This window comes from Rubellimicrobium sp. CFH 75288 (genome assembly GCF_009904055.1).
Classification (GTDB): Bacteria; Pseudomonadota; Alphaproteobacteria; order Rhodobacterales; family Rhodobacteraceae; genus Rubellimicrobium.
In genome coordinates this window covers 109,522-334,818 of sequence record NZ_WYDP01000005.1, presented here as the reverse complement: position 1 = coordinate 334,818, position 225,297 = coordinate 109,522, and the positions used below count along the sequence as shown (strand labels likewise).

The window sequence follows — 225,297 nt, the reverse complement described above, 5'->3', positions numbered from 1 at the left end:
CGGAAGAGGTGGTCGGCCTCGGCCGGGGTGAGCACGCCCGTGGGCTCGTCGAGGATCAGGATGTCGGCCTTGCGATAGAGGGCCTTGAGGATCTCCACCCGCTGCTGGAGGCCCACGCCGAGATCCTCAATGCGCGCGTCGGGCGGCACCTCCAGTTCGTAGTCGCGCGCCAGCGCGGCGAGTTCGGACCGCGCGCGGGCGAGCGAGGGGCGCAGCAGCCCCGAATCCTCGACCCCGAGGATGACGTTCTCGAGGACGGTGAAGTTCTCCACGAGCTTGAAGTGCTGGAACACCATGCCGATGCCGGCACGGATGGCGGTCTGGCTGTCGGGGATGTCGATGCGTTCGCCGCGGATGCGGATCTCGCCCGCATCGGCGCGGTAGAAGCCGTAGAGGATGCTCATCAGCGTGGACTTGCCCGCGCCGTTCTCGCCGATGATGCCGTGGATCGTGCCGGGCATGACCCGCAGGCTGATGTCGCGGTTGGCCTGCACGGGGCCGAAGGCCTTGGAGATGCCGACCAGTTCGATGGCAGGCGGCTGGAGAAGGCCGGTCGTGTCGCGCGGGCTCATCGGGCGGTCTCCGGTTGCGGGAAGGGCCGCGCGGGCTTTGCCGCGCGGCCCCCAGAAAGCGCGGTGGCGGGCCTCAGAAGGTCAGCGCCGGGCAGGTCTCGTCCGTCATGTAGTCGTGGACCTGCAACTCGCCCGAGGCGATCTTCTCCTCGGCCTCCGTGACGGCGGCGCGCATCTCCTCGGTGATCAGCGCCTCGTTGTGCTCGTCGAGCGCCCAGCCCACGCCGTCATTGGCCACGCCCATCACCTGCACGCCGGTCTCGAGCCCTTCGCCACCGGCCATTGCCTCGTAGACGGCGTTGTCCACGCGCTTGATCATGGAGGTCAGGACCTGGCCGGGATGAAGGTAGTTCTGGTTGCTGTCCACACCGATGGACAGGATGCCCCGGTCGGCCGCGGTCTGCAGCACGCCCACCCCGGTTCCGCCGGCGGCCGCATAGACCACGTCGGCGCCCTGGCTGATCTGGGCCAGCGTCAGCTCGGAGCCGCGGGCGGGGTCGTTCCAGGCCGCCGGCGTCGTGCCGGTGAAGTTGACGAGCACCGTGGCGTCGGGGTTCACCGCCTTGACGCCCTGGGCATAGCCGCAGGCGAACTTGCGGATCAGCGGGATGTCCATGCCGCCCACGAAGCCCACCGTGCCCGTCTCGGAGGCCATGGCCGCGAGCATGCCGACGAGGTAGGAGCCCTCGTGCTCGTTGAAGACGACCGAGCGGACATTGGGCTGGTCCACCACCGCGTCCACGATCACGAAGGTCGTCTCGGGGTAGTCGGGGGCGATCTGCTCGAGCGGGGTGGCGGACATGAAGCCCACCATGATGACGGGATCGTGGCCCTGTTCGGCGAAGCGGCGGATCGCCTGTTCGCGCTGCGGCTCGGCGGTCAGCTCGAACTCGGCATAGGACTGGCCCGTCTCCTCGCGCCAGCGCTCGGCGCCGTTGAAGGCGCTTTCGTTGAAGGAGCGGTCGAACTTGCCGCCGAGGTCGAAGATCACCGCCGGCGAAGCCACGGCCGCGCCCGCCGCCAGCGCCAGGGCTGCGGTCGCGCCGAGAAGGGTCGAAAGCTGGGTCATGGGTCTCCCGGTCCTTGTGATTGGGGGCGTCCCGCCGCGGCGGCACGCCCCAAGCCTGCGCCACACAAGCGCGGCAACGCTGCTGCGGTCAACTGGATTTTCCGTGCCCCGTCCGCGACGTGGCGGCGTCCGCGTCGCCTGCCCGGCGGGCGAGCACCAGCGCGGCGGCCGGGGCGCCGCCGGCGCGCCGGTAATAGCCTGCCCGGCGGCCCACGAGGACCCAGCCGAGGCCGTCATAGAGCGCGCGCGCCGGGCCGTTGTCCTCGGCCACCTCGAGCAGGATCCGATCGGCCCCCGCCGCCGCGGCGCGCGCGGCAAAGGCCGCAAGCAGGCCGCGGGCCAGCCCCCGGCGGCGCTCCGCGGGCCGTGTGGCCAGCATCAGCACCTCGGCCTCTCCGCCGGCGATGCGGCCGAGCAGGACGGCGCGCGCATCGCCCAGCGCCACCGTGCCGGGCGAGGCGAGGAGGGCCGCAAATTCCGCCTCGCTCCAGGCGCGCTCGGGCCAGGCGGATTCGGCGTGGACCGCGGCCATCAGCGCCGCGTCGGGCACGTCGGGCGGAGCGGTCATCCGGGCAGGACGACGGGCGGCGCCTCGCGCGCGGGGGCGGCATCGGGCGGGCGCAGGTAGAGGGGGGCCGGACGCGGGCCCGGCGCGGACAGACGCGCGGCAGCCAGCCGCGCGATGGCCACGGCGACGGGCAGGATCGGCGCGGCCGCCTCGCCCCCCAGGCGGGGGGCAAGGGTCGGAGCGAGGTCGCCCACCACGGGCGTGCCGGGCGGAAGGCGCGGCAGGTCGCCGTCGAGCGCACGGGTCTCGGGTCCGAACGGATCGGTTCCGAATCGCTGGAGGTGGACCGATCCCAGCCGCGCGTCGCGCACCACCAGCACGTCCGCGCGGCCCCAGGCCAGCGCCTCGAAGGCGGTGATGCCCACGGCCGGCAGGCCGAGCCCGAGCGCAAGGCCGCGCGCGGCCGCCACGGCGATGCGCGTTCCGGTGAAGTTGCCGGGTCCAGTCCCCACCCCGATCCCGGCGAGGTCCCCCCATTCCGCGCCGGCCCCGGCCAGAAGGGCCCCGAGCAGCGGAAAGAGCCGCTCGGCCTGACCCGTCGCCATCGGTTCCTCGGCGCAGGCGAGGACGCGCTCGCCCCGCAGCAGCGCGGCGGCACAATGCGGCGCGGCCGTGTCGAAGGCCAGGACGAGCGGCGCCACCGCGCGGCGTCAGGCGGCGACGGGGCGAACCTCGACCACTTCGGGGATGTAGTGGCGCAGGAGGTTCTCGATGCCCATCTTGAGCGTCAGGGTGGAGGAGGGGCAGCCCGCGCAGGCACCCTGCATGTGGAGATAGACGATGCCGCGGTCGAAGCCGTGAAAGGTGATGTCGCCGCCGTCCTGGGCCACGGCCGGGCGCACACGGGTATCGAGCAGCTCCTTGATCTGCTCCACGATGGCTGCATCGGGCCCCTCGGCCTCGGCATGGGCGGGCGCGGAGGCGGCGCCATCGAGGACGACCGGATCGCCGGACTGGTAATGGTCCATGATCGCGCCCAGCAGCACGGGACGCAGATGGGTCCAGTCCGCGTCGGGCGTCTTGGTGACGGTGACGAAGTCGGCCCCCAGGAACACCGCGGTCACGCCATCCACGGCGAAGAGGCGGCGGGCGAGCGGGCTCTGCTCTGCCGCCTCGGGCGAGGTGAGATCGAGCGTGCCGCGGCCCAGAACCGTCTCGCCGGGCAGGAACTTGAGCGTGGCGGGATTCGGGGTCGATTCGGTCTGGATGAACATGGCGCGGCCTCCGCAGGGCAGGCTTCCGATATGCGCCTTCGGGGTCAGGGGGTCAAGCGGTTTGGAATGATTCCAGATCGTCAGAAGCAGAGCAGCAGCACGACTGCCTCGGCCACCGGATCGGGAATGCCGTCGGACAGGTCGAGCGGGGTCTTGGTGACGCGCGGCAAGGCCACCCCGGCCTCCTCGAGCAGGTCGCGCAAGGTGGAGACGGGGGTGGCGAAGTTCATGTTCTCGGGCAGGACGCCCGCCTCGGAGAGCGTGTATTCCGCCCCGAGCTTGGCGACGACCACCCCGAGCACGGCCCCGTTGCGCCCCAGGAGCGGGCCGCCGCTGTTGCCCGGCTGGACCGGTGCGGTGATCATCACGGGCTCGCCGGGGCCGGGCACGCGGGGCAGGGCGCTGACATTGCCCGTGGTCACCGCCAGCCCCTGGTTGTCGGTGATGCGCAGGCCGCGAAAGGGATAGCCCAGGGCGAGGACGGGCTCGCCCAGGCGGGGGCCGCCGGCGGCGGGCACGGGCAGCCAGTGCGCCGAGCGCCGCTCGGCCGCGAGCACGGCAAGGTCCGAGACGGGATCGGCGGCCAGGACCGAGAGGGCGCTGCCGTCCTCCTGCTCGATCCGGCGGCAGCCCTCGACCACATGGGCGGCAGTCACCACGTCGGTGGCGTTGACGTAGAAGCCCGTGCCGCTGCCGCGGGGGCCGGCCGATGCGGGCGGCGGCGGGGCGGCGGCGAGGGCAGGCGGCGGGGGCGCACGCTCGGGCGCAGCGGGCGGCGGGGGCCGCAACAGGCGCTCGAGCGGGCCGCCGGGCCGGGGCCGGAGGTCCGGCGCGCGGCCCCACTGCATCGACGAGGCGATCAGGTCGAGGCGCCGCCGCTCGGCCGGCGTGGCGACGACCTGGAGGGAGACGACCACGCCCTCCAGATCGAAGGAGCGCAGATAGACGCGACGGCCGTTGCGCAGGGTGATGGCCGAGATGGCCCGGCCGCGCCCGTCGGCGGCATAGGCCTCCTCCGGGCCGGCATGGTTGCGCATCATCCAGTCGTGCATCTCCCAGGTGCCGGGCCAGTCGTCGAACAGGACGCGGAACACGAGCCCGCCATCGGCCGACCGGTATTCGAGCGTGAGGCCGTCCTCGAGAGGCGGGCCGAGGCGGTCGAGCGGCAGGGCGACCGAGAAGGCCTCGAGGCGCATCACCGTCCAGCCGTTGCGGTCGATCTCGGCGGCGAATGTCCGCAGGAGCGGGCGCAAAGCGGCCGGATCGGTCCGGCCGCGGGCCTCGCGCCCCTGCCAGCGGGTCAGGGCGGCGGCGCTGCGCGCGCCCCAGTCGCCGTCGAGGATGCCCGCGTAATCCCCCGACCAGACGAGCGCCCCCTGCAGGAAGCGGCGGTCCTGATCGGCGAGGTCCCGGGGATCGAAGGCCGCAGCCGAGGTCCCGAGCCAGAGCGGCAAGGTCGCCAGAAGCAGGATCAGGGCACGCAGGGCAGGCATCGCGGGGACCGGGCGGGACGCGATCATCAAAGCGCGCCCGCCCCGTCCTGTCCACCGATCCGTCAGGGCAGCGGCGGCGCCCCCTGCGCGAGGACCAGCACGGCCAGGAACAGGGCCGTCGCGGCATGGCCCAGGATGGCCGCCCCGAGCGTGCCGGTGGCGAGCCGCGCCGCCGTCCACGCGCCCCCCAGCGCCAGCGGCCCGAGCGCGAGCAGGAGGGGATCGAGCCCCGTCTCGAGCCCCCGCGCCCCCAGCCAGGCGATGTGGAAGACCCAGAAGACGAGCAGCGCGCCGGCCGCGGCCGCCGGTGTGGGGCGGGGCAGCATCGCGCCGCGCCAGAACAGCTCCTCCAGCACGGCATGGACGATCGCGCCCAGCGCGGCCGCCACGATCAGATGGGCAGGGATCAGCACGGTGCCGAGCGCGCGCAGCGCGAGCGCGCCCAGCACCACCACGGGCAGCGCGAGGGCCAGCGTCACCGACAGGGGCGGCAGGCGCGCCTCGGAAAGCTGCCAGAGCGTGTCGCGGTCCGACACGAGCGCGAGCGTCCCGGCGAGCGCCGCCCAGTAGGCGAGAAGGCCCAGCGCCATCCCCCCGAGCGGCCCGAACACCCCGGTCGCCCAGACGAGCAGGCCGTAGAGCGCGGGCACCGCCAGGAGCGCCCCGAAGGCGAGGCGGCCGTCCATGTCAGGTGATCTCCTCGAGCCGCTCCTTGCTGAGGTCGCCGGGCACGATCGTCAGCGGCACGGGCAGGGTGCCCGCCTGCCTGGAGAGCGCGGTGACGAGGGGGCCGGGACCCTTGCTGTCGGTGCCGGCCCCGAGGACCACCACCCCGATCTCGGGGTCGGCGCGAAGCTGGGCGATGATCTCGGGAACGGGCTCGCCCTCGCGGATCACCAGTTCGGGGTCGATGCCGCGCTTGTCGCGCATCCACTTGGCGAAGACCTCGAAATGGACCTCGATGCGCTCGCGCGCCTCCTCGCGCATGATGTCGCCCACGCCGACCCAGGCGCCGAACTCGGCCGGCTCGACGATGGCGAGGACCTGGACCCCGCCCCCGGTCTTGGAGGCCCGGATGGCAGCATACCGCATCGCGTTGAGGCATTCGCGCGTGTCGTCGAGGACGACGAGGAACTTCCTCACGGCGTCTTTTCCTCCGCTCGCCGGCCGTGGGCCGTCCCGGCAGAGTGGCCGAAGCGGCAGGGCCTTGCAACGGGGCGCCCGGTCAGCGGACGAGTTCCCGATCCGCGGCCAGCGCGCGGACGAGATCCCGTCCCGCCTGCCGGCGATGCCACGTGTCTTCCCTGCAGAACGAGGCCCAGCGGACCAGGATCTCGACCGCTTCGGCCGCCTCGAGCCAATGCCGGGCCTGGCCCCCGCGCAGCCCGTAGGCTCGCAGAAACAGGTGCCGCAACGCCGCCCCGTCATAGTCGCTGGGCAGGCCGCGCTCGCGCGGCAGCAGAAGGAGGTGGATCGTCATGCGCGCCAGATCGAGATGGCGGCTGCCGGCCCGGACCCAGCAGAGATCGACCCCGACGGGCGAGCGCCCCGAAAGGATCAGGTTCTGGGGCAGGAAATCGCCGTGGATGCGCACGGGCCAGCACCAACCCGGGCTCATCGCCCCGATCCGCTGCGCCAGCGCCTCGGCAGCGCGCAGCCAGGCCTCGCGCTCCGGTCCGGGGCGGATCGGTTCGGCCCGGGCGGCGGCCAGGCGCTGGAGCAGGACCCTGCGCGCGGAGACGGGCCGGGCGGGGAGCGGGCGATGGAAGGCGCGCAGCCAGCGCCCGCAGGCGGCCACGGGCGCCGCGGCCCCCGGACGGCGGACGAGCGCCCCCATCGTCTCCCCCTCCACCCAGCGCGAGACGACGATCCCCGCCTCGGGGTCGAAGCCGACCGGCTCGGCCACGGCGGCGGCCGAACCCCGGGCGGCGGCGGCTGCGCGGAACTCGGCCCGGGCGTGGTCGGGCCGGGCGAACAGCTTGACGGCAAAGCTGGCCGCTTCTTCCCCCCGGCGCCGGGCGGCAAAGACCAGCGATCCCCCGTGCGAGCCGCGCCGCTGCACGAGGCGGAGCCTCCACTCGTCCTCCGGCACCGAGAGACGGTCGGCCAGGATGCGCCGGCTGAGCCGGGTCGCCTGCCGGAGGTGCAGGACCGGCGCGGGGTCAGAGGCGTCACGCATGTCCGCCACGAAGGCGGAGTGTCACAAAAGTGTCAAGAAGCGGCGGAGTATCTCCGGCCGGTCGCCCCGGGGCGGAGCGCGTCGCGCGTCCTCAGACTTCGGACAGCAGGGCGCGCAGGTCGAGGGGCGCGTTGTGCATGGCGAGGCGGCCCTGCCCATCGCGCGGCCAGTCCGCCTCCGGCCGGTCGCGGTAGAGTTCCACGCCGTTGCCGTCCGGGTCGCGCAGATAGACGGCCTCGCTCACCCCGTGATCGGCCGCGCCCTCGAGCGGGATGCCCGCCCGCAGCACCCGTGCCAGCGCCTGCGCCAGCGCGCGCCGGTCGGGATAGAGGATCGCCAGGTGGTAGAGGCCGGTATGTCCCGGCGGCGGCGGCGTGGCGCCCGCGCTGTCCCAGGTGTTGAGGCCCACATGGTGATGATAGCCCCCCGCCGAGAGAAAGGCCGCGTCCGGCCCGTAGCGCTGCGTCACCTCCAGCCCGATCACGTCCCGGTAGAAGGCGATCGCGCGGTCGAGATCGGCGACCTTCAGGTGGACATGGCCGATCCGCGTCGCGGCCGGGGCGCGGTCGGCGGCGGCGGGACGGGCTGGCGGGGCCGGATCGGACATGGGACGGGCCTTTCGGATGGACCGGTCCCATCTAGGCGCTCCGGCCCTGCCGCGCGAGCGTTGCGGCCGCGCGGGCCCTGTGCGCCCGCGAACGCTTCGGCCCCGGCCGCGCAGGCCGTGCCCGGACGGCGTCAGCCGCCCCGGACCAGGCCCACGATGTCGAAGGTCCGCTCGAGGATCGGCTGGGCCAGCGCGCGGGCGCGTTCGGCCCCGCGCGCCAGGAGCCGGTCGATCTCGGTCGGGTCGGCCATCAGGCGGGCCATCTCGCGCGAGACGGGCGAGAGCGTCTCGACCGCCAGCTCCGCCAGGGCGGGCTTGAAGGCGCCCCAGCCCGCGCCGCCGTGGCGGTCGAGCACGGCCTGGGGCGTGATCCCCGCAAGGGCCGCATAGATCTCGACGAGGTTTCTGGCCTCGGGGCGACCCTCGAGCTCGGCCACGGTGGCGGGCAGGGGGGCGGCGTCGGTGCGGGCCTTCTGGAACTTCTTCGCGATCGTGGCGGCATCGTCGGTCATGTTGATGCGCTCCATGTCCGACTCGCCGGACTTGGACATCTTCCTGGTGCCGTCGCGCAGGTTCATGACGCGCATGGCCGGCCCCTCGATGACGGGCTCGGGCAGGGGGAAGAAGTCCACCCCGTAATCGTGATTGAACTTGCCCGCGATGTCGCGCGTGAGTTCCACGTGCTGCTTCTGGTCCTCGCCGACGGGGACGTGGGTGGCGTGATAGAGCAGGATGTCGGCCGCCATCAGCGAGGGGTAGGCATAAAGGCCCAGCGACTGCGCCTCGGCGTTCTTGCCGGCCTTCTCCTTGAACTGCGTCATGCGGTTCATCCAGCCCAGCCGAGCGACGCAGTTGAAGATCCAGCCCAGCTCGGCATGGGCCGAGACGCGCGACTGGTTGAACAGGATCGATCGCTCCGGGTCGATCCCGGCGGCGAGAAAGCCCGCCGCCACCTCGCGCGTGGCGGCGCGCAGCTCGGCCGGGTCCTGCCAGACGGTGATCGCATGGAGGTCCACGACGCAGAAGATCGTCTCGGCCCCGCCGCGGTCCTGCGCCTCGACAAAGCGCTTGATGGCGCCGAGATAGTTGCCGAGCGTGAGGCCCCCGGACGGCTTGATCCCCGAAAAGATCCGGGGGGCGAAGCGGCTCTCGGTCATGGGATGCCCCCCTTCTGGAAATCGGCGCCGCGCTCGATTATCCGGGGGGTCCGGACAGGTCAACCGAGCAGCCCCGTGGCCCTTCCCCCCCGCAGGCCCCTTCCCCCCCCCGAGCCCGGCGCCCCCGCCCTGGGCGCCATTCCGCCCGTCGTGCTGGTCCTGTTCCTGGCGCTGGCGGCGGTGGAGGCGGCGCTGAGCCTCGCGGGCATGGGTCTTGTCGGGGGGCCGGGTTCGGTCGGCTGGCGCGTCGGGCTGATCGAGCGCTGGGGGGTGACGCCCGCCCTGTGGGACCACCTCGCGCAGCGGGGTTTCGCGGATGGCCGCTACCTGCCCAACCTCCTGCTCTACGGCCTCGTGCACTGGGACGCGATGCACGCGCTGTTCGCGGGCGCGCTGCTGCTCGCGCTGGGCAAGTTCGTGGCCGATGCGATGGGCGGGGGCGCGATGCTGGCGGTGTTCCTGCTGTCGCTGCTGGGGGGAGCGGTGGCCTACGGGATGCTCGCGCCGCCGGGGCGGCCTCTGTTCGGGGCCTATCCGGGTGTCTACGGGCTGATCGGCGCCTTCACCTACGCGCTCTGGCTGCGGATCGGGCGCGAGGGGGGCAACCGGCTGACCGCGTTCCGGCTGATCGCGGTGCTGCTCGCGATCCAGTTCGCCTTCGGTCTGCTGTTTGGCTCCGATCCCGGCTGGATCGGGGATGTGGGGGGCTTTGCCGCGGGGTTCCTCGTGGCGCCGCTCCTCGTTCCCGGGGGCTTGGCCGCCCTGCGCGCGCGGCTGCGCGAGCGCTAGCGGCGCAGGGCTGCGCGGAGGTCCGCGGGGCGGAACGCGCCGAGGGCCCAGCCCGCCGCCCCATAGACCCCGAGGCCCAGCGCGACCAGCGCCGCAAGCGCGCCCCAACGCGTGGGTCCGCCCCCCGTCAGGGCGCCCTCCAGCATCCCGGCGACGACCCACAGCACGGCCCCCATCAGCAGGGAGGCGAGCAGGATGCGCGGCAGGCGCGCGCGCAGCCTGTCGTCGGCCCGCGCGGCCTCGCCCATGCCCCCGCGCGCGCCGCGCCAGAGCTGCCAGGCCATGGTCCAGCCTGCCACCGTGGTCCCCAGCGCGGCCGCAAGGAACCCCCAGCCGGGCGCCACCCCTTCGATCAGGGGGGCGCAGCCCACGGCGACGGCGGCGTTGACCACCATCGACCAGACCGCGAAGCGGAAGGGCGATGCCGTGTCCTCGCGGGCGTAGAACAGGGGCTGGAGGACCTTGTGCAGCACGAAGGCGGGCAGCCCCGCCCCATAGACCGCGAGCGTGGCGGCCGTGGCGACCGTGTCCGCCCGGCCGAAGGCGCCGCGCTCGAACAGCGCGAGGATCAGCGGCTGGGCGATCACGACCAGCGCGACCGCGGCCGGAATGGTCAGGGCCAGCCCGATCTCGGTCGCGCGGTTGAAGGCGTGCCGCCCCCCCTCGGCGTCGCCCGCGCGCAGCCGCCGCGACAGGTCGGGCAGCAGCACCGTGCCGATGGCGATGCCCACCACGCCGAGCGGCAGCTGGTAGAGCCGGTCGGCATAGGAGAGCCAGGCGACCGCGCCCTCGAAGAAGCTCGCCACCTGGCGGCCGACCAGGAGGTTGACCTGCACCACCCCCCCGGCCAGGAGCGCGGGCGCCGCCACGACCGCGAGGTGGCGCAGCTCGGGCGTCAGCCGCGGCATCCGCAGCCGGGGCGCCCAGCCCGCCCGTGCCGCCATCCACCAGGTGAAGGCGAGCTGCGCCACCCCCGTCACCGGCACCGTCCAGGCGAGCGTCAGGCCCATGTCCCAGCCCGCGAGGTCCGCGATCCACATGGCCGCGATGAACATGAGGTTCATCAGGACGGGCACGATCGTCGCCTCGGTGAAGCGGCCGAAGGTGTTGAGGATGCCCGACAGCAGCGCCACGAGCGAGATGAAGAGGATATAGACGAAGCCGATCCGCCCGTAGAGCACGGCGAGATCGAAGCGCTCGTCGCCGCGGAACCCCGCCGCCATGGCGAGCACGAGCCAGGGCATCAGCAGCGTGCCCAAGACCGTGAAGACCACGAGAAAGGCCGACAGCGCCGCAAAGGCGTCCTCGGCGAAGCCGCGCGCGTCCTCGTCCCCCTCGACCTTCTTGGCGAAGAGGGGAACGAAGGCCATGTTGAACGCCCCTTCGGCAAAGAAGCGGCGGAACATGTTGGGCAAGGAGAAGGCGACAAGGAACGCCTCGGCCGCCGGTCCCGCGCCCAGATAGGCGGCCATCATCACGTCGCGCGCGAAGCCCGCGATGCGGCTGAGCAGCGTCCAGGCGCCCACGGTCAGGAACCCGCGCGCGAGGCGGATGGGGTTGCGGGCCATGGGGTCAGATGCCGTCCCGCGCGCGCGCCGCGCCCTGCTCGATCGCCTCGCGCAGCCGCCGCTCCAGGGCGCGGCGGCGCGATTCGCTGTGGAACTTCAGGCCGAACATGTCCTTGACGTAGAAGGAATCGACCGCCTGCTCCCCGTAGGTCGCAACGACGGCCGAGGCGATGTAGACGTTGGCCGCGGCAAGCGTGCGAGTCAGGTCGTGAAGCAGGCCGGGCCGGTCGCGCGTGTCCACCTCGATCACGGTGTAGATGTCGGAGGCCTCGTTGTCGAAGGTGATGCGGGTAGGCCGGTCGAAGGCGGCCTCGCGGCGCCGGAGGCGGTCGCGGTCGCGCAGCGCCTCGCGCGCGACGACCTCGCCGCGCAGGGTGCGGGCGATGGTCTGGCGCAGGCGGGGCAGGCGCGACTCCTCGTAGGGGCGGCCCTCGGCGTCCTGGATCCAGAACAGGGCCGTGGCATAGCCGTCGCGCGAGGTATAGGTGCGCGCGTCGCGGATGTTGGCCCCGGCGAGCGCGAGCGCGCCCGCCAGCCGGCTGAACAGGCCCGGATGGTCCACGATGGCAAAGGCCGCGCGGGTCGCGTCCCGCGCCGGGTCGGGCTTGAGGTCGAGGCGCATCTCGTCGTCGCGGATGCCGCGCAGCAGGCCCGCCATCAGCGCGTGCTCCTCGGTCGAGAGGCCGAGCCAGTAGGGCCCGTAATGGCGCGCGAGCTCGGCCTCCACGTCCTTGCGCGGCCAGTCCGGCAGCGCGGCGGCGAGCGCGCGGCGCGCCTCCTCCTCGCGCTCGCCGCGCCCCTCGGGCGGCCCCGTCAGCGCTTCCTCGGTCGCGCGGTAGAGCGCGCGCAGCAGCATGGCCTTCCAGTTGTTCCAGGTACCGGGCCCGACGCCGCGGATGTCGCAGACGGTAAGCACGGTGAGCAGGTCGAGCCGCTCCTTGCTTTCCACCCGCGCGGCAAAGTCGGCCACGGTGCGCGGCTCGGCGATGTCGCGCTTCTGGGCGGTGTCGGACATCAGCAGGTGGTGGCGGACCAGCCAGACGACCGTCTCGGACTCGCGCGGCGTCAGCCCAAGGCGCGGGGCCAGCCGCGCGGCGATGGCCGCGCCCACCTCGGAATGGTCGCCCTCGCGCCCCTTGCCGATGTCGTGGAGCAGCAGCGCCACATAGAGGACCCGCCGGTTGACGCCCGCGCGCAGGATGCCCGAGGCGACGGGCAGCTCCTCGCGCAGCTCGCCCCGCTCGATCAGGGCGAGATGCGCGATGGCCTGGATCGTGTGCTCGTCCACCGTGAAGTGGTGATACATGTTGAACTGCATCAGCGCGACGACGCGCTCGAATTCGGGGATGAAGGCGGCGAGGACGCCGAGCTCGTTCATCCGCCGCAGCGCGCGCTCGGGGTTGCCGTGCTTGAGCAGCAGGTCGAGGAAGATGGCGTTGGCGCGCGGATCCGCGCGCATCCGGTCGTCGATCAGGTCGAGCCTGGCCGCGATCAGCCGCATCGCGTCGGGATGCAGCAGCGTGCCCGTGCGCAGCGCCTCCTCGAAGATCCGCAGGAGGTTGAGCGGATCGGCCAGAAACGCCCCCTCGTCGGCCACGGTCAGGCGGTTGTGCTTGATCGCATAGGGCGGCCGGGCGCGGGGGGCGCGCGCGAACAGCCGCGTGAGCGAGGGGGCGGCCTTGACGTGGCTCGCCTCGAGGGCGGTCAGGAAGATCCGCGTGAGCTCGCCCACCCGGGTGGCGTGGCGGAAGTAGTCCTGCATGAAGCGCTCGACGGCGCGGCGCCCGTCGCCGCCCTCGTAGCCCATGCGGCGCGCGACCTCCACCTGCAGGTCGAAGCTCAGCCCGTCGGTCGCCCGCCCCGTGATCCAGTGGAGGTGGCAGCGCACGGCCCAGAGAAAGTCCTCGGCCCGGCGGAACGTCTCGAACTCCTCCGGGGTGAAGACGCCGCGGCCCAGCAGCTCCTGCGGCGTCTCGACGCCATGGACGTGCTTGCCGATCCAGTAGAGGCCCTGGAGATCGCGCAGGCCGCCCTTGCCCTCCTTGACGTTGGGCTCGACGACGTAGCGCTGGCCGCCCTGGCGCTGGTGGCGCGCCGCGCGCTCGGCCAGCTTGGCCTCGATGAAGGCGGGCGCGCTGCCCGCCAGCACCTCGCGGCGCAACCGCTCGCGCAGTTCGGCCGCGAGCCGCGCGTCCCCGGCAAGGAGGCGCATCTCCAGAAGCGAGGTGCGGATCGTCATGTCCCCGCGCGCGAGCGCCAGCGTCTCGCGCAGGGTGCGCGTGGCGTGGCCCACCTTCAGCCGCACGTCCCACAGGATATAGAGCAGCGTCTCGACCAGGGCCTTTTCAGGCGGGGCGAGCGGGCCGGGCAGCAGCACCAGCAGGTCCACGTCCGAGAAGGGCGCCATCTCGCCCCGCCCGTAGCCGCCCACGGCCAGCAGCGCGAGGCTTTCGGCCGCGGCGTCCGGGTGCAGGGTGCGCGCGGCGTCCCAGGCGGCGGTCACGACGCGGTCGGTCAGCGCGGCGATGGCGCGCGTGATTTCGCTGCCGGCGCAGGGCCGGTCGCGCAACCTCTGCTCGGCCGCGTCGAGATCGGCCCGCCGCTGCGCTGCAAGCTGCCGGGCGATCTCCTTGCGGCGGGCGAGCGTGTCGGCGACCGCGTCCGCCGCCGGATCAGGAGCCGGCGCCGACGAAGCTGCGGGGGGCAGGTTCAAGGATGACCACCTGACCGTTCTGGACCGTCGCCACGGCAAGACCGCGTTCGTTGGTGCCGTCGGCGAGCAGACGGAAGATGCCGGCCGTCCCCTCGAAACCCTGTCCCTGGATCAGCGAGGCGCGTGACAGGGCCTGCGGGTTGCGCCGCGCGGCCAGCGCGCCGATCGCCGCAATTCCGTCATAGGCCAGCGCCGCTAGGGGGTGCGGCGTCGCGCCGTAGGCGGCGGCATACCGGCTCTCGAAGGCGCGCAGGCGGTCCTGATCGGGAATCGCGAACAGACCCCCCTGAAGGCCGGGGATCGACAGGATCTGCGGCACCGCGTCCCACCGCGTGAGGCCCACGAGCCGGGCCTCGGAGGGCGGCAGTCCCGCCGCAGGCAGCACCGTGGCCAGGATCGGCAGGTCCGCGTTGGGTCCCGCCGTGGTGAAGATCGCCTGCGCGCCCTGTTCGCGCGCGGCCTGCACGATCGCGGGGCCGGCGGCCTGGATCGCCGCCTGCGTCAGCGGATAGACCTGCACGCCCGTGACCGTGGCGCCGACCGCCTCGGCCGCGGCGCGGATCGCGTCGCGCCCCACCGCCCCCTGCAGGTCGTTGCCGTGGACGATGAGATAGCGGTCGATCCCCGCCCGCCGGCCGTAGCGCACGAGTCGGTTGGCCGTGTTGCGGAAGGTGGGGCCGAGCACGAAGACGTTGCCGCCGGCGATCGTGGGGTTGTTGGAGAAGGCGAGCACGTTGACCCCCGTGCCCGCCACCGCCACTCCGGCCGCGTTGGCCTCCTCGGCATAGAGGGGCCCGAGGATGATGGCCGCGCCTTCCTGCACCGCCGTCTGGGCGGCCGAGGCGGCGCGGTTGGGCTGTCCGCCGGTGGCATAGACGCGCAGGTCCACCGCAACCCCCGACAGGTCCGCAATCGCCAGTCGCGCGGCATTCTCGAGGTTGCGGGCGATGAAGTTGTCCGACTCCTGCCGCGATCCCGCCGGCACGAGCAGCGCCACCGGCACGGGCTCGCCCGGCCGCAGGGCTGGGGCGGCCGGTCCGTCCTCCGTCAGCGCGAGCGGCGCGCAGGCCGGCGCCAGCGCCAGGGCGCCCAGGGCGGCCATGCCCGCCAGAAGGCGGCGGGTGGTGGGACTTGCGGTCATGGCGGGCCTCCCCCAGTCTGGCTCGGCTGCATCATAGGCGCAGGGGGCGGAGGGTCCAGCCATGAACGACGACCGGCCGCCGAAATCCGCCGCCGCGGCAGGACCGTCAGGGCGCGCGCCGGGCGAACTGGTGCTCGTCTCCACGCCGATCGGCGCCGCGCGCGACATCACCCTGCGAGCGCTCGACGTTCTGGGCTCGGCCGACATCCTCGCGGCCGAGGATACGCGCAGCGCCCGGCGCCTTCTCGACATCCACGGCATCGCGCTCGGCGGGCGGCGTCTCGTGGCCTGCCACGACCATTCGGGGCCGGCGGTGACGGCCGACCTCGTGCGTGCGATGGAGCAGGGCGCGACCGTGGCCTACCTGTCCGAGGCCGGAACCCCCCTTGTCTCCGATCCCGGCTTCACGCTCGCGCGCGCCGCGCTGGCCTGCGGCCTGCGCGTGACGGCGGCGCCCGGAGCGTCGGCGCTGCTTGCGGCGCTCGCCGTGTCCGGCCTGCCTGCCGACCGGTTCCTTTTTGCGGGGTTCCTGCCTGCGACCCGCACCGCACGCCGCACCGCGCTGGCCGAGCTGCGCAATGTGCCCGCCACGCTGGTCTTCTTTGAATCGCCCCAGCGCGTTAACCAGACGTTAAGGGATCTGTGCGATGTGTTGGGGGACCGGCAGGCCGCGCTCTGCCGCGAACTGACCAAGCGGTTCGAGGAGGTGCGCCGGGGGCCGCTCTCCGGCCTCGCGGCGGGGGTCGCGGCCGATCCGCCGCGGGGCGAGATCGTCCTGGTCGTCGCGCGGGGCGAAGGGGGCTCCGCCGACGAGGCCGCCGTGCGCGAGGCGTTGCGGACGGCGCTGCGGACGATGCGGCTGCGCGATGCTGCCGCCGCCGTGGCCGGTGCGATGGGTTGGCCGCGGGCCGAGGTGTATCGCCTCGCCCTGGCCCTGAAGGAGGAGGACGGGGATGGGTCCGGCGCGTCCGGGGGAACAGACGGAGAGGGCGGCGCCCCGCCGGGCTGACCGGACGGCCGGTCCGGGGCGGTCGCTGCGCGGGGGCGCGGCCTGGCGCGCCGGCCTGATGGCGGAGGAGGCGGTCCTGCGCGCCTATGCGGACCGGGGCTGCACGATCCTCGCCCGACGCTGGCGCAGCCCTTGGGGCGAGGTGGACCTGATCCTGCGCGACGGCGCGACGGTCGTTGCGGTCGAGGTCAAGTGCGCGCGGCAGATCGCTGTGGCCACCCGGCGCCTGTCGCGGCGCCAGATGGATCGGGTCTCTGCGGCCCTGGCGGCCTTCTGCCAGGGCGAGCCGGCCGGGTCCCTCACGCCCCAGCGCCACGACCTCGCGCTGGTGGACGGCAGCGGCCGGGTGACGGTGCTGGAAAACGCGTGGGGCGCGGACTGGGACTAGGGCGCAGCCGCTAGGCCGCGCCGCCGAAGCCGAAATGCCAGATCGCCACCGGCACGGCCAGAAGAAGGGCGAGCGCGATCGCGACCAGTGCGCCGTCCCGCGTCAGCAGCCCTGCCGCAAAGAGCGCGATCACCGCCGAGGCGATCGACCCCGAGGTGGGAATGATCTCCATGACCGGCATGAACAGGGCCAGCGCGATGATGAGCCCCAGCGGCACCAGCAGCCAGGGCCGGTGCAGCAGGAACGTCAGCCGCTCGCGCAGCAGGGTCTCGACGAACCGGACCGGACGGCGCAGCCATCCGATCCCCTGGCACAGCCGCTGCGTCGACAGCTGCCGGCGCGTCACGAAGCCCGGCAGCCACACGCTGCGCCGCCCCCACATCATCTGGGCCGCCAGGATCGCCGTGATGATCCCGACCGTGGCGGTGAGGCCCGGAATCGCGCTCGCCGGAGAGGTCGAGACCAGCGCAAAGACCAGCATCAGCGCCGCAAAGGACTTGTGGCCCAGCGTGTCCACCACCTCCTGCACGGTGATGCTCTCGCCATGGGCCGCGCGCTCGAGCTGGTCGAGCACGTCGCTCAGGGCATGGACGGACGGGGCGGACATCGGGCACCTCGGAACGCGCGCAGGGCTTCCTGTGCCTTGAACAGGAAGGGGGCCGGCCGGGTTCCCGCGCTGCCATTGCCCTCGGCCCGCGTCCGGGGCATGAAGCGGCGGCACCGGCCGGGGAGGCGCGCATGGGCTTGCGGGTGGCGTTCCAGATGGACCCGATCGGGGGCGTCAGCATCGACGCCGATTCCACCTTCCGCCTCGCCCTCGAGGCGCAGGAGCGCGGGCACCGGCTGTTCCACTACACGCCCGACCGCCTGCTCTACCGCGAGGGCCGCGTGCTGGCCCGCGGCTGGCCGCTCGAGGTGCGGCGCGTGCGGGGCGACCACGCCACGCTCGGCCCCGAGGCGGAGGTGGACCTGTCGGAGTTCGACGTGGTCTGGCTGCGCCAGGACCCGCCCTTCGACATGGGCTACATCACCACCACGCACCTGCTGGAGATGATCCATCCCCGCACGCTGGTGGTCAACGACCCCGTCTCGGTGCGCAACGCGCCCGAAAAGCTCCTGGTGCTGCGATTCCCGCACCTGACGCCCCCCACGGCGATCGCGCGCGACCTCGGGACCCTGCGGGACTTCCGCGCGCGCCACGGCGACATCATCCTCAAGCCGCTCTACGGCAACGGCGGCGCGGGGGTGTTCAAGCTCTCGGGCGAGGACGGCAACCTCGCCGCGCTGCACGAGCTGTTCACCGGCTTCTCGCGCGAGCCGCTGATCGTGCAGAAGTTCCTGCCCGCCGTGCGGCGCGGCGACAAGCGCGTGATCCTGGTGGACGGGGAGCCCGTAGGCGCCATCAACCGCGTTCCGGCCGAGGGGGAGACGCGCTCCAACATGCATGTTGGCGGCCGCCCCGAGCCTGCGCCCCTGACCGCGCGCGACCGCGAGATCTGCGCCGAGATCGGCCCCCTGCTGCGCGAGCGCGGCCTCGTCTTTGTCGGCATCGACGTGATCGGCGACTGGCTGACGGAGATCAACGTCACCTCGCCCACCGGCATCCAGGAACTCGAGCGGTTCGACGGCATCAACGCGGCCCGCCTCATCTGGGAGGCGGTGGAGCGGCGGCGGCTGGGGTGAGCCTGCGGCTGCGCCTCTGCGCGATCCTGATGCGGCGCGTCGCGCGGCCGCTCCTGGCGCGGACCCGCACGCCCGAGGACGCCGCGCGCGACTTCGACCGCCTCTCGCGCTGCCTGTTCCGGCCGCCGCCCTTCGCCCGCGACCTGCCGCGTCCCCTGGGCGGCGTGCCCTGCCACTGGATCACGGCGGGGCCCGTGGCGCTGCGGCGCGTGGTGCTGTGGTTGCACGGGGGCGCCTATCTCTCGGGCAGTGGCGCCACGCACATGGCGATGCTCGCCCGGCTGTCGCGGCTCTCGGGCCTCGAGATCGCGGCGCCGGACTACCGGCTGCTGCAGGAGGCGCCCTTTCCCGCCGCCTTCGAGGATGCGCTGGCCGCCTGGGAGGGCCTCCGCGCGCTGGGCTACCGGGCGGAGGACATCGCGCTGGGCGGCGACAGCGCGGGGGGCGGGCTCGCGCTCGCGCTTCTGGCCCACCTGCTCGGGCGGGGCGAGCGGCCGGCGGCGCTCGTGGCGCTCTCGCCCTGGTGCGACCTGACGCTCTCGGGCGAAAGCCTGCGCTCGCTCGGGCCGGCGGACGCGCTGATCCCGGTCGGGCGGATGCCCGAGGTGGTCGGGCGCTACCTGTGCGGCGCCGATCCCCGCGACCCGCGCGCCTCGCCGCTCTTCGGCCGCTTCGCCGGGGCGCCTCCGGTGCTGATCGAGGTGGGCGACGCGGAGGCCCTGCGCAGCGACGGCGAGCGGATGGCCGCGCGCCTGCGCGAGGACGGCGCCCCCGTGACCTTCCGCCTCGCGGCCGGGGCGCCGCATGTGCTGCCCATCCTCGACGGCTGGGTGCCCGAGGCCCGCGCCTCGCTGCAGGAGGCGGCGCGCTTTCTTCAGGACGCCTTCGCGAAGGCCAGCCGGTAGCCCGCCGCCTCGGCCACATGGGGGCGGCGCACGCGTTCGGAGGCGTCGAGATCGGCGATGGTGCGCGCGACGCGCAACACGCGGTGATAGCCGCGCGCCGACAGGCCGATCCGCTCGGCCAGCCGGCCGAGCAGGTCGCGCCCCTCGGCGTCGGGCTCGGCCGCCTCGGCCAGAAGGTCGCCCTCGAGGTCGGCGTTGAGCCGCGCGGTCGCGTGACCCGCGAAGCGGCGGGCCTGCACCCTGCGGGCGGCGGCCACGCGGGCGGCCACCTCGGCCGACCCCTCGCCCGCAGGCGGCAGGTCCAGATCGGCAAAGGCCACGGGCGGCACCTCGAGCCGCAGGTCGAAGCGGTCCATCAGCGGCCCCGAGACCCGGCCTAGGTAATCCTCGCCGCAGAGGGGGGCCCGGCCGCAGGCACGCGCAGGCTCGGCCAGGTGGCCACAGCGGCAGGGATTGGCGGCGGCGACCAGAAGGAAGCGGCAGGGATAGCGCACATGGGCGTTGGCGCGGGCGACCAGCACCTCGCCCGCCTCGACGGGCTGGCGCAGCGTCTCGAGCACGGCGCGGCCGAACTCGGGCAGCTCGTCCAGAAACAGCACCCCGTTATGCGCGAGGCTCACCTCGCCCGGCCGCGCCCCGCGCCCGCCGCCCGCGATCGCCGCGACCGAGGCGGTGTGGTGGGGAGCGCGGAAGGGTGCGGTCCGGCTGATCCCCCCCTCGGTCAGCAGCCCGGCCAGCGAATGGACCATCGACGTCTCGAGCGCCTCGATCGGCGAGAGGGGCGGCAGGAGCCCCGGCAGGCGCGAAGCCAGCATCGACTTGCCCGACCCGGGCGAGCCCACGAGCAGAAGGTGGTGCCGCCCGGCCGCCGCCACCTCGAGCGCGCGCTTGGCCCGCTCCTGGCCCCTGACGTCGCGCAGGTCGCGGGCGGCGGGGGCGGGGGCCACCTCTCCGGGGCGGGAGGGGGCAATGGGTCCCGCGCCCGAGAAGTGGCGGATCACCTCGGCCAGCGAGGCGGCGCCGATCACGGTGGCCGCGCCGACCCAGGCCGCCTCGGGGCCCGAGGCGCGGGGGCAGAGCAGGACCCGCTCCTCCTCGGCGGCGCAGAGCGCGGCCGGAAGCGCGCCCGCCACGGGGACGAGCGCGCCCCCCAGCGACAGCTCGCCCAGCGCGACGGTCCGCGCCACGTCCTCGGGCGGCAGTACCTCCAGCGCGGCGAGCAGCGCGAGCGCGATGGGCAGGTCGAAATGCGACCCCTCCTTGGGCAGGTCGGCGGGCGACAGGTTGACCGTGATCCGCCGCGCGGGCAGCGCGATCGCCATCTCCGAAAGCGCGGCGCGCACCCGCTCGCGCGCCTCGGAGACGGCCTTGTCGGGCAGGCCCACGATGGCAAAGGCGGGCTGGCCCGGCGTCACGGCGCATTGCACCTCGACCAGACGCGCCTCCACCCCCTCGAACGCGACCGTGTAGGCGAAGGCGACCATCACCGCTCCCGATTCCGAGCCAAGACTACCGCATCAGGGTTAACGGGGGGTTAACGCGCCGAAGACCCTACAGGCGCAGCCCCGCCGCCTCCTCGGTCCACCCGCCCTCCTCGATGCGCAGGACGCTGAGCGAGAGGGGTTCGATCCGCTGGGCCATGACCGTGCGGGCATCCACCCGTCGCGCCCGCTGGAGGCAGGCGAGGATGGGGCCGAAATGGCACACCGCGATCAGGTCGCCCGCCCGTGCGGCGAGGAGGCGGTCGAACGTGGCGTGCACGCGGGCCGAGAGGGCGTCCCAGCTCTCGCCTCCGGGCGGTGCGGGAGTGCCGGGGGTCTCCCACAGGGCACGGGCGAGAGCGGGGTCCTCTCGCTCGCATTCGGCATGGGTGCGCATCTCCCAGGCGCCGAAATGCATCTCGCGCAGGCCCGGCTCGGGCGGCAAGCGGGGGCGGTCCTCGGCGAGCGCGTCGGCGGTGGCGCGCGCGCGCCGGAGGTCGGAGGAGACCACGGGCGCGGCGGGCAGCGCGAGCGCGAGGCGGTTGAGCGCGGCCGCATCCGACAGGTCCGCGGGCAGGTCGCTCCAGCCGCACAGGACGCGCGCGCCGGTGGGCCCGTGCCGGACCAGCCAGAGCCGCCTCACGGCAGCGCTCCCTTGAGCGCGAGCGGCAGGCCTGCGGCGACGAACACCACGCATCCCGCCGCGGCGGCGAGGCGCTGGTTCAGCGCGCCCTGCGCGTCGCGGAAGCGCCGGCCCAGCGCCGTCTCGGGCACGAGGCCGAGGCCGATCTCGTTGGAGACCACGGCGACGGGGGCGGGACAGGCCCCGAGCGCGGCGAGCAGCCGGTCCTCCTCGGCCGCGAGATCCGATCCGGCGAGCATGTGGTTGGACAGCCAGAGCGTCGCGCAATCGAGCAGCACGGCCTCGTCGGGACGGGCCTGGGCCAGCGCCGCGGCCGTCTCGAGCGGGGCCTCGATCGTGCGCCAGCCCGCCCCCCGCCTCGCCCGGTGCCGGGCGATGCGTGAACCCATCTCGCCGTCGCCCGCCTCGGCCGTGGCGAGGTAGAGCCGGCGCGGCGCGAGCCTTTCGACCAGGCGCTCGGCCCAGAGCGACTTGCCCGAGGCGGCGCCTCCTAGGACCAGAACGGGATTTTGCAAGGGCAAGGAGGGAACTTCCACCATCCGGCTTCGTTTCGGCCACGTATCAGGGTCGGTTTGGAGGGGGCCAACCCCGGCGACCAAGAGGAAGGGACCGGACGCACCATGGCACTTGACGGCTACGCGGACCAGCACCTCTCGCGGACGGCGATGCGGGCGGAGCTGCTCGACGCAGAGACGGAACTGAAGCTCGCCTATGCGTGGCGCGACCGGCGGGACGAGAAGGCGCTCCATCGCCTGATCACCGCCTATATGCGGCTCGCGATCTCCATGGCGGGCAAGTTCCGCCGCTATGGCGCGCCCATGAACGACCTGATCCAGGAGGCGTCGCTCGGCCTGATGAAGGCTGCCGACAAGTTCGACCCCGACCGTGGCGTGCGCTTCTCGACCTATGCGGTGTGGTGGATCAAGGCTTCCATCCAGGACTACGTGATGCGCAACTGGTCGATGGTGCGCACGGGCAGCACGTCGTCGCAGAAGTCGCTGTTCTTCAACATGCGCCGCGTCCAGGCGCGCATCGAGCGCGAGGCGCAGGCGCAGGGGATCGAGCTGCCCCCCCACGAGGTGCGCCGGCTGATCGCCAAGGAGGTCGGCGTGCCGCTCGCCGATGTCGAGATGATGGAAGGCCGCCTGGCCGGGTCCGACTACTCGCTCAACGCGACCCAATCCGCCGAGGAGGAGGGGCGCGAATGGATCGAGGCGCTGGAGGACGAGACGCCGCAGGCGGCCGAGCGCGTGGAGGCGAGCCACGACACCGAGACGCTGCGCCAGTGGCTGCTGACCGCGCTCTCCGCGCTCAACGAGCGCGAGCGGTTCATCGTGCGCGAGCGCAAGCTGCGGGACGAGCCGCGCACGCTCGAATCGCTCGGCGACGAGCTCGGCCTGAGCAAGGAGCGCGTCCGCCAGCTCGAGGCGGCGGCCTTCGGCAAGATGCGGCGCAGCCTCGAGAGCCAGTCGCGCGAGGTGCTGGGCCTGTTCGGCTGAGGCCGGGCTGCTGCGCCGGGCGGTCGCGTTGACTCGGACCCGGGGCGCCACCATGGTCCGCGCATGGATCCGGGTCGGATTGCGGGGCGGCACGTCCTTCTGGTGATCGGCGGCGGCATCGCCGCCTTCAAGACGCTGGAGCTGATCCGGCGCCTGCGGGAGCGGGGTGCGCGCGTCACCCCCGTGCTGACGGAGGCGGGCGCGCAGTTCGTCACGCCGCTCTCGGTCGCCGCGCTCGCGGGCGCGGAGGTGCACCGCGAGCTGTTCGACCTGACGGCCGAGGCGCGGATGGGCCATATCGAGCTGTCGCGCGCGGCCGATCTGGTGGTGGTCGCGCCCGCCACGGCCGACCTGATGGCGCGCGCCGCTCACGGCCTCGCCCCCGATCTCGCGTCCACGCTGCTTCTGGCCACCGACAAGCGCGTGCTGATGGCGCCGGCGATGAACGTGCGCATGTGGGACCATCCCGCCACCCGCCGCAACCTCGAGACCTTGCGGGCGGACGGGGTGCTGTTCGTGGGCCCCGACGAGGGAGCAATGGCCTGCGGCGAGTGGGGGTCGGGCCGCATGGCCGAGCCCGAGGCGATCCTCGCGGCCATCGAATCCGCCCTGGCACCGGCCGGGGACGGCGAGGAGATCCCGGCGGCCGGGGCGGCAGGCCCGCTCGCGGGGCGGCACGTGGTCGTCACCTCGGGGCCCACGCACGAGCCGATCGACCCCGTGCGCTTCATCGCCAACCGCTCCTCGGGGGCGCAGGGGGCTGCGATCGGCGCGGCGCTGGCCGCGCTGGGGGCGCGGGTGACCTTCGTGACGGGGCCCGCCGCGGTTCCCCCGCCGCCGGGCGTCCAGGTGGTGGCGGTGGAGACGGCGGGCCAGATGCTGGCGGCGGTGCGCGCGGCGCTGCCCGCGGATGCCGCCGTGATGGCCGCCGCCGTGGCCGATTGGCGCGTGTCGCAGGCCTCGCTGCAGAAGATCAAGAAGGGCGAAGGGGGGGCACCCGTTCTCGCGCTCGCGCCCAACCCGGACATCCTCGCCACCGTGTCGCGGCTGGGCCATGGACGGCCCCGGCTGGTCGTGGGCTTTGCCGCCGAGACCGAGCGCGTCCTCGACCATGCGCGCGCCAAGCGGCAGGCCAAGGGCTGCGACTGGATCCTGGCCAACGACGTCTCTCCGGAAACCGGGATCATGGGCGGGTCCGAGAACGCGGTGACGCTCATCACCGCCGAGGGCGAGGAGCACTGGCCGCGGATGGGCAAGGACGCGGTGGCGCGCCGTCTGGCCGCCCGCATGGCCGAGGCGCTCCGATGACGGCGGCGCGGCCCGTGGTGCGCGTGGACTGGACCGGAGATGCGGACCGGTCCCTGCCGCTGCCGGACTATGCCACCGCCGGGGCGGCCGGCGCCGACCTGCGCGCCAACCTGCCCCCCCGGCTCCGCGGGACGGGGCTGGTTCTGCCGCCCGGCGCGCGCGAGGCCGTGCCCACGGGCCTTGTTCTCGCCATCCCCGACGGGTGGGAAGGGCAGGTGCGCCTGCGCTCGGGCCTGGCGCTGCGGACCGGGCTGGTCCTGCCCAACGCGCCCGGCACGATCGATGCGGATTATCGCGGCGAGCTGCGGGTCATCCTGTGGAATGCCGGCGCCCTGCCCGAGACCGTCCGCCACGGCGAGCGCATCGCTCAGCTGGTGCTCGCCCCGGTCGCGCGCGCTCTCTTCGAGCCCGGCCGGGGCGAGGCCACCGCGCGCGGCGAGGCGGGGTTCGGCTCGACGGGGCGGACGTGAGGGCGCGGGCATGAGGAGGCGGGCGTGATCGTCCTGGTCGCCGCCACCGCGATCTGGATCGCGGGCGCCCTGACGGGGATTGCCCGGCAGGCGCGGCTGCTGATGCTGGGCCTGCTGCTGACGGCGACGCTCGCGCTCCATGTGGCCCTTCGCGACGGTCATCCGCTGCGAGAGGCGACCGGCGGGGATGCCGGGCAATGGCTGGTGCTCACGGGGTTCGTCGGACTGGCCTGGGGCTATGGTCGCATCCTCGGCCGGGTCCGCCGGGCGGCCGAGGCGCGCCGCCCCCCCGCACCGCCGCCGGCCGGCACCGCTGCCGCCACCGGACCGCTCGCGCCGGAGGAGCTGCGCCGCTATGCCCGCCACCTGACGCTGCGCGAGATCGGCGGGCCCGGGCAGGGCCGGCTGCGCGCCGCGCGGGTGCTGGTGGTGGGGGCCGGGGGGCTGGGCGCGCCCGCCATTCTCTATCTGGCCGGATCGGGGGTGGGCACGCTGGGCCTGATCGACCCCGACGCGGTGGAGCTGTCCAACCTGGGCCGGCAGATCATCCACGGCACGGGCGACCTGGGCCGGCCCAAGGTCCAGTCGGCCGCCGATGCGGTCGCCACGCTCAACCCGCATGTGCGCGTGCTGACCTATGCGCGCGCCCTGACGGCGGAGAACGCCGCGGACCTGTTTGCCGAATACGACCTGATCCTGGACGGCACCGACGGCTGGGAGACGCGGGCGCTGTCCAACCGCGCCGCGGTGGCCGCCGGCGTGCCGCTGATCGCCGGGGCGCTGAGCCAGTGGGAGGGGCAGGTGGGGCTGTGGCACCCGGCGGGGGGCGGGCCGTGCCTGGCCTGCGTCTTTCCCGAGGCGCCGGCGCCGGGCCTCGCGCCCACCTGCGCCGAGGCGGGCGTGGCCGGTCCCCTGCCCGGCGTGGTGGGCTCGCTCATGGCGCTCGAGGCGGTCAAGCATCTGAGCGGGGCGGGGCGGACGCTGCGGGGCCGGCTGCTGCTGTGGGACGGGCTCGAGGCGGAGGCGCGGGTGGTCGAGGTGCCGCCGCGGCCCGGCTGCCCGGTCTGCGGTGGGCGCGGCGCCGGGGCGGGCGGGGCTTGAACGGCGGCCATGCGGCCCTAGCTGCAGCGCCATGAGAGAGCCCGAACCCCGATCCTCCCTGGGACAGGCGCTGCGCGAGGGCGTGGCCGAGGCGCGCCACCGCGAGCTGGCCATCGAGCATCTGCTGTTCCATGCGCTCTCCTTTGTCGAGCGGCACCATCCCGGCCTGATCGACCATCTGGAGGCGAGCCTGCCGGGTCTGGGCGACCATGCCGACGACGACACGAAGGACGACGAGGCCGTGCGCGCCATCGCGCGCCGCTTCCTCGACGGCCTGCGCCGCGCGGAAGGGCGCTGAGCGGCGGCGCGGACCGCCGGGCCGGGTGCCGGGGCCATCGCGGGCTGGACAGGGACGCCGGGGCGTGCATCGTGGCCGCAGACCGCGTCCCCTTCGCAGGAGCCCGACCCATGCCCCTCCGTTCCGCTGCCCCGCTTTCGCGCCGCCTCGTCCTCGGGGCGGGGCTCGCGCTTGCCGCGCTGCCCGCGCTGGCGCAGGACCTGCCCGATCTGGGCGGCCGCACGGTCGTCGTGGCGGTCGAGAATGCCTATCCGCCGCTCCAGTTCCTGGACGCGTCGGGGCAGGCGGTCGGCTGGGAATACGACGCCATGGCCGAGATCGCCGAGCGCATTAACATCGAGGTCGAGTATCAGACCATCTCCTGGGACGCGATGATCGCCGCCGTCTCGGAGGGGCAGTTCGACATGGGGATGACCGGCATCACCATCCGCGAGGACCGCGCCGAGGTGGTGGACTTCTCGGCCCCCTACATGACGAGCCAGATGCTGATGCTGGTGCGCGGCGACGAGGACCGCTTCACCGACGCCGAGAGCTTTGCCGCCAATCCCGACCTCCTGGCCGCGGCCCAGCCGGGCACGACGCCCTTCTATGTCACGATCTACGACATCCTGGACGGCGACGAGGCCAACCCGCGCGTGGTGCGCTTCGAGACCTTCGGCGCGGGGCTCGAGGCGCTGCGCACGGGCGACGTGGATCTCGCGCTGTCGGATTCGGCCGCGGCGCAGGCCTATGTCGCGGCCTCGGGCGGGGGCCTCAAGATCATCGGCGAGCCGCTCGGCACCGAGGAGTTCGGCTTCATCTTCCCCAAGGGCTCGGACCTGGTGGAGCCGATCAACGCGGCCATCGAGTCGATGCGCGCGGACGGCACGCTCGAGGCGCTCGACCAGAAGTGGTTCGTGGACTACGCGCTCGGCCAGTAGTCCCGCTTGATCCCCCCCTCGGCACCCGACAGGGACTTTCCGTGGTGGCTCGTCGCCGTCGGGGCGGCGGGCCTGTGGCTGTTCTGGGAGATCGCGTCCGACCCGCTCTACCGCGACATCCTGGCCAAGCTGTCGCGCGGGATCGGGATCACGCTGGTCGTGTCGGTGGTGGCCTATGCCTCGGCCTGCGCGATCGGGCTGGGGCTGGCGCTGATGGGGCTGTCGCGGTCGGTCGTGCTGCGCCAGCTCGCCCGGCTCTACATCGAGGTGATGCGCGGCATCCCGATCCTGGTGCTGCTGCTCTACGTGGCCTTCGTGCTGGCCCCGGCGATCGTGGCGGGCTGGAACGCGCTGGCCAGCCCCCTCGGCCTGCCCGAGATGCGGGCGCGGGACTTTCCGCTCCTGTGGCGGGCGGTGATCGCGCTCACGCTCGCCTACTCGGCCTTTCTGGCCGAGATCTTCCGGGCGGGCCTCCTGTCGGTGCCCGCAGGCCAGATCGAGGCGGCGCAGGCGCTGGGGCTGCGCGGCTGGCACCGGTTCCGCCTGATCACCTTCCCGCAGGCGTTCCGGACGATCTTTCCGGCGCTGGGCAACGACTTCGTGGCCATCCTCAAGGACAGCTCGCTCGTCTCGGTGCTGGGGGTGACGGATGTCACCCAGCTCGGCCGGACGGTGGCGGCCGGGAACTTCCGCTACTTCGAGACCTACAACGTGGTCGCGCTGATCTACCTGACGCTGACCATCGGGCTGAGCCTGCTCCTGCGCCGGCTGGAGGCGCGGCTGCGGGCACGGGGGTGATGACATCAGGGTAGACGGGGCCGCCCCGTTCGGTCCAAGGTGGTCGGCAATTGTCCGCCGGGAAGGAGTCTGCCGATGGTCACGCGCATGCCCGCCTCCGCCATCGGCAGCGGCACCGATCCGCTCTACGTGCTCGACGGGGCCGACGACCTCTGGCTGGTGCGCGGCAACCACCTGATCGCGACCGGGCCGGGGCAGATCGGCGTCCGGGTCAACGCGACGCCGGCGGACGAGCAGCGGGTGCTGCGCATCGACGGGGTGATCATCGGTGCCCAGGCTCTGGCCATGTCTTCCCAGTCGGACGCAGACCTGCATTTCGTCGTGGGCGAGACGGGCTATCTGAGTTCCTCCGTCGCGGGCGGCTTCGGCGCGATCCTCTATGCGGCCAACATGGACATCGAGATGCACGGCACGATCTCGGCGTCCTTTACCCGCAACTACGGACTGGCCCTGGTCCCGAGGCAGGCCGATTCGGAGATCACCCTTGTCAATTCGGGGACGATCATCGGCTTCCAGGCTGTCTATGTCGCGGGCTCCGGCCTCGGGAACATCGTGACGATCGACAATTCGGGTCTGATCGAGGGGCTGGCGGACGGCATCCGGATCGCGGGCACGGCCACCGCCCACATCACCAATACCGGCACGATCCGCGCCCCGGTGGTTCTGAGCGGGGGCGACGACGTCTTCTTCGGCCTGCACGGCGAGCTGCTCGGCGCGAGCGGGTCCGGTCTGCCCGGCGCGATCTCCGGCGGCGCGGGCAACGACACGCTGATCCTCGGGGCGGGGGACCAGAACCTCTTCGGCGGGGCCGGCGACGACACGCTGCACGGGGGGGCGGGGGCGGACCGGCTCGACGGCGGCCCGGGCTTCGACGTGGCGAGCTACGTCCATGCCCGGACGGGCGTCGTGGCGAGCCTCTCGGACCCGTCGCTCAACACCGGCGACGCCGCGGGCGACGTCTATGTCAGCATCGAGGGGCTGATCGGATCGCGGCACGACGACCTCCTGATCGGCGACGACGGGGCCAACCGGATCTGGGGCGGGCCCGGCGACGACCGGCTGGAGGGGCGGGGCGGCAACGACACGCTGAACGGAGGGCCCGGCGACGACACGCTGTTCGGGGGCACGGGCCAGAACCGCCTGATGGGGGGCGAGGGCGACGACCGGCTGGTGAGCGAGGGCGACGACCTGCTGTTCGGCGGCGCGGGGGCCGACACCTTCGTCTTCGCCGCCCCGCCGGGCGAGGCCTTCGGCCGCATCCGCGACTTCGAGCAGGGCACGGACCGCATCGCGCTCGACGGCGCCGCCTTCGGGCTTGCGGCAGGGCCGCTCGATCCGGCGATCTTCGTGCGGGTGGGCGAGGGCCGCACGGAGGCCACCCGGCTCGTCTTCAACGAGGCGACCGGCGCGCTGCTGTGGGACGCCGACGGGCGCGGGGGCGACCCGGCGGTGCGCTTCGGCAGCGTCGGACCGGGATTCGCGCTGACGGCGGACGACTTCGAGATCGTGTAGCGCGCGGGGCTGGCGGGCCGCGGGCGGGGCGCATAGCCTGCCCGCACCCTCGCACGGAGAGCCGCCATGAACCCCCTGCTCGACGAGTGGACGACGCCCTTCGGGCTGCCGCCCTGGGACAGCATCCGCGACGAGCATTGGGCGGAGGCGGTCGGGGCGGCGCTGGAGGAGGCGCGGGCCGCCGTCGCGGCCATTGCCGCAGACCCCGAGCCGCCCACCTTCGCCAACACGGTGGTCGCGCTGGAAGGAGCCGACCGGCGGCTGCGCCGCATCCTCGGCGCCTTTCGCGCCGTGGCGGGGGCCGCGAGCAATCCCGAGCGGCAGGCGGTGGAGCGGGACCTGGCGCCGAAGCTGGCCGAGTTCGCCTCGGACGTGACGGGCAACCGGGCGCTCTTTGCGCGGATCGAGGCGCTGTGGGAGGGGCGGGAGGGCCTGGGCCTCTCGCCCGAGGAGGCGCGGGTGCTGAGGCTCACCCATCGCGGCTTCGTGCGCGCCGGGGCGCGGCTCGAGGGCGAGGCGGCCGCGCGGATGCGCGCGATCCGCTCGCGCCTGGCCGTGCTGGGCACGCTGTTTGCGCAGAACGTGCTCGCGGACGAGCGCGACTGGGCGCTGATGCTGGAGGAGGCCGACCTGGAGGGCCTGCCGGATGTCGTCGTCGCGGCCCTGCGCGCGGCGGGGCAGGCGCGGGGGCTGGGCGGGCCGGCCGTGACCCTCTCGCGCTCGGTCGTGGTGCCGTTTCTCCAGCTCTCGCCCCGGCGCGACCTGCGCCGGCGTGCCTTCGAGGCGTGGACGAGCCGCGGGCGCTGGGGCGGGACCACGGACAACCGGGCGATCGCGGCCGAGACCCTGGCGCTGCGCGCCGAGCGGGCGCGGCTGCTGGGCTTCGGCGACTTCGCCTCCTGGAAGCTCGAGACCGAGATGGCCGGCGAGGCGGGCGCGGTGCGCGGCCTGCTCGAGGCTGTCTGGGGCCCCGCCCGCGCGGCGGCCGAGCGCGACCGCGCGGCGCTCGAGGCGCTGATGGCGGAGGACGGCGTCGAGGGGCCGCTCGAGCCCTGGGACTGGGCCTTCTACGCCGAACGGCTGCGCCGGCAGCGCCACGCGCTCGACGAGGCGGAGGTGAAGCCGTTCCTGCGGCTGGGGCGGATGCGGGACGCCGCCTTTGCCGTGGCCGGGCGGCTGTGGGACCTGGAGTTCCGCCCCGCGGAGGACGCGCCCCGCTGGCACGACGAGGTGGAGACCTGGGAGGTCGTGCGCGGGGGCCGGCCCGTGGGGGTGCTGCAGGCCGACTGGTTCGCGCGCGAGGGCAAGCGGTCGGGCGCCTGGTGCATGAGCCTGCGCCCCCAGGGGCGGCTGGGCGGGGCGGAGGAGCGGCCGCAGGTGGCGATCGTGTGCAACTTCGCGCGCGGCTCCGGGGGCGGGGAGGCGCTCCTGTCCTGGGACGACGCGCGCACGCTGTTTCACGAGTTCGGCCACGCGCTGCACGCGCTGCTGTCGGACGTCACGTTTCCTTCCGTCGCCGGGACGGCCGTGGCGCGGGACTTCGTGGAGCTGCCCTCGCAGCTGCTGGAGCACTGGCTGGAGGTGCCCGAGCTTCTGGCCGAGTGGGCGACGGATGACGAGGGGCGGCCGATGCCCGAGGCGCTGCGCGACCGGCTGCTGGCGGCGCGGGGCTTCGATGCGGGATTCCGCACGGTGGAATACCTCGCCTCGGCCTTCGTGGACCTGGCCTTTCACGAGGGCGACCCGCCGGCCGATTCCGTCCAGCGCGAGGCGGAGGTGCTGGAGGCGCTGGGGATGCCGCGCGCCATCCGGCCGCGCCACGCGGCCCCGCATTTCGGGCATGTCTTTGCCGGGGACGGCTACGCGGCGGGCTACTACTCCTACCTGTGGGCGGAGGTGATGGACGCGGACGCATTCGCCGCCTTCGAGGAGGCGGAGGGTCCGTGGGACCGCGCCGTGGCGGCGCGGCTCGAGCGCGAGATCCTGTCGGTGGGAGGGGCGCGGGACGAGCGCGAGTCGTGGCTGGCCTTTCGCGGCCGGATGCCGGGGGTGGAGGCGCTGCTGCGGGGGCGGGGCCTTCTCGGGGAGACGGAACCAGGGGTCGTCCCAGCCTGAGCAGGTCTCGTAGACGTTCCATTCGAGCGACAGCCAGGCGTGGGTGAAGAACTTCTGCGCGGCGACAAAGGCCTGTTCCACCGCCTCGTCGCGGGCGGGCGAGGCGGCGACGAGCGCGAAGCGGGCGAGCGCGGTGCGGGCGGGCCCGAGCGCGTCGGGCCGGTCGGCGAAGCGCAGGAGAAAGGCACGCAGCGCGTCGATGCGTGCGAGGCGGGGCGGGCGCGGCGCCCCCGGCGGGGGCGGGCGCAGGGCGAGGGCGGGGTCCATGGCGGGCGATCCTGCGGCTGTTTCGGGCAGGATGGCGCGGGAGGGTTAACGAAGCGTTGCACCACCGCGCGCACCGGGCCCGGTTCGCGCAACGCCTTGACAGGGGGCGGGGCGGCGGAAGGCGATTCGGCCTGCGCCGGACAGGGCGGGGACGGACCCGGAATGTCCGGGGCGGGCGCTCAGGCCGGATCGAACCCGTAGCCGGGCCGGCCCACGGAATCGTAGGCGACAAAGCCCGCCGCGCGCGCCTCCTCGGCGGAATAGACGTTGCGCAGGTCGGCCATGCGCGGCGCCTGCATGACGGCGGCGAGGCGCGCGAGGTCGAGGGCGCGGAAGGCGTTCCATTCGGTGAGCAGCACCACGAGGTCGGCCCCTTGGGCCGCGGCATAGGGGTCGTCGGCCCAGGTGACGCCGGGCAGGAGGCGCTCGCCCTCGCGCCGCCCTTCGGGGTCCACGACGCGCACGGAGGCCCCGGCGCCGAGCAGGGCGGGCAGGATGGCGAGCGAGGGCGCCTCGCGCATGTCGTCGGTGTTGGGCTTGAAGGTGGCCCCGAGCGCGAGCACGGTGCGGCCGGCGAGGCGGTCGTCGCAGAGTGCCGCGATCTTGCGGATCATGCGGGCCTTGACGGCCTCGTTGATCTCGATCGTGGCCTCGACGAGGCGCAGGGGGGCGGCGTGGTCGCGGCCCGTGCGGGCGAAGGCGCGCGTGTCCTTGGGAAAGCAGGAGCCGCCGTAGCCGGGGCCGGCATGGAGGAACTTGCGCCCGATGCGCCCGTCGAGGCCCATCCCGTGCGCCACGGCCTTGACGTCCGCACCCACGCGCTCGCAGAGCGCGGCCACCTCGTTGATGAAGGTGATCTTGGTGGCGAGAAAGGCGTTGGCGGCGTACTTGATCATCTCGGCCGATTCGAGATCGGTCCAGACGATGGGAAAGTCGCGCAGGAACAGGGGTTTGTAGATCTCCGCCATGACGGCGCGGGCATGCTCGGCGCCGCCGTCGAGACCCACCACGACGCGGTCGGGGCGCATGAAGTCCTCGATCGCGGCGCCCTCGCGCAGGAATTCGGGGTTGGAGGCGACGGCGAGCGGCAGGTCGGGGCGCGTCTCGCGCAGGATGCGGGCGACCTGGCGGTTGGTGCCCACGGGGACGGTGGACTTGGTGACGACGACCGTGGGGCCGGTGGCGGCCTGCGCGATCTCGGCCGCGGCGGCGTGGACATAGGAGAGGTCGGCATGGCCGTCGCCGCGGCGCGACGGCGTGCCGACGGCGATGAACACCGCCTCGGCCCCGTCCACGGCCGCGGACAGGTCGGTGGTGAAGGACAGCCGGCCTGCGGCCGTGTTGCGCGCGACAAGATCCTCGAGTCCCGGTTCGTAGATCGGGATGCCGCCCTGGCGCAGGCGGGCGATCTTGCCCTCGTCGCGGTCGATGCAGGTCACGTCGTGGCCGAAATCCGACAGGCAGGCGCCGGACACGAGACCCACATAGCCCGTTCCGACCATCGCGATGCGCATGAGGGCTCCCCCGGCTGCTGCGGCGTCTGGGTGGCAGGGCCGGCGCGCCGGGTCAAGCGGGCCGCGGGGCGCGATTGACGCCCCGGCGCTCCGCCGCCAGAGTGGCGCCGCCCGCGACGGATGTTTCCGATCGGAAACCCGTGCCCCCTGACCGAAGGCCCGACGATGTCCGCCACGCTTTCTCTCGACCAGCTCAGCGCCGCCGTGGAGGCGGGCGAGATCGACACGGTGATGACCGCCGTGGTGGACATGCAGGGCCGTCTGATGGGCAAGCGGTTCCATGCGGCCCATTTCCTCGAGCGCGCAGGGGCGGAGACGCATGGCTGCGACTATCTTCTGGCGCTCGACGTGGAGATGACGCCGGTGCCGGGCTATGCCTCGGCCTCCTGGGAGCGGGGCTATGGCGACTATGTCCACCGGCCAGACCTGTCCACGCTGCGCCGCGCCGCCTGGGAGCCGTCCTCGGCGCTGGTGATGTGCGACCTGCTCGACCATCACGGCGAGCCGGTCGCGGTCGCCCCGCGCAACGTCCTGCGCCGGCAGGTCGAGCGGGCGCGCGCGCTGGGCCTCGAGCCGATGATGGCGACGGAGCTCGAGTTCTTCCTGTTCGAGGAAAGCTTCGAGCAGCTCTGGGACGAGGGCTATCGCCGGATGACGCCGCTCGTGCGGTGGAACAACGACTACAATCTCTACGGCTCCTCCAAGGAGGAGGCGGTGATGCGTCCGCTGCGCCGCGCGCTGTGGGAGAGCGGCGTGCCGGTGGAGAACACCAAGGGCGAGGCCGAGGCCGGCCAGCACGAGGTCAATGTCCGCTACGGCCCCGCGATGGAGACGGCCGACCATCATGCCGTGGTCAAGACGGCCGTGAAGCAGGTGGCGGCCGCGGCCGGCCGGTCGGTCACCTTCATGGCCAAGTACGCCACCGACCGCGCCGGGTCCTCGAGCCACATCCACCAGTCGCTGTGGCGCGACGGGCGCAACGCCTTTCTGGACAGGGGCGCCCCGCACGGGATGAGCGAGCTGATGCGCTCCTACCTGGCCGGGCTTCTCGCGCATGCGGATGCGACGACGCTGTTCCTTGCGCCCTTCGTCAATTCCTACAAGCGCTTCACCGTGGGCATGTTCGCCCCCACCAAGGCGGTCTGGAGCCGCGACAACCGCACGGCGGGCTACCGGGTCTGCGGCGAGGACACGGGCGCGATCCGGGTGGAGTGCCGGATCGGGGGGGCCGATCTCAACCCCTACATGGCGCTGGCCGCGCTGCTCGCCGCGGGGCTCGACGGGATCGAGAAGGGGCTTGTGCTCGAGGAGGAGATGGCGGGGGACATGTACCGCGCCGAGGGCGCGCGGCGCATCCCCGCCACCTTGCGCGATGCCGCCGAGGCGGCGCGGCGGTCGGACATGCTGCGCGCGGCCTTCGGGGACGAGGTGGTGGAGCATTACCACCACGCCGCCCGGTGGGAGATCGGCGAGGCCGAGCGCAGCGTCACCGACTGGGACCGCCGCCGCGGATTCGAGCGGCTGTGACGGGACGCGCGGGATTCCCTCCCGGCGGAGGGCCTGCTGCGGGCAATCCTCCTGTGCCGGGGATGCGATGCGGGGGTGACCCCGGCGGCCCTTGACGCCGGCGGGAGTGCGGGAGACCAAGCGGCGCAGCCGCGCCGCGGCAGGGGGAACGAGGGACATGAACGCGACGATCCGATGCGTCTCGCCGGTCAATGGCGACGTCTATGCCGAGCGGCCGGCCCTGTCGCGCGAGGCGGCGCTGGCCGCCGCCGCGCGGGCGCGGGAGGCGCAGAAGGGCTGGGCCGCGGTGCCGCTGGCCGAGCGGGTGGCGCTGGTGCAGGAGGGTATCCGGCGCCTCAACGGGATGAAGGCGCGCATCGTCGAGGAGCTGGCCTGGCAGATGGGCCGGCCGGTCCGCTATGGCGGCGAGTTCGGGGGCGTCAACGAGCGCGCGAGCTACATGGGCTCGATCGCCGAGCGGGCGCTCGCGCCCCTCGAGGCGGAGGATTCGGACCGCTTCCTGCGCCGGATCGAGCGCGAGCCGGTGGGCGTCGTCTTCTGCATCGCGCCCTGGAACTATCCCTATCTGACCGCCTGCAACACGGTCATTCCGGCGCTGATGGCGGGCAATGCGGTGATCCACAAGGCCGCGTCGCAGACGCTGCTCGTGGGCGAGCGCTGGGCGGATGCCTTCGACGGGGTGCTGCCCGAGGGCGTGTTCCAGAACGTGGTGCTGGACCACGAGGGAACGGAGGCGCTGATCGGCGCGCGGGTGTTCGGGTTCGTCAACTTCACGGGCAGCGTCGCGGGCGGGCGCGCCATCGAGCGCGCGGCCGCGGGCACCTTCACGCCGCTGGGGCTCGAACTCGGGGGCAAGGACCCCGGCTACGTGATGGAGGATGCCGATCTCGACTGGGCGGTGGACGGGCTCATGGAAGGGGCGCTGTTCAATTCGGGCCAGTGCTGCTGCGGCATCGAGCGCATCTATGTCCACCGCCGCCATTTCGACCGCTTCGTGGAGGCGGCGGTGGCCTGGGCGCGCCAGCAGCGGCTGGGCAACCCTCTCGATCCCGCGACGACGATGGGGCCGATGGCGCATGTGCGCTTTGCCCGCGCGGTGCGCGAGCAGGTGGCCGAAGCGGTGGCCGCCGGGGCGCGGGCCCTGATCGAGCCCGCCGCCTTTCCCGAGGATGACGGGGGCGCCTATCTGGCGCCGCAGGTCCTGGTGGACGTGGACCATTCGATGCGCGTGATGCGGGAGGAAACCTTCGGCCCCGTCGTCGGCATCATGCCGGTCGAGTCCGACGAGGAGGCGCTGGCGCTGATGAACGACTCGCCCTATGGCCTCACCGCCTCGCTCTGGACCTCGGACCCCGAGCGGGCGCTGCGGCTGGGCCGGCGGATCGAGACGGGGACGGTGTTCCTCAACCGGGCCGACTATCTCGACCCGGCGGTGTGCTGGACCGGGTGCAAGGACACGGGACGCGGGGCCGCCCTGTCGGAGCTGGGGTTCCATTCGCTGACGCGGCCCCGCTCGTACCATTTCCGCAAGGTGAAGGCATGACACTCAAGGGCAACTGGTCCTATCCCACGCGCGTCCTGTTCGGGCCGGGGCGCATCGCGGAACTGGCCGAGGCCTGCCGCGAGGCGGGCATGCGGCGGCCGCTGCTCGTCACCGACCGGGGGCTTGCGCATCTGGCGGTCACGGGGCGGGTGGTGGACCTCTTGGGGGCGGCGGGGCTGGGTCGCGCGATCTTTGCCGATGTGGACCCCAACCCCACCGACGCCAATCTGGAGGCGGGCATCCGCGCCTTCCGCGATGGCGGCCATGACGGGGTGGTGGCCTTCGGCGGGGGATCGGGGCTCGACCTCGGCAAGCTCGTCGCCTTCCAGCAGGGCCAGTCGCGTCCCGTCTGGGATTTCGAGGACGTGGACGATTGGTGGACCCGGGCCGCGGCGGACCGGATCGCGCCGGTCGTCGCCGTGCCCACCACGGCCGGGACCGGCTCCGAGGTCGGGCGGGCGGGCGTGCTGACCGACACGGCCCGGCAGGTCAAGAAGGTGATCTTCCATCCGGGCATGCTCGCCCGGGTGGTCATCTGCGACCCGGAACTCACGCTGGGCCTGCCGCCGGCGATGACGGCGGGGACGGGCATGGATGCCTTCGCCCATTGCCTCGAGGCCTATTGCGCGCCCTCGTTCCATCCGATGGGGGAGGGAATCGCGCTCGAGGGGATGCGGCTTGTCCACGAATACCTGCCGCGCGCCTTCCGCGACGGGTCGGACATCGAGGCGCGGGCGCAGATGATGGCCGCGGCCGCCATGGGGGCGGTGGCCTTCCAGAAGGGCCTGGGCGCGGTCCATGCGCTGAGCCATCCGGTGGGCGCGGTCTATGGCAGCCATCACGGGACCACCAATGCCGTGGTCATGCCGGCGGTGCTGCGCTTCAACCGCCCCGCGGTGGAGGCCAAGATCGCCCGCGCCGCGGCCTATCTGGGCCTTGCGGGCGGGTTCGACGGCTTTCTGGACCGCGTGGAGGCGCTCAACCGCGAGCTGGGCATCCCGGCGGGCCTGAGCGCCTTCGGGGTGGAGCAGAACCGGCTGCCCGAACTGGCCGAACGGGCGGTGGTGGACCCGACCGCGGGGGGCAATCCGGTGCCGCTGACGGTGGAGGCGGCCGTGCGGCTCTACGAGGAGTCGCTCTGAGCGGGTTTCTGCCGCTCTCAGACGGGGGGCGGAACGCGGGTGCAGGGGGCGCGTTGATCCGTCGCAGCCGGCGCCGGGAGGGCGCCGGCGGAGTTGACGGAGTTCCGCTATGACGAGGACGTTCTGGGGGGCCGCTGCGGTGGCGCTGGTGGCGGCCGTGCCGGCCGCTTCCCTTGCGCAGGAGACGACGACGCAGGACGCGGGCACCACGACCTATGGCCAGGTCGCGGGGCAGGGCGACGCGCTGTTCGAGCTGCAACCCGGCACGGTGGTGGTGTTTGTGCCCGAAACGGGACTGCTCTATCAGGTGCCGGTGACGATCGCGACCGAGGTGTGCCCCGACATCGACGATGCCTATCTGGTCAGCGATTTCCAGGGCACGACCGAGGTGGTCTGCGAGGTGCCGGCCGCCGTGGCGGAGGAGCGCGACTTCGACTCCTTCCCCAATGCGCCCCGCGGCGACGGGGCCTCTGACGATGGGTCCGACGACATGACCGGCGACGACGCCATGGACGACGACGCCGACGGCGCGGGGGCTGAGGCCGGCACCGGGGCGGATGCCGGGACGGTCGGGGTCGGCGACGACATGACGCCGGACGAGGCGACCGACGACGCCACCGGCGGCACGACGGACGACGCGACCGACGCGGCCGATGACGCGACCGACGACGGCGCCGCGGACGCCGCCCCGGCGGCGGGTGCGGATGCCGCGACCGGCACCGGCGCCGATGCGGGTGCCGACACCACGACCGGCACCGATGCCGGGGCGGGCGCCGAGACGACGACCGGCACGGATGCCGGCGGGGCGAGCGGCGGCGCCTCGGGCGAGGCCGGAACCGGCACGGGCAACTGAGCCTGTCCCCCCGAGAAGGGGCCCCGCCCGGCCGGGCGGGGTCCTGGCGGTTCAGCCGCCCTCGGCCGCGGCCACGTTCGCCTTGACCGCGAGGAAGCTGTCGGGCGCGACCGAGATCGAGTCGATGCCCGCCTCGACCAGAAGCCTGGCGAAGGCGGGATCGTTGCTGGGCGCCTGGCCGCAGAGGCCGACAGGGCGCCCGGCCGCATGGGCGCGGGCGATCATCTCCCGGATCATCCAGAGCACGGCCGGGTCGCGTTCGTCGAAGGCTGCGGCCAGCTCCTCGCTGTCGCGGTCCACGCCGAGCGTGAGCTGCGTCAGGTCGTTCGAGCCGATGGAGAAGCCGTCGAAGCGGCGGGCGAATTCCTCGGCCAGGATGACGTTGGACGGGATTTCGGCCATGACGTGGATCTCGAGCCCGTCCGCCCCGCGAGCGAGCCCTTCGGCTTCCATGAGCGCGAGCACGCGGTCCGCCTCGGCCGGGCTGCGGCAGAAGGGGATCATCACGCGGACATTGTCGAAGCCCATCTCCTCGCGCAGGCGGCGGATGGCGCGGCATTCGAGCGCAAAGCCGTCGCTGTAGCGCGGCGAGGCGTAGCGCGCCGCCCCGCGGAAGCCGATCATCGGGTTCTCCTCCGCAGGTTCCCACTGGGCGCCGCCGAGAAGGCCCGCATATTCGTTGGTCTTGAAGTCGCTCATCCGCACGAGGCAGGGCCTGGGCCAGACCACGGCGGCGATGCGCGACAATCCCCGGGCGAGGCGCTCGACGAAGTAGTCGGTGCGGTCGGGATAGCCCGCCGTCAGCGCGGCGATGGCGTCGCGCGCCTCGGGGTCGCGCAGTTCGTCGAAGCGGGTGAGCGCGAGCGGATGGACCCGGACGGCGTGGGTGACGACGAATTCCATCCGCGCAAGGCCCACCCCGTCGGCGGGCAGCCACCACCAGCGGAAGGCGGCGGACGGGTTGGCGAGGTTGAGCATGACGCGGGTGCGCGTGCGGGGGATCGCCGCCGGGTCCTGCTCGTCCACCTCGATCTCGGCGGGGCCGTCATAGATCACCCCCTCGTCGCCCTCCGCGCAGGAGACGGTGATCTCCTGTCCGTCGTGCAGCAGATGCGTGGCGCGGCCGGTGCCGACCACGGCCGGAACGCCGAGTTCGCGGCTGACGATGGCGGCGTGCGAGGTGCGCCCGCCGTGATCGGTGACGATGGCGGCGGCGCGCTTCATGATCGGCACCCAGTCCGGGTCGGTGGTGGAGGTGACGAGGATCGCGCCGTCCACGAAGCGGTCGATGTCGCGGGCCTCCTCGATCAGGCAGACGGGGCCGGAGACGATCTGCCGGCCGATGCTGAGGCCGCGGACGATCTCGGGGCCGTGGTGGCGGGCGCGATAGGTGCGGAAGGCCCGCCCGCGCCCGGCCGAGTGCACGGTCTCGGGCCGGGCCTGGACGATGAAGATCTCGCCCGTCTCGCCGTCGCGCGCCCATTCCATGTCCATGGGGCGGCCGTAATGGCGCTCGATCGCGACGGCCTGTCGGGCGAGGTCGAGGATCTCGGCATCCGACAGCACGGCACGGGCGCGCTCGGCGCGGGAGGTGGGCACGAGGCGCGTGGGCGCGCCGCCCTCGCCCTCGCGCGAGAGGATCATCTTGCGGGCCTTGGCGCCGAGGCGCTTCTCGAGGATGGGGGACAGGCCGGGGCGGTCGAGCAGCGGCTTGAACACCTGGTATTCGTCCGGGTCCACGCTGCCCTGCACCACCGTCTCGCCCAGACCCCAGGCGGCGTTGATGAGCACGACCCGGTCGAAGCCCGATTCGGTGTCGATGGAGAACATCACGCCCGAGCCGCCTGTGTCCGACCGCACCATGAGCTGCACCCCCACCGACAGGGCGACCTGCGCGTGGTCGAAGCCCTTGAGGCGGCGATAGGTGATGGCGCGGTCGGTGAAGAGCGAGGCATAGCAGCGCCGGCAGGCGGCGAGCAGCGCCGCCTCGCCCCGGACGTTGAGAAAGGTCTCCTGCTGGCCGGCGAAGCTCGCATCAGGAAGGTCCTCGGCGGTGGCGCTGGAGCGGACCGCCACCGGCGGATCGGTCCGGCCGGTGCGGCGGCCCAGTTCGCGGTAGGCCGAGACGATCGCCGCGCGCGCCTCCTCGGGCCAGTCGGCGCCGGCCACGGCCGCGCGCACCTCGCGGCCGATCTCCGGCAGAAGGGCGGGGTCCTCGTCGAGCCGGGCGAGCGTGCGGGCGATCCTCTCCTCCAGCCGGTTTGCGGACAGGAAGCGGCGGAACATCCCGGCGGTGGTGGCAAAGCCCGGCGGCACGCGGATGCCCGCGCCGGACAGGGCGCGTACCATCTCGCCCAGCGAGGCGTTCTTGCCGCCCACACGGGGGACGTCCCGGATGGTCAGGGTCTCGAACCACAGGATGTCGGCGGAATCGGCAGGGGATGGCTGATGCATGGGGTCCTCCTCCGGGTTCGGGGGCAGGATGGCAGGGGCAAGGTGGACGGGCCTTGACCGGAATCAAGGCCGGGCGGACGCTGCGTCAGGTTTGTATTGACAGGAAGCCCCCATCCTTCCCTATTGTCAGACAGCCTGAATGGAGGATCGCGGATGGGACGAACGGCAAGCCTGTGGGCGGGTGCGGCCGCCCTCGCCTTCGGGGCCACGGGGGCGCTGGCGCAGGGCGGGGGCGGAACGCTGCGGATCGGGGTGGCGCAGGGCCTCGTGGCGCTCGATCCCCATACCTCCTCGCTCTACAGCGACGTGCGGGTGCTCCAGCAGATCTATCGCGGCCTGCTCACCACCGATCCCGAGACGCTGGCCCCGGTGGGGGACATGGCCGAATCCTGGGAGGTGTCGGAGGACGGGCTGGTCTGGACCGTCCGGCTGCGCGAGGGGCTCACCTTCCATGACGGCACGGCGCTGACGGCCTCGGACGTGGTCTATTCGCTGAACCGCATCCGCGACGAGGCGACGGGGGCCACGCTGCGCTCGGACCTCGAGCCGGTCGAGAGCGTCGAGGCGGTGGACGACCTGACCGTGCGGATCGCGCTGGCGCGGCCCTACGGGGTGCTCGCGGCGGTGCTGGCCACGCCCGTCTGGGCGGCGATCGTGCCCGAGGAGGGCGGCGACCTGGTGGCCGAGCCCGTAGGGTCGGGGCCGTTCCGCTTTGTCGGGCAGATCGAGCGGACATCCATCTCGCTCGAGCGGTTCGAGGATTTCCACGACCCCGAGCGGCCGCTTCTGGATGCGGTGGAGTTCGTGGTCGTGCCCGACGAGAGCGCGCGGGTGGCGGCGCTGCTGTCGGGGCAGGTGGACCTGCTCGATGCGGTGTCGCTGCCGCTCGCGGGGCAGGTGGAGGCGGCGCCGGGGGTGAGCCTGCTCGCATACGAATCCGCCTGGGTGGACGAGTTCGGGATGAACACCCAGCGCCCGCCCTTCGACGACGTGCGCGTGCGGCGCGCGATCGCCATGGCGATCGACAAGGAGGCGGTGGCGCAGGCGGCCACGATGGGGCGGGGCGCGGTCGCGCACACGATGGTCTCGGCCTCGTCCATCCCCGTCGAGGTGACGCCCCTGCCCCACGACCCGGAGGCGGCGCGCGCGCTGCTGGCCGAGGCGGGGGTGGAGGACCTGTCCTTCGAGTTCGCGCCCTGCGGGGGCACGGCCTTTCCCCACATGATGCGCGCGGCCGAGGTGATCGCCGAGAACCTGCGCGCGGTGGGCATCGACGCGCGCAACGTCACGCTGGAGGCGGGCGTCTGGGGCCAGAGGGTGGTGACGGACCGCGACTATGACGCCTTTGTCTGCGGGCTGGTCAACGGGGTGGACCCGGACCAGAAGACGTTCCGCTACTTCTCGCGCGAGGGGGTGTACAACTTCTCGGGCTTCGAGCCCTCGGACGAGCTGCAGGCGCTGCTCGAGCGGGGGCGGGAGGAGACGGACCCGGCGGTGCGCTCGGACATCTATTCCGAGGCCTGGCAGATCCTGGTGGATGAGGCGCCGTGGGTGCCCCTCTACGTGGTCCCCGGCCTGATGGCGCTGTCGGACCGGGTGGAGGGGTTCCGCACCACGCCCGATTCGGACCTAGTGCTGACGGACGTGCGCCTCGTCGACTGACGCGCGGTGCTCCGGTTCCTGTTCTGGCGGCTGCTGGGAGCGGCGGTCCTGATCCTGGCGGTGAGCGTGCTGGCCTTTGCGCTGGTGCGCTTCCTGCCCGGGGGCCCGGCGCAGGCCGCGCTGGGCCTGCGCGCCTCTCCGGCGGAGGTGGAGCGGCTCAATGCGGCGCTGGGCCTCGACCGGCCGGTGGCGGTGCAATACGCCGAGTGGCTGGGGCGCGCGCTGCGGCTCGATTTCGGGACCTCGCTCTCCGGGGGGGCGCGGGCGGGGACGCCGGTGGCGGACCTGATCGCGCGGGGGCTGGCGGTGACGGTGCCGCTGGCGCTCCTGGGGACGGCGATCGCGGTGGCGGTGGGGCTGCCGCTCGGCCTCGCGGCGGCGGCGCGGGCGGGGCGGGGGACGGACCGGGCCGTCTCGGCCGCGGCGGTGGTGGCGCTGAGCCTGCCGCCCTTCTATCTCGGCTATCTGCTGATCCTGGTCTTTGCGGTGCGGCTGGGCTGGCTGCCCTCGGTGGGCTATGTGAGCCCGGCGGCGGACCCGGCGGGATTCCTGCGCATCATCCTTCTGCCCGCGCTGACGATCGGGATCATCAACGCCGCGCCCGTCGCGCGCACGGCGCGGGCGGCGGCGGTGGAGGTCGCGGCCGGCGAGCCCGTGCGGCTGGCGCGGCTGGCCGGCGCGCCACCCGGCGTGGTCTGGTTCAAGCACGTCCTGCGCGGGGCCATGGTGCCCGTGGTCACGGTGGTGGGCCTGCAGGTGGGGTTCCTGATGGGTGGCGTCATCGTGGTCGAGAACATGTTCGCCCTGCCCGGCCTGGGCCGGCAGATGCTGATCGCGGCCGAGCAGCGCGACTATCCCACCCTGCAGGCGGTGATCGTGGTCTTTGCCGCGGCCTTCGTGCTGGTCAACCTGCTGGTCGACTTGCTTTATGCGGCGATCGACCCGCGCATCCGCCCGGAAGGGGGCTGAGCGGTGCGACGTCCCTCGGCCGCGACGGTGCTGGTGGTGCTGGTGCTGGGAGGCGTGCTGGCGGCGCCCTCGCTGCTGCCCCCGGGCGCGGCGGCGATGGACCCCGCGCGGGCGCTGCTGCCCCCTTCGGCCGGGGCGCCGTTCGGGACGGACGTGCTGGGGCGCGACTACCTGGCGCGGGTGCTGGCGGCGGGGCGGCCGGGCCTCCTGATCGCGGCGGGGACGACGCTGCTCGCGGCGCTGGTGGGCATTCCGCTGGGGGTGCTGGCGGGCGCGGCGGGGGGGCGGACGGACCTGGTGGTGATGCGCGTGCTGGAGGTGGGCTTCGCGGTCCCGCCCCTCGTGCTCGCCATCGCGGTGCTGGGGGTCACGGGGCCCTCGGCCGCGGCGCTGGTCCTGGCGCTGGCCGCGTCCTATGCGCCGCTGCTGGCGCGGGTGGCGCGGGCGGCGACGCTGGCGCGGATGGGGGAGCTGTATGTGCTGGCCGCGCGGGCGGCGGGCGAGAGGCCGTGGCGAATCGTGGCGCTGCACGTCCTGCCCAACACGGCCGGCACGCTGGTGACGCAGACGGCGCTGGTCTTTTCCTATGCGCTGCTCGCCGAGGCGTCGCTGTCCTTTCTGGGGCTGGGGACGCAGCCCGCCAACCCGTCCTGGGGGCGGCTGCTGACGGAGGCCATTCCGCTGACCACGGTGGCGCCGTGGCTGGGGATCTTTCCGGGCGCGGCGCTGGTGCTGGTCGTGGTGGCGGTCAACCTGCGCGCGGATGCCTGGGGCGACGCGCTGGACCCGCGGCTGGCGCGCGGGGGGCGGCCGTGAGCGCGCCGCCGCTGGTCGTCGAGGGGCTGGAGGTGCGGGCGGGGCGCGCGGGGCCCGCCGTGGTCCGGGGCGTGTCGCTGACGGTGCCGGCGGGAGGGTGCCTGGCTCTGGTGGGGGAATCGGGGTCGGGCAAGTCGGTGACGGCGCTGGCCGCGCTGGGCCGGCTGCCGCCGGGGCTGGTGCGGACGGGGGGGCGCGTGGCGCTGCTGGGGCGCAACCCGGCCGCGCTGCCCGAGCGGGCCTTGCGGGCGCTGCTGGCGGAGGGGACGGGCTTCGTGCCGCAGGACCCGCTGGCGGCGCTGGACCCGCTGCACCCGGTGGCCGACCAGATCGTGGCGCCGCGCTGCCCCGACGGCTGGGGGCGGCTCAACGAGGCCCTGTCGGCGGTCCTGGGCAGCCGCAGGCCGGGGCGGGCCGAGCGGCGGCGGGTGGCGGCGGCGCTGCTGGAGCGGATGGGCTTGCGCGACGCCGAGGCGCGGGCGGGGGCCTTTCCGCACGCCTTCTCGGGCGGGATGCGCCAACGCGCGCTGATCGCGGCGGCGACGCGGCACGCGCCTGCGCTGGTCGTCGCGGACGAGCCCACGACCGCGCTCGATGCCGCGGTGGAGCGGCAGGTGCTGACGCTGCTGCGCGAGGCCGCCGCCGAGGCGGGGGCAGGGCTTCTGCTCGTGTCGCACGACCTCGGGCTGGTGGCCTGGTTCGCCGACCGGGTGGCGGTGATGCGGGAGGGGCGGATCGTGGAGGAGGGCGAAACGGAGGCCGTGTTCCGCGCCCCCCGCGAGGCCTATACGCGCGCGCTGCTCGGGGCCTCGCCCGCGCTGCGCGTGCGGCGGGTGGCCCCGCGTCCGCCGCCGGGGGGACGGGTGCTGCTCTCCGTCGAGGGGGTGTCGCGGCGCTACGGCGGGGTGGCGGCTCTGACGGGGGCGACGCTGTCGGTGCAGGAGGGGGAGTTCCTGGCCGTGGTGGGCGAGTCCGGTTCGGGCAAGTCCACGCTGGGGCGGCTGATGCTGGGGCTGGAGGCGCCGGACGAGGGGCGGGTGCTGTTCGCGGGAGAGGACCTGGCGCGGCTGCGCCCGGCGGCGCTGCGGCGGCTGCGCGCGGAGATGCAGCCGGTGTTTCAGGACCCGCTCTCGAGCCTCGATCCGCGCTGGAGCGTGGGACGGTCGGTGGCCGAGCCCTTGCGGGTGGCGGGGCTGCGCGGCTGGCCGTCCGAGCGCGAGGCGGTGGCGGCGCTGCTGGAGCGCGTGGGGCTGGGGGGGATGGAGCGCCGGCGGCCCTCGGAGCTGTCGGGGGGGCAGCGCCAGCGCGTGGCCATCGCGCGCGCCTTGGCGCCCCGGCCGCGGCTGATCGTGGCCGACGAGGCGGTCTCGGCCTTGGACGTGACCACGCAGGGGCGGGTCATGGCGCTGCTGGCCGCGTTCCGGCGCGAGGGGGGCGCGGTGGTCTTTGTCACCCACGACCTGCGGCTGGCGGCCGAGGAGGCCGACCGGGTGGCGGTGGTCGAGGCGGGGCGGATCGTGGAGCTGGGCCCGCCCGACGCGGTGCTGGGCGCGCCGTCGCATCCCTATACCCAACGGCTGGTCGGCGCGCTGCTGCCGCCGCGCTTTCCTCTGCCCGCAACCCTGTCCGAGGAGGTTCCGTCATGACCCGAGCCCGCCTGGCCTGCGCCGTGATCGGCTGCGGCTTCATGGGGTCGATGCACGCGCGCGTGCTGGCCCAGATCCCGTCCGCGCGCCTGATCGCGGTGGTGGACCGCGACGAGGGCGCGGCGCGGCGGCTGGCGGAGGAGACGGGGGCGGAGGCGGCCACGGACATCGCCCGCGCGCTGGCGCCCGACATCGACGCGGTCGTGATCGCCACGCCCGACCGCCACCATGTCGAGCCCGCGCTGGCCGCCCTGGGGGCGGGCAAGGCGGTGCTGCTGGAGAAGCCCATGGCGGACACGGCCGAGGGGGCGGCGCAGATCCTGCGCGCAGCCCGGGGGGGGCGGCTGATCGTGGGGCAGATCCTGCGCTTCGACCCGCGCTATCGGGCGGCGGCCGACCTGGTCGCGGCGGGCGAGACGGGCGAGCCCGTGCATTTCGCGGCCTCCCGGTTCTGCCGGCATCCGGGCGGGCGGGCGGTGGGCAGCCATCTGTGCTTCCTGATGGGGGTGCACGACGTGGACGCGCTGCACTGGCTGACGGGGCGGCGGGTGCTGTCGGCCCATGCGGTCGCACGCGCGGACGCGCTGCCCGACCAGCGCTGGGGGGTGGACGACGTGGTCTTCGCCACCCTGACGCTGGAGGGGGGCGTGCTGGCGCAGCTGGCCTTCGGCTGGACGCTGCCCGAGGGGATGCCCACGGGGGTGCAGGCAGGGTTCCGGCTGGTCGGCACGCGCGGCATGGTGGAGGTGCGCGAGACCGAGGAATCGGTGCTGGCCGTGACGGGGGGGCAGGCGCGGTTTCCCGACACGGTCTACTGGCCCCATCTGGGGCAGCGGATCGGCGGGTCGCTCCGGCTCGAGGCGGAGCATTTCGTGGAGGCGACGCTGGCGGGGGCCGATTACCTCGTGCCGGCGGCGGAGGCGGCGGCGGCCTGCGCGGTCAACGACGCGATCCTCCTGTCGCTGCGGAGCGGGGGGGTGGAGGCGGTGGCGGGGCTGCCGGACTAGGTCAGGCGGGGCGGGCGAGGTCCCCCAGCCCCGCGCCCGCGCCGCCGCCATAGCTGTCGGCCCAGTCGAGGATATGGCGCAGCATCGCCTCGTGCGCGGCGGCGCCGTCGCCCCGGCGCAGCACGGCGAGAAGGGCGCGGTGGTCGGCCAGTTCGCGCGCGCGCGCGCCGGGGATGCCGTCGGCGCGGCGGCCGCGCTCGCGCAGGAGGTCGAGGATGGAGGTCATGAAGGTCTCCGCCACGCGGTTGCCCGCGCAGCGCGCCACCTCGACATGGAAGGCGGCGCCGTATTCGTGCACGGGCTCTCCGGCCTCGAGCGCGGCGGCGTGGCGGTCGAGCAGGGCGGCGACGCGGTCGAGATCGGCGGGCGAGGCGCGCAGGGCGGCGAGGCGGGCGCATTCGGGCTCGATCATGGCGCGGGCCTCGAGCAGTTCGGCGGCGGCGCGGTCGCCGAGCAGGTGGCCGAGAAGGTCGGGGCGGAAGATCTCGCCCGGCGAGGGAGACTTGATGACGGTGCGCTGGCCCGCGCAGCTTTCGATGACGCCCAGGGCCATGAGGTTCTGGAGCGCCTCGCGCACGGTGGAGCGGCCGACGCCGAGCTGTTCGGAGAGTTCCTTTTCGGGCGGCAGGCGGTCGCCGGGCTTCCAGGCGCCTTCGCGGATCATGCCGAAGAGCTGGTCGGCGACGCTCTGGGCGCTGGTGCGACGGACGATGGGCTTGAGATGCATGCGGGCGCCTGTCTGATAGCCTGAGACCACCATCTAGCCGCGGCGGCGCGCGGCGGCAACTAGAGGAAGAGCGCGGGCGGCAGGAAGCGGTCCACACGGTCCAGCGCGGCGGCGAGCGCCTCGCGCGCGGCCGCGCCCGGCAGCGGGGGGCCGTGGCCGGGCAGGATCGCGTCCGGGGCGAGGGCGGCGAGGCGGCGGATCGTGGCGCAGGTGTCGGGCACGGAGCAGTCCCATATGTCTTGGAGGATCACCGTGCCGCCCGCGAAGATCGCGTCGCCCCCCGCGAGGACGCGCAGGCCCCCCGCGGTGACGAGCCAGGCGGTGTGGTCGGCGCTGTGGCCGGGGGTGGGGATCGCCTCGAGGGTGGCGTCGTCGAAGGGGACGGGCACGCCGGGGGCGACACCTTCGGCCGGGCAGGGCAGGAGGCGGCATTCGGGAGGGTAGAGGCCCGCGGCGCGGGCGCGGTCGAGCGAGACCGCCGCCTCGTCGCCCGCGCGCAGCCAGGCCGCGGTGCGCTCGCCCGCCAGCACGCGCGCGCCCCGGGCGGCGAGGCGGGCGGCGCCGGCGGCGTGGTCGGCATGCCCGTGGGTGACGAGCAGGAGGTCCGGCACGGGCGGCGGGGGCCCGAGCCCGGCGCCCGCATCGACAAGGATCGTGCGGCCCCGGGCGGTGGTCAGCCGCCAGCAGGAGGCGTCGAGCGGGTGGGGCGAGCGGGTGTGGGGACCGAGCGCGGGCTCCCATCCGGGGGGCAGGATCATGCGCCCTCCGCCAGGGCGAGGAGGCGGTCCCCGAGCGCGTCGAGTTCCACCCGCTCGCGGGCGATCGGCCCGCCGGCGAGAAGGACGTGGGTTTCGCGGAAGCCCGAGCCGCAGGCGAGCGCGACGGTGACGCCGGAGGCCAGCGCGCCCTCGGCCTCGAGCGTCTCGAGCGCGCGCCAGGCGACGGCGCTGGAGGGTTCGAGATAGAGCCCCTCGCGCGCGCCGAGTTCGGACACAGCCGAGAGGGCGTCGGCGTCGGAGACGGCGAGGACGCGGCCCATGCTCTCGTGCAGGGCGCGGAGCGCGTGGACGGCGTCGGGGGGGCGCAGATGGGCGATCTTGTTGAGGATCGTGGGCCCGCCCGGCGGCGGGGGGAGCGCATCGAGGGCGGATTCGGTCAGGGCCCCGGCGGCGAGAGCGCGGGCGAGCAGGTCGAAGCGGTCGGGGACCACGGCGACGACCTGCGGCAGGCGGTCGGCCAGGCCCATCGCGCAGAGCTGGGCGAAGCCGTCATGGAGGGCCGCGAGCGTGCCGCCGCCCCCCGCGGGGACCACGACGCGGTCGGGGACCCGGCCCAGATCCTCGAGGATCTCGAAGGCCAGCGTGCGGCCGGCCTCGGCCTGGACGGGGTTGGCGGCGCGGGTGGTGGAGGCCACCGCGATGCCGCCGCGGCCGGCGAGGCGCGAGAGCGCGGCGATGCCCGCATCGATGTCGGCGGGCACCTCGAGAAGGCGGGCGCCGAGCGCGGCGAGGGGGGCCACCCGCGCCTCGGGCACGCCCTCGCTCATCAGGATGGCACAGGGAAGGCCCGCGCTGGCGGCGTAGGCGGCGGCCGAGAGGCCGACGGAGCCCGCCGAGAAGGCGGCGAGAAGGCGCGCCCCTCCGGCACGGGCATGGGCCGCGGCGAGCGCGAGGGGGCGGTCCTTCTGCGAGCCGGTGGGGTTGCGCGTCTCGTCCTTCCACCAGACGCGGCCGGGCCAGCGGGCGCTGGGCAGGAGGGGCGTGCCCCCTTCGCCCAGCGTCAGGGGCGGGACGGCGGGAAGGGGCAGGAGCGGCGCCCAGCGCCAGAAGGGGGACGGGGCGGAGTCGCGGGGGGGAAGGGAGGCGGAGGTCGTGGCGGGGGAAGTTCGGCCCGGGGAAGGCGGCGGGGGGACGTGGCCGGGGGTCCGGGTCTGCGGTTCGGGCATGGGTTCGGCCTTGACGGAGGGGCAGGGGCTCGGCTACGCCCATGCTGTCTGACATTCAGCCAATCCGCAAGAGGGCTGGTCGGGCCAGGGCGGACATGCCACAGACAGGGAGACGGGACATGGCACATCAGCGCCGCAACGGTGCGGTCGCCCTCGGGGCGGCCCTTCTGGCGCCCCTCGCGGCGGGGGCGCAGGCGATCGACTTCACGGTGATGGAGGCAGGGACCTACGACGTGGCCGCGAGGCAGATCGCCGAGGAACTGCGCGAGGCGGGCGGGCCCGACGTCACGGTGCACGCCTTTCCCTGGGCGGTCCTGCGCCAGACCAACACGACGGACCTGATCTCGGGGACCAACCGCTACGACGTGATGAGCGGGGGCTACTACCTCGCGGACGTGTATTCCTATTTCCAGCCGCTCGACGACCTGATCGCGCGCGACGCCTATGCGGAGGGGATGATCCCCAACCTGATGGATCCGGGGCGGTCCGAATGGCTGGACGGGCGGCAGATCGGGATCCCCTACGGGATCGACGCGATGGGGCTGCTCTACAACACGGCGCTGCTGGAGGAGGCGGGGGTGGACCCCGAGGGCCTGGCCAGCTGGGCGGACGTGGTCGCGGCCTGCGAGGCGATCGAGGCGGCGACGGAGGCGGCCTGCCTGAGCCATCCCACGGGCAGTCCCGAGCAGATCGGCGTGTTCTTCTTCTCGGGCTATGACGGGCCCTATGTGACGGCCGAGGGGACCTATGCGCTCGAGCCCGGGGCGGCCGCGAAGGCCGCGGCCGACATCCGCGCGCTCTGGGCGCACCTGCCGCCGGGCGGCAACGCCATGTCCTTCGACGAGGCGCATGCGGCCTTCCGCGACGGGCAGGCGGCGCTGCTGGTCACCTGGCCCTCCTTCGTGACCAACCAGCTCGATGCCGAGGACAGCCCGATCCGCGGCAGCTGGGCCATGACCGCCCTGCCCGGCGAAGGGTTCCCCTGGCTGTCGCTGTGGCAGATCTTCGTGCCGGAGGCGACGGCGGACCGCGAGGCGGCCTGGACCTGGATCAAGGCCTTTGCGGGCCCGGAGAATGCGACACGGAACCTCGTCGAGCACAACATCGGATCGGTCTGGGCGGCGACCTACGAGGACCCCGACCTGGCGGAGGAGCGGGCGCATTTCTGGCCCGCCCTGACGGCCGGCTTCGCCGAGGCCAAGAACCCGCCGCTCTCGGGCGAGGCGCAGGACTTCCTGACCAACACGCTGCAGGAGGTGGCCAACGGGCGGATGGAGCCCGAGGCGGCAATCGAGTCGATCAACGCCGCCTGGGCCTCGATCCCGGTGCCGCCCGCCCTGCTGGAGGCCGCGCGGGGCTCCGGGCTCGCCGCGGAGTGAGGCGAAGGGGCCGCGCGGCCTGGCGGCCCGGCGGAGCGAGGGACGGGATGGTGACGGTCGCGGTGGCGGACGAGGCGGCGGAACGGCGCAGGCGCCGCGGAGTGCGGCCCCTGCCCGACGGGCTGGTGCTGGGCGCCTTCCTGGTGCCGGCGCTGGTCCTTCTGGGTGTGACGCAGTTCTGGCCGCTCGCGGCCTCGTTCGGGATCTCGCTCCACGACTGGACGCTGGCGCGATCGCCGGTGATGGGCGAGTTCGTGGGGGCGGCCAATTACGCGCGCGTGCTGTCGGACGGGCAGTTCACCGGGGCGCTGGGCTTCACGCTGGCGCTCGCCCTCGGCTCCACGGCGCTGTCGCTCGCGGCGGGGCTCGCGCTCGCGCTGCTGACGGTGGGCGAGGACGGGCGGCTGCGGCTGGTGCGGGCGCTGCTGCTGTTTCCCATGGTGATCGCGCCCGTGGCGGTGGGCACGATCTGGCGGATGATCCTGTCGGCGCGGGTGGGCACGCTGAACGGGATGCTGGGCGCGCTGGGCCTGCCCCAGCCCAACTGGCTGGGCGACCCGATGCTGGCGCGGATCTCGCTCGCGGTGATCGACGCCTGGCAGTGGACGCCCTTTGTCATGGTGGTCATGGCCGCGGCGCTGACGGCGCTGCCCGCGGACGTCCTGCGCGCGGCGCGGATGGACGGGGCGGGGCGCGCGCTGGTCTTCCGGCGCATCACGCTGCCCCTGATCCTGCCCACGCTGATGCTGGTGGGGATGTTCCGGCTGGTGGACGCGCTGATGACGCTCGACATCGTGGTGACGACCACAGGAGGCGGGCCCGGCTTTGCCACGCAGACGCTGAGCTGGTGGATCTATCAGCAGGGCCTGCGCTACTTCAACCTGTCGGTGGCGGCGGCGGCGTCCTGGCTGCTGCTGGCGCTCTGCTTCGGGGTGGCCGCGCTGATGCTGCTCGCGCGCAGGCGCGCGGCGCGGTGGCTGCCGTGACGGGCGGGGGGATGGGCGGGGCCGAGCGGGTCGGGCCGTGGCGCTGGGCGGGGATCGCCCTGGCGCTGGTTCTGGCGCTGTTTCCGTTCCTCGTGCTCGCGCTCAACTCGGTCCGGCCGGCGGGGGAGTTCCTGAGCCCCGGCGCGGGCCTGCTGCCCGCCCAGCCGACGCTGGAGCACTACCGCGCCGTGCTGGGCGGCGACGGAGAGACGTGGCGGTTCCTGCTCAACTCGGTGGTCGTCACGGCGGCGGCCACGGCGCTCGCGGTCGCGCTGGGGGCGCCCGCGGCCTATGCGCTGGCCCGGTGGCGGCTGCCCTTCCGGCTGTCGCTCGTCATCGGGCTGTCGTTCCTGGTGGTGCGCTTCTACCCGAAGATCGCGGTCGCCATCCCCTTCTACCTGCTGATGCGGGACTGGGGGCTGCTCGACACGCATCTGGCGGTGATCCTGGCGCATGCCTCGCTCGCGCTGCCGCTGGTGGTATGGATCCTGCTCGGCTTCTTCGAGGAGATCCCGCGGGAGATCGAGCTGTCGGCGATGCTGGACGGCTGCGGGGCCTGGCTGCGCTTCCGCCGCGTGGTCCTGCCGCTGTCGCTGCCCGCCCTGGGGGCGGCGGCGATCCTGACGGCGATCCTGTCGTGGAACGAGTTCCTGCTGGCCTCGACCGTGGCGGCCGGGGAGGCGCGGACGCTGCCCGTGCGGATCGCGGGCTTCATCACCGACAAGGGGACGCAATGGGGGCCGATGTCGGCCATGGGAACGGTGATCGTGCTGCCCGTGGCGCTGTTTGCGCTGCTCGCGCAAAGGTGGCTGGCGCGCGGGCTGACCGCGGGCGCGGTGAAGGGCTAGGCGCATGGCCTCGGTGACGCTGGAGGGGATCGGCAAGCGCTTCGGGGCGGTGCGCGCGCTCGAGCCCGTGGACCTCGAGGTGGCGGACGGGGAGTTCCTGGCGCTGCTGGGCCCGTCGGGCTGCGGCAAGACCACGACGCTCAACATCGTGGCGGGGCTGGAGGCGCCGAGCGAGGGGCGTCTGCTGATCGGGGGCGAGGACATGACGCGCGTGCCCGCGCCCGCGCGAGACCTCGCCATGGTGTTCCAGTCCTATGCCCTTTATCCGCACATGACGGTGGAGGGCAATCTCGGCTTCGCGCTCGAGGTGCGGCGGCTGCCGCGCGAGGAGATCGCCCGCCGGGTGCGGCGCGCAGCCGAAGCGCTGGATCTCGTGCCGCTGCTGGGGCGCTATCCGAAGGCGCTGTCGGGGGGGCAGCGCCAGCGCGTCGCGCTGGGCCGCGCGCTGGTGCGCGAGCCGCGGGCCTTTCTGCTGGACGAGCCGCTGTCGAACCTCGACGCGGTGCTGCGGCTGCAGATGCGGGGCGAGATCGCGACGCTGTTCCGGGGCCTGGGGGCGACGGCGCTCTATGTCACGCACGACCAGGCCGAGGCGATGACCATGGCCGACCGCATCGCCGTGTTCCGCGCGGGGCGGCTCCAGCAGGTGGGCGCGCCGCTGGCCATCTACCGCGCGCCCGCCAACGCCTTTGTGGCCGGCTTCGTGGGCGCGCCGCCGATGAGCTTTGCCGCGGCGACGCTGGCAGAGGACGCGGTGGTGCTGGAAGGCGGCGCCCGGCTGCCGCGGCCCTCCGGCCTGGCGGTGCGGGCGGGCGCGCGCGTCACGCTGGGCCTGCGGCCCGAGGACCTGCGGCTGGACGAGGGCGGCCTCGTGCTGCCCGTGGAGCGCGTCGAGCATCTGGGCGGGGCGCAGATCGCGCATCTGCGCGCGGGCGGCGCGCGGCTGACGCTGCTCGCGCCGCCCGACGCGGCGCTGGCCCCCGGCCGGTCTGCCCGCGTCGCGGTCGCCGCGCGCGACCTCTACCTCTTCGATCCCGAGACCGGGGGGACGCTGGCCGCGCCCGGCCTCGGCCCCCTCGGCCCTGCCTTGCGAGGACATCCATGCCCCTCTCCCACCGTTTCCGCGAGCTGAGCTGGCCCGAGGTCAACGAGGCGGCCCGGTCAGGGCCCTGCCTGCTTCTGCCCGTGGGCGCGATCGAGCAGCACGGCCCGCACCTGCCGGTGGACGTGGACAACGCCATCGCCGAGCACCTGTGCGACGAGGCGGCGCGCCGGTCGGGCGGCGACGTGCTGGTGCTGCCCCCGATCCATTACGGCTACAACGCGCACAACATGGACTTTCCAGGCACCGTGTCCGTGCGGATGGAGCACTTCCTGGCCTATCTGGTGGATGTCGGCGCCTCGCTGGCCGAGGGGGGGTTCCGGCACCTGCTCCTGGTCAACGCGCACGGGTCGAACGCGCCGCTCTGCGACCTCGCGGCGCGGCGGCTGACGGTGGAGCAGCCGATGCTGGCGGGCAGCATCAACCACTGGGAGCTGGGCTGGGACTTCATCGGGCCGGAACTGGAGGGCGGGCCCCATGCGGCCGACCATGCCTGCGAGTGGGAGACGTCGGAATATCTCGCCATCCGGCCGGAGGGGGTGCGGATGGACCTGGCGGCCGACGAGATCCCGGCCGAGCGGGGCGGGTCGCGCTGGCTCTATCCGGGGCTGAAGGGGCAGAAATGGGTCCACTTCATGAACTGGTGGAGCCGGATGAACGAGACGGGGGTGGCCGGCACACCCACCCGGGCCACGGCCGAGAAGGGCCGGCGCATGATCGAGGGCACGATCGGCCGGCTGCTGGAGGTCGCGCGCGAGTTCCGCGCCATGCCGCTCGCGCCCCGCAAGAGCCATCATGCCGTGCGGAAGGGAGCCTGAGGGGTGGCGCGCGTCCTGCGCCGGAGCGTCGTCTGGGGGCGGCTGCCGGACGGGGCGCCGCTCGCCTTTCCGCTGATCGAGGCGGAGGGGGAGAGGGCGGGGCCGACCGCCCTGTTCACGGGCGGCATCCACGGGGACGAGTTCGAGGGGCCGCTCGCGCTTCTGGACCTCGCGCGGGTGCTGGAGGCGGTGGACCTGCGCGGGCGCGTGCGGATCGTGCCCTTCGCCAACGCGCCCGCCCTGGCCGCGGGCACGCGGGCGGGGCCGCTCGACGGGGTCAACCTCGCGCGGGTCTTTCCGGGCGATGCGGGGGGCGGGCCGTCCGCGCGGCTGGCCGCGGCGCTCTGGGCGCTGGTGGCGGAGGCGGACCTCGTGGTGGACAGCCATTCGGGGGGGACGGACCTCGCCTTCCTGCCCGTGGCGGGGTTCTACGAGGCGGGGGGCGGCGTGGGGGCGGAGGCGGCCGCTTCATCTCGGGCGGTGGCGGAGCAGACGGGGCTGGCCGATCTCTGGGCGCTGCCCGCGACGCCGGGGGTGCTGAGCCTGGAGGCGGCCCGGGCGGGGGTGACGGTCGCAGGCTGCGAGGTGGGCGGGCGCGGGCGGGCGCGGCCGAGCGACGTGCGGCTTTATCGCGACGCCTATCTGCGGGTTCTGGCCGCGCGGGGCATGGTGGGACCGGAAGCGCTGGGGGACGTGCCGGCGGCGCGGCCCGCGCGCCTGTTGCGCGGCGACTGGGTGGCGAGCCCGGCCGCGGGTCTGTGGCGCGCGCTGCGGCCCCTCGGCGCCGCGGTGCGGCGGGGCGAGGCGCTGGCGCGGGTCGAGTCGCCCCTGGGCGAGGTGCTGGCCGTGCTGGAGGCGCCGGTGGACGGGGTGATCCTGGCCGAGCGGAACCTGGCCCGCGTGCGGGAGGGGGATCCGGGGCTGCTGGTGGCCGCGGCGGAGGATCTTTCGTGACGGATCTGGCGGGGCGGCAGGTCCTGGTGACGGGGGCGGCCGGGGGGATCGGGGCGGCGATCCGCGCGCGGCTGGAGGCCGGGGGCGCGGAGGTCGTGGCGACCGACCTGGCAATCGCGCCGCCGGGGCGGGCCTGCGACGTGACCGACCGCGCGGCGGTGGACGCGCTGGTGGCCGGGGCGGGGCCTCTCTGGGGCTGCGTGCATGCGGCGGCGCTCTGCGGCGCGTCGGGACCCTTCGCGGAGGTGGAGGAGGGCGAGTTCCGCCGGATGGTGGAGACGAACCTGCTCGGCGCCTTCGGCGTGCTGCAGGCGGCGGCGCGGGCGATGATCGCGGCTGGAGGGGGCGGGCGGCTGGTCGCCATTGGCTCGGTCAACGCGGTGGCGGCGGAGCGGGGGGCGAGCCCCTATGCGGCCTCGAAGGGGGGCCTGCGGATGCTGGTCAAGGCGGCGGCGGTGGACCTCGCCCCCCATGGCATCCTGGCCAACCTGGTCCATCCCGGCCCGATCCTCGTGCCGAGGAACCGCGACCTGTTCGGGCGGCCCGATGTGGCCGAGGGCTTTGCGCGGACGATCCCCCTGCCGGCGCCTGGGCCCCCCGAGGCGGTGGCGGAGGCGGTGGCCTTTCTGCTGTCGCCCGCCGCGCGGTTCCTGACGGGTGCGGAGATCGCGGTGGACGGGGGGGCGCTGGCCTTTCTGCCCTGAGGGGGTCTCGCATGCGGGGCGGCCGGTCTGCTAGACTGGTGCGGACCGGCAGGAGGCCGCATGGGACCGCACGACCCCTTCATCGCCCGACTGGCCGACAGCCTGGCCCGCCCGCCCGACGGGCCGGAGGCCGGCGGGCCGCTCTATCGCCGGCTGGCGCTGGCGCTGTCGGAGGTGGTGGGCGAGGGGGGCGGCGGGACCTGCCTGCCCAGCGAGCGGGTGCTGGCCGCGCGGCTGGGGATGAGCCGCGTGACCGTCCGCCGCGCGCTGGAGGAGCTGGCGCGCGAGGGGCTCCTGCGCCGGCGGCAGGGCGCGCGCACGCGTGTGGCCACGCGGGTGGAGAAGGCGCTCTCGGCGCTGACGGGCTTTTCGGAGGAGCTGCGCGCGCGGGGCTCGGTCCCCGGTCAGCGTTGGCTGTCGCGGCAGGTGGTGCGCCCCAGCCCGACCGAGGCGCTGGCTCTGGGCCTGGGGGCGGCGGACCTCATCGTGCGGCTGATCCGCGTGCGGACGGCCGACGGCGTGCCGCTGGCCATCGAACGCGCGGCTGTCCCGCAGGCGATCCTGCCCTCGGGCGATCTGGTGGGGGAGTCGCTCTATGCGGCGCTGGCCGCCCTCGGCGCCGCGCCGGTCCGGGGGGCCCAGCGCATCCGGGCCGGGATCATGGCGCGGATCGAGGCCGAGCTGCTGGACAGCGAGCCGGGCAGTCCGCTCCTGATCGTGGAGCGGCGCTGCTTTCTGGCCGACGGTCGGCCGGTGGAGTTCACCGAAACCCGCTACAGCGGCGAGCGCTACGACTTCTTGACGGAACTCGGGACCTGAGCGGTCCATACCAGTCGGAATTTGTTGCGAAGTGGTCTGGAAGTGGCATGATCGCTGCAGAAGGGGGAGGGCGGCATGGCCGATCTGCTGGATGGTCTGCGCGGTGGGCTGATCGTGTCCTGCCAGCCCGTGCCGGGCGGGCCGCTCGACCGGCCGGACATCGTGGCCGCCCTTGCGCTGGCCGCCCTGGCCGGGGGCGCGCGGGGCCTGCGGATCGAGGGCGTGGAAAACCTGCGCGCCGTGCGGGCGGCGACCCGGGCTCCGGTGATCGGCCTGGTCAAGACGGACCGGGCCGACAGTCCCGTGCGGATCACCCCCACGGCCGCGGAGGCGCGCGCGCTGGTCGAGGCTGGGGCGGATGTCGTCGCCTTCGACGCGACCGACCGGCCGCGCCCCGAACCTCTGGAGCGGATCGTCGGGGCGATCCACGAGGCCGGCGCGCTGGCCATGGCCGATTGCGCCAGCCTGGCGGACGGGCGGCGGGCCGCGGCCTTGGGCTGTGCGATGCTGGGCTCGACGCTCTCGGGCTATCTGGGCGGCGCGGTGCCGGAGGGGCCCGATCTCGGGCTGGTGGCGGAGCTGGCCGGGCTCGGCCGCTTCACCCTGGCCGAGGGGCGCTATCACGCCCCGGCCGATGCGGCGCGGGCGGTCGCGGCGGGGGCGGATGCGGTCGTGGTGGGTTCGGCCATCACGCGGCCCGAACATGTGACCGCCTGGTTCGTCGCCGCCGTGGAGGGCGCGGGGCGCGGGGCGGATACGCGGGTGCCGGCATGAGCGCGACGCTGGCCGCCGATCTGGGCGGGACCAAGACCCTCGTGGCGCTGGTCGAGGACGGGCGCGTGCGCGAGCGCCGTCTTCTGCCCACCGACCGCGACGGGGGACCCGATTGCTGGACCCGGCGGCTGGCCGAGGCGGCGGCGGCCTGGCAGGGGGTCTGGGATCGGGTCGGCGTCGCCGTGACGGGGGCGGTGCGGGGCGGGACGTGGTCCGCGCTCAATCCCGGCACGCTGCCGATCCCCGAGGCCTATCCGCTGGCGCGGCGGCTGCACGACCTGCTGGGGTGCGAGCCGGTCCTGGTCAACGACGCGCAGGCCGCCGCCTGGGGCGAATACGTGGCGGGGGCGGGCAGGGGGCGGGACATGGCCTTTCTCACCGTCTCGACCGGGATCGGGGGCGGCCTCGTCCTCGGGGGTCGGCTGGTGCGGGGGCATCGGGGCCTGGGCGGAAGCTTCGGACAGATGCCGGGGGCGGACGGGGTCCGGGCCGAGGACCTCGCCTCGGGGCGGGCGATCGCCGAGGCGGCGGCGCGCGCGGGCCATCCGGTCGAGGCGCCGGCGGTCTTTGCCGCGGCCGAGGCGGGCGAGGCCTGGGCCGAGGCGGTCGTCTCGCGCGCGGCCGTGGCGCTGGCGCGGCTGTGCCGGGCCGTGCTGTTCGCGGCCGACCCGGAGGTGATCGTGCTGGGCGGCGGCGTGGGTCTGGCGGCGGGCCATCTCGAACGCGTGGCGGCCGAGATGGAATCCTGGCCCGCCTGGCAGAGACCGGTCCTGCGGCGCGCCGCCCTGGGGCCGGAGGCGGGAGTGATCGGCGTGGCCGCGCTGGCGGCGGCTGCGGAACAACACAGGGAGAGACAGGGATGACACGCACACGGATCATGCTGGCGGCGGCAGGGGCGGCGGCCCTCGCGGCGGGCGCGGCGGACGCGCAGGTGACGGTCCTGGGCTGGCCGGGCGGCCCGGAGGAGACGGCCCTGCGCGCGGTGGCCGAGCTCTACAACGCGCGCCCCGAGGTGGCGCCGGAGAACCGGGTGGAGCTGCTCTTCACCTCGCGCGACGGGTTCTTCGACAAGCTGCAGGTCGATCTGGCGGCGGGCAGCACGGCCTTCGACGTCAACCTGCTCGCCACCTACTCGATCGGCCGCTATGCCCCCTTCATGGAGCCCGTCACCCTGTCGGACGAGGCCGAGGCCGTGTTCGGCGAGACGGTGCTGAGCACGATGCAGTTCGACGGGCAGCAATACGGCGTGCCCACCGACCTGTCGCTGCATTTCCTGTATTACCGGCGCGACCTGATCGACGCGCTTCTGGCCGACGAGGCGGTACGCGCGCGCTATGGCGACATCGCCGAGGAGCATCTGGGCGAGCGGCTGGAGCCCAAGGCCCCCGAGGACTGGACCTGGGACGACTTCGTGGCCAACGCGCTCTATTTCAGCCGCTCGGTCAATCCCGACAGCCCCACGCGCTACGGGACGGTAATCCAGGCCAAGAACCTCCTGTTCAACATGATGGTGTTCCATTCCTGGCCGCGCAGCTACGGAGCGGACTGGCTGGACGAGGAGGGCCGCGTCGTCGTGGACAGCGAGGCCTGGCGCGGGGCGCTGGAGCGCGCGAAGCTCCTGTTCGACTTGGGCGCGACGCCGCCCGATTCCACTGCCTACGAATATGCCGAGGCCAACGCCGCCTTCGCCTCGGGGCAGGTGGCGGCGATGGTGCAATGGAACGCGGCCGCCACCGAGCTGACCGAGGCCCAGCCCGACACCGCCATCACCGCGCCGCCCGCGGGCCCGGAGGGGCGCTTCACCCATATCCACGGGCTGGGGCTGGGCCTGAACGCGGCGGCGCCCAACCGCGAGGGCGCGCTTGCCTTCCTCGAATGGCTGTCCACGGAGGAGGCGGCGCTCGCCTATGCCCGGGCGGGCGGTGCGCCGGGCCTGGCGCCCGAGACGGCGGCCAAGATCGCCGACGAGCGCCCCGACCTCGTGCAGGTGGGCGAGTTCGCCTCGACCTACGGCTTCGTCATGCGGGGCGGCACCTCGGCCGAGGCGCTGTCGGTCTACGAGGCGCAGGCGCAGGAATTCACGGGCTACTGGGCAGGGACGCAGGACCTCGATACCGCCATCGCCAATGCCGAGGCCGCGATGACGCGGCTTCTGCAATAAACCGGACGGGACGGGGCGGCCCGGAGGCCGCCCCGGCATCCGCGATGAGGAGCCGCGCGTTCGAGAATGCCGTCCTCGCCAGCCCGCTGGTGCTGTTCCTTCTGGCGATCCTGGGCTTTCCGGCGCTCCTGAGCCTCGTCTATGCGGTGTCGGAGACGACGTTCCGGACGCTGACTGCCCCGCGCTTCGTCGGCGGGGCCAACTTCGCGGCCGTCTGGGCGGACGGGGCCTTCTGGCGGGCGGCGTGGTTCTCGCTGCGGTTCGGGGCGATCACGGCCGTGCTGCAATGCGCGCTGGGGCTGTTCCTGGCGGTCTATCTGTATCCGCTGATCCGGCGGCACGGCTGGATGGTCGCCGTGCTGATCGTGCCGATGATCGTGGCGCCGGCCATGATGGGGCTGATGTACCGCCTGGTGCTGCACGAATTCGTCGGGCCGGTGCCGCACTACCTGTATCTGTGGTTCGGCTGGTCGCCCGCCTTCCTGAGCCCCGCCAACGTCTTTGCCACCGTGGTCGCGGCCGAGACGCTGCAATGGACCCCCTTTGCCTTTCTGCTGTTCCTGGCCGCCTACGGGGCGATCCCGCAGGACCTGCGCGAGGCGGCGATGGTGGACGGCACGCGCCCGTGGCGGCTGTTCTGGCGCATCGAGCTGCCGCTGATGATGCCCACGGTCTTCGTGGCGCTGTTCGTGCGCTTCATCGACGGCTTCCGCGTCTTCGACAACATCTACACGCTGGTGGGCGCGGGGCCGGGCGGGGCCACCACCTCGCTCTCGATCTACATCTTCGAGACGTTCCTGCGGCGGGCCGAGATCGGCAAGGCGATGGCCGCGGCCGTGCTGCTGTTTCTGGCCAGCACGCTCCTGTTCGTGGCCGCGCGCGCGCTGGTGCTGCGGGGCCGGGAGGGGCGGGGGTGAGGGCGGGAATGGCGCTGCGCTGGGCCGTGTTCGGGCTGGCGGCCCTCCTGCTCAACTTTCCGGTCATCGCCACGGCCGTGACCGCCTTCAAGGCGCCGGGCGAGGTGACGCGCAACCCCTCGCTCTGGATCGAGGAGCCGACGCTCGCCAACTTCGCCGCCGTGCTGACGGCGAGCGACCGGCTCAACATCTATCACCACCTCGGCAACTCGCTGGTGGCGGCGCTGATCGGGGCGGTGCTGCCGCTCGTGGTGGCCTTTCCGCTGGCCTGGGCGATGGTCAGGCGGGGCGTGGGGCGGGGCGTGCTGTTTCCCGTGGTCGTCAACCTGCGGGCGCTGCCGCTCATCATCTTCGCCATCCCGCTTTACATGATGTATGCGGCGGCGGGGCTTCTGGACACGCGGCTGGGGCTGGGGCTGGTCCTCGCGGTGGTCAACCTGCCGCTCGCGGTGCTGCTGCTGGTCAACGCGGTGGGCGACATCCCCGCCGAGCTGGAGGAGGCCGCGCGCATGGACGGGGCGCGGCTGCCGCGCCTGCTGCTGCGGGTGGTGCTGCCGCTCTGCCGGCCAGCCTTTGTCACGGCCTTCGTCTTCGGCTTCATCACCGCCTGGAACGAGTTCCTGTTCGGCCTGATCCTGACCACGCGCGAGGCGGTGCCGGTAACGGTGGGGGCGTCGTTCTTCTTCGCCACCGCCGGGGGCGGGGTCCAGTGGGGGATGGCCGCCGCGGTGATGGTGGTGGCGGCGCTGCCGCCGCTGGTGCTGGGCCTCGTCATGTATCGCCGGATCACCGGGTCGGTGATGGCCGGCGCGGTCAAGGGATAGGACAGCGATGGCCGAGATCCGGCTCGAGGGGCTGAGCAAGGCGTTCGGCGCGCACCGCGTGGTCCGCGACGTGTCGCTGACGGTCGCGGACGGGGAGTTCTGCGTCTTTGTCGGCCCGTCGGGCTGCGGCAAGAGCACGCTCCTGCGCCTGATCGCGGGGCTGGAGACGGCGAGCGCCGGGCGCATCCTGATCGGCGGCGAGGACGTGACGGACCGGGAGCCCTACGACAGGCACCTGTCCATGGTGTTCCAGTCCTATGCGCTCTACCCGCACATGAGCGTGCGCGACAACATCGCCTTCGCCCTGCGCACCGCGCGGATGCCCGAGCGCGAGGTGGCCCGGCGCGTGGCCGAGGCGGCGCGCATCCTGCGGCTGGAGGGCCTGCTCGAGCGCAGGCCTGCGCAGCTCTCGGGCGGACAGCGCCAGCGGGTGGCGATCGGGCGCGCCATCGTGCGCGAGCCGAAAGCCTTCCTGTTCGACGAGCCGCTCTCGAACCTCGATGCGGCGCTCCGGGCCGACACGCGAGTGGAGATCGCGGCGCTGCACCGGACGCTGGGGGCGACGACGATCTATGTCACGCACGACCAGGTGGAGGCGATGACCCTGGCCGACCGGATCGTGGTCCTGCGCGAGGGGCGGATGGTCCAGACCGGAACCCCTCGTGACCTCTACGAACGGCCCGGGGATGTCTTCGTGGCGCAGTTCCTGGGCAGTCCCCGCATGAACCTGGTTCCGGCGGCCGCCGAGGCGGAGGGGGTGCGCCTGGCGGGCGGGGCTCGCGCCTTTGCCGCCCCTTGGGCGAGAGGCCCGCTCGCACAGGTCGGGGTCCGGCCCGAGCAGTGCCGCATCGTGGCCCCGGACGCGGGCCTCGTGGCGGGGCTCGTCCGGGCGAGCGAATATCACGGCTCGGCGCTGCACGTGGTCGTGGAGACGGCCGGGGGCGATCGGCTCTCGGTGCTGGCACCGCCCGATCTTTCCTTGCGCGAGGGCGAGGCGGTGGGCGTGGATTTCGCGCCCGAAGCGGCCCATCCCTTCGCCGCCGACGGCACGCGGCTGCAGGGCGGCTGAGCGGCCCGTCAGCCCTCCGCGCGTCTCTCCGGCAGCAGGAGGCGCACCCCGGCCGCGTCCAGCGCCGCCCGGGCCTCGGCCGGGGGCGGCCGGTCGGTCACGAGCGTCTCGATCCCCTCCCAGCCGCAGACCTGCACGAGTCCGGGCCGGTCGAACTTGGAGGCGTCGCAGACCACCACCCGCCGGGCGCCGCGCGACAGCACCGCGCGGGCGAACTCGGCCTCCTCCAGCCGGTAATCCATGATCCCCCGCGCGCCGTGCAGCGCGCCCGCCGAGATGACGGCGTGATCGACCCAGAAGCGCGAGACGAATTCGATGGCCGACAGGCCGAGCGCCGCCCCGCTGTCGCTGTCGAGCGCGCCCCCGGCCATGTGCACCGCATTGCCGTTCACCGTCGCAAGCAGGCGCGCGATGTCGGGCGAGTTGGTCACGACCGTGAGCCGGCGGCGCTCGAGCAGCTCGCGCGCGAGGAAGCTCGTCGTCGAGCCGGTGTCGAGCATGACCGATTCGCCGTCGCCGATGGTGCGTGCCATCAAGCGGGCGATCAGGCGCTTGGCCGTGGCATTCTCGCGCATGCGGCGGTCGAAGGGCGCCTCGCGCAGCGCCGTGGGCAGCATGATGCCGCCGTGCCGCCGCACCACCGACCCGTCCGAGACGAGGATCTTGACGTCCCGTCGCACCGTCTCGAGCGACACGCCCAGCCGGTCGGACAGGTCGCTGATGCGGGCCGTGCCCGTGTCGCCCAGAAGCCTGAGGATCTCCGCCTGACGCTGTGCCGCGATCATGATGACTCCTCGCTTGACCGAACCTGTCCGTCTCATGGCCGAACCGCGGGTCCTGAACAACCGGATCGGTCTTTTCCGGTCATGATGCCACAGATTCGTCTTGACCCGAGGGTCGCGGGCGCGATCCAATCCGGGCAAGGGGGGAGGACCACTTGACCAGGACGGCGACGGAGCGCATCCGGCAACTGGGGCTCTGGCAGGGCCCGATCGAGGTCACGCCGCTCAAGGGCGGCATCAGCAACGAAAGCTGGATCGTGCAGGACGGCGCGACCCGCCGGGTCGTCCGGTTCGGGGACGACTACCCGTTCCACCATGTCGAGCGCCGCCGCGAGGCGATGGTGGCGCAGGCCGCCGCCGAGGCCGGATTTGCCCCTGCGCTGCGCCATGCGGGCGAGGGGGTGATGGTCACGGACTATCTGGGCGCCCGGACCTTCGACGCGGCCGACGTGCGCGGGGCGATCGGGCCCATTGCGGACCTGCTGCGCCGCTTCCACACCACCATGCCGCGCCATGTCTCGGGGCCCGGCTTCTTCTTCTGGCCCTTCCATGTCGTGCGCGACTATGCCCGCACCTTGCACCGCGACGGCAGCCGCATGGTGGCCGAACTGCCCCGCTACGTCGCCCTCGCCGACGCGCTCGAGGCGGTGCAGGTGCCCCTGCCCATCGTCTTTGCCCACAACGACCTGCTGCCGGCCAACCTGCTCCACGACGGGGAGCGGCTGTGGCTGATCGACTTCGAATATGCGGGCTTTTCCACGGCGCTGTTCGACCTTGCGGGGCTGTCCTCCAATGCCGGCTTCTCGGCGGCGGAGACCGAGGTGCTGCTCGAGACCTATTTCGGCCGTCCGCCCGACCCGCCCCTCGCCCGCGCCATGGCCGCGATGCAATGCGCCTCGCTGCTGCGCGAGGCGATGTGGAGCATGGTCTCCGAGCTGCATCTGAACGCGCCGGGCACCGACTATCCCGCCTACACGGCCGAGAACCTCGCGCGGCTCGAGGCCGCGCTCGACGCCTACCAGACCGCTTACGGAAGCCTGTGACATGTCCAGTACCCTGCCCAGCCACGCTCGGATCGTCGTCATTGGCGGCGGCATCGTCGGCTGCTCCACCGCCTATCACCTCGCCCGCGACCACGGGGCCGAGGTCGTGCTGCTCGAGCAGGACCGGCTCACCTCGGGCTCGACCTGGCATGCGGCGGGGCTGGTGGGGCAGCTGCGCTCCTCGGCCTCGATCACGCGGGTGCTGAAATACTCGGTGGAGCTCTACAAGCGGCTGGCCGCCGAGACGGGGCTCGAGACGGGCTGGAAGATGACGGGCTGCCTGCGGCTGGCCACCACCCCGGACCGCTGGACCGAATATCGCCGCCTCGCCACCACGGCACGCAGCTTCGGCATGGAGATGGAGCTGATCGGCCCGGACGAGGTGCGGCGGATGTGGCCGCTGATGGACGTCTCGGACCTGATCGGGGCGTCCTGGCTGCCCACGGACGGGCAGGCCAATCCCTCGGACATCGCCCAGTCGCTGGCCAAGGGGGCGCGGATGCACGGGGCCCGCCTGCTGGAGGGGGTGCGCGTCACGGGCTTTCGCATGGACGGGCGGCGCATCGCGGCGGTGCAGACCGGACAGGGCGAGATCGCCTGCGAGACGGTGGTGAACTGCGCGGGCCTTTGGGCGCGGCAGGTGGGGGCGATGGCCGGGGTCTCGGTGCCGCTGCAGGCGGTGCGCCACCAGTACATCGTGACCGAACCGATCGAGGGGCTCTCCCCCGACGCGCCCACCCTGCGCGACCCCGACCGGCGGACCTACTTCAAGGAGGAGGTGGGCGGGCTCGTCATGGGCGGCTACGAGCCCGACCCGATCGCGTGGGACACGGGCTTGCCCGGCAACGACGCGCCCGCCGACTGGGCCTTCCGCCTGTTCGACGACGATTTCGACCATTTCGAGCAGCACATGGTGCAGGCCATCGCCCGCATCCCCGCGCTCGAACGGACCGGCGTCAAGCGGATGATCAACGGACCCGAAAGCTTCACGCCGGACGGGAACTTCATCCTCGGCGCCGCGCCCGAATGCGACAACATGTTCGTCGGCGCCGGCTTCAACGCCTTCGGCATCGCGGCGGGCGGGGGTGCGGGCTGGGCACTCGCGGCCTGGGTCGCGACGGGCGAGGCCCCGCTCGACCTGTGGCCGGTGGACATCCGCCGCTTCTCGGCGCTGCACCGCGACCGCGACTGGGTGCGCGAGCGCACGCTCGAGGCCTATGCCAAGCACTACGCCGTCGCCTGGCCGCACGACGAATACACGAGCGGCCGGCCCCGCATCGTCTCGCCCCTTTATCCGCGCCTGCAGGCCGCCGGGGCCGTGTTCGGCTCCAAGCTGGGATGGGAGCGACCCAACTGGTTCGCCCCCCCGGGCACCGAGCCGCGCGACATCCCCTCGATGGGACGGCAGAACTGGTTCGAGACGGTGGGCGAGGAGCATCGCCAGGTCCGCCGGGTGGCCGGCCTGTTCGACCAGTCCTCCTTCGCCAAGTTCGAGCTGTCCGGCCCCGGCGCCGAGGCCGCCCTCTCGCGCCTGTGCGCCAACGATGTCGCCCGCCCGCCGGGCCGGCTGGTCTATACCCAGATGCTCAACAGCCGCGGGGGCATCGAATGCGACCTCACCGCGGCGCGGCTGGCGGAGGACCGCTTCTACATCGTCACCGGCACGGGCTTCCGCACCCACGACTTTGCCTGGATCGCCGACCACCTGCCGCGCGACGGCTCCGTGCGGCTCGAGGACGTGACCGAGGACTGGGGCACGCTCTCGCTCATGGGGCCGCGGGCGCGTGACATCCTCGCCGCCGTGACGCCGGATGACGTGTCGAACGAAGCCCACCCGTTCGGCCATGTCCGCGAGATCGCGATCGCCGGCCACCCGGTCCGCGCGCTGCGCGTCACCTATGTGGGCGAACTCGGCTGGGAGCTGCACGCGCCCATCGGCGCACTCGGCGAGATCTACGACGCGCTGATGGGGACCGGTCTCGGCCTGCGCCCGGCGGGCTACCGCGCCATCGACTCGCTCCGGCTGGAGAAGGGCTACCGCGCCTGGGGCAGCGACATCACGCCCAACGACACGCCCTTCGAGGCGGGTCTGGGCTGGGCGGTCAAGCTGCGGACGGACCACGACTTCATCGGCCGCGCCGCGCTCGAGCCGCAGGCGGGCCGCGTGCCGTCCCGACGCCTCCTCGGCTTCATGGCGGAGGATCCCGAGGTCGTGCTGCTCGGCCGCGAGACGATCCTGCGCGAGGGCGAGCCGGTCGGCTATCTCACCAGCGGGGGCTTCGGCTACACGCTCGGCCGCCCGCTGGGCCTGGGCTACGTGCGCGCCACCGAACGCCAGCCCGACACGGGCGACGAGGCCCTTCTGGCCAGTCGCTACAGCCTCGTCGTCGCGGGCGACGAGGTGCCGGCGCGACCCTCGCTCCGCCCCTTCCACGACCCGGAGGGACGCGCCATCCGCATCTGAGCCAAGGCGCGGGCACAGCGCCGGCCGACAACAGGGAGGAGAGAATGGAACTGATCGGAACGGCCGTGATCTATGTCATCATGGCCTGCGCCGTGGCAGGCGCCATCGGCTATATCCGCGACCCCGACAGCGGCATCGGCCGCGAATTCCGCGAGGGGCTCTATGCCATCGGGCCGATCTTCATCCCGGTGGCGGGGATCATGGCCGCGATCCCCTATCTGTCGCAGATCATCAGCGGCGCCGTGGGCCCCCTCTTCGCGACCGTGGGCGCCGATCCGGCCATCGCTGCGACCACCATCATCGCCATCGACATGGGGGGCTACCAGCTCGCCGACACGCTCGCCCAGAGCCGCGAAGGCTGGCTCATGGCCTCGCTCGTGGGCTACATGGCCGGGGCCACGATCATCTTCTCGATCCCCGTGGGCCTCGCCATGCTCGACCGGCGCGACCACAAGTACATGGCTCTGGGGATCATGTCGGGCATCCTCTCGGTCCCGGTCGGCGTGTTCATCGCTGCGCTGATCGTCCTCGCGACGGGCACGCCCATCCGGCCCGAGATCGCGACGACCGGCCCGGCCACGCTCCAGCTCGCGCTGGGACTGGGCGAGGTGCTGCGCGACCTGCTGCCGCTCATCCTGTTCTGCGTGGCGATCGCGCTCGGGCTGCGGCTCGTGCCCGACGCGATGATCGCGGGCTTCCTGTGGTTCGGCCGGATCATGTATGCCGCGATCACGCTCGTCCTCGTCTTCTCGATCGTCGAGTATTTCACGGGCCTGTTCACCACGCTGTTCGGCGGCTGGGGATTCGACCCGATCATCGCCGACGAGGCCGACCAGTTCCGCGCGCTCGAGATCGCGGGCTATATCGGGATCATGCTCGCCGGGGCCTTCCCGATGGTCTATCTGATCACCCGCTATCTGGCCGGACCGATGGAGGCGGTCGGCCGCCGTCTGGGCCTGTCGCCGGTCGGTGCGGCTGGGCTTCTGGCGACGGTGGCCAACATCCTTGCCATGTATCGCCTCGTGCGCGAGATGCGGGCGCGCGACAAGGTCCTCGTGATCGCCTTCGCGGTCTGCGCGGCCTTCGCCTTCGGCGACCACCTGGCCTTCACGGCGAACTTCCAGCCCTCGCTGATCCTGCCGCTGCTCGTCGGCAAGCTCCTCGGCGGGGCCGTGGGCTTCGCGATCGCGGTCTGGCTGTCTGTCCCCAAGGCCGAGGCTCTGGAAGCGCAGGAGGCGCCGGAGCCCCGGGACACGCAGGCCAGCCACCGCCCGGCTCCGGCCTGAGCCGGCCCGCCGCAGGGCACAGCCGCCCTGCGGCCAACCCGTGTCACGATGGGGGAAAGTGGCAGCCCGTAGGGGAATCGAACCCCTCTTTTCAGGTTGAAAACCTGACGTCCTAACCGATAGACGAACGGGCCGTCCGGACAGGGGCCTACCTAGACAAAGCCTGTGGCGGGGGCAAGGGGGTGCGCGCCGATTTCGGTGAGGTGTCCTTGCGTCAGACGAGGGAGGCCCCCCGCCGTCCGGCCGGGGCCGCGTCCTCGAGGCGGAGCTGCACGCGGCGGCGGCCGTTCCAGGCGTCGGCCTCGAGCCGGCCGGCGACGTGAAAGCGCCCCGCGCCGGGCCGGAGCGCGGCGAGCGGCCCGTCGGCGGCGCCGAAGGCGATGGCCTCGAGCCGGCCGCCCATGCCGTCCGACAGGGCGAGCCTGAGATGGTTGGCCCCGACCACGCGGGCGTGGTCCACCGCGAGGTCGGGAAACGCCCAGCGCGGCGAGGGGGCGGCGGCGCCGAAGGGACCCGCTCGCTCGATCCCCTCGACCAGCGCGACCGAGGCCGCACGCGGCATCAGCATCCCGTCGAGCGCGAGGTCGCGGGGCCCGCCTGACCCCGCGCCCTGCCGGGCGAGCAGCTCGGCCAGCCGGTCCATCGCTTGGCCGAGACGATCGCGCGCCACCGTGAGGCCCGCGGCCATGCGGTGCCCCCCGCCCTGGAGCGCGTGCCCCTCGGCCGCAAGCCGCGCCACGGCGCCGCCGATGTCCACGCCCGCCACCGAGCGCGCCGAGCCGCGCGCGACATCGCCCTCGATCGCGAGGACGACAGCCGGGCGGTCGGTGGCCTCCTTGAGGCGCGCGGCGACGATGCCGACGACGCCCGGATGCCACCCCTCGGCCGCGGCCCAGGCGAGCGGGCCGGGGCCCCGCGCCTCGGCCTGTGCGAGGGCTTCGGCGCGGACGCGGTCCTCGATGGCGCGGCGCTCCTCGTTGTGGCGGTGGAGCCGCTCGGCGAGCGCGCGCGCCTCGGTCGGATCGTCGGTGGACAGCAGCCGCGCCCCGAGATCGGCGCGCCCCACGCGCCCGCCCGCGTTCAGGCGGGGACCGAGCACGTAGCCCAGGCTGTGGGCGGAGGGCGCGGCCGCGAGGCCCGCCACGTCGGCAAGGGCCACGAGGCCCGGCCGCTCGCGCCGCGCCATGACCGCCAGGCCCTGCCGCACGAGCGCCCGGTTGACCCCCGTGAGCGGGGCCACGTCCGCCACCGTGGCCAGCGCCACGAGATCGAGCATTCCCAGGAGGTCCGGCCCCTGCCGCCCCTCGGCCCGCAGACGGCGGTTGGCCTCGACAAGGCAGAGAAATACCACCCCGGCCGCGCAGAGATGGCCCAGCGAGCCATCCTCGTCCGCGCGATTGGGATTGACCACGGCCAGACAGGCGGGCGCCGTCTCGGGCCCCAGATGGTGGTCGAGCACGATCACCTCGGCGGGGCAGGCGGCGATGGGCTCGGGCGCCGCGGTGCCGCAATCGACGCACACCACGAGGTCGTGCGCTTCGCCCAGCGCCCGCATGGCGGGGGCGTTGGGGCCATAGCCCTCCTCCAGCCGGTCGGGGACATAGAGCGTCGCCTCCGATCCCAGCGCGCGAAGCCAGGTCAGCAGCAGCGCGGCCGAGGCGGCGCCGTCCACGTCGTAATCGGCGAACACCGCCACGCGCTCCTGCGAGCGGACGGCGGCGAGCAGGCGCGCGGCCGCCCTGTCCATGTCCCTGAGCCGCAGCGGGTCCGGCAGCAGGTCGCGCAGCTTGGGATCGAGAAAGGCCGCCGCCTCGGCAGGTCCGACCCCGCGCCGGGCGAGCGTCAGGGCCACGGCGCGATCCACCCCCGCTTCGCGTGCCACCGCCTCGGCCAGGCGGTCCTCCTCGAACGAGGGACCGATCCAGCGCCGGCCGGTGAGCGAGCAGGACACGTCGAGAAACGCCATGCCCCCGTTGCTGTCCCCAGGGCGGGCGCTTGGCAAGGGCTCAGCGCACGGGATTGCGATAGGTCATGCGGCGCACCGACCCCGTCTTGGAACGCATCAGCATGGTCTCCACCGTGACCCAGCCCGGCTCGCGCCGGATGCCGGGCAGCAGCGAGCCGTCGGTGACGCCGGTGGCCGAGAAGATGACGTCGCCCGTCACCATGTCGTCGCGCGTATAGACGCGGTCGAGATTGGTGATCCCGGCCTTGCGCGCGCGCTCGCGCTCGGCCTCGTCGCGAAACAGCAGCTTGCCGAAGATCTGGCCGCCCATGCACTTGAGCGCGGCCGCGGCGAGCACCCCCTCGGGCGCGCCGCCCGAGCCCATGTACATGTCGATGCCGGTCTTCTGCGGTTCGGCGCAATGCATCACGCCGGCCACGTCGCCGTCGGTGATCAGGCGGATCGCACATTGGGTGGATCGCAGCTCGGCGATCATCTCCGCATGGCGGGGACGGTCGAGGACGCAGACGGTGATGTCGCGCGTGGAGACCCCCTTGGCCGCCGCGAGCGCCGAGACGCGCTCGGCCGGGGTCATGGCCAGCGTCACGGTGCCCGGCTTGAAGCCCGGCCCGATGGCGAGCTTGTCCATGTAGACGTCCGGCGCGTGCAGCAGCGTGCCGCGCGGGCCCATGGCGATGACCGCGAGCGCGTTGGGCATGTCGCGCGCGGTCAGGGTCGTCCCCTCCAATGGGTCGAGCGCGATGTCCACGGCCGGACCCTGGCCGGTGCCCACCTCCTCGCCGATATAGAGCATCGGCGCCTCGTCGCGCTCGCCCTCGCCGATGACCACGACGCCCCGGATGTCGAGCTTGTTGAGCTGGTCGCGCATGGCGTTGACGGCGGCCTGATCGGCGGCCTTCTCGTCGCCGCGCCCGATATGGGCGGCGCAGGCGATGGCCGCCGCCTCGGAGACGCGGGCGAGGCCCAGCGACAGCATGCGGTCGTGGAATTCGGGGCTGGCGGCCATGGGCGGGATCCTCGGGATGGTTGCGCCTCACGGACTAGCGGTTGCGCCGGGCGCCGTGAAGCGCCGGTGGCGCTAACGGCCTCAGACCGCCTCGATGCGCAGCGCGACGGGGCGGCCCTCGACGACGCCAGTCTCGGCCATGCCCCCCAGCGCCTCGTCGAGGGCGAGGCGCGTGGTGCGGTGGGTGACGATGAGGACGGGGGCGGTGGCCGCCTCGGCATGGCCGTATTGCCGCATCCGGTCGATGGAGATGCCCGCATCGCCCAGCACGCGCGCGACCTTGGCCAGCGCGCCCGGCTTGTCCACCAGGTCGAGCCGCAGATAGTAGGGCGCGGCGACGGCGCCCCGTGCGGGTCGGGCGCGCCGCAGGCTGGATGCGGGCCGGCCGAAGGTCGGGATGCGCACGCCGCGGGCGATGTCGATCACGTCCCCCAGCACCGCGCTTGCCGTCGGCCCTGCTCCGGCGCCTGCGCCCCGCAGGACGATCTGGCCGGCCGAATCGCCCTCGATCACCACCATGTTGGTGCCGCCCGAGAGCTGACCCAGAGGCGAGGTCGCGGGCACGAGGCAGGGCTGCATCCGCTGCTCGAGCCCGCGGCCCGTCATCTGCGCCACCCCCAGGAGCTTGATGCGATAGCCCATGTCGCCCGCGCGGCGGATGTCCTCGATGGTGACCGACCCGATCCCCTCGAGCTCGACCGCGTCAAAGGACACCTCGGTGCCGAAGGCGATGGCGGCGAGCAGCGACAGCTTGTGGCCGGCATCGATCCCGTCCACGTCGAGCCTCGGGTCGGCCTCGAGATAGCCGAGCGCGCGCGCCTCCTCGAACACGGTCTCGTAGGGCAGGCCCGCCTCCTCCATGCGGGTCAGGATGTAGTTGCACGTGCCGTTCATCACGCCGAGCACCCGCGTGACCTCGTTCGCGGCCAGGCCCTCGGTCAGGGTCTTGATGACGGGAATGCCGCCGGCCACGGCGGCCTCGAAGCGGATCACGTGCCCCTTGGCCTCGGCCGCGAGCGCGAGGGCATGGCCGTGATGGGCGAGAAGCGCCTTGTTGGCGGTGACCACGTCCTTGCCGGCGTCGATGGCGGCCTCCACCGCGGCGCGTGCGGCGCCCTCGTGGCCGCCGATCACTTCCACGAACACGTCCACGTCCGGCCGACGGGCGAGCGCCACGGGATCGTCCTCCCAGGCCAGGCCGTCGAGGCTCACGCCGCGGTCGCGGGTACGGTCGCGCGCGCTGACGGCGACGGGCTCGACCGGACGGCCCGCCCGAGCGGCCAGAAGCGCACCATGCCGCTGCAGGATCGCGAGCACGCCCGTCCCCACCGTTCCGAGACCGGCGATGCCAAGGCGGAGGGGCGGACGGGTCATGGCTGGGCCTTTCGTGGCGCGAAGGTGGCGCCGGGGTTAGCCTGTCCCGCCTGCTATGGCAACGAAGGGCCCTGTCGCAGCCGCCGGGCCTCCTCGGGGGTCAGGGCGCCGGTCTGCAGCGCCTCGGCCCGCGCCCGCAGGGCCTCGAGCCGCGCGGCCTCGGGCGATGCCGGGGGGGTCGCGGGTGCGGCACGCTCCTCCAGCGCCTCGGCGCGCGCGCCGATGGCTGCGACGGCGCCCGCCGGGGGAGGGGGGGCCGCGGTCAGGGCGCCCGCCCGGGCCGCCAGCGCGGCCTCGAATCCGCCCGAGGCCGGCAGGGCGTCGGCCGCCGCGAGGAGGGGTCCGAGCGGCACCAGCGCGGGCGGGGGCAGATCCCGCTCGGCCGCGGGGATGCGGTCGTCGAGACGGGGGGCCGGCGCGCAGGCGCAGAGAAGAAGAAGGAGCAGAAGGGGGACCGCGCGCCGCATCATGGGGCCGACCATAGGCCCGCCTTCGCGGCGGCGGAAGATCAGCAGGTCGCGGTGGCCATGGTGCCGCCGGTGTTCTGGGTGTTCCAGCACAGGTTGGCGGCAAAGCGCGGCCGGGTCACGACGAAGTCGCGGAAGGTGAAGGGTTCGATGCCGACGCGCGCCACGGGTCGGTAGGGCACCCAGGTTTCCGTCACGATGGCGATTTCGGCATCGGGCATGATCGGCAGGAACGGTCTGACCTTGGGCATGTCGGCGTCGCGCAGCGCGGCCACGCCCGAACCGCGCACCTGGGACCAGACGACGCGATAGCGGTCTCCGCTGCTCTGGTAGCGCACCACGCTGATCCGCATGCGCCGGGGCTGGTCCGTGGCCGTCATCGTCCCCTGCAGGGCGAACAGCCCGTCGAGATAGGCGGGGGTGACGAACTGCGTCTCGCGGCTCAGGATGTCGCCGATCGTATAGGCCGTGCGGGCATTGATCGCCTGGGCGCGGAAGCCGTCGAAGAAGACGAACGTTCCCAGGAAGACCCAGACCAGGGCCGGCAGGATCAGCATGCCCTCCACCGCGATGGAGCCGCGCTCGTCCCGGAGGAAGCGTCGGATCATGGTGCTATCCGTCAGGCCGGCTCGACCACGAAGGCCGAGGACGAGGTCAGCCCGAAGCTGCGCCCCTCCGGCCCGACGAGGCGGAAGCCGATGCCCGTGGCGGGAAAGAGCGGCTCGAACAGGGCGCAGGCGCGCAGCAGCATGAGCTGGTTCGACTGGCCCGGCGTGAAGGTGCGCGCCGGTCGGGCCGGATCGTTGCGGTCGATGCAGTCGGGCCGGGGATCGAGCGGGCGCCAGGCGCGCGGGTTGACGGGCCGCATCTCCACCTTGAGGTCGTTGAGGCAGTCCGGGATCACCGCCGCGCCGGCGCAGATCATCCGGCGCAGGGTGTCGTGCGTCACCTGGGGGACGGCGCCGATGCGGACCTGCCGCACGGCCAGGTCCACCCCCCGGTCCAGCATGACCTGCCGCGTCAGGATCATGCCCAGTTCGAAGGTCTGGAGGAACAGGAACAGGAACACGGGAACGACGATGACGAACTCGATCGTGCCGTTGCCGCTCTCGCGTCGCAGGAACCGCGACAGCCAGCGGCGCACGGACCGGCGCGCGACGCTCATTGGATCAGCCTCAGCTGGTTGATCTGCGCGGCGATCGCACGGAACGCGGTGCGGATCTCGAGGCCCTGCGCATCGAAATAGTGGCCCGGCGAGGAGGCGCAGTATTCGAGTTCGCGCTCGCCGCCCGGATCGGCCTCGAAGGCGATGCCATAGACGATCACGCCCTCGGCGCGGGCGCGGTCGCACATCTGCCGCAACTGCCGGTCCATGTCGTTCGTGTCCGTGCGGGTGCGGAAGGCGTTCATCATCGCGTCGGCGATGGCCGCTCGTCCCGATGCGGTCGTGTGGAGCGGCCGGCCGTAGAGCTGCCAGGCCACCCAGTGCATGCGCACGTTGGCCCAGACCTGCGCCCAGGTCTGGGCGTTGGCGCCCCACCAGCAGGCCTCGTTGGACTTGAGGTTCCCCCGCCCGTCGTCGGCGTTGTTGCACACGCCGTCGCCGTTGACGTCGATGCGGCGCAGGCTGCCCTCGGTGTAGGGCACGTTGTTGGCCGGCGCCGTGCCGTTCCAAGGTCGCGCATGCCATTGCGCCAGGTGCGGCACCCAGAAGGGGCGGCTGTTGGCCAAGGTGGTGGCGTTGGAGCGGTCCACGCGGCTCTCGTGGAAGATCGAGTAGTTCGCGGTGCTGTCCGTGGACCGCCAGATGGGCGAGACGGTGTTGCCGCGATAGCCGTCGTTGACCCGCTCCTCGGCGAAATGCTCCCCGTCGGTCATGAGCACGATGACCTTGAGCGTGTTCTCGCGCCGCCAGTCGTAGGGCCGGCCCGCGAAGAAGGAGGGGATCTGGCCCGTCGAGATGAAGTGGTTGAACATCCCGCGCGACGCCGGATCGAGCAGCGTCATCCCCCAGCGCATCCCCGCATTGATCGAGGTTGCCCCGACGGCGGTGAGGTTGTTGATGTGGCTCTGAAGCTGCGCGATGTTGCGCATCGGCAGGCGCACCACGTTGGTCGTGGAGGGTGGGCACCAGACGTTGGTGAGCTGCACGGTCGCGCGCGACGTGTCGTTCCAGCCGTAATAGCTGTTCTGCCGGGTCGTGGTCGAGAAGGTGTCGGCGTGCTGCGTGGCCGGCATCACCTGGTTGCGCGGGATCGTCTGGACGCCGTACACGCTGGGCGGCAGGTCCACGCAGTTGACGTTGGCCGGGCTCGTGACGACGTCGTGGATGCCCGTGTACCACGCACGCAGGGCGGGTCCGAGATTGACCTGGCCGTTGAAGGGCACGAGCCCGATGGAGATGCGGTTCTCCGTGTCGTTCTGCAGCACGACCTGCACGAATTCGGTGGCGGCCGTGCGGAGGTTCACCATGCGGTTGTTGGCCAGCATCGAGCCCGACACGTCGAGGACGAGGATGATCTCGATGTCGGAGATGATCTCGCGCGCCGTGCTCGCGCCCTGCGCGGTCAGGCGGGGCACTCCGGCCATCTTCATGAAATACGTGTCGAGGCCGGTCTCGGCCGTGGCCGAGACGGTCCGGCTGTTGAACGTCTCCTGCACCGTCACCGAGGTGAGCCGGTCGAGCAGCCCCGCCTTGGCGAAATAGTCGCGCACCACGTCCTCGGCGTTGCGCGTCTGGTCGAGGTCGGCCGCCGCCAGCACCGCACGGTCCAGCGTCCCCTGAAGCTGCGCGCGCTGGGATTCGAACCGCATGGCATCCACGCTGATGCCCGCGACGATCAGCATCATGACGAGCAGGAACATGCCGAAGATCACCATGGAGCCGTCCTCGTCGCGGACGAAACGGCGGCAGGCGGTCGGGATGCGGCGGTGAGGGGCGCGCATGACGGTCCTTTCGGGCGGGTCGTCCGGCGGACGACGTTTCCCTTGAACCATGCGAAGCGGCCGGAATTGTGGCGCCACGGAACCTTTCGCTTCCGGAACGGAAGGGACGGGGACACGATCGCGCCGCTTGCGCCGCATTGTTTCGCCCGAGGGCCGTTCGGCCGCACCGGGCGGAGCGGTGGCCGGATCGGGCGCCGCATCCTACCCTCCGCTGCGGGGCGCAGGCGTCGCGGTGAGTCGCGGACCCGCGCCAGCCCGAGGAGGAGGCCCATGAAGGACAATCCCGTGCAGACCGCCGCGCCCGAACCTAGCTTCCGGGATTCCGTGGACCTGATGTTCAACCGCGCCGTGCGGTTCATGACGCTCCCGCCCGGGCTCGAGCAAAAGATCCGCGTCTGCAACGCCACCTATACCGTGCGCTTCGGCGTGCGCCTGCGCGGGGCGATCCACACCTTCACCGGCTACCGGAGCGTCCACAGCGAGCACATGGAGCCGGTCAAGGGCGGCATCCGCTACGCCCCCTTCGTCGATCAGGAGGAGGTGGAGGCGCTTGCGGCGCTCATGACCTACAAGTGCGCGCTCGTCGAGGTGCCGTTCGGCGGCTCCAAGGGGGGGCTCTGCCTCGATCCGCGCGAGTGGGACGAGGAGGAGCTGGAGCGGATCACCCGCCGCTTCACCTACGAGCTGGTCAAGCGTGACCTGATCCACCCGGCCCAGAACGTCCCCGCCCCCGACATGGGCACGTCCGAGCGCGAGATGGCCTGGATCGCGGACCAGTACCGGCGGATGAACACCACGGACATCAACGCCTCGGCCTGCGTCACCGGCAAGCCGCTCAATGCCGGCGGCATCCACGGCCGGGTGGAGGCCACGGGACGGGGCCTGCAATACGCCCTGCGCGAGTTCTTCCGCCATCCCGAGGACGTGGCGCGGGCGGGATTGTCGGGCGGGCTGGAGGGCAAGCGGGTCGTGGTCCAGGGCCTCGGCAACGTGGGCTTCCACGCGGCCAGGTTCCTGTCCGAGGAGGATGGCGCGCGCATCGTGGGGATCGTCGAGCGCGACGGGGTGCTCTGGAACGACGACGGCCTGCGGGTGGAGGTCGCGCGCGAATGGCTCCTGCGCAACGGCGGCCTGCGCGACTGCCCGGGCGGCCACTTCTCCGAGGACGGGGCGGCCGCGCTCGAGGCCGAATGCGACATCCTGCTGCCCGCCGCGCTCGAAGGCGTCATCCACCGCGACAACGCCGCACGCATCCGTGCGCCCCTGATCGTCGAGGGCGCCAACGGTCCCGTCACGGCCGCCGCCGACGCCATCCTGCGCGAGAAGGGTACCGTGGTCATCCCCGACCTCTATGCCAATGCCGGCGGCGTGACGGTCAGCTACTTCGAATGGGTCAAGAACCTCAGCCAGATCCGCTTCGGCCGCCTGCAGCGCCGCGCCGAGGAGGCGCGCCATGCCCTGCTGGTCAGCGAACTCGAGCGCCTGTCGGCCGATCAGGGGCTCGGCTGGACGCTCTCGCCCAGCTTCAAGGACCGCTACCTGCGCGGCGACGACGAGATCGAGCTGGTCCGGTCCGGCCTCGATGACACGATGCGCGCGGCCTATGGCGCGATGCGCGCCCTCTGGCACGAGCGGCCGGAACTCGGCGACCTGCGCACCGCCGCCTATGTGGTGGCGATCGGCCGGGTGGCCGCGAGCTACCGCGCGAAGGGCCTCTGAGCGGCCTGCAGGTCACGCCCTTCGCGCTCCGCCGCCGAGACGGAACGCAACGCGTTTTCCGCGCCGCCGGGCTGCGCTAGGAGGGGGATGGTCCGGCGGGGCGGTCCCGCCGGTGCGATCCGCCGGAGGGGAATGCCGTGAACGCCGCTCTCTCGACCCTGTTCAGAACCCTGTTTCCGCTTCTCGTGGCCCTCGCCGCGCTGGCGGTGCTGGGGCTTGGGGTGGCGGCCTGGGCCACCGGGGCGGGCCTTCTGGCCGCGGCCGCGATCGTCCTGGGGGGGCTGGTCGTCCTGTCCGCCGCCTTCGGCCTCGTCGCCCTCCAGATCGAGAACACCGAGCTTCTGCGCCGGATTGCCGAAGCCCTCGAGGAGGGCGCGCAGGCAGGCGACGCGCCCGCCCGGCCCGAGGGAGGCGCGCTGTCGCTGGTCCCGCCCGCGGCCGGCCCGGCCGTGCCCGCCTGGCTCTCGCCGCCCCGCCCGGCGGCCGTCCCGCCGCGGTCCTCCGCGACCCGGGCCGAGCCGCCGCTGCGCGCGGCCGCTCCGGCTCTCCGCCCGGAGCCTCCGCTGCGCGGCGCGTCGGGCCGCTGAGCCGGCTCAGCCCAGCCCGGCCGCCGCCCGCAGACGGACGGGCAGGGTCCGGCCGGACTCGAAGCTCCGCCCGGTCCCGAGCGCGGTGACGCGCACGAGGGCGGGCGCGAACAGACCCGGCTCGATGGACGCGAAGGCGCCCCCCGCGGCCGCAAAGGCCTCGGCGAAGGGCCGTCCCCATTCGGGCGACCGGCAGGAGGGCAGCGCCTCGGCCAGCCGTCGCGCCTCCTCCTGGGGGGCCTCGGTCCAGAGATGGACGCGCGCGCCGTAGAGGATCGCGTCGTTGCTGCGCCCCATCGCCGCCACCGGGTCGGGATGGGGCGCGGCCAGACCGGCCAGCGCGGCCCCTTCCCGGACAAGACGGGGATCGAACCCGAGGCCCCGCAGCCGCGCCATCGCGCATTCGAGCGCGCGCGCGGCGACCTGCACCGCCCCCGCCAGGCTGCCCGTCGGCGCATGCAGCAGCGCGAGCCGGTCCGGTGCCACGCCGCAGGCCCCGGCCGCCTCCCGCGCCAGGGCGGCCGGGGGCGGGACAGGCCCCTCGACCACCAGCACGGCCTCGCCTTCCCGCTCGCGCGGCGCGAACTCGTCCGCCACCGGGTCGGGCCGGGCCAGCGTGCGGGCGGGTCCCGATCCGAGAAGCGGGCCGTCCGCGGACTCGAAGCTCCAGCCCGCATACTGGCAGCCGAGGCAGGCGGCGACCGGCCAGGCCGTGCGCACCGTCACCCCCCAGGGCAGCGGCCCCTCCGGCATGGGCACCAGCGCCACCTCGGCCAGCCCTCCGAGGCTGGCCTGCGCCAGCCGCAGACCGGCCTCCAGACCGCCGCGGTGGCGGTGGCCGCAATCGACGATCAGCGGTCCCTCCCCGCCCCGGCGGACGCCGACGCCGAGCCGGCCGGCCTCGGCCGCCAGCCGCCGGGCGATCCGGGCCGCACGGCGGTTCGGCCCGAGGGCGGGGGTGGGCGAGGCGTCCGGGGCGGGCGGGGCGATCGGCATGGCGCAGCCCAGCGCCCGGCGGCGGCGCCGGGTTCCGTTGTCACCCGCAGAACGCTGGGCTAAGGCGGATGACGCCCCGCCGCCTGCCTGCAGCCGAACCGCCGCCCGATGATCCGTCGCCTCGTTTCGTGTCTCGGCCTTGCCGCCGCTCTGGTCGCTCCCGCTGCCGCACAGGAGGGGCCGTCCTTCGACTGTCGCCTGGCGCGCAGCGCGACCGAACAGGCGATCTGCGCCTCGGCCGAACTGTCCCGGATCGAGCGGCGCATGGTCGAGGCCTATGAGGCAGCCGCCGCGCGAATCGGCCGCTCCGCCGCCCGTTCGGTGGCCGACGAGCAGCTCGCCCGGCGCGAGGCCTGCGGCGCCGATCCCGACTGCATCGCCGAGCGGCTGACGGTGGCGCTGGGCATGTTCCTGGGCCTAGCCGATCCCGAGCCCGACGCGCCCGAGCCTCCTGCTCCGGGCCCCCTGGCCGTCCTGCCGGGAGGGCTGGCCCCCCTTCCCCCCGAGGGGCTGGAGATCGGCGGGCAGCCGCTCGCGCCGCGCGTCCAGCCTGCCGCGGCCGCGCCGGCCTCGGCCCTGCGCCCCCCCGCTCGCCCGGCCGGGCTGGGCGCGGCGCCGGTCCTGTCGCCCGTGGCGCGCGCGTTCCTCGCCCTGCCCGACTGGCGGCGGCAGGCCATCGAGGGCCGTCTGGCGCAGGCCGGGTTCCACCGGGGCGCCGTGGACGGCGTCTGGGACGAGGCCACCGCCGCCGCGATCGACGCCTTCGTGCGGCGCGCCCGGGACGACGGCTTCATCATCGATCCCGACAGCGGCGAGGGCGCCGTGCAGGTCCTGTCCTTCATCGACAGCGACCCGTTCCGCCGCCGCTACCTGGGCGAGACCTTCCGCCGCCCGGACCGCGTGGGGGACTAACCCCGGCTTCCGTGGATCGCGGCGGCCGGAATCTCCAGAAGGGCCGGCCCCCCCGCTTCGGCCGCCGCGCGCAGCCGTCCGGGCAGGGCGGCGGGGTCCTCGACGCGCTCGGCCCGCAGGCCATAGGCGGCAGCCACGGCCACGAAATCGGGCGCACCGGGCGTGACTCCCACGGGCTCGGCCCCGGCGCCGCGCATGGCCGTCTCGATCTCGCGGTAGCCGTGATTGTTCCAGACCACCACGATCACCGGCAGCCGCTCGTCCGCCAGCACGCCGAGCTCGGCCAGCGTGAACTGCAGCCCGCCATCCCCCGCCAGGGCCACGACCGGCCGGGACGGGTCCGCCACGGCCGCTCCGGCCGCCGCGGGCAGCGCCCAGCCCAGCGTGCCGAAACCCGTGGCGCTGTTGCACCACAGCCCCGGCCCGCCCGCCGCGAAGACGAGGTTGCCGGCATAGACCGGCTCGGTCGAATCGCCGAAGATCGGGCTCTGGGGCAGCGTGTCGCGGATGGTCTCCAGGACCGTCAGGGCCCGGGCATGGGCAGGCTCGAGCGCGGCGCGCGCCCCGTCGCCGGCGCGGGCGGCCCGCTCGGCGCCGGTCCCCTCGCGGCGGCGCGGCCCGAGCGCGGCGCCCAGCGCCGCGAGCGCCACGCCCGCATCCGCCACCAGCGCAAGCGCCTCGGGCCCGCGCGCGATCCGCGCGGCGTCCCGGTCCACCCGGATCAGCCCGCGCAGCGGGGGAAAGCCCCCGTCCTCGTACATGTCGAGATCGGTCGCCCCGAATTCGCAGCCCACCGCCAGCACCGCATCGGCCTCGGCCAGCAGCGCCCGCACCGGCCCGAGGCTCGGCGAGGCGGCCACCGCCAGCGGGTGCCCCGCCATCAGGCCGCGGGCGTTCGTCGTCTGGACCACGGGGGCATCCAGCGCCTCGGCCAGGGCGCGCAGCGCTGCCTCGGCCCGTCGCGCGCCCCCGCCGGCCAGGATCGCCGGGCGTTCCGCCGCCTCCAGCCGGCGCGCCGCCTCGTCCAGGGTTGCGGCATCGGGGGCGGGGGGCGGCAGGGGAGAGCGCGGCGCGGCCAGCTCGGGCGCGGGCAGGGCCAGCACGTCGAGCGGCACCTCCAGATGCGCCGGTCCCGCGCGACCGCCCGCACCCAGCGCCATGGCCCAGGCCCGCTCGATCGCCTCGCCGAGTCCCGCGGGGTCCAGCAGCGTCTGGCTGTCCACGGCCACGCTCGCCACGGTCGCGCGCTGGTCGGGCAGTTCGTGCAGCGTGCCGCGCCACCGGCCCAGATCGCGCCGCGCGAGCGTGGAGGACAGGACGAGCATCGGCACGCCCTCGGCGCGCGCCTGTCCCATGGGGGTGAGAATGTTGGTCAGACCCGGCCCGGTGATGACAAGGGCCACGCCGGGCCGTCCCGTGCGGCGGGCATAGCCGTCGGCCATGAAGCCCGCCCCCTGCTCGTGGCGCGGCGTGACGTGGCGGATGCCCGAGGCAGGCAGGCCGCGATAGAGTTCGATCGTATGCACGCCGGGGATGCCGAACACGGCCTCGACCCCGCGCGCTGCCAGATTCCGCACCAGCTCCTCGCCGACCGTCGCCACCCCGACCTCCCCTGTCGCGTTCCGTCAACCGTTCCTTAAGGTTTCGCAGGTATGGTGAACAGGCCCGGGGCGAATCATGCCCGGAAAACGGGTGGGCCGGTGCGACCGCATGGTCGGGCCGGACCCGGCAGGGGAGGGCGAGACGATGGGCGATCTGCCGCCGCGCGCGCGCGTGGTCATCATCGGGGGCGGCGTCGTGGGGGTGTCGGCCCTCTACCACCTCGCGCGGGCGGGCTGGACCGACTGCGTGCTCCTCGAGCGCAACGAGCTGACGGCCGGATCGACCTGGCACGCGGCCGGCAACGTGCCCACCTTTTCCTCCTCGTGGTCGATCATGGCGATGCAGCGCTATTCGGCCGAGCTCTACCGCCGCCTGGGGGACGAGACGGGCTATCCGATGAACTACCACGTCACGGGCTCGCTCCGCCTCGCCCATACGGAGGAGCGGATGGCCGAGTTCGCCCGCGTCGTGGGCATGGGGCGGCGGCAGGGGATGGACCTGTCGCTGGTGGGGGTGGAGGAGCTGCGCGACCGCTACCCCTTTCTCGAGACGCACGACCTGCGGGGCGCGCTCCACGATCCCTCGGACGGCGACATCGACCCCGCCCAGCTCACCCAGGCGCTGGCCAAGGGCGCGCGCGACCGCGGCGCGCGGATCGTCCGCTTCTGCCGCGCCGTGGGGGCCCGGCGCGACGGCGCGGAATGGGTCGTCGAGACCGAGCAGGGCGAGATCCGCTGCGACAAGGTCGTCAACGCCGCCGGCTATCGCGCGCGCGAGGTGGGCGCGTGGTTCGGCCGCGACGTGCCGATGGTGACGATGGGTCACCAGTATCTCGTGTTCGACACCATCCCCGCGCTGGAGGAGTGGTCGCGCGCGGTCGGGCACAAGCTGCCGCTCCTGCGCGACGTGGACGTGTCCTACTACCTCCGGCAGGAGAAGTTCGGCATGAATCTCGGCCCCTACGAGCCCGATTGCCGCGCCTACTGGACGGGTCGGGACGGCGAGGGGGAGATGCCGGACGACTTCTCCTTCCAGCTCTTCCCGGACGAGATCGACCGCATCGCCCCGATCGTCGAGGACGCGATGGCGCGGGTGCCGATCCTGCAGGGCGCGGGGCTGCAGAAGGTCATCAACGGCCCCATCCCCTACGCACCCGACGGCAACCCCCTCTTGGGTCCCATGCCCGGCGTGCCGGACGCCTACGAGGCCTGCGCCTTCACCTTCGGCATCTGCCAGGGGGGCGGGGCGGGCAAGGTCCTCGCCGAATGGATCACCGAAGGGCGCACCGAATGGGACATGTGGTCCTGCGACCCGCGCCGCTTCGGGGACTGGGCGACGCAGGACCACGTGCTGGCCAAGGCGCGCGAGACCTATGGCCACGAATACGCGATCCATTTCCCCCGCCATGCCTGGCCTGCGGGGCGACCCTGCAGGGTTTCGGCCGTCCACGACCGCACCGCGGCGCTGGGGGCGCAGTTCGGCGCCTTCGGCGGGTGGGAGCGGGCGCTGTGGTATGCGCGGCCCGGCGACGACATCTCCGAGGCGGCGACGCAGACCTGGCGCCGGGACGGCCCCTGGGAGGCGCGCGTGCGCGAGGAATGCGAGGCCGTGCGCGACGCAGCCGGCATCCTCGACCTGCCGGGCTTCTCGCGCTTCGAGCTGGAGGGCGAGGGGGCGGGCGCGTGGCTGTCGCGCCAGATCACGGGGCGCCTGCCTGCGCCGGGGCGCCTCTCCCTGGGCTACTTCGCGGACGAGGACGGGCGCATCGTCACCGAGATGTCGGTTCTCGCCCTGGGTGGCGACCGCTTCCTGCTGATCACCGCGGCCGCGGCGCGGCTCCACGACCGCGACTGGCTCCGGCGGCATCTGGTGCCCGGCCTCTCGCTCCGGGATGTCTCGGAGGAGTGGTCGTGCCAGATCGTGACGGGCCCCGCCTCGCGCCGGGTCCTGTCGGCCGTGACCGACGCCGACCTGTCGCGGCCCTGGCTCTCGCATGGAGAGGCGACGCTCGCGGGGCGGCCGGTGCATCTGGCGCGCGTGTCCTTTGCCGGCGAGCTGGGCTGGGAGGTGCACAGCCGCACAGCCGACACGCCGGCCGTCTGGGACGCGGTGTGGGAGGCGGGACAGCCCCACGGATTGCGCCCCTTCGGCATGTGGGCCCTCGACAGCCTGCGCATCGAGAAGGGCTATCGCGCGTGGAAGGGGGATCTCTCCACCGACTACACCGTCCTCGAGGGGACGCTCGATCGCTTCGTGGACTGGTCCAAGCCCGACTTCCGCGGCCGCGCCGCGCTCGAGCGCGAGCGTCAGCGGGGTCCGGCCCGACGCTTCGTCGCGCTGACGCTGGGGCCGAGTCCCTGGGACGCCCCCTACATGAGCACCGTCTGGGACGGCGAGACCGTCGCGGGCGAGATCACCTCGGCGGCCTGGGGCTATCGGGTAGGCGCGCCGGTGGCGCTGGGCACGCTGCGCGCCGACCTCGCGCGACCGGGCACCCGGCTCGAGGTGGAGATGTTCGGCGAGCGCGTGCCCGCCACCGTCCATGGCGAGACCCCGCTCTGGGACCCCGCCAACGAGCGGCTGCGCGCCTGAGGAGGCCCCCCCGAATGATTGATGCAACCGACACGACCGATCCCGCCTGCGCCCCCGCCCGGGCCCGCCGCGCAGGCGGCCGCGCCGCCCGGCAGGCCGAGCGTGCCGCCCCCCTGGCCGAGGCTTTGCGCCCCGTCCGTCCCGGCCTCGAGGGGGGGCGCTACCGGCCCCTGTCCGACGAGGGGGTGGAGCGCATCCACCGCGCGGCCCTCGATGCGCTCGAGCAGGTGGGCCTCTCGAACGCGCCCGCCTCCGGGGTGGAGATCCTGACCGGGGCGGGCGCGGTCCGGGGAGAGGACGGGCGCATCCGCTTTCCCCGCGCGCTCGTCGAGGACATGCTCGCCGTGGCCGCGCGCGGCATCACGCTTCATGGCCGCGACCCCCGGCACGACCTGCATCTGGAGGGCAGCCGGGTCTATTTCGGCACGGCCGGGGCGGCGGTGCATGTCGTGGACGTGGAGAAGCGCGAATACCGCGACTCGACCTCGCACGACCTGTTCGCCGCGGCCAAGCTCGCCCAGGGTCTCGACAACATCCACTTCTTCCAGCGCGCGATGGTCTGCCGGGATATCCCCGACAACCTCGAGATGGATCTCAACACCCTCTACGCCTGCTGCTCGGGCACGACCAAGCATGTGGGCACCAGCTTCTCCGATCCCGCCCATGTCGCCCCCGCCCTGGAGATGCTCCACATGATCGCCGGCGGCGAGGACAAATGGCGCGAGCGGCCCTTCGTGTCGAACTCGAACTGCTTCGTCGTGCCGCCCATGACCTTTGCCGAGGAATCGTGCCGCACGATGGAGGCGTGCGTCCGCGGGGGCATGCCGATCCTGCTGCTCTCGGCCGGGCAGGCCGGGGCCACCGCCCCCGCCTCGATCGCCGCGGCCATCGTGCAGGCGGTGGCCGAGTGCCTGGCGGGCGTCGTCTATGTCAACGCCATGAGCCCCGGCTTTCCGGCGATCTTCGGGACCTGGCCCTTCGTGTCGGACCTGCGCACCGGGGCCATGTCCGGCGGCTCGGGCGAGCAGGCGCTGCTCACGGCGGGCTGCGCGCAGATGCACCGCTTCTACGGCCTGCCCGGCGGGGCGGCGGCGGGGATCGCGGATTCCAAGCTGCCCGACATGCAGGCAGGGTGGGAGCAGGCGATCTCCAACACGCTGGCGGGCCTGTCGGGCCTCAACATGGTCTACGAGGCGGTGGGGATGCATGCCTCGCTCCTCGGCTTCTGTCTCGAGTCGATGGTGCTGGGCGACGACCTTCTGGGGCAGGTGCTGCGCTGCGTGCGGGGCATCGAGGTGACGGAGGATGCCGTCAGCGTGGAGGTCATCCGCCAGACCTGCCTGGGCGGCCCCGGACACTATCTCGGCTCGGACCAGACGCTCAGGCTCATGCAGACCGACTACGTCTATCCGGCCGTCGCCGACCGCATGAGCCCCAAGGAATGGAACGAGATGGGCCGTCCCGACCTCCTCGACCGCGCCGTCGCCCGCAAGAACCGGCTCCTCGACGAGTGGCGCCCCGTCATCGACCCCGCCACCGACCGCGCCGTGCGCGAGCGGTTCCGGATCCATTTCTGAACAGTTTCGGCTTCAAATCACCTGTATTGCTCTGTCGCTCGGCTCAGCCTGATCGCCGACACATTTCTTCCTGAAGATCAGCAAACTCTTCCACTGCTCGGGCCCGGGCCTCCGGCGATGCTTCACGAGGTTGAAGGTAGGCGTATTCAATCTGGGCTTCAGAGAGACGGTCGAATGGGTCGGGAGACCCGCCAAGCATAACTGCGCGCACTGTTTCTTTTGGCACACCGGCTTGTCGGTTCGCCATAATCTCTGCAGCGCCTTCCCGCATTAATAGACAGAGCTCGTCTTGGTCTGAAACGAAGCCATCTGATGATGTTGATGCAGTATCGCATCCACCTATTAGGACCAGTGCAAGCAAAGCTAAGGTTTGCACACGTTGCGCGACCATTTTGCTGCCCCCAGCGTAATCATTCCGGTGAAGGCATCGTAGCAACATCAAGGGCATGCTGGAAAGATGTCCGTTGCGCTTAACTCAGCACAGCAGACTAGCGCCCCTTCCAGACCGGGTCGCGCTTCTCGGCGAAGGCGCGGAAGCCCTCCATCATGTCCTCGGAGGCGTAGAGGCGGTCCACGGTGGGAAGCTGGCGCTTCGTGATCCGGTTGAGCGCGTCCTGGAACTTGGAGTCCTCGGCGTCGCGGACGACTTCCTTGATCGCGGCCATCACGAGGGGGGGGCCGGAGGCGATCAGGCGGGCCATTTCCCAGGCCTGCGCCATCAGGTCGGCCGCCGGGACCACGCGGTTCACGAGGCCCCAGCGATGCGCCTCCTGCGCGTCGATCCAGCGCCCCGTCAGCAGCAGCTCCATCGCGATGTGATAGGGGATGCGCTTGGGCAGCTTGATCGAGGCGGCGTCGGCCACGGTGCCCGACCGGATCTCGGGCAGGGCGAAGGTCGCGTGCTCGGCGGCGAGGATGATGTCGCAGCTGAGCGCCAGTTCCAGCCCGCCGCCGCAGCAGATGCCGTTGACGGCGGCGATCACGGGCTTGTTGAGGCCCGGCAGTTCCTGAAGCCCGCCGAAGCCCCCCACGCCATAGTCGCCGTCCACCGCGTCGCCCGCGGCGGCGGCCTTGAGGTCCCATCCGGGGCAGAAAAACTTGGGCCCCGCCCCGGTGACGATGGCCACGCGCAGGTCGGGGTCGTCGCGGAAGGTCCTGAACGTCTCGCCCATGACGCGGCTGGTGGCGAGGTCGATCGCGTTGGCCTTGGGCCGGTCAAGCACGACCTCGAGGACGTGGCCCTCGCGGCGGGTCTTGAGGGGGCTGTCGGTCATGGCTCCTCCAGTCGGATCAGGGCGTCCACCGCCACGGCGCCCGAGGGCGAGGCGATGAGGGGGTTCACGTCGAGTTCAAGAAGGTGCGCGGCCTCGGCCTCGGCATAGCGGGCGACGGCCTCGACCGCGTCGAGAAGGGCCTCGCGGTTGGCGGGGGGCGCGCCGCGGTAGCCGTCGAGCAGGGGGGCGAGGCGCAGGGATCGCAGCGCCCCGTCGATGGCGTCGCGCCCGGCGGGCAGGACCAGCGTGGCGCTGTCGCGCAGCATCTCGGTCAGCACGCCGCCGGCGCCGAGCGTCAGCGCGAGAAGGCCCGTCGCGTCGCGGGTCACGCCCACCAGCAGCTCGACGCCCTTGGGCGCCATCTCCTCGAGGAGAAGGCCGGTGCCGAGCGGGGCGAGGCGGTCCGCGGCCTCGCGCAGCGCGGTTTCGTCGTTGAGGTTCAGGGCGACGGCCCCGGCCTCGGTCTTGTGGGCGACGCCCAGCGCCTTGAGGGCGAGGGGGAAGCGCAGGCCGCGCGCGGCGGCGCCGATCCCCCCGGCGTCCGGGGCGGTGGCGGAGGCGGGGACGGGCAGGCTGTGGGCGGCGAGCGCGGCCTTGGCCTCGGCCTCCGAGAGCGTGCGTGCCTCGCCCCCCTTGGCGGGGCCGAGCAGGGCAGGGGTCGGCTCCGCGCGCAGGCGGCCCGCGCGGATCGCGGCGTCGATGGCGGCGACGGCATCCTCCATCCCGTGCAGGACGGCGACGCCGCCCCTCTCGAACTCGGCCGTCGGCCCTTCGTCGATCGCCTCGGGGAGAGAGGCCACCACGGCGGCGCGCGCCCCGGTGCGGGCCTTCGCCGCAAGGATCGCCTCCACCGCGCAGCGCCAGGCGGCCCGGTCGCAGCGGTCGGGGCGCGGCAGATCGAGCACGAAGGCCGAAAGGTCGAAGCCCCCGTCCATGACCGTGGCGAAGGTCTCGGTCATCCGGGGTGTGTCGCCCCAGATGAAGGTGTGGTGGTCGAGCGGGTTCGCGACCGTCACGAGCGGCCCGAGGATGTCGCGGAGGCGCGAGGCCGTCGCGTCCGGGAAGGGCGCCCAGCGGATCTGCGTCCCCTCGGCCGCATCGGCCATCAGCGACGCCTCGCCCCCCGAGCAGGACACCGACACGACATCCGGCCCCCCGAGAGGGCCGCCGTGATGGAGGAGCTTGAGCGTCTCGAGAAGGGCGCCGAGGCCCCGCACCTCGGTGCAGCCCGTCCGGCGCAGGAAGGCGGAGGCGACGGCGGGGCCGCCGGCGAGCGAGGCGGTGTGCGAGAGGGTGGCGGCCTGCGCGGCCTCGGACCGGCCGGCCTTGAGGACGACGACGGGCTTGCCGAGGGCGCGCGCCTCGGCCGCCATCGCCTCGAAGGCGCGGAGGTCGCCGAACCCCTCGACATGGAGGCCCACGGCGGTCACGCGGGGGTCGCGCAGGGCGGCGGCGGCCAGCGCGGCGAGGCCGGTCTGGGCTTGGTTGCCCGCCATCAGCACATAGGCGATGGGCAGGCCGCGCCGCTGCATCGTCAGGTTGATCGCGACGTTGGAGGACTGGCCGATCAGGGCCACGCCGCTATCCACCGGCACCAGCCCGTGCTGGTCGGGCCAGAGCGCCACCCCGTCGAGCGCGTTCAGCAGGCCGTAGCAATTGGGCCCGAGGATCGGCATCGGTCCCGCGGCCTCGACGAGGCGCGCCTGGAGCGCGTCGTCGCCCGCCTCCCTGAAGCCGCTCGCGAAGCAGACCGCGCCGCCCGCGCCCATCGCGGAGAGGGCGGCCACGACCTCCACCGTCGCCTCGCGGTTGACTCCGACGAACACCGCGTCCGGGGCGGCGGGCAGGTCGGCGAGCGCGCGCAGGCAGGGGATGCCCGCGATGGCCTCGCGCCGCGGGTGGACCGGCCAGATCGGGCCGGGGAAGCCGGCCTTCCTGAGCTGGACCACCACGTTCTCGGCCCAGCCGCCCCCCAGCACGGCGACGGAGGACGGACGCAGGAGGCGGGAGAGGTCGGGGGCGGGGGCGAGCACGGTCACGCCCCGAACGGGCGCAGGAGCGCGCGGGAGATGATGTGGCGCTGGATCTCGCTCGTGCCCTCCCAGATCCGTTCCACCCGGGCGTCGCGCCAGATGCGCTCGAGCGGAAGCTCGTCCATCAGGCCCATGCCGCCGTGGATCTGGATGGCCTCGTCCGCGACCATGGCGAGCATCTCGGTCGCCTTGAGCTTGGCCGCGGCCATGTCGGCGTCGGTCACGGTGCCCTGGTCGAACTTCCAGCCCGCCTCGAGGATCATGAGTTCGGCGGCCTTCATCTCCACGGCCATGTCGGCGAGCTTGAAGCCGACCCCCTGGAAGCGGCCGATGGGCTGGCCGAACTGGGTGCGCGTGGCGGCCCATTCCACGGCATGGGCAAAAGCGCGCTCGGCCCGGCCGAGGCATGTCGCGCCAACCTGGAGCCGCGTCGCGCCGAGCCAGTCGTTGGCGACCTCGAAGCCCTTGTGCGGCTCGCCCAGCACCTGTTCGGCGGGCAGGCGGACATCGTCGAACTCGATGATGCTGTTGGTGTAGCCGCGGTGGCTGACGTTGCGGTAGCCCTCGCGGATCGTGAGGCCCGGCGTGTCGCGGTCCACGAAGAAGGCGGTGATGCGCTTCTTCCTGCCGCGCGGCGTCTCCTCCTCGCCGGAGGCCATGAAGGCGATCACGAAGCCCGCGATGTCGGCATGCGAGATGAAGTGCTTGGTGCCGTTGAGCACCCAGTCCGTCCCGTCCTGCCGCGCGCTGGCCTTCATGCCGCGCAGGTCGCTTCCCGCCCCCGGCTCGGTCATGGCGAGGCAGTCCCAGGTCTCGCCCCGGACGCAGGGCGCGAGATACTTCTCCCGCTGCTCGGGGGTGCCCGCGCAGAGGATGTTGGAGGGGCGGGCGACGCAGGTCCAGTGGAGGGCGTAGTTCGCGCGGCCCAGTTCCTTCTCGTAGAGGAGCCAGGTGAGGGTATCGAGGCCCGCGCCGCCGTATTCCTCGGGGATGTTGGCGGCGTAGAGGCCGGCCGCGATGGCCTTGGCCTTGACCTCCTCGATGACCTCGCGGCGCAGGTGGCCGGTGCGCTCGACCTCGGCCTCGTGGGGGTAGAGCTCGTTCTCGACGAAGCTGCGCGTCGTCTCGACGATGAGCTTCTGCTCGTCGGTCAGTCCGAAATGCATGGCTTACCCCTTGGGCTGGCCGACATGACGGCCGAGGCCCTCGGGCCTCGGGAGGGCGGCGTGGAGGGCGGCGACGCGGTCGATACGGGCGCGGATGGCGGGCGGCGGCTCGGCCGCGGCGCGGGCGCGGAGGTCCATGTGGATCAGGAGGTGCTCGGCCGTGGCGAGGTCGTGCCCGTCGGCATGGCGCATGCGGTGAAAGAGGTGGATCTTGCGCGCGGCGGCCGAGATCACCTGCGTTTCCACCCGGATGTCCTCGTCGCGGGAGACCTCGGCGAGGTGGCGGAGGTGGGTCTCGGCGGTGAAGATCGAGTGGCCGGCGGCGACGGCCTCGGCGTCGATGCCCACCATGCGCATGAAGCCGTCGGTGGCGAGCGCGAAGGCCTCGAGATACTTCGACTCGGTCATGTGGCCGTTGTAGTCGAGCCAGTGGGCGGGGACGCGCAGCGCCAGCGTCGGCAGCGGCGCGGACCAGTCGGGCTCGGGCGCCTCGGCGGCCAGCCGCGCCTCGTGCTCGGCCAGAAGGGCGCCGGCGCCCCAGTTCGTCGCCTGCAGCGCCTTCTGGATCGCCACGAGGTTGTCGTCGCGGATGCGCTCCATCTCGCGGATGGGGATGTGGCCGGACTGGGCGTCGGACTGGCCGGCGATCAGGTCCACCAGCGCGTCGTCGAAGGGGGGCACGTCGGTGAGCCGCGTCCAGGGCCACTGGAGGCAGGGGCCGAACTGGGCCATGAAGTGGCGCATCCCGGCCTCGCCCCCGGCGACGCGGTAGGTGTCGAACACCCCCATCTGCGCCCAGCGCAGCCCGAAGCCGTAGCGCACGATGTCGTCGAGTTCCTGCGTGGTGCAGATGCCGTCGCGGATGAGCCAGAGCGCCTCGCGCCAGAGCGATTCGAGCAGCCGGTCGGCGACAAAGGCCTCGATCTCCTTGCGGATGCGGACGGGCTTCATGCCGAGCGTGGGGTAGAAGGCCATCGCGCGGCCGATCGCCTCCTCGGAGGTGCGGGTGCCGCCCACGATCTCGACCACCGGCAGGAGATAGACGGGGTTGAAGGGATGGGCGACGAGGAGGCGTTCGGGGTGGCGCAGCGGGGCCTGGAGGTCGGAGGGCTTGAGGCCGCTCGTGCTCGACGCGATCAGCGCGTCGGGGGCGGCGGTCGTCTCGGCCTCGGCATAGACCCTGTGCTTGATCTCCAGCCGCTCGGGGACGGCCTCCACCACGAGGTCGGCGCCGGTGCAGGCATCGGCGACCGAAGGCGCCATGCGCAGGCGGCCCCTGGCGCGGCGGGGCGCGGTGTAGAGCTTGGCATAGGCCGCGTCGGCATTGGCGAGCGCCTCGTCCAGCCGGCGCCGCGCGTCGGGGGCGGGGTCGAACACGGCCACGTCGAGGCCGTTCTCGAGAAGCCGGGCGGCCCAGCCCGCGCCGATGACGCCGCCGCCGAGGACGGCCGTGCTGCGGATCGCCATGGTCACCACCGCCGCTCGAGGGCGAGGCGCTCGCGCACCTCGGCGGGGCCGAGAAGGCGCGCGCCCATCCCCTCGACGGTCCGGCGCGCGGCGGCGACGAGTTCGCCGTTGGTGGCGAGATGGCCCTTGCGCAGCCAGAGGTTGTCCTCGAGCCCGACGCGGACATGGCAGCCCGCGGCGACGGCGAGGCCCACATAGGGCAGCTGGTTGCGGCCGATGGAGAAGGCCGAGGCGATCCAGCCCTCGGGCACGGCCTGACGCATGGCGAGAAAGGTGGCGAGGTCGTCCGGCGCGCCCCAAGGGATGCCCATGCAGAGCTGGATCACGGTGGGGTCGTCGATCGCGCCCTGGTCCTTGAGCCACTTGGCGAGCAGGATGTGGCCGGTGTCGAAGGCCTCGATCTCGGGGCGCACCCCGAGGGCCTGGATGCCGCGCGCCATGGCGAGCAGCATGGGCGGCGTGTTGACCATGACGTAATCGCCCTCGCCGAAGTTCATGGTGCCGCAATCGAGAGTGCAGATCTCGGGCCGGATGGAGGCGACATGGGCGAGCCGCTCGGTCGCGCCGGCCATGTCGGTGCCCTGCGCCGCGGGCGGAAGGGGCCTTTCCGGGTCGCCCAGCGTGAGGTCGCCGCCCATCCCGGCGGTGAGGTTGAGGACCATGTCGGTCCCCGAATCGCGCAGGCGGTCCACCACCGCCTCGTAGAGCGAGACGTCCCGCGCGGCCTTGCCCGTCTCGGGGTTGCGGACATGGATGTGGACCACGGCGGCGCCGGCCGCGGCCGCCTCGAGGCAGGCGGCGGCGATCTGGTCGGGCGTCACGGGCACCTTGTCGGAGCGGGCGGTGGTGTCGCCCGCGCCCGTCACGGCGCAGGTGATGAACACGTCCCGGCTGGGCGTGAGCGGCATGGATGATCCCCCCTTGGTCGTCGCCGGCCACACTGGCAGCGGTTGGTTAAGAAAGGGTTGACCCACCGCGCGTTGCGTTTGACGTTTCGCGCAATGTCAAACCGTTTCGCCATCGAGGTGCTCGTGCTGCCCGGCGCGTCGCTGATGACGACGGCCTGCACGATCGAGCCCTGGCGCGCGCTGGGGCGGGTGCGGGGGGATGCGGGGGCGGCCTGGCGGGTCCGGTCGCTGGACGGGGCGCCCGTGGCGCTGAGCTGCGGGCTGCCCTTTCCGGTGCAGGGCGCGCTGGAGGAGGGGCTGCGGGGTGACGTGCTGGCGGTGGTGGGAGGCATCGACGCGGCCGGGCACGCGCGGCCCGCCCTGCCGCTGCTGCGGCGGCTGGCGGGGCGGTTCGAGCTGGTGGCGGGGATCGAATCGGGGGCCTGGGTGCTGGGGGCGATGGGGCTGCTCACGGGGCGGCGGGCGACGGCGCATTGGGAGGATCTCGAGGATTTCCTGATCCTGCACGGCGAGGCGGACGTGCGGCCCGACCGCTGGGTGATCGACGGGCGGGTGGCGACGGCGGGGGGCGCCTCGCCCGCCTTCGACCTGATGCTGCACCTGATCCGCGGGCGCTGGGGGCCCTCGGCCGCGCTCGATGTGGCGAGCGTGTTCGTCTATGACGAGACGCGCGCGGCGGCCGAGCCGCAGCCCTTCGTGAGCCTGGGCCGTCTGGAGCAGCGCGAGCCGCGGGTGGCGGCCGCGGTGCGGGCGATGGAGGGGGCGCTGGACCGGCCCCTGCCGGCCGAGGCGCTGGCGCGGCGCGCGGGGGTCTCGGTGCGCCGTCTCGAGATGCTGTTCCGCGAGACGCTGGGCACCTCGCCGGGGGCCTATTACCTCGGCCTAAGGCTCGCGGCGGCGCGGCGGCTGGTGACGGACACGGCGCTGCCCCTGGCGGAGGTGGCCGAGCGGACGGGGTTCGCGTCGCTCTCGGCCTTCTCGCGCGCGTTCCGGCGCCATGTCGGGCTGACGGCCCGCGCGGCGCGGGCGCAGGCGCGGGCGGGTCGGGCCGTCAGCGGCGAGGCGGCGGGGGGAGCGCCGCGCCGCTAGGCCAGACGGGCCGGGAACCCCTCGGCCCGCAGGTCGGTGCCGAGCGCGTCCTCGAGGAGCTTGACCACCTGCGTGCTCTGGGCCGCGCCGCCATAGACGGCGCGGGCGCGCCGGAAGGTCTGTTCGGTCAGGGCGGCGAGGTCGAGGGGCACGCCGAGCGCGCGGCCGTGCTCCATCGCGAAGCCGAGGTCCTTGAGCGCGAGGTCCATCGAGAAGCCCACGTCGTAGGAGCCGTTGAGGATGAGCTGGCCTTCGGTCTCGTGCACGAAGCTCGTGCCCGAGGAGGCGCGGATCGCCTCCCAGGACTGGGCGAGGTCGAGGCCCGCGCGGCGGGCGAGCATCAGCGCCTCGCCGTCGGCGACGAGGTGGATGAAGGCCAGCATGTTGGTGATGACCTTGATCACGGCGGCCGAGCCCAAGGGTCCCATGTGGAAGAGGCGGCCCCCCATCGCCTGAAGCGCGGGGCGGTGGAGGGCGAGGAGGTCCGCCTCGCCCCCGGCCAGCACGGTGATCTCGCCGCGATGGGCGAGGTGGACGCCGCCCGTCACCGGCGCCTCGAGCACGCGCAGGCCGGCCTCGGCCGCGCGGCGGCCCAGGCGCAGGATGTCGGCCTGGCCGAGGGTGGACATCTCGATCCAGGTGGCGCCGGGGCGCAGGGTGCCGATGAGCGCGTCGAGGACGGATTCGGAGGCGGCGGGGGAGGGCAGGCAGGTGATGACGGCGTCGCAGGCCCCCAGCGATTCGGGCCCGTCGGCCCAGTCCGCGCCCGCCTCGCGGTGGGGGGCGGCGCGGGTCTCGTCGCGGTCGTGGACCGTGAGGGCAAGGCCCCTGCGGCAGAGGTTCAGCGCCATCGCGCCGCCCAGTTCCCCCAGTCCCACGAAACCGTAGCGCATGTCCTGTCTCCCTGCCGGTCGCCGCGGCGTGCGCCCTGACGCCTCTGCCGGCTGGCCCGGCTGCGTCGCTTTCGGGGGCAAAACCGTCGCTTGGGCGGGGTGGATGCGACCCCCTCACGGCAGAGTGGCCGAAACGGACGGGACCCGGCCCCATGGGCGGTTGCGCGACGGGCGGGGCTGGGGAATGATCCGCGCCAACAAGAGAACCGGGTCCGACAGGGGAGAGGACGATGACCAGACTGATGGGGCCGGCACGGGCCGGCATCTCGCGCCGCGGCATCCTCAAGGGGGGCGCGGCGATCGGTGCGGCGACGCTGGTGACGCCCTGGGGCACGCCGCTGCGGGCCGAGCCGCGGCGGGGCGGCGTGCTGCGCATCGGGATCGCGCACGGCAACACCTCGGACAACGTGGACCCGGCCGTGGCCGAACACGTGTTCACCCAGATGGTGATCCAGGCGACCAACGTCTATCTGACGGAGATCCTGCCCGACGGCAGCCTGGTCGGCGAGGCGGCCGAAAGCTGGGAGGCGAGCGAGGACGCCGTCACCTGGACCTTCCGGCTGCGCGACGGCATCCGCTTCCATGACGGCCGCCCGCTGACGGCGGCGGATGTCGTGGCCTCGCTCGACTATCACCGAGGGGAGGGTTCGACCTCGGCCGTCAAGTCGCTGCTCGAGCAGGTGGCCGAGCTGCGCGCGGACGGGGACACGACGGTGGTGTTCGTCCTCTCGAGCGGGAACGCGGACTTCCCCTATGTGGTCTCCGACTACCACATGCCGATCAAGCCGGCGACGGACGGGGCGATCGACCCCCTGGGCACGGTGGGCGCCGGGCCCTTCGTCTTCGAGAGCTTCGAGCCGGGCGTGCGCGCGACCTTCACGCGCAACGACGACTACTTCAAGGAGGGGCGGCCCTATTTCGACGGGCTGGAACTGCTCTCGATCGTGGATGCGGCGGCGCGGCAGAACGCGCTGATCTCCGGCCAGGTGGATGTGATCGACGCGGTGGACCTGCCCACGGTGCACCTGCTCGAGCGGGCGCCGGGGATCCGCATCATCAGCCTCAACGGCGGGCAGCATTTCGGATTCCCGATGGACACGCGCGCCGCGCCCTTCTCGGACAACAACGTGCGGCTGGCGCTCAAGTACGCGATCGACCGGCAGGAGCTGGTGGACAAGATCCTGAGCGGCTACGGCTCGGTCGGCAACGACATGCCGGTGAACCCGTCCATGCCGTTCTTCGACGACACCATCGAGCAGCGCGAATACGACCCCGAGCGCGCCCGCTTCCACCTGCGCGAGGCGGGGATGGACTCGCTGTCGGTCGATCTCCACGTGGCCAACGCGGCCTTCGACGGGGCGATCGACGCCGGGCTGCTGTTCGCCGAGAGCGCGGCCGCCGCGGGCATCACCATCAACGTCGTGCGCGAGCCCGATGACGGCTACTGGTCCAACGTGTGGATGGTGAAGCCCTTTGTCGGCACCTACTGGGGCGGGCGGCCGGTCATGGACCTGATGTTCACCACCGCCTATGCCGCCGGCGCCGAGTGGAACGAGACCTTCTGGGACCATCCGCGCTTCAACGAGCTGCTGGTCGCCGCGCGCACCGAACTCGACCAGGGGCTGCGGCAGGAGATGTATTCGGAGATGCAGCGGATCGTGCGCGACGAGGGCGGCATCATCATCCCGATGTTCGCCAACTACACCATGGCCCACAGCGACCGGTTGGCCCATCCCGAGCAGGTGGGGGCGAACTGGGTGCTGGACGGCTTCCGGGCGCCGGAACGGTGGTGGTTCGCCTGACGGAAGCCATGCGGCCCCGGACCCTCCGGGGCCGCCCTGATACGGGGCAGGACGGATGGGCGTGATCGCGCGGATGGTGGCCCAGCGGCTGCTGCTGGGCCTTCTGGTGCTGTTCGCGGTCACCCTGGTGATCTTCGGCGCCATCGAGATGCTGGGCACGGATCTGGCGCAGGCGCAGCTGGGACAGGCGGCCACGGAGGAGACGCTGCGCGCGCTGCGCGAGCAGCTGGGCCTCGACCGGCCGGCCCATGTCCGCTACCTCGAATGGATCGCGGGGGCGGTGCAGGGCGATTTCGGCGTCTCGCTCGCCAACCGGCGGCCCATCGCGGACCTGATCGCCACCCGTCTGGGCAACACGCTGTTCCTGGCCGCCTATGCCGCGGTGCTCGCGGTGCCGCTGGCGATCGGGCTGGGGCTGCTCGCGGCCCTGTGGCGCAACTCGCTCTTCGACCGCACGGCCAACATGGCGACGCTGAGCACCATCGCGTTCCCCGAGTTCTTCGTGGCCTACATCCTGATCTTCCTGTTCGCCGGCACGGGGCTGTTTCCGACCATGGCTGCGGTGCGGCCGGGGATGGGGCTGCTCGACCGGCTGCACGTGACCTTCCTGCCCGCGCTGACGCTGACTCTGGTGACGACGGCGCACATGATGCGCATGACGCGGGCCGCGATCGTGAACCTGCTTGCGCAGCCCTATGTGGAGATGGCCCGCCTCAAGGGCATGAGCCGGGCGCGCGTGATCTGGCGCCACGCCCTGCCCAACGCGCTCGCCCCGATCATCAACGTGGTGGCGCTCAACCTCGCGTTCCTGATCACCGGGGTCGTGGTGGTGGAGGTGGTGTTCGTCTATCCGGGCCTCGGGCAGCTGATGGTGGACAGCGTGACGGTGCGCGACGTGCCGGTGGTGCAGGCGGCGGCGCTGATCTTCGCGGGGGCCTATGTGCTGCTGAACCTGCTCGCGGACGTGCTGTCCACGATCTCCAACCCCCGGCTGCTGCACCGGCGATGAGGGGGGGCGCGGCATGACCTTTCTCGCGCCACTGGGCTGGATCGCGGCGGCGGTCGCGCTGGGTGCGGCGCTGGGCTGGCTGTTCCGCGCGGTCGCGGCGGCGCTGGCCGGCGCCACGGCGCGGGGCGCGGCCGCGGCGCGCGCGCTGCGGGCCATGCCGCTCTCGGCCGCGTTCGGGATGGCGGTGATCCTGGTCTATGCGCTGGTGGGCCTGTTCGCCCCCTGGATCGCCCCCTTCAGCGAGCGGCAGGTGGTCGGCGGCCAGTACCTGCCCTGGAGCGCCGAGCACTGGCTGGGCACGGACCATCTGGGGCGCGACCTGTTCAGCCGGCTGGTCTATGGGGCGCGCAACACGGTGGGCATCGCGCTCGTGACGACGATGCTGGCCTTCGGGGTGGGCACGTCCCTGGGACTGCTCGCCGCGGCGGTGGGGGGCTGGCTCGACGGCGTGCTGAGCCGGATCGTGGACGTGCTGATGGCGATTCCGGCGCTGATCTTCGCGCTTCTGCTGCTGACGCTGCTGGGCCCGTCGATCCCCAACATGATCATCGTCATCGCCCTGATCGATTCGACCCGCGTCTTCCGGCTGGCGCGCGCGGTGGCCATGGACATCGTGGTGATGGACTATGTCGAGGCCGCGCGGCTGCGGGGCGAGGGCCTCTTGCGCATCATCGGGCGCGAGGTGCTGCCCAACGCCGCCGCCCCCCTGATCGCCGAGTTCGGCCTGCGCTTCTGCTTCGTGTTCCTGTCGATCTCAGCCTTGTCCTTCCTGGGCCTGGGCATCCAGCCGCCCACGGCCGACTGGGGCAGCATGGTGCGCGACACGGCCACGCTGATCACCTTCGGCGATCCCACGCCGCTGCTGCCCGCGGGCGCCATCGCGCTGCTGACGGTTGCGGTCAACTTCGTCGTGGACTGGCAGCTTCACCGCGCCTCGGGGCTCAAGGAATGACCGCGCCGCTTCTGGACATCCGGAACCTGACGATCGAGGGGCGCACCGAGACGGGCTGGGTGCCGCTGGTGCGCGACGTGTCGCTGACGCTGGCGCGCGGCGAGGTGCTGGGCCTGATCGGGGAGTCGGGGGCGGGCAAGTCCACCCTGGGCCTGGCCGCGATGGGCTATGTGCGCGACGGCTGCCGGATCGCGGCCGGAGAGGTGTGGTTCGACGGCACGGACCTGGCCGCCGCGCCCGAGCCGGTGCGCCGCGCCCTGCGCGGCAGCCGCATCGCCTATGTCGCCCAGTCGGCGGCCGCGAGCTTCAACCCCGCGCACCGGCTGATCGACCAGCATGTGGAGGCGCCGGTCGTTCACGGGATCGCCACCCGGCGCGAGGCCCAGCGCGACGCGGTGGAGCTGTATCGCCGGATGCGGCTGCCCGACCCGGAGGGGATCGGCTTCCGCTATCCGCACCAGGTCTCGGGCGGGCAGCTGCAGCGGGCGATGACGGCGATGGCGATGGCCTGCCGTCCCGACCTGATCGTGTTCGACGAGCCCACGACCGCGCTGGACGTGACCACGCAGATCGAGGTGCTGTCCACCATCCGCGACATCGTGCGCGGCTCGGGAACGGCGGCGATCTACATCACCCACGACCTCGCGGTGGTCGCGCAGATGGCCGACCGCATCAAGGTGCTGCTGCGCGGCGACGAGGTGGAGGAGGCGCCGACGCGCCGGATGCTGGCCGAGCCGCGCGAGGAGTACACCCGCTCGCTCTGGGCTGTGCGGACGCACCGGCGGCCCGAGAGGCCCCCGCCCGCGGGGGCGCCGCTCGTCTCGGCGCGGTTCGTGACGGCGGCCTACGGGGCGCTGACCGTGCTGCACGGGGTCAACCTGGACCTGCATGCGGGCCGCACGACGGCGGTGGTGGGCGAGTCGGGCTCGGGCAAGAGCACGCTGGCGCGGGTGGTGGCGGGGCTGCTGCCGCCCGCGCGGGGCGAGGTGCGGCTGGAGGGGCGGGTGCTGGCCCCGTCCTACCGGGCCCGGGCGCGCGACGACCTGCGGGCGATCCAGCTCATCTACCAGTCGGCCGACACGGCGCTGAACCCGCGCCAGCGGGTGCGCGAGATCGTGGGCCGGCCCGCATCCTTCTACGGCGGCCTGTCGGGGCCGGCGCTGGAGGCGCGGCTCGTCGAACTGATGGAGATGATCGAGCTGGACCCGCGGCGGTTCCTCGACCGCTTTCCGGCGGAATTGTCGGGGGGGCAGAAGCAGCGGGTGGGGATCGCGCGGGCGCTGGCGGCCGGGCCGCGCGTGCTGCTCTGCGACGAGGTGACGAGCGCGCTCGACCAGATCGTGGCGGAGGGGATCCTGAAGCTCTTGGACCGGCTGCAGGCGGAGCTGGGCCTGGCCATCATGTTCATCACGCACGACATCGCCACCGTGCGCGCCATCGCCGACGACGTGGTGGTGATGAAGGATGGCCGCGTGGTCACGGACGGGCCCAAGGCCGAGGTGCTGAGCCCGCCGCACGACCCCTATACGGAGCTTCTGCTGTCCTCGGTGCCGGAGATGGACCCCGACTGGCTGGACCGCGTGCTGGAGGAGCGGCGCCGGGCCGCGCGGTGAGATCCGGCGTCAGAGGCTGGAGGCCGTGCGCACGATGCCGAGCGAGCCGCCGATCAGGCCGATGATGCCTTGCGCCCCGGCCACGGGGCTCTCGGTCGCATAGACCAGATCGCCCGAGGCGATGCGGAACTCGCCTGCGCTGAACAGGCCGTCGGTCGTGGTCAGGTCGATCGTGAACACGACGCGCTGGTGGGTGGGGCCGGTCCCGTCCGCACGCACCGAGGAGGCGGGATACTCGCGCAGGATCAGCAGGCCGCGGGGATTGGCGCGCGTCTCGGCCACCCCGCCGATGATCGAGATGGCCTCGAGCGCGGTGATCTCGTCGCGGGGGAAGGGATGAACGGCCTCCGTCCCGGCCGCGCCCAGCGACAGGAAGAAGCGGTCGTCGGCCTGCACGATGACGCGGTCGCCGCCGCGCAGGGTTGTGTCGAGGCGGGGGTCCTCGAACAGGCGCCGCACGGAGGTGCCGAAGACCTGCCCGCCCCGCATCAGCGTGATCTGGGGGTTGTTGAGTCCCGGCTCGACCCCGCCGCCTTCGGCGATCAGCGACAGCACGCTGTAGCTCTGGTCGCGCAGCGGAAAGGAGCCCGGCGCGCGCACCCCGCCCACGAGGCTCACCATGTTGCCGCGCGTCTCGGCCAGTTCGAGCTGGACCTGCGCCGAAGGGGTCACCTCGGCATAGCGCGTCTCGATCGCGGCGCGGGCGCTTTCGGGGCTCATGCCGGCCACGCGCACCGTGCCGACATAGGGCATGAACACGGTGCCGCCCGCCGAGACCGTCACCGCATCCATGGCGATGGCGCGCTGGCCCGGCGCCGTCAGGAGCGAGTTGTCCTCGGCCGTCCAGATGGTCATGCGCAGCACGTCGCCCGGCGCGATGATGCGGTTCGGGGGCTCGGGCGTGGCGCTGATCCAGTGCAGGCGCCGCTCGCCCGGATGGGGCCAGGCGGCATAGACCGGCAGGAGCGCGCGGGTGACGGGCGCCACCATGAAATCGGCCGGGGTGGCGGCGTCGGTGCTGGCCTGCAGGATCTCGGATTCGAAGGCGGCGCCGCGGGGCAGTTCTCCGCAGGCGGCCAGGGCCAGGCAGATGAGGGCGGTCGCGAATGTGCGACAGGATCGGCGCAGTCCTCCGGCCCGCAGGAGGGGAACCGCGTCCGACGCGTCCCGTTGGGACGTTCCTGTCCGCATGATTGCGCCCCGCGCCCTCGATCCGCCGCCCGCGCGTGCACCCCGCTGGCGGGGGCCGCGTCGGTTCGCCTCACCCATAGCGGCAGAGAAGCAGCCGTGCAAACCCGTTCCGCGCCCCGGCCCGTCCGCGGGCGGCGCGATCGGCGGAGGCGGGCCGAGCCGGACGGATCAGACGAGGGACAGGTCGTCGGCCAGCATGGCCACCGTCAACGGCCCCCCGGCGGACTCGACCCGCAGGCTGTGGCCGCCGATCTCGAACAGGACGGCCGTGCCGTCCTGTCGGGCCAGACCGGGAAGGTCGGCCGCGCGCGGGGCCTGACCGGCCGCCCAGAGCGACCGCGCAAAACCGATCGTGTCGAGCCCATCCTGGAAGTCGAGGATGATGTCGCGGCCGCCGGAGAACACGAACATGTCCGCATCCCCTCCGCCCGCGAGCCGGTCGTTGCCGGGGCCCCCGTCGAGCCGGTCCGCCCCGCCGCCACCCTCCAGCCGGTCGTCGCCCGCGCCGCCGGAGAGGCTGTCCCGCCCCGTCCCGCCCAGAAGCCGGTCGTGGCCGTCGTCGCCCCAGAGCCAGTCATCCCCGCCATCGCCGCCCAGCAGGTCGTCGCCCGCCTCGCCCCGGAGCCGGTCCGGCCCCGGCCCGCCCCGGAGCGTGTCGCCGCCGGCGCCTCCGCGCAGTTCGTCCGCGCCGCCCTGCCCCGACAGGTGGTCGTCGCCGTCCCCGCCCCAGAGCCTGTCGTGGCCCCCCCTCCCCTCGAGACGGTCGTCGCCGCCCCGCCCCTCGAGCCGGTTGGCCGCGCCGTTGCCGATCACCCGGTCGGCGCCCTGACCCGCGACATAGGCTTCGATCACGGTGCCCGGCGCGATGACGAGGTTGCCGCGGAGCCCGAACACGTCCGAGACCGCGCCGGCGGCGAGGTTGACCCGCTGCGCCCGTCCGTCCTGGGAGAAATCGATCGTGTCGGTCCCGCCCTCGTCCCAGATGGTGAAGGTGGAGCGCGACAGCCCCTCGGCCGAGGCGAGCACGCGCGCGGCCGCGTGGCCCAGCGTGGTGCCGACGCCATAGATGGTGTCGCCGGCCGTCGGCCCGCCCCGGGCGGGGCCGTAGAGCGACTGGATGGCCAGGATGTCGGCCGCCATGGGACCCAGCACGCGCGCATAGCTGGCATCCACGTCCGTGTTCTCGATCTGGTCGAAATAGGACATGACGCTGGCCTGCCACGAATCGTTGCGGAACGCCGCGTCGCGGCCATAGACGGCACCCCCGTTGTAGGGACCGGGATGGCCCAGACCGAGCGCATGGCCGATCTCGTGCAGGTAGGTGTGGAAGGAGTAGCTGACCGTGCCCTGGCCGTAGCGGTCCAGCCAGCCCGTCCCGACATTCACCGTCACCGACCGCAGCCATCCCGATCCGGTAAAGACCGGCGCGGCATTGGAATGACTTCCCTGGTCGTCGAAGCGGATCTGGGCGCTTCCCGACACCTCGTGGAAGCGCAGGTCGGCGACCCCGGCCCAGGCGGCCAAGGCGTCGCGGGCGAGCGCGCGCCCCTCGGCCGTCAGGCCCGTCAGGTTCACGCTGATCGCCTTGGACTCCCAGCGGTGCGGGATCGTGCCGATGTCGCGCCAGTAGCCGGTGGCGATGTAGCCGGCGAGGGTCTGGAGCGGGGCGGGCCGGGGCGACATGGAGTCTCTCCGCGAAAGCCGGGATCTCGGTCGAAGGTGCGGACAGCAGGCCCTGTCCGACAAGCCGGAATAAGGCAGGATGATGAACGTTGCGGCCTGTGGTCCGGGGGCCACGCCGGAGGCCCTCGCGTCGCGGGAGGGGCTGCCCTAGGCTCGCGGCAGGAGGAGGCGCCATGATCCGCCCCGAGACCCGCCTTGCGACCCACGAGGTCCTGAACCAGCCCGATCCGCCCGCCGTGCCCTGCGACCCTTGGGCGGACGATCCAGTGCTGCGCGACCATCTCGCGGCCGAGGGGGGCGACCCAGGGCCCCCGGCGGCGCTGGGCGCCGCCATCGCCAGGCGCGACGCCTGGCGGCTGGGCGAGGCGGCGCGGCGCCACGGGCCCGCGCTGCGCGCCTTCGACCGCGGCGGGCGGCGGCTGGACGAGGTCGAGTTCCACCCCGCCTATCACGCGCTGATGGAGATGGGCCTGACGGCCGGCTATGCCGCGCGGCCCTGGACGGGCGGGGCGGGCGGCCACGCAGCCCATGCCGCCATGGTCTATCTGCTGAGCCAGGCCGAGCCCGGCGTCTGCTGCCCCATGACGATGACCTATGCCGCCGTGCCCGCGCTGCGCGCCGACGCAGAGCTGGAGGCGCTGTGGCGCCCGCGCCTCGCGGCGGCCGCCTACGACCCGCGTCTTGCGCCCGTGGGCGACAAGACGGCCGCGACGATGGGCATGGCGATGACCGAGAAGGGCGGGGGCAGCGACCTGCGCGGCACCACGACGCGGGCCGAGCCGGCGGACGGCGCCTGGCGGCTGACGGGGCACAAGTGGTTCTGTTCGGCGCCCATGTCGGACGGGTTCCTCACGCTGGCGCAGGCACCGGGGGGGCTGAGCTGCTTCGTGGTGCCGCGCTGGCTGCCCGACGGGGGGCGCAACGCCGTCCGCCTCGTGCGGCTCAAGGACAAGTGCGGCAACCGCGCCAACGCCTCGGCCGAGATCGAGTACGAGGGCGCCCTGGCGCACCGGCTGGGCCCCGAGGGGGAGGGCGTGCGCACGATCCTCGAGATGGTCCATCACACCCGGCTCGACACCGCGATGGCGCCCGCGGGGCTGATGCGCGCGGCCCTGCGCGAGGCGCTCTGGTGGTGCGAGGGGCGCACCGCCTTCCAGCGCCGCCTGATCGACCAGCCGCTGATGCGCGCGACCCTCGCCGACCTCGCGCTCGACTGGGAGGGGGCCCTGGCGCTGGGGCTGCGGGTCGCGGGCGCCTTCGACCGGGGCGAGCGGGCCTTCGCGCGCATCGGGGTGGCCCTGGCCAAGTTCCTGGCCAACAAGCGCGCCGTCCCCGTCATCGGCGAGGCGATGGAGGCGCTGGGCGGCATGGGCTATGTGGAGGACACGCCGCTGCCCATGCTCTACCGCGAGGCGCCGCTCAACGGGATCTGGGAGGGGTCGGGCAGCGTGATCGCGCTCGACATCCGCCGGACGCTGGGGCGGGAGCCGGCCGCGCGCGCGGCGCTGGAGGAGGAGTGGGACGCGGCGCGGGGGACCTCCCGGACCTACGATGCGGCGCTGCGGGATCTGCGCGCGCGCTGGCCGGGCGTGCCGGAGGAGGCGGAGGCGCGCGCCTTCGCCGAGCGGGCGGCGCTGCTGCTCGTGGCCTCGGTCCTGCTGCGGCGGGCGCCCGCTGCGGTGGGCGAGGGCTATGCGGCCGCGCGGCTGGGCGAGGGGCGCGCGCTGGTGGCGGGTGCGGGACCGGCGCCGGAGACGGAGGCCATCCTCGGGCGGCTGGGCGCGCGCTGAGGGCGGCTTTACACCGGCCCTCGGGCGGGCATGATCGGGGCGGGAGGTGCCGATGCAGACCAGCGACCGACCCCTGCGCGTCCTCGTCGTGGGTCTCGGAACGATGGGGCGCAGCCATGCCCTGGCCTATGAGGCGAGCCCCGGTTTCGCGATCGCGGGGCTCGTGAACCGCTCGCCCGTCCGCCTGCCGCCGCCGCTCGACCGCTACGCGGTGGAGCACGACCTGCGCGCGGCACTGGACCGGCTGCGGCCCGATGTGGTCTCCATCGCCACCCATCCCGACAGCCATGCCGGGATCGCGCTGGCAGCGCTGGAGGCGGGGGCGCATGTCTTTGTCGAAAAGCCCCTGGCGGCGACGCTGGCCGATGCGGAGGCGGTGGTCGCCGCGGCGGGGCGCGCCGGACGCAAGCTGGTCGTGGGCTACATCCTGCGCCACCATCCGGCCTGGATCCGTCTGATCGAGGAGGCGCGCGCGCTGGGCGGGCCCTGGGTGTTCCGCCTCAACCTCAACCAGCGCTCCACGGGGGACAGCTGGGCGGTGCACCGGCGGCTGATGGAATCGGTCTCGCCGCTGGTCGATTGCGGGGTGCATTACGTGGACGTGATGTGCCAGATCACCGATTCCGAGCCGGTGGAGGTGCGCGGCATGGGCGTGCGGCTGACGGAGGAGATCGCGCCGGACATGTACAATTACGGGCATTTCCAGGTGCTGTTCGCCGACGGCTCGGCCGGCTGGTACGAGGCGGGCTGGGGACCGATGATGTCGGAGACGGCGTTCTTCGTGAAGGACGTGATCTCGCCCGGCGGGGCCGTGTCGATCCGGGGAGACGAGAGCGGCGCGTCCGACGACCATGCGGTGCATGTCGGCACCAGCGCGCTGCGGCGCCATCGCACCGGCCGTCCGCCGGAGCTCCTGGCGGCCGGCGACGAGCCCGACCATCAGGGCCTCTGCGATCGCGAGGCAGCCTTTGTCGCCCGCGCGATCCGGGAGGATCTGGACCTGTCGCGCCATCTGCGCGACGCGCTGCGCTCGCTTGCCGTCTGCCTCGCTGCCGACGAGAGCGTGCGGACGGGCCGGCCGGTGAGGCTCGCATGAGGGCGGCCGAGTACAGGCGGCGGGGCCCCGCGCCCGAGGTGCTCCGACTCGTGGACCTGCCCGAGCCGCAGCCCGGCCCGGGCGAGGTGCGGGTGCGGGTGGCCGTCTCGGCCGTCAACCCGACCGACACCAAGGCGCGCGGCGTGCGGCCGGGGGACGCGGAGATGCCGTTTCCGGCCGTGACCCCGCACATGGACGGGGCGGGCACGATCGACGCCGTGGGCGAGGGCGTGGACCCCGCGCGCCTGGGCGAGCGCGTCTGGCTGTGGTTCGCCCAGCGCGGCCGGCCGCGGGGCACGGCGGCCGAATGGTGCGTCCTGCCCGCCGCGCGCGCCGCCCCGCTGCCCGAGCCCGCCACCTTCGAGGAGGGCGCCTGCCTGGGCATCCCGGCCATGACGGCGCATTACGCGCTGCTCGCCGACGGGCCCATCGCGGGGCGGACGGTTCTCGTGCAGGGGGGCGCGGGGGCGGTCGGGTTCTATGCGGTCCAGATGGCGCGGCTGCTGGGGGCGCGGGTGCTGGCCACCGCGAGCCGCCCCGAGGCCGTCCAACGCGCGCGGGAGGCGGGGGCGGACGTGGTGCTCGACCGCCGGGGGGGCGACCTCGCCGCCGCGATCCGGGCCGAAGCGCCGGAGGGCATCCACCGCCTCGTCGAGGTCGCCTTGGGCGCCAACCTGGACGTGAGCCTGGCCGTGCTGGCGCCGGGGGGGACGATCGCGGCCTATGCGTCGGACGCGGTGCCGCGCCCGGTCCTGGACTTCCGCGCCTTGATGCTGCGCGACGCGCGCCTTCATGCCGTGCTGATCTACGAGGCGGCCGAATCCGCGCTGCAGGCGGCCGTGCGCGACATCAACCGCTGGCTCGCGGAGGGGGCGCTGCGCCACCAGATCGGCCTGCGCCTGCCGCTGTCGCGCATCGTCGAGGCGCACGAGGCGATGGAGGGGGGCCGGGTGCTGGGCAAGATCGTGCTCGACCCCTCGGGCTGAGGGGCGCCGCGTCGCCACTGGCCGCCGGGGCGGGGCTGCGCTAGCTGCGAGCGGCCACGGCCCGGAGACGCCCCATGGACTTTCCCTTTCCCGAGCCGCCCCCGCCGGGGCGCTGGACCGAGGTCGCGCCGGGCCTGCTCTGGGCGCGGCTGGCGCTGCCCTTTCGCCTCGATCACGTCAACGTCTATGCGCTCGAGGATTCGAGCGGCTGGGTGATCCTCGATACCGGGATCGCCGACGAGGCCAGCCGCGCGGCCTGGGACGCGCTGCTGCCCGCGCTGGGGCCCGTGGGGGCGGTGCTGGTCACGCATCACCACCCGGACCATATCGGTCTGGCGGGCTGGCTCTGCGAGAGGCTGAGCGTGCCGCTCTGGACCAGCCGGACGGCGTTCCTGAGCGCCACCGCGCTCGCGCATGCGCCGGGGCTGCTCGAGGCCGAGGAATACGGCCGCCTTTACGCCGCGCACGGGATGCCGCCCGCCCTGGCGGACCGGGTGCGCACGCTGGGGCACGCCTATCTGCGGCGCCTGACCCTGCCGCCCCGGACCTACCGGCGGCTCTCGGCCGGGATGCGGCTGCGGCTGGGCGGGCGGGACTGGTCGGTGCTGAGCGCGGACGGCCACGCGCCCGAGCAGATCCTGCTGCACGCGCCCGCCGACGGGCTGCTGATCGCGGCCGACCAGGTGATCGAGCGGATCAGCCCCAACGTCTCGGCCTCGGCCTTCGAGCCCGAGGGGGACCCGGTGGGCGAGTTCCGCGCGGGCCTGGCCATGCTGGGCCGCGAGGTGGGAGAGGGGGCGCTGGTCCTGCCGGGGCACCGGCGGCCCTTTCGCGGCCTGCACGAGCGGATCGCGGAGCTGGACCGCCACCACGAGGCGCGCTGCGACCTGATCCGCGCCGCCTGCGCCGAGCGCCCGCGGACGGCGGCCGAGCTTCTGCCGGTGGTGTTCCCGCGCCCGCTCGACCCGCACAAGACGGGATTCGCCGTGGGCGAGGTGATCGCCCATGCCAACCATCTGGTGGCGCGCGGCCTGCTGCGCTGGGAGGAGTCGGGGGGGCTGCGGCGCCTTGCGGCCTAGATCTCGAGCGGGATCGTCACAGGGCCGTCGTTGACCAGCGACACCTGCATGTCCGCGCCGAACCGCCCCCGCTCGACCGGCACGCCCAGGGCGGCGAGCGCGTCGGCGAAGGACTCGTAGAGCGCCTCGCCCCGATCGGGCGGCGCGGCGGCGGAAAAGCCGGGGCGGTTGCCGCGCGACGTGTCGGCGGCGAGCGTGAACTGGGAGACGACCAGCGCCGCGCCGCCGGTGTCGAGGAGCGAGCGGTTCATCTTGCCGGCCGCGTCGCGGAAGATGCGCAGTCGCGCCACCTTGGCGGCGAGCAGGGCGGGCCGGTCGTCGTCGTCGCCCGCCATGGCGCAGACCAGCACCAGAAGGCCCGGTCCGATCGCGCCCACCGTCTGGCCGTCCACGCGCACGGCGGCCTCGGAGACGCGCTGGACCAGCGCCCTCACAGCTCGCGCGCCCAGGGGGGGTTCGCGCCGGGGCGCGAGACGGTGACGGCGGCCGCGCGCACGCCGAGCGTCAGCGCCTCGCGCAGCGCCTCCTCGTCGAGATGCGCGAGCCCCGCGCGCGACAGCCGGCCCGCGCGCCAGAGCGCGGCCAGCACGCCCGCGTTGAACGTGTCGCCCGCGCCCACCGTGTCGGCCACGGCGACTTGGGGCGCCTCGACCTCCACATGCCCCTCGGGCAGGTGGCCCGAGGCGCCGGCCGCGCCGCGCGTGACCAGCACGAGGCGCGGCCCGCGGGCGAGCAGCGCGCGCGCCTGGTCGGTCGGATCGCCCGGCCCCGCGAGCCAGCGCAGGTCCTCGTCCGAGACCTTGAGGATGTCGGCGCGCGCGATCATGCGGTCGATCCGCGCGCGATAAGCGCCCTCGTCCGCGACAAAGGAGGGGCGCACGTTGGGGTCGAGCATGGTCACGCGCGACCCCGCCTCGCGCGCCTGGAGCGCCTCGAAGGCCGATCCGCAGGGCTCGCCCACGAGCGAGATGCCGCCCAGGAATAGCGCCTCGACCCGAGGGGGCAGGGCGGGCAGGTCCGCGGGCGAAAGCATCCGCAGCGCGGTCCCCTCGTCGTAGAAGGTGTAGCTGGCATGCCCGTCCCTGAGCCGCACGAAGGCGAGCGTGGTCGGCCGGCCCGAGACGGGCGAGAGCGAGCTGTCCACTCCGGCGGCGGCCAGCGTCTCGCGCAGAAGATCGCCGAAGAGGTCGGAGGAGAGCCCGCACAGGAACCCCGCCGGCGCCCCCAGCCGACCGAGCGCCACGGCCGTGTTGAACACCGCGCCCCCGGCATGGGGCGCAAAGGCCGCCTCGCCGTCCGGCAGGGTGCGCGGCAGCATGTCGATCAGCGCCTCGCCGCAGCACAGGATCATGGCTCTCGTGCCTCCGTCATGCCCTCAGAACCCGCCTCCCTCGGCCATCGCATAGAGGTAGGCCAGCACGGCCGCGGCGATCAGCCCGAGGATCACCGCAAAGGCGATCTTCCACGGCGAGTACGGCCGCTCGCCCTGGACCTTGCCGGTCTGGCCGTTGACCACGAAGCGGAACGACCGGCCGCGGAACCGGTAGGCCGCGACCCAGACGGGCAGAAGGACGTGCTTGAAGGTCACGTCGCCGAACTGGGTCACGGCTTGGGTGATGCGCTGGTGGTCGCCGCCGATGTCGCGGCGGATGTCGGCCTGGATCACGCGGTCCATGATCGCGCGGGCCTCCGCGAATCCCTCCTCGAGGCCGACGGAATAGCCTTCGGCCATGAAGCCCGACAGGTAGTCGGGGCGGTAGGGTTCGAGCGCGCGGAGGTCCCACGGCTCGAGCGCGTCCGTGTGCGCCTTGGGCAGCGAATGGGAGGCGAGCACGAGCACGTCGTCGAAGAAGCGGGCGACGCGGCCGCGGACCGATCGCCAGCGGGTGCGCCGCTCCCTGACCTGGACGGGCTTGCCGTCGCGCATGACGGTGCGCGTCACCCAGTAATCGTCGCCGCGCTGGCCGCGATACTCGGTCCGGGTGTCGGCGTCGAAGGTCCAGTAGGGCACATAGACCCCGTCCATCCGGCGCCCCTTGCGCGCGTAGTCCTGCAGCCCGTTGGGGGCGAACCACAGGCTGCCCAGCCAGCGCGTCATGGCCGCGCGCGCCTCCTCCTCCGACAGGGCGAAGGGGATGAGAGCCGAGGGCCTGACATGCCGGTGCGTGCCCGTCTGAGCCGTCACCAGCGGCGTGGCGCAGAAGGGGCAGGTGGTGGCCTTGACACCCTCGGGAAACTCGGTCTGCGCGCCGCAGGTCGGGCAGGCGATGACGCGCGTCTCCTCGAAGGCGGCGCCGCGCTCCATGCGGCGCACCGTCTCGCGGTAGTCGATCTCGCGCAGCGCCTCGGAGCGGTCCTCCTCGGGGGCCTCGGGGATCTCCTGGACATGGCCGCAGAAGGGGCAGGTGAGCGAGGTTTGGCCGGGCGCGAAGACGAGTTGGCCGCCGCAGTTCTCGCAGGGGAAGCGGTAATCTGCCATCGCCGCGCACGCCCCTCCTGCCGCCGTCCCGCGCCGTTATGGGGGGCGCGCGGACAGGCTGCAAGCGGGCTGCTGCCCCTGGGCGGTCCGCTCAGCCCGCCGGCGGGGGTGGCGGGGGCGGCACCTGGTCGAAGACGGAGCGGAGCGCCTCCACGTCGCCCGCGCGCGTCCAGCCGTCCTGCCCCGGCGTCCAGACATGGTGATCCCGGGTCAGGCTGCCCTCGCGCGCCATCCGCTCGAGTTCGCTGCGGCCGAAGGGGCCGCGCGTCTCGCCGTTCTCGGCCACGTGCCACTGGACCTCGGCCGGGGGCGGGGGGGGCGGCGCGGTGCCCTGGGCTGCGGGCGGCGCGGAAGGCGCGGCCTCGGCGGGGCGCTGGCCCCACGGGCCCGCGGCGGCGCCTGCGGCCATGCCGGCCATGGCCATCCCCACGCCGACACCCATGCCCGCCCCAGCGCCGCCGCCGGGGTTGCGCGCGGCCTCGCCCAGCGCCTGGGCGGCCGCGAACTGGGTGTATTTCGACAGGTCGCCCACCACGCCCATCGAGGTGCGCTGGTCGAGGACGCGCTCGACCTCCTCGGGCAGCGAGATGTTCTCGATGTAGAATTCGGGGATCGAGAGGCCGTATTCGGCGATGGTCGGCGCGATCGCCTCGGCCACGATGCGGCCCAGGTCGCGCGTGTTGGCCGCCATGTCGAGCACCGGGATGCCCGATCCGGCGAGCACGCGCGAGGCTTCCTGGACGACGATGTTGCGGATCTGGTTGGAGACGTCGGCGGTCGTGAACTCGCCCGAGGTGCCGACGATCTCCTTGATGAACCGACCCGGATCGGTGACGCGCATCGCATAGGTGCCGAAGGCGCGCAGGCGGACGGGGCCGAATTCGGGGTCGCGCGCCATGATCGGGTTGCGCGTGCCCCATTTCTGGTCGGTGAAGCGGGTCGTGTTGACGAAGTAGATCTCGCTCTTGAACGGCGACTGGAACCCGTGGTCCCAGTGCTGGAGCGTCGTCATGATGGGCATGTTGTTGGTCTCGAGCCGGTAGAGACCGGGGCCGAACACGTCGGCGAGCTGCCCCTCGTGGACGAACACGGCCGCCTGCCCCTCGCGGACGGTGAGCTTGGCGCCGTACTTGATCTCGTTGCCGTAACGCTCGAACCGCCAGACCATCGTGTCGCGCGTGTCGTCGGTCCAGGCGATGACGTCGATGAACTGACCCTTGATGAAGCCGAAGACCATGGCGCCGCTCCGCGTTGTCCGGGCCGGTCCTCCGGCCGTGCCTTCCGATATAGGCGGCCCCGCGGCTGCGCGCTAGCGCGAGGCGGCGGTGCGGGTGCGCTCCTCGGCCATCAGCTCGGCGGCGATCTGGCGGACGAGGGGGCGGGCCTCCTCCGCGCTCATGCCGGTGCGCAGCCGCCGGTCGTAGAGGATGCGCAGCAGCAGCTCGTCATGGCGGGTGAGCAGGCCGAACTCCTCGTCGTCGTTGAAGATCGAGGGCCGCGCGCGCGGGGAGTCGTTGGCCAGGCCCATGCCCTGCGCCAGCTCCTCGTGGATGCAGGCGGTGCGCAGGAGGTTCGGATGTTCGGCCCGGATCAGCGCCACGGCCCGGTCATAGGCGGGCTGCCCGTCGCGGCCGAACGCGATCACGAGGCACAGCGTCGAGCGGGGCAGGTTGACGAAGGTGCGCACGGAGGAAGCGGCGATGTCGGGCACGATCTCGCGCAGGCGCGGCTCCCAGGCGCGGCGCTCGTCCTCCGACAGGATTGCGACGTGGAAGTTGCCCCCTCCGTCCACCAGCGTGATCGGCACCCCCGTCAGGCGCGACAGGCGCGAGGCATAGGCCGCGATGGATGCGCGGTCGCGGCGGCGCTGGTCCTCGGGAACGGAAGCGCCGAACTCGATCTGCATGCGGATCGGCCCGTCCCAGCGGCGCAGGACGCTCTCGCGCCGCACCGGCACGAGCGAGCCGCCCTCGGTCTCGCTGAACTCGTCGAAGAAGGCGATCTCCATGAAGTTGCGCGCGAGCATCGTGTCGGTGAAGGGCGTGTCCGCGCCGCCTCCGTCGCCGCGCAGAAGCCCCTGCGCCAGCAGGTCCGATTGCAGCCGCCGGTAGTAGAGCTCGAGCGCGCGGCTCGCCGCGGAGGGCTCGGCCGCCGGAGGGGGCGGGGGCGGCGGCGCGGGCTGCGGCCGCGGGCGGGCCGGCGGGGGCGGCGGCGGAGGGGGCGCCTCGGCCTGGGGCGCAGGGTCCGGCTCGGGCGGCGGCAGATCGCATCCGGCCAGGCCCAGGATCGCCGCAGCCAGCACGGCGAGCGCGCGGGGTCCGCCCTCCACCGCCCTCCTCCTCAGCGCCGGGGCGACGCCTGGCCGACCGTCTCGCCCAGGCCGGTCGCGCGCGACCGGGCGGCCGCAAGGGTCGATTTCAGCTCCTGCTCCATCCGGCGCAGGTCGGCCTCGGCCGCGGCGCGGCGGGCCTTGCCCTCGTCGGCGATCTGGAGGCTTTCGTTGATGGTGGCGATGAGGTTCTCGTTGGCGGCCTTGATCGCCTCGATGTCGAACACGCCGCGCTCCATCTCCTGCCGGATGGTGCGGTTGGCGTCGCGCAGGTTCTCCGCGTTGCGCGTCAGAAGCTCGTTGGTGAGGTCGTTGGCCTCGCGCACCGCGCTGGCCGCCGCGCTCGACCGCTGGATCGTCACCGCCTGGGCGAGCTGCGTCTCCCACAGGGGCACGGTGTTGACCAGCGTCGAGTTGATCTTGGTCACGAGGCTCTTGTCGTTCTCCTGCACGAGGCGGATGGAGGGCAGCGACTGCATCGTGACCTGCCGCGTGAGCTTGAGGTCGTGCACCCGCCGCTCAAGGTCGTCGCGCGCGGCGCGCAGGTCGCGCAGTTCCTGGGCGCGCATGACGGCCTGATCCTCGGGGGCGGCCTGAACCTCGGCCTCCTTGGCGGGGATCGTGTCGCTGTCGAGTTCCTTGAGCTTGGCCTCGCCGGCGGCGATGTAGAGCGCGAGTTCGTCGTAGAAGGCCAGCGTCTTGTCGTAGAGCTGGTCGAGCGCCTCGATGTCCTTCAGCAGCGCATGTTCGTGCTTGAGCAGGTCGTCGGTGATGCGGTCGATCTGGGCCTGCACCTCGGTGAAGCGCTCTTGGAAGCGGGCGGCGGGGGCGAGGCGGCCCGTCAGCCGCTCCCAGAGCGAGCGGTCGCGCCGGCCGTCGAGCTCCTCGGGCGAGAAGCCGCGGATGGCCGCCACGATCGAGCGCAGCGATTCGCCCGCGGGGCCGACATCCTTGTTGCGCACCCCCTCGAGCATGGCCTGGCTGATCGCCTGCAGCTCGGTCTGCGCGCGCGAGCCGAAGCCCACGATGGAGGTGGTGTTGCCGAGGTCGATCTCGGCCATGCGGCGGCGGATCTCGGCCTCCTTGGCGGGGTCGGCCTGTTCGAGGGGCACCACCTCGGCCGCGGGCGCGGGTTCGGGCAGGACCACGGCCGTGACCTTCTCGGCCTGGGCGAGGGCGGCGCGGGCCGCGTCGCGGACGTTCTCCGTCATGGGGGTCTCTCCCTCCTCGTGGGGTCTCAGTCCGGCCTGACGCCTTCGCGCCCCAGCCGGTCGCGCAGGACCTTGATCTCGATGTCCATGGATTCGCGTCCGCCTTCCAGCATCTTCGTGGTGGCGGAGGCGAAGTGTGTCTCCAGATCCCCAAGCAGCGCCTCCCAGTCGCGCCGCGCCCCCTCGTCGCGGGTGCGCCGGTAGAGGTCGGCGAACTTGGTCGTCGCATCGCGCGCGCCCATCAGGTAGACGCCCAGATAACGCCGCGCGCCGGCGAGGTCGCGGGGGTCCTCCTCGACGGTGCGGATCATCCGCCGCGCCAGCGCCTCGAACCCGGCCACGCGCGTCTCGAGGGCGCGGTCGCCCAGGGTCGCCACGGCCTCGCGCATGGCGAGAAGATGCGCCTCGGCCTCTCCGGTGACGCGGGCGACGCGGTCGCGCTGGGCGCCGTCGAGCCCCTCGGCGCCCTTGTCGCGCAAGGGGTCGAGGCCGAAGGCCACGAGGTGCAGGCCCCCCGCCGCCACCGCATAGAGACCCGCCCCAAGCGCCTCCTGCCCGGCGGCGAGCGCGGCGAGCGCGGTGCCGCCGGCCGTGAGGATCGCCGCCATGATCTTGCGCGGCACGGCGGGGCGGCGTGCCGTCGGGCGGGCGTGAAAGGCGGCCTCGGCCCGCAGCCCCTCGCGCAGGAGCCAGGCCCCGAGGCCCAGCGCGGCGGCCGCGCCGAGCGACAGCACGAGGCCGACGGGCCCCGCGAACAGGCCGGTGAAGGCCGCGACCAGCGGGGGCAACATCATCAGGTTGGCGCGCGCGCCGGCGGCATCGACGCGCCGGGCCTCGGCCGCGGCCTCGCGCAGCGCCTCGTCCTGGGCCGAGCCGCCCTGCGCCCGCGCGCCGAAGGGACCGCCAGGACTGAACCGTCCGCCGAATCGCTGGGCCATCAGGGCACCGCCGGCCCGGCCAGAAGGCCGCTCGTCACCCCGAGCAGCAGAAGGATCAGCAGCGCATAGGCCACGTTGCGCGCGGTGCGGGGCATGGCGTCCTCCGTCTGGGGAGCAGGCAGGGGGGTGGCAAGGGGCAGCCGGAGCACCCGCAGCAGCAGCACCGCCGCCACCACCGCAAGGGCGAGCGCCGCAAACAGCATCAGCAGAAGGATCAGCCGGGCCATGACCCATTCTCCCTTACGCGGCCACCGGGCGGCAAGAGCATCCTCCGCCCGCCTGCGCGGCCCCTGCCTGTCCGGCGCCCGCCGCCTGTCCGGCCCGTCAACGCCGCGAAGACGGTCGCGTTCCGAACGCGCCTGCCGCAGATGGGAGCGGCCGCGCGCGCTGTGAAGGGGCGGGCGCCCGTCCTATCCCTTGCGCGGGCGGCGCGGGCCCGGCCGGTCGCCCCCCGGCGGCCGCTTGCGCCCCCCGCCTGCCGGCGGGCGCCCCGGAGGAGGCCGATCGGGACGGTCCGCCCGGGCCGGGCGCGGCGCATCGGCCTGCGCGCCGGTCCGGCTCCGCCGGGCCTGCGCGTCCCAGCGCGGCTTGGCGCCGGCCTTCGCGCCGCCGCTTCCAGCGCCACGGGGGCGCATTGTCCGCTCGTCTCCCGACCGGCGCTCCGGGGTCCGGGCACGGCCCGGCCGCTCCACCGCCCGGTCCGCCCCGCCCGGCCGTCCGCCGGCCGTCTCCGGCCGCGGACCGTGCCGCGCGCCGCCCGCGCGCGGCTTGCGGGCCGCGCGATCCCCTTCGGCCCGGATCCGCCGGGGGCGGGCCTCGGGCGTTCCGGGGTCGTCCGGCGGGGCGGAGCTGCGGCGGCCTGCGGCCTGACGCGGCCGCTCGCCGCTCGTCCCCGGCCCGTCGCGATGGCTGCGGTAGCCCGCGCTCCGCGGCTGGCGCGGCCGCTCCTCGCCTCCGGGCGCGCCGCGCCCCGCCCCGCTGGACCGCTGGCCCCGTCCCTCGCCGTCGCGCCGGGTCCTGCCGGGAGGCGAGGCCGCCTCGGGCGCCGCGTCGGGCCCGTCCTTGCGCATCCAGGTGCGCTGGCGCGGGAAGGGGTCCTCGCCGCTCCTCTCCGCCCCCCGGGACCCCGGCCGGCCGGGCCGGGGCGGGGCCCCCCTGGGCCGGATCGCGCGCGCCACGCGCGCCCCGGCCGTGCCGGCGGGCGCCAGGACGGGACGGGCCGGCCGCGGGCGGGGAGCGGCCGGCTGGGGCGCAGGCCCCTCGCCCTTGCGGCGGCGGCTCGGCTCGGCCTCCGGCGGCTTCAGGCCGAGCTGGTCGCGCACCACGCGCGGGCGGACCTCCTCCACCTCCCCCACCGGCAGGTCGCCCAGCTGGAAGGGGCCATAGCTGATGCGGATCAGGCGGCTCACCTGCGCGCCCAGATGCTCCATGGCGCGTCGGATCTCGCGGTTCTTGCCCTCGCGCAGGCCAATCGTGAACCAGGCATTCGCCCCCACCACGCGGTCGAGCGCGACCTCCATCGGCTGATACTCGATCCCGTCCACCGTCAGGCCCGCCCGCAGCGCCTCGATCTGCTCCTCGCTCAGCGTGCCGTGGACCCGCACCCGGTAGCGCCTGAGCCAGCCGGTCGAGGGCAGTTCGAGCCGCCGCTTGATCTCGCCGTCGTTGGTCAGCAGCAGAAGCCCTTCGGACGACAGGTCCAGCCGGCCGATGCTCATGACGCGCGGCAGGTCCTCCGGCAGGTTGTCGAAGACGGTCGGCCGCCCCTCCTCGTCCCGCTCGGTCGTCACCAGACCCGCGGGCTTGTGATAGAGCCACAGCCGCGTCGCCTCGGGCGGGGGGACGAGTTCCCCGTCCACCTCGATGCGGTCGCCGGGGCGCACATCGGTGGCGGGAGAGGCGACCACCGCCCCGTTCACCCGCACCCGTCCCGCCAGCACCATGCGCTCGGCATCGCGGCGGGACGCCACCCCGGCGCGCGAGAGCGCCTTGGCGATGCGCTCGCCGGCCTCCGGGCGCGGGGCCTCCTCGGCCGGCTCCCCCGCGGAGGGGGACGGGTCGGGTGCGGCGGAAGGCTCCTCGGGGTCAGGCCTGTCGGGATCGGTGCTCATGCGCGGCCCATACGCCCTTCGGAGACGGCCGACCAGAGGGCTTGGCAAGCGCGGCCCTGCCTGTCACGTGGTCCCATGACCTTCGCGAGCCAGATGGACGCCGCCCTCGAGGAGGCGCGCGCCGCCGCCTTGCGCGGCGAGGTGCCGGTGGGCGCCGTCATCACCGATCCGGCCGGGCGCATCGTGGCGCGCGCGGGCAACCGCACGCGGGAGCTTGCCGATCCCACCGCCCATGCCGAGATCCTGGCGCTCCGCGCCGCCTGTGCCGCCGCGGGCTCCGAACGGCTGCCGGGTCACGCGATCTGGGTGACGCTCGAGCCCTGCGCCATGTGTGCGGCGGCCATTGGGCTTGCGCGCCTCGCGCGGCTCCACTGGGGGGCGGACGATCCCAAGGGGGGCGGCGTGCGGCACGGGGCGCGCGTGTTCTCGCATGCGCAATGCCACCACCGCCCCGACCTCTATGGCGGGCACAGCGAGGCCGCCTGCGCCGCGCTGCTGCGCGACTTCTTTGCCGGCCTGCGTCAGAGTTGATCGCCCGGCGCTGGCAGAATCGCCGGGCGCCTTGCGATAATGCCGCCATGACCCTGCCGCCGGGCTTTCTCGACGAGTTGCGCGCGCGCGTGCCGCTGAGCCGCGTGGTCGGGCGCAAGGTGATCTGGGACCAGCGCCGGTCGAACCCGTCCAGGGGCGACTTCTGGGCGCCCTGCCCCTTCCACGAGGAGCGGACCGCCTCGTTCCACGTGGATGACCGCAAGGGCTTCTTCTACTGCTTCGGCTGCCATGCGAAGGGCGACGCGATCGGCTTCGTCAAGGACGCGGAGAACGTGTCCTTCATGGAGGCGGTGGAGATCCTCGCGCGGGAGGCGGGTCTTGCCCTGCCCGCGCGCGATCCCCGCGCCGCCGAGGCCGCCTCCCGTTCGGCCCGCCTCGTGGAGGTGATGGAGATGGCGGTGCGCCATTACCGCCTGCTGCTGTCGCGCCGCGAGGGAGAGCAGGCCCGGGCCTATCTCGCGCGCCGCGGCCTGTCGGACGAGGCCATCGCCCGCTGGGAGATCGGCTGGGCCGGCGAGGACCGCCAGGGCCTGTCGCGCGCGCTCCTCGAGAAGGGCGTCCCGGCCGATCTGCTGCTCGAGGCGGGCCTCGTGGGCGAGGGACAGGGGGGGCGCTACGACCGCTTCTGGGGGCGGGTGATCTTTCCCATCCGCGACGCGCGCGGGCGGACCGTGGCGCTCGGCGGCCGCTCGCTCGATCCGGGCGCGCGCGCCAAGTATCTCAACTCGCCCCAGACGCCGATCTTCGACAAGGGCCGCACGCTGTTCAACCTCGCCCGCGCGCGGGAAGCCGTGGGCCGCGGGGCGCCGCTCCTCGTCGCCGAGGGCTACATGGACGTGATCGCCCTGTCCGAGGCGGGGCTGGCCGGGGCCGTGGCACCGCTCGGCACGGCGGTGACGGCCGAGCAACTGACCCTGTTGTGGGGCCTCTCGCCCGAGCCGGTGATCGCGCTCGACGGAGACGCGGCGGGCCTGCGGGCGGGTCTGCGCCTGGTGGACCTGGCCCTGCCCCGCATGGAGGCGGGGCAGGGTCTGCGCTTTGCCCTCCTGCCGGAGGGGCTCGATCCCGACGACCTGATCCGTCAGGGCGGTCGCGCGGCCATGCAGGCGCTGGTGGACGCGGCCGAGCCCGCCGTGGCGCTGCTGTGGCGGCGCGAGACCGAGGGGCAGGTCTTCGACTCGCCCGAACGGCGCGCCGCCCTCGACCGTCGGCTGGCCGCCATCGCCAGGACCGTGCGCGACCCCGCCCTGCGCCGTCATTACGAGGACGAGTTCCGTCGCCTGACGCGCGCCCTCTGGGCGCCGTCCCGGCCAGCCGGAGCCCCGGCGCTCGCGCCGTCCGCCCGCGGCCGCGCCGGCGCCCCGCGACCCGCCGCGGCGCCGACCGCCGCCGCGCGCCGCAGCGCCCTGGCGCTCCCTCCGGCGACGCCGGTGCGCAACATCCTCTTCGACGTGCTGTGGGCCGAGCGGGCCGGTCCCGAGACGGGGCTGCGCCGGGCGGTGCTCGCCCTCTGCCTTGCCCATCCGCGCCTCGTCGCGTCCTTCGCCCCCGCCATCGAGGCGCTCGACTGCCCCGATCCGGCCGAGGCGGCGCTGCGCGACGCGCTGCTGCGCCATGCGGACGCACCCGATCCGGCGGCCGCCCTGTCTGCCGAGATCGGGGCCGAAGCCGTCGCGGCGCTGCTCGCGCGCGCGCCGCTTCTTCCGCTCCGCCCCGCGGGCGAGGCCGAGGAGGCCGCGCGGCTGGACCTGGCCGAGGCCCTCGCGCGGCTCGAGGGACGCCAGATCCACGCCGCCGCCCTGCGCGAGGGCGAGGAGGAGATCGCCGCCGCCGAGGGCGAATGGGTGACGCGCCATCTGGCCGAAGCCGCCGCCGCGCTCGATCCCACCCGCCGCCAGGAGGCGGAGGACACGCGCGACGTGATCCTCGCCCCCAACGGGGTGGCGCTCGACCGCGACGAGAAGGACAGGGCCGCGCTGGTCTTCGGCCGGATCGACTATGCCCGCAGGCCCCGTCGCCCTTGACCCCGCCTGCGGCGCACCCCAGATGGACCATCTTCGGGGAATCACCGTCCCCGTTGCGAATCACTTCCGGTCGCCGTTGATTCGCCTCCGACGGGCCGGCCGAATCACCGAATCAGGGACCCCGACCAGTCGCCTCGTTTTCCCCACGGAGCACCGCATGGCCGCCAAGGACACCGACGACCTCCACAAGGACGACGCCGAGGACGGCGACATCTCGCTCGACATGAGCCAGGCTGCCGTCAAGCGCATGATCGCGGAGGCGCGGGAGCGCGGCTACATCACCTACGACCAGCTCAACGCCGTCCTGCCGCCCGATCAGGTCTCCTCCGACCAGATCGAGGACGTGATGTCCATGCTGTCGGAAATGGGCATCCAGGTCACCGAGAGCGAGGAATCCGAGGAATCGGAGGAGGAATCCCAGGGCTCGCGCGAGGTGGCCGTGGTCGGCGGGGGCCGCGACCTTGCCCTGGCGGGCGGCGAGACCGAGAAGCTCGACCGCACGGACGATCCCGTGCGCATGTACCTGCGCGAGATGGGCTCGGTCGAGCTTCTGTCGCGCGAGGGCGAGATCGCCATCGCCAAGCGCATCGAGGCGGGGCGCAACACGATGATCGCCGGCCTGTGCGAGAGCCCGCTCACGTTCCAGGCCATCACCATCTGGCGCGACGAGCTTCTCTCCGAGGAGATCCTGCTGCGCGACGTGATCGACCTCGAGGCCACGTTCGGCAACCAGCTGGGCGGCGACGAGCCGATGGAACCGCTGGTGGAGGAGGGGGCGGCGCCGGCCGCCCGGCGCGAGGCCGGACCCGAACTCGATGCCGACGGCAATCCCCTGCTGCGCGACGAGGACGAGGACGACGACGACGGCTCCAACATGTCGCTGGCGGCGATGGAAAGCACGCTCAAGCCCCGCGTCCTCGAGACGCTGGAGGCGATCGCGCGCGACTTCGCCACCCTGTCGGACATGCAGGACGCGCGCATGTCCGCCACCCTGAACGAGGACGGCTCGTTCGGGGCCGAGCGCGAGGAGCGCTACCAGAAGCTGCGGGCCGAGATCGTGGCGCTGGTCAACTCGCTCCACCTGCACCCGAACCGCATCGACGCGCTGATCGACCAGCTCTACGGGATCAACAAGCGCATCATGACGATCGACTCGGCGATGGTGAAGCTCGCCGACCAGGCGCGCATCAACCGGCGCGAGTTCATCGACGAGTACCGCGGCAGCGAGCTCGATCCGACCTGGCTCGACCGGATGGCGCAGAAGCCGGGGCGCGGCTGGCAGATGCTCATGGAGCGCTCGCGCGACCGCATCGAGGAGCTGCGCGCCGAGATGGCCCAGGTCGGCCAGTATGTCGGCGTGGACATCTCCGAGTTCCGCCGCATCGTGGCCCAGGTCCAGAAGGGCGAGAAGGAGGCGCGCCAGGCCAAGAAGGAGATGGTCGAGGCCAACCTCCGGCTCGTCATCTCGATCGCCAAGAAGTACACGAACCGCGGCCTGCAGTTCCTGGACCTGATCCAGGAGGGCAACATCGGCCTGATGAAGGCGGTGGACAAGTTCGAGTACCGCCGCGGCTACAAGTTCTCGACCTATGCCACCTGGTGGATCCGGCAGGCGATCACGCGCTCGATCGCCGACCAGGCGCGCACGATCCGCATCCCGGTGCACATGATCGAGACGATCAACAAGCTCGTCCGCACTTCGCGCCAGATGCTGCACGAGATCGGCCGCGAGCCCACGCCCGAGGAACTGGCCGAGAAGCTGCAGATGCCGCTCGAGAAGGTCCGCAAGGTGATGAAGATCGCCAAGGAGCCGATCAGCCTCGAGACCCCCATCGGCGACGAGGAGGATTCGCAGCTCGGGGACTTCATCGAGGACAAGAACGCGATCCTGCCGCTCGATTCGGCCATCCAGGAGAACCTCAAGGAGACGACGACGCGGGTTCTGGCCTCCCTCACCCCGCGCGAGGAGCGGGTGCTGCGCATGCGCTTCGGCATCGGCATGAACACCGATCACACGCTCGAGGAGGTGGGCCAGCAGTTCAGCGTCACGCGCGAGCGCATCCGCCAGATCGAGGCCAAGGCTCTGCGCAAGCTCAAGCATCCGAGCCGGTCGCGCAAGCTGCGCTCCTTCCTCGATTCCTGATCGGGACCGGGCGGCGGGCGGCGGCGGTTGCCCTGCGGCACCGGGAGAGGATAGAAGGGCGGACCCGCTCCGTTCCGCAGGGAGGTGTCCCATGCCCTTCTGGTCGCGCCTCTTCGGCGGCAAGCCCGCCGGGGAAACCCTGCCCGCCGAGGAGCACAGGGGCTTTCGCATCACCCCGAAGCCCATCCCGGAAGGAAGCCGCTTCCGCGTCGCCGCGCGCATCGAGAAGGAGGTGGACGGCGCGCCCCGCGTGCACGACCTGATCCGCGCCGACACCACCGCCACGCTCGAGGAGGCGCGCAGCCTGTCGTTGCTCAAGGCCCGGCAGATGATCGACGAACAGGGCGAGCGCCTGTTCGGCTGAGCGCGCCTTGACCGCCGGCGCTCGCGCGTGAACACTTTCTTAACCTTTTCGGGGTAGTGTGAGCGCATGGTGACCGACGGGCCGATTCTGCTTCTCGCGCTCTGTGCGCTCGGACTCCTCTTGGCGGGCGGGGGGCTGGCCGCGGCTCGCTCCGCGCGGTCGGAGGCCGCCCGGTTGCGGGCGGAGGCCGACGAGGCCCGGCGGGAGGCGGAGGCGGCGCGGATGGAGGCCGCGGCTGCCCGCGAACGGGCCGAGGGACAGGCCCGCAGCGCGGCCGAACGCGAGGCCTTGGCCGCCACCCTGCGGGCGGAGGTGGAAACGCTCCGCATCGCCCACCGCGAGGCCGAGGGACGATGCGCCGAGGCCGAGGCGCGCTGCGCGCAGGCCACCGAGGGGGTGAGACGGCTCGAGGCCGCGGCCGAGCGGATGCGTGCCGACCATACCGAGGCGGTCCGCCTGCTGCGCGAGGAGGGGGCGGCCGCCCTGGCCGCCCTGCGCGCCGAAGCCGACCGGACGGCCGGGCGGCTCCGCTCCGTCGAGGAGGAGTTCCATCGCCTCTCGGCCGCCCATGCCGCCCTGGGGACGGAGCGGGACGAGCGTCTCGCCGCCGCCGAGCGCGAGGTGGCGCGCCTGCGCGAGATCCGCGAGGAGATGACGCGAGAGTTCCAGGCGCTGGCCGCGCGCACCCTGCGCGACACCGGCAGCCAGTTCACCGAGGCCCAGACCCAGAAGCTCCAGGAACTCCTCGCCCCCTTCCGCGAGCAGGTTGGCCGCTTCGAACTGGAGCTGCGCGCCGTCCATCAGGAGGCCGACAAGGACCGTGCCCTTCTGGCCCAGCAGATCCGGGAATTGTCCCAGCAGGCCCATTCGGTCAGCCAGGATGCGGCCAACCTCGCGCGGGCGCTGCGCGGCGACAAGCAGCGCCAGGGTGCCTGGGGCGAGGCGCAGCTCGAGCGCTATCTGGAACTGATGGGCTACGAGAAGGGCACCCACTACGTCACGCAGGAGACGCTGGATGCCGAGGAGGGGGACCGCCGCCGCCCCGACGTGATCCTCTACATGCCGGGCGGCAAGGCGCTGGTCATCGACAGCAAGGTGAGCCTTGCCGCCTATGCCGACGCGGTCGCCGCCGAAACCGAGGAGGAGCGCGACGCCCATCTGCGCCGCCACGCCGCCCATGTACGCGCCCGCGTGGACGAACTCGCCCAGCGCGACTATCACCACCTGGTCAAGGGCTCGGTGGACTGGGTGCTGCTCTTCATGCCCGTCGAGGGGGCCGTCTCCGCCGCCTGGGCCTACGATTCCGAACTCACGACCTATGCGATGCAGCGCGGCATCGGCATCGCCTATCCGACCACCCTCCAGATGGCCCTGCGCACGGTGCGCCACCTGTGGGACATCGAGCGGCGCAACGAGAATGCCGAGCGGATCGCCGACCGCGCGGGCCGGCTCTACGACAAGCTTGCGGGCTTCATCGACAGCTTCGAGGCGGTGGGCCGCGCGCTCGAGACCGCCCGCAGCGCGCACGAGAAGGCGCATCGCCAGCTCGTCCAGGGGCGCGGGAACCTGGTCAAGCAGGTCAGCGACCTCAAGGCAATGGGAGCGCGGACCAGCAAGACCATCGCGCTCGACCACGACGACGAGGGGGATGCGGACTCGCCCGGGGCCGACGGGACGTCCCGCATCCTCGGCCTGGCCGACCCTGACGGGCCGCAACCCGATCCGGCCCTCCGTCCGGCCGAGTGAGGCGCTACCCTTCGGCGGGCCAGGCGCCTATGCTCGCCCCCGGCGCCCAGCAGCGAGAGGAGAGGGGATGCGCTGCCCGTTCTGCGGCCATGTCGATACGCAGGTCAAGGATTCCCGGCCCGCCGAGGACCATGCCGCCATCCGCCGCCGCCGCCTCTGTCCCGCTTGCGGTGCGCGCTTCACCACCTTCGAGCGGGTCCAGCTGCGCGACCTCGTGGTGCTCAAGTCGAACGGCCGGCGGGAGGATTTCGACCGCGAGAAGCTCGAACGCTCGGTCCGGATCGCCCTGCGCAAGCGCCCCATCGAACCCGACCGGATCGACCAGATGGTCTCGGGCATCGTCCGCCGGCTGGAATCCCTCGGCGACACCGAGATCTCCTCGCGCCAGATCGGCGAGATCGTCATGGAATCGCTCGCCCGCATCGACACGGTCGCCTATGTGCGCTTTGCCAGCGTCTACATGAACTTCCAGGCCGTGGACGATTTCGACCGCTTCATGGCCGAGCTGCGCCCTGCCGACCAGGCCGAGACCTGATGCCCGACCGGGAGGAGGACCGCCGCTGGATGGCGGTGGCGCTGGCCCTGGGGCGCCGCGCGGCAGGGCGGGCCTGGCCCAATCCGGCGGTGGGTTGCGTGCTGGTCCGGCACGGGCGCGTGGTCGGACGGGGCTGGACGGCGGATGGAGGCCGGCCGCATGCCGAGGCAGTCGCGCTGGCCCGGGCCGGCGAAGGGGCGCGCGGTGCCACCGCCTATGTCACGCTCGAACCCTGCGCCCATCGGGGCCGCGCCGGCCCCTGTGCCGATGCCCTGATCGCGGCCGGTGTCTCGCGCGTGGTGGCGGCCCTGCGCGACCCCGACCCCCGCACCGCCGGGGAGGGCTTTCGCCGGCTGCGCCAGGCCGGTCTGTCCGTGACCGTCGGGCCGCACGAGGACGAAGCCCGCGCCGACCTGGGCGGCTTCCTCTTGCGGCACGCCGAAGGACGGCCGTGGGTGACCCTCAAGCTCGCCGCCTCGCTCGACGGACGGATCGCCACCGCCTCGGGCGAGAGCCGGTGGATCACCGGCGAGGCGGCCCGCCGTGCGGTTCAGGCGCTGCGGGCCAGCCACGATGCCGTCCTGGTGGGCGGCGGCACCGCTCGGGCCGACGACCCGCTGTTGACGCTGCGAGGGATGGGCGCGCGTCCCGGACCGGTGCGCGTCGTCGCCTCGCGCGGGCTGTCGCTTCACCCCGAGAGCCGTCTGGCCCGCGGCGAGGGGGGCACGCCCCTGTGGCTTCTCCATGCCGAGGGGGCCGAGCGCCCCGCCTGGTCGGAGCGGCCGCACATCCGCTGCCTGCCGGTCCCGTCCGACCCGTCCGGTCTCGATCCGGCCGGGGCGATGGCCCGGCTCGCGGCCGAGGGCATCATGCGGGTGCTCTGCGAAGGGGGAGGGGCCTGGGCGGCCGCGCTGCTGCGGGCGGGCCTCGTGGACGAGCTGGTGCAGTTCCATGCAGGGCTGACCCTGGGGGCAGACGGTCTTGCGGCCGTGGGGCCGCTGGCGCTCGGCCGCCTTGCCGACGCCCCGCGTTTCGTCCTTCGTGCCCTGCGACCGGTGGGAGGGGACATCCTCAGCCTCTGGCGGCCGGAGGGGGCCGCGGCTGGACCGCCGGTGTGACCTCCGCCGCGCCGCGGAGCGGGCCATCCGCCCGACCGAGGGCGACGCCGACCGGTTCCCTCGCATCAGCCGGGTTCACCGGAGGGTATCCCCCCGTAACGAAACCCGGCCAGCCAGTTCCTTCGCCGCGCCGGGGCGGGAGGTCCGGGCGCGCCAGCTGTCGGCGCACCCGCCCGGTCGCGGAGCAGATGCGCCGGGGCCGCCGCTATTCGGCCGTGAGCAGCGGGGGCCTGGAGCCGGTCAGCCGCGGGGTGGCGGGCGGTTCGAAGCGCAGGTCGAGCTTGTCGTCCCGCACCCCGACATGCACCACGCCGCCCTTGGTGAGTCGGCCGAACAGCAGCTCCTCGGCCAGGGGCTTCTTGAGGTTCTCCTGGATGACGCGGGCGAGCGGGCGGGCGCCCATCCGGTCGTCGTAGCCCTTCTCGCCCAGCCAGGCGGCCGCCTCGGGCGACAGCTCGATCTGCACCCCGCGATCCATGAGCTGCGCCTCGAGCTGGAGGACGAACTTGTCCACCACCTGCATGATCGTCTCGCGCGAGAGCGGCGCGAAGGAGATCACGGCATCGAGGCGGTTGCGGAACTCGGGCGTGAAGGTGCGCTCGATGGCGGCGGTGTCCTCGCCCTCGCGCCGGTCGCGGCCGAACCCGATCGCGGCCTTGGCCTGCTCGGCCGCCCCCGCATTGGACGTCATGATCAGGATGACGTTCCGGAAGTCCACCTGCCGGCCGTTGTGGTCGGTCAGCTTGCCGTGGTCCATCACCTGCAGCAGGATGTTGTAGACGTCCGGGTGCGCCTTCTCGATCTCGTCGAGCAGGAGCACGCAATGGGGGTGCTGGTCCACCCCGTCGGTGAGCAGGCCTCCCTGGTCGAAGCCGACATAGCCCGGCGGCGCGCCGATCAGGCGGCTGACCGCATGCTTCTCCATGTATTCGGACATGTCGAAGCGCAGCATCTCCACGCCCAGCGTGGCTGCGAGCTGCTTGGCCACCTCGGTCTTGCCCACGCCGGTCGGGCCGGCGAACAGGTAGTTGCCGATGGGCTTCTCGGGCTCGCGCAGGCCGGCGCGGGCCAGCTTGATGGCCGAGGCGAGCGCCTCGATGGCGGCGTCCTGACCGAACACGACGCGCTTGAGGTTCGCCTCCAGGTCCCGGAGCACCTCGGCATCGTCCTTGGAGACATTCTTGGGCGGGATGCGCGCGATCTTGGCGACCACGGCCTCGATCTCCTTGATCCCAATCGTCTTCTTGCGGCGCGAGTCGGGCACCAGATGCTGCGCCGCGCCGGCCTCGTCGATCACGTCGATCGCCTTGTCGGGCAGCTTGCGGTCGTTGATGTAGCGCGCGGACAGCTCCACCGCGGCCCGGATCGCCTCGGCCGTGTACTTGATGCCGTGGTGGTCCTCGAAATAGGGCTTGAGCCCCTTGAGGATCTTCACGCTGTCCTCGACCGACGGCTCGTTGACGTCGATCTTCTGGAAGCGGCGCGAGAGCGCCCGGTCCTTCTCGAAGTGCTGGCGGAACTCCTTGTAGGTGGTCGAGCCCATGCAGCGCAGCTTGCCGCCCTGCAGCGCCGGCTTGAGCAGGTTGGAGGCGTCCATGGCGCCGCCCGAAGTAGCCCCGGCGCCGATCACGGTATGGATCTCGTCGATGAACAGGACCGCGTCGGGATGGCCCTCGAGTTCGGACACCACGGCCTTGAGCCGCTCCTCGAAGTCGCCGCGGTAGCGGGTGCCCGCCAGGAGCGCGCCCATGTCCAGGCTGAAGATCGTGGCGCCCGAGAGCACCTCGGGAACCTCGCCATGGACGATCTTCCAGGCCAGACCCTCGGCGATGGCGGTCTTGCCCACGCCGGGATCGCCCACCAGCAGGGGGTTGTTCTTGCGCCGCCGGCACAGGACCTGGATGCAGCGCTCCACCTCGTGCTCGCGGCCGATCAGCGGGTCCACGTCGCCCTTGCGCGACTTCTGATTGAGGTCCACGCAGTACTTGGCCAGCGCGGAATCCTTGTCCTCGCCCGCCTCGGCCTTCTCCTCCTCGGCCTTCTTGGCCGAGCCGGTTCCGGTGACGGGACGGCTCTCGCCATAGGCGGGGTCCTTGGCCACGCCGTGGGCGATGAAGTTGACCGCGTCGTAGCGGGTCATGTCCTGCTCCTGCAGGAAGTAGGCCGCGTTCGATTCGCGCTCGGCGAAGATGGCGACGAGCACGTTGGCACCCGTGACCTCCGACCGGCCGGAGGACTGGACATGGATCGCCGCGCGCTGGATCACCCGCTGGAAGGCGGCGGTCGGCACCGCCTCGGAGCCTTCCACATCGGTGACGAGGGTGCTGAGATCGTCGTTGATGAAGTCCTCGAGGTTCTTGCGCAATTCCGCAAGGTCCACCGAGCAGGCGCGCATCACGCGCGCCGCGTCGGGCTCGTCCGTGAGGGCGAGGAGCAGATGCTCGAGGGTGGCAAGCTCGTGGCGCTTGGCATTGGCCAGCGCCAGAGCGGCGTGGATCGACTGCTCGAGGGTCGGCGAGAAAGACGGCACTTGGCGTGCTCCTCTGGTCTTGGGCCGGGATGGTGGCCCGGCCCGAACATCGGCCTTCGGTGTTAAAGATCGGTGTTTGCGGCCGCGCTTCAAGCGGAAACTTGGACAGGTCCGATCACATGGCTGGGTGCGGCGGGCGGGGCTGGCGGCCCTGCCTCAGAAGCGGTCCTTGGCGGCGCGCAGGGCGGCAAACACCTCCTCGGCCGGCGCCCCGGCCAGCCCGAGAGCGGAGCGGATCGCGGGGTCGTCCGCCCGCAGGAAGGGATTCGTCGCCAGCTCGTCGGCCAGGCGCGAGGGGACGGTCGGCTCGCCCCTGGCCCGAGCCTCGGCCACGGCCCGCGCGCGGGCCTGCAGGGCCGGGTTGTCCCCGTCCACCGACAGGGCAAAGCGGGCATTGCCTTCGGTATATTCGTGGCCGGAGCACAGGATCGTGTCCGGGGGCAGGGCGGCCAGCCGCCGGAGCGAAGCCCACATCTGCGCGGCCGTCCCCTCGAACAGCCGTCCGCAGCCCAGCGCCATCAGCGTGTCGGCGGTGAAGGCCACGCCCGAGCGCGGAAAGTGGTAGCACAGGTGGCCGATCGTGTGGCCGGGCGTGTCGATCACCTCCACGGCCTCGCCGCAGACGGTGAGCGCCTCGCCGGGCGAGACCGCCAGATCGAGGGGAGGCAGGCGGTGCCTGTCGGCCCTGTGGCCGATCACGCGCGCCCCCGGCCGCAGGACGTCCACCGCCTGCACATGGTCGTCATGGTGATGGGTGATGAGGATGTCGCTCAGCTGCCAGCCGCGCCGCTCGAGTTCGGCACGGATCGGTTCCGCCTCGGGCGCGTCCACGAGCGCCGTCCGCCCCGTGGCGTCGTCATGGAGCAGGAAGGCATAGTTGTCCCTGAGGCACGGCACCGTCACGAGGCGCAGCCGGGCGGTCTCGGTAGGCATGGCGGAACGGGCTCCCTTGCGCTTAGAGTTGGGTCCGATCCTGCCGCCCCCGGGGCGCGCCCGCAACGCAGACGGCCCATGCATCTCGACGTCCAGGAGTTGCGCGACTTCTATTACCGCTCTCCGCTCGGCCGGGCCGCCCAGCGGATCCTGCGGGCCGAGGCCCAGGCGCTCTGGCCCGAGGCCCGCGGCCAGACCGTGGCCGGCTACGGCTTCGCCCTTCCCCTCCTGCGGCCCTACCTCTCCGAGGCACGCCGGGTCCTGGCGCTGATGCCGGGGCCGCAGGGGGTGACGCCATGGCCCCCCGGTGCGGGCAATGTCGCCCTGCTCTGCGAGGAGACGCTGTGGCCCCTGGCGACGGGGTTCGTCGATCGCCTGGTGGTGATGCACGGCCTCGAAGGCAGCGAGAACCCGGATGCGCTGCTCGAGGAGTGCTGGCGCGTGCTCGGACCCGGGGGGCGTGCCCTGTTCGTGGTGCCCAACCGTGCCGGCCTGTGGTCGCGCGCGGAGGCGACACCCTTCGGGCACGGTCGCCCCTACACGATCGGCCAGCTCGAGGTGGTGCTGCGGCGGCATCGCTTCGCGGTCGAGAGGTCGCTTTCCACGCTCTACCAGCCGCCTTCGGCGCACCGGTTCTGGCGGCGCGTCGGCGGCATGATGGAAAAGGCCGGCCGACACCTTCCGCTCTTTGCCGCAGGCGGCGTCCTCATGGTGGAGGCCGCCAAACAGGTCGCTGCCCCGACCCGCGGCTTGGCCGTGGCCGAGCGGCGGCGTCCGCAGCCCTCCGGCCTGCCGGTTCCGGCGACCCGGGTGCGCCCGTCCGCGTCCCGGCGGGACAGACGCCACACCGGGATGCGAAGCTGCAGCCGCGGGCGGTCCGACGCGGTTGCGGGGGTCGGAACCCTCTGCTAGAGGGGCCGCGAAACGGACGCCTCCGCCGGGGCTCGCCCTGCGGCGGACGCTTTGCCATAAGGTGCGACCGGGTGGCGCGGCGGCGGCGAGCCAAGGCAGCAAAGGGGTGGACGTGTCCGAAGCAGCTTCGATTTCAGCCGGGATCGCGGGACGCTACGCCCAAGCCGTGTTCGACATCGCTACCGAGGAGGGGACGCTGCCTGCGGTCGAGGCGGATCTCGAGGCGCTGGAGGCAGCCCTGGCGGAGAGCAGCGACTTCCGCGACTTCATCGCCTCTCCCCTGATCGGGCGCGAGGAGATGGGCGCGGCCATGGCGGCCATCGCCGAGCGGATGGGCCTGTCGCGCGTCATGCGCAACACGCTGGGCCTGATGGCGCAGAAGCGGCGCCTGTTCGTCCTGCCCCAGTTCGTCGCGGCCCTGCGCGCCCTGATCGCCCGGTCCCGCGGCGAGATCACGGCCGAGGTCGTGTCCGCCCAGCCCCTCTCGCCCGAGCAGGAGCGCCGGCTCGCGGCCACGCTCTCGGAGGCCGAGGGCCGCACCGTGCGGCTGCGCACGCGCACGGACCCCTCGCTGATCGGCGGGCTCGTGGTCAGGCTGGGCTCGCGCATGATCGACACCTCGGTCCGCACCAAGCTGGGCCGGATCGGGAACATGATGAAAGAGGTCGGATAAGATGGCGATCCAGGCGGCCGAGATCTCGGCGATCCTCCGCGACCAGATCAGGAATTTCGGCCAGGAGGCCGAGGTGGCCGAGGTGGGGCGCGTCCTCTCGGTCGGCGACGGGATCGCCCGCGTCTATGGCCTCGACAACGTCCAGGCCGGCGAGATGGTCGAGTTTCCGGGCGGCATCCGCGGGATGGCGCTGAACCTCGAGACCGACAACGTGGGCTGCGTGATCTTCGGCTCGGACCGCGACATCAAGGAAGGCGACACGGTCAAGCGCACCCAGTCCATCGTGTCCGTGCCCGCGGGCGACGCGCTGCTGGGCCGGGTGGTGGACGCGCTGGGCCAGCCGCTGGACGGCAAGGGCCCGATCGAGGCCGCCGAGATGCGCGTGGCCGACGTCAAGGCGCCGGGCATCATCCCCCGTCGGTCGGTCCACGAGCCGATGGCGACCGGCCTCAAGGCCGTGGACGCCATGATCCCCATCGGGCGCGGCCAGCGCGAACTCATCATCGGCGACCGCCAGACCGGCAAGACCGCCATCGCGCTCGACACGATCCTCAACCAGAAGAGTTACAACGACGCCGCCGGCGACGACGAGAGCAAGAAGCTCTACTGCGTCTATTGCGCCGTCGGCCAGAAGCGCTCGACCGTGGCGCAGTTCGTCAAGCGGCTCGAGGAATCGGGCGCCTTCGCCTACACGATCGTGGTCGCCGCGACCGCCTCGGACCCCGCGCCGATGCAGTTCCTTGCGCCCTATGCCGCCACCGCGATGGCGGAATACTTCCGCGACAACGGCCGGCACGCGGTCATCATCTACGACGACCTGTCCAAGCAGGCGGTCGCCTATCGCCAGATGTCGCTGCTGCTGCGCCGCCCGCCGGGGCGCGAGGCCTATCCGGGCGACGTGTTCTATCTCCACTCGCGGCTGCTCGAGCGGTCGGCCAAGCTCAACGCCGATCACGGCTCGGGCTCGCTCACCGCGCTCCCCATCGTCGAGACGCAGGCGGGCGACATCTCGGCCTACATCCCGACCAACGTGATCTCGATCACCGACGGGCAGATCTTCCTCGAGTCGGAACTCTTCTACCAGGGCATCCGCCCGGCGGTGAACACGGGCCTGTCGGTGAGCCGCGTGGGCTCCTCGGCGCAGACCAAGGCGATGAAGTCGGTCGCTGGCCCGGTGAAGCTCGAGCTCGCGCAGTACCGCGAGATGGCGGCCTTCGCGCAGTTCGGCTCGGATCTCGACGCCGCGACGCAGGCGCTCTTGAACCGCGGCGCCCGCCTGACCGAGCTGATGAAGCAGCCCCAGTACTCGCCGCTCACCAATGCCGAGATCGTGGTGGTGATCTATGCGGGCACCAAGGGCTATCTCGACAAGCTGCCCGTGCGCGACGTGAGCCGCTTCGAGGCGGGGCTTCTGCACCACATGCGCACCAAGGCGCCCGACGTGCTCGACATGATCACGCGCGAGGACCCCAAGATCGCCGGCGAGGCCGAGGCGCGCATCCGCGCCGCCATCGACGCCTTCGCCCGCGACTTCGCCTGAGCGGCGCGGCAGAGGGGACGGGGCGATGCCAAGCCTGAAGGACCTCAAGAACCGCATCGCCTCGGTCAAGAGCACGCGGAAGATCACGAAGGCCATGCAGATGGTCGCGGCGGCCAAGCTGCGCCGCGCCCAGGACGCGGCCGAGGCTTCGCGGCCCTATGCCGAGCGGTTCAACGCCGTGCTCGCGGGCCTCGCCGCCGGCGCGAGGGGGTCGGACAACGCGCCGCTGCTGCTGCGCGGCACGGGGCGCGAGCAGGTCCACCTCCTTGTGGTGATGACCTCGGAGCGCGGCCTCTGCGGGGCGTTCAACTCCTCGATCGCGCGGCTCGCGCGCTACGAGGCCGAAAAGCTCCAGGGCGAGGGCAAGACGGTCAAGATCCTGACCGTGGGCAAGAAGGGCCGCGACATCCTGCGCCGCGACTGGGGACAGGCCTTCGTGGGCCATGTGGACCTCTCGGCCGAGCGGCGCATCGGCTATGCCGTGGGCCAGCGGATCGCGGCCGAGATCCTGCGCCGCTTCGAGGCGGGCGAGTTCGACGTCGCCACGATCTACTTCAACCGCTTCCGCTCGGTCATCAGCCAGGTGCCCACGCGCAAGCGCGTCATCCCCGCCGAGCTGGAGGAGGGGGCGGCGCCGTCGGCCCTCTACGACTACGAGCCGTCGGAAGAGGGCATCCTCGCGGACCTGCTGCCGCGCGCGGTGGCGACCCAGGTCTTTGCGGCCCTGCTGGAGAACCGCGCCTCGGAAGAAGGGGCGCGCATGACGGCCATGGACAACGCCACGCGCAACGCGGGCGACATGATCGACCGCCTGACGATCCAGTACAACCGCAGCCGCCAGGCCGCGATCACCAAGGAACTGATCGAGATCATCTCGGGTGCGGAGGCCGTCTAGGCCCCTGCGCGCCCCTCGCACTGACCGGGGCCGCGGCCCCGCCCGACGACGCACAGGAGACACGCCATGGCACTGGATGCAGGCAACAGCGGAGCGACGACCGGCAAGGTCACCCAGGTGATCGGCGCCGTGGTGGACGTGCAGTTCGACGGGCACCTGCCCGCGATCCTCAACGCGCTCGAGACCGACAACAACGGCAAGCGCCTCGTGCTCGAGGTGGCGCAGCACCTGGGCGAGAACACGGTGCGCACCATCGCCATGGACGCGACCGAGGGGCTGGTTCGCGGGCAGCGCGTGACGGATACGGGCGGCCCTATCTCGGTTCCCGTGGGGCCTGCCACGCTGGGCCGCATCCTCAACGTCGTCGGCGAGCCCGTGGACGAGCGCGGCCCCGTCGTCGCGGCCGAGGCCCGTCCCATCCACGCCGAAGCCCCGAAATTCGAGGACCAGTCCACCGAATCCGAGATCCTCGTGACCGGCATCAAGGTGATCGACCTGCTCGCCCCCTATTCCAAGGGCGGCAAGATCGGCCTGTTCGGCGGCGCCGGCGTCGGCAAGACGGTGCTCATCCAGGAGCTGATCAACAACATCGCCAAGGTGCACTCGGGCTTCTCGGTCTTTGCGGGCGTCGGCGAACGGACCCGCGAGGGCAACGACCTCTACCACGAGTTCATCGAGTCGGGCGTCATCAACATGGACGACCTCGAGAAGTCCAAGGTGGCGCTCGTCTATGGTCAGATGAACGAACCGCCCGGCGCCCGCGCGCGCGTGGCGCTGACGGGGCTGACCATTGCCGAGCAGTTCCGTGACGCCTCGGGGACGGACGTGCTGTTCTTCGTGGACAACATCTTCCGCTTCACCCAGGCGGGCTCGGAAGTGTCGGCGCTTCTGGGCCGCATTCCCTCGGCCGTGGGTTACCAGCCGACGCTGGCCACCGACATGGGTGCCCTGCAGGAGCGCATCACCTCGACGAAGAACGGCTCGATCACCTCGGTTCAGGCCATCTACGTGCCCGCCGACGACCTGACCGACCCGGCGCCTGCGACCTCCTTCGCCCACCTCGACGCCACCACGGTGCTGTCGCGCGCCATCTCCGAACTCGGCATCTACCCGGCCGTGGACCCCCTCGACTCCACCAGCCGCATCCTCGACCCCCAGGTCGTGGGACAGGAGCATTACGAGGTCGCCCGCTCGGTCCAGGGCATCCTCCAGCGCTACAAGAGCCTGCAGGACATCATCGCCATCCTCGGCATGGACGAGCTGTCGGAGGAGGACAAGCTGACGGTGGCGCGGGCCCGCAAGATCCAGCGCTTCCTGTCGCAGCCCTTCGACGTGGCGCAGGTCTTCACCGGATCGCCCGGCGTGCAGGTCCCCCTCGAGGAGACGATCGCCTCCTTCAAGGCCGTGGTCGCGGGCGAGTACGACCATCTGCCGGAAGCCGCCTTCTACATGGTCGGCGGCATCAAGGAGGCGGTCGCCAAGGCCGAGCGCATGGCGGCGGCGGCCTGACATGGCGGAGATGTCCGGCACCTTCCGCTTCGACCTCGTCAGCCCCGAGCGCCGCCTCGCGGGGCTGGAGGCGCGCGAGGTCCTGCTGCCCGCCACCGACGGGGAGATGACGGCGATGCCGGGCCACGCGCCCGTGATCACCACGCTGCGCCCCGGCCTCGTCCGCGTGGTCCATGCGGGCGGGACGGAGGAGTTCGTCGTCACCGGCGGCTTCGCCGAGATCACGGGCGCGGGCGTCACCGTACTGGCCGAGCAGTCCTTGCCGCGCGGCGAGGTGACGGCCGAGATCCACGCGCGCTGGGTGGAGGAGGCACGCTCCGCGCTCACGGCGGCCGAGGCGATCCCCGACCGCGCGGGGCCGGTGGACGATGCCGCGCGCCTTCTGGCCGACATGGTCGCCGTGGGCGACCGCATCGCCGTGGGACAGGCCCCCTCGCGGGCGCCCGCGCCCGGCTGATCGCCGCCTCCGCAGGTTGTGGAGAATGCGGGTCTTGCACGGCCCGGATGACTAGGCCCCGCTCCGCGCCGCCGTTAAGGTGTCGGGGCGGGAGGGGGCATGAAGCGGTTCAGCGGTTACCGGATCGGCATCGCCCAGGGCGAGAGCGTCCTCTTTTCGGACTTCGCCACGGGCGGCGCGATGTGGGAGGGGGAGGGCCCCCGGCAGACGACGGCCCCCGTGACCTTCGCCGAACCGTTCCGGAGCGAACCGGCCGTCCATGTCACCCTGACCATGTGGGACGTCGCCAACAGCGCAAATGCCCGCATCGACGTGTCGGCCGCCGACGTCCGGTGCGACGGCTTCGTGATCCTGTTCCGCACCTGGGGCGATACGCGCGTAGCGCGCGTGCGCGTCGGCTGGCTGGCCATCGGCCCGGTTCGCGACGACGAGGATTGGGAGGTCGGCTAGGCTGACGGTGCGCGCGCATCGGCGCGCAGGTCGGCCACCGTGCCCCCGGCGCGCGCGAAGTCGTCCCACAGCCAGGCCATGCGGTCCACGAACCAGGCCTTGAAGCCCGCGATCATGACGATCCCGAGCAGCGTCGCCCATGGGTCAAGCGCCCAGAGACCCCAGGCGAAGGGCAGCATGCCCAGGGCGCTGAGCACCGTCAGCGCCCGGACGGGCGCGATGTGGTGGGTCGCCACCGCCTCGGGACGGCGCAACCAGATCCGCTCGCCCAGGACGCCCCGGGCGCTCCAGCTGTCGAGCCGCGCCGGCGGGGGAAACAGGCGGGGGTTGAGCCAGATCCAGGCCAGCGCCGCCGACACGGGCAGGAGGGCCCACGTCCCGATCCAGACCCGCGACCAGACGGCGAGCGCGAGGAGCGGCAGCGGGGTGAGAAGGCGCGTCCAGACCGACCAGGGGTTCGCGTGGCGCGCCCAAGTCTCGTCGTCCATGCCCATCAGCCGCTCGCCCCCCCGCATGAGGACGCGCATGGCTGTCACCGCCCGGCATACATGCCTTCGTAGATGGGCGCGAGGCTGTCGGCCTCGAACAGCGACGACACGGACGTGCCGTGCCAGATGTTGAGGATCGCCTGAGCGAACATCGGCGCGGTCGGCACGATGCGGATGTTGCCCGCTTCCCGCACGGCCTGTCCCTGCTCGATCGAGTCGGTGATGACCAGCGATTTCATCCGGCTGGTCTTGATCCGGTCCACGGCCGGGCCCGACAGCACGCCATGGGTGATGTAGGCGTGGACCTCGCGCGCGCCGGCCTCGCAGAGCACCTCGGCCGCCTTGCAGAGCGTGCCCGCCGTGTCGCAGATGTCGTCCACGATCACGCAGATCTGGTCCTTGACGTCGCCGATGATGGTCATCTCGCCCACCTCGCCGGGCCGGGGGCGTCGCTTGTCCACGATGGCCAGCCCGCAGCCGATCCGCTGGGCGAGTTCGCGCGCGCGGGCGACGCCCCCCACGTCCGGGCTCACCACCGTCATGCCGTCGCACTGCCCGTCGAAATGGTGCAGGATGTCCAGCGCGAAGATCGGCGCGGCATAGAGGTTGTCCACGGGGATGTCGAAGAACCCCTGGATCTGCGCCGCATGGAGGTCGAGCGTCAGGATGCGGTCGATCCCAGCCCGCGTCAGCAGGTTGGCCACCAGCTTGGCGCTGATCGGCGTGCGCGCCTTCGCGCGGCGGTCCTGCCGCGCATAGCCGAAATAGGGGATCACCGCCGTGATCCGCGCGGCCGAGGACCGGCGCAGCGCGTCGGTGATGATCAGCAGCTCCATCAGCGTGTCGTTGGCCGGGTTCGAGGTCGGCTGGATGATGAACATGTCCTCGCCCCGGACGTTCTCGAAGACCTCGACGAAGATCTCCTGATCGGCGAACCGCTCGACCCGCGCCTTGACCGGCTCGACGGCGACGCCGCGATGAAGGGACATGCGGCGCGCGATGGCGCGGGCGAGCGACGGATTGGCGTTGCCGGCGATCAGCTTGGGCTCGGACAGGGCGGGCATGACAGGAAGTCCTCCGATTGCGCCGGCCGCCTAGCATGCGCCGGCCGCCACCTCCAGAAAGCGGTCCACCTCCGCGTCGGTCTTGGACCAGTCGCAGACGAGACGGCACAGCACGGGCTCGTCGGGGTCGCCCGTCTCGGGCCCCCACAGGTGATAGGACGCTCCGGCCGCGAAGAGGCGGCGATGCACGCGCCGGGGCATTGCCACAAAGGCGAGATTCGACTCCACCGGCCAGAGCGGCGGCCAGCCGAGCAATCCGAGACCTTTGAGGAGGCGCGCCGCCGCCGCATTGGCCTGCGCCGCCAGTTCGAGCCACAGACCGCCTTCCAGATAGGCCAGCATCTGCGCGGCCAGGAACCGGTGCTTGCTGACGAGATGGCCTGCCCGCTTGCGCCGCAGCTCGGCTTCCCGGGACAGGGCCGGATCGAACAGGACCACCGCCTCCGCCCCCATCAGACCGTTCTTGGTGCCCCCGAAGGAGAGAGCGGTCACCCCCGCGCGCCAGGTCGTCGCGGCGGGCGCGCAGCCCAGCTGAACCAGCGCATTGGCCAGCCGCGTGCCGTCCATGTGCAGCCGCACGCCGGCCGCCCGGGCGATCCGGGCGATCGCTTCCACCTCCTGCGGCCGATAGACGTTTCCGCGCTCGGTGGCCTGGGCGATCGTGACAGGCCCCTTCTGCGGCCCGTGGACCGAGCCGAGCGCCCCGAGCGCCCGCTCCAGGGCAGCGGGATCGAGCTTGGCCTCGGGCGCCGGCAGGGGGAGGAGCTTCGCGCCGCCCGTGAACATCTCGGGCGCGTTGCACTCGTCCTCGTGGACATGGGCGACATCCGTGCAGAACACGGCATCCCAGGGCCGCGCGAGCAGCGCAAGGCAGAGCGCGTTGGCGGCCGTGCCGGTCGTCACCAGATGCACGGCAGCCTCGGGCGCTTCCAGCACCTCGCGCAGCGCCTCGCAGGCGCGGAGGGTCCAGCCATCCTCGCCATAGGCCCGGGCTGGCCCGTCGTTGGCCCGGATCATGGCCTCCAAGACCTTGGGATGGACCGGGCCTGCATTGTCCGAGGCGAAGTCGAGATTCATGTGCCGGGCTCCCGGATGATGTGATCCTCCCACTCGTCATCGGCCACGGACGTCTCCGGAATCGCGAAGCCCCGGACCGAGACGCCCGCCCGGTGCACGCTGTCCCGGTCACCGGTCAGCAGCGGGTGCCAGTCGGGCAGCGGCAGGCCGAGATGGCGCAGGCGATAGGCGCAGGTTCGCGGCAGCCAGTAGAGGTTGCGCGGGATCGATTCGGGCGTCATGGCGACGCATTCGGGCACATGGCGGCGGCGGTCCGGGTAGGACCGGCACAGGCAGGTCTCGCAGTCGAGCAGCCGGCAGGCGATCCGCGTGAGCGCGACCTCCCCCGTGTCCTCGTCCTCGAGCTTGTTGAGGCAGCACTTGCCGCACCCGTCGCAGAGCGCCTCCCACTCGTCCGGGGACAGGTCCGTGATCGGCAACTCCCAGAAGTGCGGGCGCAGCTCAGGCATGGGCGAGCACGTCCCGGGCGCGGGCGCAATCCGCATCCATCTGGGAGATCAGCGCCGGCAGGCCGTCGAACACCTGCTCGGGGCGGAGCCATTCCACGAGGGCGACCGACAAAGTGGCCCCGTAGAGGTCGCCCGAGAAGTCGAACAGGAACGTCTCGCAATTGGGCACGGCCCCCCCGAACATCGGCCGCACCCCGATCGAGGCGGCGCCCCTGTAGCTGCCGCGATGGGGACCGTCGAGCACATCGGCCTTGACGGCATAGACGCCGAAGCGGGGCGGATGCAGGCGCTCGAGCGACAGGTTGGCCGTCGGATAGCCGAGCGTGCGGCCCCGCTTCTCCCCGTGCAGGACGGGTCCTTCGATGCGGTGCCAGTGGCCGAGCATGCGGGCCGCGTCGCGGGGGCGGCCCTCGCTCAGGGCCTGGCGGATCGCCGTCGAGGAGACCTCGACCCCGCCCAGCGCCACCAGCGGCGCGACCGTGACCGCCATCCCCTCCGCCTCGGCCAGACGCCGCAGCGTCCCGGCATCGCCGCTGCGGCCGCGGCCAAAGCGAAAGTCGGCGCCGACCACCACATGCGCAAGGCCGAGCCCCCGCACGAGAACGTCCCGGACGAAGGCCGCCGGGGACAGGCTCGCCAGCGCGCGGTCGAAGGGCAATTCGTAGAGCAGATCCACCCCGAGCAGGGCGAAGCGATGCGCCCGGGCCTGCGCGTTCATCAGCCGGAAAGGGGGGCCGTCGGGCTGGAACACCTCGCGCGGATGGGGCTCGAACGTGACCACGCCCAGGGGGGCGCCCCGTCCGCGCGCGAGGTCGAGCACTGCCTGATGCCCCAGATGGACCCCGTCGAAATTGCCGAGCGCCGCTGAGGCGCCACGGGCGTCCGGCGGGGCCACGGGGTCGCGGAGGATGCGCATGACGTGCTGGTTACCTGCGGCAAGGGCGGGCGGCAACCGGCCGCTCAGCGCAGAAATCCCATGGCATAGGTCGCCGAGAGCCCCTGCATCTGCGCATAGGCGGCGAGGGCCTCCGCTTCGGGCTGGCCCCCCCGGGGCGTCCGGGTTTCCTGCGCGGCCAGCCCTCCGGTCACGAGAATGCTGTCGAGCCCCTGATCGATCGCGCCGCGGATGTCCGTTCCGATCCCGTCCCCGATGGCGACGATCCGGCTGTCGGGGGGCAGGGGGCCGCTGGCGGCAAGGCGACGGCGCGCCAGGTCGTAGATCGGCGCATGGGGCTTGCCGAAATAAAGCGCCCGGCCGCCCATCTCCTCGTAGAGACGTGCCACGGCCCCCGCGCACCATTCGCGCACCTCGCCGCGATCCACGACGATGTCGGGATTGGCGCAGAGCAGCGGCAGGTCGCGCAGCCGTGCGGCCTCCAGCCGGGGGCGCAGCGTGTCGGGATCGGCATGCGGGTCGAACGGGGCGCAGCAGACGATCCCCTCGGCCTCCTCCAGGGGGACCGTCTCGATTCGCAGCGGGTCCGTCACGATATGGGGCGGCTCGAGAAAGGTGCGGTCGCGCGCCTCGCCCATGAACCAGACGCGGCGGCCCACCCGCCCCTCGAACAGCGCGACCCGGGCTGCATCGCCCGAGGTGGCGATCACGTCCCAAGCGTCGCGCGGGATGCCGAAGGCGGCGATCTGCGCCTCCACCCCCTGCCGGGGCCGGGGCGAGTTCGTCACGAGTGCGACGCGGCCGCCGCGCCGGCGAAAGGCCTGCATCGCGGCCACCGCCTCGGGGAAGGCGCGCAGCCCGTCATGCATGCAGCCCCACAGGTCCACGAAGGCGGCCTCGTAGCGCCCCGCAACCTCGGCGAAGGAGGCGATCAGGCGGGTCACCGGACCTTCAGCGCCGGGATGATCTGCTTCTTGCGCGACATGATGCCGGGCAGAACGACCGTGTCGCCCTCCACCCTGACGCCGAAGGTCTTCTCGGCCACCGTGCGGGACAGGTCGTCGGGCACCAGCATTGTCGCCTCCTCGCGCAGGATGTCCACCACGAAGAGCAGCACGTATTGCGCGCCGTCCTCCAGCGCGACCTTGGGCATGGCCGCCACCAGTTCGGCCTTGCGTGCCAGGATCGCCTCCGGCGAGACGGTCTCGAGCACGGAGACGCGGAAATCCACGCCGTCCACGGTATATTCCTTGGAGTCCATGCGCAGCAGCTCGGCCGCGGAGAAGCGCGACACGTCCGACTTCGCCGCGAACATCTTCGAGGAATAGCCGGGGATGTCCACGCCCAGTTCCCCGGCCAGCCGCTCGGCCAGCGCCCGGTCCCGCGGCGTCGTGGTGGGCGAGCGGAAGGCCAGCGTGTCCGACAGGATGCAGGATAGCGCGAGACCCTTGATCCCCTCGGGCGCCGCCGCGGCCGCCTCCTCGCCCATCAGGTCCCACAGGATGGTGGCCGTGCAGGCGAGCGGGCGGATCGTGACGTCGATCGGTCCCCTGGTCTCGAGGCCGGGGACGAGCTTGTGGTGGTCGATGATCGCCCGGATGTCCGCGTCGTTGATCGTCTCGGGCAGTTCGGCGATGTTGTTGGTATCCACGATCACCACCTTCTGCCCCGGCTCGAGGTGATCGAGCAGGGCCGGGCGCTCGAAGCCCCAATGCTCCAGGACGAAGGCCGCCTCCGTGTTGGGCTCGCCCAGCAGCCGGGCCTCCGCCGTCTCGCCCGTCCGGCCGAGATGCCAGGCCCAGACGATGGCGGACGCCGTCGAGTCGGTGTCGGGCGACTTGTGGCCGAAGACGAAGGTGGTCATGCGGAAGGTCCTGAAGCCGGGTCCGTGATCTCGGCCCGCTCCTTAGCGGGGGGCAGGGCGCTTGTCCACGCGGGGACTCCCGCGCGCGGGCGGGACGGCACGCTCCCCTCAGGCCGGGGCACGGAACCGGAGCAGCGCCCTCAGCCGGCGCGCCCAGGGACGCGTGGCCGCAGACGGCGCCTGCGGGACGGGCAGCGCGCGCCGCAGGGCGTCCGGCGCAGGCTCGGTCGGGGGGACGGGCTCGATCCGCAGACGTTCGGGCCGGGTGCGGCGGGCGGGCCGGTCCGGCCCCGGGGACGGGTCGGAGCCGGGCCGGGAACCGGCCGGAAGCAGGGGCAGGTACATGGCAGAGCCTTGGACAATCCGGCCCGAGGGCGCAGGGCGCATCGGTCGGGCACGGAGGACAGGAAGCGGGACGCGGCCATGGCGTCCCCGGGGCTGCGGGCGCCTGCCTCAGCAGGCGGGCGTGGAAAGCACCTCCGTCATGACGCAGCCTCCTTCCGGATGGCGGGCCGATCCGCCACGGAGGGGTGCCTAGCAGAGGGGCAAACCTCACGCAAGAGTGAGGCGACCGCGCCACGCCGCGGTGGCGTGCGCGCCACAGGCGGAAGCGCGCCGAGCACCGCCGGGGCCCCGTGCCGGGGCCGGAACGGCGCTGCGGACCGGGCGTTTTTCCCCTGTCGACCCTGGTGCCCGCGGGAGGCGCGACGCCAGGGCCGGGTTGCCGTTTGAGGAGGAAAGAATGGCGAACTACCGGGATGACGACCGTCGCTACGGCAGCGGTCCGCAGCGGGACAACGAAGGCTGGCGCGACGAGCGCTGGCAGGGCGGCAGCTACGGCGCGCAGAACCAGGGCTTCCAGGGAGGCGGCTCGGCCGGTCAGACCTATCAAGGCGGTCAGGGCCAGGGCGGCTACGGCCAGGGCGGCATGGGCGGCGGCTGGGGCCAGTCGTCCCAGGCGGGCCAGTCCGGCGGCTATGGCATGGGCCAGGGCGGCTACGGCATGGGCCAGGGCGGCTACGGCATGGGCCAGGGCGGCTACGGCTCCGGCGGACAGGAGGGCGGCTGGGGCGGCTCGTCCATGGGCGGCCAGGGCGGCTGGGGCCAGTTCCATCAGGGCGGCTACGGCATGGGCCAGGGCGGCTATGGTCAGGGCGGCCAAGGGCAGTCGTTCCAGGGCGGAAGCTCCGGGGGCTACGGCCAGGGCGGCTATGGTCAGGGCGGCTACGGCCAGGGCGGCTACGGCCAGGGCGGCTATGGTCAGGGCGGCTGGGGCCAGTCGCATCAGGGCGGCTACGGCTCCGGCGGCCAGGAGGGCGGCTGGGGCGGCTCGTCCACGGGCGGCCAGGGCGGCTATGGTCAGGGCGGCTCCGGCCAGTCCCAGGGGGGCGGCTACGGGTCCGGCAGCCAGGGCGGTCGCTGGGGCGGGTCGTCCATGGGCGGCCAGGGCGGCTGGGGCCAGTTCCATCAGGGCGGCTACGGCATGGGCCAGGGCGGCTATGGTCAGGGCGGCCAAGGGCAGTCGTTCCAGGGCGGAAGCTCCGGGGGCTACGGCCAGGGCGGCTATGGTCAGGGCGGCTACGGCCAGTCCCAGGGGGGCGGCTACGGGTCCGGCAGCCAGGGCGGTCACTGGGGCGGGTCGTCCATGGGCGGCCAGGGCGGCTGGGGCCAGTCCCATCAGGGCGGCTACGGCATGGGCCAGGGCGGCTACGGACAGGGCGGCTACGGCCAGTCCCAGGGGGGCGGCTACGGGTCCGGCAGCCAGGGCGGTCACTGGGGCGGGTCGTCCATGGGCGGCCAGGGCGGCTGGGGCCAGTCCCATCAGGGCGGCTACGGCATGGGCCAGGGCGGCTACGGACAGGGCGGCTACGGCCAGTCCCAGGGGGGCGGCTACGGGTCCGGCAGCCAGGGCGGTCACTGGGGCGGGTCGTCCATGGGCGGCCAGGGCGGCTGGGGCCAGTCCCATCAGGGCGGCTACGGCATGGGCCAGGGCGGCTACGGACAGGGCGGCTACGGCCAGTCCCAGGGGGGCGGCTACGGGTCCGGCAGCCAGGGCGGTCACTGGGGCGGGTCGTCCATGGGCGGCCAGGGCCAGCACAGCCAGTTCAGCGGGGCCATGGGCCAGCAGGGCGGCTGGGGTCAGGCCGGGCCGGGCTGGGGTCAGGGTGGCCAGGGTCAGGGCAGCCAGGGCCAGGGCGGCGGCCTGATCGGAGCGATCGGCTCCATGCTGGGCTTCGGCCAGGACCGTGACGGCGGCCGTCAGGTCTTCCGCGGGCGCGGGCCCAAGAACTACACCCGCTCGGATGCCCGGATCGAGGAGGACGTGAACGAGCGGCTGTCGCAATGCGGCATCGACGCCTCGGAGATCACCGTCTCGGTCAAGGACGGCGAGGTGACCCTGTCGGGCACGGTGGATTCGCGCTGGGCCAAGCGCCGGGCCGAGGACGCGGCCGACGACGTGTCGGGGGTCAAGCACGTCCAGAACAACCTGCGCGTGCAGGAGCAGTGGTCGAGCGCCTCGGGCTCCATGGGCTCTCCCTCCTCGTCCACCTCGGCCTCCACGATGGGGATGGGCACGGCGACCGGTCAGACCGGAAGCGAGTCCGGGTCCTCGGGCAGCCAGGGCCGGTCGCGCGGCTGACCGGCCGCCCCGTCCGATCCCGCCACGCCGGCCGCCTTCGGGCGGCCGGTTCGCGTTCGGACAGGCCGCGCCGGGGGTCGGCCGCGGGGCTTGCGGGGCGTTGACAAGGGAGCGGGGCTTTCCTATCTCGCCGGCGCTGGCACTCACCGAGGGAGAGTGCCAACAGCTCGACGGATAGGACAACCGAACGCCAGGAGCCCTGCAATGGCCTCGTTCAAGCCGCTCCATGACCGCGTGCTCGTGCGCCGCGTGCAAAGCGAAGAGAAGACCAAGGGGGGTCTCATCATCCCCGATTCCGCCAAGGAGAAGCCCGCCGAAGGCGAGGTGATCGCCGTGGGCGAGGGCGCCCGCAAGGATTCGGGCGAGCTGATCGCGCCCTCCGTCAAGCCCGGCGACCGCATCCTGTTCGGCAAGTGGTCCGGCACGGAAGTGACGCTCGACGGCGAGGAGATGCTCATCATGAAGGAGAGCGACATCCTCGGCATCGTCGAGACCACCGGCTCGGCCGCCAAAGCCGCCTGATTGCTTCAACCCTGACACCCGAGGAGACAGCCCAAGATGGCCGCCAAGGACGTCAAGTTCGACAGCGACGCGCGCAGCCGCATGCTGCGCGGCGTCAACACGCTCGCCAACGCCGTCAAGGTCACGCTCGGTCCCAAGGGCCGCAACGTGGTGATCGAGAAGTCGTTCGGCGCCCCCCGGATCACCAAGGACGGCGTCACCGTCGCCAAGGAGATCGAGCTCGAGGACAAGTTCGAGAACATGGGCGCCCAGATGGTGAAGGAGGTCGCCTCCCGCACCAATGACGAGGCGGGCGACGGCACCACCACCGCCACCGTCCTCGCCCAGGCGATCGTCCTCGAGGGCATGAAGGCCGTCGCGGCCGGCATGAACCCGATGGACGTCAAGCGCGGGATCGACCTGGCCACCTCCAAGGCCGTCGAGGCCATCAAGGCCGCCTCGCGCCCCGTGAAGGACAGCGACGAGGTCGCCCAGGTCGGCACCATCTCGGCCAACGGCGAGGCCCAGATCGGCCGCTTCATCGCCGACGCGATGCAGAAGGTCGGCAACGAGGGCGTCATCACGGTCGAGGAGAACAAGGGCCTCGAGACCGAGGTGGAAGTGGTCGAGGGGATGCAGTTCGACCGCGGCTACCTCAGCCCCTACTTCGTCACCAATGCCGAGAAGATGACGGCCGAACTCGAGGATGCGCTGATCCTCATCCACGAGAAGAAGCTGTCCTCGCTCCAGCCGATGGTCCCGCTGCTCGAGGCCGTCATCCAGTCGCAGAAGCCGCTGCTCATCATCGCCGAGGATGTCGAGGGCGAGGCGCTGGCCACGCTCGTGGTCAACAAGCTGCGCGGCGGCCTCAAGGTCGCGGCCGTCAAGGCGCCGGGCTTCGGCGACCGCCGCAAGGCCATGCTGCAGGACATCGCGATCCTGACCGCCGGTCAGGTCATCAGCGAGGACCTGGGCATGAAGCTCGAGAATGTCGGCCTCGACATGCTGGGCCGCGCCAAGAAGATCGTCATCAAGAAGGATGACACCACGATCATCGACGGCGCCGGCGACAAGTCCGAGATCGAGGCCCGCGTGGCCCAGATCCGCGCCCAGATCGAGGAGACGACCAGCGACTACGACCGCGAGAAGCTGCAGGAGCGGGTCGCCAAGCTGGCCGGCGGCGTGGCCGTGATCCGCGTGGGCGGCATGACCGAGATCGAGGTCAAGGAGCGCAAGGACCGCGTGGACGACGCGCTCAACGCCACCCGCGCCGCGGTGCAGGAAGGCATCGTGGTGGGCGGCGGCGTGGCGCTGGTGCAGGCGGCCAAGACGCTGGCCGACCTCAAGGGCGCCAACCCCGACCAGGATGCCGGCATCCAGATCGTGCGCCGCGCGCTCGAGGCGCCGCTGCGCCAGATCGCCGAGAATGCGGGCGTGGACGGGGCCGTGGTCGCGGGCAAGATCCGCGAATCCGAGGACAAGTCCTTCGGCTTCAACGCCCAGACCGAGGAATACGGCGACCTGTTCGCCTTCGGCGTGATCGACCCGGCCAAGGTCGTGCGCACCGCGCTGGAGGATGCCGCGTCCGTGGCGGGCCTGCTCATCACCACCGAGGCGATGGTGGCCGACAAGCCCAAGGACGAGAAGGCCGCCGCGCCGGCCGGCGGCATGGGCGGGATGGGCGACTTCTGATCGTCCCCGCCGGACGGCACGACGGGAGGGCGCCCTTCGGGGCGCCCTTTTCGTCGGCAGGATGGCGGGTGCGGTCATGGCGGTTCTCCTTTCCCGCCCATCCTCGCCGGGAAAGGTTAACGCATCCTTGCGGCACCGCGCGTTGCGCAGCCGGCGCAAGCACCTGTCGGGCCTGGGAAAACTTCCTTAACGGCCGTTAACCGGACCGGTCGGCCTAGTAGATGTAGCGGATGCGGTCCGACCAGTAGCGCTCGAGCCGGCGCAGCGCGTGCACGATCTCCTCGAGCGAGGAGAGATCGAGGATGCCGCGCGCCGCGATCCCCTCGGCCTGGGTCGCGAACAGGCGCGCCACCACGTCGCGCATCCGGCGGCCCTTGTCCGTGAGCCGCACGCGCACGGAGCGGCGGTCGATCTCGGACCGCTGGTGGTGCAGATAGCCCAGATCCACAAGCTTGCGCAGGTTGTAGCTGACATTGCTGCCCTGGTAGCAGCCGCGCGAGCGCAATTCGCCCGCCGACACCTCGGCATCGGCGAGGTTGAAGAGCAGCAGGGCCTGGACGGGGTTGACGTCGCGGATGGCCAGACGCTCGAACTCGTCCTTGATGGTGTCGAGCAGGCGGCGGTGGAGCCGCTCCACCAGGTTGAGCGCGTCGAGATAGCGGGCCAGAAGGGCCGCGTCGCGGAGGGCGGGGCCCGGATCGAGGGGGGTGCGGAGGGTCATGGCGGGTTCCGGTGGCGATTCGCTGTCCGCCACCTTGCGTCCCGAACTCCCAATAAAGCGTTAACGGCCCGGCTCGTCCCCGCCCCAGAGGGCCACGAATTCGCGCCATTCGCCGCGCGACATGCCCGAATCCGCCTCCGTCACCCGTTCGCCGCGCAGGCGGCGGCGGAGGACCTCGACCCCCTGCGCCGACAGGGTGACGGCGCCGAGGCGCCAGTCCTCGAAGGCGCGCCAGGTGAGCGGCACCCAGTCGCGCACGAGGCCCGCGATCGCCTCGGCATAGACGCGGATCTCCCACTGGGCATGGGGGTCCATGCGCAGCCGGAGGAAGTGGAGCAGGTTGTGCAGGTTCGCCTTCCAGTACCACTGGGTATAGACGTTCATCGGCAGGTCCATCCGCGCGAGCTCCCGCGCGAGGCCCTGCTGGCCCTCGGTCGCGATCATCGCCTCGTAATGGCCGTAGGCGCGGGCGGCATCCTCGCGCAGCCAGGCGAGGACGCGCGCGGCCTCCTCGGCGCCCAGCGCCGCGCCGCGGCCCTGGTTGTTGGTGGCCGACTGGGCCGCGAGATGCTCGGGCGCGGGAATGTAGAACTCGCGGTCGAGGACGGAATAGCGCGCGGAATACTCGTTGACCGAGGCCGTGCGGTGCCTGATCCACTGGCGCGCCACGAAGACGGGCAGCTTCACATGGAGCTTGATCTCGCACATCTCGAAGGGGGTGGAATGCGCGTGGCGCATCAGGTAGCGGATCAGCCCCTCGTCGCTCGAGACCGAGCGGGTCCCCTTGCCGTAGGAGACGCGCGCGGCCTGCACCACGGCCGAATCGTCGCCCATGTAGTCCACCACCCGCACGAAGCCGTGGTCGAGCACGGGGACGGGGACGTGCAGCCGCGCCTCCATCCCCGGCGAGACGGGGCGGAGCGTCGGGCGGCTCTCGCGGCGCAGGGCGTCCGATTCGGCCTGCTGCTCGGGGGTCAGGGGCATGGGGCGGTCCCTTCTCTGGGCCGGGCGAGTGTAGCGGCCGGACCGGCAGAGGCGAGGCCCCGCGACCGGGCCCGGCGCTGCCGTGGTGCCGCGGACACGGCGAGGGAGCACGACGCGGCGGAGCGTTGACCGGCGCAAGCGGCCGGCCCAGCATCGGCCGCGTTCCCACCGGCGAGGCCCGTCATGCTGCGCATCCTGCTCCTTCTCGGGCTTGTGGCGGTTCTGCCCGCCTGCGGCGACGGGCAGCCCTTCTTCGAGGACCCTCCGGGCGGCGACGGCGGCGGGGATGACGGCGGCGGGGATGATGGCGGCGACGACGGCGGGGTGGGAGGCGACCCCGACCTGCCGCCGGGCACCGAGAGGCCCACCCCGCAGGCCCGGATCTTCCGCTTCGAGGCCGAGGACGGGCAGGGGGGCGGGTTCGTCCGCTCGGTGCGCTACGACGCCGCCACGGATCGCTTCACGGTGGACAACCTCGCCTTCGACGGCGATCGGCCCTATCGGCGGGACCGGGACGTGCCGACCCTGTCGGGCGGCGGGCGCGGCGAGCCCGTCTATGCGGTCTACGAGGCGCGCACCTTCGAGCGCGATGCCCAGACCGGCCGGCCCATCCGGCAGCTCGAATACCAGGCAATCTACGGGGTGAGCGCGCGCACCGTCCGCGAGGGCGGGCAGGAGCTGCCCGCCTCGCGCTTTGCCATCGTGCGCACGGGCTCCTATGCCGGCTACGGCTTCGGAGGCTTCGTCTACGAGCGCAACGGAGGCGTGGTCCTGCCCGCTTCGGGGCAGGCGCGCTATGACGGCGAATATGCCGGGATGCGGGTCTTCGACGGGCGACCCGGCCTCGAATACACCCGCGGCGACGTGGACATGGCCATCGACTTCCGCGACTTCCGGCAGGGGCGCGGGGTGCGGGGCGAGATCACGAACCGCCGCGCCTTCGACCAGCAGGGCCGCCCCGTTCCCCTGGGAACGGGCGAGGGGGAACTGCCGCTGCCGGACCTGCTGTTCACGATCGGGCCCGGCACGATGACGCCGAACGGCGAGATGACCAACGCCCTGGGCAGCCGGATCGTCCGCGACGGGCGGGTGGCGGATTACGAGACGGGCCGCTACTATGCCATCCTCGGGGGGCGCAACGCGGACGAGGTGGTGGGCGTGTTCGTGGTCGAGAGCGACGATCCGCGCTTCGATGGGGTCCGGGCGCAGGAGACCGGCGGCTTCATCCTCTACCGATGAGGCGTCTCCTCGCCCTCCTGCTCGGGCTGTGGACGGGCGAGGCGGCGGCGCAGGTCGTCACCGATGCGGCCGGCCTGCGCGAGATCGGGGCGGTTCTCCTGGCCGAGGGGGACGCCGCGGGCGCCCGCGCGGCGGCCGAGGCGCTGCTCGCGCGCGATCCGTCGGATCTGGCCGGACTGATCCTGGCCGCGCAGGCCGCGCTCGCGCTGGGCGATCCGGCGGCGGCGCTGGAGCGGGCGCGCGCGGCCCATGCCGTGGCGCCGCCGGGCCCCGCGCGGTTCCTGGCCGCGCGGCTCGCGGCGCGGGCCCATGCCGATCTGGGGCAGGACACGCGCGCGATGATCTGGCTGCGCCGCGCGCGGGGGGATGTCCCCTCCGAGGAGGCGGCGGCCGACCTGGCCGAGGACTACCGCCTTCTGGCGGCGCGCAACCCCCTTTCGGTGTCGGTCGCCTTCGGGGTCGCGCCCAGTTCCAACATCAACGGCGGCAGCCGGGCCGAGACGATCGTGCTGCCCGGCCTGCCCTTCGAGTTCGTTCTGGACGGCGAGGCGCGGGCGCTGTCGGGCTGGCGCGTCTCGGCCGGGCTCGGCCTGGCCTGGCGCCTGCGCGAGGGCGAGCGCGACGCGACCTTTCTCGAGGCGCAGGTCTCGGGGCGCACCTATGTGCTGAGCGACGCGGCCCGCAGGCAGGCGCCCGAGGCGCGGGGGCGGGACTTCGCCGACGTGGCGCTGAGCGTCGGGCTCGTGCAGCGCTGGCGCGCGGAGACGGGCGAGTCGCGCGAGGCGGCGCTGTCGCTGGGTCAGAGCTGGTTCGGGGGCGAGCCCTGGCTGCGCTTCGGCCAGATCGCGCACGAGCGGGAAGTGTTCCTGGGCGAGCGCGACAGCCTGCGCCTGACGGGATTCGCCGAATGGTCCGGGCGGCTCGACGGGGGCGGGGACGACTGGAGCCTGGGCGCACGCGCGGCCTGGACCACCTGGACCGCCGGCGGGGACCGCGTGACGCTGAGCGCGGGGCTGCGCGGCAGCCTGTCGGAGGTGGAGGACACGAGCTATCGCGGCGCCACCTTCGGCGCGACCTTCGACCGGCGCGAGCTGCTGCTCGGGCTGCGGGTGGGGGCGGGGGCCACGTTCGACTGGCGCGACCATCCGCTCTCGGCCTATGCCTTCGACGGGCGGCAGGACCGGCGCGCGACCCTGTCGGTCAGCCTCGGCCTGCCCGGCCTGGAAGTCTGGGGCTTCGAGCCCGTCCTCGGCCTCGAGGCGAGCCGGACCTGGTCGGACGTCTCGCTCTACGACCGCGAGGCGCTGACGCTGGACCTCGGGCTGCGGTCGGTGTTCTGAGGGCTGGCGCACGGGTGCCGGGCCGCTAGCTTGGCCCCCGAGAGGCCGCGAAAGGGAGACCAGCCATGTCCATCCGCTATCTGCACACGATGGTCCGCGTGAAGGACCTCGAGACGTCCAAGGCCTTCTACGAGAAGCTGGGCCTGCGCGAGACGCGCCGGATCGACAACGAGAAGGGCCGCTTCACGCTGGTCTTCATGGCGCCTCCGGGCCAAGAGGAGACGCCGGTCGAACTCACCTACAACTGGGACGGGGACGAGGGGCTGCCCTCGGACAGCCGGCATTTCGGCCATCTGGCCTACGAGGTGGACGACATCTATGCGCTCTGCCGGTCGCTGATGGAATCGGGGGTGACGATCAACCGCCCGCCGCGCGACGGGCACATGGCCTTTGTCCGCTCGCCCGACAACATCTCGATCGAGCTGCTCCAGAAGGGCGAGCCCAAGCCCCCCGAGGAGCCCTGGGCGTCGATGCCCAACACGGGCCACTGGTAAGGCCGCGTCAGGGGGCGAGCTTGCGCAGCCGGTCGCCCGGCCGCACCTCTCCGTCCCGCTCGACCGCGCAGAGGACGCCGCGCAGGCGCAGGGGGGGATGGCCGGGCGCGGTGATCCAGTCGAGCGCGTCGCGCCCGTAGCGCACCTTCCACTTGACGCAGCCCTCGTTGAAGAGGGCCGAGACGCGCAGCACCGCCGTGCCGGCCCGAAGCAGCGTGCCCTCGGGCAGGTTCTCCTCGGAGGTGTCGAGGTCGGCCGTGATCGTGTCGCCGGGATGGGGGACATGCTCGCGCTCGCGCCAGACGAGATCGAGGACGCGGGCGGGCAGGATCGAGACCTGGATGCGCGGGTCGGGCCGTCCGTCGGGCAGGCGCAGCCAGGGCTGGGTCAGCCAGCGGTCGCCCGGCACCCCCTCCGCCCGCGTCAGCCGCAGGCGGTCGGGAAAGCTGCGCCGGTTGAAGCCCGGGCGGTGGCAGAGCAGCGTCACGGGCCCGTCGTCGCGCGGCGCGGCGAGGACATGGGGCAGGGCCGCCATCAGCTCGGCCATGGTGACGGGGTTGCGGGCGCCGGGCGGGCGGCGGAGGGGGGCCGGGTCCATGTCCGTCAGCATGGCCCGCCCCCCCGATCCGTCAAGCCGCCTCAGGATGCGAGCAGCACGGCCGAGCGGGCCGACGCGGCGGCCCCCTCGTCGGCGCCGAGGATCGCGCGGGCCACGGTCGCGGCCATCTCCTCGGCGCTGGTGATGCCCTGGTGGAAGGGGTGGCGGTGGAGCAGGAAGGGCAGGGCGAGGCAGTAGAGCCCGTCCGACAGGCCCAGCGCGTTGACGGGCCGGAACGCCTCGTCGAGCTCCACGCCGGGGACCTCGCGCAGCGGGGGCAGCTCGTCCTCGTCCCAGCCCACGGCACGGTCGGGCAGGCGCGGGCGGCGGATCGCGCCCTGGGCGAGAAGGCTGGGGAAGGGGATGTCGGCCGCGTCGAGCGCGCGCTGGCCGGTGGCCTCGACAAAGGCGTCGAAGCGCGTCTCCTCGCCGTTCAGGTGCAGCACGGCGCCGCCTCCTTCGGGCGCTGTGTCGATGCGGTGATCGCGGCCCAGCCGGATCACGGCGATGCGCCCCGCGCGGTGCAGCGCGAGCAGCCGCTCGATCGATTCGTGGGGAACGGTGGCGTAATTGTCCACGAACACCGCCTTCCAGCCGCGATGGAAGCGCTCGAGGTCCTCGGGCGAGAGGTGCGGGACCATGCGCGCGACGGTCTCGTGCGTGCGCAGGATGGCGTAGCGCCAGGGGACCACGCGCGCGCGGGCGTAGTCGGCGGCCGATTCCTCGAGGTTGCGGGCGGCCCAGGTCCAGGGATCGGCCGCCTCGCGTTCGGCGAAATAGGCGCGGGCGAAGCCGTCGGCGTCGAGCAGCGCGAGGCCCACCCGCCCCGCCCAGTCGGGATCGGCGGCCACGATCTCGGCCCGGAACAGGTCGAACACGGCCTCGAGCAGGCCCGAGGGCCCGGCGGCGCAGAGCGCGTCCACGGCCTCGGGGGTGCAGTGGGTGCAGGGCTCGTAGGGGATGGGGAAGAAGAAGTCGGCCTCGGGCAGCAGGCCCTTGCGCGACATCAGCGTGAGCCGGAAGCGGTCGGCGCCTGGCAGGGGGTGGAAGTCGAGCCGGCCCGCCGCGTCGCGCAGGAAGGTGCCGTTGGCTTGGGCTACCGCCACGGCCGCGTCGATGGCCGAGAGCGAGGTGCCGCGGATGCCCACATGGCGGTTCGTGAGCCCCCGCAGCGCGGCGGTGGGATAGGGCGAGACGAAATAGCCCGGCCGCGTCTCGGTCCAGTCGGGGAATGTGTGGCCGGTGGCGAGGACGGCGTGCGCGAAGCCCTCGCGCAGCGTCTCGCCGTCCGGGCCCCGCAAGGTCAGGAGCACGTCGTCCGCGCGCAGCTCCACGTCCTCGAGCCGGTGCAGGGGGCGGACGGCGACGCGGTGGCCGCGCGCGACCCCCCCGGCCACGACGCGGGCGAGCCCGTCGCGGAAATAGGCGCCGAGCACGACGCGGGGAAAGAAGGTGCGCGGGTCGATCGCCGCCCGCTCGACCCCCAGCGCGGCAAGGGCGGCGTCGTCCTGCGCCGAGAGCCAGTCCACGAGCGTCATTCCCCCCACGGGCGGGATCTCGATGCTGGCGATGTTGGCGAGCATGCCGGGCCCGTTGCGGTCCGGGTCGTAGGGCATGCCCCAGCCCGCCTCCTCGGCCTGCTCGAACAGCGTCAGGTCGAGGGGGCCGGGCGCGGCGAGAAGATGCGCGGCCGTGTAGATGCCGGTCGGGCCGGTGCCGACGATCGCGATGCGGCCGGTCATGGGGGACTCCGGGACGGGGGGAGGGCGCAGGGCAGGAGCTAAGCGCCCTGCGGCCGCCTTCAAGGGAGGGGCGGGCGGCGGAGCGTCGCGCCCGCGCGTCCTGTCACCGAACCGTCACGCAACTGCAGCGAAACCGTCACACCCCCCCGGTAGTCGGGCGCCGAGCGGAAGGGAGCGCCCATGCTGGCCATCGAGAACCTGACGCGCCGCTTCGGGGCGAACACGGCCGTGGACCGGGTGACCCTGACGGTCGAGCGCCCGGCGATGATCGGCATCATCGGGCGGTCGGGGGCGGGCAAGTCCACGCTGCTGCGGATGATCAACCGCCTGACCGACCCCACCGAGGGACGCGTGCTGTTCGAGGGGCGCGACGTGACCGCCCTGCGGGGCGCGGCCCGGCGCGGCTGGCAGGCGCAATGCGCGATGATCTTCCAGCAGTTCAACCTGGTGCCCCGGCTCGACGTGGTCTCGAACGTGCTGCACGGGACGCTGAACCGGCGCGGCACGCTGGCCGCGCTGTTCGCGCTCTGGCCCGAGGCGGACATCCGCCGGGCGCTCGCCATCCTCGACCGGCTGGGGATCGCCGCGCACGCGCCCAAGCGGGCCGAGGCGCTCTCTGGCGGCCAGCAGCAGCGCGTGGCCATCGCGCGCGCTCTGATGCAGGACCCCCGTATCATCCTGGCCGACGAGCCCATCGCCTCGCTCGATCCGATGAACGCGGCGACCGTCATGGACGCGCTGCGCCGCATCCACGAGGAGGACGGGCGCACGGTGATCGCCAACCTCCACACGCTGGACACCGCGCGGCGCTACTGCGACCGCATCGTGGGGATGCGCGACGGGCGCGTGGTCTTCGACGGCACGCCCGCCCAGCTCACGCGAGGGGTGGCGCGCGACATCTACGGCGCCGACGAGACCTTCTCGGAGGAGGCGACCTCCACCGCCATCGACGGCCGCGATCCCACCCCGCGCCCCGTGCGCGACGCGGAGGCGATGGTCTGACCCCCTGTCCGGCCCGGCCGTTCCGGCCCGGCCCCCTTCCCGGAGATCGGAGATGAACAAGCTCTTGGCTCTTGCCCTGGCCAGCACGGCCCTCGCCCCTGCGGCCTGGGCGCAGGAGGAGGCGATCACCCAGTTCCGCATCGGCCTGCTCGGCGGCGAGAACGTGCAGGACCGGCTGGCCTCCAACGAGTGCCTGCGCGCCTATGCGGAGGAGGCGCTGGGCGTGCCGACCCAGCTCTTTGCGCCGGCGGATTACAACGGCGTCATCCAGGGGCTGCTGGGCGGGACGCTCGACATGGCTTGGCTCGGCCCCTCGGCCTATGCGGCGGTCTATGTGGAGAATCCCGAGGCGGTGGAGCCCGTGCTGGTCAAGACCAACGAGGACGGCTCCTACACCTATTACTCGATCGGCTTCGCCCGCGCCGATTCGGGCATCACCTCGCTGGCGGACCTGGAGGGCAAGGTGTTCGGCTTCGGCGATCCGAACTCCACCTCGGGCTACCTGATCCCGAAGGTGGAGATCCCGCAGGCGGGCTACTCGATGGAGCCGGGCGAGTTCTTCGGCGACATCCGCTTCACCGGCGGGCACGAGCAGACGATCATCGCCGTGCTGAACGGCGACGTGGATGCGGGCGTGACCTGGGCCGACGGGCTGGGCGAGTGGTCCGAGGGCTACAATTCGGGCGCGCTGCGCCGGGCCGCCGATGCGGGCATCGTGGACATGAACGACCTGGTGGAGATCTGGCGATCGGAGCCCATCGCCGAGGGGCCGATCGTGCTGCGCAAGGCGCTGCCCGAGGACGTCAAGCAGACCATGATCGACCTGCTCGAGAACCTGCACGAGGCCGATCCCGAATGCGCCTACGGCGTGGCGGCGGGCGAGACGGCGGGTTTCACCCCCATCGGCCACGACGCCTACGAGACGATCATCGCGATCCGCCTCGCCGAGATCGGCGAGTGAGGACCGGGGGCGGGGCTTCGGCCCCGCTCCGCCCGCACCCATGGCACAAACCGCCGTCCCGCCCGTCGAAGCCTATCTCGCGCTTGTCCGCCGCCGGCGGCTGATGGGCGCCATCCTTCTTGCCCTGTTCGTCGTCGCGCTCTGGAGCGGGTTCCAGACGGTGAATGCGCGCAGCGCGGGCGGGTTCTGGTCCGGCCTGCCGCAGATCCTCGACTTTCCTCGCAACCTCGTGCTCGAGGCCTGGGAGCGGCGCGACCGGATGCCCGGCCACATGGCCCGCGCCGTCCCGGCCCTGATCGAGACGATCAACATCGCCGCCGTGGCGACCCTGGCCGGCGCCCTGATGGGCATGGGCCTCGCACTGCTCTCCACGCGCGGCCTCGCGCCCTGGCCGGGGGGCGTGGCGCTGTTCCGCCGGGTGATGGACGTGCTGCGCGCGGTGCCCGAGATCGTGATCGCGCTGATCCTGATCTTCGTGCTGGGGGGCGGGCCGGTCCCGGCGATGATCGCCATCGCGCTGCACACCGCCGGCGCACTGGGCAAGCTCTTCTCCGAGGTGGCCGAGGCCGCCGACCTCCGCCCCGTCGAGGGGCTGGCCTCCACGGGCGCGAACTGGGGTCAGCGCATGGCGCTCGCCGTGATGCCGCAGGTGGCGCCCAACTGGCTGAGCTACGGCCTGCTGCGCTTCGAGATCAACATCCGCGCCTCGGCCATCCTGGGCTTCGTGGGTGCGGGGGGCATCGGCTACGAGTTGCGCAACGCCATGACCTTCGGGCAGGGCCGCTTCGACGTGGCGGCGGCGATCTTCCTGGTATTGTTTCTGACCATCGTCGTCGTGGACCAGCTTTCCGACCGGCTGCGGCGGCGCCTGACGCACGGAGCGGCGGCATGACCGCGCTTTCTGCCGCCGCCGGGGCCGACCTCGAGGGCCGCGTGCTGCGCGGCTTCCGGCGCCGGCGCCTCGTCGCGCTGTCGGTGCCGGTGCTGCTGCTTCTGTATCTGGCCTATGTGTTCGTGGCCTTCGACGTGATGGGCCTGAGCCAGCGCGCGCGCCTCGACAATGCCGCCATCCTCGTGCGCGACAGCTGGAGCCACAAGGTCCATGTCACGCAGGACCTGCGCAATGCGGCGGTCTCGGTCTCGATCGAGGGCAACCGTCGCTCGACCTATCGCGAGGGGGCCTGGCCCGGCTGGGTGCGGCCCCTGCCGGACGGGGGCACGCTTGTCGAGCTGCCCGACGGCCATGCCGTGACCTTTGCCGCCGATGGCGCGATCCGTTTCGCCATCCCCGACTGGGGCGTGCTCGAGGCGCGGGTCGTGGAGGGCGAGGTGGTCACGAACCTGCCCGACCCGCCCCCCTCCTGGGCCAATGCAAGCCCCTCGCGCCTAGCCGTGACGCTGCCGGCGGGGCGGCTGACGGTGACGGCGGGCCGGGCCGAGGTCTTCCGCTACTTTCCCGGCTGGGAGATGTTCTTCTTCCACATCGACTCGCCCTATCACGGCCGGCCGGCGGCCGAGATCCTCTGGGGCGGGCGGATCGACCCGGCGCGGCCGAACCTCGCCGGGGCCTGGAGGGACTTCTGGACCAACCCGATCTGGCGGCATGCCGACGTGGCCTGGGCGATCTGGGAGACGGTTCTGATGGCCTTTCTGGGCACGGTGGGCGCGGCGGCGGTGGCGCTGCCGCTGGCCTTTGCCGCCGCGCGCGGGGTCAACCCGCTGGGGCCGGTGCGCTTTCTCGTCCGGCGCGTGTTCGACTTCGTGCGCGGGGTGGACGCGCTGATCTGGACCATCGCGCTCAGCCGCGCCTTCGGGCCGGGTCCGCTGACGGGGACGCTGGCGATCCTGGTCACCGATTCGGGCACCTTCGGCAAGCTCTTCTCCGAGGCGCTGGAGAACATGGACCGCAAGCAGGTCGAGGGGGTCGCCTCCACCGGCGCCTCGCCCGCGATGCAGTGGCGCTGGGGCGTGATCCCGCAGGTCTTCCCCGTCCTGGCCAGCCAGGTGCTCTACTTGTTCGAGAGCAACGTGCGCTCCTCCACGATCATCGGGGCGATCGTGGGAGGCGGGATCGGCCTGCTGCTGACGCAGGCGATCCAGACGCAGGGCGACTGGGAGAAGGTCACCTACTACATCGTCCTGATCGTGGTCATGGTCTTTGCGCTGGATGCGGCGTCGGGCTGGCTGCGTGCGCGCATCATTCACGGCGCTCCCGACCGGGCGGCGCGACCGCGCCGGCCGGCCGCGTGAGGCGGCTGTCGCCCGAAGGCCCCACCTTCCGCGGCCCCTGCGAAGTCGAGGGCTGCACCTTCGGCCCCTGGACCGAGATCGGCGAGGGGACGCGGCTGCTGCACGCGACCCTCGGCGCCTATTCCTATTGCGACCGGTTCTGCGACATCGCCCATGCCGAGATCGGGCGGTTCTCCAACATCGCCGCCCTTGTGCGGATCGGGCCCACGGACCATCCGCTGGAGGGGGCGTCGCTGCACCACTTCCTCTACCGCTCGGCCCTCTACTGGGAGGATGCGCAGGACGACGCGGCGGTGTTCGCGGCGCGGGCGACGCGCGTGGCGCGGATCGGTCACGACAGCTGGATCGGCCACGGCGCGATCGTCCGGCCGGGCGTGACGGTCGGGCACGGGGCGGTGGTGGGCGCGGGGGCCGTGGTGACGCGCGACGTCGCGCCCTACACGATCGTCGCGGGCGTGCCCGCCCGCCCCCTGCGCCACCGGCTGCCCCCGGACCTCGCCCGGCGGATGATCGCGCTCGGGTGGTGGGACTGGCCGCACGAGCGGCTGCGCGAGGAGCTGGACGCGTTCCGCACGCTGTCGGCGGAGGCCTTCCTGTGCCGTCACGGAGGCTGAGGGGTCGTCACGGCTCTCCGTCGAAGCGCAGCGTGACGCGGCCGCCGGCCCACAGGGTCGTGCCGTATTCGACCGGCCTGCCCTCGGGATCGGCGTTGAGGTAGACCGAGCGCAACAGGGCCGCGGGCGGCGCCAGGTGCAGCCGCGCCGCCTCGTGCGGCAGCGCCGGCACCGCCGAGAGCCGCGTGACGACGCGCCGGTGCCCGGCCACCCCGCAGGCGGCCAGGGCGGCCGTGGTGCTGCCCTGCGCGCGCAGGGCCTCTGGCAGGCCGGGCAACCGCTCGGCCGGAAAGACCGAGCGGAACAGCGCCACCGGCTCGCCCGAGGCGAGCGAGACCCCCTCGTACACGTGGACGGGCGCGCCCGGCGCGAGGCGCAGCGCACCGGCCTCCTCGGCGTCGGCGGCGCGCGTGGCGATGACGCTGTCGGCGCGGCCGGGCAGGCGCCCCGCGGCGCGGATGTTCTCGCCGAAGCGGACCGTGCGGCCGATCGGATATTCGGCCGGGGGCGAGAGGACGAAATGCCCCGCCCCCCGGCGCGAGGCGACCAGCCCCTCGGCCGCGAGCCGCGCCAGCGCCTCGCGCAGCGTGTGGCGATGCACGCCGAAGCGCAGCGCCAGTTCCGCCTCGGAGGGCAGCCTCTCGCCGGGACGCCAGCGGCCGGCGCGCAGGTCGGCGCGCAACGCCTCGGCCACGGAGCGGCGCAGCGAGGGGCGGGGTTCTGTCATACGGGCTTCACCTTGCTGTGGTAGTTGTCTAGTTGTATAGGAGAACGAGGCGGAACGGTCCAGCGCATGACGGCAGACGACCCGATGGAGGCGAGCGAGCGGCGGGCCTGGATGGGCCTGTGCGCCCGCGCGCCCGCCGCGCGGCTGTGCGAGCTGGTCGCGGCGATGGGCCCCCCCGAACCCGTCGAGTGGCTCCGCCGCCCCGAGACCGGCACCGTCATGATCCGCGCCCGGGCCGGCGGCACAGGCGCCCCGTTCCACCTCGGCGAGATGACGGCCACGCGCGGCACGCTGCGCCTGTCCTGCGGGACGGTGGGGCATGGCTGGGTGCAGGGGCGCGACCGCGCCGCCTGCGAGGCCGCGGCCCGGGTGGATGCCGCCATGCAGACCCCGCGCGCCGGAGCCGTGCGCCGCGCCGTCCTTGACCCCCTCGCGGCCGAGGAGGAGGCCCGCCGCCGCGCCCGCGCCGGTCGGGCCGCGGCTACACGGGTGGAGTTCTTCACGCTGGCCCGCGGAGAGGACGAATGAGCGCGGCGCTCTCGGGCGGCTTCGCCGACCCGGCGATCGAGGGGGCGCACGCCTTTCGCGCCGCTCTCGAGGCGATGGCGCGCCCCGGCACGATCCGCCGCGTCGCCGGGGCCGCGCCGCCCGCGCCGCTGTCGCCGGCCGCGGGGGTGCTGCTTCTCGTGCTCTGCGACGGGACGACGCCTCTGCACCTGGCCGGGGCCTGGGACGACGGGGCGGTGCGCGACTGGGTGCGCTTTCACACCGGCGCCCCCCCCGCCCCGGCCGGGGAGGCGGCCTTCGCCCTCGGCGACTGGCCCTCGCTCCTGCCGCTGGAGCGGTTCCGGGCGGGCACGGCCGAGTATCCCGACCGTTCGGCCACGCTGATCGTCGAGATGGGCCGCCTCGCGCCGGAAGGCGCGCGCCTGACCGGCCCCGGCATCCGCGAGGCCGCGCATCTCTCGCTGCCCGAGCCCCTGGGCCCGCTGCGCGAGAACGCCGCGCGCTATCCCTTGGGCGTGGACCTGTTCCTGACCTGCGGCGCGCATCTGGCCGCGCTGCCGCGCAGCACGAGGATCGGCTGATGTACGTGGCCGTCAAGGGCGGCGAGGCCGCGATCGACGCCGCCCATGCCTGGCTGGCCGAGGAGCGGCGCGGCGACCCGGCGGTGCCCGCGCCCACCGTGGCGCAGCTGCGCGAGGGGATGGCGCTGGCCGTGGACCGGGTCATGGCCGAGGGCTCGCTCTACGACCCCGACCTCGCCGCCCTGGCCATCCTGCAGGCGCGCGGCGACCTCGTGGAGGCGATCTTTCTTCTGCGCGCCTTCCGCACGACGCTGCCGCGCCTCGCCGCCTCGCGGCCCGTGGACACGGGGGCGATGCGGGCCGACCGGCGCGTGTCGGCGATCTTCAAGGACGTGCCGGGGGGGCAGGTGCTGGGCCCCACCTTCGACTACACCCACCGCCTGCTCGACTTCGCGCTGGCCGCGGGCGTCGATCCGCCCCCCGCGCCGGGCGCGCCTGCCGACCCCGCCCCCCTGCCGCGCGTGGCCGAGGCACTGGGCGCCGAGGGCCTCCTGCAGCCCGAACCCCCGGGCGACGCCACCCCCCCCGACCTCACGCGCGAGCCGCTCGAGCTGCCCGCCCCGCGCGCGCTGCGCCTGCAGGTGCTGGCCCGCGGCGACGAGGGGTTCCTGCTCGGGCTCGCCTATTCGACCCAGCGCGGCTACGGGCGCACCCATGCCTTCGTGGGCGAGTTGCGGACCGGCGCCGTCTCGGTCGAGGTCGAGATCCCCGAACTGGGCCTGGCCATCGAGCTGGGCGAGGTCGTCCTGACCGAGTGCGAGACCGTCAACCAGTTCGCCGGCAGCCGGACCGAGCCGCCCCAGTTCACCCGCGGCTACGGCCTGAGCTTCGGCCGGGCCGAGCGGCGCGCGCTCGCCATGGCGCTGGTGGACCGCGCCCTGCGCGCGAGAGAGCTGGGCGAGGACCTCTCCGGCGCCCCCGCGGGGGACGAGGAATTCGTCCTCGGCCATTGCGACAACGTGCAGGCCACCGGCTTTCTCGAGCATATCAAGCTGCCCCATTACGTGGACTTCCAGGCCGAACTGGAACTGGTCCGGCGCCTGCGCCGCGAGGCGGAGGCCGCGCGGGCCGCAGGCGAGTCCGCGGGGCGGGAGGCGGCGGAATGAGCGCGGACGGCCTGCCCTGGGGATTTGCCTATCTGGACGAGGGGACCAAGCGCATGATCCGCCGCGCGCTGCTCAAGGCGCTGGCGGTGCCGGGCCTCCAAGTGCCCTTCGCCAGCCGCGAGATGCCCATGCCCTATGGCTGGGGCACGGGCGGCGTGCAGGTGACGGCCTCGGTCCTGACGCCCGACGACGTGCTCAAGGTGATCGACCAGGGCGCCGACGACACGACCAACGCCGTCTCGATCCGCCGCTTCTTCGCCCGCACGGCCGGGGTTGCGACCACCACCCGCACGGCCGAGGCGACGGTGATCCAGACGCGCCACCGCATCCCCGAGACGCCGCTGCGCGAAGGGCAGATCCTCGTCTTCCAGGTGCCCATCCCCGAACCCCTGCGCTTTCTCGAGCCGCGCGAGACCGAGACGCGGCGGATGCACGCGCTGGCCGAATACGGGCTGATGCATGTCAAGCTCTACGAGGACATCGCCCGCCACGGCCACATCGCCACGACCTATGCCTATCCCGTCCTGGTCGAGGGGCGCTATGTCATGGACCCCTCCCCGATCCCCAAGTTCGACAACCCCAAGCTCTGCTCCGAGGCGATCCTGCTCTTCGGCGCTGGGCGCGAGGCGCGCATCCACGCGCTGCCGCCCCACACGCGGGTCGAAAGCCTCGCCTTCGAGGACCACCCGTTCGAGCCCGCGCGCGCGGCCGGCATCTGCGCGCTCTGCGGGGCCGCGGACAGCTATCTCGACGAGGTGCTGACCGACGACCGGGGCGGGCGGATCTTCGTCTGCTCGGACACCGATTTCTGCGAGACCCGGCGGGCGGGGGGTGCATCGTGACGCCGCTTCTGGAGGTGCGGAACCTCACCCGCCGCTACGGCGCCCGCACGGGCTGCGAGGGCGTGGGCTTCGACCTCTGGCCCGGCGAGGTGCTGGGGATCGTGGGCGAATCGGGCTCGGGCAAGACGACGCTGCTCAACTGCCTCGCCGGGCTCCTGCCGCCCGACGGGGGCGAGGCGTGGTTCGACACGCGCGAGGCGGGCCCGCGCGACGTCTTCCGCATGCCCGAGGGCGAGCGGCGGCGCCTGGCGCGCACCGACTGGGCCTTCGTGCGCCAGAACCCGCGCGACGGGCTGCGCCTCAACGTCAGCGCCGGTGCCAATGTGGGCGAGCGGCTCATGGCCGTGGGCGCGCGCCATTACGGCGCCATCCGCGCGGAGGCGGCGCGCTGGCTCGAGCGGGTGGAGATCGACCCCGCGCGGATCGACGACCGCCCCTCCACCTTCTCGGGGGGAATGCAGCAGCGCCTCCAGATCGCGCGCAACCTGGTCACGCGCCCCCGCCTCGTGCTGATGGACGAGCCGACGGGGGGCCTCGATGTCAGCGTGCAGGCGCGGCTTCTGGACCTGCTGCGGGGGCTCGTGCGCGACCTCGGGCTGGCGGTGGTGATCGTGACCCACGACCTCGCCGTGGTGCGGCTGCTCGCGCATCGGGTCATGGTGATGAAGGACGGCCGCGTGGTCGAGGAGGGGCTGACCGATCGCGTCCTCGACGACCCACGCCATCCCTACACGCAGCTTCTGGTCTCCTCGGTGCTGGCGGCATGAGCACGGGCGCGATGATCCGGGTCGAGGGGGTCTCCAAGGGCTTCGTCCTCCACAACCAGGGAGGCGCGCGGCTCGCGGTGCTGCGGGATGCCGCGCTCGCGGTGCGGCCGGGCGAATGCGTGGCCCTGGTCGGCCCCTCGGGGGCGGGCAAGTCCACGCTGCTGCGGATGGTGCAGGGCAATTACGGCATAGACGGGGGCCGCATCGTCGTGGGGGGCGTGGACCTCTCGACCGCCTCCCCCCGCGAGGTCCTGCGCCTGCGGCGCGAAACGCTGGGCTGGGTCAGCCAGTTCCTGCGCGTCATCCCGCGCGTCCCCGCCCTCGACGTGGTGGCCGAGCCGCTGCGCGCCCTCGGCGTCCCCGAGGAGGAGGCGCGGGCGCGGGCGGCGGCGCTGCTCGGACGGCTCAACCTGCCGCGGCCGCTCTGGGATCTCTCGCCCACCACCTTCTCGGGCGGCGAGCAGCAGCGGGTGAACATCGCGCGCGGCTTCGTCCACCCCTATCCCGCCCTCCTTCTCGACGAGCCGACGGCGAGCCTCGACCCCGTCAACCGCGCCGTCGTCCTCGACCTGATCCGGGAGGCCAAGGCGCGCGGGGCGGCCATCCTCGGCATCTTCCACGACGAGGGGGCGCGGGCGGCCGTCTGCGACCGCGAGGTGGATGTAGGGCGGTTCGTGCCATGAGCGGGCTCTTTGTCGCCGTGGTCGGCGCGTCGGGCGTGGGCAAGGACAGCCTGATCGACGCGCTCGCGCGGGGGGCGCCCTGGCTGCACCGCGTCCGCCGCGTCATCACGCGCCCCTCCGGCCCCGGCGAGCGGTTCGACAGCGTGTCCGAGGCCGCCTTCGAGCGGATGCGCCGCGACGGCGCCTTCTGCCTGCACTGGCAGGCGCACGGCCTGCGCTACGGTATCCCGGCCGAGGTGGAATCGCGCGTCCTGCGCGGGCGCGATGCGATCGCGAACCTGTCGCGCGGCGTGCTGCCCGAGGCGGCGCTGCTGTTTCCGCGCCTCCACGTCCTCCACCTCGTGGCCAGCCCCGAGGTGCTGGCCCGCCGCCTGGGCGCGCGCGGGCGCGAGGGCGAGGAGGCCGTGGCCGCGCGGCTCGCGCGGGCGGAGGCGCCCCTGCCCGAAGGGGACTGGCCCGTGGCCACGATCCGCAACGACGGCCCGCTCGAGGAGGCGGTCGCCGCCGCCATGGACGCGCTCTATCCGGTGAGGGCGTAGCGATGGCGCAGGCGGAACAGCCCGTCCGGCCCCTCGACCGCATGGGCCAGCGCGGCGACGGCAAAGGGCCGGGGCAGGGGGGGCGGGTCCGCCGCAAGCGCCGCCCGCAGCGCGTCGGCCTCCGCCTCGGTGACGGGGCCCGACAGCGTGACGTGAAAGCGGAAGCGGTCCATCACCCAAGGGTATCCCCAACGCTGCAGGTTCGCCTCCTCCTCGGCGTCGAGCCCGGCGGCCCGGCGGCGCGCGATCTCCGCCGCGGAGGGCGGCGCGCGGAAGGGGTCGAGCTGCTCGACGCAGAGGGCCGCAAGGCCGGACAGCGCCGCTTCGTCCCCCTCGGGCACGAGCGCGAGGAATCCCCCCAGCCGCGCGACGGTCAGGGCCGGAGCGACCGCCGGCGCCGTCCGCGCGGCCAGCGCAGCCAGCGCGGCGGCCAGCTCCGCCTCGGTCCGGCCGGGCGCGAGGCGGAAGGGCGGCTTCAGCGTCGCATGGAGGCCGTAGCGCCGCGGGGCCGCGGTCAGGCGCGCCCGGTCGTGGCCGGGGATCGGCGGCTGGGGAACCGCGCACCCCTCCACCGCGTCCCAGCCCAGCCAGCGGCCGCCCCAGCGCGCCAGCGGCCCCTCGGGCATCCAGTAGATCGCATGACGGACGGCTTCGCCCATGACCCTTGACGCTCCCCTGACCGGCCGCGACCCCATCGCATGCGAGGCGATCCTCGCCAATGCCCTCCTGGTCCTGCCCGACCGGGTGGAGCGCGGCTGGATCGCCATCGCGGGGGGGCGGATCGCCGAGATCGGCGAGGGCGACGCGGTTCCCGCCGGCGCCACGGATTGCGGCGGCGACCTGCTCGCGCCGGGGCTCGTGGAGCTGCACACCGACAACCTCGAGCGCCATCTCGAGCCGCGCCCGCGCGTGGACTGGCCCCACGCGCCCGCCATCATCGCGCATGATGCCGAACTGGCGGGGGGCGGCATCACCACCGTGTTCGACGCGCTGCGCGTGGGCTCCATCGTCCATGTCTCGGGAGCCGAGAAGCCCTATGCACGGGGCGTCGCCACCGAGATCGCGGCGCTCCGGCGCGAGGGCGCGCTGCGCATCGAGCACCGGCTGCACCTGCGCGCGGAGGTGTGTTCGGAAACCCTGCTCGAGGAGCTGGCCGAGTTCGGACCCGAGGACGGGGTGGGCCTGCTCAGCCTGATGGACCACACGCCGGGCCAGCGCCAGTTCCGCGACATGAGCCAGCTGCGTGCCTACGTCATGGGCAAGCACGGCCTGTCGGAGGAGGAGTTCCAGGCCCATGTGGCCGGCCAGCAGGCGCTTCGCGCCCGGGTGGGCGAGCGTCACGAGAGAGGCGCCGTCGAGGCCGCGCGCCGTCTCGGCGCGGTCCTGGCCAGCCACGACGACAGCGACCGCGAGCAGGTCGCCCTGTCGGCGGCCCACGGCGCCCGCATCGCCGAGTTTCCCACCACGCTCGAAGCGGCCGAAGCCTGCCGCGCGGCGGGCATCGCGGTGATGATGGGCGCGCCCAACCTGATCCGGGGCGGGTCGCATTCGGGCAACGTCGCGGCGGCCGACCTGGCCGAGGCGGGCCTTCTCGACATCGTGTCGTCGGATTACGTGCCCGCCGCGCTGCTCCAGTCGGCCTTCGCGCTCGCGCGGATCTGGGACGGCGATCTGGCGCGCGGCTTCGCCTGCGTGACCGAGGCCCCGGCACGTGCGGCGGGTCTGGCCGACCGAGGCGCGTTGCGGACGGGCCTGCGGGCCGACCTCGTCCGCGTGGCCGAGCGCGGCGGCCATCCCCTGACGCGCGGGGTCTGGTGCGCGGGGCGGCGCGTGGCCTGACCTGCGGCCGCGGCCGGCACGGCGCCCTTGCTTTGACCTGCCGGGCACCTAGGTGTCCGGATGCTCGCGCAGCCGCCCATAGGCTGGCGGATGCCCGGTCTTGTCCCGACACCGCTCCCGCCCGAGGAGGTCTCGACGATGAAGATTGCGCAGGTTGCCCCCCTTTTCGAAAGCGTCCCGCCCCGTCTCTATGGCGGTACGGAGCGCATCGTGTCCTATCTGACGGAGGAGCTGGTCCGCCGGGGGCACGATGTCACCCTGTTCGCCTCGGGCGATTCGATCACGGCGGCCGAACTGGTTCCGGCCGCCCCGCGCGCGCTGCGCCTCGACCCGACGGTGCGCGACGCGCTGCCCTATCACATGATCCAGCTCGACCAGGTCCGGCAGCGGGCGCACCGCTTCGACGTGATCCACTTCCATGTGGACCTGTTCCAGATGCCGTTTCTGGGAAGCCTCGACGTCCCGGCCCTGACGACGCTGCACGGCCGGCTGGACCTGCCGGATCTGGTGCCGTTCTACAGGCACTTCTGCCGCACGCCGCTCGTCTCCATCTCCGACGACCAGCGCCGCCCGATGCCGCCCGTCCATTGGCTGGGCACCGTCCATCACGGCCTGCCCGAGACCCTCCTGCCGTTCAGTCCGCAGGCGCGCGGCGGCTATCTGGCGTTTCTCGGCCGCATCTCGCCCGAAAAGCGGCCCGACCGCGCCATCGAGATCGCCGCGCGCAGCGGCCTGCCTTTGCGCATTGCGGCCAAGGTGGACGCCGCCGACCGCACCTACTGGGAGGAGACCATCCGCCCGCTCATCGCGCGCCATCCGCAGGTCGAGTTCCTGGGCGAGATCGACGAGACGCAGAAGGCCCGCTTCCTCGGCGACGCGCTGGCGCTGCTCTTTCCCATCGACTGGCCCGAACCGTTCGGCCTTGTCATGATCGAGGCCATGGCCTGCGGCACGCCGGTGATCGCCTTCCGCCGCGGCTCGGTCCCCGAGGTGATCGACGACGGCGTGACCGGCCTCGTGGTGGAGAGCACCGACGAGGCCGTGGCGGCCGTCGGCCGGATCGGCGCGCTCGACCGGCGGACCATCCGCGCCACTTTCGAGGAGCGGTTCAGCGCGGCCCGCATGGCGGCCGATTACGAACGGCTCTATGCCCGGCTTGCCGACGGCGCCGCGCTGATGCCCCGGGCGCGTCCGGCCCAGGGGCGGACCGTGACGGCGCTCAACTGACGGAGGCGCCCGATGGATGCCACGCCGATCGACACCGGCTCCGGCCAGGCGGCGCCGGGCCCTCATGCGGTCGCCGTCACCACCTCCCTGGCCGAGCAGCGGCTGCGCATCCTCAAGAGCGGCGACGCCTTCGCCGTTCTCGACCCCATGGGCGACGTCCGGCCGGGCTCGCCCGAGGGGGTGTATTTCCGCGACACGCGCTATCTGTCGCGCCACCGGCTGGTCCTCGGCGGGCAGGCGCCCATCCTCCTGTCCTCGACCGTGCGGGAGGACAACGCGGCGCTGACCTGCGACCTGGCCAACCCCGACCTCTCGACGCCCGACGGCGAGACGATCCCGAGCGACACGATCCATGTGCGCCGGACGATCTTCCTGTGGGACGGCCGCCTGCACGAGCGGCTCAAGGTCCGCAACTTCGGCGACCGCGCCGTGTCCGTCACCCTCGCGATCGAGACCGCCGCGGATTTCGCCGACATCTTCGAGGTCCGCGGCGAGATCCGCGCGCAGCGCGGCCGGCTGGACCCGCCGCGGGTGGGCGAGGGCGGCATCCTCTGGACCTATCGGGGTCTCGACGGGCGCGAGCGGGCGACGCATCTGCGCCTCGATCCCGCGCCGGCACGGCTCGATGGCGAATGCGCCCGCTTCGACCTCCGGCTCGGACCCGGCGAGTGGCGCGTGATCGTGCTCGACGTGACGCTGGGCGGGGGCCACCCGCCGGAACGGGGAGGCCCCGAGGGGTTCCGCCGCGCCCTGCGCGCCGCGCGCCGGGCGCTGCGCCGGTCGGCCGCACGGGCCGCCTCCGTGGAGACCTCCAACGAGATCTTCAACGAGGCCATCCGCCGGTCGGTCTCGGACATCTACATGCTCGCCACCCAGACACCCCACGGGGCCTATCCCTATGCGGGCGTGCCGTGGTTCTCGACCGTGTTCGGGCGGGACGCCCTGATCGCCGCCTTCCAGACGCTGTGGATGGACCCCGAACTGGCCCGCGGGGTGCTGGGCTATCTCGCTGCCAACCAGGCGACCGACACCGATCCCGCCAAGGATTGCGAGCCGGGCAAGATCCTGCACGAGGTCCGGCAGGGCGAGATGGCCGAAACCGGCGAGGTGCCGTTCCGCCGCTACTACGGCAGCGTCGATTCCACCCCCCTCTTCGTCATGCTGGCGGGTGCGCATCTGGACCGCACGGGCGACGTCGCCCTTGCGCGACGGCTCTGGCCGGCCGTGCAGGCCGCGCTCGGCTGGATGGAGAACCACGGCGACCGGGACGGGGACGGCTTTCTGGAATACGGCCGGATGACGGAGGCCGGGCTGCTCAACCAGGGCTGGAAGGACAGCCACGACAGCATCTTCCATGCCGATGGCCGGCTCGCCCAGGGACCGATCGCGCTCTGCGAGGTGCAGGCCTATGCCTTCGGCGCCTGGAGCGCGGCCGCGCGGCTGGCGGAGGTCCTCGGACAGCCCGAGGAGGCCGCACGCCTCCGCGGGCGGGCCGCGGCCCTGCGCGACGCCTTCGAGGACGCCTTCTGGTGCCCCGATCTAGGCACCTACGCGCTCGCGCTCGACGGCGAGAAGCGCCCCTGCCGGGTGCGCGCGTCCAATGCGGGCCATGCCCTCTGGACCGGCATCGCCCGGCCCGAACGCGCGGCCGCGGTCGCCCGCACCCTGATGGGCCCCAGCGCCTTCTCGGGCTGGGGCGTGCGCACGGTGGCCACGGGCGAGGCGCGCTACAATCCGATGTCCTACCACAACGGCTCGGTCTGGCCGCACGACAATGCGCTGATCGCGATGGGGCTCGCGCGCTACGGCCTCAAGGCCGAGGCGGCGCGCATCTTCGAGGCGCTGTTCGACGCCTCCATCCATATCGACCTGCGCCGCCTGCCCGAACTGTTCTGCGGCTTTCCGCGGCTCAGGGGGCAGGGGCCCACCTTCTATCCCGTCGCCTGTTCGCCCCAGGCCTGGGCGGCGGCGACGCCGGTGGCGCTGGTCGGGGCCTGTCTGGGTCTGGGCTTCGATCCGGCCTCGCGGACGGTGGAGCTGCGCAACCCCGTCCTGCCGGGATTCCTGGACCGGCTGTGCCTGCGCAACCTCCATCTCGATGGCGGCACCCTCGACCTCGTCGTGCGCCGGGCAGGCGACGCGGTGGCCGTCTCGCCCGCCCGCCGCAGCGGCGAGGTGCAGCTTCGCGTCACCCACTGAGCGCGCGGCTCAGCCCGCGTCGCGCCCCCGGGGCGGCGGGACCCCCTCGGGCGGGTAGAGATGGAGCCCTCCGCGCCAGTCGCGCACGCGGTGCCGCCCCTCCGCATCGGGCGCCTCCGCCGCGCAGGGAGTGAGCGGCGCCTTGCCGTGGCCGCCGGGGATGTCCAGCACATAGGCCGGCTGGCACAGCCCCGACACGCGCCCCCGCAGCGTCTCGACCAGCGCCTGTCCCTCGGCCACCGGCAGGCGGAAATGCCCCGTCCCCGGCGCCAGGTCGGGATGGTGGAGGTAGTAGGGCTTGACCCGCGCCTCGACGAGGGCGCGCATCAGCCCCTCCAGCGCCTCCGGGCTGTCGTTGACGCCGCGCAGCAGCACGCTCTGGGACAGCAGGGGGATGCCCGCGTCCACCAGCCGTCCGCAGGCGGCGCGCGCGGCGAGCGTCATCTCGCGCGCATGGTTGGCATGAAGGACCACGAACACCGCCTGTCCGCCCGCGCCCGCCCGCAGCGCGGCGACCAGACCGGGCGTCACGCGCTCGGGCGAGACGACGGGCACCCGGGTGTGAAACCGGATCACCCGGACGTGGGGGATGGCGCCCAGACGCCGCGTCAGGTCGCGCAGCCGCCGGACCGAGAGGATCAGCGGATCGCCCCCCGTCACCACCACCTCCCAGATGGCGGGACGGGCGGCGATGTAGTCGAGCGCCCGCGCCAGCGCCGCCGCGGACAGCGCACCCTCGCCCCCCGGCCCCACCGCCTCGCGGCGGAAGCAGAAGCGGCAATAGACGGCGCAGGCGTGAAGCGGCTTGAGCAGCACCCGGTCGGGATAGCGGTGCACGATCCCCGGCACCGGCGCATGGGTCCCGTCCCCGATCGGGTCCGCATCCTCGCCGGGTGCGGCGCGCAGCTCCGCCGCATCGGGCACGAACTGACGGCCCACCGGATCGTCCGGCGCATCGGGGTCGATCAGGTCGGCCATTGCGGGCGTGATCGCCACGGCATAGCGCGCCGCCACCGCCTCGATCGCGGTGCGCCCGCTCTCGGGGACGAGGCCGGCCGCCACGAGGGCGCCGGGCGTGCGCAGGGTGGACGGAGGGATGTCGGTCATGGGCGGTCTCGTCGGGCGGGGACGGAGCGCCCCTATGGCCGGCCCGGGTGCCCCCCTGTCAACCCTGCGCCCCGTCGTCCTCCTGGGGAAAGCCGCCCGGATGGCGGCAGCAGCGGGCCGCCAGGGCATGACCCTCGGCCATCGCCGCCTCGAGCGGCGCGCCCCGCAGGCGGGCGGCCAGGAATCCCGCGATGTAGCTGTCGCCCGCTCCGGTCGTGTCCGCCGGCACGAGCGGGACGGCCTCCGCCCGGATCACCCGCCCCTCCATCAGGGCGAGGCTTCCGGCCGCGCCGAGCGTCACCACCGCCCCGCGCGCCCCGCGCGCCACCAGGCAGGCGGCGCAGGCCTCGGCCCCGGCGGCCTCGCTCTCGGGCAGCGAGGCAAAGGCGACCGACAGCCCCTCGACCCCGAGATGTTCCGGCGCCGCGGTCACGCCCAGGTCCTGCGACAGCGGCACACCGGCCGCGGCCAGGCGCCGCCGCAGCGCGCCCCCGTCGTCGAGCCAGCCGATATGGACATGCCGCGCGCGGCCAAGCGCCCGGAGCGCGGCCGCGTCCGGCCTCCAGCCGGCGCAGGCGCCGAAATCCTCCCGGAGGATGCGCCGCTCTCCGTCGGGCTCTACCAGCAGGACGGTGACGGCGGTGGGCCGGTCGCGGCGGACCACATGACGGACATCCACCCCGCGACGGCGGAGTGCTGCCACCACGCGGTCGCCCTCGGCCTCGCCGGGCGGCCCGACCGCGCCCGCATAGGCGACGCGCAGTCCCGCCCCGGCCGCCTGCACGGCGACGTTGAGCGCGTTGCCGCCCACCCGCTCGGCCTGCACGGCCCCCGTGAGGCGGTCGATGCAATTGTCCCCGACCGTCGCGAGGTCCCACATCGCCTAGTAGGCGACGCGCCGGTAGTAGCGCCGCGTGACCAGCGGATGGTCCCGCAGCACCTCCAGATGGGCCGAGACCCGCTCGAGCGCGGTGGCCAGCAGCGCCGGGGCGAGGAGGGCGCGCAGCTCCGTCGGCAGCCCCTCCGCCGCGAGATCGGCCGAATCGAGCACGAGGAGACGGTCGGTGTATTGCCGGGCAAAGGCGATCACCCGGTCGGTCAGCGGCCGTGCCTCGTCCTCGCCCGCCATGACCAGAACGGAGACGCCGGGCTCCACCAGTTCCAGCGTGCCGTGGAAGAAGTCGGCCGCATGGACGGGGCGGGTGCGGATCCACTGCATCTCCTCGAGGATGCACATGCCGTAGTAATGGGCCTGCGGCCAGACCGTCCCGGCCGCCGTCACGATGTGCCAGTCCCGCTCGGCAAGGCGGCCCGCCAGTTCGGCCGCGCGCGGCTCGAAGGCGCGCTTGGCCGCCAGAAGCCGGTCGGGCAGCCCCTCCAGTTCGGCCAGAAGGCGGCCGGCCTCCGGCATCTCGCCGTGCGCCTCCATCGCCCCCAGCGCCGCGGCGAGCGCGAGGACGTGGAACATCTCGCACGAGGTGTCGTCGGCGGCGGCATTGGCGAAGCAGTGATGCGCGCCCGAGCCCAGCGGCGTGTCGGCATCGCCTACCAGCGCGATCGTCGTGGCGCCGCAGGACCGGGCCCAGTCCAGCGCGGCGACCGTCTCGCGCGTGGTGCCCGACAGCGACGGCAGGATGGCCACCGACCGCTCGCCCATGGCGCGGTGCCCGGTCAGCACGATCTCGGGGCAGGGCGGCGCGAAGACGGCGAGCCCCGACCGGCGGCCGAGCAGGTCCGCCGCCGGCTGCATCAGGAGCCCGGCCCCGCCCGATCCCAGAAAGAACAGGCTGTCGGCCCCGTCCGCCACCAGGTCCCGGACCAGCGCGCCCACCTCCTGCGCCCGGCGGCAGGCGCCCTGCTGGATGTGCAGGAAGCGGTCGGGGTCGAAGTTCAGCATGGCGGGTCCTCGCGACGGGACGGGGGCCCGGCGGGCGCGGAGTGCCGGCCGGGCTCTCGGGCTGCCGATTGGCACGCGCCCGCTCCCGGAGCAACAGCAATCCGCCGCTCAGTCCGGGGCGGCCAGCTCCGGCAGGCCCGCGGTGAAGTTGAACAGCTCGAGCCGCGCAGCGCCGCGGGGGGACAGGCGCAGCGTGGTGAGGCTGGCCGGGCCGACGGGAATGATCCGCGACGGGCTGAGGTCCAGGAAATGCTCGAGCAGCGCCCGGATCACCCCGCCATGGCAGACCACGAGCAGGCTCCGCCCGCCTGCGGCGGCCTCCGCTTCCACGGCCCGGGCCGCGCGCGCGCGGAAGACGGCCCAGCTCTCGCCGCGCTCGGGGGCATGGACCCCCGCGCGCCAGCCGGCATAGGCCTCGGGCTCGCGCGCGACGATGTCGGCGATGGACTCGCCGGTCCAGGCGCCCACGTCGATCTCGCGCAGGTCGGCCGTCAGGGCGAGCGGCTCGGCCCCCAGCAGGCGGGCCGTGTCGGCCGCGCGGCGCAGGTCGGAGGAGAGCGCGCGGTCCGGCGCGAGCCCCTCCACCACGGGCCGCAGCCGGCGCGCCTGCTCGCATCCCCGCTCGGACAGGGCGATGTCGGCCTGCCCCTGAAGCCGGCGCGCCGCGTTCCATTCGGATTCGCCGTGCCGCACGAGCAGAAGCCGCATCAGCCGATCCTCTCGCCCGTGGGCGCGAACCAGGCGGCCGGGGTCTCGGGCAGGCCGATATGGACCGTCTCGCCCACCCGCGCGGCGGGCAGCGCCTCGGTCACGGCGGTCAGGCGCAGGTCCGGCGCGATCGCCGTGACCATGACCCGCCCCGCGATGGTCGAGACCTCGGCCAGTTCGAGCGGCAGCGTCCGGGGACCCTCCGCCCCCTCGAGGCGCAGAGTCTCGGCGCGGAACAGGGCCTGCGCCCCGTCGGCCGGAGGCTCGAGCGGCATGTGGCGCCCTCCCACGACCCAGCCCGTCCCGTTGCGGCGCACGGGCACCAGGTTGCCGGGCGGCGTGCCCACGAAGGTCGCGACAAAGGCCGTCTCCGGCCGCTCCACGAGGTCGAGCGGCGTGCCGAACTGCTCCACCCGGCCCGCCCGCATCACCGCGACATGGCTGGCCATCGTCATCGCCTCGATCTGGTCGTGGGTGACATAGACCGTCGTGGCGCCGGTGGCGCGGTGCAGCCGCATGAGCTCGGTGCGCATCTCGACCCGGAGCTTGGCGTCGAGGTTCGACAGCGGCTCGTCGAAGAGCAGCACGCCGGGGCGCGGCGCGATGGTGCGCGCGATGGCCACGCGCTGCTGCTGGCCGCCCGAGATCTCGTTGGGAAAGCGCCGCGCGAGGCCGTCGATCCCGAGCATCCGCAGCACCTCGGCCACCCGGGCCTCGCGCTCGGGCCGCGCCATTCCGGCCACCTTGAGCGGCCATTCCACGTTGCCGCGCACCGTCATGTGGGGCCAGAGCGCATAGGACTGGAAGACGAGGCCCGAGTTGCGCCGTGCGGGGTCCACCGCCCAGGCCCGGTCCCCGTCCGAGACGACCTGCCCGTCGAACACGATCTGCCCGGCCGAGGGCATCTCGAGCCCCGCGAGCATCCGCAGCAGCGTGGTCTTGCCGCAGCCCGACGGACCCAGCAGCACCAGAAAGGCGCCGTCGGGCACGGACAGGCTGACCTCCCGCACGGCGTCCACGTCCCCGAAGCGCTTGGTGACGGATCGCAGCTCGAGCATGGCGGACCTCAGGACTTGAGCCAGGGCTGCGACCGGGCCTGCAGCCGCTCGGCCAGGAGCGTGGCGGCGACCGACAGGACGAGGATGACGCAGGTGATGGCGTTGGCGAACTGGGTGAAGCCTTCGGAGGCGTAGCGGTAGGCCAGGACCGACATGACGGGCATGGTCGGCGTGAACAGCAGCACGACCAGCGACAGGTCGCGGATGATCTTGACGAAGATCAGGATTCCCCCGGCCGCGAGGCCCCGCACGGCCAAAGGCACCGTGATCGCCCAGAGCCGGCGCGCCAGCCCCGCTCCGGTCAGCCGCGCGCTCTCGTCGAGCTCGCCCGAGACCTGCTGGATCACGGCCCGCCCCGTCTGGACGGAGAAGGGCACCAGATAGGCCGTGCCCGCGATCACGAGCAGAAGGAACGTGCCGTAGAGCGCCGGAAAGGGGCCGATGGGGGCGCCGGCCCAGGCGATGTAGGCCGCCCCGAAGGCGATGCCGGGCACGAGGAGCGGCAGAAAGGACACCTGCGTGATCGTGGCCGAGAGCCAGCCCGCGCGCGAGCGGGCCGTCGCATAGGCCGCAAGCAGCCCCAGCGCCATCCCCGCACCGGCCACGGCGACGCCCAGCGTCAGCGTCACGGTGATCGCGCGCAGGATGTCGGGATTGTGAACGATGCCGGGAATGCCCTGCGCGATGGCGGGGTTCGATTCGCCGATCCAGTAATGCACGGTCCAGTTGGAAAAGAGCGCCGCGCTCGACGGGGCAAGGGAGGAGGCGAACAGCACGATCACGGGCACGACCGTGGCGCAGGCGAGGATCAGGGCGGCGACGAGCAGCAGCGGAAGGCGCGCACGGCCCAGCGCGAAGCGCTTGGCCCGCCCGCCCTTGCCGGTGATCGTGGCATAGCTGCGCCGGCCTGAGACCGCGCGGTTCGCCGCCCAGAGCACGGCGGCCGAGATCAGCACGAGCAGGATGCCGATCACATAGCCCCGCGCCGTCTGGCCGACCGAGATCATCCCGTAGAGCCGGGTGGCGAGGGTCTGCATCCGCACGGGCAGGCCGAGAAGGGCAGGCGTGGCGAAGTTCGACACCGCGCCCGCGAAGCAGAGCGATCCGGCCGCGACCAGGGCGGGGGTGACGACGGGCAGCACGATGCCCATCAGGATGCGCCGCCCCCTCGCGCCTGCAATCTGCGCCGCCTCCACGAGGTCGGAGCTGACGGTCGCCAGCGCCGCCGCGATGATCGTGAAGGCGAGGCTGAAATAGTGCAGCGACAGCACGACGAGCGTGGGCACCATCCCCCAGGCCAGCCAGTCGGGCACGCTGAACCCCATGCCCTCGAGCCAGCCCACGCGGCCGCCCAGCCGCCCGTTGCGGAACAGCGACCCCCAGGCCAGCGCCGAGGCGAAGGACGGGATCATGAAGGGCAGCGTCGCCATCACCCCGATGGTCCGCCGGAACGGGATGTCCGTCATCACCACGAGCCAGGCCAGAAACCCGCCCAGCAGCACGCAGGCCACCGAGACGACCACCCCGATGACCAGCGTGTTGAGCAGGGGCTGCCAGAACAGGGCACGCGACAGCCGCCCGGCGAGCACGTCGCCCCAGGCCCCGCGCGACTCCTCGGTCAGGGTGAACAGCACCGTCGAGAGGAGCGGCATGACGATGAGCAGCGCGAGCAGCCCCAGCACGACCAGCTTGAGCCCCGTTCCGGGGGCGAGCCACCGCCGGCGTCCGGCGGCATGGCGCAGCGGCGGATCATCGAGGACGGCCTGGGTCATGGCGGCGGGGCTCCGGGGACGGGCGGCCCGGCGGAGACAGGCCCGCCGGGCCGCGTGAGGCTCATTGCAGCGTCAGGATCAGGTCCCCGACCTCGCCCCGGATCGCGGCGGTGGCCACGGGGTCGATCCGCCAGGCGCGGAACTCGTCCAGCGGCACGGCATCCGGGTGGGGCACGATGTCGGTGCGGGTGGCATAGTCGCCCGCGACGTAGAAGGGTGCATAGCCGGGGCCCCCCGTCTCGCTGTCGTCGCCCATCATGAAGTCGATGAGCAGCCGCGCCGCATGGGGATGGGGCGCGTTGGCGGCGATGCCGAGGACGGCCGGAAAGATGATCCCGTTGGCGGGCTCGACATCGTTGGCCACCTGCAGCGCCCAGCCCTCGTCCTCGTTGTCGCGCCGGTCGGAATAGCTCGTGAAGCCCACGGGCGGGTTCTCCTGTCCGAGCGCGCCCACCGCGGCATTCACGTCGTCGGTGGAGCTGACCAGGATCACGTCGTTGGCGAACAGGTCCTCGATGAACCGGGTCCCCGCATCGGGAGCATCCCCGAGGTCGATGGGCTCGCCGAACTCGGCCTCGTAGGCTTCGGCCATCTCGTCCGATCGCAGGACGATTTCGGTCATCAGGTCGAGATAATCCCCGCGCTGGAGCGGATCGACCATCAGCACCCGACCCCGCCATTCGGGCCGGGTGAGCTGCCAGAGATTGGTCACCGGAGAGCCGTCGGGATGGGCCTCCTCGTTGTACATCAGGACCTTGGTCGAGAGACGGTTGGACAGGAGCGGCGCCTTGGCCTCGTCCGGCAGCCGGTCGGCGACGCGCGGGGGCACGTAGTTGACGAGGATGCCGGTCTCGACCAGCGCGGGCACGGCCACCGGCGCGTCCGAGATGTAGACCACGTCCGCATTGACCGTCCCCGCGGCCGCCTCGGCCTGCAGCCGCGCGATCTGTTCGGTCGAGGAGATGTCGTAGCCGATCAGGTCGATGCCAGGATAGGCCTCCTCGAAGGCCTGCTCGACCCGCGCGATGCGCGAGGTGAAGGAATAGACGACGACCTGCCCCTCCTCCTGCGCCAGCGGCAGGAGCTCTTCGGGGGACATGGCGTCGATGTCCTGCGCCAGTGCCGGCGCCGCGGCCAGCAGCGCCAGGAGGGCGGCGATCGTGGGCTGTCTCATGGATTCCTCCGTGGAGTCACTCGAATCGCTGAATGACGGCGCCCAGTCGATCGAGCGCCTGCAACGCCTGCGTGTCGGCCAGGGCTGCTGCGGCGATGACGATGGCGTTCGAGATCGCCATCGGCACCGTGAGGGTCTGGAAGGCCTGCCGCTCGCCCGAGCGCGGGGCCGCCAGAAGGAGGTCGGGCGGGGGGGACAGATGGTGCCCGGACAGCCCGGTGATCGCCAGGCTTGCCGCCCCCGCCTCGCGGGCATGACCGATCAGCGGCGCGTAATGGCGCGGCTGGCGGCGAAAGGCATAGACCAGCACCAGGTCGCCCGCCCCCATCCCCAGCACCTGCTCGGCCAGATCGCGCGAATCGCCCCCGAGGCGGTGGACGTCGCGGCCGAAGCGCTGCAGGCGCTTCTGCATCATCAGCGCGAGGATCTCGGCATTGCCGCGCGCGAAGACATAGACGCGCCGCGCCGCCATCAGCCGCGCGGCCGCCTCGCGGATCAGCCCGTCGTCGAGATGGGCGAGAAGACCCGACAGCCCCTCGATCTCCTGCGCGACCAGCGTGGCCAGCACGCCGCCCGCCTCGGCCCCTTCCAGCGTGCGCTGCAGGCGCGTGGCCGTCTCGCGCGAGGGGATGAACTCCGCCTGCAGCGCCTGACGGAAGGCCGGAAAGCCGTCAAATCCCAGCTTGCGCGCGAGCCGCGAGACGGTGGCCTCATGCACTCCCGCCCCGCGGGCGAGATCGCTCACCGTCCCGAGCGCCGCCTCCCGGGGCTCGCTCAGCACCATGTCCACCAGCCGGCGCTCCGCCGCCGTGAGCCGCCCGGCCTGCGCCCGCAGGCTCGCGGCGAACTGGCTCCGGGGCGGCTCGGACATCGGGCACTCCGCGACGGTCTGTGCAAGGAAGATTTGCACGACAACATACAGAATGCAAGTCCATTTGCATGAACCGGCAACCCGCGGCAGCCGCCCCGGGACCGTCCGCTCCGGGGAGAGCGGGCCGCCGCCCGTCCGGCCGGGATCGTCCGTCCCCCGCCGGCGCCCGTCGCCGCTCCGGCGGGCGGATCGGCATGGCCTCGTCTGGCGTGATCCGGCTGGCCACGACGGCCGCCCTCCCGCTGTCGCGGGGGCCGGTCGTGCCTCGCTTCCCCGTCCCTCAGAGGGCGGCGAGCGGGGCCTCGTCCACGAGGACGGGGCGGAAATAGCGCTTGCTGCGGTCGCCCAGCGTGATCGGCCCGATCAGCGCGACGCAGCGCCGGTAATGATCCGTCTGCCGGTGCGCCTCCAGCGCCGCCTCGTCGCGGAAGACCTCGTAGACGAAGAAGTTGTGGTCGTCCTCGGGATCGCACAGCAGGTCGAAGCGCAGGTTGCCCGGCTCTCGGCGGCTGCCCTCGCAGTTGATGCGGAACGCCTCGACAAAGGCGTCGCGATGGCCCGGGCGCACCCGGATGTTCACCAGTTGAACGAGCATGTCTGGTCCTGTCCTGTTGCGGGATTCACGTTCCGGGCGCGCGCCACATGGCTGTCGTGACGCCGTCCCGCACCAGCGCCATCTGCGCGGCATAGGCCGCTTCCCAGCGGCCCGCCGCCTCGTCGTAGAGGCCGCGGAGCGAGGGGTCGGGCTCGAAGCGGTCCTCGACGGCGCTCCAGGCCAGCCCGGCCTCCGCGAGCGAGGCGAAGGCCCCGATGCCGGTGGCCGCCGCACAGGCGCAGCCGAGCGCCGTGGCTTCCTTGACGCGGGCCGTGGCGACCGGCAGCCCCGTCACGTCGGCGAGGATCTGCGCCCATCCGCGCGAGCGCGCGGCGCCGCCGGCGAAAAGAAGTCCTGCGGGCCGGTGGCCGGTCAGCTCCGTCACCGTGGCGAGGTTGCGCGCCGCGACGATGGCGGCGTTCTCCTGCAGCGCGCGAAAGATCGCGGCAGGCCCCCCACGCTCGGGATCGAGCGGCAGGTTGAGCAGCGAGGGCGCGGCATGGATCCACGCGCCGTAGCGCATGACGTCCGAGAAGACCGGAATGATCCCGTAGGCACCGGGCGGCACGGCGGCGGCGGCAGCCTCCAGCGCTGCATAGTCCAGCCCGCCTCCCAGCGCGTCGCGGCACCAGCGCATGACCGCCCCGGTGAAGAAGCTGATTGCCTCCGCTTGGTCGAGGCTGGGCAGGACATGCGGATTGATCCGCAGCCGCATCGACGGATCCTCGAGACCCGTCGCAACGTTCACCACTCCTTGCCAGAACGTGCCGCCGAGGATTGCGGCCTGCCCCTCCTCGACAAGGCCGAGGCCCAGCGTGCCGATCTGGCAGTCGCCGCCGCCCGCCACGACCGGGATGCCGGCGGGCAGGCCGCAAGCCTCGGCCGCCTGCGCGGAGAGACGGCCCACGACCTCGCCGCTCTGCACGCGCGGCGGCACGATTTCCGGCCCCAGCCCTGCCGGGGCGAGCGCCTCGGCAATCACGGAGCGGTCCGACAGGCGCAGCAGGCCGGTCGTGCCGGCATTCGAGGGTTCGGACACGAGCGCGCCGCTCAGGCGGTAGAGGATCCAGTCCGACAGCATGGTGAGCGCCGCCGCCCGGTCGAGCAGGTCGGTCCGGTGCTCGCGCAGCCACAGGAGCCGGGGCAGCGCGCCCAGCGCATAGGTCTGGCCCGAAGCGAGATAGAGCCTGCGCTCGAGACCTGGATGCGTCTCGCGCAGCCGGCGCACTTGGGCGTCTGCCCGCGCGTCCACGTTGGCGCAGGCCCACAGTTCCGCACCGTCCGCGTCGTGCAGCACGAAGGCCTCGCGCATGGACGTGGCCGACAGGGCGGCGATGGCAGCGGGGGCGATCCCGGCGCGCGCCAGGGCGGCGCGCGCGCACTCCGTCAGGATCGCCCAGTTGCCCTTGCAGTCGAAATCCATGGCCCCCGGATGGGCGGGGTCGCCGCGGTGCCACCATTCTCGGGCTTCCGCCGCCACCTCGCGGCCCGCGCCGTCGAAGATCACCGCCCGGCCGCTGCCGGTGCCGGCGTCGAAGACCAGCGTGTAGGGACCCTTCACGACGCCTCCTCCTCCGCCAGCAGCGCCAGCGCCGTCGCCTCGTCGGTGATGAGGATGTCCACGATGCCGCCCCTCAGCGCCGCGCGGATGGCGGGCACCTTGCTCCGGCCGCCGGCCGCTCCGATGACCCGGCTTGCTCCGCGCAACCGGTCGAGGTTCACGCCCACGACGCGGTCGTGGAGCGGCAGGTCGAGCACCGCACCCTCGCGGTCGAAGAAGCGGCACAGGATGTCGCCTACCGCGCCACGGCGGCGCATCGGCTCGATGTCGGTCGGCGGGATGAAGCCATGGGTCACGACCGTTGCCCTCTCGTCGATGGCGCCGATCCCCACCAGCTTGAAGTCCGCATCGATCGCCATGTCCATGAGCGCTGAGACGGAGGGCTCGGCCATCAGCGCCGCAGCGAGGGCGGGGCTGCCGACGATCAGGGGGGCGGGGATGATGCTGACGGTATGGTCCCAGTTGGCCCGCCGCATCCCCTCCACATAGGTGCGTACCCCCCCCGTGAGCGATACGACCCCGACGCCGCGCTCCTGCGCGACATAGCCCAGCTTGCGGATGGAGGCCGAGACCGTCTCGCCCCAGCCGACCGCCAGAAGCTGACCGGGGCGCAGCTTCTCCATCAGGTATTGCGCCGCTGCCTCGCCCAGACGCTCGGCCACGGGTGTCCCGGGGCCGTCCGGGATCACCCGGCAATCGGCGATCGCGAAACACTCCTGCAGGCGCCGCTCGGCCTCGATCGCGCCGTGATGGCGCGAGTTGATCCTGACCTGGATTAGGCCCGCGGCACGTCCGGCCTCCAGCAGGCGGGAGACCTTGACGCGCGAGAGGTTGAACATCTCGCCCAGCTCGCTCTGGGTGAGGCCGTCATTGTAGTAGAGCCAGGCGATACGGGCCATGAGACCCTCGTCCGCCTCGACCTCAATGCGATCCTCGTTCATCGGAGCCCTTGATGTCGCACACTTGTTTTCACTTATCACACATGAACAGCTAACCGACTCGCGTCAAGCCAACTGCATATGGAACACAAATAACTTTACGATTGACAGGTCCAGTCAGCGGTGAACAGATGATTTGGTAAGAAGCAACTGTTCAAGCTGACCAGTACATGATCCTCGCCGAACTCCAGGGCATCACCAAGTCCTATGCCGGTGTTCCGGTCCTGCGCGGCGTGGACTTCGCCGTGCGGACAGGCGAGATCCACGCGCTGCTGGGCGGAAACGGCGCGGGCAAATCCACCCTGATGAAGATCCTGTCGGGGCTCGTCGCTCCGACAGCGGGACAGGTGCTGATCGGCGGCCGTCGGCTTCTCTCCAGCCAGCCTCAGGCGGCCCATGCCTCCGGCCTCTATCTCGTGCCGCAGGAAACCCACCTCTTCGCTCACCGCACGGTCCTCGAGAACGTCGCCATGGGCATGCCGCTGCCGCCCCGCGCCTATGCTGCCCGTGTGGCGGAGCTCGCGCGCGGCCTCGGCGTCGACCTGCCGCTTGGGGCGCGCGGCGCGACCCTCGAGGTGGCCGACCGCCAGATCGTCGAGATCCTGCGCGGCCTGCTGCGCGAGGCGCGCGTGCTCGTCTTCGACGAGCCGACCTCCGCGCTCACCCCGCACGAGGCGGGCGCCCTCTTCGACCGGATGCGCGCCCTGCGGGAGGCTGGAGTGGGGCAGGTCTTCATCTCGCACAAGCTGCACGAGTTGCGGGCGGTCAGCGACCGCATCACGGTGCTGCGCGACGGCATGGTGGTGTTGTCCGGGCCGATGGCGAGGTTCTCGGACGAGTCGATCCTCGCCGCGATGAGCCCCGGTCTCGCGGCAGGCGCCGCCACGCGGTCCGTGCCGCCGGGCGGGACCGGCGAGGCGCTGCGGCTCGACGGGGTCTCGGGAGAGGGGTTCTCGGACGTTTCGCTCGCCCTCGCACCGGGCGAGGTGCTCGGTCTCGCAGGCGTGGTGGGCGCCGGGCGCACCGAGCTGGCCGAGACCCTTGTCGGGCTGCGCCCGCTGGCCGCCGGCACGGTGCGCCTCGCAGGCGCGCCGCGCCCGGCCGCCTGGTCGCCCCGCCGGGCCGCGGAGGCGGGCCTCGTGCTGCTGGCCGAGGACCGGCAGCGGCACGGGCTCTTCCTCGAGGCGGCCAATGCGGTGAATCTGTCGTCGCTGATGGTGCACAGGCTGCCCCTCCTGCTGCGCCCGCGCCGCGAGGCATCCCGCTTCGAGGAGTATCGCCGCTCGCTCGGCATCCGCTGCACAGGCCCCTGGCAGGCAGTCGGCCGGCTGTCGGGGGGCAACCAGCAGAAGGTTCTGCTGGCCAAGTGTCTGGCCGTCGGGCCGCGGGTGCTCATCCTCGACGAGCCGACCCGCGGCGTCGACGCGGCGGCACGCCAGGACATCTATGGCCTGATTGAGCGTCTGGCCGCGTCGGGCACGGCGGTGCTGCTGATCTCGTCGGACTTCGACGAGATCGTCCGCCTGTCCCACCGCATCGCCGTCATGGCCGGCGGGCGGCTCGCGGGGGAATTGCCCGCCGGCGCGTCCCCCGAATCCATCGCGGCACTGGCTTTCGGCGCCGCGACGGCCGGCAGGGGGGTGGCGGCCCATGTTTGAGCGGCTCCTGCGCAACCGAGTGCTGTCGCTGCTTCTCGTCGCCGGCGGAGCCTTGGCCGTCCTGGGCCTGCTCGCGCCGGGCTTCCTGACCGCCGCAACGCTGGGCAGCGTATGGTCGAGCGCGCTCGTGCTGCTGCTGCTCTCGCTCGGGCTGCTGCCGGTCCTGCTCACGCGCAACATCGACGTCTCGGGCGGCTCCATGCTCGGCCTGTCGGCGGCCGTTCTCGGGCTGTCGCTGAACGCGGGTCTGGGTCTGGCCCCGTCGATCGCGCTGGGGCTACTGACGGGCCTCGGCTGCGGCCTGCTCAACGGTCTGCTCGTCGTCGGTCTGGGCGTGCCCTCCATCGTGGCGACGCTCGGCACGCTGGGGCTTTATCGCGGTCTGATGCTCATCGCGACCGGCGGGCGCTGGATCGAGAACCTGCCGCAGGATCTCAAGGCGCTCGCGGCACGCGGGGCGCTGGGGATCTCGCCTCTCGGGCTCGCGACGATCGCGCTGGCCGCGGGCCTCGCGCTGGCGCTGGCCACGCGCCGCGGCCAGTGGGTCGCCGCCGTCGGCGACAACCGCGAGGCGGCGCGGCATCTGGGCCTGCCCGTGCGGCGGATCGAGGCGCTGGCCTTCGGCTGGTCGGGGCTCTGCGCCGCCGCCGCGGGCCTCGTCTATGCGGCCCAGATCGGCTTCATCCCCAACCAGGCCGGAACGGGGACCGAGCTGCGCGCCATCGCGGCGCTCGTTCTGGGCGGCGTGAGCCTGCTCGGCGGCAGCGGCACGGTCGCCGGGGCCGTGGTGGGCGTGGTGTTCCTGACGGCGGTCGATACCGCCCTCGTGTTCCTGCGCGTGCCGGCCTACTGGAATGACCTCATCGCCGGGGCGGTGCTGCTCGGTGTGCTGTTGCTCGACGGGCGGGTGCGCCTTGCGCTCGCCGCGCGCGACCGCGCCGCCCGGCTGCGCCACGGCCATGCCGGGCGGGATGGCGCGCGATGATCCTGCGCCTGGCCCGCCGCTGGGAGGTCGCTCTCCTGCTGCTGCTCGTGGCCGAGATCCTGATCTTCGGCCTAATCAACCCGCGCTTCCTGCGCCCGGCAAGCCTGCTCTTCGGCACGTCGGACTTCGTCCATATCGGCATGGTGGCGGTGCCGCTGACGCTCGTCATCATCGCCGGCGGGATCGACGTGAGCTTTGCCTCCACGATCGGCCTCTGCGCGATCTGCTTCGGGCTGGCCCACCACGCCGGCGCGCCGGTCCCGCTGGCGGCGCTCGCGGCGCTGGCGGCCGGGGCGGCGGCGGGGCTGTTCAACGCGGCGATGATCCGCGCCACCCGTCTCCAGCCGCTCGTCATCACGCTGGGAACCCTCTATCTGTTCTCGGGCGCGGCCACCGTCCTGTCGGGACTGATCGGCGCCCAGGGCTACGAGGGGATCGGCGGATTCCCGCCGGGCTTCACCGCGCTGGGCTATGCCACCCTGCTGGGCCTGCCGCTGCCGCTCCTCACCTTTCTCGTCCTCTCGGCCCTGCTCGCCATCCTGCTTCATGCCAGCCGTCTGGGCCGGCTGATGGTGCTTGTCGGGCAGAACGAGGACGCTGCCCGCCATGCCGGCCTGCCGGTGGACCGGGTCCAGGCGCTTACCTATGTCCTCACGGGCCTCGCCGCGGCGGTCACGGGCCTGATGCTCACCGCCTATTTTGGGGCGGCGCGGGTCGATCTCGGATCGGCCACGCTGCTGCCCGCCGTGACCGCGGCGGTGCTCGGGGGGGCTTCCATCTATGGCGGCAGCGGATCGGTCGTGGGCACCGTGCTGGGCGTGTTCCTGATCGGTTACCTGCAGCAGGGCCTTCAGATGAGCGGCGTGCCCACCCAGGTCTCGGCGGCACTGGCCGGAGCCCTGCTCGTCGCCGTCGTCGCTGCCCGGCAGGTGGGGGCGCTGTTGCGCGACCGTCTCCCGCCGCGCCGGCTGCTCGCCGCGGGGCGCCAATTCGGCGGCCCGCCCGCCGTGCAAACGGAATCTCTTGGAGGAGGAGAAGAGAGATGAGAGCACTATCGCAAATCGCCGGGGCGGCACTGCTGGCGGGGCTGGCGCCGGCCGCCTGGGCGCAGGACATCGCCTTCATCCCGAAGCTCGTCGGCGTGGGCTTCTTCACATCCGGGGGCGCGGGCGCCGTGGCCGAGGGGGAGCGGCTGGGCGTCAACGTCACCTATGACGGACCGGCCGAGCCGTCGGTCTCGGGACAGGTCCAGTTCATCAACAACTTCGTCAACCAGGGCTACGACGCCGTCATCGTCTCGTCGGTCTCGCCCGACGGGCTCTGCCCGGCGCTCCAGCAGGCAATGGCCCGCGGCGTGCTGGTGATGACCTGGGACAGCGACGTGAACCCGGAATGCCGCTCCTACTACATCAACCAGGGCACGCCCGAGCAGCTCGGCGGCCTGCTGGTGGAGATGGCGGCCGAGGGCATGGCCGAGGACGGCGGCGCGGCGGACGCGCCGCGGCAGGTCGCCTTCTTCTACTCCTCGCCGACCGTGACCGACCAGAACGCCTGGGTCGCCGCGGCGCGCGAGAAGATCGCCGCCGAATACCCCAACTGGGAGATCGTCACGACCGAGTTCGGCTACAACGACGCCCAGCAGTCGCTTCAGACTGCCGAGGGCATCCTGCAGGCCTATCCCGAGCTCGACGCCATCATCGCGCCCGACGCCAACGCGCTGCCCGCGGCCGCGCAGGCGGCCGAGAACCTGGGCCGCGCGGGCGACGTGACGATCGTCGGCTTCTCGACGCCCAACGTGATGCGCCCCTATGTGGAGCGCGACACGGTCAAGCGCTTCGGCCTGTGGGACGTGACCCAGCAGGGCGCGATTGCGGTCGCAGTGGCGGCGCACGTGCTCGAGAACGGCCCGCTGAACGTCGGCGACACGCTCGAGATCGAGGGGATCGGCACGGTCGAGGTCTCGCCGAACTCGGTCCAGGGCTACGATTACGAGGCCGAGGGCAATGGCATCATCCTGCTGCCCGAGCGCACCGTGTTCACGCGCGAGAACATCAACGACTTCGACTTCTGAGCAGGTCCGTCGCCTGCCATCCCCGGGGGCCGGCCCGCCGGCCCCCGCCGTCCGAGAGGGAACGCCCCTGCGATCCCGACGGTCCGGCGCGAAGACGCCGCCACGGCGGCGGCGCAGCATCGCGGCCTGTCTATCCCGATCGGGCGTCCCATCCATACCGCGCGACCCATCTGCCAGGACACGACCTCCCGCTGCACGGCGGGGGCGATATCCCGGTCAGGATCGGCGCCCCCTTTCGCAGAGGTCTCGGCCGACATCGGCGCCCCGGCAGGCCCTCCACTCCCGACCTCCCTCTACGGGCCGTGCGAGGGCCGCAAGAGGGCGTGCTCGGGCTGGGCCGGACAGGCGACGAGGTCCGCACTGGCGGTAAGTTGCGGGCACCAGGCGGGTCATCCTCGCGGGTGCGGGGAACAGGCTTCCTGCATGTCGGCCTGGCCCCCGACGATCGGGTCATCCCCGCGGGTGCGGGGAACAGAAGGGCTGCACAGATCCGGGCACCAAGACCGCCGGGTCATCCCCGCGGGTGCGGGGAACAGGGCCTCGGCCCACCGCGCGGCGGCGGCAGCGGCGGGTCATCCCCGCGGGTGCGGGGAACAGCGCGCGTCAGACGGATTCGTGCTGTTGCTGGACGGGTCATCCCCGCGGGTGCGGGGAACAGCGTCGCGGCAGGTCCTCGACGACTTCGCGCAGCGGGTCATCCCCGCGGGTGCGGGGAACAGCCCAAGCAAGGGGGCTGCCGTGAGGCGGCCCCCGGGTCATCCCCGCGGGTGCGGGGAACAGCCTCGCGACTGGCCTGCCGTCGAGGCGAAACGCGGGTCATCCCCGCGGGTGCGGGGAACAGGGGGCGCCTCACAGCATCGCCTCCTGCCGCGCCGGGTCATCCCCGCGGGTGCGGGGAACAGGGCCAAAGGCGGCGCATACCGCCTGCAACGTGCGGGTCATCCCCGCGGGTGCGGGGAACAGCCAGTAGTCGCGTCGGTAAATCTCCTTGGCATCGGGTCATCCCCGCGGGTGCGGGGAACAGGCCCTCGCCTTCGCCATCGCCTCCGCCGACGCCGGGTCATCCCCGCGGGTGCGGGGAACAGCCGGCACCATCACCCAAGTCAAGGCGCCCGACCGGGTCATCCCCGCGGGTGCGGGGAACAGACGGGCCGCAGCGATTTCGACCTGATGAACGTCGGGTCATCCCCGCGGGTGCGGGGAACAGGACCTCATGCCCAAGGACCTCAGGGATCAAATCGGGTCATCCCCGCGGGTGCGGGGAACAGATGGTGGATGGACAGGGAAGAACCTGAAGCGCCGGGTCATCCCCGCGGGTGCGGGGAACAGAAGTAGCGGAAGCTGCCGGGCGGGCCGTCCTGCGGGTCATCCCCGCGGGTGCGGGGAACAGAGTCTCTCCCATGTCGTCCTCGATGTATCTCCCGGGTCATCCCCGCGGGTGCGGGGAACAGCGGGCCAAGAGCGACGCCAACCGGCGGAAATCCGGGTCATCCCCGCGGGTGCGGGGAACAGTGCCGGGAGCCGCCGAAGAACCCCCGCGCCAGAGGGTCATCCCCGCGGGTGCGGGGAACAGGTACCGCTCGCCCTGCGGCGGGCCGGCATGGACGGGTCATCCCCGCGGGTGCGGGGAACAGTGCGGGGGCATGACCCCAGCTTTCGAGTCCCACGGGTCATCCCCGCGGGTGCGGGGAACAGTCGCCGCCCGAGTTCGCGCCGTCCGTGACGTTCGGGTCATCCCCGCGGGTGCGGGGAACAGGGAGGCGGGGCCATGTGCGGGGGCATGACCGGCGGGTCATCCCCGCGGGTGCGGGGAACAGCGCATCATCATCCCCGCGCATCGCGTGATGGCCGGGTCATCCCCGCGGGTGCGGGGAACAGACCTGAGGGCTCCGGAGGCCAGGAAGATCCAGCGGGTCATCCCCGCGGGTGCGGGGAACAGCCGCCTACACGGCCGGGCAGCGCGTCATCCTGCGGGTCATCCCCGCGGGTGCGGGGAACAGAGTTCGACGTCGTAGGTCAGCAGCATGAATGGCGGGTCATCCCCGCGGGTGCGGGGAACAGCCCCGGCCACGGGGGCGGCACTTTTCTCGTGCCGGGTCATCCCCGCGGGTGCGGGGAACAGGGTGGCTGTTCGTGTTCCAGGAGAAGCGGCCGCGGGTCATCCCCGCGGGTGCGGGGAACAGCCGTGGGACACCGGGGCGCCGACCGTCGCGAGCGGGTCATCCCCGCGGGTGCGGGGAACAGGGCGGTCGTTCCGGCTCCGGGATGTTGAGGTTCGGGTCATCCCCGCGGGTGCGGGGAACAGGATACGGCCGAGGAGAGGCTGGTCGAGGCGATCGGGTCATCCCCGCGGGTGCGGGGAACAGCATTGCGACCACAGCTCGCGCGCGCAGGCCGCCGGGTCATCCCCGCGGGTGCGGGGAACAGATCCCCGCCGCGCGCTGTTCCGCCTCCCAAGCCGGGTCATCCCCGCGGGTGCGGGGAACAGATGCGCGAGCGAACCTGATGGCGGGGGCATGGCGGGTCATCCCCGCGGGTGCGGGGAACAGTGAGGACGGGGCTGATGAGCCGTAAAAAGGGGCGGGTCATCCCCGCGGGTGCGGGGAACAGCGGGTCAGGACGGCGAGGTAGCGCAGCCCCCCCGGGTCATCCCCGCGGGTGCGGGGAACAGTATCGAGGATTTCGTGGCTGCGGGTCGTCTGTCGGGTCATCCCCGCGGGTGCGGGGAACAGTGCGCCCGCAGGTTGTCCATGAGGCCGGGGATCGGGTCATCCCCGCGGGTGCGGGGAACAGTAGAGGGCGGCGACGGGTTCGGCGCGGACGGCCGGGTCATCCCCGCGGGTGCGGGGAACAGCATGCCTCCCACGGCTTCCGCACCATGCATGGCGGGTCATCCCCGCGGGTGCGGGGAACAGCCGTGGAGGCGCCTGTCGTGACGGCCGGGGCGGGGTCATCCCCGCGGGTGCGGGGAACAGGTAGAGCGGCGAGCCGCCGTTGCGGGCCATCGCCGGGTCATCCCCGCGGGTGCGGGGAACAGGCGCGGGCGATCACGACGACCCGGTTGGCCGCCGGGTCATCCCCGCGGGTGCGGGGAACAGTTGGCAAGGTAGCCGTCCAGGACGGTGCGGAACGGGTCATCCCCGCGGGTGCGGGGAACAGCATCATCACGTCCGCGACGCGCGCCATGATGACGGGTCATCCCCGCGGGTGCGGGGAACAGGTTCGACGAATGGTACGGGCCGTTGGCGATCCCGGGTCATCCCCGCGGGTGCGGGGAACAGACTGGCTGGAAACCATTGTTCCGACGAGGTCTTCACGATGTCAATTCCGGCACCGGATGAGACACGGCGTGGAGCCGGTTCAAGGCGGGCGGTCCGGCGGGGCGAAGGCCACCAGCTTCAGGCCGTCGAACTCCACCGGCCGGCGCCGGTTGCGGCCCACGGTGACAAAGTCGAAGCCCTGATCGGTCGGCGCCTTCCACGCCATCACGGCATCGCCCTCTCCGATCCACGCTTCCACCTCGCTCCAGATGCGCTCGCGCGTGCGGGCGGAGTAATCCCCCACATACACGCCCGCGCGGATCTCGAGCAGCCAGGCGGCCAGCCGGCCCCGCAGCCGCGGCGGCGCGCCCTCAACCACGATGACCATCATCGCCGGACGTCTCCTCTCCGAAGGCAGGCCCCAGCGCCTCAGGGGGCGGATCGGGACGCGGCAGCTGGCCGGCCGACAGGATCTCCTCGATCCGGGGGATGATCCGCGTCAGAAGCCCCGTGCGCCGGAACGCATCGCGGCAGGCCAGGCGCACCGCCCGTTCGGGTGGCATGTCCAGCCGCCCCCGGGCCGCAAGCCCCGCTACCCGAAAGGCCTCGGGCACCACGGTGTCGAGCTTCCACAGATCGGCGATGTCATAGACGAAGGACAGCGGCTTGCCGGTGTGGAGAAAGCCGATGGCGGGCGCGTAGCCCGCGGCCAGCACGGCCGCCTCGGTCAGGCCGTGCAGGCAGGCCGTGGCGGCCGAAAGGCACCGGTTCGGAACGTCGGAGGCGTCCCAGTCGCCCACGTCATAGGCCCGCCGCGTCCAGGCGACGCCGTGCTGCGCCGCCAGCAGCTCGTAGGCGCGGCGGACGCGCTGGCCCTCGATGCCGCGCAGCTGGTCGATCGAGCGCCGCTCGGGCGCCGCCTCGCCGAAGCGCTCCGCATACATGCGCCGGACGACGCGCAGGCGGGCGGCAGGGTCGAGCGCGATGGCGGCCTGCCACAGGAGGCGGTCCGCCCGGGCGCCGCCCGGCTGGCCGGCCGAATAGAGCCGCACGCCGCCCTCGCCCACCCAGACCACCAGCGTGCCCGTCCGTGCGGCGAGCGCCACGGCGGCATGGCTGATGCGGGCGCCGGGCTCGAGCATGAGGCAGGCCAAGCCCCCCACGGGAACGTGGACCCGCGTGCCGTCGGCCTCCACGGCGACAAAGGCGCCGTCCTGCACATCGAGGCGCGCCCTTTCGACGAAGACGAGCGATGCGCGATCCTTCAGCGGAATGGGCCGCGGCGGAGGCAGGCCGGGCAGCGCCATGCTCAGGGTGCTCGGCGGATCAGCATCAGGCCGCAGCCGAAGGCCTTGGCCCGCCCGAACCCTGCCGCGATTCCGGCCAGCAGGGCGGCCGGGTCCGTGACGCGCAGCGTTCCGGCAAGGTCGAGGATCCCGAATTGCGGCTGGCCCCTGCGCGGGCCGCGACGGCCGGGAAGCGCCACGACCGAATAGTCGGTGGCCGTCGCCGTCTCCACCGCAAAGCCCGCGCGCTGCCCTTGGCGTGCGAGCCAGGCCGCGCCTTCGCGATCGGCGAGCGCCATGCGGGCCTCGCGCCGCGCGTCGGACACCCCCCCGGGGGGCAGTGCATGGAGCGCGTCCATGACGACATCCACCCGCACCGCGTCCGGCCTGCCGTCCCCGCCCCGGGGGCCCACGCGGCGCGTCCGGGTCGCATTGGCGCGCAAAAGAAAACCGAGACGGTCTCCGGCGCGCAGGTCGGGGGCAAAGGGCTTCGTCTCGGGCGGCTCGAACAGCCCGGCCCCTGCCGGGTCGGGCGGCCGCGCGGAAAGCACGAGGAAGCGTCCGCCTCCGTCGGCCCGCCACAGGAAGTCCCGTCGCCGGTCGGCATGGTCGGCGAACAACGTCCAGAGCAGGCGATGATGCGCATCCATCGCGCGGGTGGGATCGTCGGGATCGACGAGCCCGGACAGCGCCGCCGCAGCCGGTGCGCGCGACAGGACCAGCCGCGAGAGCCAGAGCGTCACGGCGTGCTCCCGAGCCGGAGATCGGGGGAGAGGACGATCACCTCGCGAGGCCCGAAATGCCAGCCGGCCCGGTCGAGCGCACGGTCCCGCCGTGTCTCGATGCGTCCGCCCGATGGCAGGGCCGGGTCAACGTCGCAGGCTACCAGCCGCGCCCGCGCCGCGCCGCGCCAGGGCGGCAGAGGCAGTGCGGCCAGCGCGGCGACCGGGTCCGGAGCCTCCAGCACGCGGGGCGCGGGAGGCAGCGCGAGGGGACAGGATTTCCGTCCGAAATAGAGGGGAAAGACCGGCCGGCGCAGCGCCTCGGCCAGAGCGCCGAGCGGCGCGCCCCAGAGCGCCACCCCGACATGGACTCCCGTCCGGTAGTCGCGCAGCGTGACCGTGGTGTGCACGGCCCGGCCCGCCCGGGTCAGCGCTGCAGGCCGGCTGTCGGGTCGCTTCGCCGCAGCGCCGGGAACGGTCTGCACGGTGTGGAAGTCGCGCAGCGGCAGGCCCTCGTCGAAGACCGCGACGGCCGTCCGCACCGCCTCGAGCGCCGCCAGTCCCTCCCGGTCGTCGCGCCTGAGCCCGAGAGCTGCGGCGCAAAGGCCGAGCACGGCGGACCGGCCTGGCCAGGCCAGCGTGCCCCGCCGCTCGTGTCCCGCGAACTCCCCCATCGCGGCCATCGCCGCCGTCAGGGTAAAGACGAGGTACTCACCCACGGCCGACCCGCTCCACGGCGGCGCGGGCGAAGCTCTTGATCGCGGCCAGAGAGCCACGCCCCTCCATCACGTCCATGATCTCGACCGCATCGGCGGAGGGGCCATAGGCCGCGTCGATCCGGCCGGCCATGTCCTCCATCGCCTCGACCGAGGCACGCAGCAGGTCCGCCCCACGGACGGGCCGGAAGAACGCCCCCGTCAGGTCGCGCGGCGACGCCGTCCCTGCTTCGGCGCGGACATGCATCGCCCGCGGGTGGTGGGCATGGCTGTTCTGCTTGCCCCGAGGCGTGGCGGTGGCCAGCGCCTCGGCCAGCGCCTCGGCCCCCCGCGCGGCCAGCTCGCGATCGCCGGCCAGGTTGTCGATCAGCAGGTCGCAGGAGACGCAGGCATAGAGGTAGAACACACCCGAGCCGAAGCCGTGCTCGCCCAGGTGACCCGCGCCCGCATCGTCCTCGCGCGTCTTGAGGTCGTCCACAGCGGCGAACCAGTCGTCTTCGGCCTGCGCGGCATGGGTGGTGATCGCATGCGCCACCTGCACCGCGGCCTCGCGGCCGAAGTCAGGCGCATCGGCCAGCATCCGGCCGAACATCGCGATGTCCACGGCGCCGTCGGCAGTGCGCAACACGGCGCTCTCCAGCTTCGCGGGCAGGGCCTCTCCTGCGAGACGCCGCTCGGCCAGGCTCAGGGCCAGCGCCCGCTCCTCGGGCGAGACGAAGGCGAGGGTTGTCTGCAGGGCCGGCTGCGGCTCGCCCTTCTTCGGCGCCACGAGCTTGCCGAAGGCCACCACGACCTCGGCCGCCACCTCCCGGGCGCGGTCGGGCTCGGCCCCCTTGGCCACGAGATGCTCCTGCACGACCTCGCCGATCCGCTTGGTCCGGCTGCCCAGATGCCCCTTGAGGCCCATCTGGAAGGCAGGCGACATCCGCAGCGCGCGCTTGATCGCCTGCGACGACAGCCGCAGCCGCGGCGCACCGCCCAGCATCGCGGCCTTGGGGCGGCCCTGATCGTCGCGGTTCGGGTTCGAGGGGGGATAGGGCGTCAGCAGATGGAACTGGAGAAAGGTGGTCATGCGCGGGCGTCCTGAGCAGTGGGTCCGTCAGAGGAAGGGGCCGCAGCCTCGGGCGCCCGGCCGCCGAAATAGTCGAAGCACCAGCGGATCCGCGCGGCCTCGTCCCAGCGCAGCAGATCCTGCGCGAGGCGCGCCACGTTGCACCGATCTCCGGCCAGCGGCAGCGCCCGGCGCACCGAGACAGCGAGCGTGACCGCATCGGTCTCGCGCAGCATCCGCTGGAAACGCAGCCGCGAGAGCCGGGGCGGATCGCCCTCGCCCCAGAGACGCGCCAGCGGCTCGGGCGTCTCTGCCTCCACCGCCGCCAGGACATGGGCCAGAGCGGCAAGCCGCGCAGCCCAGGCTTCGCCCAGCTCCGCCCGCAGCCCCGGATGCGCCGTGCCGAGCGCTCGGGCAAGGTCATGGACCGCCGGCTCCGACAGGACCGACACGGGATTCGCATCCCGTCGCAGACGGGCACACAGGCCGCGCGCTTCGCCCGTATCGGCCCGAAGCCGTTCGCGCCACCATTGCCGGGCGGCACCAGCGAGGGCGTCCTGCGTCATGCGTCCTCCGTCTGCCTGGATTCGGCCGGCGGCGCGAGGCCGAGCCGCCCGTAGAGCCGCGCGCCCGTCCGGCTGCGCCCGGAAAAGGTCCCGAGCAGATGCGACCGGCCGCGCACGATCCGCTCGGCCATCTCCGGCTTGCGCGTCCCGAGGCCCGGCAGCGCAAGCGCATCGAAGATCCCGAGTGCGGTCCTCCGCATGTCTCCCAGCCAGTCTCGCGCCACCGCATCATCCTCCCGGCCCGATTCCAGATCCCGCAGCCGCGCCAGAAGCGCGCCTTCGGTGCGGTGGACGAACGATTCCAGCTGCGCCTCGAGAGCCGATCCCTCGGCGAGGAACGGAAGGAGGGCCAGGCGCAGCGCTCCCCGGGCCTCCTCGGCCGCCTCGCCCAGCCCCAGAAGCGTGGCCAGCCTCGCCTCGGGCAGCGCCACAAGGGGCTGGCGCGAGAAGACGAAGTCGCGAGGCTTCATGTTGTCCATGACCCAGCCGGCGACGATGACGGCCGCGCCCGGGCCACCCCCGCGCGCGACGAACGTTTCCAGCGCCGCCGCCCGCTCCTCCAATCCCTCGCCGCGCACGAACAGCGTACCCAGCCAGTTGCGATAGCCGAAGGCCCCCGCGCGGGGATGGCGGGGCAGCAGCTCGCTTCCGGCCTTCATCCGGTAGTAGGGTGTCAGCGGATGCCGCCAGCCGGCATAGTTCGTCCCGTGCGGCCGCTGGATCACGCCCGTCACGCAGCCCTGCTCGACCACCAGGCGCAGACGGCGCGGCATCCCGAAGAAGGCCTCTGCCGGATGCACGTCGCCGGGAAGGACCTGCCGCCCCGTCTCCGAGGTCCGGGTCGGCCGCATCCAGGGCAGGATGCCCGGCCCCGCCGGACTTCCGTCCGGCACATTGGCCCAGACGAGATCCCAGAGCGGGCCGCCGCCGCCGCCCTGTCCCGCGGGATCGACCAGCGTGACGAGCGGCCCGCCGCCGCGCAGCGATGTGCGATTGCCGGCCCCGCCCGAGGGCGCGAAGGCCTGGAAGGCGTAGAGTGCCATCGCCGCGAGCGGCAGGGGCAGCGCCGGGTAACGGTCGCGCCGCACCATCAGGTCGGCATTGTTCCGGGCGGTGTTTCCGCCCGCGCTGTCGAGGAACAGCAGGTCCGGCGGGCTCGGCTCGCCCCCGAGCACCTCCAGGTCCTGAAGGAACCGCGGCCCCTCCCCCTCCAGGTCGAAGGCCGGGGCGAGCGGGGCGAGGCGCTCGTGCAACCGCGCCGGATCGGGTCTCCGCCGCGCCGCCCAGTCCCGCGCGTCCGCCGGCGGATCGGCGAGGAAGACCAGCCCGATCAGCAGCTCGAGGCAGGCGATCTCGAGATCGGCCCGCGGCCAGTCCGGCCAGAGGACATCCGCCTCGGCGATCTGGTCGGGCCGGATGGTGCGGGGACCCGCCGTCGTGCGGACGGGAATCCACGGGTCGGTGATGAGGTTGAGCGACGCGGCCACTTGGAACCCCCGGGCAGGATCAGACCATGGCGATCACGCGTTCGTCAACGCGGATGATGCCGCCGCAGGAGTCAGGACAACATCAGCCCGGTCTCCGCCTCGTAACGCAGGCCTGCGCAGATCGTCCCGTCCTCCGCCACCGGGCAGACCGTGACGGCCCGTCGCCGCCAGTCAGGCCAGTCGCGCGTCGCCTCGGCGATGGCTGGCCCCGCCTGGTCGGGCAGCGCAAATCCCTTCAGCCGTCGCGCGGAGGCCGCGACCTCGCTCAGCGCCCAAGCTTCCGCAGGGTCGGCAGCCTCGGCCCATGGGCGCAGGCAGCCGTCCTCCAGCCGCGCAAGCGCAAGCGTCCGCACCGGCTCGCCCAGCCGGGTCGGGTAATCGGCGTCGTCGAAGCCCTTGCTCGACCGGTAGCCCGCCGCGATGTCGAGCAGGTTCGTCCGCGCGTGGTGCCGCTCGGCGTGGCCTGCGCCCAGTGTCGCGCGCTCCGCGGCCTCCAGCGCCGGCGGCACCGGGGTGGCCCCTTCGCCATGCACCGCCTCGATCAGCCCGCGCAGGCCGTGCGGAGCCGCGATGGTGCCCGCGCGGCCCAGCGCTTCGGCCGTCCGCCACAGGTCGGACACCGGATAGACAAAGGCGCCGCGGCCCAGCGCGGCCTCGGCCCAGTGCGGCCCGTCTACCCGCGCGGGATCAGGCGACAGGACATGAAGGATCGGCGCCGGCACGGGACGGCTGGCGACGGGCCGCCGGTCGAGATGCCGCCAGAGCCGCCCTGCGCGCTGGATCAGCGCAGCCATCGGCGCAAGGTCGGAGATCATGACGTCGAAATCCAGATCGAGCGAGGACTCCACCACCTGCGTCGCCACCAGCACATGGCCTTCCCGCCCCACGCCCTCCTTGCCGAAGCGGGCCAGCGCTGCTGCCTCGTGCCGCTTGCGGTCACCGAGCGCGAAGCGGGCATGGAGCAGCATCGCCGGGACGTCGCGCCCCCGCAGCGCCGCCACGCCAGCGATGGCCTCGTCCACGGCGTTGCGGATCCAGACGCAGGCGGCGCCGTCGCGGGCCGCGTCGCTCAGCAGATCGAGCGCCTCCTGCGTGCTGGCCAGCCGCCGGACCGCGACCGGCCCCTTCGCCGAGGGGGGCGCGCGGTCGCGCAGCGCCGCATGGCCGGGGACCGAGAGCGACGGATAGGCCGGGTCATGATCGGGGACGGCTGCCCGCCCCGCCCCCTCCTCGAAGGCGGCCGAAAGCCGCGCGCGCAGGTCCAGCGGCAGCGTCGCCGTCAGCAGGATCGCAGACCCCCCGCGCGCGGCATGCAGCCCGAGCAGCGCCGCCAGCTCCTCGGCCATGTAGGGCTGGCCCATCTCGTGCACCTCGTCCACGATCAGGATCTTCGAGGCCAGGCCCCACTGGCGCAGCGTGGCAAAGCGCGTGGGCAGCACCGCGAGCAGCGCCTGATCTACCGTCCCCACGCCGATCTGGGCCAGCAGCGCCCGCCGCCGTCCGTCGGCGAGCCAGGGCGCGCAGGTCGCGTCGTCGCTGCGGGACGGCTGCCCCCTCAGGTCCCGGAACGGCACGGACAGGCCCGCCCGGCCATGCGCCAGCGTGAGCGAGGGCGCCTCGAACAGCCGTCCCGCGACGTCGCGCAGGCGCGCGAACATCGCATCTGCCGTCGCCATCGTCGGCAGCGCCACGAACAGCCCGCGTCCCTTGCCTGCCCGCAGCATCCGCTGCGCGAGGATCAGGGCGGCTTCCGTCTTGCCGCTTCCGGTCTCGTCCTCGAGGATCGCGAGCATCGGCCCAGCCCGCAGGGGCAGCCGCGCGGCGGCCGCCTGCATCGGCCGCAGCGCGAAGCCGAAGAGCGTGCCGTCCCGCACCGGACCGGGCACCAGCCCGGCCGCCTCGACCGCCGCCTCCGCCCGCGCCCGCGCGCTCTCCAGATAGGCCGCGGGCGCCGGGCCGGCCGCGACGGGGGGGAACCAATGGGGGTTGGAGCCGACCCAGTCCGCCGCCGTCACCAGCCCCGAGAGCCACCAGCTGAGCCGCTGCGCCTCCGCCACGTCCATGTCCAGCCGCGCGCCCGGCCACAGCCCGAGCAGCGCTTCGATCGCCGCCCGCGCGTCGCGCGCCGCCTCGGGGCCGGCCGCCCGCTCCATGCGGGCGAAGTCGTCGAGGCCGAAGCCCGAGACGGCGGAGGGCGGCTGCCCGTGATGCCCCGCGCAGGCCGCCGCAAGCGCGCGCAGCGCCCCTGCCTCCCCGCCCAGGCGGCCGAGCAGCAGTCCCTCGTTGCGCCTCAGCCACAGCTCGGTCACCTCCCAGTGGCGACGGGTCTGTCGCCGGCCTTCGCGAAGCATGGCGCGGAACTCCGCCCCGATCTTGCCGAGATCGTGGAGTCCGGCCAGCAGCGCGAACAGGTCCCGCCTCTCCGGCGCCAGCGCGTCGGGTCGCAGCAGGACCTCGGCCACGGCGGCAACGTCGAGCATGTGATAGACCGCTGGATGCCCCATCCCTCCGGCCGCGGGCGCGCTCTTGCCCGGCCAGTCGGTCAGGAACGACGGCTCCGGCATGATCGCGGCTCCTCGACCTGTCTCGTCCGCGCGGAAGCGACGACGACCCGGGAGAGGCTGTCAAGACGGCGGGACGGCCGCGAGGGCGCAATGGTTCCCCGGCCCTCGGACGGGACAGCGGCGGTGCGGTCGGCGGGGGGACTGGCTGGGGCGCTAGGATTCGAACCTAGGAATGGCGGTACCAAAAACCGCTGCCTTACCACTTGGCGACGCCCCAGCAGTGGCGGGGGAGATAGCCCGACCCGTCCGCCTCCGCAAGCCCCCCTCAGACCCGCAGCGGCTCGGCCTTGGCCAGCCGGTCGAACCGCACGAGAGAGGCGACCAGCCCCTCCATCCGCTCCAGCGGGATCATGTTCGGCCCGTCGGACGGCGCGCGGTCCGGGTCCTCGTGCGTCTCCAGGAACACCGCCGCGATCCCGAGGCTCACCGCCGCGCGCGCCAGAACGGGCGCGAACTCCCTCTGCCCGCCCGAGGCCCCGCCCAGGCCCCCAGGCTGCTGCACCGCATGGGTGGCATCCATCACCACGGGCCAGCCCGTCCGCGCCATCACGGGCAGCGCGCGCATGTCCGCCACCAGCGCGTTGTAGCCGAAGCTCACCCCCCGCTCGGTCAGCAGGATGCGCGTGTTGCCCGTGCTCGCCACCTTGTCGGCCACATGCGCCATGTCCCAGGGCGCCAGGAACTGCCCCTTCTTGACGTTGACCGCCGCCCCCGTCCGCCCCGCGGCCAGCAGCAGGTCCGTCTGCCGGCACAGGAAGGCGGGGATCTGCAGGATGTCCACGGCCTCGGCCGCCGGCGCGCACTGCTCGGGCGCGTGCACATCCGTCAGCACCGGACAGCCCACCGTCTCGCGCACCGCCGCAAGCACGCGCAGCCCCTCCTCCATCCCCGGCCCCCGCCGGCCCGAGAGCGCGGTGCGGTTGGCCTTGTCGTAGCTCGCCTTGAAGACATAGCCCGCCCCCTGCGCGGCGCAGATCGCGGCCATGGTCTCGGCGATGCGCAGCGCATGGTCGCGCGTCTCGATCTGGCAGGGCCCGGCGATCACGCAGAGCGGGCGGTCGTTGCCGAAGGTCACGGGGCCGACGCGGACCTCGCGCTGGGTCTGGGTCATGGGGCACCTCCTCGCGCGTCCCTAGCGCCCTGCGCCCGCCCCGTCACCCCCCTTCACCCTTTCTTAACCCCCGCCTGCCAAGTCCCTGATCCGCGGGCGGAAGCCGGACGCAACACCACCGTGCGGTGGTCCAACCTTGCGTTAACCATTCCCCGGCATCCTCCGGCGCCAAGCCCCTCCCCCGCGCCCGGAGCCCCCATGCCGCCCCTTCTCGCCTTCCACGAACCCTTCCGCCTCGCGCCCGCCCGCCACGCGCTGCTCGCCCGGCTGCGCGAGGGCCTGCGCCCCTTCGCCACCAGCCGCCGCGACGCCAGACCCCTCGCCCGCGCCGCCCTCTGGCAGGCCGCCCTCTGCGCCGCCTCCCCCGCCCCCGACGCAGCCCTCGCCCTGACCTGCCAGAGAGCCTTCAGCCGCTTCGTCCAGGCCTGGCTCGCGCTCGACTGGACGCACCACAACCCCCTCCACGCAGACCCCTTCTGGGACGTCTCCGACCGCCCCTGGACCCAGGCCGACGCCCAGGCCGAACAGGAGCGATGGGAGGCGGAGGGGAGCCTTGGGCGGCCGGGCGCGTCAGGCGGTGACCTGCTCGCGCAGGATCGAGGCGGTGAGCGAGACCATGAGGTAGAGCCCCGAGAAGATCAGGAAGGCCAGGACCGTGTTCTCGAAGGCGCGCGGATAGGTCGCCTCGTCGGGGGCGACGGGCTCGACCCCCAGGGAGAGGTAGCGCACCTGCCGGTTGGCCTCGATCTGGGCGCTCTCCATCTGGGTCAGGGCCTGCTGCACCAGCATGGTCTGGAAGGTGTAGTTCTCCTCGGCCAGCCGCAGCTCGGTGTTGCGCGCGGCCAGGCTCGCCCCGGCGGCCGAATCGCGGGTCATCTCCTCGCGCAGCCCGGCGATCAGCGTCTCGATGTTGGCGATCTGGCTGCGCAGCGCATCGACCTGCGCCTGGTTGGGCCGCGGCACCGAGAGGCGCGTCTGCAGCGTCAGCAGGAGCTGCTGGCGCTCGGTCTCCAGCGCGCTGATCTGGCTCGTGCGGGCGGCCGTCTCGCCCACGGGGTCGATCTGCTGGACCTCCGACTGGATGCGCAGCCACTCGGCCAGGGCCTCGGCACGCCGCCGCTCGGCCGCCTCGTAGCTCTCGCGGGCCCCCCGCATCTGGTCCTCGCGCAGCCGCTGGGTCAGCTGGTCCACCTGCTCCTCGGCATAGCGGATCAGCGCCTCCGAGAAGGTCTGGCTCAGCGCCGGGTCGGGGGCGATCACCTCCATCTTCACGATCCCCTCCGTGGGGTCGTAGCTGATCTTCACATGCTTGCGGTAGAGGTCGAACAGCGCCTCGTTGCTCGCCCCTTCGGGCAGGCGCTGGATCGGGTCGATGGCGGGGTCGGAGAAGGCCTCGCGGAAGCCGTGCTCCGCATCGAGCCGCGCCAGGGCGGCGCGCGAGGCGAGATAGGCCTGCACCGCCATGGAATCCTGCTGGTTGGCCATGGACGTGCCCTGGAACAGCCCGCCCAGCCCCGGCGCCATGCCCTGCGCCTCGGCCTTCTGGATGATGAATTCCGAGCGCGTGGCGTACATCGGGGTGGCGATGCGGGCGTAGTACCAGCCCGCCATCGCCGTGGGCAGGACCACGAAGACCAGAAGCCGCACCGCCAGAAGCAGGGCGCGCCGCCGGCGGCGGCGGGCCAGGTCGCGCTGGATGCGCAGGATCTCCTCCGTGCGGCGCCGCGCGGCCTCCTCGTCGCCCGGCCCGCCGGGCAGCGTCCGGGCCCCCGGAGCCTGCCGGGCGGGGTGCTGGGGCAGGGCAGGGCGCGGCCCGACCGCCGGCAGCCCGCCGCCGCCGCCGGCCTCGGGCAGCTCGGCGCCCGCCGGCTCGCCCCGGCCCTCTCCCGCGCCGGACTGGACCAGTTCGAGCAGGCTCGAGGGCTGGAACGGGTCGATTCCTCGCGCCCGCAGCGCCCGCACCGCCTCGAGGTCGGAGGTCGCGGCGATCCCGTGCTTGAGCGCCACCCGCCGCGCCATGCGCAGCTGCCGCCCCGTCAGCCCCTCGCGCCGGATCGCGTCAAGATCGTCGCCCTCCGCGGCCGCGGGATCGGTCACCGGCCGCAGGGCCGCCACCCGCGCCCCGCCGCCCGCCACCGCCCGCAACGGCTCTGCCGCCGCCGCGGCGGGCTCCTCGAGAAGCGGCTGGCCGCGCCGCAACCGGTAGCGCCGGACCCTAATGCCCATAATCGTAGAGCTCCCTTGCCTCCTCGAGGGTATCGAACAGATGCAGCCGACCGTCCCGCAGCACCCCCGCCTGCCGCACGAACCGCTCCAGCACCGCGGCCTGGTGCGAGACGATGACCACGGTGGTCGTCTCCAGGCGCTCGCGCAGGACCTCGCCCGCGCGGCGGTTGAAGGCCACGTCCGTCGTCTGCGGCATGCCCTCGTCGATCAGGTAGAGGTCGAAATCGAGCGCGAGCATGAGCGAAAAGGACAGCCGCGCCCGCATGCCCTGGCTGTAGGTGCCCACGGGCATGTCGAAATATTCGCCGATCCCGGCCATCCAGCGGCAGAACGCCTCGACATGGTCGGGGTCGAGCCCGTAGAGCCGGGCGATGTAGCGGCTGTTCTCGCGCCCCGAATGGCGCGGCACCACGCCGCCCATGAAGCCCAGGGGAAAGGAGACGCGACAGCTGCGGGTGATCCGGCCCTCGTCGGGCTTCTCGAGGCCCGCCATCATGTTGATGAGGGTCGTCTTGCCCGTCCCGTTGGAGGCGAGGATGCCGAGCGACTGCCCCATCTCGACCCGGAACGAGGCATCCTCCAGGATGACCTTGCGGCGCTGCCCCGTCCAGAAGGACTTGCTGACATTGGCGAATTCGAGCATGGCCCCCGATCCGACCGCAACGCCCCTCCCTGCGACCGAAGGATTCGGCCCGGGATGCGAAACGATGGGGCCGTGATGACCCCGGATTGTGGCGGAAGCCCGCCCCGGACCGAGGATAAACCGTGGCCGGCCCGCCGGAAAGTGACAAGACCGGGGGCAGATGATGGCGCGCCGCGACCCGAGGGAGGGGTGCCCCCGGCCTCCGCCGAGCCGACCGTCGCCGCCCGCATCCGCGCCTGCCGCCTCTGCGCGCCCCGATTCGCGGCCACCGCGACGGCCCACGCGCCGCGCCCCGTGGTCTGGTTCGCCTCCGCCGCGCGGCTGCTCGTCGCCTCGCAGGCGCCCGGTGCGCGCGCGCATGCCTCCGGCATCCCCTTCTCCGACGCCTCGGGCGTGCGGCTGCGCGACTGGATGGGCGTCACCGAGGCCGAGTTCTACGACCGCTCGCGCGTGGCCATCGTGCCCATGGGCTTCTGTTTCCCCGGCTACGACGCCAAGGGCGCCGACCTGCCGCCCCCGCGGATCTGCGCCGCCACCTGGCGGACCGAGGCGCTCGGCGCGCTGCCCGGCGTGAGGCTCACGCTGCTCGTGGGGGGGATGGCGCAGGCCTGGCATCTGGGGCCCGGTCCGGTGACGGCGCGCGTGCGCGCCTGGCGCGACACCTGGCCTGCGGTCGTGCCGCTGCCGCATCCCTCCTGGCGCAACACCGCCTGGCTGCGGGCCAATCCCTGGTTCGAGGCCGAGGTGCTGCCCGCGCTCCGCGCCCGCATCCGCGAGGTTCTCGATGGCTGACACGCCGCTCGCCCGCGCCGCCCGCCTCTGGCGCGCCCGCCCCGGGGACGACCGCGCCCGTCTCGCCTTCTTCGAGGCGCTCTCGGGGGCCGAGCTGGTCCTGCCCCTCTCCGGCGAGGGAGAGGGCGACAGCGTGGAGCCCGAGACGGCCGATCTCGGCGGCATCCCCCATGTGATCGCCCATGACGGCCCCGCTGCGCTCTCCGGCCCCGTCCGCCCCACGGCCACGCTGTCGGGGCTCGCGCTCGCACAGATGCTGGCGGGGCAGGGTGCGGGCGTGGCGCTGCGCCTGTCGGGCGGCGAGGAGATCGCCGTCTCGCCCGAGGCGCTCGACTGGCTGGCCCGCCACCTCGCCGCGGGGCCCGAGCGGGCCGAGGCGCGCCCGCGGACCGTCTTTCCCCCCCGCGGCCTGCCGCCCGCGCTGCTGTCCGCGCTCGACCGGCGGCTGGCGGGCGCGCAGGGCCTCGCCGCCGCGGCCTGGCTCGCGGCGGTGGAGTGGGAGGACGGCACGCGAGGCCACCTTCTCGCCGTCGAAGGGGCGCGGCCGGGAGCGGAGGAGGCGATCGCGGCCTCCGTCCACGCGGCTGTCGCGCTCTCGGATGCCGGGGGAGTGCGCCTCGACGTGACCTTTCTGCCCGCGGGCGCCCCGGTCCTCGCCCGCCTCGCCCGCGTGGGCCTGCGCTTCGACCTCGCCCCCCCCGACGAGCGGCCCGCCGCCCCGCCCCGCCTGCGCTGAGATGACCGTCCGCCCCCCCCAGGAAAGGAGCCCGCCCATGTCCCTGATCGACGAAGCCGCCCGCGTGCGCGAGCGCGCCTATGCCCCCTATTCCGGCTTCAAGGTCGGCGCCGCGATCCGCGCCGAGGGGGGGCGGGTCCATCTCGGCGTCAACGTCGAGAACGCCGCCTATCCCGAGGGCACCTGCGCCGAAGCCGGCGCCATCGCCGCCATGATCGCGGCCGGCGACAGCCGCATCGCCGAGGTGGCGGTGATCGCCGACGCGCCCCGCCCGGTGCCCCCCTGCGGCGGCTGCCGCCAGAAGCTCGCCGAGTTCGGCGGCCCGGACGTGCCGGTGACGCTCGCCACCCTGCGCGGCGCGCGGGAGGAGACGACGATCGGCGCGCTGCTGCCCGGCGCCTTCGGCCCCTCGGACATGGAGGCGTCCTGACATGGAGGCACGGCTCGATGCGGCCTGGGTCAACGGGCGGCTGCGGCGCGGCGAGGAGCCGACCGAGCCCGAGCTGCGCTGGATGGCGCGCGGGCTGGCCTCGGGCGCGGTGACGGACGCGCAGGCGGGCGCCTTCGCCATGGGCGTCTGCATCCGGGGCCTCTCGCCCTCGGGGCGGGTGGCGCTCACGCTGGCCATGCGCGATTCGGGCCGGGTGCTGCGCTGGGACCTCGACCGGCCGGTGCTCGACAAGCACTCGACGGGGGGGATCGGGGACGCGGTCTCGCTCGTGCTCGCCCCCGCGCTCGCCGCCTGCGGGGTGGCGGTGCCGATGATCTCGGGGCGGGGGCTGGGCCATACGGGCGGCACGCTCGACAAGATGGAGTCGATCCCCGGCGTCGAGCCCAAGGTTTCCGAGGAGGCGCTGCGCCGCATCGTGGGCGAGGTGGGCTGCGCCATCGCCGGCGCCACGGCCGAGATCGCCCCGGCCGACCGGCGCCTCTACGCCATCCGCGACGTCTCCGGGACGGTGGAGTCGATCGACCTCATCACCGCCTCGATCCTGTCCAAGAAGCTCGCGGCCGGGCTCGAGGGGCTGGTGCTCGACGTCAAGTGCGGCTCGGGCGCCTTCATGAAGACCGAAGGGGAGGCACGCGCGCTGGCCCAGGCCCTGACCGAGGCCGCGAACGGCGCGGGCTGCGCCACGGCCGCGCTCGTCACCGACATGGACGAGCCGCTCTGCCCGGCCGCCGGCAACGCGGTCGAGGTGGCGCTCTGCCTCGAGCTGATGGAGGGCCAGCGCGAGGCGGCGCCGCGCCTCCATGACCTGACGGTGGCACTGGGGGGCCGCCTCCTCGCGCTCGCGGGCGAGGAGGAGGAGGCGGGCGCCGGCCGCATCGCCCGCGCGATCGCCTCGGGCGAGGCGATGGAGCGCTTCGCGCGCATGGCCGCGCTGATGGGCGGGCCGCGGGACCTCGCGCAAAGCTGGCGGAGCGACCTGCCGCGCGCGCCGGTGGTCCGCCCCGTCCCCGCGCCCGAGGAGGGCCACGTCGCCGCCATCGACGGCGAGGCGCTGGGCCGGGCGGTCGTGGGGCTGGGCGGGGGACGCCTGCGCGAGACGGACCCGGTGGACCCCGCCGTAGGCCTGACCGCGATCGCCCCGCTTGGCGCGCGGGTCGGGCGGGGCGATCCCCTCGCGCTGGTCCATGCCCGCGACGAGGCAGCGGCGGAGGCGGCGGCTGCGGCCGTCCGCGCGGCCATCAGGCTGGGCGAGGCGCCCGCGTCGCGGCCGCTCATCCTCGGGCGCATCGGCTGAGCCCCCCTTGGCGGCACGCGGCAGGGCGGGCTAGAGGGGCCGGAACGGGACAAGGGGACGGATGGGTGGCGCGGGCCTTTCTGGTGGTCATGGATTCGGTCGGGATCGGGGGCGCGCCCGATGCGGCCGAATTCTTCAACGGCGACGTGCCCGACACGGGCGCCAACACCGTGGCCCACATCGCGCGGACCGCGGGCCTCTCGGTGCCGACCCTCTCGGCCCTGGGCCTCGGCCATGCGCTGCGCCTCGCCTCAGGCGAGGAGGTGCCAGGGCTGCTTGTCGCGTCGCCCGAGGGTGCCTGGGGGGCCGCGACCGAGGAGAGCCGGGGCAAGGACACCCCCTCGGGCCACTGGGAGCTGGCGGGGGTGCCCGTGCCCTGGGACTGGACGGTGTTCCCCAAGACCGTGCCGTGCTTTCCGCCCGACCTGGTCGAGGATGTCTGCCGCCTCGCGGGCACCGACGGCATCCTCGGCAACCGCCATGCCTCGGGCACCGCGATCCTCGAGGAGGAGGGCGAGGCGCATTGGCGCACCGGCTGGCCCATCTGCTACACCTCGGTGGACAGCGTGTTCCAGATCGCCGCCCACGAGGAGCGCTTCGGCCTGGCGCGCCTTCTGGACCTGTGCGAGCGCATCGCGCCCCGCCTGCACGCGATGCGCGTGGGCCGCGTGATCGCGCGCCCCTTCACGGGCAGCCCGGAGGAGGGCTGGACGCGCACTGCCAACCGGCGCGACTTCGCCATCGCCCCGCCCGCGCCCACGCTCTGCGACTGGGCGGCCGCGGCGGGCCGGCCGGTGCGCGCCGTGGGCAAGATCGGCGACATCTTCTCGGGGCGCGGCATCACGGACGTGGCCAAGGGCCCGGACCGCGCGCTGATGGACCACCTCCACCGCCTCGCCGCCGAGGCCGAAGACGGCGCGCTGGTCTTTGCCAACTTCGTCGAGTTCGACAGCCTCTACGGCCATCGTCGCGACCCGGCGGGCTATGCGCGCCATCTCGAATGGTTCGACGCGGGTCTGGGCGCGCTCCTGCCGCGGCTGCGGGAGGGGGATCTTCTGGTGGTGACGGCCGATCACGGCAACGACCCTACCTGGACCGGCACCGACCACACGCGCGAGCGGGTGCCCGTCCTGATCCACGGGGCGGGGCCGCGCGCACTCGGCCTCATGGCCTTCGTGGACGTCGCGGCGACGATCGCCGCCCATCTGGGCCTGCCCGAGCGGGGCAGGGGAAGGAGCGTTCTGTGAGCGACTGGCAGAGCCGGCCCAAGGTCGAGCTGCACCTGCACATCGAGGGGGCGGCCCCCCCGTCCCTGATCCGCGCCCTCGCGGCCGAGAAGGGCGAGGACCTGTCGCGGATCTTCGACGAGGCGGGCCATTACCGCCGCGGCACCTTCGAGGAGTTCCTGCGCCATTACGAGGCCGCCGCCTCGGTGCTGCGCACGCCCGCCGATTACCGCCGCCTCGTCCTTGCCGTGCTGGAGGAGAGCGCCGCCCACGGGGCCGTCTATCAGGAGGCGTTCCTGAGCCCCGACTTCTGCGGCGGCGGCGACGTCGAGGCCTGGCGCGACTACGCCGCCGCCATGGCCGAGGCCGCGGCCGAGGCCGAGCGCGAAACGGGCATCGTCCTGCGCGGCATCGTCACCGCCGTGCGCCATTTCGGTCCCGAGCGCGCCCGCGTCGCTGCGCTCTGCGCGGCCGAAACGGCGGGAGACTTCATCACCGGCTTCGGCATGGGGGGAGCCGAGCTGACGGCCCGGCCCGGCGACTTCGCCTGGGCCTTCGACTGCGCGCGCGAGGCGGGGCTCGGCCTCACCTGCCATGCGGGCGAATGGGGCGGACCGGACATGGTCGCCGACACGCTGCGCGACCTGCGCCCGTCGCGCATCGGCCACGGCATCGCCGCCGCCCGCGACCCCGCCCTGACCGACCGGCTGGCCGAGGACGGGATCGTGCTCGAGGTCTGCCCCGGCTCCAACGTCTATCTCGGCGCGGTCCCTTCCTGGCAGGCCCATCCGATCGCCCGGCTGCGCGAGCGCGGCGTGCGCGTCACCGTCTCGACCGACGATCCGCCCTATTTCCACACCACCCTGACCCGCGAGTGGGAGGAGCTGGAGCGCGCCTTCGGTTGGGGCCCCGAGGATCTCGACGCGCTCAACCGGGTGGCGCTGGACGCCGCCTTCTGCGACGCGCCCCTGCGCGAGCGCATCCGCAAGCGACTGGAGGCCGCATGACCGATCATCCCGAGGGCGTCACCGTCGTCACGCATCCGCTGGTGCAGCACAAGCTCACCATCATGCGCGAGCACGACACATCGACCGCCTCGTTCCGCCGTCTCCTGCGCGAGATCAGCCTGCTTCTGGCCTACGAGGTGACGCGCGAACTGCCCATGACGACCAAGCGCATCCGCACCCCCCTGGCGGAGATGGACGCGCCCGCCATCGAGGGCAAGAAGCTCGCGCTCATCTCGATCCTGCGGGCGGGCAACGGGCTGATGGACGGGATCCTCGACCTGATCCCGGCCGCCCGGGTGGGCTTCGTGGGCCTCTACCGCGACCCCGAGACGCTTCAGCCCGTGCAGTACTACTTCAAGGTCCCCGCCCAGCTTGAGGACCGGACCTGCATCGTCGTGGACCCGATGCTTGCCACCGGCAATTCCTCGGCCGCCGCCGTGAACCTGCTCAAGCAGGCGGGCGCGCGCGACATCCGGTTCCTGTGCCTGCTCGCCGCGCCCGAGGGGATCGCGCGCATGCGCGCGGCGCACCCGGATGTGGGCATCGTGACGGCGGCCATCGACAGCCACCTGGACGAGCACGGCTACATCGTGCCGGGTCTGGGGGATGCGGGCGACCGGATGTTCGGGACCAAGTAGGCGCCGGACGGAACCGCCGCCGCCCCGGACGGCTTTACAGCCCGGAAGGGCTCGGGCAGGGTCGTGCGCGACGGCCGGGCGGGGCCGGAGGAAGGCGGGGGTGCGGGATGATGGTGGCACGTCTTGGAACCCTCGCAACCGCGACCTGGACCCTTGCCGCTGCGGCGGCCCTCGCGCAGCCCGCCGAGCTGCCGCCGCCCGGCTTTGCGGGAACGCAATATGTGGACAGCGCCGGCTGCGCCTTTGTCCGGGCCGAGGTCGGCGATGCCGTGGAATGGGTGCCGCGGCTGGGGGCCGACCGGACGCCGGTCTGCGGCCTGCCGCCGTCCGTTCCGGTGACGGTGGCGGAGCCTCTGGCCGAGCCCGTACCCGATCCGCTGGCCGCCGCGCGGGCGGCCAACAACGGCGGGCCGCTCGGCCCGGCCCGGATCGAGATCGACCCGCCGCCCATCGCGCCCCGGGCGGGCATCCGTGTCGCCGCTCCCCCTCCGGCCGCTCCGCCGCGCGCGGCGGCCCCGCGGCCCCCGGCCCCGATCGCGGTGGCCGGGAGCGTGGTCGTGCCCGTGGCAACGGCGCGCATCGTCGCGGTGCCGGTCTCTCCGACCATCGGAGCCGAGGTCGCTGCGCCCGGACCTGTCAACGTCTCGCGCACTGCCGCGAATCCGCGCCTGCTCGAACTGCCCACCTTCGGACATGACCCGATCCCGGCCTCCAATCCGATCGGCCTCGTGCCGCAGATCGCCTCTCCGCCGCCCGGCTTCGAGCCGGCCTGGGACGACGGCCGCGTGAACCCCCGCCGCGGTCTTCCCCGTGCCGTGGCGGGCCCGGTCATCATGGGCGCGGTTGTGGTCGGACCTGTCGTGGTGCTGCCGCGGGGGCACTAGTCAGCCGTCGCAGATCGCCTGGAGGCTGACCCATTCGGCATCGGTGATGAGCGGTGCCTCCCCCGCATCGGGCAGGGTGGCAGGCAGGGGTCGTGCGGGGTCGGCGTCGCGCAGGTAGGGGCCCGCCGGGATGCCGAGCGTCGCGAGGGCAGGGACCAGCGCCTCGGGCGCCGGCGGACGGGGCGGATCGGTCAGGAGCCGCTGGGCATGGGCCTCGGTCGCGCGGGGCGGCAGGTCGCCCGTCACGAGAAGGCGCGCCGCCGCCATGACGCCGGCCTCCTGCAGCAGCAGGTCGAGCGGGTCCACACCGCGCCGGGCCGCCAAGGCCGCCAGAACGTGGCCGGCCAGCACGGCCGGTTCCGCCGCCCGCTCGACCGTCTCGCGCGAGAGGATCACGAGCCCTCCCGGCAGGACGAGCGGCACGGCCGGTCCGCGCGGCAGCACGACGATCTGTCCGGCCGCCCGGTCCCCGAACAGCCTCGCATGGAGACGGCGCAGCGCCTCGACCCCGAGCGCCGAGCGGCAGGCCGTGCCGAGGTCGCGGCCCAGATGCCCCAGAAGCGTGGCGCCGATCTCGCTGCGCTTGGAGGAGGGCACGACGGCGAGCGCCTGGCGATGGACCGCGCCGGGCAGCCACAGGACCAGAAGCCCCGCCAGACAGGCCGCCACCCCCGCGGCGATCCCGCGCCGCAGGCGGCCGCCGCCCTGGCGGCGGCGGACCGCCCGTCGCACCGTCTCGATGGCCGACACCATCAGGTCGTCCTCGATCTCCACGCTTTCGGACCCCGTCTCGTCCGGGCCGAACCGGGCCGGGACGGCACCGGGGTTGAGCCGCGTCACGGCCGGCAGGGACCAGTGCGCGACCGGCTCTCCCGTGACGTCCGTCAGCACCAGCGTGGCATGGCCCAGCGACACCGTCACCTCGCGCGGCTCCGTCTCGTCCTCGGCCCGCCACAGGCCGGTCGTCTCGAGCCGGGCATATCGGGTGAGGGCGGTCATGGGCTCCGCGTTCTGCCTGTCGGAGCCGAGTCTAGCGGCCCGCAGCGGCGAAGAAAACGCCGCCCCGCCCGGCGTAGGCGGCCTGTCCGCGTCACGCGGCGTCGCAGCCGGGCGGTGACGCCGCCGGCCGTCCCGCTAGGAACGGGCGGCGAGGCAGGGAGAGCGGCATGGCGGGAGAGAACGGCCGGACGGTCGAGGCGGCGCTTCTTGTCACCGGCGGCATGGCGCTGTTCGGGCTCATCGACAACTTCATGCGCCTGGCGGCCGAGACGGGCGGGCTGTGGCAGTTCCACCTGCTGCGCTCGGCCGTGGCGCTGGCGGTGTTGGTGCCGGTCGCCTGGATCGCAGGCGCGCGGCTCTCGCCCCTCCGGCCCGGCCGGGTCCTGCTGCGCTCGGTGCTCAACTCGGTCGCGATGGTCATCTATTTCGGCTGCCTCGCCTTCATGCCCATCGCCCAGGTCGTGGCGGGGCTCTTCACCGCGCCGCTCTTCGTGGTGCTGTTCTCGGTGCTGCTGTTCCGCGAGCCGGTGGGGCCATGGCGGACCGGTGCGGTCGCGCTGGGCTTCGTGGGCATCCTTCTTGCCATCGGGATCGACGCCGACAGCCTGTCGGCCCTGTCGCTCCTGCCGGTCCTCGCCGGGGCCTTCTATGGTCTGGGCAATCTGGTGACGCGGCAATGGTGCGCGGGCGAGGGGACGGCGGCGCTGCTTCTGGGCTTCTTCGGCCTGATGATGCTGTGGGGCGCGCTCGGCACCCTGATCCTCTGGCTCGTCCCGCTGCCCGTCGCGCCGGGCGCCGACGGGTTCGCGACGCGCGGCTGGGTCGCGCCGGAAGGGGTCTTTCTCGTGATGATCCTCGTGCAGGGGGTGGGCTCGCTCGTGGGCGTGGGGCTCTCCATCCGCGCCTACCAGATCGCCTCGGCTACCGTGGTGGCGGTGTTCGAGAACGCGCTGCTCGTCTTCGCCACGCTCTGGGCCATCGTCCTCTGGCGCGAGATCCCCGGCCCGGTGGAGGCGCTGGGCCTTGTGCTCGTGACGGCTGCGGGCATCCTGATCGCCTGGCGCCAGCCCTCGGCCGCACCCCGGCGCGAGGCGGCATGATCGTCTCCCGCGCGCGGGGATTCCTGTTCGTCCACATCCCCAAGACGGGCGGCACCGCCGTCACCCGCGCGCTCGAGGCGCAGGCGCCGCCGGACGACCTGCTCATCGCCGACACGCCCGAGGCCCGACGGCGCCGGCCCACCCTGCGCGGCCTGCGCCCCCGCGGGCGGCTGTGGAAGCACGCCACGCTGGCCGACATCGAGGGCGTGGTGGCGCCCGAGGAGTTCGACCGTCTCCTGGTCTGGACGCTGGTGCGCAATCCCTGGGACCGGGTGGCGAGCTATTATCACTGGCTGCGCGCGCAGTCCTTTGCGCATCCGGCCGTGGCACGGGCCCGCGCGGGCAACTTTGCGGCCTTCCTGCGCCATCCCGACACGCTGGCCGAACTCGCCGCCTGGCCGGCGCGGCGCTACCTCAGCGATTCGCACGGCCGCGAGCGGCGCGCGCTCTTTGTCCGCATCGAACGCTTCGCCGAGGAGATCGGCCCCGTCGAGGCGCTGCTGGGCCATCCGCTGCGGCTGCCCCGGATCAACGCGAGCGACCGGCCGCGCGACTGGCGGCTGCTCTACGACGCCGAAGGCGCCGATCTGGTCGGCCGTGCGCTGGCCGAGGATGCGGCGCGGTTCGGCTACGATTTTAACGGAATCTCAACCTCCTGATGCCATGATGGCGGCCGAGGGTCGGCTCGCCGTCCCCCCAGCCGGGAGTCGTCCGATGTCCGCCGTCTATACCGTCCATGCCTTTTCGGCCTCCAACCTCTTCAACGCCGGCGGGGGGCTCGCCATCAACGTGGCCGACAACAACGGCGTCCTTCTGGGCAATCCGCCCTTTCTCCATGCCGGCGGACCCGTCCAGCGCATCCGCATCCGCGAGGAGGACACGGACCGGCCGCCTGGCAACTCGGCGGGCTATTTCGACGACGGAACCGATGCGCGCCAGTTTCTCGATGCGCCGGTCACGCTCGGCTTCCGGGATGCCAGCGGGCGCGAGGCGACGCATACCTTTCCCGCGGGCAGCGTGGTGCAGTCCGAGTTCATCATCGCCTTCTCGTCGGGCTATCGGCTGACCGGCCTCCGGCTCACCGATCCGGCCACCGGGCGGCTCTTCACGGCCGGCTATGCGCTGGTCCGCCCGGACGGACGCCTGGTGACGGAGGCCGGGCGTCTCGACCTCGGCCGGCCCCAGCGCAACGCCACCGACGGAACGCAGCCCTGGTCGGCCATCGCCTGCTTCGCCCCCCGCACCCTGATCCGTGTGCCCGGCGGCCGCATGGCGGCGGCCGACCTGCGGCTTGGCGACCTGGTGGAGACGCTCGACGCCGGCCCGATGCCCGTCGAATGGAGCGGCCGGTTCGTCGTGCCGGCCGGCCGGGCCGATCCCGTCGCCATTCCGCCCGGTTGTCTGGGGGCCCGGCGGCTCCTGCTGCTGTCGCCGCAGCATCGCGTCCTGCTGCGGCATCCCTCGGCCGAGATGCTCGCCGGCTCGGCAGAGGGGCTGGCGGCTGCCGTCCACCTCTCGGGGCTCGGGGGGGTGGCGCGGCGCGCTGCGGCGGCCCCCGTCCACTACGTCCATTTCCGCCTGCCCGCCCATGCCCTGGTCGAGGCCGAGGGGGTATGGTGCGAGACGCTGTGGGGCGGGGCGGATCTGCGCCTCGACCTCGGCGCGCCGCTGGGGTCGGACCCGCTGCCGCCCCTGCGGGCGGAACCGCTGGTCCGCCCGCTGCTGCATCGGGCAGAGGCGGCCCTCGTGTTCCGGGCCATCCTACGCGACGCCGCCCCGTCGGGCGACGCCTCCGCCGCCTAGGCCGCCTGCGCGGCCGCGCCCTCGCCATAGCGGCCGTAGAACGTCTCGCCCCGCTCGGCCATCTCGCGCAGGAGGCGCGGGGGGGCGAAGCGGTCCCCATGCGCCTCGGCCAGCGCCTGGGCCCGCGCGACCGCCTCGGGCAGGCCCTGCATGTCGAGCCACGAGAAGGGTCCACCCGACCAGGGCGCGAAGCCCCAGCCCAGGATCGCACCCACGTCCCCCTCGCGGATGTCGGTCAGCACCCCCTCCTCGAAGGCGCGCACCGCCTCGAGGACCTGCGCGAAGAGAAGCCGGTCCTGCACCTCGCGCAGGGGCGGCTGGACGGCGGCGCGGGGGAAGCGCTCCGACAGGCCCGGCCACAGGCCCTGCCGCTCGCCCTTGTCGTCATAGGCGTAGAAGCCGGCCCTGGCCTTGCGGCCCAGCCGTCCCTCCTCGGCCATGGGGAACAGCACCCGGTCCACCGCGTCGTCGCGATAGGCCTCCCCCAGGGCCGCGCGCGTCGCCTTGGCGATCCGCACCCCGAGGTCGATCGAGGTCTCGTCGATCAGCTGCAGGGGGCCCAGCGGCATCCCCGCCATGCGGGCCGCGTTCTCGATCAGCGCGGGCGCCACGCCTTCGGCCACCATGCGCACGCCTTCGTTCAGGTAGGGGATGATGCAGCGGTTGGCGTAGAAGAAGCGCGCATCGTTGACGACGATCGGCGTCTTGCGGATCTGCCGCACGAAGTCGAGCGCCTTGGCCACGGCCCGGTCGCCCGTCTCCTGGCCCCTGATGATCTCGACCAGCATCATCCGGTCCACCGGGCTGAAGAAGTGGATACCGATGAACTGGTCGGGCCGGTCCGAGGCGCGGGCCAGCTCGGTGATGGGCAGGGTCGAGGTATTGGTGGCGAAGATGCAATCCTCGGGGACGTGGCGCAGCACGCTGCGCGTGACCTCGGCCTTCACGGCCGGGTCCTCGAACACCGCCTCCACGATCAGGTCGCAGCCTGCGAGCGCCGCGTGGTCGGTCGCGGGCGTGATGCGCGCCAGCGTCTCGGCCTTCTTCTCCTCGGTCGTGCGCCGGCGGCTGACCGCCTTGGCGAGCAGCGCCTCGCTGTGGGCCTTGCCGCGCTCGGCCGCCTCCTGGGTGGAGTCGATCAGGACCACCTCGATTCCGGCCTGGGCGGCCACATGGGCGATGCCCGCCCCCATCATGCCCGCGCCCAGCACGCCCAGGCGCTTCACCGACAGGTCCGGCGCCTGGGGCCGCCTGGCGCCCTTGCCCAGCGCCTGCATGTTGAGAAACAGCGACCGGATCATCGCCGACGACGACGGGTCCAGCAGCACGTGGGTGAACCACCGCGCCTCGATCCGCAGCGCCGTGTCGAAGGGCACGAGCGCGCCCTCGTAGACGGCCGAGAGCAGCGCCCTGGCGGCTGGATAGACCCCCATCGTCTCGCGGTTCACCGTGGCCGAGGCGCCCACGAAGGTCTGGAAGCCCGCCGGATGATAGGGGGTGCCGCCCGGCATCTTGTAGCCCTTGCGGTCCCATTCCTTGGACAGGTCCGACCCCACGGCCCCCAGAACCCAGGCGCGGGCGCGCTCCAGCAGTTCGGCCGCCGGCACGACCTCGTCGATCAGGCCCGCGGCCTTGGCCCCGGCCGGGTCCGGCGTCTTGCCCTGCAGCAGGTAGGGCGCGGCCGCCATGACCCCCATCCTGCGCACGAGCCGCGTGGTCCCCCCCGCGCCGGGAAAGATCCCGACCTTGATCTCGGGCAGGCCGATTTTGGCCTTGGGGTTGTCCGCGGCGATGATCCGGTGGCAGGCGAGCGGGATCTCGAAGCCGATCCCCAGCGCCGTGCCGGGCAGGGCCGCACAGACGGGCTTGCCGCCCTTCAGCGTCTTGGGGTCCATGCCCGCGCGCTCGATGCGGCGCAGGACTGCGTGCATCCGCATCACGCCATCGAAGATCGCGCGGGCGGGCTCGTCGCCGCCCGTCTCCTTCATGCGGGCGATCACGGCGAGGTCCATGCCCCCGGCGAAATCCGCCTTGCCCGAGGTGATGACGATCCCCTTCACCGCCTCGTCGGCGAGCGCCTGTCCCACCAGCGCGTCGAGTTCCTCGAACCCTTCCATGGACATGACGTTCATGGACCGGCCCGGCACGTCCCAGGTGATGATGGCGACGCCGTCGTCGCCGACGGACATGGCAAAGTCGGTCATGGCCGGTGGCCTCCCTGCAGAGCGGAAAAACGGAAAGGACGGGGCGCGGTCAGCCTGCAGCGGCGACCGCATAGCCCATGTCGGCCCCTGCCGCGCCGTCGAGCGGCGCAGGCAGGGTCAGGAAATCGACCATCTCGATGAGCCAGGGGCCCTCGATCCGGGTCAGGAACAGAAGATCCGTGCCCACCTCGCGCACCGACCCGTCGGCCATCGCGTGCGTCCAGTGCACCCAGACGCGAAGGCGCTGGGATCGCGGCAAGTCCAGGGCCGTGATGCGCCCCTCGATCTGGCGCGTGCCCTTGCGCCAGCGCTCCTCGCGCCAGAGGGCGACGCCGCGCATCAGCGCGGCCGGATCGGCATAGACTTCGGTCCGGCCGTAGGCGTGGAACGGGCAGGGAAAGCGGTGCAGCCTGGCCATGCCGACCATGTCGCCCGACGTGAGCGACCCGGCCAGTCGTCGGACTAGGGCGTGGACCTCGCTCGCCACCAGCTGTCTCCGAAGGGCGGAACCTCGGAACTGACATAGAAACTCGTGCAACTGCGTGCAGCGTACGGTTCCCGCAAGACCGCCCTTGCGCAAACTGCCGTGGCGGCCGGGCGACAGCCGGGGCTCCGGCGCGGGGCGGGACGGCCGGCATCACACCCGCTCGATGATGGTGGCCGCCCCCATGCCCGAGGCGATGCAGAGCGTGGCAAGACCCGTGCCGACGCCGCGCCGTTCCATCTCGTCCAGAAGCGTGCCCAGGATGATCGCGCCCGACGCGCCGAGGGGGTGGCCCATCGCGATGGCGCCGCCGTTGACGTTCACCCGGTCGTCGGGCACGTCGAAGGCCTGCAGGAAGCGCAGCACCACGGCGGCGAAGGCCTCGTTGACCTCGAACAGGTCGATGTCGCCGATCCCCATGCCCGCCGCCTCCAGCACGCGCTCGGTCGCCGGGATGGGCCCCGTCAGCATGATCGTGGGGTCTGATCCGACCTTGGCCGTGGCCCGGACCCGCGCGCGGGGCCTCAGCCCGTGCCGCTCGCCGAACTCGCGCGAGCCGATCAGGATGCCCGCCGCCCCGTCCACGATCCCGGACGAGTTGCCGGCATGGTGGATGTGCTCGATCCGCTCCAGATGCGGATACCTGAGCAGCGCGACCTTGTCGAAGCCCGGCATGACCTCGCCCATCGCCTGGAAGGACGGGTTGAGCGCGCCCAGCTTCTGCATGTCGGTGTCGGGGCGCATGTACTCGTCCCGGTCGAGGATCGTCAGCCCGTTGATGTCGCGCACCGGCACGACCGAGCGGGCGAACCGCCCGTCGTCCCAGGCCTCCTTGGCCCGCTTCTGGGACTGGACGGCAAAGGCATCGGCCTCGTCGCGGGTGATGCCGTATTCGGTGGCGATGATGTCCGCGCTGATTCCCTGCGGCACGAAATAGGTCGAGAGCGCCAGGCTCGGGTCCACCGCGATGGCAGCGCCGTCCGATCCCATCGGCACGCGGCTCATCATCTCCACGCCGCCCGCGATGTAGCCCTCGCCCGCGCCCGCGCGCACCTGATTGGCGGCGAGGTTGACCGCCTCGAGCCCCGAGGCGCAGAAGCGGTTGATCGAGAGCCCCGGCACCCGCTCGCCCAGGGAGGAGGCGAGGACGGCCGAGCGCGCGAGGCAGCCGCCCTGTTCGCCCACCTGCGTGACATTGCCCCAGATCACGTCCTCCACCGCGTCCTCGGGCAGGTTGTTGCGTGCCTTGAGGTCGTCGAGCACCTGCGCCGACAGGCGCAGCGCCGTCACCTCGTGCAGCGAGCCGTCGGTCTTGCCCCGGCCGCGCGGGGTGCGGATGGCGTCGAAGATGAAGGCGTCCATGGTCCTCTCCGTCAGGTCAGGGGTCCGAGCGAGGGGCTTGCGCCCTCCCGCCGCGGCATGAGGTCGTAGGGATGCTGCCAGCCGGGCAGGGCGGCGATGCGGTCGAGCCAGCGGTCGATGGCCGGCCAGTCCGCGCGGTCGAAGCCGAAGGGTTCGGGATAGAACAGGTAGCCGCAGCAGGCGAGGTCGGCGATCGTGGGCTCCTCGCCGGCGAGCCAGAACCCCTCCGACAGCCGTGCCTCGAGAACCTTCAGCGCCGCGCGCAGCCGGCCCGAGAGCCATGCGAGGACGGCCGGGTCGCGCCTGTCGGGCGCCAGGAAGTTGCCGAGGAAGCGCAGCATGCCCGCCTGCGCGCTGACCTTGTGGTTGTCGAAGAACAGCCAGCGCAGCGTCTCCTCGCGGTCGGGGCCGAGCAGACGCCCGGTCCGCTCCGCGGCCCAGAGCTGGATCGCCCCCGATTGCGAGAGCACCCGGTCGCCGAGGTCGAGCGCGGGCACTTCGCCCATCGGGTTGAGGCGGAGATACTCGGTCCGGCGCGCCCCGCCGCGGAAGAAGTCCACCCAGACCGGCTCCCACGCGATCCCGCAGAGCGTCAGCGTCAGCGCTGCCTTGTAGGCGTTGCCCGATTCGCCGAAGCAGTGGAGCCGTGGGGTCACGCCGTAGCCCTCGCGCAACGCGCGGCGCCCGCCGTCCTGTCGGAGCGGCTGCGCCGTTTACCGGATGGAAAGGATTTCCGTGCCAGGGTGATCCTGCGCGGCCCGGGGGCGATTCGGCCGCGCCGCGACCCGGCCGTCGGATGCGGCCGACCGTCCGCGCCGGCAGATGCCCCGTCGGTTGCCAACGCAGAAAGGAGACACCACCACCCGTCAGCCAGTCCCGGCCTCGCCCGGCTCTGCCGCGCCGGCCGCATCATGCCCGCCGCTCCGCCAGGTCCGCCTTGAACTGGCGCAACCTGTGCGACAGCCCCGTGGGGTCCGTGATCCCGTCGAGGTTCTCGAAGACGAAGCTCAGCGCTTCGCCTTCCTCGAGCCCCGCTTCCTCGGCGAAGCGCCGCAGGCGACGATAGCCGTCCTCGGTCATCGCTGCGGCGAAGCGGCGGGTCAGGCGCAGGCGCTTGGGCATCGCAGGCCCTCCGGCGCCGAGGCTAGAACGCCTCGGCCGGAAGCGCCATGACCGCCTCTCCGCCCGACCGGATGCGCGCCAGATGCAGCGCGGTCGCCGGAAGCTGGCGCGCCGCATGGAAGCGCGCGGTGGCGAGCTTGGCCTCGAGGAAGGCCCGGTCGCCCCGTCCCTCGGCCAGTGCCCTGTGCGCGGCGACCGCCATGCGCGCCCACATCAGGCCCAGGCAGACATGCCCCATCAGGTGCATGAAGTCGGTGGCCCCCGCCAGCGCGTCCTCCGGCGCCTTGGCCGCCCGCTCCATGAAGTGCATGGCCGCCGCCTGCAGGTCCTTGGACGCGGCCTTGAGGGGGTCGAGCACCTGCACCTTCAGGGTCTCGTCCTCCTCCTCGTGGGCCTTGATGAAGCCCTTGACGTGCTCGAGGAAGGCCATGAAGGGCCGGCCGCCGCCCGCAGGCAGCTTGCGCGCCACGAGGTCGAGGGCCTGGATGCCGTTGGCGCCCTCGTAGATCATGGCGATGCGCGCGTCGCGCACGAATTGCGAGACGCCCGTCTCCTCGATGTAGCCGTGCCCGCCATAGACCTGCTGGGCCGCCACCGTCATCTCGAAGCCCCGATCGGTCAGGAAGCCCTTGACCACCGGGATCAGCAGCGAGACGAGCGCATCGGCCTCCGCATCCCCCTTGCGGTGCGCCCGGTCGATCAGGGTCGCCGCCCAGTAGGCCAGCGCGCGGGCCCCCTCGACAAAGGCCTTCTGCTCCATGAGCGAGCGGCGGATGTCGGGATGCACGATCAGCGGGTCGGCCGCGCCCGCGGCCGTCGCCGCGGCGGCCACGGCGCCGGCGTTGCGGTCGGGCAGCGGATTGCGCCCCTGCACGCGTTCGCGCGCCCAAGCGCGGGCGTTCTGATAGGCGATCTCGGCCTGCGCATAGCCCTGAAGGCCCACGCCCAGACGCGCCTCGTTCATCATGGTGAACATGGCGCGCATGCCCTTGTGCTCCTGCCCGAGCAGCCAGCCCGTCGCACCCTCGAAGTTCATCACGCAGGTCGCGTTGCCGTGGATGCCCATCTTGTGCTCGATCTTGCCGCAGGAGAGCGCGTTGCGCTCGCCCAGGGAGCCGTCCTCGCGCGGCAGGAACTTCGGCACGATGAAGAGCGAGATGCCCTTGGTCCCCTCCGGCCCGCCGGGGATCTTGGCCAGCACGAGGTGGACGATGTTCTCCGCCAGGTCGTGCTCGCCGGCGGAGATGAAGATCTTCTGGCCCGTGATGGCATAGGTGCCGTCGCCCCGGGGCTCGGCGCGGGTGCGCATGATGCCCAGATCCGTGCCCGCATGGGGCTCGGTCAGGTTCATGGTCCCGGTCCATTCGCAGGTGGTCAGCCGGGGCAGGTAGAGCGCCTTCTGCGCCTCTGTCCCGTGCAGGCGGATGGCCGAATAGGCGCCGTGCGTCAGGCCCTGATACATGTTGAAGGCCATGTTGGCGGAGACGAACGCCTCCTGCGCGGCGGTGTGGATCACATGCGGCAGGCCCTGGCCGCCCCATTCGGTGTCGCAGTCCACCGCCGTCCAGCCGCCCTCGCGCACGGCGTCGAAGGCCTCGCGGAAGCCCGGAGGCGTGCGGACCACGCCGTTCTCCAGCCGGCAGCCCTCGCGGTCGCCGACCTCGTTGAGGGGCAGAAGCAGACCTTCGGCCACCTTGGCCGCCTCCTCGAGGATGGCCTCCGTGGTCTCCCGGTCGAGATCGCGGTAGCCGGGGATGTCCTCGGCGCCGATGCGCAGAACGTCGTGCAGGACGAACTGCATGTCCCGGACGGGGCTCTTGAAGATCTGCATTCGGTCCTCCCTCTGCTTGCGTTCCGCCTCAGGCTGCGTCCGACCGCGCGGTCTGCCGAGCCAGTTCCTCCCGGCCCCAGGCCAGCTGCTCCTGCAGCTCGCCGATGGCCACGTTCAGCGCGTCGCGCCGGGCGATCATCTCCGTGAGGTGGCGCTCGGCGACCTCGATCGTCCGGGCCAGTTGGGTCGTCCGCCCGCGCCCGCCGTCCCAGAGCTCCAGAAGCTGCCGGATCTCCTCCAGCGAGAAGCCGAAGCGCTTGCCCTTCAGGATCAGCGTCAGGCGCGCCCGGTCCGCCCGCGTGTAGAGCCGCCGCGTGCCCTGCCGGATCGGCGACAGAAGCTCCTTGGCCTCGTAGAAGCGGAGCGCGCGCGGGGTCACGTCGAACAGGTCGCACATCTGGCGGATGGTCATCGTGTCGTCGGTCATGGATCGCGTATCCTGCCTGCCGGTCTCGTGAATCAGGCGGGCCAGATGCGCCGTGCGACGCCATCCTACAAGACACGATGACGTGGACGTAAACGAAACGCGGCGTCACCCCGTCCCGTCGGGACGCGAGGTCATGCCGATCCGCGACGGACCGTCAGCCGGCGGGCAGCGTGGCAGCCGTCTCGTCGCGCAGGCGCCGCAGCTCGTCCATCGTTTCCTCGATCTGCCGGCGCTGCTCGGCCAGTTCGCCCAGCTGGCGGTCGGCCAGTTCGATCCAGCGGCGCATCTGCGCCTCCGTGCCTTCCTTTTCGTAGATCAGAAGCCACTGCCGGATCTCCTCGAGCGGAAAGCCGAAGCGGCGGCCCCGCAGGATCAGCGTCATGCGGGCGATCTCGCGCGGGCCATAGAAACGCGCCCGTCCCTCGCGCTCGGGCGAGAGCAGCTCGATGTACTCGTAGTAGCGCAAGGTGCGCGGCGTCACGTCGAAGCGGGCGCACATCTCCTTGAACGAGAGGCGGATCGGTTCCTTCTGCGTGTCGGCCATGGTTCTTCCCGCGTTGCCCTGAGACTAGGGCGCGGCAGGGGCGGCGGCAACAGCAGCGCCCCCTTGCAGCGGCCGCCCGTCCGGGCATGGTGCGGGCCATGCAGTCGGACAACCCTCAGGACAGGGAACGGATCGCCCGCGCCTTTGTGGCCGCCCTTCCCTTCGCGCGAGCCCTGAACCTGTCGCTCGAGTCGATCGGCGAGGGCAGCGCCGCCCTGTCGATGCCCTGGTCCGACCGGCTGGTGGGCGATCCGGCCACCGGGGTGATCCACGGCGGGGCGGTCTTCGCGCTGCTCGATACCTGCGCCGGAACGGCGGTGCTGTCGCACCCGTCGCGGCCGCGCAGCACCGCCACGCTCGACCTGCGCATCGACTACATGCGCGCGGCGGTGCCGGGACGACGGATCGTGGCGCGGGCGGAATGCTTCCACATGGCGCGGTCCGTGGCCTTCGTGCGCGCCACCGCCGAGGACGGCGAGTCCCGGCCGCTCGCGACCGCCGCCGGAACCTTCGCTGTCGAGGCCGCCCGGCGGGGCGTCCCGGAATGAGGGTCCCGCCCGAGCCGGTCCAGGTCGTCAAGGGACGGCGCGACGCGGCCCTTGCCCGGCTGGTGGAGACCGTGCCCTTTGTGACCTTTCTGGGCATGGGCTTCGAGCGCCGCGGCGACGAGCTGACCGCGATCCTTCCCTTTCGCGACGAGCTGATCGGCAACCCGGTCCTGCCGGCCCTCCATGGCGGCGCCACGGCGGCATTCCTGGAGACGGCAGCCATCGTGGCGCTGGCCTGGTCGCAGATGTGGGACGCCATGGAGGCGGGTGCGCTGCCCGCCGAGGGACGGCTTGCGCTGCCCAAGACGATCACCTTCAGCGTGGATTACCTGCGCACCGGCCTGCCGCGCGACGCCTACGCCCGGGCCCGGGTGGCCCGGTCTGGGCGGCGTTTCGCCTCGGTTCACGTGGAGGCGTGGCAGGATATCCGCACCAAGCCGTTCGCGCAGGCGACAGGGCACTTCCTGATGCCCAGCGCGGCATGACGGTCCTGACCCGACCGAGTGCCGCAGCGGTGACCCACCGTCGCGTCCTGCGCATGGCTCTGCCGATTGTGGCGGCCAATGCCACCGTGCCGCTCCTCGGGGCCGTGGACACCGCCGTGGTGGGTCGGCTGGGGGAGGCTGCGCCGATCGGCGCCGTGGGGCTCGGAGCGGTCGTGATCGGCGCGCTCTACTGGGTGTGGGGGTTCCTGCGGATGGGGACCACGGGCCTGACCGCACAGGCGCGCGGCGCGGGCGACCGTGCCGAGGTGGCCGCCAACCTGTCGCGGGCGCTGCTTGTCGGGCTGGGCGGAGGCATCCTGCTGATCCTTCTGCAGCCGCTTCTGGTGGCCGGGGCGCTGGCGCTTGCTCCGGCCAGCGAGGCTGTGGAGATGCTCGCGCGCGACTACCTGGCCATCCGCATCTGGTCGGCGCCGGCCGCGGTCGCGCTGTTCGGGATCAACGGCTGGCTGATCGGCCAGGAGCGGTCCGGGGCGGTGTTCGTCCTGCAGGCCGCCCAGATGGGCCTGAACGCGACCCTCGACATCTGGTTCGTGCTCGGCCTGGGCTGGGGCGTGGCGGGTGTCGCCGGAGCGACGGCCCTGGCCGAGTGGACCGGTCTGCTGCTGGGTCTGTGGATGTGCCGCGCGGTACTGCGGGGCCGCGAGTGGCGCGACCGGGCGCGCGTGCTCGATTCCGCCCGGCTGCGGCGCATGGCGCGCGTCAACGCGGACATCCTCGTGCGGACCCTGCTGCTCGAGGCGGTGCTGGTGAGCTTCCTGTTCTGGGGCGCCGGATTGGGGGATGTGGCGCTGGCGGCCAATCAGGTCCTGCTGCAGTTCCTGACGATCACGGCCTTTGCGCTCGACGGCTTTGCCTTTGCGGCCGAGGCGGTGGTCGGCACGGCCTTCGGAGCGCGGTCTCCGGCAGGGGTGAGGGCCGGATTGCAGGTGGCCTCCCTCTGGGCGACGGCGACCGGGCTGGCCCTCGGGGCGGGATTCGCGCTGCTCGGCGGTCCGGCCATCGACCTGATGACCACGGCACCCGACGTGCGGGAGGCCGCCCGGATGTTCCTGCCCTGGATGGCGCTGGCGCCCGTGACCGGAGTGGCTGCCTGGATGCTCGACGGCGTCTTTCTGGGCGCGACGCGCACGCGCGATCTGCGCAACGCCATGGCCGGAGCGGTGGCGATCTATTTCGGCGCCCTCCTGATCCTGGCGCCGCTCTGGGGCAACCACGGGCTCTGGGCCGCGCTGCACGTGAGTTTCCTTGCCCGGACGGCCCTGCTCGCCCGGCGCTATCCCGCGCTCGAACGCGCGGTCGGATCAGCCCCATGAGCGGTCCCGGCGAGGATCTGGCCGAGGCGCTGGTCCGCGGCGACCGTCGGGCGCTGGCCCGGGCGATCACGTTGGCCGAGTCGTCTCGGCCGGACCATCGCCGCGCGGCGGAAAGGCTGCTGTCCGCCCTGCCCGAACGGGACGATGCCCTGCGGCTGGGCCTGACGGGGACACCGGGGGCGGGCAAGAGCACGCTGATCGAGGCGCTCGGCCTGCGGCTCGTCGCCGAAGGACACCGGGTGGCCGTCCTGGCCATCGACCCCTCCTCGTCGCGCTCGGGGGGCTCCATCCTGGGGGACAAGACGCGGATGGAGCGGCTGGCACGCGCCCCGCGGGCCTTCGTGCGGCCCTCTCCCTCGGGTGGCGAGACGGGCGGCGTCGCGCGTCGCACGCGGGAAGCCATCCGGCTTTGCGAGGCCGCCGGCCACGATGTCACGCTCGTCGAGACTGTCGGAGTGGGACAGTCCGAGGTGCAGGTGGCCGCCATGACCGACGTGTTCGTTCTCGTTCTCGCGCCGCTCGGAGGAGACGATCTGCAAGGCGCCAAGAGGGGGATCGTGGAGGAAGCCGATCTTGTCCTGGTCAACAAGGCCGACCGGGACCCCGAGGCGGCCCGACGCGCGGCAGCCGACTACGCGGCTGCGCTGCGCCTGTTGCGCCCGCGCCCGCACGATCCCGAAGGCTGGCCCCGGGCGATGGCCGTCTCCGCGACGAGCGGCGAAGGACTGGACGAGGCCTGGTCTGCCATCCGGGCGCTCTGGCTCTGGCGCCGCGACACGGGTGCCCTGGCCGAACGCCGGCGGGTGCAGCGGCGTCTGTGGTTCGAGGAGGAGCTGCGCGCGCTGGCCCTCTCGCGGGCCCTTGCCGCGCCGGGTCTGCGCGAGGCGCTTCCCGGTCTGCAGGCCGCGGTGGAGGAGGGTCGCCTGTCGCCGGCCGAGGCGGCCCGGCGAGCCTTCGGGTCGTGAGGCCGATGGCAGAGCGGCCTGCGCCCGTCACGCTGTTCGAGGGCCGGCGCCTGCGCGCCACCTGGTTTCCCGGCCGCTCCGACCGGACCATCGTCACCTTCGACTGGCGGCAAGAGGGCCGGGAGGGCTTCGCCCCTCTGTGGCATGCGACCTCGTTCGCCCGGCAGGGCTTCGGACAGGTGACGATCCGCACCGCAGCCAACGACTGGTTCCTCAACGACGAGACCGAAGCGCTCGAGGGCGCCTTGTCGCGATGGTCTCCGCACGGGGGACGGGTGCAGATGCTGGGCTTCTCCATGGGCGCCTATGGCGCGTTGCGCCTGGCGCGGGCGCTCGGGGCGCGGCAGGTGGTCGCGGTGTCGCCGCAATCGGGGCTCGAGGTGGCATGGGACCGCCGCTACCCGGCCGAGGCTGCGTCCTGGCCCGTGGCGCTCGGCCATCTGGGTGCAAGGGCGGTGCCCGGGCTGAGGGGTCTTCTGGTCTTTGATCCCTTCGTGCCCGAGGATCGGTGTCATGCCGCCCGCATCCTCGGCTGGTTCCCGGCGCTGCGCCCGGTACGACTCGGATTCGGAGGTCATCCCGCGATCCGGGTGCTGCGCGGCGCCGGCGGGATGCGCCTGCTGCAGGAGCAGGCAGGCGCGCGATCCGCGCGCGCCGAGCCGATCCTCGCCGCGCACCGGGCAGCCCGGCGCAGCTCCCGCGGGTGGTGGCTGCGTCTCGCCCGGCAGGCCGGGGAACGCAGGCCCGCTCTGGCCGCACGGGCGCGCGAGAGGGCCTCAACCCTGGCCCCGCATCGTGGCGACGAGGGACCGGAGGGATAGGGTCGCTTGCTTGACCTCCGGGTGGAATCCCACTATGGGCCTGGCTTCTGATGTCCGGCGCCCCTGCGCCAGCCACGACGCGCCGCGGAGCCTCGCGGCCCCTGAAAGGACGAGACCGATGTCGCGCCGCTGCGAACTGACCGGCAAGGGCCCGATGGTGGGCCACAGCGTGTCCCACGCCAACAACAAGACCAAGCGTCGCTTCCTGCCCAACCTTCAGGAAGTCACCCTCGCCTCCGAAACCCTCGGCCGCACCTTCCGGCTGCGCATCTCCAACCACGCCCTGCGGTCGGTGGATCATCGCGGGGGACTGGACGCCTTCCTGGCCAAGGCGCGCGACGCGGACCTCTCCCCTGAGGCGCTCGCGATCAAGAAGGAGATCGCCAAGGCCCAGCCGGCCGCCTGATCCCGGTCTGCCGCTGTGGTCGGGGCCCGTGCCGTGCAGGCCGCGGGCCCTTCGCCTGTCAGGGTCGTCCCAGGGCGCGCCAGCCGATGTCGCGCCGGCAGAACAGGTCAGGCGCCTCGATCGCATCCACTAGCGCATAGGCGCGGTCGCGCGCCTCTTGCAGGGTGGTGCCGCGGCCCGTGGCGCAGAGAACCCGGCCCCCCGCCGCCACCAGCCTTTCGTCGCGCAGGGCGGTACCGGCATGGAACACCATCTGAGCGGACGTCTCCGGCAGGCGATCCAGCCCCCGGATCGGTCCTCCCGCCTGCGGCTGTCCGGGATAGCCGCGCGCCGCCAGCACCACCGTCAGGGCGTGGTCATCGGCCCAGGTGACGGTGACGTCCCGCAGCCGCCCTTCGGCCGTCGCCTGGATCAGGTCCAGCATCTGTCCCCCCAGCCGCATGGCCAGCACCTGCGCCTCCGGATCGCCGAAGCGGACATTGTATTCGACCAGACGGGGCATGCCGTCCTCGACCATCAGACCCGCATAGAGGACCCCCTGGAAGGGGGTGCCGCGTCGGGCCATCTCGCGCAAGGTGGGCTCGATGATGGTGGCGAGCGCGCGCCGCTGAACGTCGTCGGTCAGTAGCGGTGCGGGGGAATAGGCCCCCATGCCCCCCGTGTTGGGGCCGACATCGCCCTCGCCCACGCGCTTGTGGTCTTGGGCGGTGCCGATGGGAAGGATGTCGGTGCCGTCGCACAGCACGAA

207 protein-coding genes, 2 tRNA genes and 1 CRISPR repeat array (2 of these 210 cut by a window edge) are annotated in these 225,297 nt (G+C 73.1%); of the genes, 110 read left to right on the top strand and 99 right to left on the bottom strand.

Features of this window, described 5'->3' with window-relative positions; translation table 11 throughout:
• The 11 genes from GT358_RS07305 to trpS all read right to left on the bottom strand — a co-directional run.
• On the bottom strand, positions 1–572 hold the beginning of the coding sequence (locus tag GT358_RS07305) for an ABC transporter ATP-binding protein (protein WP_166581932.1). The gene continues 979 nt to the left of window position 1, outside the view; 572 of the gene's 1,551 nt are visible here — the first part of the coding sequence; it begins with the start codon at positions 570–572; its stop codon lies beyond the left edge, outside the window.
• 73 nt (positions 573–645) lie between these two features.
• Entirely contained in the window at positions 646–1,641 is a 996-nt protein-coding gene (locus GT358_RS07300) for a BMP family protein (RefSeq protein WP_166581931.1), read from the bottom strand.
• Positions 1,642–1,729: 88 nt separating this feature from the next.
• Positions 1,730–2,209, bottom strand: a complete 480-nt coding sequence (locus tag GT358_RS07295) for a GNAT family N-acetyltransferase (protein ID WP_243730745.1) — start codon at positions 2,207–2,209, stop codon at positions 1,730–1,732.
• The gene (gene tsaB, locus GT358_RS07290; protein ID WP_166581930.1) at positions 2,206–2,850 is read right to left on the bottom strand and encodes a tRNA (adenosine(37)-N6)-threonylcarbamoyltransferase complex dimerization subunit type 1 TsaB; all 645 of its coding nucleotides are present in this window, start codon (positions 2,848–2,850) and stop codon (positions 2,206–2,208) included. The genes GT358_RS07295 and tsaB overlap by 4 nt, the downstream gene beginning before the upstream one ends.
• A gap of 9 nt (positions 2,851–2,859) precedes the next feature.
• On the bottom strand, positions 2,860–3,423 hold the full coding sequence (locus tag GT358_RS07285) for a NifU family protein (RefSeq protein ID WP_166581929.1): 564 nt from the start codon (positions 3,421–3,423) through the stop codon (positions 2,860–2,862).
• Positions 3,424–3,503: 80 nt separating this feature from the next.
• A complete protein-coding gene (locus GT358_RS07280; RefSeq protein WP_166581928.1) occupies positions 3,504–4,916 on the bottom strand; it encodes a S1C family serine protease in 1,413 nt (470 codons plus the stop codon).
• A 62-nt stretch (positions 4,917–4,978) separates the two neighbouring features.
• Positions 4,979–5,602 (bottom strand): type II CAAX prenyl endopeptidase Rce1 family protein, encoded by a 624-nt coding sequence (locus GT358_RS07275; RefSeq protein WP_166581927.1) that lies wholly within the window; start codon positions 5,600–5,602, stop codon positions 4,979–4,981.
• Position 5,603: 1 nt separating this feature from the next.
• Entirely contained in the window at positions 5,604–6,059 is a 456-nt protein-coding gene (locus GT358_RS07270; protein ID WP_166581926.1) for a universal stress protein, read from the bottom strand.
• 82 nt (positions 6,060–6,141) lie between these two features.
• On the bottom strand, positions 6,142–7,095 hold the full coding sequence (locus tag GT358_RS07265; protein WP_166581925.1) for a phosphotransferase family protein: 954 nt from the start codon (positions 7,093–7,095) through the stop codon (positions 6,142–6,144).
• 91 nt (positions 7,096–7,186) lie between these two features.
• Complete coding sequence (locus GT358_RS07260) at positions 7,187–7,702, bottom strand: VOC family protein (RefSeq protein ID WP_166581924.1); 516 nt, start codon at positions 7,700–7,702, stop codon at positions 7,187–7,189.
• Positions 7,703–7,833: 131 nt separating this feature from the next.
• Complete coding sequence (gene trpS / locus GT358_RS07255) at positions 7,834–8,859, bottom strand: tryptophan--tRNA ligase (RefSeq protein WP_166581923.1); 1,026 nt, start codon at positions 8,857–8,859, stop codon at positions 7,834–7,836.
• A 75-nt stretch (positions 8,860–8,934) separates the two neighbouring features.
• Here trpS and GT358_RS16650 point away from each other — a divergent pair, with 75 nt between their 5' ends.
• Complete coding sequence (locus tag GT358_RS16650) at positions 8,935–9,648, top strand: rhomboid family intramembrane serine protease (protein WP_166581922.1); 714 nt, start codon at positions 8,935–8,937, stop codon at positions 9,646–9,648.
• Here GT358_RS16650 and murJ read toward each other — a convergent pair.
• The 3 genes from murJ to GT358_RS07235 are packed head-to-tail and all read right to left on the bottom strand — an operon-like array spanning position 9,645 to position 15,070.
• On the bottom strand, positions 9,645–11,216 hold the full coding sequence (gene murJ / locus GT358_RS07245) for a murein biosynthesis integral membrane protein MurJ (RefSeq protein WP_166581921.1): 1,572 nt from the start codon (positions 11,214–11,216) through the stop codon (positions 9,645–9,647). The two genes, GT358_RS16650 and murJ, sit on opposite strands and share 4 nt — an antisense overlap.
• 4 nt (positions 11,217–11,220) lie before the next feature.
• Positions 11,221–13,923 carry a [protein-PII] uridylyltransferase gene (locus tag GT358_RS07240; protein WP_371416245.1) on the bottom strand — a complete coding sequence of 901 codons (2,703 nt, stop codon included), beginning with the start codon at positions 13,921–13,923 and terminating at the stop codon, positions 11,221–11,223.
• Positions 13,889–15,070: a penicillin-binding protein activator gene (locus GT358_RS07235; protein WP_166581919.1), complete on the bottom strand. Its 1,182-nt coding sequence runs from the start codon at positions 15,068–15,070 to the stop codon at positions 13,889–13,891. Before GT358_RS07235 ends, GT358_RS07240 begins: the two co-directional genes overlap by 35 nt.
• Positions 15,071–15,131: 61 nt before the next feature.
• On the opposite strand from GT358_RS07235, the gene rsmI reads away from it, so the two are divergent.
• Together rsmI and GT358_RS07225 are read left to right on the top strand one after the other, a co-directional pair.
• A complete protein-coding gene (gene rsmI / locus GT358_RS07230; RefSeq protein ID WP_166581918.1) occupies positions 15,132–16,079 on the top strand; it encodes a 16S rRNA (cytidine(1402)-2'-O)-methyltransferase in 948 nt (315 codons plus the stop codon).
• 25 nt (positions 16,080–16,104) lie between these two features.
• On the top strand, positions 16,105–16,467 hold the full coding sequence (locus tag GT358_RS07225; RefSeq protein ID WP_166582040.1) for a YraN family protein: 363 nt from the start codon (positions 16,105–16,107) through the stop codon (positions 16,465–16,467).
• A gap of 10 nt (positions 16,468–16,477) precedes the next feature.
• On the opposite strand, the gene GT358_RS07220 is transcribed toward GT358_RS07225, so the two are convergent.
• A complete protein-coding gene (locus GT358_RS07220) occupies positions 16,478–17,074 on the bottom strand; it encodes an exopolysaccharide biosynthesis protein (protein WP_166581917.1) in 597 nt (198 codons plus the stop codon).
• 131 nt (positions 17,075–17,205) lie between these two features.
• Here GT358_RS07220 and gshB point away from each other — a divergent pair, with 131 nt between their 5' ends.
• Together gshB and GT358_RS07210 are read left to right on the top strand one after the other, a co-directional pair.
• On the top strand, positions 17,206–18,150 hold the full coding sequence (gene gshB / locus GT358_RS07215; protein ID WP_166581916.1) for a glutathione synthase: 945 nt from the start codon (positions 17,206–17,208) through the stop codon (positions 18,148–18,150).
• Positions 18,147–19,055: an alpha/beta hydrolase fold domain-containing protein gene (locus GT358_RS07210; protein WP_371416240.1), complete on the top strand. Its 909-nt coding sequence runs from the start codon at positions 18,147–18,149 to the stop codon at positions 19,053–19,055. The genes gshB and GT358_RS07210 overlap by 4 nt, the downstream gene beginning before the upstream one ends.
• Here GT358_RS07210 and GT358_RS07205 read toward each other — a convergent pair.
• The 3 genes from GT358_RS07205 to cobU form a co-directional block, all read right to left on the bottom strand.
• The gene (locus GT358_RS07205; RefSeq protein ID WP_166581915.1) at positions 19,025–20,539 is read right to left on the bottom strand and encodes a YifB family Mg chelatase-like AAA ATPase; all 1,515 of its coding nucleotides are present in this window, start codon (positions 20,537–20,539) and stop codon (positions 19,025–19,027) included. The two genes, GT358_RS07210 and GT358_RS07205, sit on opposite strands and share 31 nt — an antisense overlap.
• A gap of 67 nt (positions 20,540–20,606) precedes the next feature.
• On the bottom strand, positions 20,607–21,179 hold the full coding sequence (locus tag GT358_RS07200; protein ID WP_166581914.1) for a histidine phosphatase family protein: 573 nt from the start codon (positions 21,177–21,179) through the stop codon (positions 20,607–20,609).
• A complete protein-coding gene (gene cobU, locus GT358_RS07195; RefSeq protein ID WP_166581913.1) occupies positions 21,176–21,718 on the bottom strand; it encodes a bifunctional adenosylcobinamide kinase/adenosylcobinamide-phosphate guanylyltransferase in 543 nt (180 codons plus the stop codon). The genes GT358_RS07200 and cobU overlap by 4 nt, the downstream gene beginning before the upstream one ends.
• Positions 21,719–21,799: 81 nt before the next feature.
• On the opposite strand from cobU, the gene GT358_RS16495 reads away from it, so the two are divergent.
• The 9 genes from GT358_RS16495 (at position 21,800) to GT358_RS07155 (ending at position 31,200) form a co-directional block, all read left to right on the top strand.
• On the top strand, positions 21,800–22,678 hold the full coding sequence (locus GT358_RS16495) for an RNA polymerase factor sigma-32 (protein ID WP_208103374.1): 879 nt from the start codon (positions 21,800–21,802) through the stop codon (positions 22,676–22,678).
• A gap of 63 nt (positions 22,679–22,741) precedes the next feature.
• A complete protein-coding gene (gene coaBC, locus GT358_RS16490) occupies positions 22,742–23,986 on the top strand; it encodes a bifunctional phosphopantothenoylcysteine decarboxylase/phosphopantothenate--cysteine ligase CoaBC (protein WP_208103373.1) in 1,245 nt (414 codons plus the stop codon).
• Positions 23,983–24,456, top strand: coding sequence for a dUTP diphosphatase (dut, locus tag GT358_RS07185; RefSeq protein WP_166581912.1), 474 nt, complete (start codon positions 23,983–23,985; stop codon positions 24,454–24,456). Before coaBC ends, dut begins: the two co-directional genes overlap by 4 nt.
• A 24-nt stretch (positions 24,457–24,480) precedes the next feature.
• Entirely contained in the window at positions 24,481–25,557 is a 1,077-nt protein-coding gene (locus tag GT358_RS07180; RefSeq protein ID WP_371416239.1) for a ThiF family adenylyltransferase, read from the top strand.
• 31 nt (positions 25,558–25,588) lie between these two features.
• A complete protein-coding gene (locus tag GT358_RS07175; protein ID WP_166581911.1) occupies positions 25,589–25,855 on the top strand; it encodes a hypothetical protein in 267 nt (88 codons plus the stop codon).
• Positions 25,856–25,965: 110 nt separating this feature from the next.
• The gene (locus GT358_RS07170; protein ID WP_166581910.1) at positions 25,966–26,775 is read left to right on the top strand and encodes a transporter substrate-binding domain-containing protein; all 810 of its coding nucleotides are present in this window, start codon (positions 25,966–25,968) and stop codon (positions 26,773–26,775) included.
• Between the two features lie 6 nt (positions 26,776–26,781).
• The gene (locus GT358_RS07165) at positions 26,782–27,573 is read left to right on the top strand and encodes an amino acid ABC transporter permease (RefSeq protein ID WP_166581909.1); all 792 of its coding nucleotides are present in this window, start codon (positions 26,782–26,784) and stop codon (positions 27,571–27,573) included.
• A 75-nt stretch (positions 27,574–27,648) separates the two neighbouring features.
• Positions 27,649–29,085 carry a calcium-binding protein gene (locus GT358_RS07160; RefSeq protein ID WP_166581908.1) on the top strand — a complete coding sequence of 479 codons (1,437 nt, stop codon included), beginning with the start codon at positions 27,649–27,651 and terminating at the stop codon, positions 29,083–29,085.
• Between the two features lie 66 nt (positions 29,086–29,151).
• Positions 29,152–31,200: a M3 family metallopeptidase gene (locus GT358_RS07155; RefSeq protein ID WP_166581907.1), complete on the top strand. Its 2,049-nt coding sequence runs from the start codon at positions 29,152–29,154 to the stop codon at positions 31,198–31,200.
• Between the two features lie 446 nt (positions 31,201–31,646).
• On the opposite strand, the gene GT358_RS07150 is transcribed toward GT358_RS07155, so the two are convergent.
• The gene (locus tag GT358_RS07150) at positions 31,647–32,981 is read right to left on the bottom strand and encodes a UDP-glucose/GDP-mannose dehydrogenase family protein (RefSeq protein ID WP_166581906.1); all 1,335 of its coding nucleotides are present in this window, start codon (positions 32,979–32,981) and stop codon (positions 31,647–31,649) included.
• Between the two features lie 165 nt (positions 32,982–33,146).
• Here GT358_RS07150 and GT358_RS07145 point away from each other — a divergent pair, with 165 nt between their 5' ends.
• The 4 genes from GT358_RS07145 (at position 33,147) to GT358_RS07130 (ending at position 38,046) form a co-directional block, all read left to right on the top strand.
• A complete protein-coding gene (locus GT358_RS07145) occupies positions 33,147–34,508 on the top strand; it encodes a glutamine synthetase family protein (protein ID WP_166581905.1) in 1,362 nt (453 codons plus the stop codon).
• A 157-nt stretch (positions 34,509–34,665) separates the two neighbouring features.
• A complete protein-coding gene (locus GT358_RS07140; RefSeq protein ID WP_166581904.1) occupies positions 34,666–36,051 on the top strand; it encodes an aldehyde dehydrogenase family protein in 1,386 nt (461 codons plus the stop codon).
• Complete coding sequence (locus GT358_RS07135; RefSeq protein WP_166581903.1) at positions 36,048–37,193, top strand: iron-containing alcohol dehydrogenase; 1,146 nt, start codon at positions 36,048–36,050, stop codon at positions 37,191–37,193. Before GT358_RS07140 ends, GT358_RS07135 begins: the two co-directional genes overlap by 4 nt.
• A gap of 109 nt (positions 37,194–37,302) precedes the next feature.
• Complete coding sequence (locus tag GT358_RS07130; protein ID WP_166581902.1) at positions 37,303–38,046, top strand: hypothetical protein; 744 nt, start codon at positions 37,303–37,305, stop codon at positions 38,044–38,046.
• Positions 38,047–38,097: 51 nt separating this feature from the next.
• Here GT358_RS07130 and ppsA read toward each other — a convergent pair whose 3' ends face one another.
• Positions 38,098–40,500 carry a phosphoenolpyruvate synthase gene (ppsA, locus tag GT358_RS07125; protein ID WP_166581901.1) on the bottom strand — a complete coding sequence of 801 codons (2,403 nt, stop codon included), beginning with the start codon at positions 40,498–40,500 and terminating at the stop codon, positions 38,098–38,100.
• Positions 40,501–40,653: 153 nt separating this feature from the next.
• On the opposite strand from ppsA, the gene GT358_RS07120 reads away from it, so the two are divergent.
• Genes GT358_RS07120 through GT358_RS07100 form a run of 5 tightly spaced genes read left to right on the top strand, consistent with a single transcriptional unit; the run spans position 40,654 to position 46,600 of the window.
• On the top strand, positions 40,654–42,162 hold the full coding sequence (locus tag GT358_RS07120; protein WP_166581900.1) for an ABC transporter substrate-binding protein: 1,509 nt from the start codon (positions 40,654–40,656) through the stop codon (positions 42,160–42,162).
• A 6-nt stretch (positions 42,163–42,168) separates the two neighbouring features.
• Positions 42,169–43,131, top strand: a complete 963-nt coding sequence (locus GT358_RS07115) for an ABC transporter permease (RefSeq protein ID WP_166581899.1) — start codon at positions 42,169–42,171, stop codon at positions 43,129–43,131.
• A 3-nt stretch (positions 43,132–43,134) separates the two neighbouring features.
• Entirely contained in the window at positions 43,135–43,947 is an 813-nt protein-coding gene (locus GT358_RS16645) for an ABC transporter permease (RefSeq protein ID WP_166581898.1), read from the top strand.
• Positions 43,944–45,593: an ATP-binding cassette domain-containing protein gene (locus GT358_RS07105; protein ID WP_371416238.1), complete on the top strand. Its 1,650-nt coding sequence runs from the start codon at positions 43,944–43,946 to the stop codon at positions 45,591–45,593. Before GT358_RS16645 ends, GT358_RS07105 begins: the two co-directional genes overlap by 4 nt.
• Positions 45,590–46,600 (top strand): Gfo/Idh/MocA family protein, encoded by a 1,011-nt coding sequence (locus GT358_RS07100; RefSeq protein WP_166581897.1) that lies wholly within the window; start codon positions 45,590–45,592, stop codon positions 46,598–46,600. The genes GT358_RS07105 and GT358_RS07100 overlap by 4 nt, the downstream gene beginning before the upstream one ends.
• Position 46,601: 1 nt before the next feature.
• Here GT358_RS07100 and GT358_RS07095 read toward each other — a convergent pair whose 3' ends face one another.
• The 3 genes from GT358_RS07095 to GT358_RS07085 are packed head-to-tail and all read right to left on the bottom strand — an operon-like array spanning position 46,602 to position 49,272.
• Positions 46,602–47,327 carry a FadR/GntR family transcriptional regulator gene (locus GT358_RS07095; protein ID WP_166581896.1) on the bottom strand — a complete coding sequence of 242 codons (726 nt, stop codon included), beginning with the start codon at positions 47,325–47,327 and terminating at the stop codon, positions 46,602–46,604.
• A gap of 59 nt (positions 47,328–47,386) precedes the next feature.
• The gene (locus tag GT358_RS07090) at positions 47,387–48,085 is read right to left on the bottom strand and encodes an MBL fold metallo-hydrolase (RefSeq protein WP_166581895.1); all 699 of its coding nucleotides are present in this window, start codon (positions 48,083–48,085) and stop codon (positions 47,387–47,389) included.
• Entirely contained in the window at positions 48,082–49,272 is a 1,191-nt protein-coding gene (locus GT358_RS07085; protein ID WP_166581894.1) for a pyridoxal-phosphate dependent enzyme, read from the bottom strand. Before GT358_RS07085 ends, GT358_RS07090 begins: the two co-directional genes overlap by 4 nt.
• A 119-nt stretch (positions 49,273–49,391) precedes the next feature.
• Between GT358_RS07085 and GT358_RS07080 the strand changes: the two genes are divergently transcribed.
• The 14 genes from GT358_RS07080 (at position 49,392) to GT358_RS07015 (ending at position 62,627) form a co-directional block, all read left to right on the top strand.
• Positions 49,392–50,651: an extracellular solute-binding protein gene (locus GT358_RS07080; RefSeq protein WP_166581893.1), complete on the top strand. Its 1,260-nt coding sequence runs from the start codon at positions 49,392–49,394 to the stop codon at positions 50,649–50,651.
• A 47-nt stretch (positions 50,652–50,698) separates the two neighbouring features.
• Positions 50,699–51,637, top strand: a complete 939-nt coding sequence (locus GT358_RS07075; RefSeq protein ID WP_166581892.1) for a carbohydrate ABC transporter permease — start codon at positions 50,699–50,701, stop codon at positions 51,635–51,637.
• Entirely contained in the window at positions 51,634–52,485 is an 852-nt protein-coding gene (locus tag GT358_RS07070) for a carbohydrate ABC transporter permease (RefSeq protein WP_166581891.1), read from the top strand. The genes GT358_RS07075 and GT358_RS07070 overlap by 4 nt, the downstream gene beginning before the upstream one ends.
• Before the next feature lie 4 nt (positions 52,486–52,489).
• A complete protein-coding gene (locus tag GT358_RS07065) occupies positions 52,490–53,617 on the top strand; it encodes an ABC transporter ATP-binding protein (protein WP_166581890.1) in 1,128 nt (375 codons plus the stop codon).
• Positions 53,587–54,405: a creatininase family protein gene (locus GT358_RS07060; RefSeq protein WP_166581889.1), complete on the top strand. Its 819-nt coding sequence runs from the start codon at positions 53,587–53,589 to the stop codon at positions 54,403–54,405. The genes GT358_RS07065 and GT358_RS07060 overlap by 31 nt, the downstream gene beginning before the upstream one ends.
• 3 nt (positions 54,406–54,408) lie before the next feature.
• The gene (locus tag GT358_RS07055; RefSeq protein WP_166581888.1) at positions 54,409–55,359 is read left to right on the top strand and encodes a succinylglutamate desuccinylase/aspartoacylase family protein; all 951 of its coding nucleotides are present in this window, start codon (positions 54,409–54,411) and stop codon (positions 55,357–55,359) included.
• On the top strand, positions 55,356–56,063 hold the full coding sequence (locus tag GT358_RS07050; protein WP_166581887.1) for an SDR family oxidoreductase: 708 nt from the start codon (positions 55,356–55,358) through the stop codon (positions 56,061–56,063). The genes GT358_RS07055 and GT358_RS07050 overlap by 4 nt, the downstream gene beginning before the upstream one ends.
• A 60-nt stretch (positions 56,064–56,123) precedes the next feature.
• Complete coding sequence (locus GT358_RS07045) at positions 56,124–56,882, top strand: GntR family transcriptional regulator (RefSeq protein WP_166581886.1); 759 nt, start codon at positions 56,124–56,126, stop codon at positions 56,880–56,882.
• A 75-nt stretch (positions 56,883–56,957) separates the two neighbouring features.
• A complete protein-coding gene (locus GT358_RS07040; protein ID WP_166581885.1) occupies positions 56,958–57,656 on the top strand; it encodes an N-acetylmannosamine-6-phosphate 2-epimerase in 699 nt (232 codons plus the stop codon).
• Positions 57,653–58,519 (top strand): ROK family protein, encoded by an 867-nt coding sequence (locus GT358_RS07035; RefSeq protein WP_166581884.1) that lies wholly within the window; start codon positions 57,653–57,655, stop codon positions 58,517–58,519. The genes GT358_RS07040 and GT358_RS07035 overlap by 4 nt, the downstream gene beginning before the upstream one ends.
• On the top strand, positions 58,516–59,817 hold the full coding sequence (locus tag GT358_RS07030; protein ID WP_166581883.1) for an extracellular solute-binding protein: 1,302 nt from the start codon (positions 58,516–58,518) through the stop codon (positions 59,815–59,817). Before GT358_RS07035 ends, GT358_RS07030 begins: the two co-directional genes overlap by 4 nt.
• A gap of 44 nt (positions 59,818–59,861) precedes the next feature.
• Positions 59,862–60,734, top strand: coding sequence for a carbohydrate ABC transporter permease (locus GT358_RS07025; protein ID WP_166581882.1), 873 nt, complete (start codon positions 59,862–59,864; stop codon positions 60,732–60,734).
• Positions 60,735–60,742: 8 nt separating this feature from the next.
• Positions 60,743–61,558 (top strand): carbohydrate ABC transporter permease, encoded by an 816-nt coding sequence (locus GT358_RS07020; RefSeq protein ID WP_166581881.1) that lies wholly within the window; start codon positions 60,743–60,745, stop codon positions 61,556–61,558.
• Between the two features lie 7 nt (positions 61,559–61,565).
• Positions 61,566–62,627, top strand: coding sequence for an ABC transporter ATP-binding protein (locus GT358_RS07015; RefSeq protein WP_166581880.1), 1,062 nt, complete (start codon positions 61,566–61,568; stop codon positions 62,625–62,627).
• 8 nt (positions 62,628–62,635) lie between these two features.
• Here GT358_RS07015 and GT358_RS07010 read toward each other — a convergent pair whose 3' ends face one another.
• Complete coding sequence (locus GT358_RS07010) at positions 62,636–63,412, bottom strand: DeoR/GlpR family DNA-binding transcription regulator (RefSeq protein ID WP_166581879.1); 777 nt, start codon at positions 63,410–63,412, stop codon at positions 62,636–62,638.
• Between the two features lie 152 nt (positions 63,413–63,564).
• Here GT358_RS07010 and GT358_RS07005 point away from each other — a divergent pair, with 152 nt between their 5' ends.
• Genes GT358_RS07005 through eutH form a run of 3 tightly spaced genes read left to right on the top strand, consistent with a single transcriptional unit; the run spans position 63,565 to position 68,202 of the window.
• Positions 63,565–64,452, top strand: coding sequence for a phosphotransferase family protein (locus GT358_RS07005; RefSeq protein ID WP_166581878.1), 888 nt, complete (start codon positions 63,565–63,567; stop codon positions 64,450–64,452).
• A 1-nt stretch (position 64,453) separates the two neighbouring features.
• Positions 64,454–66,916 carry an FAD-dependent oxidoreductase gene (locus GT358_RS07000; RefSeq protein ID WP_166581877.1) on the top strand — a complete coding sequence of 821 codons (2,463 nt, stop codon included), beginning with the start codon at positions 64,454–64,456 and terminating at the stop codon, positions 66,914–66,916.
• A gap of 44 nt (positions 66,917–66,960) precedes the next feature.
• Positions 66,961–68,202, top strand: coding sequence for an ethanolamine utilization protein EutH (gene eutH / locus GT358_RS06995; RefSeq protein ID WP_166581876.1), 1,242 nt, complete (start codon positions 66,961–66,963; stop codon positions 68,200–68,202).
• Positions 68,203–68,261: 59 nt separating this feature from the next.
• Here the strand turns inward: eutH and GT358_RS06990 are convergent.
• From GT358_RS06990 to GT358_RS06955, 8 genes are all read right to left on the bottom strand, one after another.
• Positions 68,262–68,336: transfer RNA gene (locus GT358_RS06990), tRNA-Glu, on the bottom strand.
• Between the two features lie 80 nt (positions 68,337–68,416).
• Positions 68,417–70,168 carry a single-stranded-DNA-specific exonuclease RecJ gene (gene recJ, locus GT358_RS06985; protein WP_166581875.1) on the bottom strand — a complete coding sequence of 584 codons (1,752 nt, stop codon included), beginning with the start codon at positions 70,166–70,168 and terminating at the stop codon, positions 68,417–68,419.
• A 40-nt stretch (positions 70,169–70,208) separates the two neighbouring features.
• Positions 70,209–71,174 (bottom strand): class II fructose-bisphosphatase, encoded by a 966-nt coding sequence (gene glpX, locus GT358_RS06980; RefSeq protein WP_166581874.1) that lies wholly within the window; start codon positions 71,172–71,174, stop codon positions 70,209–70,211.
• An 81-nt stretch (positions 71,175–71,255) separates the two neighbouring features.
• Positions 71,256–72,548, bottom strand: a complete 1,293-nt coding sequence (locus GT358_RS06975; protein WP_166581873.1) for a homoserine dehydrogenase — start codon at positions 72,546–72,548, stop codon at positions 71,256–71,258.
• 53 nt (positions 72,549–72,601) lie between these two features.
• Positions 72,602–73,030 carry a hypothetical protein gene (locus GT358_RS06970; RefSeq protein WP_166581872.1) on the bottom strand — a complete coding sequence of 143 codons (429 nt, stop codon included), beginning with the start codon at positions 73,028–73,030 and terminating at the stop codon, positions 72,602–72,604.
• Between the two features lie 26 nt (positions 73,031–73,056).
• Positions 73,057–73,623 carry a TadE/TadG family type IV pilus assembly protein gene (locus tag GT358_RS06965; protein WP_166581871.1) on the bottom strand — a complete coding sequence of 189 codons (567 nt, stop codon included), beginning with the start codon at positions 73,621–73,623 and terminating at the stop codon, positions 73,057–73,059.
• 11 nt (positions 73,624–73,634) lie between these two features.
• Positions 73,635–74,180, bottom strand: coding sequence for a TadE/TadG family type IV pilus assembly protein (locus GT358_RS06960; RefSeq protein ID WP_166581870.1), 546 nt, complete (start codon positions 74,178–74,180; stop codon positions 73,635–73,637).
• A complete protein-coding gene (locus GT358_RS06955; protein ID WP_166581869.1) occupies positions 74,177–75,961 on the bottom strand; it encodes a TadE/TadG family type IV pilus assembly protein in 1,785 nt (594 codons plus the stop codon). Before GT358_RS06955 ends, GT358_RS06960 begins: the two co-directional genes overlap by 4 nt.
• A gap of 270 nt (positions 75,962–76,231) precedes the next feature.
• On the opposite strand from GT358_RS06955, the gene GT358_RS06950 reads away from it, so the two are divergent.
• Entirely contained in the window at positions 76,232–77,680 is a 1,449-nt protein-coding gene (locus tag GT358_RS06950; protein WP_166581868.1) for a Glu/Leu/Phe/Val dehydrogenase, read from the top strand.
• 137 nt (positions 77,681–77,817) lie between these two features.
• Positions 77,818–78,267: a hypothetical protein gene (locus GT358_RS06945; RefSeq protein ID WP_166581867.1), complete on the top strand. Its 450-nt coding sequence runs from the start codon at positions 77,818–77,820 to the stop codon at positions 78,265–78,267.
• A 6-nt stretch (positions 78,268–78,273) separates the two neighbouring features.
• On the opposite strand, the gene mch is transcribed toward GT358_RS06945, so the two are convergent.
• Positions 78,274–79,263, bottom strand: coding sequence for a methenyltetrahydromethanopterin cyclohydrolase (gene mch / locus GT358_RS06940; RefSeq protein ID WP_166581866.1), 990 nt, complete (start codon positions 79,261–79,263; stop codon positions 78,274–78,276).
• Between the two features lie 108 nt (positions 79,264–79,371).
• Here mch and GT358_RS06935 point away from each other — a divergent pair, with 108 nt between their 5' ends.
• On the top strand, positions 79,372–80,175 hold the full coding sequence (locus GT358_RS06935; RefSeq protein WP_166581865.1) for a hypothetical protein: 804 nt from the start codon (positions 79,372–79,374) through the stop codon (positions 80,173–80,175).
• On the opposite strand, the gene GT358_RS06930 is transcribed toward GT358_RS06935, so the two are convergent.
• Positions 80,172–81,776: a 5-guanidino-2-oxopentanoate decarboxylase gene (locus GT358_RS06930; RefSeq protein ID WP_166581864.1), complete on the bottom strand. Its 1,605-nt coding sequence runs from the start codon at positions 81,774–81,776 to the stop codon at positions 80,172–80,174. The genes GT358_RS06935 and GT358_RS06930 overlap by 4 nt on opposite strands.
• 145 nt (positions 81,777–81,921) lie before the next feature.
• Between GT358_RS06930 and GT358_RS06925 the strand changes: the two genes are divergently transcribed.
• Positions 81,922–84,369, top strand: coding sequence for an FAD-dependent oxidoreductase (locus GT358_RS06925; RefSeq protein WP_166582036.1), 2,448 nt, complete (start codon positions 81,922–81,924; stop codon positions 84,367–84,369).
• 14 nt (positions 84,370–84,383) lie between these two features.
• On the top strand, positions 84,384–85,946 hold the full coding sequence (locus GT358_RS06920; RefSeq protein WP_166581863.1) for a trimethylamine methyltransferase family protein: 1,563 nt from the start codon (positions 84,384–84,386) through the stop codon (positions 85,944–85,946).
• Between the two features lie 488 nt (positions 85,947–86,434).
• Here GT358_RS06920 and GT358_RS06915 read toward each other — a convergent pair whose 3' ends face one another.
• The 5 genes from GT358_RS06915 to GT358_RS06895 are packed head-to-tail and all read right to left on the bottom strand — an operon-like array spanning position 86,435 to position 92,794.
• Positions 86,435–87,220 carry a carnitinyl-CoA dehydratase gene (locus tag GT358_RS06915; RefSeq protein WP_166581862.1) on the bottom strand — a complete coding sequence of 262 codons (786 nt, stop codon included), beginning with the start codon at positions 87,218–87,220 and terminating at the stop codon, positions 86,435–86,437.
• Positions 87,217–89,259, bottom strand: coding sequence for an acetate--CoA ligase family protein (locus GT358_RS06910; protein WP_371416237.1), 2,043 nt, complete (start codon positions 89,257–89,259; stop codon positions 87,217–87,219). The genes GT358_RS06915 and GT358_RS06910 overlap by 4 nt, the downstream gene beginning before the upstream one ends.
• Positions 89,256–90,419, bottom strand: a complete 1,164-nt coding sequence (locus GT358_RS06905; protein ID WP_166581861.1) for an acyl-CoA dehydrogenase family protein — start codon at positions 90,417–90,419, stop codon at positions 89,256–89,258. Before GT358_RS06905 ends, GT358_RS06910 begins: the two co-directional genes overlap by 4 nt.
• Positions 90,420–90,422: 3 nt before the next feature.
• The gene (locus GT358_RS06900) at positions 90,423–91,886 is read right to left on the bottom strand and encodes a carnitine 3-dehydrogenase (protein WP_166581860.1); all 1,464 of its coding nucleotides are present in this window, start codon (positions 91,884–91,886) and stop codon (positions 90,423–90,425) included.
• 2 nt (positions 91,887–91,888) lie between these two features.
• A complete protein-coding gene (locus GT358_RS06895) occupies positions 91,889–92,794 on the bottom strand; it encodes a 3-keto-5-aminohexanoate cleavage protein (protein WP_166581859.1) in 906 nt (301 codons plus the stop codon).
• A gap of 93 nt (positions 92,795–92,887) precedes the next feature.
• On the opposite strand from GT358_RS06895, the gene GT358_RS06890 reads away from it, so the two are divergent.
• Positions 92,888–93,883 carry a GlxA family transcriptional regulator gene (locus GT358_RS06890; RefSeq protein WP_166581858.1) on the top strand — a complete coding sequence of 332 codons (996 nt, stop codon included), beginning with the start codon at positions 92,888–92,890 and terminating at the stop codon, positions 93,881–93,883.
• Here GT358_RS06890 and GT358_RS06885 read toward each other — a convergent pair.
• Positions 93,880–94,776 (bottom strand): NAD(P)-dependent oxidoreductase, encoded by an 897-nt coding sequence (locus tag GT358_RS06885; RefSeq protein WP_166581857.1) that lies wholly within the window; start codon positions 94,774–94,776, stop codon positions 93,880–93,882. The two genes, GT358_RS06890 and GT358_RS06885, sit on opposite strands and share 4 nt — an antisense overlap.
• A gap of 230 nt (positions 94,777–95,006) precedes the next feature.
• On the opposite strand from GT358_RS06885, the gene GT358_RS06880 reads away from it, so the two are divergent.
• From GT358_RS06880 to GT358_RS06865, 4 genes are read left to right on the top strand one after another with little or no spacing between them, the layout of a single operon-like run.
• Entirely contained in the window at positions 95,007–96,578 is a 1,572-nt protein-coding gene (locus GT358_RS06880) for an ABC transporter substrate-binding protein (RefSeq protein WP_166581856.1), read from the top strand.
• A 55-nt stretch (positions 96,579–96,633) separates the two neighbouring features.
• Positions 96,634–97,587 (top strand): ABC transporter permease, encoded by a 954-nt coding sequence (locus tag GT358_RS06875; protein ID WP_166581855.1) that lies wholly within the window; start codon positions 96,634–96,636, stop codon positions 97,585–97,587.
• 13 nt (positions 97,588–97,600) lie between these two features.
• The gene (locus GT358_RS06870; protein ID WP_166581854.1) at positions 97,601–98,539 is read left to right on the top strand and encodes an ABC transporter permease; all 939 of its coding nucleotides are present in this window, start codon (positions 97,601–97,603) and stop codon (positions 98,537–98,539) included.
• Positions 98,536–100,152 carry an ABC transporter ATP-binding protein gene (locus GT358_RS06865; protein WP_166581853.1) on the top strand — a complete coding sequence of 539 codons (1,617 nt, stop codon included), beginning with the start codon at positions 98,536–98,538 and terminating at the stop codon, positions 100,150–100,152. The genes GT358_RS06870 and GT358_RS06865 overlap by 4 nt, the downstream gene beginning before the upstream one ends.
• A gap of 9 nt (positions 100,153–100,161) precedes the next feature.
• Here the strand turns inward: GT358_RS06865 and GT358_RS06860 are convergent, their stop codons facing one another.
• Together GT358_RS06860 and GT358_RS06855 are read right to left on the bottom strand one after the other, a co-directional pair.
• Positions 100,162–101,343: a polysaccharide biosynthesis/export family protein gene (locus GT358_RS06860; RefSeq protein ID WP_166581852.1), complete on the bottom strand. Its 1,182-nt coding sequence runs from the start codon at positions 101,341–101,343 to the stop codon at positions 100,162–100,164.
• Positions 101,344–101,511: 168 nt separating this feature from the next.
• Entirely contained in the window at positions 101,512–103,026 is a 1,515-nt protein-coding gene (locus tag GT358_RS06855; RefSeq protein WP_166581851.1) for a M10 family metallopeptidase C-terminal domain-containing protein, read from the bottom strand.
• Between the two features lie 173 nt (positions 103,027–103,199).
• On the opposite strand from GT358_RS06855, the gene GT358_RS06850 reads away from it, so the two are divergent.
• The 4 genes from GT358_RS06850 to GT358_RS06835 all read left to right on the top strand — a co-directional run bounded on the left by GT358_RS06850 (position 103,200) and on the right by GT358_RS06835 (position 107,977).
• Complete coding sequence (locus GT358_RS06850) at positions 103,200–104,816, top strand: acyl-CoA dehydrogenase family protein (protein WP_166581850.1); 1,617 nt, start codon at positions 103,200–103,202, stop codon at positions 104,814–104,816.
• Between the two features lie 52 nt (positions 104,817–104,868).
• Positions 104,869–105,912: a Gfo/Idh/MocA family protein gene (locus GT358_RS06845; RefSeq protein ID WP_166581849.1), complete on the top strand. Its 1,044-nt coding sequence runs from the start codon at positions 104,869–104,871 to the stop codon at positions 105,910–105,912.
• On the top strand, positions 105,909–106,898 hold the full coding sequence (locus GT358_RS06840; RefSeq protein ID WP_166581848.1) for an NADPH:quinone reductase: 990 nt from the start codon (positions 105,909–105,911) through the stop codon (positions 106,896–106,898). Before GT358_RS06845 ends, GT358_RS06840 begins: the two co-directional genes overlap by 4 nt.
• A gap of 74 nt (positions 106,899–106,972) precedes the next feature.
• Positions 106,973–107,977 carry an MBL fold metallo-hydrolase gene (locus GT358_RS06835; protein ID WP_166581847.1) on the top strand — a complete coding sequence of 335 codons (1,005 nt, stop codon included), beginning with the start codon at positions 106,973–106,975 and terminating at the stop codon, positions 107,975–107,977.
• On the opposite strand, the gene dtd is transcribed toward GT358_RS06835, so the two are convergent.
• The 9 genes from dtd to GT358_RS06790 all read right to left on the bottom strand — a co-directional run bounded on the left by dtd (position 107,974) and on the right by GT358_RS06790 (position 117,045).
• A complete protein-coding gene (dtd, locus tag GT358_RS06830) occupies positions 107,974–108,411 on the bottom strand; it encodes a D-aminoacyl-tRNA deacylase (RefSeq protein ID WP_166581846.1) in 438 nt (145 codons plus the stop codon). The genes GT358_RS06835 and dtd overlap by 4 nt on opposite strands.
• Entirely contained in the window at positions 108,408–109,328 is a 921-nt protein-coding gene (locus tag GT358_RS06825; RefSeq protein WP_166581845.1) for a carbohydrate kinase, read from the bottom strand. The genes dtd and GT358_RS06825 overlap by 4 nt, the downstream gene beginning before the upstream one ends.
• 24 nt (positions 109,329–109,352) lie before the next feature.
• Entirely contained in the window at positions 109,353–110,456 is a 1,104-nt protein-coding gene (locus GT358_RS06820; RefSeq protein WP_166581844.1) for a primosomal protein N' (replication factor Y) - superfamily II helicase, read from the bottom strand.
• 91 nt (positions 110,457–110,547) lie between these two features.
• Positions 110,548–111,693: an SPFH domain-containing protein gene (locus GT358_RS06815; protein ID WP_166581843.1), complete on the bottom strand. Its 1,146-nt coding sequence runs from the start codon at positions 111,691–111,693 to the stop codon at positions 110,548–110,550.
• Between the two features lie 72 nt (positions 111,694–111,765).
• Positions 111,766–112,785 (bottom strand): DUF2927 domain-containing protein, encoded by a 1,020-nt coding sequence (locus GT358_RS06810; protein ID WP_166581842.1) that lies wholly within the window; start codon positions 112,783–112,785, stop codon positions 111,766–111,768.
• Positions 112,786–112,796: 11 nt separating this feature from the next.
• Complete coding sequence (locus GT358_RS06805) at positions 112,797–113,996, bottom strand: toxic anion resistance protein (RefSeq protein ID WP_166581841.1); 1,200 nt, start codon at positions 113,994–113,996, stop codon at positions 112,797–112,799.
• A 26-nt stretch (positions 113,997–114,022) separates the two neighbouring features.
• Positions 114,023–114,934 carry a 5-bromo-4-chloroindolyl phosphate hydrolysis family protein gene (locus GT358_RS06800; protein ID WP_166581840.1) on the bottom strand — a complete coding sequence of 304 codons (912 nt, stop codon included), beginning with the start codon at positions 114,932–114,934 and terminating at the stop codon, positions 114,023–114,025.
• Entirely contained in the window at positions 114,934–115,161 is a 228-nt protein-coding gene (locus GT358_RS06795) for a hypothetical protein (RefSeq protein ID WP_166581839.1), read from the bottom strand. The genes GT358_RS06800 and GT358_RS06795 overlap by 1 nt, the downstream gene beginning before the upstream one ends.
• Positions 115,162–115,344: 183 nt before the next feature.
• A complete protein-coding gene (locus GT358_RS06790; RefSeq protein ID WP_166581838.1) occupies positions 115,345–117,045 on the bottom strand; it encodes a pseudouridine synthase in 1,701 nt (566 codons plus the stop codon).
• A 75-nt stretch (positions 117,046–117,120) separates the two neighbouring features.
• Between GT358_RS06790 and GT358_RS06785 the strand changes: the two genes are divergently transcribed.
• The 7 genes from GT358_RS06785 (at position 117,121) to ribD (ending at position 125,527) form a co-directional block, all read left to right on the top strand.
• The gene (locus GT358_RS06785) at positions 117,121–117,576 is read left to right on the top strand and encodes a nucleoside deaminase (RefSeq protein WP_166581837.1); all 456 of its coding nucleotides are present in this window, start codon (positions 117,121–117,123) and stop codon (positions 117,574–117,576) included.
• 47 nt (positions 117,577–117,623) lie between these two features.
• Entirely contained in the window at positions 117,624–119,621 is a 1,998-nt protein-coding gene (gene dnaG / locus GT358_RS06780) for a DNA primase (RefSeq protein ID WP_166581836.1), read from the top strand.
• A 157-nt stretch (positions 119,622–119,778) separates the two neighbouring features.
• Positions 119,779–121,764, top strand: coding sequence for an RNA polymerase sigma factor RpoD (gene rpoD / locus GT358_RS06775; RefSeq protein WP_166581835.1), 1,986 nt, complete (start codon positions 119,779–119,781; stop codon positions 121,762–121,764).
• A 91-nt stretch (positions 121,765–121,855) separates the two neighbouring features.
• Positions 121,856–122,128: an HlyU family transcriptional regulator gene (locus tag GT358_RS06770; RefSeq protein ID WP_166581834.1), complete on the top strand. Its 273-nt coding sequence runs from the start codon at positions 121,856–121,858 to the stop codon at positions 122,126–122,128.
• A gap of 66 nt (positions 122,129–122,194) precedes the next feature.
• Positions 122,195–123,874, top strand: a complete 1,680-nt coding sequence (rmuC, locus tag GT358_RS06765) for a DNA recombination protein RmuC (RefSeq protein WP_166581833.1) — start codon at positions 122,195–122,197, stop codon at positions 123,872–123,874.
• Positions 123,875–123,941: 67 nt separating this feature from the next.
• Entirely contained in the window at positions 123,942–124,409 is a 468-nt protein-coding gene (nrdR, locus tag GT358_RS06760; RefSeq protein WP_166581832.1) for a transcriptional regulator NrdR, read from the top strand.
• Positions 124,409–125,527: a bifunctional diaminohydroxyphosphoribosylaminopyrimidine deaminase/5-amino-6-(5-phosphoribosylamino)uracil reductase RibD gene (gene ribD, locus GT358_RS06755; protein WP_166581831.1), complete on the top strand. Its 1,119-nt coding sequence runs from the start codon at positions 124,409–124,411 to the stop codon at positions 125,525–125,527. Before nrdR ends, ribD begins: the two co-directional genes overlap by 1 nt.
• A 205-nt stretch (positions 125,528–125,732) precedes the next feature.
• Here ribD and clpA read toward each other — a convergent pair whose 3' ends face one another.
• Positions 125,733–128,057 (bottom strand): ATP-dependent Clp protease ATP-binding subunit ClpA, encoded by a 2,325-nt coding sequence (clpA, locus tag GT358_RS06750; RefSeq protein WP_166581830.1) that lies wholly within the window; start codon positions 128,055–128,057, stop codon positions 125,733–125,735.
• Between the two features lie 156 nt (positions 128,058–128,213).
• On the bottom strand, positions 128,214–128,990 hold the full coding sequence (gloB, locus tag GT358_RS06745; protein ID WP_166581829.1) for a hydroxyacylglutathione hydrolase: 777 nt from the start codon (positions 128,988–128,990) through the stop codon (positions 128,214–128,216).
• Between the two features lie 78 nt (positions 128,991–129,068).
• Here gloB and GT358_RS06740 point away from each other — a divergent pair, with 78 nt between their 5' ends.
• The 7 genes from GT358_RS06740 to GT358_RS06710 all read left to right on the top strand — a co-directional run bounded on the left by GT358_RS06740 (position 129,069) and on the right by GT358_RS06710 (position 135,426).
• Positions 129,069–129,902 (top strand): class I SAM-dependent methyltransferase, encoded by an 834-nt coding sequence (locus GT358_RS06740; RefSeq protein WP_243730742.1) that lies wholly within the window; start codon positions 129,069–129,071, stop codon positions 129,900–129,902.
• 112 nt (positions 129,903–130,014) lie between these two features.
• A complete protein-coding gene (locus GT358_RS06735) occupies positions 130,015–130,575 on the top strand; it encodes a F0F1 ATP synthase subunit delta (protein WP_166581828.1) in 561 nt (186 codons plus the stop codon).
• Between the two features lies 1 nt (position 130,576).
• Positions 130,577–132,115: a F0F1 ATP synthase subunit alpha gene (gene atpA, locus GT358_RS06730; RefSeq protein ID WP_166581827.1), complete on the top strand. Its 1,539-nt coding sequence runs from the start codon at positions 130,577–130,579 to the stop codon at positions 132,113–132,115.
• A 25-nt stretch (positions 132,116–132,140) separates the two neighbouring features.
• Positions 132,141–133,010 carry a F0F1 ATP synthase subunit gamma gene (locus GT358_RS06725; RefSeq protein ID WP_166581826.1) on the top strand — a complete coding sequence of 290 codons (870 nt, stop codon included), beginning with the start codon at positions 132,141–132,143 and terminating at the stop codon, positions 133,008–133,010.
• Positions 133,011–133,076: 66 nt separating this feature from the next.
• The gene (atpD, locus tag GT358_RS06720; RefSeq protein WP_166581825.1) at positions 133,077–134,519 is read left to right on the top strand and encodes a F0F1 ATP synthase subunit beta; all 1,443 of its coding nucleotides are present in this window, start codon (positions 133,077–133,079) and stop codon (positions 134,517–134,519) included.
• Between the two features lie 10 nt (positions 134,520–134,529).
• A complete protein-coding gene (locus tag GT358_RS06715; protein WP_166582034.1) occupies positions 134,530–134,976 on the top strand; it encodes a F0F1 ATP synthase subunit epsilon in 447 nt (148 codons plus the stop codon).
• Positions 134,977–135,075: 99 nt separating this feature from the next.
• Positions 135,076–135,426 (top strand): H-type lectin domain-containing protein, encoded by a 351-nt coding sequence (locus GT358_RS06710; RefSeq protein ID WP_166581824.1) that lies wholly within the window; start codon positions 135,076–135,078, stop codon positions 135,424–135,426.
• On the opposite strand, the gene GT358_RS06705 is transcribed toward GT358_RS06710, so the two are convergent.
• The 7 genes from GT358_RS06705 to GT358_RS06675 are packed head-to-tail and all read right to left on the bottom strand — an operon-like array spanning position 135,423 to position 141,263.
• The gene (locus tag GT358_RS06705) at positions 135,423–135,953 is read right to left on the bottom strand and encodes a DUF6653 family protein (protein WP_166581823.1); all 531 of its coding nucleotides are present in this window, start codon (positions 135,951–135,953) and stop codon (positions 135,423–135,425) included. The two genes, GT358_RS06710 and GT358_RS06705, sit on opposite strands and share 4 nt — an antisense overlap.
• A 5-nt stretch (positions 135,954–135,958) precedes the next feature.
• Positions 135,959–136,978: a ribose-phosphate pyrophosphokinase gene (locus tag GT358_RS06700; RefSeq protein ID WP_166581822.1), complete on the bottom strand. Its 1,020-nt coding sequence runs from the start codon at positions 136,976–136,978 to the stop codon at positions 135,959–135,961.
• A gap of 30 nt (positions 136,979–137,008) precedes the next feature.
• Positions 137,009–138,055 (bottom strand): low specificity L-threonine aldolase, encoded by a 1,047-nt coding sequence (locus tag GT358_RS06695; RefSeq protein ID WP_166581821.1) that lies wholly within the window; start codon positions 138,053–138,055, stop codon positions 137,009–137,011.
• Positions 138,052–138,504, bottom strand: a complete 453-nt coding sequence (locus GT358_RS06690) for a YcgN family cysteine cluster protein (RefSeq protein WP_166581820.1) — start codon at positions 138,502–138,504, stop codon at positions 138,052–138,054. The genes GT358_RS06695 and GT358_RS06690 overlap by 4 nt, the downstream gene beginning before the upstream one ends.
• A complete protein-coding gene (locus GT358_RS06685; RefSeq protein WP_166582033.1) occupies positions 138,497–139,420 on the bottom strand; it encodes a bifunctional riboflavin kinase/FAD synthetase in 924 nt (307 codons plus the stop codon). The genes GT358_RS06690 and GT358_RS06685 overlap by 8 nt, the downstream gene beginning before the upstream one ends.
• A gap of 44 nt (positions 139,421–139,464) precedes the next feature.
• Entirely contained in the window at positions 139,465–140,343 is an 879-nt protein-coding gene (locus GT358_RS06680) for a TIGR01459 family HAD-type hydrolase (protein ID WP_166581819.1), read from the bottom strand.
• On the bottom strand, positions 140,340–141,263 hold the full coding sequence (locus GT358_RS06675; protein ID WP_166581818.1) for a manganese-dependent inorganic pyrophosphatase: 924 nt from the start codon (positions 141,261–141,263) through the stop codon (positions 140,340–140,342). Before GT358_RS06675 ends, GT358_RS06680 begins: the two co-directional genes overlap by 4 nt.
• Before the next feature lie 742 nt (positions 141,264–142,005).
• Between GT358_RS06675 and GT358_RS16635 the strand changes: the two genes are divergently transcribed.
• The 3 genes from GT358_RS16635 (at position 142,006) to groL (ending at position 146,097) form a co-directional block, all read left to right on the top strand.
• Complete coding sequence (locus GT358_RS16635) at positions 142,006–143,904, top strand: BON domain-containing protein (RefSeq protein ID WP_166581817.1); 1,899 nt, start codon at positions 142,006–142,008, stop codon at positions 143,902–143,904.
• Positions 143,905–144,108: 204 nt separating this feature from the next.
• Positions 144,109–144,426 carry a co-chaperone GroES gene (groES, locus tag GT358_RS06665; RefSeq protein ID WP_166581816.1) on the top strand — a complete coding sequence of 106 codons (318 nt, stop codon included), beginning with the start codon at positions 144,109–144,111 and terminating at the stop codon, positions 144,424–144,426.
• 36 nt (positions 144,427–144,462) lie between these two features.
• Positions 144,463–146,097, top strand: a complete 1,635-nt coding sequence (groL, locus tag GT358_RS06660; RefSeq protein ID WP_166581815.1) for a chaperonin GroEL — start codon at positions 144,463–144,465, stop codon at positions 146,095–146,097.
• A 214-nt stretch (positions 146,098–146,311) separates the two neighbouring features.
• On the opposite strand, the gene GT358_RS06655 is transcribed toward groL, so the two are convergent.
• Together GT358_RS06655 and thyX are read right to left on the bottom strand one after the other, a co-directional pair.
• Entirely contained in the window at positions 146,312–146,818 is a 507-nt protein-coding gene (locus GT358_RS06655) for a MarR family winged helix-turn-helix transcriptional regulator (protein ID WP_166581814.1), read from the bottom strand.
• Between the two features lie 60 nt (positions 146,819–146,878).
• Positions 146,879–147,802 carry an FAD-dependent thymidylate synthase gene (thyX, locus tag GT358_RS06650; RefSeq protein ID WP_166581813.1) on the bottom strand — a complete coding sequence of 308 codons (924 nt, stop codon included), beginning with the start codon at positions 147,800–147,802 and terminating at the stop codon, positions 146,879–146,881.
• Between the two features lie 183 nt (positions 147,803–147,985).
• On the opposite strand from thyX, the gene GT358_RS06645 reads away from it, so the two are divergent.
• The 3 genes from GT358_RS06645 (at position 147,986) to GT358_RS06635 (ending at position 150,875) form a co-directional block, all read left to right on the top strand.
• Positions 147,986–149,041 carry a hypothetical protein gene (locus GT358_RS06645; RefSeq protein WP_166581812.1) on the top strand — a complete coding sequence of 352 codons (1,056 nt, stop codon included), beginning with the start codon at positions 147,986–147,988 and terminating at the stop codon, positions 149,039–149,041.
• Entirely contained in the window at positions 149,038–150,381 is a 1,344-nt protein-coding gene (locus GT358_RS06640) for a hypothetical protein (protein ID WP_166581811.1), read from the top strand. The genes GT358_RS06645 and GT358_RS06640 overlap by 4 nt, the downstream gene beginning before the upstream one ends.
• A gap of 65 nt (positions 150,382–150,446) precedes the next feature.
• Positions 150,447–150,875, top strand: a complete 429-nt coding sequence (locus GT358_RS06635) for a VOC family protein (protein WP_166581810.1) — start codon at positions 150,447–150,449, stop codon at positions 150,873–150,875.
• Between the two features lie 7 nt (positions 150,876–150,882).
• On the opposite strand, the gene GT358_RS06630 is transcribed toward GT358_RS06635, so the two are convergent.
• The gene (locus tag GT358_RS06630; protein WP_243730741.1) at positions 150,883–151,485 is read right to left on the bottom strand and encodes a hypothetical protein; all 603 of its coding nucleotides are present in this window, start codon (positions 151,483–151,485) and stop codon (positions 150,883–150,885) included.
• 29 nt (positions 151,486–151,514) lie between these two features.
• Positions 151,515–153,215, bottom strand: coding sequence for an FAD/NAD(P)-binding protein (locus GT358_RS06625; protein WP_166581809.1), 1,701 nt, complete (start codon positions 153,213–153,215; stop codon positions 151,515–151,517).
• A 180-nt stretch (positions 153,216–153,395) separates the two neighbouring features.
• Between GT358_RS06625 and phnC the strand changes: the two genes are divergently transcribed.
• Genes phnC through GT358_RS06600 form a run of 5 tightly spaced genes read left to right on the top strand, consistent with a single transcriptional unit; the run spans position 153,396 to position 158,042 of the window.
• Positions 153,396–154,217 (top strand): phosphonate ABC transporter ATP-binding protein, encoded by an 822-nt coding sequence (phnC, locus tag GT358_RS06620; protein ID WP_166581808.1) that lies wholly within the window; start codon positions 153,396–153,398, stop codon positions 154,215–154,217.
• Positions 154,218–154,269: 52 nt separating this feature from the next.
• The gene (phnD, locus tag GT358_RS06615) at positions 154,270–155,178 is read left to right on the top strand and encodes a phosphonate ABC transporter substrate-binding protein (protein WP_166581807.1); all 909 of its coding nucleotides are present in this window, start codon (positions 154,270–154,272) and stop codon (positions 155,176–155,178) included.
• A gap of 40 nt (positions 155,179–155,218) precedes the next feature.
• The gene (gene phnE / locus GT358_RS06610) at positions 155,219–156,070 is read left to right on the top strand and encodes a phosphonate ABC transporter, permease protein PhnE (RefSeq protein WP_166581806.1); all 852 of its coding nucleotides are present in this window, start codon (positions 155,219–155,221) and stop codon (positions 156,068–156,070) included.
• On the top strand, positions 156,067–157,428 hold the full coding sequence (gene phnE / locus GT358_RS06605; RefSeq protein ID WP_166581805.1) for a phosphonate ABC transporter, permease protein PhnE: 1,362 nt from the start codon (positions 156,067–156,069) through the stop codon (positions 157,426–157,428). Before phnE (GT358_RS06610) ends, phnE (GT358_RS06605) begins: the two co-directional genes overlap by 4 nt.
• Positions 157,425–158,042 (top strand): DapH/DapD/GlmU-related protein, encoded by a 618-nt coding sequence (locus tag GT358_RS06600; protein ID WP_166581804.1) that lies wholly within the window; start codon positions 157,425–157,427, stop codon positions 158,040–158,042. The genes phnE (GT358_RS06605) and GT358_RS06600 overlap by 4 nt, the downstream gene beginning before the upstream one ends.
• A 7-nt stretch (positions 158,043–158,049) precedes the next feature.
• On the opposite strand, the gene phnF is transcribed toward GT358_RS06600, so the two are convergent.
• Positions 158,050–158,769, bottom strand: coding sequence for a phosphonate metabolism transcriptional regulator PhnF (gene phnF, locus GT358_RS06595; RefSeq protein WP_166581803.1), 720 nt, complete (start codon positions 158,767–158,769; stop codon positions 158,050–158,052).
• Between the two features lie 66 nt (positions 158,770–158,835).
• Between phnF and phnG the strand changes: the two genes are divergently transcribed.
• The 7 genes from phnG to phnN are packed head-to-tail and all read left to right on the top strand — an operon-like array spanning position 158,836 to position 163,794.
• Positions 158,836–159,297: a phosphonate C-P lyase system protein PhnG gene (gene phnG / locus GT358_RS06590; RefSeq protein ID WP_243730740.1), complete on the top strand. Its 462-nt coding sequence runs from the start codon at positions 158,836–158,838 to the stop codon at positions 159,295–159,297.
• Positions 159,294–159,857 (top strand): phosphonate C-P lyase system protein PhnH, encoded by a 564-nt coding sequence (gene phnH, locus GT358_RS06585; protein WP_166581802.1) that lies wholly within the window; start codon positions 159,294–159,296, stop codon positions 159,855–159,857. The genes phnG and phnH overlap by 4 nt, the downstream gene beginning before the upstream one ends.
• Positions 159,857–160,963 (top strand): carbon-phosphorus lyase complex subunit PhnI, encoded by a 1,107-nt coding sequence (locus tag GT358_RS06580; protein ID WP_166581801.1) that lies wholly within the window; start codon positions 159,857–159,859, stop codon positions 160,961–160,963. The genes phnH and GT358_RS06580 overlap by 1 nt, the downstream gene beginning before the upstream one ends.
• Positions 160,960–161,805, top strand: coding sequence for an alpha-D-ribose 1-methylphosphonate 5-phosphate C-P-lyase PhnJ (locus GT358_RS06575; protein ID WP_166581800.1), 846 nt, complete (start codon positions 160,960–160,962; stop codon positions 161,803–161,805). Before GT358_RS06580 ends, GT358_RS06575 begins: the two co-directional genes overlap by 4 nt.
• Complete coding sequence (gene phnK, locus GT358_RS06570) at positions 161,802–162,572, top strand: phosphonate C-P lyase system protein PhnK (protein WP_166581799.1); 771 nt, start codon at positions 161,802–161,804, stop codon at positions 162,570–162,572. The genes GT358_RS06575 and phnK overlap by 4 nt, the downstream gene beginning before the upstream one ends.
• Before the next feature lie 11 nt (positions 162,573–162,583).
• On the top strand, positions 162,584–163,255 hold the full coding sequence (gene phnL / locus GT358_RS06565) for a phosphonate C-P lyase system protein PhnL (protein WP_166582030.1): 672 nt from the start codon (positions 162,584–162,586) through the stop codon (positions 163,253–163,255).
• Positions 163,252–163,794, top strand: a complete 543-nt coding sequence (phnN, locus tag GT358_RS06560; protein ID WP_166581798.1) for a phosphonate metabolism protein/1,5-bisphosphokinase (PRPP-forming) PhnN — start codon at positions 163,252–163,254, stop codon at positions 163,792–163,794. Before phnL ends, phnN begins: the two co-directional genes overlap by 4 nt.
• On the opposite strand, the gene GT358_RS06555 is transcribed toward phnN, so the two are convergent.
• Positions 163,776–164,453 (bottom strand): DUF1045 domain-containing protein, encoded by a 678-nt coding sequence (locus GT358_RS06555; protein WP_166581797.1) that lies wholly within the window; start codon positions 164,451–164,453, stop codon positions 163,776–163,778. The genes phnN and GT358_RS06555 overlap by 19 nt on opposite strands.
• Between GT358_RS06555 and GT358_RS06550 the strand changes: the two genes are divergently transcribed.
• From GT358_RS06550 to GT358_RS06540, 3 genes are all read left to right on the top strand, one after another.
• Positions 164,452–165,633 carry an alpha-D-ribose 1-methylphosphonate 5-triphosphate diphosphatase gene (locus GT358_RS06550; protein WP_166581796.1) on the top strand — a complete coding sequence of 394 codons (1,182 nt, stop codon included), beginning with the start codon at positions 164,452–164,454 and terminating at the stop codon, positions 165,631–165,633. The genes GT358_RS06555 and GT358_RS06550 overlap by 2 nt on opposite strands.
• Before the next feature lie 138 nt (positions 165,634–165,771).
• Positions 165,772–166,860 (top strand): glycosyltransferase family 4 protein, encoded by a 1,089-nt coding sequence (locus GT358_RS06545; protein WP_166581795.1) that lies wholly within the window; start codon positions 165,772–165,774, stop codon positions 166,858–166,860.
• Between the two features lie 12 nt (positions 166,861–166,872).
• Positions 166,873–169,059, top strand: a complete 2,187-nt coding sequence (locus tag GT358_RS06540; RefSeq protein WP_166581794.1) for an amylo-alpha-1,6-glucosidase — start codon at positions 166,873–166,875, stop codon at positions 169,057–169,059.
• Positions 169,060–169,068: 9 nt separating this feature from the next.
• On the opposite strand, the gene GT358_RS06535 is transcribed toward GT358_RS06540, so the two are convergent.
• The 11 genes from GT358_RS06535 to GT358_RS06485 form a co-directional block, all read right to left on the bottom strand.
• Positions 169,069–170,166 carry a lysine-2,3-aminomutase-like protein gene (locus tag GT358_RS06535; protein ID WP_166581793.1) on the bottom strand — a complete coding sequence of 366 codons (1,098 nt, stop codon included), beginning with the start codon at positions 170,164–170,166 and terminating at the stop codon, positions 169,069–169,071.
• A 58-nt stretch (positions 170,167–170,224) separates the two neighbouring features.
• Positions 170,225–171,046 (bottom strand): PfkB family carbohydrate kinase, encoded by an 822-nt coding sequence (locus tag GT358_RS06530; RefSeq protein WP_166581792.1) that lies wholly within the window; start codon positions 171,044–171,046, stop codon positions 170,225–170,227.
• Between the two features lie 3 nt (positions 171,047–171,049).
• Positions 171,050–172,063: an SIS domain-containing protein gene (locus GT358_RS06525; protein ID WP_166581791.1), complete on the bottom strand. Its 1,014-nt coding sequence runs from the start codon at positions 172,061–172,063 to the stop codon at positions 171,050–171,052.
• A 108-nt stretch (positions 172,064–172,171) separates the two neighbouring features.
• Positions 172,172–172,771 (bottom strand): histidine phosphatase family protein, encoded by a 600-nt coding sequence (locus GT358_RS06520; RefSeq protein ID WP_208103371.1) that lies wholly within the window; start codon positions 172,769–172,771, stop codon positions 172,172–172,174.
• On the bottom strand, positions 172,771–173,829 hold the full coding sequence (locus GT358_RS06515) for an ABC transporter ATP-binding protein (RefSeq protein WP_166581790.1): 1,059 nt from the start codon (positions 173,827–173,829) through the stop codon (positions 172,771–172,773). The genes GT358_RS06520 and GT358_RS06515 overlap by 1 nt, the downstream gene beginning before the upstream one ends.
• 8 nt (positions 173,830–173,837) lie before the next feature.
• Positions 173,838–175,601: an iron ABC transporter permease gene (locus GT358_RS06510; protein ID WP_166581789.1), complete on the bottom strand. Its 1,764-nt coding sequence runs from the start codon at positions 175,599–175,601 to the stop codon at positions 173,838–173,840.
• A 61-nt stretch (positions 175,602–175,662) separates the two neighbouring features.
• Entirely contained in the window at positions 175,663–176,775 is a 1,113-nt protein-coding gene (locus tag GT358_RS06505) for an ABC transporter substrate-binding protein (protein WP_166581788.1), read from the bottom strand.
• A 16-nt stretch (positions 176,776–176,791) separates the two neighbouring features.
• Positions 176,792–177,646, bottom strand: coding sequence for a MurR/RpiR family transcriptional regulator (locus GT358_RS06500; RefSeq protein WP_166581787.1), 855 nt, complete (start codon positions 177,644–177,646; stop codon positions 176,792–176,794).
• A gap of 280 nt (positions 177,647–177,926) precedes the next feature.
• Complete coding sequence (locus tag GT358_RS06495) at positions 177,927–178,241, bottom strand: antibiotic biosynthesis monooxygenase (RefSeq protein WP_166581786.1); 315 nt, start codon at positions 178,239–178,241, stop codon at positions 177,927–177,929.
• Positions 178,242–178,266: 25 nt separating this feature from the next.
• The gene (gene lsrK / locus GT358_RS06490) at positions 178,267–179,802 is read right to left on the bottom strand and encodes an autoinducer-2 kinase (RefSeq protein ID WP_166581785.1); all 1,536 of its coding nucleotides are present in this window, start codon (positions 179,800–179,802) and stop codon (positions 178,267–178,269) included.
• A complete protein-coding gene (locus GT358_RS06485; protein WP_166581784.1) occupies positions 179,799–180,743 on the bottom strand; it encodes a sugar-binding transcriptional regulator in 945 nt (314 codons plus the stop codon). Before GT358_RS06485 ends, lsrK begins: the two co-directional genes overlap by 4 nt.
• Before the next feature lie 167 nt (positions 180,744–180,910).
• On the opposite strand from GT358_RS06485, the gene lsrA reads away from it, so the two are divergent.
• From lsrA to lsrB, 4 genes are read left to right on the top strand one after another with little or no spacing between them, the layout of a single operon-like run.
• Positions 180,911–182,398 (top strand): autoinducer 2 ABC transporter ATP-binding protein LsrA, encoded by a 1,488-nt coding sequence (gene lsrA / locus GT358_RS06480; RefSeq protein ID WP_166581783.1) that lies wholly within the window; start codon positions 180,911–180,913, stop codon positions 182,396–182,398.
• Complete coding sequence (locus GT358_RS06475) at positions 182,391–183,383, top strand: autoinducer 2 ABC transporter permease LsrC (RefSeq protein ID WP_166581782.1); 993 nt, start codon at positions 182,391–182,393, stop codon at positions 183,381–183,383. Before lsrA ends, GT358_RS06475 begins: the two co-directional genes overlap by 8 nt.
• Complete coding sequence (locus tag GT358_RS06470) at positions 183,380–184,429, top strand: autoinducer 2 import system permease LsrD (protein WP_166581781.1); 1,050 nt, start codon at positions 183,380–183,382, stop codon at positions 184,427–184,429. The genes GT358_RS06475 and GT358_RS06470 overlap by 4 nt, the downstream gene beginning before the upstream one ends.
• Positions 184,426–185,454 (top strand): autoinducer 2 ABC transporter substrate-binding protein LsrB, encoded by a 1,029-nt coding sequence (gene lsrB, locus GT358_RS06465; protein WP_166581780.1) that lies wholly within the window; start codon positions 184,426–184,428, stop codon positions 185,452–185,454. The genes GT358_RS06470 and lsrB overlap by 4 nt, the downstream gene beginning before the upstream one ends.
• Positions 185,455–185,839: 385 nt before the next feature.
• Positions 185,840–188,735: a CRISPR direct-repeat array (repeat unit 29 nt; unit sequence CGGGTCATCCCCGCGGGTGCGGGGAACAG).
• Positions 188,736–188,814: 79 nt separating this feature from the next.
• On the opposite strand, the gene cas2e is transcribed toward lsrB, so the two are convergent.
• The 12 genes from cas2e to GT358_RS06405 all read right to left on the bottom strand — a co-directional run bounded on the left by cas2e (position 188,815) and on the right by GT358_RS06405 (position 201,086).
• A complete protein-coding gene (gene cas2e, locus GT358_RS06460; RefSeq protein ID WP_166581779.1) occupies positions 188,815–189,105 on the bottom strand; it encodes a type I-E CRISPR-associated endoribonuclease Cas2e in 291 nt (96 codons plus the stop codon).
• The gene (cas1e, locus tag GT358_RS06455) at positions 189,086–190,021 is read right to left on the bottom strand and encodes a type I-E CRISPR-associated endonuclease Cas1e (RefSeq protein ID WP_166581778.1); all 936 of its coding nucleotides are present in this window, start codon (positions 190,019–190,021) and stop codon (positions 189,086–189,088) included. The genes cas2e and cas1e overlap by 20 nt, the downstream gene beginning before the upstream one ends.
• Before the next feature lie 2 nt (positions 190,022–190,023).
• Positions 190,024–190,743, bottom strand: coding sequence for a type I-E CRISPR-associated protein Cas6/Cse3/CasE (gene cas6e / locus GT358_RS06450; RefSeq protein ID WP_166581777.1), 720 nt, complete (start codon positions 190,741–190,743; stop codon positions 190,024–190,026).
• Positions 190,740–191,441: a type I-E CRISPR-associated protein Cas5/CasD gene (gene cas5e, locus GT358_RS06445; protein ID WP_166581776.1), complete on the bottom strand. Its 702-nt coding sequence runs from the start codon at positions 191,439–191,441 to the stop codon at positions 190,740–190,742. Before cas5e ends, cas6e begins: the two co-directional genes overlap by 4 nt.
• The gene (cas7e, locus tag GT358_RS06440) at positions 191,434–192,510 is read right to left on the bottom strand and encodes a type I-E CRISPR-associated protein Cas7/Cse4/CasC (protein WP_166581775.1); all 1,077 of its coding nucleotides are present in this window, start codon (positions 192,508–192,510) and stop codon (positions 191,434–191,436) included. Before cas7e ends, cas5e begins: the two co-directional genes overlap by 8 nt.
• Entirely contained in the window at positions 192,507–193,055 is a 549-nt protein-coding gene (gene casB / locus GT358_RS06435; RefSeq protein WP_166581774.1) for a type I-E CRISPR-associated protein Cse2/CasB, read from the bottom strand. The genes cas7e and casB overlap by 4 nt, the downstream gene beginning before the upstream one ends.
• The gene (gene casA, locus GT358_RS06430; RefSeq protein ID WP_166581773.1) at positions 193,052–194,542 is read right to left on the bottom strand and encodes a type I-E CRISPR-associated protein Cse1/CasA; all 1,491 of its coding nucleotides are present in this window, start codon (positions 194,540–194,542) and stop codon (positions 193,052–193,054) included. The genes casB and casA overlap by 4 nt, the downstream gene beginning before the upstream one ends.
• 71 nt (positions 194,543–194,613) lie before the next feature.
• Positions 194,614–197,106 (bottom strand): CRISPR-associated helicase Cas3', encoded by a 2,493-nt coding sequence (gene cas3, locus GT358_RS06425; protein ID WP_166581772.1) that lies wholly within the window; start codon positions 197,104–197,106, stop codon positions 194,614–194,616.
• Between the two features lie 142 nt (positions 197,107–197,248).
• Positions 197,249–197,323: transfer RNA gene (locus GT358_RS06420), tRNA-Gln, on the bottom strand.
• Positions 197,324–197,371: 48 nt separating this feature from the next.
• Positions 197,372–198,217 carry a 3-deoxy-8-phosphooctulonate synthase gene (kdsA, locus tag GT358_RS06415; RefSeq protein WP_166581771.1) on the bottom strand — a complete coding sequence of 282 codons (846 nt, stop codon included), beginning with the start codon at positions 198,215–198,217 and terminating at the stop codon, positions 197,372–197,374.
• A gap of 570 nt (positions 198,218–198,787) precedes the next feature.
• Positions 198,788–200,443, bottom strand: a complete 1,656-nt coding sequence (locus GT358_RS06410) for a capsule biosynthesis protein (protein WP_166581770.1) — start codon at positions 200,441–200,443, stop codon at positions 198,788–198,790.
• Complete coding sequence (locus GT358_RS06405) at positions 200,433–201,086, bottom strand: ABC transporter ATP-binding protein (protein WP_166581769.1); 654 nt, start codon at positions 201,084–201,086, stop codon at positions 200,433–200,435. The genes GT358_RS06410 and GT358_RS06405 overlap by 11 nt, the downstream gene beginning before the upstream one ends.
• Positions 201,087–201,275: 189 nt before the next feature.
• Here GT358_RS06405 and GT358_RS06400 point away from each other — a divergent pair, with 189 nt between their 5' ends.
• From GT358_RS06400 to GT358_RS06365, 8 genes are all read left to right on the top strand, one after another.
• Positions 201,276–201,878, top strand: a complete 603-nt coding sequence (locus GT358_RS06400) for a uracil-DNA glycosylase family protein (RefSeq protein WP_371416236.1) — start codon at positions 201,276–201,278, stop codon at positions 201,876–201,878.
• Entirely contained in the window at positions 201,871–202,614 is a 744-nt protein-coding gene (locus GT358_RS06395) for an SseB family protein (protein WP_166581768.1), read from the top strand. Before GT358_RS06400 ends, GT358_RS06395 begins: the two co-directional genes overlap by 8 nt.
• A gap of 37 nt (positions 202,615–202,651) precedes the next feature.
• Positions 202,652–203,044 carry a cytidine deaminase gene (locus GT358_RS06390; protein ID WP_166581767.1) on the top strand — a complete coding sequence of 131 codons (393 nt, stop codon included), beginning with the start codon at positions 202,652–202,654 and terminating at the stop codon, positions 203,042–203,044.
• Position 203,045: 1 nt separating this feature from the next.
• Positions 203,046–204,359: a thymidine phosphorylase gene (locus GT358_RS06385; protein ID WP_166581766.1), complete on the top strand. Its 1,314-nt coding sequence runs from the start codon at positions 203,046–203,048 to the stop codon at positions 204,357–204,359.
• A gap of 65 nt (positions 204,360–204,424) precedes the next feature.
• Entirely contained in the window at positions 204,425–205,606 is a 1,182-nt protein-coding gene (locus GT358_RS06380; protein WP_166581765.1) for a phosphopentomutase, read from the top strand.
• Positions 205,603–206,592 (top strand): adenosine deaminase, encoded by a 990-nt coding sequence (locus tag GT358_RS06375; protein ID WP_166581764.1) that lies wholly within the window; start codon positions 205,603–205,605, stop codon positions 206,590–206,592. The genes GT358_RS06380 and GT358_RS06375 overlap by 4 nt, the downstream gene beginning before the upstream one ends.
• Positions 206,589–207,230: a uracil phosphoribosyltransferase gene (upp, locus tag GT358_RS06370; protein WP_166581763.1), complete on the top strand. Its 642-nt coding sequence runs from the start codon at positions 206,589–206,591 to the stop codon at positions 207,228–207,230. Before GT358_RS06375 ends, upp begins: the two co-directional genes overlap by 4 nt.
• Positions 207,231–207,337: 107 nt before the next feature.
• Positions 207,338–208,114, top strand: a complete 777-nt coding sequence (locus tag GT358_RS06365; RefSeq protein WP_166581762.1) for a hypothetical protein — start codon at positions 207,338–207,340, stop codon at positions 208,112–208,114.
• On the opposite strand, the gene GT358_RS06360 is transcribed toward GT358_RS06365, so the two are convergent.
• On the bottom strand, positions 208,115–209,113 hold the full coding sequence (locus GT358_RS06360; RefSeq protein ID WP_166581761.1) for a hypothetical protein: 999 nt from the start codon (positions 209,111–209,113) through the stop codon (positions 208,115–208,117).
• Positions 209,114–209,280: 167 nt separating this feature from the next.
• On the opposite strand from GT358_RS06360, the gene GT358_RS06355 reads away from it, so the two are divergent.
• The 3 genes from GT358_RS06355 to GT358_RS06345 are packed head-to-tail and all read left to right on the top strand — an operon-like array spanning position 209,281 to position 212,016.
• Entirely contained in the window at positions 209,281–210,213 is a 933-nt protein-coding gene (locus GT358_RS06355) for a DMT family transporter (protein ID WP_166581760.1), read from the top strand.
• Positions 210,210–210,872: a sulfotransferase family 2 domain-containing protein gene (locus GT358_RS06350; protein ID WP_166581759.1), complete on the top strand. Its 663-nt coding sequence runs from the start codon at positions 210,210–210,212 to the stop codon at positions 210,870–210,872. The genes GT358_RS06355 and GT358_RS06350 overlap by 4 nt, the downstream gene beginning before the upstream one ends.
• A 55-nt stretch (positions 210,873–210,927) precedes the next feature.
• The gene (locus GT358_RS06345; protein ID WP_166581758.1) at positions 210,928–212,016 is read left to right on the top strand and encodes a Hint domain-containing protein; all 1,089 of its coding nucleotides are present in this window, start codon (positions 210,928–210,930) and stop codon (positions 212,014–212,016) included.
• On the opposite strand, the gene GT358_RS06340 is transcribed toward GT358_RS06345, so the two are convergent.
• From GT358_RS06340 to GT358_RS06305, 8 genes are all read right to left on the bottom strand, one after another.
• Positions 212,013–214,220 (bottom strand): 3-hydroxyacyl-CoA dehydrogenase NAD-binding domain-containing protein, encoded by a 2,208-nt coding sequence (locus GT358_RS06340; RefSeq protein WP_166581757.1) that lies wholly within the window; start codon positions 214,218–214,220, stop codon positions 212,013–212,015. The two genes, GT358_RS06345 and GT358_RS06340, sit on opposite strands and share 4 nt — an antisense overlap.
• Positions 214,221–214,269: 49 nt before the next feature.
• Positions 214,270–214,707, bottom strand: a complete 438-nt coding sequence (locus tag GT358_RS06335) for a hypothetical protein (protein ID WP_166581756.1) — start codon at positions 214,705–214,707, stop codon at positions 214,270–214,272.
• Between the two features lie 150 nt (positions 214,708–214,857).
• Complete coding sequence (locus GT358_RS06330) at positions 214,858–216,066, bottom strand: acetyl-CoA C-acetyltransferase (protein WP_166581755.1); 1,209 nt, start codon at positions 216,064–216,066, stop codon at positions 214,858–214,860.
• A gap of 11 nt (positions 216,067–216,077) precedes the next feature.
• Positions 216,078–216,722, bottom strand: a complete 645-nt coding sequence (locus GT358_RS06325; protein ID WP_166581754.1) for a glutathione S-transferase family protein — start codon at positions 216,720–216,722, stop codon at positions 216,078–216,080.
• Between the two features lie 253 nt (positions 216,723–216,975).
• Positions 216,976–217,188, bottom strand: coding sequence for a hypothetical protein (locus GT358_RS06320; protein ID WP_166581753.1), 213 nt, complete (start codon positions 217,186–217,188; stop codon positions 216,976–216,978).
• A 22-nt stretch (positions 217,189–217,210) separates the two neighbouring features.
• Positions 217,211–219,019 (bottom strand): acyl-CoA dehydrogenase C-terminal domain-containing protein, encoded by a 1,809-nt coding sequence (locus GT358_RS06315; RefSeq protein WP_166581752.1) that lies wholly within the window; start codon positions 219,017–219,019, stop codon positions 217,211–217,213.
• Between the two features lie 28 nt (positions 219,020–219,047).
• Complete coding sequence (locus GT358_RS06310) at positions 219,048–219,446, bottom strand: MerR family DNA-binding transcriptional regulator (RefSeq protein WP_166581751.1); 399 nt, start codon at positions 219,444–219,446, stop codon at positions 219,048–219,050.
• A gap of 154 nt (positions 219,447–219,600) precedes the next feature.
• Positions 219,601–219,990: a MerR family DNA-binding transcriptional regulator gene (locus GT358_RS06305; RefSeq protein ID WP_166581750.1), complete on the bottom strand. Its 390-nt coding sequence runs from the start codon at positions 219,988–219,990 to the stop codon at positions 219,601–219,603.
• A 98-nt stretch (positions 219,991–220,088) separates the two neighbouring features.
• Here GT358_RS06305 and GT358_RS06300 point away from each other — a divergent pair, with 98 nt between their 5' ends.
• From GT358_RS06300 to rpmB, 6 genes are all read left to right on the top strand, one after another.
• Positions 220,089–220,538, top strand: coding sequence for a PaaI family thioesterase (locus GT358_RS06300; RefSeq protein ID WP_166581749.1), 450 nt, complete (start codon positions 220,089–220,091; stop codon positions 220,536–220,538).
• Positions 220,535–221,023: a PaaI family thioesterase gene (locus GT358_RS06295; RefSeq protein ID WP_166581748.1), complete on the top strand. Its 489-nt coding sequence runs from the start codon at positions 220,535–220,537 to the stop codon at positions 221,021–221,023. Before GT358_RS06300 ends, GT358_RS06295 begins: the two co-directional genes overlap by 4 nt.
• Before the next feature lie 53 nt (positions 221,024–221,076).
• A complete protein-coding gene (locus GT358_RS06290; RefSeq protein WP_371416235.1) occupies positions 221,077–222,357 on the top strand; it encodes an MATE family efflux transporter in 1,281 nt (426 codons plus the stop codon).
• Positions 222,354–223,322 (top strand): methylmalonyl Co-A mutase-associated GTPase MeaB, encoded by a 969-nt coding sequence (gene meaB, locus GT358_RS06285; RefSeq protein WP_166581746.1) that lies wholly within the window; start codon positions 222,354–222,356, stop codon positions 223,320–223,322. The genes GT358_RS06290 and meaB overlap by 4 nt, the downstream gene beginning before the upstream one ends.
• A gap of 5 nt (positions 223,323–223,327) precedes the next feature.
• Positions 223,328–224,143, top strand: a complete 816-nt coding sequence (locus tag GT358_RS06280; RefSeq protein WP_166581745.1) for an alpha/beta hydrolase — start codon at positions 223,328–223,330, stop codon at positions 224,141–224,143.
• A gap of 118 nt (positions 224,144–224,261) precedes the next feature.
• Positions 224,262–224,549 (top strand): 50S ribosomal protein L28, encoded by a 288-nt coding sequence (gene rpmB, locus GT358_RS06275; protein ID WP_166581744.1) that lies wholly within the window; start codon positions 224,262–224,264, stop codon positions 224,547–224,549.
• 58 nt (positions 224,550–224,607) lie between these two features.
• Here rpmB and purD read toward each other — a convergent pair whose 3' ends face one another.
• On the bottom strand, positions 224,608–225,297 hold the 3' portion of the coding sequence (gene purD, locus GT358_RS06270) for a phosphoribosylamine--glycine ligase (protein ID WP_166581743.1). Its footprint extends 570 nt past the window's final position; only the last 690 of its 1,260 coding nucleotides appear in the window; its start codon lies beyond the right edge, outside the window — the gene reads right to left on this strand; its stop codon occupies positions 224,608–224,610.

Coding starts and splice junctions, on each gene's coding strand:
- GT358_RS07300 (WP_166581931.1), bottom strand. CDS start 1,641: ATGACCCAGCTTTCGACCCTTCTCGGCGCGACCGCAGCCCTGGCGCTG.
- GT358_RS07295 (WP_243730745.1), bottom strand. CDS start 2,209: ATGACCGCTCCGCCCGACGTGCCCGACGCGGCGCTGATGGCCGCGGTC.
- GT358_RS07285 (WP_166581929.1), bottom strand. CDS start 3,423: ATGTTCATCCAGACCGAATCGACCCCGAATCCCGCCACGCTCAAGTTC.
- GT358_RS07280 (WP_166581928.1), bottom strand. CDS start 4,916: ATGCCTGCCCTGCGTGCCCTGATCCTGCTTCTGGCGACCTTGCCGCTC.
- GT358_RS07275 (WP_166581927.1), bottom strand. CDS start 5,602: ATGGACGGCCGCCTCGCCTTCGGGGCGCTCCTGGCGGTGCCCGCGCTC.
- GT358_RS07265 (WP_166581925.1), bottom strand. CDS start 7,095: ATGCGTGACGCCTCTGACCCCGCGCCGGTCCTGCACCTCCGGCAGGCG.
- GT358_RS07260 (WP_166581924.1), bottom strand. CDS start 7,702: ATGTCCGATCCGGCCCCGCCAGCCCGTCCCGCCGCCGCCGACCGCGCC.
- trpS (WP_166581923.1), bottom strand. CDS start 8,859: ATGACCGAGAGCCGCTTCGCCCCCCGGATCTTTTCGGGGATCAAGCCG.
- murJ (WP_166581921.1), bottom strand. CDS start 11,216: ATGGCCCGCAACCCCATCCGCCTCGCGCGCGGGTTCCTGACCGTGGGC.
- GT358_RS07235 (WP_166581919.1), bottom strand. CDS start 15,070: ATGACCGCAAGTCCCACCACCCGCCGCCTTCTGGCGGGCATGGCCGCC.
- rsmI (WP_166581918.1), top strand. CDS start 15,132: ATGAACGACGACCGGCCGCCGAAATCCGCCGCCGCGGCAGGACCGTCA.
- GT358_RS07220 (WP_166581917.1), bottom strand. CDS start 17,074: ATGTCCGCCCCGTCCGTCCATGCCCTGAGCGACGTGCTCGACCAGCTC.
- gshB (WP_166581916.1), top strand. CDS start 17,206: ATGGGCTTGCGGGTGGCGTTCCAGATGGACCCGATCGGGGGCGTCAGC.
- GT358_RS07205 (WP_166581915.1), bottom strand. CDS start 20,539: ATGGTCGCCTTCGCCTACACGGTCGCGTTCGAGGGGGTGGAGGCGCGT.
- cobU (WP_166581913.1), bottom strand. CDS start 21,718: ATGGTGGAAGTTCCCTCCTTGCCCTTGCAAAATCCCGTTCTGGTCCTA.
- GT358_RS16495 (WP_208103374.1), top strand. CDS start 21,800: ATGGCACTTGACGGCTACGCGGACCAGCACCTCTCGCGGACGGCGATG.
- coaBC (WP_208103373.1), top strand. CDS start 22,742: ATGGATCCGGGTCGGATTGCGGGGCGGCACGTCCTTCTGGTGATCGGC.
- dut (WP_166581912.1), top strand. CDS start 23,983: ATGACGGCGGCGCGGCCCGTGGTGCGCGTGGACTGGACCGGAGATGCG.
- GT358_RS07175 (WP_166581911.1), top strand. CDS start 25,589: ATGAGAGAGCCCGAACCCCGATCCTCCCTGGGACAGGCGCTGCGCGAG.
- GT358_RS07170 (WP_166581910.1), top strand. CDS start 25,966: ATGCCCCTCCGTTCCGCTGCCCCGCTTTCGCGCCGCCTCGTCCTCGGG.
- GT358_RS07160 (WP_166581908.1), top strand. CDS start 27,649: ATGGTCACGCGCATGCCCGCCTCCGCCATCGGCAGCGGCACCGATCCG.
- GT358_RS07155 (WP_166581907.1), top strand. CDS start 29,152: ATGAACCCCCTGCTCGACGAGTGGACGACGCCCTTCGGGCTGCCGCCC.
- GT358_RS07150 (WP_166581906.1), bottom strand. CDS start 32,981: ATGCGCATCGCGATGGTCGGAACGGGCTATGTGGGTCTCGTGTCCGGC.
- GT358_RS07145 (WP_166581905.1), top strand. CDS start 33,147: ATGTCCGCCACGCTTTCTCTCGACCAGCTCAGCGCCGCCGTGGAGGCG.
- GT358_RS07140 (WP_166581904.1), top strand. CDS start 34,666: ATGAACGCGACGATCCGATGCGTCTCGCCGGTCAATGGCGACGTCTAT.
- GT358_RS07135 (WP_166581903.1), top strand. CDS start 36,048: ATGACACTCAAGGGCAACTGGTCCTATCCCACGCGCGTCCTGTTCGGG.
- GT358_RS07130 (WP_166581902.1), top strand. CDS start 37,303: ATGACGAGGACGTTCTGGGGGGCCGCTGCGGTGGCGCTGGTGGCGGCC.
- ppsA (WP_166581901.1), bottom strand. CDS start 40,500: ATGCATCAGCCATCCCCTGCCGATTCCGCCGACATCCTGTGGTTCGAG.
- GT358_RS07120 (WP_166581900.1), top strand. CDS start 40,654: ATGGGACGAACGGCAAGCCTGTGGGCGGGTGCGGCCGCCCTCGCCTTC.
- GT358_RS07100 (WP_166581897.1), top strand. CDS start 45,590: ATGACCCGAGCCCGCCTGGCCTGCGCCGTGATCGGCTGCGGCTTCATG.
- GT358_RS07095 (WP_166581896.1), bottom strand. CDS start 47,327: ATGCATCTCAAGCCCATCGTCCGTCGCACCAGCGCCCAGAGCGTCGCC.
- GT358_RS07090 (WP_166581895.1), bottom strand. CDS start 48,085: ATGATCCTGCCCCCCGGATGGGAGCCCGCGCTCGGTCCCCACACCCGC.
- GT358_RS07085 (WP_166581894.1), bottom strand. CDS start 49,272: ATGCCCGAACCGCAGACCCGGACCCCCGGCCACGTCCCCCCGCCGCCT.
- GT358_RS07080 (WP_166581893.1), top strand. CDS start 49,392: ATGGCACATCAGCGCCGCAACGGTGCGGTCGCCCTCGGGGCGGCCCTT.
- GT358_RS07075 (WP_166581892.1), top strand. CDS start 50,699: ATGGTGACGGTCGCGGTGGCGGACGAGGCGGCGGAACGGCGCAGGCGC.
- GT358_RS07065 (WP_166581890.1), top strand. CDS start 52,490: ATGGCCTCGGTGACGCTGGAGGGGATCGGCAAGCGCTTCGGGGCGGTG.
- GT358_RS07060 (WP_166581889.1), top strand. CDS start 53,587: ATGCCCCTCTCCCACCGTTTCCGCGAGCTGAGCTGGCCCGAGGTCAAC.
- GT358_RS07045 (WP_166581886.1), top strand. CDS start 56,124: ATGGGACCGCACGACCCCTTCATCGCCCGACTGGCCGACAGCCTGGCC.
- GT358_RS07040 (WP_166581885.1), top strand. CDS start 56,958: ATGGCCGATCTGCTGGATGGTCTGCGCGGTGGGCTGATCGTGTCCTGC.
- GT358_RS07035 (WP_166581884.1), top strand. CDS start 57,653: ATGAGCGCGACGCTGGCCGCCGATCTGGGCGGGACCAAGACCCTCGTG.
- GT358_RS07030 (WP_166581883.1), top strand. CDS start 58,516: ATGACACGCACACGGATCATGCTGGCGGCGGCAGGGGCGGCGGCCCTC.
- GT358_RS07025 (WP_166581882.1), top strand. CDS start 59,862: ATGAGGAGCCGCGCGTTCGAGAATGCCGTCCTCGCCAGCCCGCTGGTG.
- GT358_RS07020 (WP_166581881.1), top strand. CDS start 60,743: ATGGCGCTGCGCTGGGCCGTGTTCGGGCTGGCGGCCCTCCTGCTCAAC.
- GT358_RS07015 (WP_166581880.1), top strand. CDS start 61,566: ATGGCCGAGATCCGGCTCGAGGGGCTGAGCAAGGCGTTCGGCGCGCAC.
- GT358_RS07010 (WP_166581879.1), bottom strand. CDS start 63,412: ATGATCGCGGCACAGCGTCAGGCGGAGATCCTCAGGCTTCTGGGCGAC.
- GT358_RS07000 (WP_166581877.1), top strand. CDS start 64,454: ATGTCCAGTACCCTGCCCAGCCACGCTCGGATCGTCGTCATTGGCGGC.
- eutH (WP_166581876.1), top strand. CDS start 66,961: ATGGAACTGATCGGAACGGCCGTGATCTATGTCATCATGGCCTGCGCC.
- recJ (WP_166581875.1), bottom strand. CDS start 70,168: ATGGCGTTTCTCGACGTGTCCTGCTCGCTCACCGGCCGGCGCTGGATC.
- glpX (WP_166581874.1), bottom strand. CDS start 71,174: ATGGCCGCCAGCCCCGAATTCCACGACCGCATGCTGTCGCTGGGCCTC.
- GT358_RS06975 (WP_166581873.1), bottom strand. CDS start 72,548: ATGACCCGTCCGCCCCTCCGCCTTGGCATCGCCGGTCTCGGAACGGTG.
- GT358_RS06970 (WP_166581872.1), bottom strand. CDS start 73,030: ATGGTCGGCCCCATGATGCGGCGCGCGGTCCCCCTTCTGCTCCTTCTT.
- GT358_RS06965 (WP_166581871.1), bottom strand. CDS start 73,623: ATGATCCGACGCTTCCTCCGGGACGAGCGCGGCTCCATCGCGGTGGAG.
- GT358_RS06960 (WP_166581870.1), bottom strand. CDS start 74,180: ATGAGCGTCGCGCGCCGGTCCGTGCGCCGCTGGCTGTCGCGGTTCCTG.
- GT358_RS06955 (WP_166581869.1), bottom strand. CDS start 75,961: ATGCGCGCCCCTCACCGCCGCATCCCGACCGCCTGCCGCCGTTTCGTC.
- GT358_RS06950 (WP_166581868.1), top strand. CDS start 76,232: ATGAAGGACAATCCCGTGCAGACCGCCGCGCCCGAACCTAGCTTCCGG.
- mch (WP_166581866.1), bottom strand. CDS start 79,263: ATGCCGATCGCCCCGCCCGCCCCGGACGCCTCGCCCACCCCCGCCCTC.
- GT358_RS06935 (WP_166581865.1), top strand. CDS start 79,372: ATGATCCGTCGCCTCGTTTCGTGTCTCGGCCTTGCCGCCGCTCTGGTC.
- GT358_RS06925 (WP_166582036.1), top strand. CDS start 81,922: ATGGGCGATCTGCCGCCGCGCGCGCGCGTGGTCATCATCGGGGGCGGC.
- GT358_RS06920 (WP_166581863.1), top strand. CDS start 84,384: ATGATTGATGCAACCGACACGACCGATCCCGCCTGCGCCCCCGCCCGG.
- GT358_RS06915 (WP_166581862.1), bottom strand. CDS start 87,220: ATGACCGACAGCCCCCTCAAGACCCGCCGCGAGGGCCACGTCCTCGAG.
- GT358_RS06905 (WP_166581861.1), bottom strand. CDS start 90,419: ATGCATTTCGGACTGACCGACGAGCAGAAGCTCATCGTCGAGACGACG.
- GT358_RS06900 (WP_166581860.1), bottom strand. CDS start 91,886: ATGGCGATCCGCAGCACGGCCGTCCTCGGCGGCGGCGTCATCGGCGCG.
- GT358_RS06895 (WP_166581859.1), bottom strand. CDS start 92,794: ATGCCGCTCACGCCCAGCCGGGACGTGTTCATCACCTGCGCCGTGACG.
- GT358_RS06890 (WP_166581858.1), top strand. CDS start 92,888: ATGTCAAACCGTTTCGCCATCGAGGTGCTCGTGCTGCCCGGCGCGTCG.
- GT358_RS06885 (WP_166581857.1), bottom strand. CDS start 94,776: ATGCGCTACGGTTTCGTGGGACTGGGGGAACTGGGCGGCGCGATGGCG.
- GT358_RS06880 (WP_166581856.1), top strand. CDS start 95,007: ATGACCAGACTGATGGGGCCGGCACGGGCCGGCATCTCGCGCCGCGGC.
- GT358_RS06875 (WP_166581855.1), top strand. CDS start 96,634: ATGGGCGTGATCGCGCGGATGGTGGCCCAGCGGCTGCTGCTGGGCCTT.
- GT358_RS06870 (WP_166581854.1), top strand. CDS start 97,601: ATGACCTTTCTCGCGCCACTGGGCTGGATCGCGGCGGCGGTCGCGCTG.
- GT358_RS06865 (WP_166581853.1), top strand. CDS start 98,536: ATGACCGCGCCGCTTCTGGACATCCGGAACCTGACGATCGAGGGGCGC.
- GT358_RS06860 (WP_166581852.1), bottom strand. CDS start 101,343: ATGCGGACAGGAACGTCCCAACGGGACGCGTCGGACGCGGTTCCCCTC.
- GT358_RS06855 (WP_166581851.1), bottom strand. CDS start 103,026: ATGTCGCCCCGGCCCGCCCCGCTCCAGACCCTCGCCGGCTACATCGCC.
- GT358_RS06850 (WP_166581850.1), top strand. CDS start 103,200: ATGATCCGCCCCGAGACCCGCCTTGCGACCCACGAGGTCCTGAACCAG.
- GT358_RS06845 (WP_166581849.1), top strand. CDS start 104,869: ATGCAGACCAGCGACCGACCCCTGCGCGTCCTCGTCGTGGGTCTCGGA.
- GT358_RS06840 (WP_166581848.1), top strand. CDS start 105,909: ATGAGGGCGGCCGAGTACAGGCGGCGGGGCCCCGCGCCCGAGGTGCTC.
- GT358_RS06835 (WP_166581847.1), top strand. CDS start 106,973: ATGGACTTTCCCTTTCCCGAGCCGCCCCCGCCGGGGCGCTGGACCGAG.
- GT358_RS06825 (WP_166581845.1), bottom strand. CDS start 109,328: ATGATCCTGTGCTGCGGCGAGGCGCTGATCGACATGCTGCCGCGCACC.
- GT358_RS06820 (WP_166581844.1), bottom strand. CDS start 110,456: ATGGCAGATTACCGCTTCCCCTGCGAGAACTGCGGCGGCCAACTCGTC.
- GT358_RS06815 (WP_166581843.1), bottom strand. CDS start 111,693: ATGGTCTTCGGCTTCATCAAGGGTCAGTTCATCGACGTCATCGCCTGG.
- GT358_RS06805 (WP_166581841.1), bottom strand. CDS start 113,996: ATGACGGAGAACGTCCGCGACGCGGCCCGCGCCGCCCTCGCCCAGGCC.
- GT358_RS06800 (WP_166581840.1), bottom strand. CDS start 114,934: ATGGCCCAGCGATTCGGCGGACGGTTCAGTCCTGGCGGTCCCTTCGGC.
- GT358_RS06795 (WP_166581839.1), bottom strand. CDS start 115,161: ATGGCCCGGCTGATCCTTCTGCTGATGCTGTTTGCGGCGCTCGCCCTT.
- GT358_RS06790 (WP_166581838.1), bottom strand. CDS start 117,045: ATGAGCACCGATCCCGACAGGCCTGACCCCGAGGAGCCTTCCGCCGCA.
- GT358_RS06785 (WP_166581837.1), top strand. CDS start 117,121: ATGACCTTCGCGAGCCAGATGGACGCCGCCCTCGAGGAGGCGCGCGCC.
- dnaG (WP_166581836.1), top strand. CDS start 117,624: ATGACCCTGCCGCCGGGCTTTCTCGACGAGTTGCGCGCGCGCGTGCCG.
- rpoD (WP_166581835.1), top strand. CDS start 119,779: ATGGCCGCCAAGGACACCGACGACCTCCACAAGGACGACGCCGAGGAC.
- GT358_RS06770 (WP_166581834.1), top strand. CDS start 121,856: ATGCCCTTCTGGTCGCGCCTCTTCGGCGGCAAGCCCGCCGGGGAAACC.
- rmuC (WP_166581833.1), top strand. CDS start 122,195: ATGGTGACCGACGGGCCGATTCTGCTTCTCGCGCTCTGTGCGCTCGGA.
- nrdR (WP_166581832.1), top strand. CDS start 123,942: ATGCGCTGCCCGTTCTGCGGCCATGTCGATACGCAGGTCAAGGATTCC.
- ribD (WP_166581831.1), top strand. CDS start 124,409: ATGCCCGACCGGGAGGAGGACCGCCGCTGGATGGCGGTGGCGCTGGCC.
- gloB (WP_166581829.1), bottom strand. CDS start 128,990: ATGCCTACCGAGACCGCCCGGCTGCGCCTCGTGACGGTGCCGTGCCTC.
- GT358_RS06740 (WP_243730742.1), top strand. CDS start 129,069: ATGCATCTCGACGTCCAGGAGTTGCGCGACTTCTATTACCGCTCTCCG.
- atpA (WP_166581827.1), top strand. CDS start 130,577: ATGGCGATCCAGGCGGCCGAGATCTCGGCGATCCTCCGCGACCAGATC.
- GT358_RS06725 (WP_166581826.1), top strand. CDS start 132,141: ATGCCAAGCCTGAAGGACCTCAAGAACCGCATCGCCTCGGTCAAGAGC.
- atpD (WP_166581825.1), top strand. CDS start 133,077: ATGGCACTGGATGCAGGCAACAGCGGAGCGACGACCGGCAAGGTCACC.
- GT358_RS06715 (WP_166582034.1), top strand. CDS start 134,530: ATGTCCGGCACCTTCCGCTTCGACCTCGTCAGCCCCGAGCGCCGCCTC.
- GT358_RS06710 (WP_166581824.1), top strand. CDS start 135,076: ATGAAGCGGTTCAGCGGTTACCGGATCGGCATCGCCCAGGGCGAGAGC.
- GT358_RS06705 (WP_166581823.1), bottom strand. CDS start 135,953: ATGCGCGTCCTCATGCGGGGGGGCGAGCGGCTGATGGGCATGGACGAC.
- GT358_RS06700 (WP_166581822.1), bottom strand. CDS start 136,978: ATGCCCGCCCTGTCCGAGCCCAAGCTGATCGCCGGCAACGCCAATCCG.
- GT358_RS06695 (WP_166581821.1), bottom strand. CDS start 138,055: ATGAATCTCGACTTCGCCTCGGACAATGCAGGCCCGGTCCATCCCAAG.
- GT358_RS06690 (WP_166581820.1), bottom strand. CDS start 138,504: ATGCCTGAGCTGCGCCCGCACTTCTGGGAGTTGCCGATCACGGACCTG.
- GT358_RS06685 (WP_166582033.1), bottom strand. CDS start 139,420: ATGCGCATCCTCCGCGACCCCGTGGCCCCGCCGGACGCCCGTGGCGCC.
- GT358_RS06675 (WP_166581818.1), bottom strand. CDS start 141,263: ATGACCACCTTCGTCTTCGGCCACAAGTCGCCCGACACCGACTCGACG.
- GT358_RS16635 (WP_166581817.1), top strand. CDS start 142,006: ATGGCGAACTACCGGGATGACGACCGTCGCTACGGCAGCGGTCCGCAG.
- groES (WP_166581816.1), top strand. CDS start 144,109: ATGGCCTCGTTCAAGCCGCTCCATGACCGCGTGCTCGTGCGCCGCGTG.
- groL (WP_166581815.1), top strand. CDS start 144,463: ATGGCCGCCAAGGACGTCAAGTTCGACAGCGACGCGCGCAGCCGCATG.
- GT358_RS06655 (WP_166581814.1), bottom strand. CDS start 146,818: ATGACCCTCCGCACCCCCCTCGATCCGGGCCCCGCCCTCCGCGACGCG.
- thyX (WP_166581813.1), bottom strand. CDS start 147,802: ATGCCCCTGACCCCCGAGCAGCAGGCCGAATCGGACGCCCTGCGCCGC.
- GT358_RS06645 (WP_166581812.1), top strand. CDS start 147,986: ATGCTGCGCATCCTGCTCCTTCTCGGGCTTGTGGCGGTTCTGCCCGCC.
- GT358_RS06640 (WP_166581811.1), top strand. CDS start 149,038: ATGAGGCGTCTCCTCGCCCTCCTGCTCGGGCTGTGGACGGGCGAGGCG.
- GT358_RS06635 (WP_166581810.1), top strand. CDS start 150,447: ATGTCCATCCGCTATCTGCACACGATGGTCCGCGTGAAGGACCTCGAG.
- GT358_RS06630 (WP_243730741.1), bottom strand. CDS start 151,485: ATGCTGACGGACATGGACCCGGCCCCCCTCCGCCGCCCGCCCGGCGCC.
- GT358_RS06625 (WP_166581809.1), bottom strand. CDS start 153,215: ATGACCGGCCGCATCGCGATCGTCGGCACCGGCCCGACCGGCATCTAC.
- phnC (WP_166581808.1), top strand. CDS start 153,396: ATGCTGGCCATCGAGAACCTGACGCGCCGCTTCGGGGCGAACACGGCC.
- phnD (WP_166581807.1), top strand. CDS start 154,270: ATGAACAAGCTCTTGGCTCTTGCCCTGGCCAGCACGGCCCTCGCCCCT.
- phnE (WP_166581806.1), top strand. CDS start 155,219: ATGGCACAAACCGCCGTCCCGCCCGTCGAAGCCTATCTCGCGCTTGTC.
- phnE (WP_166581805.1), top strand. CDS start 156,067: ATGACCGCGCTTTCTGCCGCCGCCGGGGCCGACCTCGAGGGCCGCGTG.
- phnF (WP_166581803.1), bottom strand. CDS start 158,769: ATGACAGAACCCCGCCCCTCGCTGCGCCGCTCCGTGGCCGAGGCGTTG.
- phnG (WP_243730740.1), top strand. CDS start 158,836: ATGACGGCAGACGACCCGATGGAGGCGAGCGAGCGGCGGGCCTGGATG.
- phnH (WP_166581802.1), top strand. CDS start 159,294: ATGAGCGCGGCGCTCTCGGGCGGCTTCGCCGACCCGGCGATCGAGGGG.
- GT358_RS06580 (WP_166581801.1), top strand. CDS start 159,857: ATGTACGTGGCCGTCAAGGGCGGCGAGGCCGCGATCGACGCCGCCCAT.
- GT358_RS06575 (WP_166581800.1), top strand. CDS start 160,960: ATGAGCGCGGACGGCCTGCCCTGGGGATTTGCCTATCTGGACGAGGGG.
- phnL (WP_166582030.1), top strand. CDS start 162,584: ATGATCCGGGTCGAGGGGGTCTCCAAGGGCTTCGTCCTCCACAACCAG.
- phnN (WP_166581798.1), top strand. CDS start 163,252: ATGAGCGGGCTCTTTGTCGCCGTGGTCGGCGCGTCGGGCGTGGGCAAG.
- GT358_RS06550 (WP_166581796.1), top strand. CDS start 164,452: ATGACCCTTGACGCTCCCCTGACCGGCCGCGACCCCATCGCATGCGAG.
- GT358_RS06555 (WP_166581797.1), bottom strand. CDS start 164,453: ATGGGCGAAGCCGTCCGTCATGCGATCTACTGGATGCCCGAGGGGCCG.
- GT358_RS06545 (WP_166581795.1), top strand. CDS start 165,772: ATGAAGATTGCGCAGGTTGCCCCCCTTTTCGAAAGCGTCCCGCCCCGT.
- GT358_RS06540 (WP_166581794.1), top strand. CDS start 166,873: ATGGATGCCACGCCGATCGACACCGGCTCCGGCCAGGCGGCGCCGGGC.
- GT358_RS06535 (WP_166581793.1), bottom strand. CDS start 170,166: ATGACCGACATCCCTCCGTCCACCCTGCGCACGCCCGGCGCCCTCGTG.
- GT358_RS06530 (WP_166581792.1), bottom strand. CDS start 171,046: ATGTGGGACCTCGCGACGGTCGGGGACAATTGCATCGACCGCCTCACG.
- GT358_RS06525 (WP_166581791.1), bottom strand. CDS start 172,063: ATGCTGAACTTCGACCCCGACCGCTTCCTGCACATCCAGCAGGGCGCC.
- GT358_RS06520 (WP_208103371.1), bottom strand. CDS start 172,771: ATGCGGCTTCTGCTCGTGCGGCACGGCGAATCCGAATGGAACGCGGCG.
- GT358_RS06515 (WP_166581790.1), bottom strand. CDS start 173,829: ATGCTCGAGCTGCGATCCGTCACCAAGCGCTTCGGGGACGTGGACGCC.
- GT358_RS06510 (WP_166581789.1), bottom strand. CDS start 175,601: ATGACCCAGGCCGTCCTCGATGATCCGCCGCTGCGCCATGCCGCCGGA.
- GT358_RS06505 (WP_166581788.1), bottom strand. CDS start 176,775: ATGAGACAGCCCACGATCGCCGCCCTCCTGGCGCTGCTGGCCGCGGCG.
- GT358_RS06500 (WP_166581787.1), bottom strand. CDS start 177,646: ATGTCCGAGCCGCCCCGGAGCCAGTTCGCCGCGAGCCTGCGGGCGCAG.
- GT358_RS06495 (WP_166581786.1), bottom strand. CDS start 178,241: ATGCTCGTTCAACTGGTGAACATCCGGGTGCGCCCGGGCCATCGCGAC.
- GT358_RS06485 (WP_166581784.1), bottom strand. CDS start 180,743: ATGAACGAGGATCGCATTGAGGTCGAGGCGGACGAGGGTCTCATGGCC.
- lsrA (WP_166581783.1), top strand. CDS start 180,911: ATGATCCTCGCCGAACTCCAGGGCATCACCAAGTCCTATGCCGGTGTT.
- GT358_RS06475 (WP_166581782.1), top strand. CDS start 182,391: ATGTTTGAGCGGCTCCTGCGCAACCGAGTGCTGTCGCTGCTTCTCGTC.
- GT358_RS06470 (WP_166581781.1), top strand. CDS start 183,380: ATGATCCTGCGCCTGGCCCGCCGCTGGGAGGTCGCTCTCCTGCTGCTG.
- lsrB (WP_166581780.1), top strand. CDS start 184,426: ATGAGAGCACTATCGCAAATCGCCGGGGCGGCACTGCTGGCGGGGCTG.
- cas2e (WP_166581779.1), bottom strand. CDS start 189,105: ATGATGGTCATCGTGGTTGAGGGCGCGCCGCCGCGGCTGCGGGGCCGG.
- cas1e (WP_166581778.1), bottom strand. CDS start 190,021: ATGGCGCTGCCCGGCCTGCCTCCGCCGCGGCCCATTCCGCTGAAGGAT.
- cas7e (WP_166581775.1), bottom strand. CDS start 192,510: ATGACCACCTTTCTCCAGTTCCATCTGCTGACGCCCTATCCCCCCTCG.
- casB (WP_166581774.1), bottom strand. CDS start 193,055: ATGACGCAGGACGCCCTCGCTGGTGCCGCCCGGCAATGGTGGCGCGAA.
- cas3 (WP_166581772.1), bottom strand. CDS start 197,106: ATGCCGGAGCCGTCGTTCCTGACCGACTGGCCGGGCAAGAGCGCGCCC.
- kdsA (WP_166581771.1), bottom strand. CDS start 198,217: ATGACCCAGACCCAGCGCGAGGTCCGCGTCGGCCCCGTGACCTTCGGC.
- GT358_RS06410 (WP_166581770.1), bottom strand. CDS start 200,443: ATGGGCATTAGGGTCCGGCGCTACCGGTTGCGGCGCGGCCAGCCGCTT.
- GT358_RS06405 (WP_166581769.1), bottom strand. CDS start 201,086: ATGCTCGAATTCGCCAATGTCAGCAAGTCCTTCTGGACGGGGCAGCGC.
- GT358_RS06395 (WP_166581768.1), top strand. CDS start 201,871: ATGGCTGACACGCCGCTCGCCCGCGCCGCCCGCCTCTGGCGCGCCCGC.
- GT358_RS06390 (WP_166581767.1), top strand. CDS start 202,652: ATGTCCCTGATCGACGAAGCCGCCCGCGTGCGCGAGCGCGCCTATGCC.
- GT358_RS06385 (WP_166581766.1), top strand. CDS start 203,046: ATGGAGGCACGGCTCGATGCGGCCTGGGTCAACGGGCGGCTGCGGCGC.
- upp (WP_166581763.1), top strand. CDS start 206,589: ATGACCGATCATCCCGAGGGCGTCACCGTCGTCACGCATCCGCTGGTG.
- GT358_RS06365 (WP_166581762.1), top strand. CDS start 207,338: ATGATGGTGGCACGTCTTGGAACCCTCGCAACCGCGACCTGGACCCTT.
- GT358_RS06360 (WP_166581761.1), bottom strand. CDS start 209,113: ATGACCGCCCTCACCCGATATGCCCGGCTCGAGACGACCGGCCTGTGG.
- GT358_RS06355 (WP_166581760.1), top strand. CDS start 209,281: ATGGCGGGAGAGAACGGCCGGACGGTCGAGGCGGCGCTTCTTGTCACC.
- GT358_RS06350 (WP_166581759.1), top strand. CDS start 210,210: ATGATCGTCTCCCGCGCGCGGGGATTCCTGTTCGTCCACATCCCCAAG.
- GT358_RS06345 (WP_166581758.1), top strand. CDS start 210,928: ATGTCCGCCGTCTATACCGTCCATGCCTTTTCGGCCTCCAACCTCTTC.
- GT358_RS06340 (WP_166581757.1), bottom strand. CDS start 214,220: ATGACCGACTTTGCCATGTCCGTCGGCGACGACGGCGTCGCCATCATC.
- GT358_RS06330 (WP_166581755.1), bottom strand. CDS start 216,066: ATGGACGCCTTCATCTTCGACGCCATCCGCACCCCGCGCGGCCGGGGC.
- GT358_RS06320 (WP_166581753.1), bottom strand. CDS start 217,188: ATGCCCAAGCGCCTGCGCCTGACCCGCCGCTTCGCCGCAGCGATGACC.
- GT358_RS06315 (WP_166581752.1), bottom strand. CDS start 219,019: ATGCAGATCTTCAAGAGCCCCGTCCGGGACATGCAGTTCGTCCTGCAC.
- GT358_RS06310 (WP_166581751.1), bottom strand. CDS start 219,446: ATGACCGACGACACGATGACCATCCGCCAGATGTGCGACCTGTTCGAC.
- GT358_RS06305 (WP_166581750.1), bottom strand. CDS start 219,990: ATGGCCGACACGCAGAAGGAACCGATCCGCCTCTCGTTCAAGGAGATG.
- GT358_RS06300 (WP_166581749.1), top strand. CDS start 220,089: ATGCAGTCGGACAACCCTCAGGACAGGGAACGGATCGCCCGCGCCTTT.
- GT358_RS06295 (WP_166581748.1), top strand. CDS start 220,535: ATGAGGGTCCCGCCCGAGCCGGTCCAGGTCGTCAAGGGACGGCGCGAC.
- GT358_RS06290 (WP_371416235.1), top strand. CDS start 221,077: ATGGCTCTGCCGATTGTGGCGGCCAATGCCACCGTGCCGCTCCTCGGG.
- meaB (WP_166581746.1), top strand. CDS start 222,354: ATGAGCGGTCCCGGCGAGGATCTGGCCGAGGCGCTGGTCCGCGGCGAC.
- GT358_RS06280 (WP_166581745.1), top strand. CDS start 223,328: ATGGCAGAGCGGCCTGCGCCCGTCACGCTGTTCGAGGGCCGGCGCCTG.
- rpmB (WP_166581744.1), top strand. CDS start 224,262: ATGTCGCGCCGCTGCGAACTGACCGGCAAGGGCCCGATGGTGGGCCAC.